The sequence below is a fragment of the Sphingomonas sp. YR710 genome (assembly GCF_900101455.1).
In the GTDB taxonomy this organism is placed as follows: Bacteria; Pseudomonadota; Alphaproteobacteria; order Sphingomonadales; family Sphingomonadaceae; genus Rhizorhabdus.
Window position 1 is genome coordinate 57,672 of the sequence record NZ_FMZJ01000005.1, and the last position, 219,016, is coordinate 276,687.

The following is a 219,016-nucleotide window of genomic DNA, read 5'->3' on the forward strand; positions in this document are numbered from 1 at the left end:
ATCGATCATGTCTGGGTAAGCTTTTCGGCCGGTGGGCTGATCAGCGATGTCGCATCGGTCGAGGTCGATCTGGGGGGCGTACAGGTCGAGCAGGCCGATATCGACGAACTGCTCAAGCAGGGGCGGCGGTCGCTGAGCCCCGAAGGCCGGATGGTGCTGCACGCGCAGCCGACGCTCTACACGCTGGACGGGCTGACCGGGGTCAAGAACCCGCTGGGGCTGCACGCCGATCGGCTTGGCGTCGAGATTCACGTGGTTGCGGCCGAACCGTCACCGGTCCGCAATCTCGCCTTGTGCGTGCGGTCGGCGCATCTCGGGGTCAAGTCGATCGTGGCGTCGCCGATCGCTGCCGGAGCATCGTGCCTCACCGAGGAGGATCGCGAGATGGGGATCGCGCTTGTCGAAATGGGGGCGGGTGTCACCAATGTCTCGCTGTTCGCGGGCGGGCTGCTGGTCGGGCTGACTTCGCTGCCGATGGGCGGTGCCGATATCACCGACGATATCGCATCGGCCTTCAGCATCCGCCGCGCGCAGGCCGAACGTCTCAAATGCTTCCATGGCTCGGCGCAGAACAGCCCGCGTGACAATCATGAGATGATCGACATCGGCACGGCCGAGGATAGCGAAAATGGCGTCGATCCGCCCCGGATCAGCCGCGCTCAGCTGATCCAGGTGATCCGCCAGCGGCTCGATCACTGGATGGATGCGGTCGCGAAGGCGCTCACCGAACTCGGCTATGTCGGGCCGGTCGGGCGGCAGGTGGTGTTGACCGGGGGCGGGGCCGAACTCAAGGGCATCGCCGATTATGCGCAAGGGGTGCTGGGCCGCACCGTTCGGGTCGGCCGTCCGCGCGGGTTGATCGGCTTGCCCGACGCGCATAGCGGACCCGCTTTTGCGACGCTGGCCGGTCTCGCGCAGATCGCGGCCAGCAACCCGATCGACCTCCGCCAGATCGCGGTCGATCAGCAGACGGTGCACAGAACGGCGCCCGCCAATTTCGTCCGGCGGCTCTATGCCGCATTCAGAAGCGGTTATTAATGATTATGCCGCCGATATTTGCGCCAAATGGGACGTTAACCTTGAAAATTGATCTGTCCCACACTTTTCGCGTGATTCGGCGATTCGGTTGGGGCAATCTGAATGTTGTGACGTGCGTTGGCCTGTCGGCTGGCCGGGGAGAATGACTATGACGATTGAATTCATGCGGCCTCAGGTAGATGAATTGAAACCCCGCATCAGCGTGATCGGCGTTGGTGGCGCGGGCGGAAACGCGATCGCGAATATGATCGCGTCGGATGTCCAGGGCGTGGACTTCATCGTCGCCAATACCGATGCTCAGGCGCTCAACGCTTCCCCGGCGGAGCGGCGCATCCAGCTTGGCCTCAAGATCACCCAGGGTCTCGGTGCCGGTTCGCGGCCCGAGATCGGCCGCGCCGCCGCCGAAGAGACGATGGAGCAGATCGAAAAGGCGCTCGAAGGCTCGCACATGTGCTTCATCGCCGCGGGCATGGGCGGCGGCACCGGCACCGGCGCTGCGCCGGTGATCGCCAAGATGGCACGTGAACGCGGCATCCTTACCGTCGGCGTCGTCACCAAGCCGTTCAGCTTCGAAGGCAATCGCCGCGCCAAATCGGCCGACGCGGGCATCGAGGAATTGCAGAAGCACGTCGACACGCTGATCGTCATCCCCAACCAGAACCTGTTCCTGATCGCCAACCCGAATACGACCTTCAAGGAAGCGTTCCAGATGGCAGACGAGGTCCTGCAGCAGGGCGTGCGCGGCATCACCGACCTGATGGTGATGCCGGGCCTGATCAACCTCGATTTCGCCGATGTCCGCTCTGTCATGTCCGAAATGGGCAAGGCGATGATGGGCACCGGTGAAGCATCGGGCGACAATCGCGCGATCGAAGCGGCCGAGAAGGCGATTGCCAATCCACTGCTCGATGGCGTGTCGATGAAGGGCGCCAAGGGTGTCATCATCTCGATCACCGGTGGCGAGGACATGCGCCTGATGGAGGTGGACGAAGCCGCCAACCATATCCGCGAACTGGTCGATGCCGATGCGAACATCATCTGGGGTTCGGCGTTCAACAACGATCTGGACGGGAAAATCCGGGTTTCGGTGGTCGCCACGGGCATCGAAGTTGATGCGGCGACCATGCCCGAGCCGGCGAAGAACTTCAGCTTCGCCCCTCGCACGCCCGCCCGCGACGAGCGGCCGATGGCTGTGCCGCAGCCGGCGCCTGTGGCAGCGGTTGAGCCGGTCGCGGCGCCCGTTGCCGTAGCGGCACCTGCCGTCGAAGCCCCGGAGGAGCGGATCGTACTTGAAGCGCCCGAACCCGCGCTCAAGCCGGCTGATCTGACGTCCTTGTTCGGCGATGAATTGCTGCTGGAGCCGGAAGCGGTTGTTCCGCCGGTTGCGCCGCAGCCCGTTGTCGAGCAGCCGCAGGGCAATCGTCGCTGGGTGGCGGAGCCCGAGCCCGAGCAGCGTTCGCGCCCATCGCAGGGGGCGACTTTGTTCGAGCGCATGTCGAACATCGCCCGCGGCGCCGCCAAGGCGCAGGTCGATCATGACGACGATGCAGGACGGGGCGAAGGTGAAATCCCGCGTTTCCTTAACCGTCAGGGCAATTAAGGCTGATCCTCCTCGCGCCGGCTGGCGCGGGGAGCACTCGTTTCGACGCAACGCGCACACAGATCGCTTGCGGGCGCGCGCGCCAATTGTAAGGCGTCGGGACCAATGAAGAGATATTATATCATTTGGCGCGCGCTATTGATGGGTGCCCTTGCCGTGATCGGGCTCGGGCCGCTCGAAGCAAAGAGCAAGCATCATAGCAGCAGCCACAGCGCGTCGGCGCATCATGCCAGTGCGAAAAGCACGAAAGGGGGCAAGGCTTCGAAGAAGTCGTCGTCGCGCCGGTCGTCGGCAGGCAAGGGCCGGTCGAGCCGACATAGTTCGTCGCGATATTCGCGCAGTCGTCGCGGCGGATCGTTCCGGACATCTAACGAGCTACCGACCGAAACACAGCCGCGCGAAGCGTTGCCACGGCTCGAATCCGCGGCACCGCTCGATCCCAATGACGCTGCTGGCGGTAATGGCGAGCCGATCATTGTCGATCCCATGGCGCAGGCGCGCGAGGCGATGGCGCGGGGTGACCCTGCCGAAGCGCTTGGCCGCTATCTACGCGTGCTGGCGCGCGATCCGGGCGATCTGGAGGCCTTGTCGGGGGCGGGCGCTGCGGCGCTGGCGGTCGGCGATGCCGATGCGGCGATCAACTTCTATGTCCGCGCGCAGAAGATCGCGCCGCGCGACGGGCCGATCAAGGCCGGCCTCGGTTCGGCGCTGGTGCAGAAGGAGCAGCCGCGCATGGCGCTCAAGCTGTTCGGCGATGCCGTCGATCTGGGCGTGCCGCCGGTGACGGTCGCGCTCGATCGCGGACTCGCTTATGATCTGCGAGGCGACAATAAGCGCGCGCAACAGGAATATGCGCTGGTGGCGCGCGCAGGCCCGAACGCGGAAGCCACGCGTCGCATGGCGCTGTCGATGGCGATGGGCGGCGATCGAGCGGGCGCTCTGGCGATTCTCGATCCGCTGCTGCGCAAGCAGGACATTCCCGCATGGCGGACCCGTGCCTTCGTGCTGGCGATTACCGGCGACACGGCGGGCGCCGAACAGGCGGCCTATGCGGTGCTGCCGCGCCCGCAGGCCGACGAGTTGAAGCCGTTCCTCGAACGGCTGCCGCAGCTCAAGCCGGCAGAGAAGGCCGCCGCCGTTCATTTCGGTCACTTCCCCGAGGACAAGGTGCCGCAGCTCGTCGACGTCAGCCCCGAGGCATCGTCCCGATCTGCTCCGGTGGTAACCGCCCCGTCCTCGCTTTCGTCGTCCGCTTTGGCCAATGCGGCCCCGAATTTTGCGTTGACACCGTCGCCGCAGGGCGGCCGCGCCGGCTCGAGCCCGCCGCCGGTCTATCTCCGACCTGATCCCGTTGGTCAGGGCAATGCGATCGATGCCACGGTCGCCGCTTCCCGGGCGCGTGTCGAAGCCCGTCAGTCAGCCGAGGAACAGCTGGCGAATCTGCGGAAGGTCGCGTCGGGAAAAGCCGCCGCCGACAACAAGGCCGCCGCTGAAAAGGCCGCTGAAAAGGCGGCCGCCGACAAGACTGAAAAAGCTGCTGACAGGAAGGCCGATGCGGCAAAGGCTGTGGCCGGGAAGGCCGCCGAAAAAAGGGCAAAGGAACGCGAGGAAGCGAAGGTGCGCGCGTCTGAGCCCGGCCGGTATTGGGTCCAGATTGCCAGCGGCGCCTATAAGCCCGATCTGACCAAGGAACTGGCGAAGCAGAAGGCAAAATGGGGCAAGCAGCTCGCCGGCAAATCGGCTTGGACAACGCCGTATAAGGCAACCAACCGGCTGATGATCGGCCCGTTTGCAAGCAGCGATGCCGCTCAGGACTATGTCAACGAAGTTCGCAAGCAGGGCTTCTCCTGCTTCCCGGTGACGACATCACCCGGTCAGAAGGTCGAGCGGCTGGATTGATCTGTGCGGGCATGCGCTATCCCTCCGCCGGTTGCGCGCCTTACGCCGCGTTAACGCTGCTGCTTCGCATTTCCTTAACCGCGCGACTCTAGGGTCATTCCCGTACAGGAGAATGACGATGTCCGTCCGGTGGCTGATCGCGGCAGTGGCAATGACAATGGCGGCGCCTGCCATCGCGACCAGTCGCGCGATGCCGCCCGAGGCAATCACCGTCTCGGTGGCCAAGCAGCTTTACCCGACCTCGCCGATCAGTGATGAGGGCTGGCAGACCCTCATCCATATCGTCCGTAGCCAGGCGGAGAGCGCCCAGCGGCAGCCCGACTCGCTCAAGGCAGAGCGCCACGATAATCGCCAGGGCTGAATCGCAGCACCTCGACTTAGCGGCGCGGCTCGGCCATCACGCAGGCCATGCCTGGTCTAGCTCCTTACGCCGCCGATCCTGCCCGTAGCCGGGGGCGCCTGCATGGTCCGCCCGCGCCGACGGAAGTGCGTGGGCCGAGGGATGCCTTTCAGCGCGATCGTGACCGGATCATCCATTCGATCAGTTTCCGGCGGCTGCGGCACAAGACGCAGGTTTTCGTCGCGCCCGACGGCGATCATTTCCGCGTCCGCCTGACCCATAGCCTCGAAGTGGCGCAGATCGGGCGGACGATCGCACGCGCGCTCGGGCTTAACGAGGATCTGACGGAAGCCTTGTGTCTGGCCCACGATATCGGCCATCCGCCGTTCGGCCATGCCGGCGAAGATGCGCTGCAGGCGGCGATGCGGCCGGTCGGCGGGTTCGATCATAACGCGCATACCCTGCGGACACTGACCCGGATCGATTCGCCTTATCCAACGCATCCCGGGCTCAACCTCAGCTGGGAAACGCTCGAAGGCCTGGCCAAGCATAATGGTCCGCTCAGGCGGCTGAGCTGGGCGATGGCGGATATCGACGCGGCCTGGCCGCTGGAGCTGGAAAGCTGGCCGAGCCTTGAGGCGCAGGTCGCGGCGATTGCCGACGATATCGCTTATGACAATCATGATATCGATGATGGGGTGCGCGCGGGGTTGCTCACCCTCGATCAGGTGCTGGGCGAGCCGCTGGTTGCCGAAAGCTGGGACGGGGTTCGCTGCAATTATCCGGATCTGCCCGCGCCGGTGCTGCTCGGCGAACTGGTGCGCGAGCAGATTGGCCGGATGGTGAACGACGTGCTGGCGGAAAGCCGCCGCCGGCTTGCGGAGGCGGCCCCGCTGTCGGTGGAGGCGGTGCGGGCCGCCGGGCGGCCGTTGATCGGTTTTTCCGACGGGATGGGCGTGCAGGAGAAGGCGCTTACCCGCTTCATGTATGCGAACCTCTATCATCATCCGCAGCAGCTCGAAATCGCGGCCAAGGCCCGCCAGATCGTTGGCGGCCTGGCCGAGGCATATGCTGCCGATCCCGCTCTTTTGCCTGACCATTGGCGGGCGATGCTGCCGCCCGACGAGCCAGCGCGGATGCGGCACATCGGCGATTTCATCGCGGGCATGACCGATCGTTTTGCGATTTCGCGTTATATCGAGCATGTCGGCCCGATCGCGATTGCGGAGGGTTTTTGATTTATGGTGCGGGTTGCCGCCGTAGCGATGGCACTGATAGGCGCGTTGCTGTGGGCGATACTGGCGGTCACGCCGCCGGCACCCATGCCGTCCGATGCGCCGCCCGATCGCTTCTCGGCGATGCGAGCCATGGCCGATGTGCAGGCGATCGGGCGCCGGCCGCATGATGCGGGCTCGGTGGAGGATCAGGGGGTGCGTGCCTATCTGGCCGGGCGCCTGCGCACTCTGGGGGCCGATGTCACCGAACAGGCCTTCCCGTTGCCGGCAAAATCGATCGCGCGCCTGACGCGCTGGTCGGGGCAGGATCAGGCCGGCGCAGTGGCCCACAATGTCGTCGGGCGCCTGCCGGGCCGGGATGCCCGCCTCCCGGCGATACTGCTGATGGCGCATCACGATACGGTCTGGGGATCGCCGGGCGCTGCGGACGACAGCATGGGCGTGGCCACGATATTGGAGACGTTCCGCGCTATCACCGCGCGGGGCCGGCCGGTGCGCGACGTGGTGGTGTTGTTTACCGATGCCGAGGAACTTGGGCTGGATGGCGCGGAAGCCTTCTTTGCCCGAAATCCGCTTGCGCGACGCGTCGGCGTGGTGATCAATCTCGAATCGCGTGGTGCCGGCGGGCGGGCCAATATGTTCGAAACCGGCGGCGGTAATGGCGCGATGATGCGGTTCTATGCGGATCGGGTCGCGCGCCCCGCGGCCAATTCGATCGCGGTGCTGATCTACGATCTCATGCCGAATTCGACCGACTTCACCGTCGCGAAGCAGCGGGGTCTCGCCGGTTTCAATATCGCGACGCTCGGCCGGTCGGCTTTCTATCATTCGCCGCTGGCCACGCCGGAGGCGATCGATCCGGCGTCGCTGCAGGATATGGGCGAACAGGCACTTGCGCTGGCGGGGGCGCTTGCCTTCGCGCCCACTCTCCCGGCCAGAGCACCCGACGCGGCCTTTTCAGACATCCTTGGCCGATATACCATCGCCTATTCGCCGGCCTTTGGCTGGGTGCCGCTGCTGCTCTCGGCCGGCCTGATCCTGATTGCCTTGCGATGGCGCCCGCTGACGATCGCATCGCTAGCTGGTGGTGCCGCTGTGACGGCTGCGTTGGTGCTCCACTCCGGGCTGCTGTTGATGGTGCTCAATGCCGTGTCGAAAAGCCGGCCGGCCAATTATTATGATCGTCTCGCCGCCTTGCCGTCGCTCGAATTTGTCGCTGCGATCGGGCTGGGTGCGTCGCTTGCGGTGGCGCCGCTTTTTCGCCGGCGCGAACCGCGCATGATCGTGCTGGTGCCGGCGCTGGTTTTGCTGGGCCTGGGCCTGCTGCTGGGAGCGTCGCTGCCGGCGATCTCATCGCTGTCGCTGGCCGCCATGGCGGCGGCCTGGTGCCTGCCGCGGGTCGCGCCTGAGGGCGCGGCGACAACTGGCGGTGCGCTCATCCTGTTATGGGTCGTGGGCCTGATGGTGCAACTCACCGAACCCACGGCGGGGCCGCTGCTGGCCGCCGCAATTCTGCTCGCCAGTGCCGCTATGGTCGCGCGCACGGCGCGCCCGGCTGCCATCGGATGGGTGGTTACGGCGTTGGCGGCGGCCGTTGGGCTGGGGCATCTTGCGGCCTTTGCCCATTTCACCTTTCTTGCGGTCGGTGCCGATCGGCCGGAGGTGTTCGCGCTCTATATGTTGACCGGATATCCCTTGTTGCGGCCCCTGCTGCGGGACCGTGCATCGCTCCATACGGCCCCGCTGCTCATGACGGCGGCGATCGTTCTGGCGATGACCGTTCGACTGGGCCCGGTCGCACGAAGCGTCGCGGTTTACAGCCTGGCGGACGGCGACAAAACAAGGGAATGACCTTTCAGATTCGATCCGGTAAAGCCCGCGCACTCATACGCACGAACGGATTTTGAACCTTGCCGACGCTCTACGCCCGCTTTGCCGATCGCATCGGTAATATTCTCGACGATCTTCAGGTGGCGGGCGATCTGCCGACCGGGCTCGATCGCCGGAATGTGACGGCGGAGCCGCCGCGCGATCCGGCGCACGGTGATCTCGCGACGAACGTCGCGATGGTGCTCGCCAAGCCTGCGGGCACCAATCCGCGTGCGCTGGCCGCGCTGATCGTCCCGAAGCTGCAGGCGTTGCCGGAGATCGTTAGCGCGGAGATCGCCGGGCCCGGTTTCATCAACGTCCGGCTGAATCCCGATACGTTGCGCGCCGAACTGGCGACGATCCTGTCGACCGGCGCCGATTATGGGCGGTCGCGGCTGGGCGCCGGCAAGCGCGTCAACGTCGAATACGTCTCGGCCAATCCGACCGGGCCGATGCATATGGGCCATTGCCGGGGCGCCGTCGTCGGCGATGCGCTGGCGACATTGCTCGAATATGCCGGTTACGCGGTGACCCGCGAATATTATATCAACGATGCCGGCGCGCAGGTACAGACGCTCGCCCGATCGGCGCACCTGCGCTACCGCGAGGCGCTCGGCGAGGCAATCGAGATCCCCGAAGGTTTCTATCCCGGTGATTATCTGATCCCGATCGGGAAGGCGCTCGCGGCGGAATTCGGCCCGAAATATGTGGGCGAGCCCGAAGCCGAATGGCTCGATCTGTTCCGCGAGAAGACGGTTGCGGCGATGATGGAGATGATCCGCGCCGATCTGGCCTTGCTCGGCATCCGCCACGATGTGTTCGCATCCGAGGCGGCCGTGCAGAAGGCTGGCCGCGTCGATGCCGCGCTCGATCGGCTGCGCGCCGACGGGCTGGTCTATCAAGGCACGCTCGAGCCGCCGAAGGGTGAGCTTCCCGACGATTGGGAGCCGACCGAGATGACCTTGTTCCGGGCGACCGCCTTCGGGGACGACAGCGATCGGCCGGTGCGCAAGTCGGATGGCGGCCTTACCTATTTCGGCACCGATCTCGCTTATCATGCGCAGAAGGCGGAAAGCGCCGACATGCTGATCGACATTTGGGGCGCCGATCATGCCGGCACCGTCAAGCGGATCAAGGCGGCGGTGGCGGCGCTGACCGGCGGCACCAAGCCGTTCGACGTCAAGCTGGTGCAGATGGTGAAGCTGCTGCGTGGCGGCGAGCCGGTCAAGATGTCGAAGCGGTCGGGGAGCTTCGTGACGCTGGCCGATGTCGTGCGCGAAGTCGGCAAGGATGTCGTGCGGTTCACGATGCTGACGCGCAAGGCCGATGCCCAGATGGATTTCGATTTCGCGAAGGTGGTCGAGGCGTCGAAGGACAATCCGGTCTTCTACGTCCAATATGCCCATGCTCGCGGTCGTTCTTTGCATCGGCGTGCGGTGGAGGCGGGGATCGATACCGCGCCAGCCCCGGATCTCGCCTTGCTCGACGACGAGGAACTCGGTCTGATCAAGCTTGCGGCGCAATTCCCGCGGATCGTGGAGAGCGCGGCCATTGCGCATGAGCCGCATCGGATCGCTTTCTATCTGTTCGATCTGGCCGCGACGTTCCACGCGCTGTGGAATCGCGGCAATGATGATCCGACGCGTCGATTTTTGCGCGCCGATGCGCCGGAAATTACGCGCGCACGTCTGGCGCTCGCCGATGCGATCGGGCAGATTATCCGCAACGGCCTTGGCATCATGGGTGTCACCGCCGCAGAGGAGATGCATTGATGAGCGATTTCTCCCGGGACCGGCTTGATGGGGCGGACGATGATCGTCTGCCTTGGCTCGAGCCTGTCGAGGAAGAGATCGACGAAGAAGGCAGTGGAACCGGCCGGATCGTCGCGATGATCGTCGGAGGGCTGTTGATCATAGTAATGCTCGTCGGCGGCTATCTGTGGTTGCACGGGAGGAGCCAGATGGCGGCATCGGGCGACGGTTCGGTAATCAAGGCCCCCGACGCATATTATAAAGAGCGGCCGGCCTCACCCGGCGGGATGGATGTCGGCTCGGGCGACGAGATCGTCTATAGCGCGAGCAAGGGCAATGAGGTGCAGAGCGTGATCGACGTGAACGGCGCCGCCGAGACGCCCGTCAATGTCGATCGCAAGGCCCCGGCGCCGGTGCCCGCAGCTAGCGCGCCGCCGGCCGCGATTTTGCCTCCTCACGCGGCGCCCGCTGCGGCACCCGCCACCGACGTTGCCGTGTCGACGAAGGTTGCGCCGCCGGTTGCCAAGCCTGCGCCGCCGAAGCCCAAGCCCGTTACCGTGGCGCCGGAGCCGGTGGCCGTGCCGCCTTCGGGGGGCTCTACCGTGCAACTCGGCGCCTTTTCGACCGAGGCCAAGGCGAATGCCGCGTGGAAGACGTTGTCGGCACGCTTCTCCTTCCTGCAGGGGCTCAGCCAGTCGGTGGCGCCGGTCAAGTCCGGCGACAAGACGCTGTACCGGCTGCGGGCGGGCGGCGGCTCCGCGCGGGATGTCTGTGCGAAGCTGCGGACAGCGGGCGAGAGCTGTACGGTGATCGGGTGAGCGCCGCCGCATGACGCCGCTGTTTCTGGGCTTGGCGTCCACGGACATATCGCCAGCCGAGCACGCCTTTTTTTCTTCGATCGATCCCGCCGGCTTTATTCTCTTTCGCCGGAATATCGAGGATCCCGAACAGCTCCGCCGGCTGACCGATGCGCTTCGCGCGTTATCCGGCCGCGGCGATGTGCCAATCCTGATCGATCAGGAGGGCGGCCGGGTGGCGCGGATGCAGCCTCCACACTGGCCGGCCTTCCCGAAGGCGGAATCGTTCGACCGGCTATATGATATCGCACCGATCACCGCGATGGAGGCTGCGCGGCTCAATGCCCAGGCGATCGCGGTGATGCTGGCCGGGGTCGGCATCAATGTCGATTGCCTGCCGCTGCTCGATGTTCGCCAGCCGGGCGCCCACGATATCATCGGCGATCGCGCGCTGGGTGCCGAGCCGCAGCGGGTTGCCGCGCTCGGGCGCGCGGTGCTCGATGGCCTGCGCGCCGGCGGCGCGGTCGGCGTGGTCAAGCATGTCCCCGGCCATGGCCGGGCGATGGCCGACAGCCATGTCGAATTGCCGGTGGTCGATGCCGATCTGGAGGCGCTGGAGATCGATCTCGCGCCCTTTATCGATCTTGCGGACGCGCCCATGGCGATGACCGCGCACGTCGTTTATCCGGCATGGGACGGGCATGAGTGTGCCAGCCTGTCGTCCGTAGTGATTGGCGAGATCATTCGCGGGCGGATCGGCTTCGATGGCCTGTTGATGTCCGATGATCTCGGCATGCATGCGCTGAAGGGCGATTTCGGCGCACGTGCCGCCGGCGTTCTGGCGGCAGGCTGCGACATAGCGCTCCATTGTTCGGGTGATATGGCGGAGATGGAGGCGGTCGCGGGCGCGGTTGGCCGGATCAGCGATGCGGCGAAGGCGCGGCTTGATCGGGCGATGGCGACAATCGCGGAAGGTGTGCAGGCCACAGCATTCGACGATCTGATTGCGCGACGTGACGCCCTGATGGCCTATCTTGCTTGATTTTGGCCAGTTGGCAGAGTCCATTCACTGAGATTGCGCAGGCCGCTCGTTCCCGTCAGCGGAACAGATCGATGACGTCGGTCGCGCCGACCGATTTCAGCCAGATGCGACCGGCCTTGCCGACATGCAGGGCCCAATGCGCCTCGGCTCCTTCTGCGTCACCGGCATCGATCAGGTCCGCCAGCTTGGCATGCGAACGCAGACCGTAGCGCAGCGAAGCCATTCGACTGGCCTCGGTCTCGGGCTTCATATTGGGCTGGGCGGCGAGCATCGAGCGCTCGAAAATATCCTTCAGCGCGATACCGAATACGGCCAGCGTTTCATTGCCGCATTGCTCCATCAGCAGCGTGTGAAATTGGGCGATGGCTTTGGTCACGGCAACAAAATCGTCGATGACGCTGAGCTCATAGTCAATATGGTGGCGCAACGCCTCGGCTGCGGCCTTCGGCCGCCGCTGGGCGGCCAGTCTCGCGGCGCTGGGCTCTATGAGGGCGCGGGCTTCGAACAGATCCGAAATCGTTGCGCCGCGCGTCTGGAGCGCCATGGCCGCCGCGCTCGCAACGATACCCGCATCGGGACGCGTCACTTTCGCACCGCCCCGTGCACCGCGACCCACAGTGATCAGCCCCAGCGATTCGAGGACGCGAATTCCCTCGCGCACAGTCGGGCGCGAAACGCCGAATTCCTCCATCAACCTTGTCTCGGATGGCAGGCTTTGTCCGTCCTTGAGATCGCCGGTCAATATTGCGCGGCGAATGCGGTTTGCGACGAGCTCCGCTGCCTTGGGAACACGGATGGCTTCGGTTTCAACAGAAAAGAGCATGTGCCGCCGAGAAACCCTTAATGTGTGGTTCAAACGGACGGACGTGTTTGGCGCCTGCCCATCATTGAAACGCGCGATATCATAAAATCCGTCAGAAAGGCTAACGCATTAAGCGATCTCGGCCATTTGACGCTGGGGCGAACAGCGGGCCGCTTCCATCGTCTCGAGAGGGTTTGCGGCGTCAATCCCGGTCTTTTCGGATCGCAATAGCCCTGCCGAAATGGCCGTGGGATTGCCAACCGACTGACGCTCCTTATAGACAACTTCGCCAGCGGTTTGTATGATACGGCCAAAGTTAGAAACCGCAACGGTGTGATATATATTGGTGGCGTGCAGCCGCGGGGAGAGTGGAGGCCTGAATGCCCGATTTCCCGCTTGCGAACGTCCAGCCTGCCGAAAGGAATCAGTGATGTCCCAGTTTAATCCGGTCGCCGATCTTGTCGTGCGGAACGGTCTGATCGTCGATGGTACGGGCGGCGAGCCCTATGCAGGCGACGTCGCGATCAAGGACGGCAAGATCGTTGAGATCGGAACGGTCAGCGGAAGCGGCAAGGAAGAGGTGGATGCCACCGGCTGCATCGTGACGCCCGGCTTTGTTGATCTTCACACCCATTATGATGGTCATGTGATCTGGGATACGCATCTGCGCCCGTCGTCGAACCATGGCGTGACGACCGCGCTGATCGGCAATTGCGGCGTCGGTTTCGCGCCGTGCCGGCCCGAAACGCGGCCCGCCATGCTTAACTTCATGGAAGGTGTCGAGGACATTCCCAAGGAGGTCATGGAGGTTGGCCTGCCGTGGAATTGGGAAAGCTTTCCCGAATATCTCGATGCGGTTGCGGCGCGGAAACTCGACATGGATGTCGCCGTGCATCTCGCCCATATTCCGCTGCGTGCTTATGTGATGGGTCAACGCGGGATCGATCGCGAACCGGCTACGCCCGAGGAAATCGCGCAGATGGGCGCGATCGCCGAAGAGGCCGTCCGCGCCGGCGGCATCGGTTTCTCCACCTCGCGCACCTCGCACCATCAAAGCCGTGACGGCCAGAACACACCCGGCCTGACCGCGTCTGAGGACGAGCTGATGGGGATTGCCCAGGGCATGGGGCGCGCCGGCGCCGGGGTGATCCAGTTGATCAGCGATTTCGAGGACCATGAAGGTGAATTCGCGATGCTGGAGCGGATAGCGCGCGAGACGGGGCGTTCGATCTCCTTCACGATCACCCAGAAGAACGACCATCTGAAGAAGCACGAAAAAACGCTGAAGATGATCGAGAACGCCAATCGCGACGGCATCAAGATTCGCGGTCAGGTGCTGAGCCGGCCGACCACGACCTTGTTTGGGCTTTCGGTCTTCGCGAATCCCTTCTCATTCTGTCCCAGCTTCCAGGCGATTGCCGATCTTCCGCTGGCGAAAAAGGTGGCGGAGATGAGGAAGCCCGAGGTGCGCAAGGCAATCCTCGACGAATTTCCAACCGTCACCGACGATCGGGTGTCCAAGGCCGTCGTCGCGCTCGATCGCATATTCGAGCTGAAGGAAGTCGAGCCCGAATATGAGCCGAAGCGGGACGACAATATTGCCGCGATCGCCGAGCGTCTGAACGTTCCGGGCAAGGAATATATGTATGACCGGCTGCTCGCCGACGATGGGCGGACGATGTTCATGCTCCCGTCGACCCTGATGATGGATCAGGCGATCGATGCGATCGAGGCGATGATGAAGCACCCCTATACCGTGCTCGCGCTTGGCGACGGCGGCGCGCACAGCACGCAGATCTGCGATGCCAGCGCGCAGACCTATATGCTGACCCGCTGGGTGAAGGGCCGCCACGGCCGCTCGCTTCCACTGACCCAGGCGATCAAGATGATGACCAGCGATCCGGCGGCGGCGGCGGGCCTGTTCGATCGTGGCTTGGTGAAGGTGGGATATAAGGGGGATCTGAACGTCATCGATCTCGACAAGGTCACGCTCTATCGGCCGTTGCTCGTCAAGGATATGCCGGCGGGTGCCGGCCGGGTGATCATGCCGACTTCGGGCTATCGTGCGACGATCGTCAGTGGCGAGATCACCCGTGCCAATGATGAGGAAACCGGTCGCTTGCCCGGGCGCCTGGTTCGCGGGCAGCAGGCCGCGCCGGAACCGGTGCCCGCCTAGGCTTCCATGTCACGGTGGTGACACCGGCCCGGATATCCGGGCCGGTGTGCCGTTTTATTTCACGATTCGAGGGGGTGGCTGGGATGAAGTATAAGCGCCTAGGGCGTTCCGGGCTCCGGGTCAGTCCTCTATGTCTGGGCTGTATGAGCTACGGCGATCGTAGCCAGCGCAGCTGGGTCTTCGACATCGATGAATCACGCCCGTTCTTTCAGAAGGCGATCGAAGCCGGAATAAACTTCTTCGATACGGCGGACACCTATTCCTATGGTGCGAGCGAGGAGGTCACCGGCAAGCTGATCCGCGAGTTCATGCCGCGTGATCAGGCAGTTATCGCCACAAAAGTGTTCAACCCCGCATCCGAGCGCACCGGCCCCAACGATGTCGGGCTGTCGCGCAAGCACATCATGGCCGCTGTCGATGCCAGCCTGCGCAGGCTGGGCACAGACTATATCGATCTTTATCAGATCCACCGCTTTCATCGCGGTACTCCGATCGAAGAGACGATGGAGGCGCTCAACGACCTCGTCCGCACCGGCAAGGTACGGTATATCGGCGCGTCCTCGATGTATGCGTTCCAGTTCGTGCAGATGCAGTATATCGCCGAATTGAACGGCTGGACCAAGTTCATCTCCATGCAGAATCTCTATAACCTCGTCTGGCGCGAGGAAGAACGGCAGATGAACGATTTCTGCATCCAGACGGGTGTCGGCCTGATTCCCTGGGGCCCATTGGGCGGCGGATTCCTTTCCACGGACTGGCGGAAGACCGAAAAGAAGCATTCCGAACGCACGCGCGAAACCGGAAAATATGTCACCAGGGCTTATGAAAAGCCGGCGGACTATAAGGTTGTGGATGCGCTTATCGAAGTCGCGGAGCGGCACGACCGGCCGATGGCGCAGGTAGCGCTGGCGTGGCTTATCTCACGTCCGGGTGTTACGGCTCCGCTTGTCGGCGCCACCAAACTCGGCCATCTGGACACGGCGATCGACGCACTCGACTTCACGCTATCGGTCGATGATTTCAAGATGCTCGACGATTGCTACACCTGGAATCGCAATCTCGGCCTTCTGAGCTGATCTTTCTCCGCCGGTCTCCGCGCCGGCTCGTGTCAATCCGATATTCTCGGGGGTATTTCTGATGCATTTTCGGGTCGGCTGGCAGCAAGTGGCGATGGTCTTCTTCATGCTGGCTTTGGCGACCGGGATCGTCTTCAGTTCCTATGGTATCGTTGCCGCGCCGATCGGCCGCGAGTTTCATGCGTCGCATACCGTGTTGATGATGGGGGTGGGCGTTCTGCTCTTCGCGGCGGCGGTTCTATCTCCCACGATCGGGAGCTGGATGGATCGCTATTCGTTCCGCAAGCTTCTCACGATTACGGCCGCGATGCTCGCGGCAGGTTTGCTCGCACTGTCGTTCGCGCAGGCGATGTGGCAGGTGATCTGCATCTACGCGATCTTCATGACTTTGCCGACGACGGTCTGCGGGCCAATGGGGGCATCGGCGCTGGTTTTGCGGTGGTTCGTGCGCCGTAAAGCGCTGGCCATGGGTATCGCGATCTCGGGCCTTTCCGCAGGAAGCTTCTTTTTCCCGGTTATTATTCAGCATCTTATCGAAATATTCGACTGGCGCACTACGTTGCGGATCATGTCCCTGTTCGTCGCCGTGACGTTGATTCCAGCCGCCTTGTTTCTGGTCATCGATCGACCGTCGGATCGTAATCTCTATCCCGATGGCGCGAAGGAGCCGCCGGCCGGGGAGCTCGATCAGCCGACGATAGCGAAGGGTGCAAAGCGGGGACCGCAAGGGGGTACCAACCGCCAGGTGATCACCGATCGCAATTTCTGGCTGCTGGCCCTGGCGCTCGGTATCCCAATGTCGGCCGGGACCGGAACGACAAGCAACATCGTCCTGTTTGCCGCTGATATGGGATTCCCCGCGAAACTGGCGGCGCTGGTGATGTCGTTGATTGCGGTATGTAGTGCTTGCGGAAAGCTCTCCTTTGCAGCGATTGGAGATCGTTTTGACATCCATATCATTCAGGGTGTCTCGATGCTGTTTTATTCGGCCGGCCTTGCCGTTCTGGCCTCTGCGCATTCGTTTGCAGCCCTGTTCATCGGCGCGGGTTTGGTGAGCTATGGTTCCGGACTGCTGTCGCCGCTGTGGGGTGTGGTGATCGCGCGTGCCTTCGATCCCAATATCATGGGCCGGGCGATGGGGCTGATCATGTCGGTTGCGATGGTCCTGTCGGTGCTGGCGCCGGTCATCATCGGTGCGTTGCGCGACGTGACCGGAGCCTATGTCACGCCGTTTCTCGTCTATGCGATCGTGATCGCTGTCGCGACGCTGCTGCTCAAGCAGGTCAAGATCAAGCGGGCCTAGAGCCTTTCCGGGTTAGGTTGAGGCGCCGTGACGGAGTCGAATTTGGTCCAGTGCAAGGCGCGAGGGGGGAGCAATGTCAACGCATTGTGACCGACGAGCAGCGTAGCAATGGGCCAAATTCGACCCGCCCCCAAGGGATCGCATCTGGAAGCTCGCTGGGGGCGTCGTGACGCTTGCACGGGGCAACCAGCCCGCGCGGCGCGCCACTTCTACCCAGCAAGCTTCCAGATGCGATCCCGGCGCCTCAACCTAACCCGGAAAGGCTCTAGATATCTGACCCGATCTGTGCTGCGGAGCGCGAGCAGACAGCCCCGTGCCGGGGGTCATCAAAGGTGAACAGCGATGCGAACGACGACCTATTGTTATCCCTGGGATCTGGCGCGGCTTGGCGTGGAGCCCACGCTTCGCCAGATTACGGATGATGGGTTCGATGGCATCGACCTCGCGGCAACCTATCATCCGATCGATTCGGTCTCGCCCCGGGATGGGTTCCGGCTGTTCAGTGACGGGCGGGGCGCAGTTTATTTCCCGGCACGCGCCGAACGCTATGGGCGGATCAAGCCGAGGATCCATTCGTCCGAAGTCGCGATGGCATGGCCCGCGGCGGCCGAACATGCCGCCCGGACCGGCCTGACGCTCAATTCCTGGACGATCACATTATTCCAGCCCTGGATAAGGGATGAGTGCCCCGATTGCGCACGGGTTTTGCCCGGGGGTGACTCCAGCGGTTCGGGTGTCTGCCCGGCAAATGAAGACGTGCGCGAATTTTTCGCGACGCTCTGCCTCGATATCGTCGAACAGTTCGGTGTGGATCTCGTCAGACTCGAAGGGGTGATGCCGCACATCTTCGATCTTGACTGGCTGCGTGCGCGCTCGCTTGTCCGGATGTCGCCGCTGCTGCGGATGCTTTCGAATCTCTGCTTTTGCGGATCGTGCATCGCGCGCGGCGTGGCCTCGGGTCTCGACGTCGCACGGATTCGCGCCACCGTAAATGCGGTGATTCGCGCGGAGCTGGCGGATGATGGCCATTCCGACGATCGCGCCGCCGCGCTGAAGGCCGACGCTGAACTGGTAGCTTTTGCGGAAAATCAGGTCGGTGCCTCGATCGAGTTCGTGCGCACGATCGTCAAACGCATCGACGGTCGCGCGCGCGTGTCGATGAATGCGCTGACGCCGTATCGCTCATTGGTGGGCGAAGAGCGTGACGAACAGCTGTTGTGCGATTTTATCGCCGCTAGCGATCAGGTTGATCTCAATGTCCTCAACCCTGCCGGCAACCGGATCATCGCAGGCTTGAACGCGCGGCTGGATCTTCCGCGGCCATTGTCTGCACTCTATGTGACCATTCGAAACCCGACTGTCACTTCGGCGGCCGCGCTCGCCGAAGCAGGGTCGGCGACGATCGTAAAGAGCCTCCAGGCGGCAGCCGACGTGGGCGTGCGCGAGCTCTCGCTGTATAATTACGGCTTGTTGCCCGATGCCGATGTCGTTGCTTTCATGGATGCGGTTGGCCAGTTGCGATGAGGGTGCAGCCGGCCGCCGCTTGTCATCGGGTGGACGGCGACCACCCGTAGATCTGTTCGGCCGCTCCGCCCATCAGCATGGATTTGTCGGTGTCGGACAGGCGCGTCGTCATGCGGAATGCCTCGACGGCCTGCGGATAGGTCAGTGATCGGATGGCACGAGTCCAATCGCTTCCCCACATGCACCGTTTGACGCCGAAGGCATCGATGATCCGCAGCAGCGGATCCCATATGTCGTCATAAGGGAATGGTCCGGGCGATAATGTACAGGCCCCACTAAGCTTGATCCGGACATTGTCATATTCGGCTAGCGCGAGCACCTTGGGCAGGTCTTTCCAGACATCGGGCTTGTCCGGCAGATAAGGCTGGAACAAGCCGACGTGGTCGATTGCGATCAGCGTATCCGGATGGCGTTCGATGAGCACTTTGGCCTCGTCCAGGCAATGCCACGCCAGCAGGTTGACGGCCAGGCCATGTCTGGCGCAGGCGGCAAGCGTCCTGTTCAGCCGCGGATCGAGCGGATCTTTCGTGTCGGCGAAGGTCAGCATGACCCGAACACCCACTGCGCCAGGCGCGGACGCCCAGTTGCCGATAATCTCTTCCACTGCGGGGTCGGTGGGGTCGACCGGCTTTACCAGCGCGAACCTGCCAGGATATTGGGCGTGCACTTCCTCCGCATAGCTGCTGTCGAAGCGGTAGGTTGTGTAGGTCGAAACGATGATCGCGCCATCGATGCCCAACGCATCCATCGCGGCGACCTGTTCGTCGCCGGTGACGTGGTCGGGCCCGGTAATCGTGGCAACCCATGGTCGCTCCGGGCGGTTGGCCTCGTAGACGTGAACTTGAGAGTCGATAACGGCCATATTCGCTTCCTCGCCCTGGATGGCACGCTCAGGAGTTTGGCCGTGCCGATCGCGCGCTTTCCATGCGGCGGCTCGCCGGCGCTTCCGCTTTCCAGCACCGCCGCCGCGCATCCGCGAGTGGTTCGACCATCATTATGGTTCAAGCCGCTCGCGGGTTACGTCGCTCAGATCCTGTCGCAGGTCACGATCGCGTCGCGCAACTCATAACCTTGCGTAGAGAGGCTCCAGCCGATCGTCGGCGGCTTCTGGAGCTTGAAACCGGGCACGCGCAGCAGGCGATCCAGGAAGATGCGAGTCTCGTGCAGGGCAACCTGCGAGCCAGGGCAGCGATGTGGCCCATCACCGAAGCTCATATAGGAACCGGCAATCTTCTGGCGCTTCGCCCGATCGGGATCGAGCTGATACGGGCATTCGCCGACAATGCTCTCGTCCGAATTGACCCCGCGGATGCTGACGGCCAGCAGCTGGCCCTTCTCGATGGGGCCTTCGGCTGTTTCTGTGATGTCGCTCACCGGCTTACGATAAAGATAACCGGCAATCGGATCGAGGCGGAGGATCTCCTCGATGATGGTGAACTGTTCTTCCTCGGTCGCGTTGAGGAATCTTTCCTTCAGCTCCGGGTGATCGCACAATTGCCAGGCCGCCATGACCATGAATTCGCGGGTCGTTGAAACACCAGCGCCGGCATAGGTCATGATCTCTACCATCATGCCCCTCATGGAATAGTTGTTCTGCACCATATAGGACATGACATCATCGCCCGGATTATTGCGGCGTGCCTCAATAGCGGGCAGAATGTCCTTCTTGTACAGCTCCAGCGAACGCCGGGTCCTGACCAGCTTGTGAAGCCAACCAAACAACTTGTCATGGACGAAGCGATACAAGGGGCGCTTGTCGAAGCTGTTATGGGCCTGCATCATCGTCTTGATGCGCTGGGTGAGTGCCCGGGGATCGCTGTTCGTCAGTCCGACGATTTCCATCGTCACGTCGGATGCCAGTTCCAGGCTCATCTCGTCGAGAACTGCCGATCCCTTCGCCTGGAATTCGGCGATGACGCGATCCATCGTCGCATGCATCAGCGGATTGTAGCGGGTGATGATGGCCTTGGGGGCGAAATATCCGGCAACCGATGCGCGCCGGCGCTTGTGGAGATCCCCGTGCAGGAAGAAGAAAGAAACTTCCTCGGGTTTATCAAAGGAGATCGAATCCGCGCTGCTGGCCGCCTGGCGCATTTCGGGGGAGCGAAGAATCTCGCGAGCGAAACGGAAGCTGTTGGTGACCCTCGACCCGGGAAAGGTGGGGATTCCCGCTTCGATCGAAGCGGCTGTCTTGCGGTCGTCGCGGCCGCCATGCACCGGACAGGCGGGCTTGGCTATCGTATCGGTACTCATCCTGTTCACTCCAGATAATCGAGGCTGGGCGACCATGGGCGACATCTTCACCGGATTGCGTATCGCGTTCCGCGTTCAACCGTGAAGATGTGCCTTGGGAGACCGGTAACAACTCGCAAAACGCCCCAAGTCCTCATCGCCGTCGCTGTTATGTCGGCGAATGGGTGTGGTCAACGTTCCGAGACCGCCAGCGGGATGGCGATCGGGAGGCCGCGGATCAGGGGAACGGGCCACGTGTCGACGGGCGCGACCGCTGCACGCCGGCATCGATTGCCTTGCGCGGCGGTCGAAGAAAGACAAAACCCTTCTACCGCTCGGTGATAGGGGCGTTCGTCGTGCCGATAGGCGGCATCATAGCTTATACTATGCACGACGCATAAGGGTGGCGTCCTATGCGCAATGCAAATGCGGGCATATGAATTTCCATTGGCTTGAGGGGCGTGAGACCGAACGCCATACGTCGCGATTAAGCGCGGAAGCGTGTGTTCCGCGCCCCGGCGCCATCGCGCCCCTTTTCGGAGCGAAAGATTCGGTTCCACGCAGGCACGGCTCGATCGACGGTGGCTGGCGGCAATCGCGTTGTTGTGGCAGGACGAGGAAACTGGCGGGCAAGCCGTTCGGTCGTCGGCACATTCTTCACCTGGTACTGTGATGAAATCCCATGATGCTAGGCTACACTCTTGATCGAGAGTGCTTGCCGCTCATCAATTGGCGGGGCAAGCATGGCAGACCCGGCTGATGCGTCCTGCGCGTCGGGGCCGAAGGCTATGGATGGCTGTTCGGTGGCAATCCGTTTCGGATGATGTGGCAAGAGTAGAGAATGAGTCTAGATCCCGCGCTTCGCGCACGCCTGACAATACCCGCGATCTGCGCACCTATGTTTCGCGTTTCCAGCCCGGCGCTCGTACGCGAGGCCTGCAAGGGCGGGCTTGTCGGCGCGCTGCCGCGCCAGAATGCCCGCGATCTGGAAACCTTCGATGCGTGGCTGGGTGAGATAAACGACGGACTGGCGGCGCATGCGCAGAGCCACCCCACCGCGCGGATCGGGCCGGTCGCCGTCAATCTGTCGCGGCTTCCCGAAGATCAGATGGCCGAGCATCTCGCTGTTTGCAGCAGGCATGGCGTGAAGATCATCATCAGCGCGATGGGCGATCCCACCGAATTGATCCGCCGGGTGCACGATTGGGGCGGACAGGTGTTCCACGACGTGACGACCGTCCGCTTCGCCGAAAAGGCGATCGCGGCCGGAGCGGACGGATTGACCTGCATCGGTGCGGGCGGCGGCGGCCATTCGGGCCTGATCAGTCTCCTCGCCTTCGTTCCGCGGGTGCGGGCCATGTTCGACGGTACGATCATCATGGCGGGCTGTGTGACAAATGGTGCCGCGATCCGCGCTGCAGAGATATTGGGCGCGGACCTCGCTTATCTGGGCACGCGTTTCATCGCGACGCAGGAATCGAACGCCTCGCCGGAATATAAGGCCATGCTGGTCAGCGAGTCCGCGCGGGATCTGATCTTCACGCCGAAGGTTGCGGGCACGCCGGCGAACTGGCTGAAGGAATCGCTTCGCCGCGCCGGGCTTGATCCCGACGATCTTCCCAAGCCTCGACCAAGCGATCCGCGGGGGCATTTGCCCGAAGGCGCACGCCCCTGGGCCAATATCTGGAGCGCCGGCCAGGGCATCGAGCTGATCGACGATATTCCGCCGGCGGCCGAGCTGATCCTTCGCCTGCGCCGCGAATATGTCGCGGCCTGCCAGGTGCCCGATATGGCGGACGTTGCCCGGCTGGTGGACGAAGCGACCAACTCTTGAATTCAACGACATATGTTGCGGGGACGATAATGGGTACTCTTTCCGATCAGATTCACGGTGTCCTTGCGGTGGATCCGTCTGCGCCGGCGATCGAGTTCGACAAGCAATGGACGAGCTGGGGCGAGCTTGCCGCGATCATGCGCGACATCGGCCGGCTGATGGACGAAGCTGGATTGCCATCGGGGACGCGCGTTGGCGTGATGATGCGCAATCATGTGCTGACCGCGGCGGCGCTTCTGGAAATCGTGGCGTCCGATCGGTGCATCGTCACACTGAACGGCAACCTGCCCGATGACCGGCTTGCCGCCGACATCGTGGCGCAGCAGGTGCCGGTCGTGGTGGGCCTTGCGCGCGATTGGTCGCGCGAGGTGGTTCGCGCTGCGGTCAAGGACAATGGTTGCCTCGGTATCAGCCTCGGCGGCGCTTCCGGCACGTTGGTCGATCTCGTCGAGGGCCTCGAAAAGGTTAGTGGCGACGGGCATCGGCGCGATGCGCCGGGCATCGTTATCGAAATGCTGTCGAGCGGAACGACGGGAGTGCCCAAGCGGATTCCGCTCAAGGCCACCTCTTTTGCGCAGGGCATAGACGAAGCGGGCGTGTTCGAAGGGCGCCAGCCTGGCGAAGCCCCCCGCCTGCGCCGTGGCGTACTGCTGGTCTGCGGGCCATTCACGCATCTCAGCGGCGTGTTCAACGTCATCAACTGCGTCGCGTCGGGGCGGCAGATGTGCCTGCTCGAACGGTTTACGGTCGAAGGCTGGACGGATGCCGTTCGCCGCCACAAGCTCAAGGTCGCCTGGGCGCCGCCCTCGGGACTCCGTATGATTCTCGACGCCGGTGTGACGAAGGAAGATCTGGCCAGCCTGGTCACGCTCCGCACGGGCACCGCGCCGGTCGATCCCCAGCTGGCGCAGGATCTGTACGATCGCTACGACTTGCCGCTGCTGCAGAATTACGGTGCGACTGAATTCGCCGGTGCCGTCGCGGGCTGGACCCTCGCCGAATTCAAGGAGCGTTTCACCGAGAAGCGCGGCGCCGTCGGCAAGCTGAACCGGGGCGTCAAGGCGCGCATCGTCGATCCCGAAACCGGTGCGGAACTGCCGTTCGGCGAGGTCGGTCTGCTCGAACTGCGCTCTGCCCAGCTCGGCGATGAAGCCTCATGGGTGCGCACGTCGGATCTCGCGGTGCTCGATGCCGATGATTTCCTCTGGATCAAGGGACGTCACGACAATGCGATCATCCGCGGCGGGTTCAAGGTGCAGCCGCATGACGTGGTGACCGCACTCGAATCGCATCCCGCGATCCTCGAGGCGTCGGTCGTCGGCATTCCCGACGAACGCCTCGGCCAGGTCCCCGTCGCGGCCTATATCCTCCGCCGCGACGCAACCGCGCCGACCGATGCGGAGCTCCAGGTGTTCCTCAAGGAGCGCCTGCTGGCCTATCAGGTTCCGGTCAAATTCATGTGCGTCGATGAATTCCCGCGTACGCCGTCGATGAAGGTCAGCCAGCCCGATCTGAAAGCGCTGTTCGTCAAGTCGGCATAATAGGCGTTGCCTTCTCGAGTCGGCGCGCGACGCGTCGACAGGTGAGGAGCGTTTGACTGAGATTTCTGCGCGATCATATCGCTAGCGTATTATGTGGATTGGACGTATAGGTGGGCGGACCCCGCAAGGGATTCACCCACCTACGACGGATCGGTTCCTGATTATGACGACAGAGACAAAGGCGAAGGAGCGCGCGGGATATGGCGTGCTCACGGAAGAAGGCATTGCCAAGCTGCGCGAGCGGGTAGGCGTGCAATATAACAAGCCAACCCTGCCGCATAATTATGAAGTGACCTGGGATGGCGTGCGGCATTTCGCCAACGGCTATGGCGACAACAATCCGCTGTGGTGCGATCCCGAATATGGCAAGGCGACGCGCTGGGGCGGACTCATCTCTCCGCCGAACTTCCTTTACACCATGGGTGAACAGGATGCGGCCAAGCTGACGCCCGAACAGAAGACCTTGCTCAAGGGCGATCCGCTGGTCGGGCTGGGTTCCTACCAGGCGGAAATGTCGTTCGAGTGGTGGCGTCCGTTGCGGGTGGGCGACCGGCTGAAGCGGCGTTCGGCGCTGGTCGGCGTTCAGGTCAACGAGAACAGCTCGTTCGGCGGCCGTTCGGTGACCGAGACGCAGGGTTATATCTTCCGCAATCAGGCCAATGAACTCGTCGCGATTCAGCGCGGTTCGTGGATCCGGGTCGAGCGCCACGCTTCGAAGGAGCGGAAGAAGGAATATGATCTGCCCAAGCCATATTCCGATGAGGAACTGGCGCGGATCGATGCCTGCTATGAGGCCGAAGTCCTTCGCGGAGCCGACACGCTCTATTTCGAGGATGTCATCGTTGGCGATGAAATGCCGCCGATCGTCCGTGGGCCGCTGCGCACCAGCGATCTGATCGTCTGGCATGTGGGCTGGGGCATGCAACTCACGCCGCCGGGCGCGTTCCGCGAATCCTGGAAGATCCGCAAGAAGGTGCCCGGTTTCTACACGCCCAACGAACTGAACGTCCCGGATACCGTCCAGCGGCTTCATTGGGAAAAGAGCTGGGCCAACGAACTGGGTATCCCGGTCCCCTATGATTACGGCGGCCTGCGCGAAACCTTCCTCACCAATATCGTCACCAACTGGATGGGCGACGATGGCTGGCTGTGGAAGATGAGCTGCCAGCACCGCAAATTCGTCTATCTGGGTGATACCTACTGGATGAAGGGCAAGGTCGTCGACAAGAAGCAGGAAGCGGGACGGAACGAGGTTCATCTCGAAATCTGGGTCGAAAACCAGTGGGGTACGATCGTGACTCCGGGCAATGCCGTCGTGCTGTTGCCGACGCGCGATGCACAGGTCGAACTGCCGCGCCCGGCGCAGGAAGATGTCGACCTGATGTTCGCGCACGAGGTCGAAAAGCTCGCCTGACATCATCGCCGCGATCGCGGGCCTATAGCCCCTCTCCTTCAGGGGAGGGGCAAGCGGGCTGATATCGCGGCTGACAGTGTCTCCGGTCCCCGGAGCGCCTCGGAAACGTCAATGAGCGCCATTCCCGTGCGAACGGGAATGGCGCTCATTGATTTTCAGCACATCCGATTTGCCGCTTTATTGCGGATCGGCGGCCCGCCTTCAGGGATTGGCGGCGGCTTCCCGCGCGAGCCTGGCCGCGCGTTGCGCGCGGAATACCGTGACGAATGCTTCGCGTTCGCGTGTCAGGACGAGGTTCCAATCAGTCTCGGCGACATTGTCGACCAGCAACTGGCGGGTCAGCAAGACCTGCAGCAAGGGGCGTTCGGCGAGTTGCGCCGCCAGTTCGATCGCTTCGGGCAGGGCGCTCTCGGCATCGGTCAGGCGGCTGAGCAATCCCTTGGACAGCGACGTCTGAGCATCGAGCTTGGCGGATGTAAGGCACATTTCCACCGCTGACGCGAAGCCGACGATCCGGGGAAGCAGCGCCGAGAATCCGAACTCGGGCATCGTGCCCCGCTCCAGAAACGGAAAGGAGAAGATCGCATCGCGATTGCCGATGCGGATGTCTGCCGCCAGAACATGGGTGGCGCCCAGCCCGATCGCCGCGCCGTTGATGGCGGCGACGGTCGGCTTCGATCGGCGCATCAGGTGGATCCAGCTCGTGTCGTTGGCCATGCCCAGAGTCGCGACGTTCGGGCGGATCCCGGTCTCGGGATCCTTCGGCTCGGGCTCGGCCTTCAGGTCGATCCCAGCGCAGAACACGGTCCCGGTGTGGGTCAGGACGATCGCGCCGATCTCATCCGAAGCATTTGCCCGCTCGACGGCCGCAACCATCGCCCGATAGGTCGGGGTGCTGATCGCGTTGCGACGGTCCGGCCGGTCATAGGTGATGATGGCCACCTTTCCCTGCTCTTCGTAACGAAGATGGCCTTCAAATATTTCGTCGATCTCGTTCAAGCGAAGTCCTTTCCGAATCCATGACTCGCCCGGCCTCGCCACTTGCGCTGCCGGGCGGGAAGCTCAGTCGTCGAGCTTTGCCAGCACATTTTCCCCGAAGTCGCGGGCAAGCTCGCACCACTGCGCGCGGTTGTCTACGGAGATGCCCACGCCCACGCCATCGGCGCCCTTGCCGCGATATTCGCCGATCCGGTCGATCGCTTCCTGCGGACTATAGCCCGGCTTGATCATGTAGATGCCGGAGAGATAGAGTTTGGGCGGGGTCTCGCGGCCCACTTTCTCGCAATGCGCGCGCAGATAGGCCATCGCGGTTTCGACATCTTCTTCGTCGGAGATCGAGGCTGTCCGTGCGGTGGCGACCACCCCGGCTGGCGCGAAGAACGGGTTCCAGGCGTCGCCGAGTTCGACGGCGCGACGGATGGCGAGGCGGCTATTGCCCCCGATCAGCAGCGGCGGGTGCGGCGTTTGATGCGGGACGGGCAGCATGCGATTGCCCGGTGCTGAATAGCCCGTGCCTTCGAATGTGAAATCCTCGCCGGTCCAGGCCAGCTTCATCGCCCGAATATATTCATCCATCAGCGCATTGCGCGCGTCGAAATCAACGCCGAGCGCCTTATACTCCGCCTTCAGATACCCCGCGCCCATGCCGAGCGAGACCCGGCCACGCGAGAAGACATCGAGGCTCGATACCGCGCGCGCGGTGAGGAACGGGTTGCGATAGGGCAAGACCAGGATGTTGGTCTGCAGGCGCAGCTTCGTCGTCATCGCGGCGATCAGCGACAGCATCACGAACGGATCTTGCGCATAATGCCCGCCGGTGTCCAGCCAGCGCGAGCCGGGTACCGGATGATCGGTGACGCACCCGGTGGTGAAGCCTGCTGCTTCGGCCGCCGTGCTGATGTCGCGCACCGCTTCCATCGACAGATATTCATCGGGCAGATGGATGCTGTCGAAGGGAAACGTGATGCTGACCGGGTAACTCATTTTGTGTGCTCCTTCGATGTCAATCAATGCTGGTCAGATCGGGTGGAAGCACCCATTTTCCGCCAGCGTCGCGGATCCAGCCGCCGCCCGCCCAGGTGCCGCCATCGATCGGGATGATCGTCCCCGTGATATAGGAAGCAAGCGGAGAGGCGAGAAATGCGATCAGCGTACCCGATTCATGGTCGATGCCCGGACGGCCGAGTGGAATCCGGCGGCGCAGCGTTTCTTTCCGCTGCGGCGTTGCTTCCGGCCAACGCGATGGATCAGCCGATCCTGTAAAAATGCCCTTCATGCCCGGTGTATCGGTGCTGTCCGGCGCGATCGAATTGATGCGGATGCCATGATCCGAAAGCTCGAGCGCCAGCGTGCGGGTGAGATTGTTTATCCCGGCCTTGCACGCGGCGTACACGGCATAGCCCGGCGCGGCGCGGCTCGCCTCGATGCTGGTGACGTTGATGATCGCCCCGCCGCCGGCCTTGATCATATGCGGTATGGCGGCCGACGTCGCAGCCAGATTGCTGATCAGGTTCATGTCGATATGCCGCTGCCAGTTTTGCGGCTTGAGATCGACGAAGGGCCGCCAGCTCACGCCCCCGGCATTGTTGACCAATATGTCGAGGCGCCCGAAATGCGCGGCGGTGGTTTCGACGGCGCCGGCGGCCGCATCCCGGTCCATCACATTGCCGGTAATGCCTAGCGCGCGCCGGCCCATTTCGGTCACGCGCGCGACCAGTTCGTCGCACCGTTCCGGGATGACATCGATGATGGCGACGTCCGCGCCGGCCGAAGCGAGCGCCAGCGCGGCCGCGCGGCCGATGCCGCCGCCGCCGCCCGTTACCAGGGCGACCTTGCCGTCGAGTGCGATTTCAGGTTTTGCCATTGTCATTATCCCCAGGTCCGGCGGCAGCACAGCTGATCCATCTCTCCGTACGGACGCACGCCACCTTCCGGTGGCGTGTCGAGATGCGATGCCCTCCGCCGTGTAACCGACAATCGCGTGATCGCCGCGTCCAATATCGAAAGTGGTTAGGCGATTTTGCCCCGAAGTCGGATGATCCACAACACATGCGGCACGTCAGCGGAGGCTCGTCATCGAGCAAATATAGCTGGCGCGCGCCGCGGACACGCCGCTGCCAGCCGATGCCGCCCTCAGGCTGCCGCCGTCATCGCGACCGGTTTGGCCTTGCCGGTCTCATCCGGAGCTGTTTCCTTTTCCGCGAAACTGTCGTCGACGATCGGGTTGCGCGGCAGCAGAAGGAAGAAAGCGCTGCCGATCAGCGCGAGCACCCCGGTGAGCGCGAGGAATGGCGCGAAGATGACATAGATCTTGAGCATACCGCTGAGCAGAACCGATCCGAGAACGGCCGCGATCGCGACGGTGGCGGCAAGCAGGCCGTGGACGCTGCTATAGATCCGCACGCCGAAATTGCGCACCACCAGATAAGCGATCACGTCGCCCTCGGCACCCAGCGACAGCCCGAAAACGAGAACTGACAGGAACAGTACCGGCCGGGCATCATAGCCGGACGCGATGACCAGCAGGCCGAGGCCGGACAGGGCCATGCCCCCGGCCGCGACCCAGGGCGCCGGAAGGCGATCAAGCGCGATGCCGCTCACGATGCGGCCGATCAGCATTCCCGTGGCATAGGCCGAAATCATGATCGAAGCGGCTTTGCCCGACGCGCCATTCTCGGCAAGCACCAGGTTGAGCTGGGTCATCATCATCGATTGCGGCAGGTTGCACAGCAAAATCCCGACGAAGATGATCCAGAAGGCCGGCGTGCGGAATATGATCGCATAATCCTCTTTCGCCGTCTTGGGCTTCACATATTTCTCGACGACCTCGGGCCGTTCTTTCGGGATCAGCAGAAGCGCGGTGATGCCGGCCACGGTCGTAAAGATGGTGAGGGCGATGTAGCCCGCCCGCCAGCCATAATCCGCGACGAAATTGTTGAGCAGAGGCCCGCCGATGGCGACCGTGATCGCGGGTCCCGCTGCGGCGATGCCCAGTGCCAGCCCGCGCGCGCGCTTGAAATACTGCACGATGACCCGGCAATAGACCGGGGGAGTTGTCGTCGCGAGCACCGATGCCTGCAGCGTGAAGAGGAGGGCATAGACGCGGATGTCGCCGCCCATCATGCTCAGCGCCAGAAAAAGCAGCGGCGAGGCTGCGACACCGATCGCCGCGGTTTTGCGAACGCCGACAAGATCGGTCAGGCGACCGACAAAGGGAAATACGAATACGGCGCCCAGAGACAGTGCGCCGATCAGCGCGAAACTCGACTTGGCCCAGCCAAATTCCTTGATGAGATATGGCCCCATGATGCCGACGACATAGCTGATCATGACGAGCCCGGTCGAAAGGCCGATGACCGATGCTGCAAGCGGGCGCCAATGGCTGCGCAACTCGCCAAGATACGATGTCATCTCCGTCCTCTTAATATCAGGCTGCAAACTGGTGGCTTTATGGGCCGAAAACTGACGGCAGCCTTAACGGGTAAGGACATTTTCTGCCGATCGCCAACGATTCGTAGCCGGCTTGCCTGGCCGGCCGAGATCCGATGCCTAACCACATGGGTCGGGCATCGGATCGAATATCGGCCAGGGCCGGCTACTCCGATATACGATCGCAATCCAGAGCAGCTTTCGACATTTTTACAGGTCGGGCGCGCTCTGGAACACCTCGTCGACCGGTCCGCCATTGATATCCAGCAGCGTTCCCGTGATCCATGATGCCGCGGGCGACGCCAGATATACGGCTGCTAGGGCAATGTCTTCCGGAGTCCCCATCCGGCGCAGGCGGGTATGGTCGATGACGGTCTGGCGCATACCGGGTGCGCGCGATTCGAATACTTCGCGCAAGCCGGGGGTTTCGACTGCACCCGGAACGAGGGCGTTCACCCGGATTTTAGGGCCCAGATCGGCAGCCATCAGGCGGGTAAACTGGGTGAGGGCGCCTTTGGCGGTGTGATGTGCGAGATTGCCTCTCGTGTGTCTATATGCGCCGACCGATGCCATGTTGATGATCGAAGCACCTGGCCGTTCCAGCATCGAAGGCATGGCCAGCCGCGACAATTCGAACGGTGCCAGCACGATCAGCTGATACGCCTTCTGCATATGTTCAACGCGCGTATCGGCGAACAAGGGCGAGCCACCGGCGCCGGCATTGTTGACCAGGATGTCGATGCCGCCGAATTCGGCGATCGTCTTCTCGACAATGGACGCAATCTGGCTGGTATCGTACAAATCGGCTTCAATCGGAAGGGCGCGGCCGCCCGATTTCCGAATGTCCGCAGCGACCTCTTCCACTTCGGACATTGTCCGCGCGGTGATGGCGACGGCTGCGCCGGCTTCGGCATAAGCGCGGGCGATCGCCGCGCCTATCCCGCGACCACCACCGGTGATGATGGCGATTTTGCCCTCGAGCGAAAACGGGCTCATTGTGCCGACGCGCGGTAGGAGGGGAGTTGATCTGGCCTTAATTTTGGCATGGGGCTGGCTACTTTCCGCAATGTTCGTGCCGGTCCTTCGACCGAGACATTTTTCCGTGAATGCTGAAGAGCGATATTATCCCAGACAACGAAGTCCTTCTCCTGCCATTCATGGTCCCACTGGGCCGCTGGCTGGTAGAGATGTTCGAAAACGCTCTCGAGAATATCTTCGCTCTCCTTTGCAGGCAGGCCGATGACTTCCTTCGTCATCTGCTCGCACGCATATAATATTGTCGCCCCGGTACGGGGATGCGTATGCCCGATCCGGGTGGCAGTCGTCGGGGGCCGTTCGACCTCCGTGACAAGCACTTCGCTAAGATCGCCGCGGCGAACTACACCGGCGGTGTGAAGCACTTCAAGCCCGTCGAGCTTCTGGCGAAGTGCATCGGGCAATGTCTTCCACGCATGAATGCCACTGATGAAGGTCGTTGGTGCGGAGGGCTGTTCGACCTCCGAACCGTAGAGCGACAGAACTTCGAAAGGTTGGTCGCACCACATCGTGTCCGAATGGAACTGGAGCCGACCGTACGGTGCTGCAGAATCGCGCCGCCGATTGGAGACGTAGAACCTGTCTTCGGGTGGAGTCTCGCCCGGTTCGTGCGCACCTTCCTTGCGGATCAGCATGCGGGACAAGCTGAGCTGTTCGGTATGGGTGAGGTCGATGTTGCGAAACAGAAGCAGGCTGCGCGTATCGAAAAGCTGCTGCAACTGCGTGCGCGTTTCGTCGTCAAGCGGTGCCTTCGGATCGAAACCGATGATCTCGACACCGAATTCCGGGGTCAGGTTGCGTATTTCCAATTGGGTCATCGCGTGATCCTCTTGCCTGTCATGGTTTCAGCATTGGTCAGCATTACGCATTCTCTTTTTCGGGAATGCGAATCTTGCCGATCCATGAGGTGGTTGGCAGCACGGTGGCCATCCCGCCGTCGACCAGTACGTCGCTGCCCGTCATGTACCCCGCTTCGGGTGAGGTCAGGAAGGCGATCACATTGGCGATTTCTTCCGGCGTGCCGCGGCGGCGCAGCGGACACTTCTTGATCATCTCGCCCATCACAGGGTGGCTTGCTTCCTCGTGATGGTTCATCGGCGTGTCGTTGATCCCCGGGGATACCGACAGGATCCGGGCGCCGCGGGCGCCCCATGCGCGCGCATGCCGGCGCGCCATGCGGTGAACGCCACGCTTCGAAAGCTGATAGGCGAGGCCAGCCTCGTTGATGTTGACGAAGTCCAGGATGCGATCGATCAGATCGGGCGCCATGGGGTCGTCGATGACGGCGAACAACTCGGGTGTGTCGGGAACCATGTAACCGGACTGCGACGCGGTCAGGATACCGACGGACCCTTCCTGTAACAGCGGCTCGGCAGCGCGCACGACGCGCTCGACGCCCGCCAGGTTGACCTCAAGGATGCGGCGGCCAGGCGCCTGCGAGCCCGACAAACCCGCGGTGATCACCAGGGCTTCGAGATTCTGCACCTCCGCCATCAGGGCATCGACCTGAGCCTGGTCGGAGATATCGCACTGCATCGCGATGACGTCGCCGCCGAGTTCGGCGGCGATCTTCTCGGCGCCGGCAAAGTTGAAGTCTGCTACGATGAGCTTTCCGCGCGACGCCAATTTGCGAGCGACAGCGGCCCCCATTCCAGAGGCTGCGCCAATTACGACATTCGTCATTCAATCATCCCTTCCCGGTCGCGCACAACGCATCGCCACTCCGCGGTTTGAGTTTCCCGGAGCATCGTGCCGAATGATTTAATTATAGTGCTTGCTATGACGGGGCTGTCAAGCGGATGTCGGATGCGGCTTTCCCAAGTCGGCCCCGAAGGGATTTTCCACTTGCGCCATGTGCTTCCCTCACAATATTGACCGGCGTTTGGGGCAGGGTGCTGGATTGTAATTTGCCGCCGAACCTGAAGGGGATCAAGCGAGTGGACGGTTCGAAGGGTCGAACTCGGCGTCGTGGTGACGCGGAAGAAACGCGCCGCCGGGTGCTGGATGTCGTTGTGGCGACGGTTATGGAGATCGGCTACTATAATACCAGTTCGAACGAGATTGCACGGCGGGCAGGCGTTACCTGGGGATCCATTCAGCATCTCTTCGGGTCGCGCGAACAATTGATGCTGGATGTCGTCAACGACATTGGCCGCGCTGCCGAAGAGCGCATCAGCAAGGCTGTGATCAGTGGCGAAACGCTCGAGGAACGGCTCGACGACGTGCTGAATGTCCTCGGCGCTTATTACGGGCAGGATATCTACATCGTCCAGATGCAGATCCTGCTCGAATTGTCCGCCAACCCCAAGATGTCGGCGCTTGCCGATCGCGTTGTCGATCGCGGAGGCGCCGGAATTTTCGACAGGCTGGCAGGCCCCCTGTTGTCAAAGGCGCTCGGCGCTGCCGCCGACGATCACGAGGTTGTGTTCTTCGCCTTCATGACGATGCGCAGCTTCTTGATCGCCTCGGCGATAACCCGGCGTATCGCGGATCTCCCGGAGGGAGCAATTCTTCGTCTGATGGGGAAGTCCGGGGATCTTGAGGGGGCCGATTTGCGTGGCATGGTGGTGAGGGGCTTGTCCGTGATGATTCGCGAAGAACTCGCGCGCCGCAAAAGCCTTGCAGCGAACGCAGGCGGATAGCCCGGCGTGCCGGACCGCGAAAGCCAACGGAATCACGGCGGATGGCTCCGTTTGCACACATCGTTGATCCGTGCGAAAAGCATCAATCCGAGTTTTCTGGTGGCGATGTGTGGCCGCTTGACAGCCGAGACATAGCGACTACTATAAAATGTGATAGTTAGGCTTTTGGGCCTGCACGCGCTGCGACCTTGATGCCTTGGCCAGTGCAGTGTGAAACGGTTGAGGAGAGTTTTATGGGCAGTGAAGCATCCGGCTCCAAGAACTATGTGCTGATCACGGCAGATGGTCATGCTGGCGCCAGCATCCGCGATTACAAGCCTTACCTCGCGAAGCAATTTCACGACGAGTTTGAGGTTTGGGCCAAGGATTTTTATGATCCCTGGGCCGATTTCGACAAGGATCTGGCCGATACGGATGACGTCGGCTTGCGTCTTGGCGTTTCCTCCGCATCGTCGGCATATAATTGGGAAAGCAAGGAGCGTGTCACGATCCTGGAAGGCCAGGGCGTGGTTGCGGAAGTCATTTTCCCCAACACCGTGCCGCCCTTCTACCCCTCGGGTGCGGTGACCGCGCCGTCACCTACCAATGCCGAGGAATATCGCCGCCTCTGGGCGGGCGTACAGGCGCACAATCGCTGGATGGTCGATTTCTGCAACGATGCCCCTGGTCGTCGCGCGGGCTTGGCTCAGGTTTTCCTGACCAACCTCGATGATGCCATCGCCGAAGTTAAGTGGGCCAAGGAACAGGGCCTGGCGGGCGTCATCGTCCCGGCTGATCACCAGTGCAGCATCGTTAATCTCTATGAGCGTCGGCTGGATCCGTTCTGGAAGGCCTGCAGCGATTACGGAATGCCGGTCCATCGCCACTCGGCGGGTGTCGGGCCGCCCGAGACCGACGAGACCGGCCCGGCCGCGATCGCGCTGGGCGTTTACGAGACCCAGATGTTCTTCCAGCGTACGCTTCCACACCTCATGATCGGCGGCGTTTTCGAACGTTTCCCCGAGCTGCAGTTTGTGATGACGGAAACGGGATGCGCCTGGATCCCCGCGGAGCTGAATCGCCTCGACTGGTCCGTCAAGCTTGGCTCGCAAAAGGGTCAGATTGCCTATCCGCTCTATCATCGCGCGGTAGAAAACATGACCAAGCTGCCGTCCGAGCATTGGCACAAGAACATGCATGTTGCCCCGTCGCTGGCCGTGCGGAAAGATCTCGACGTGCGCTATGATCTTGGCGTTGATCGGATCCTGTGGGGCAATGACTATCCGCACCACGAGGGCAGTTTCCCGTATAACAAGCTTGCCGTCCGCCTGCTGTTCCACGACATCCCCGAGGACGAAGTGAGGGCAATGACCTCGTTGAACGCGGCCAAGCTTTATGGCTTCGATCTCGACATGCTGCAGAAGGTTGCAGATCGCGTTGGTCCGTCGGTGGAAGAGGTTGCTACGCCGGTCGCGCCGCACGAACTGCCCGATGTGAGCTTCTCGCACACCGTGGGAGAGGCCGTAGCGGCGAGGCGCGCGCTGGCTGCCTGAGCGTAGCTCTTTCGTCCCGAAGACAATCACCATGCCCCGATCAGCAAGGTTTGGGCAGGAGCGAGATGCCATGGAAAAGCTTGATATTCGTAAGTTAAATCCCGCAATCGGTGCGGAAATCATTGGCTTCGATGCCAATGCTCCGATTGAGGATCATGATTGGAAGCTGCTGAGCCGGACGTTCGACGAACGCGCCGTGCTGGTATTTCGCAATATTGATCTCAGCGTTGCCAAGCAGCATCAGATCGTCGAGATTCTTCACACCGGCGGCGATCTGTCGGCGATCGAGGGTATCGACACCGAGAATTTTTCCTGCGTTTCGAACAAGGAAGAAGACGGTGGCGCGCCTTATGGTCGGCTGCTGTTCCACGCGGATATGATGTGGTCGGAAATCGCTAATCAGACTCCATCGCTTTGGGCGATCGAAGCGCAGCAGCCATCTACACCGACGATCTTCACCAATAACGTCCACGCATGGAACACCCTGCCGGATGACATGAAGGCGCGTCTGGAGGGCCTGAGTGCGCGGCACGAAAGTGGTCAGCAGGGGCGCGGCGACACCGATTTCGAAGAGCAGCTGATCCAGCCACAATGGGGCAAGCTGAACGACACGATCAAGCCAATGGCCCTGAAGCACCCGCGCACCGGCGAGACGATGTTGTATATTTGCGAGCAGCAAACGCGCGAGATCGTCGGATTGCCCAAGGCGGAGAGCAATGCCCTGCTCGACGAACTGTACGCGCATATGTACCGGCCTGAGGTCGTTCTCGCGCATTATTGGCAGCCGCACGATCTGGTTATCTGGGATAATATGGTTGCCCAGCACGGTCGTCCTTTCGTGGAGGGCGGCGGTTCGGCCCGCACGCTGCGCAAGATCCACGCGCCGTACACCGCCATCAAGGCCTATATCCGGCAGATGGGCGGCGCCCCCACGTATGAAAAGGCGATGTAGGGACAATGCGGCTTCTGGTTTTGGGCGTTGATGCCCAAGGGCGCTCCTGTATCGTCGATCGTCGCGAAGACCTCGGTTTTGATACGATCCCCGGGATTCCGGGTACGACGATCGCCCGGCTGTTCGGTACGAGCGAGAGCCCGCCAAAGTGCGGTGCACCCGGCGAGGGGAAGAGGGCTGCGGACAACCCCGCAGCTGGTCTGATCAGCTGGTATGTGATCAATCATGAGCCTTATGGCCCGGGCGAGAAGGAAACGGCGGCCACCGAGCTGCATTATCGCAACGTGCTGGAGATGATCTATTTCATCGACGGCGGCGGCGATTTGCTTCTGGGCGATGGGGCGCATCCGGTGAAGGCGGGCGATTGCATTGTCATGGGCGGAACCTCGCATGGCCTGCGCCCCGGTCCTCAGGGATGCAAGTTGATGGCATTTGCCATCGGTGGCGCGCCGACGGCGTGAGCCTTCGCGGGTGGAAGGCAGCGTAGCTTTGCAGCACGGATCGAGGATGGTCCCGACTGTATATCGAACTGGGCGTGGGCGCAGGCGGATCGTCTGCTTGGCCCTCGGCCAAGGAGGTTGTCGATGCCGCGCATATTGATTCCCACTGCGCCAGATGACTGAGCGTAGAGCCTCGGCAAATGGCTGTTACGCCCATGATGGCGGTTCGGTTCGACGGCGTGTGGGCACGCATATCGCGGATGCTCGCTTCGTCGTTCGACCCCGGGGCCTGGGTTCCGAGCCCATTGTTGCCGCGAAGCCCGCCCGGAGCTGTGGCAGCGTCCGTCGACAGAGTCACGCGGCTAAGCCGGTCTGAGGCAAGGGCCAAGACGCAACTTGCCGATTGGTTTCCGGCTTTCATGCCGACCCGGCACATATCGAGAGGGGACTTCTGTGGGCGATCGTATGCAGGGCAAGAAAGCCGTCGTCGTTGGCGGTGGCCAGCCGCAACATGATTTGCTGGGCAACGGCCGCGCGATATCTCTCTTTCTCGCCCGCGAGGGCGCGGAGGTCTGTGTCGTGGATCGCGATCTGGACCGCGCCGAGGCGACGGTCGAACTCATTCGAAAGGCCGGCGGAACCGCGCAGGCGATCGTCGCCGATGTCGGCAATGTCGATGATTGCGCCAGGCTCGTCGAGGATTCCTATAGCGCCATGGGGCGCATCGATGCGCTCGTGAACAATGTCGCCATCAACCACGTCGATGCCGATCCGCTCGCCCTCGATGTGGCGGGCTGGCAGCTCATGATGGACATAAACCTGCGCGCGATGTGGCTGACGTCCCGTGCTGTCGTTCCTCTCATGCGCAAGCATGGCGGCGGTGCGATTACCAATATTTCGTCCATTGGCTCGCGCACGGGCGGCGGGCGCATGTTCGCTTATTCGATTTCCAAGGCCGGCGTGAATGCTCTGACGCATTTCTTTGCCGTGTCCTTTGCGCCCGACAATATCCGCTGCAATGCCGTCCTGCCGGCCTGGGTGCTGACGCCGCATTCGATCGAGGGCCTCACGCGGCACGGGTGGGTACCAAGCCGGGAAGAGCTGGAAGAGCGTGGCGCGCGCTTCGTGCCGATGAACCGGATGGGCAGCGCCGAAGACGTGGCGAATGCGGTGCTGTTCCTGTCTTCGGATGATTCGGGGTTCACCACGGGGCTTGAGGTTCCGGTCGATGGCGGAGCCCTGTCGGTAATCGGCCGGTACGAGAAGCCGCAAGAATAAAAAGCGGCGGGTGATTGCTGGATCAACCCTGACCTGAAATTATCACGGGTTCCGGAGGCGCTTGATGCACAGGCGCCTCTGCGGGACCAATTGGGAGGATTATATGGGAACGCTGGACGGCAAGGTCGCGATTGTGACCGGCGCGGGCTCGGGCATGGGCAAGGCAACCGCGAAAATTCTGGCGCGCGAAGGCGCGAAGGTTGTCGCGGCGGACATTAGCGGCTTGCAGGAACAGACCGTTGCCGAGATTGGCGCCAATGCCATCGCGGCGCGATGCGATATTTCGGATGAGGCGCAGCTTAGCGCCCTCGTCGATCTTGCAGTGGAAAAGTTCGGCCGGCTCGATGCCATGCTGAATGTTGCAGGCATCGGCGCGGGCGGCCCGATTGAATCGATGTCGGCGCAAGACCTTGATCGCATGCTGAACGTGAACCTCAAGGGCATGTTCTTCGGTGCCAAGCATGCGGTCCGCGCGATGAAGAACAATGGCGGCGGCGCGATCATCAACTGGTCGTCGCTGGCGGGGCTGATTCCCAGCCCCAACAGCGCGGCTTATGCGATTTCAAAGGCCGGCGTCGTGATGATGACCAAAAGTTTCGCGGTCGAATGCGGCAAGTACAATATCCGTTCCAACGCGATCTGTCCGGGCCTGATCCTGACCGAGGGCATGGGGCAGGCCGCCGCGAAAGCGCAGCCCGATCGGGCGACCGTCAATCCGCTCGGCAGGCCGGGCCTCCCGGAGGAAGCCGGTGAACTCGCGGCGTTCCTCGTGTCGGACCGTGGATCGTATATAAACGGCGTCGCGATTCCCATCGACGGCGGCTGGGGATGTTTGCTGGCGTAATTTTTGGGGGTAGGCGGTAGGTTACCTCTCCCCTGATCATGATCACGACATTGCTTTGCGCGCCAACTGGCGTTGGCGCGCAAAGCCTGATTTAACCACGTCATGTCCGATCATGACGACAATTTCGATCTGCCGCTCGTGCAGGAGCCGTCGGGCGATGTGCTGACGCTCGAACTCGACGGTTGGGAAGGGCCGCTCGATCTACTGCTGTCGCTGGCTCGTGTGCAGAAGGTCGATCTGCGCGAGATTTCGATCCTGGCTTTGGTCGAGCAATATTTGCGATTCATCGAGAATGCGAAGGCACTCAAGCTCGAGATTGCCGCCGATTATCTGGTGATGGCGGCTTGGCTGGCCTATCTGAAATCCGGCCTGCTATTGCCTGGCGATCCGGAGATCGATCCCTCGCCCGAGGAGCTGGCGATGCGGCTGCAGTTGCGGCTGCAGCGGTTGAACGCGATGCGCGAGGCCGGAGCGCGGCTGATGGCGCGCGACCGGCTGGGGCGCGATGTCTTCACGCGCGGTCTTCCCGAGGGGTTGAGGCTCGTTCGCAAGGCGGCCTGGGATGCCAGTCTTTATGATCTGATCGCCGCTTATGGCGTGGTGCGCGCGCGCGCCGAGGTGCCGGTGCACGTGGTGCAGCGGCGGCGGGTGATGACGCTGGAGCAGGCGATCGATCGGGTGGCGCGGATGGTGGGCAGCGCGATCGACTGGGCGATGCTCGAAAGCTTCCTGCCGCCCGGCGCGGAGGGCGAATATCGCCGGTCGGCGCTTGCGTCGAGCTTCGTCGCCACGCTCGAACTGGCGCGGCAGGGCCGCGTTGCATTGATGCAGGAGTCGGCCTTTGCGCCGTTGATGATCCGGGGCACGGCATGAGCGAGGGAGGCGAGCCCGACGATTTCCTCCGTGCGCTGGAAGCGGCGCTGTTCGCGGCCGAATCGCCGATGACGGACGCGGAACTCGCGACCGTGATCGGCGTCGAGCGGCTGGGCGATGCGCTACTTCGGCTGCAGGCGCTCTATGCCGGGCGCGGGATCGAGTTGGTCGATCGCGGCGGGCGCTGGCATTTCCAGACGGCTGGCGATCTCGCCCATATCCTGCGCCGCACGCGCGAGGAATCGCGCAAGCTCAGCCGGGCCGGCATCGAGACGCTCGCTATCATCGCTTATCATGAACCTGTCAGTCGTGCGGAGATCGAATCGATCCGGGGCGTCCAAATATCGAAGGGTACGCTCGACGTCCTGCTGGAGGCCGGCTGGATTCGGCCCGCCGGGCGCCGCGAAGTGCCGGGCCGGCCAATCATCTATGCGACGACCCCGACCTTCCTCTCGCACTTCGGGCTCGACAGCCGGCGTGACCTGCCCGGTATCGCCGATCTGAAGGCCGCGGGACTGCTCGATCCGGTCGATCTCGCCTTTGCGCAGCTTGAGATGGAAAAGCCGGACGATCACGCCTAGATAGGCAGGATCGAAGGAGAATCGTGATGGGTAGTTTCAGCCTGATGCATTGGCTGGTGTTTGGTGCAGTCGCGATCGTCGTGCTGGGCGGAGGCCGATTTTCGAACCTGATGGGTGACGTTGCCAAGGGCATCAAGAGCTTCAAGAAGGGCATGGCCGAAGAGGACGAGCCGGTAGCGCCGGCGCCGAAGCCTGCCGTTCGCCTCCAGCAGCAGCCGCCGCTCGACCCTAACCCGGATCATTCGCTGCATCCGATGCCGGATGATCGGCCACACAACTGATAGTCTCGAGCAGGGTTTTCGATTGCGCCGGATGATGCTGCGCGATGTTTGACATCGCCCCAACCGAATTGCTGCTGGTCGCCGTGGTCGCGCTTGTCGTGATCGGGCCCAAGGATCTGCCGCGCGCGATGCGCTTCGTCGGGCAATGGGTTGCCAAGGCGCGCGGTGTCGCCCGCCATTTTCGCTCGGGTATCGACGAGATGATCCGCCAGTCCGAGCTTGAGGAAATGGAAAAGAAATGGGCAGAGGAAAATGCGCGGATCATGCGCGAACATCCCGCACAGCCGGCCATCGAAGGGGAGATGGTGCCGCTCGGCGGTCCGCCGGTGCATATCGAGCCAATCGAGCCGCATGAGGCACATAAGCCTGCGGATAATGGAGCGGGCCCGGCCGATAAATTATGAGTGAGATCGACGAAAGCCGGGCGCCTTTGCTCGATCATCTGCTGGAATTGCGCAAAAGGCTGTTGCTGTCGCTGTTGGCGCTGGCTGTGGCATTTGCTGGCTGCTTCTATTTCGCCAAGCCGATTTTCGCCTTTCTGGTCCAGCCTTTGGTCCATGCCGGGCAGAAGAAGGTCGTCTATACGCAGCTGTTCGACGCCTTTTTCGTTGAGATCAAGGTGGCCTTTTTCGCTGCGATGATGCTGGCCTTTCCCGTGATAGCGAATCAGCTTTGGCAGTTCGTAGCGCCAGGTCTCTACCGTAACGAAAAGCGCGCGCTCCTGCCATTTCTGCTGGCGACACCGGTGCTTTTCCTGTCCGGCGCATCGCTCGCTTATTATGTTGCGATCCCGCTCGCGCTGCATTTCCTGCTCGGTTTTCAGGGGAATCTTGGCGGAATTCAGCAGGAGGCTTTGCCCGCTGTCGGCAATTATCTGTCGTTCGTTATGCAATTCCTGTTCGGGTTCGGTCTGGCATTCCTGCTGCCGATCCTTCTTATGCTGCTCGAACGCGCGGGGATCGTGACCCGCAAACAACTGATCGCTGCGCGTCGCTATGCGATCGTCGGGGCCTTTGCGATCGCGGCGGTGTTGACGCCGCCCGATATCGGATCGCAACTCATGCTCGCGGTGCCGTTGATAATTTTATACGAGATCGCGCTGATCGGTATCTGGTTCACCGAGAAAAAGCGGAACGCGGCACCAGCCACAGCTGAATGAGTGCCCGCGGCGGCGGTGCCGCTCCGAATGTCTGTCCTGTTATTTTGCGTCGGCGGCTGCGTTGGCGACGGCCTTGCCTGCTGAAGAGACGTCCTTGCCGGCACCTTCGACGGTATTGCAAGCCGCGACCAGCAAGGTGGTGCTCAGGAGTGCAATGGAAAAAATGCGTGTGATCATAAGAACGTCCTCATGGATGGCGATGCCTCCGTGGTGGAGGTCGCCATGACAATGCTCCAACCATCGGGTTGTTCCCATGATGCCGACAGGGAGTGTTGTTCCACCCGCGAAATTCAAAAAATGCGGGCCCGGCAGCACGGGGGGGATAGTGCGGCCGGGCCCTGTGTTATGCGGATAGCGGGAGCGGGGGGGGGGCAAATCGCCGCTATCCGACCAAGAAAACGCGATTATGCGCGTACGGTTCCCATTTGTTCGAAAAAATTCATTGGCACGGTCCGAAAGGCCTAACTGAGGATGGCAATAGGAATTTCAAAACGGCCGGCCTGGCGATCCTGAACGAGGGTGGCCCGTAATTGGCGGGCGAGGCCGGTTATGATCCGATCGAACCGGGCGATGCCTGGATAGCGATCCATTGCCCCGTCGTTCAGCCCCAAAGTCTCTATTCGCAACAACGCCTGAAGGGGCACATCGGCCTCCTCCAGGGATATCAGGATGCTGCCGTTCGGATTGCAATGCATCATCAGTTCGACGAGTTCAGTAATCAGGAAAGCAACCGGGACGGCAACATCCTGCGAGACATTGGCGCTGATCATATGCAGGGCGATCGGCATCCCGATCGCTTCGGCCGGCGCGGAGGCGCGTAGGTTGGATGCCAGTTCTCCGGCCAGGGTTCGCAACGATAGCCCGCGATTTTCCTCCATTTCGGCATAATGGTTGCGATGCACAACAGCCAAAGCGTCCACCCGGCGCTGGATTGTCGCATAGGCATCCACCGCAGCATCGTTCGTGACGCCGCGAGCATGCAAGTTGATCAGGCTGGAAACGACCTGCAGATTATTCTTTACGCGGTGATGTACTTCGCGGGTCAGGCGGGTTTGGCGTTGGAGGCCGAGCTCCAACTCCCGTTCATGATCGATAATCTGGCGCGATGCCGTTGCGAAGCTGGTCGCGAGTTCCTGGATTTCGGTGGCCGGCGTATTGAGCCGCGGGATGGCGATGAATCCTTTCCCTGTTCGGAAATGATCTATCGTCTGCTGCAATTGCGCCAACGGCATCAGGAGCAGGCGCTTGACGATGAACCATCCGGTAAATGCTGCCGCCACCCACATCAGCACTGGCAACATGATCAGCAATATCGTCCGCGATTCCATCGGTTTTACGGCGAATGTCGCGATAACCAGCAGTGGGCGTGCCCGAAGAAGCACTGGCTTGCGAATCAGCGTCTGCCCCGGCGGATCGATACGGGAATAAATGCTGGCTGAGGCCTGCTCGTCGCGAATATCGAGGTCGATCAGCGGCAGATCTTCGCTGCCGCTGACGCGGGGGCGGATATCGGTAAGCGAGAGATCGGTTTCGGCGATCAGGCCATTCTTGCTGCTCAGGCTGGCAATTCGCAGAATTCTATGATTCGCATCGATCCATATCGCATCGCGTTGCTGCGTTGGGCGGTGGGTCGATGGTAGCGTGGGAGTGGGTGCCCCGCACAGCGGCTCGCCCTGAACCGTGCGCACGGCGATCGGCAGAGCTTCGTCATTGTCGCGCACGGCCCGTCCGGCTAGCGCCGTACACAATGTCGAAGCGTTCTGCGCACTGTCGACGGCGATATGAAGCGCTGCCCGTCGCGAATCGATCGCTGCATCGACCTTTGCTGCATACATGGTGGCCGCCATCTGCGCGGCGAGTTGTCGCTGGCCATGAGCCCAGCGGGCTGTGTCGAGCGAGGTCAGCATGGCTATGACGCCCAACGGCAACAATGCCGCCGATAAGATCAGCAACATCTTCGTGCCGGACGACCAGCCGGAAAACATTTCCTTCAACGACAGCGTCATTCAGCGAACGCCTCACTGTGCGGGCCATTCAACCGCCCGAGAAACAGGCGGCGACCGATCACCGCTCAATCCAGCTTTCTCAGCAGGTCAAGGAATTCGCTGGGAATCTCTTCGTTCACGGCTTCGGCATAAGCGGATCGCAACGCGGCGCCGACGCTTGCGTCGCGTACGGAATCGCTGCGCTTGCGGCGCGATGGCTTGGTGGTCGAAATGTCGTTCGCCGCCTCGGCCTTCTGCTTTTCTTTGCCCGACAAACCCGCGCCCCTGATGTTCATCATTTCGCCCAATGCTACCCACGCAAGGCGGCCGCCACGGGCGGCCATCCCACAGGTTCAATATGCAGTTGCGAACATTTTTGGTTTTCCCACAAAATGCACCCGTGGTTCAGGAAACAAAAAACTTCGACGTTAGTTCCATGCACTGAATGTCTCTTTTTGCACATTCAAAAATGGGGGTCACGATGGCTTCCTTGATGCGGGCTGGACTGTTAAGCGGTTCAGGTCGTGTTGAACATGCGGTACAAGAGTTAAGGAGACCACCACATCATGTCGCTCGGCCAGAAGATCGCTCCCCATCTGCCTTTCCTGCGCCGCTATGCGCGCGCACTCACCGGAAGCCAGGGCCATGGCGACAATTATGTTCGCGCCGCACTGGAGGCGATCGTGGCCGCTCCGGCGGATTTCCCCGCCGATGTCGATGCTCGCGTGGGGCTGTATCGGGTGTTTCAGGCGATCTGGTCGTCGACCAACGATGTTCTCGCCAGTTCGAGTGGTCACGAGCTTGATCGTGAAGGGATCGCCCAGGCCCGTCTCCAGACGATTACGCCTTTGTCGCGTCAGGCCCTGCTGTTGACAGCGATGGAAGGGTTTACCGTTTCCGACACGGCCTATCTGATCGATTGTTCCGAAGATGATGTGGAGGCACTGGTCGTCGATGCGCTGGCCGAGATCGAACGGCAGACGCGGACCGAAGTCTTGATCATCGAAGACGAGCCGATCATCGCCATGGATCTGGAAACGATCGTTCGCGATCTGGGGCATAGCGTTACCGGCGTTGCAGTGACTCGTGATGAGGCGGTTGCGCTGGCGCATGCGCAGCGGCCGGGCCTGGTGCTGGCCGATATCCAGCTTGCCGATGACAGTTCGGGTATCGACGCCGTCAAGGATATTCTCGCCGAATTCAGCGTGCCGGTTATCTTTATCACGGCATTTCCCGAACGCCTGCTGACGGGCGAGCGTCCCGAGCCCACGTTCCTGATCACCAAGCCATTTCAGCGTTCGACGGTGAAAGCTGCGATCAGCCAGGCGCTGTTCTTCGACGTGGCCACGGTCGAAGCCTAAGCCGGTCTCCGTTTGGCATCGTACGCCGGGTGTTGGGAACGCCGGCGTATTCATTGGAACTCGAAGGTGTTGCGCACGTTAGGCTGCGTGGACGGGTGATGAGATTCATCCGACTTTTCGGGGACTAAAAGCGTCGGTTGAGTCGTTTAACGACCAGTGACGTTCCAGCGGGGTACAGGATGGACGAAATTGAACGCGATGATCTGGATGATGTCGGCCATGCCGACAGCGTTCTGGTCGCGTTGTCCGATAACGAGTTCAAGGATGAACTCGCGCGGGTGATACCGCATCTTCGTGCTTTCGGACGATCCCTGTCGGGCAATCGCGACCTCGCCGATGATCTCGTGCAGGAGACGCTGATGAAGGCGTGGGCTGCGCGCAAGCGCTTCCAGGCCGGCACCAACATGCGGGCCTGGACCTTCATCATTTTGCGCAACCTGTTCCTGTCGCAAATGCGACGCGCGCGTTTTCGCGGTGAATGGGACGAGCTGACAGCCAGCAAGCTACTGGCGGCGCCGGCGTCGCAAGACCGCCACGTGGAACTCGCGGATCTGCAACGCGCGTTGCTCTACCTTCCCCAACCGCAACGCGAAGCGTTGATCCTGGTCGGCGCAGGCGGCTTTGCCTACGAAGAAGCTGCTGAAATCTGCGGGTGTGCGGTCGGCACGATCAAAAGCCGGGTTGCGCGTGGTCGGGCGGCGCTCGAACAGCTCATGGATCATGGTCAATTACCCTCGCGCCGCGATCATAAGACCGATCCGTCGACATCCACGCTCCAACAAATCATGGCCGACGTGGACACACTCAGCCACGGGCGAACTGCGGAGTCGTAAATTGCCGCCGGGTGAGGCCGAATTCTTTCAGTTCATCCGATCGAGCAGTTTTCGCATATCCTCGGGTATTGCCCAATTGCCTGCGTCGAAAGCGGAACGCAGAGCATTACCGACACCCTCCTGCGCATTTGGCAGAGCAATCGGCTGACGGCGCAAGGGGGCGTCAGACGGCTTCTCGTTATGATGCTGAATATCCATCCAGCTATAACGCCTTGATGCCTCGCGGGTTTCCCGGATTGCGGAAATCAACCAATTGCGTATGCCGCAGGGCAATGACGCCCACTCATTTCCCCGCGCCCCTCGTCGATGCCCTGCGGCGGATCGAGCACCATTCCGGGTTCCTGCGCATGCTTGCTGCGCGGCGCCCGGAGGTCGTATCGGCCTTCGCGGAACATGGTCTGCCGTTCACTGTGCGGTCCAGTATGGCGCCCGTCGATCTGAAACATGCCGGCCAGCAATTGCGCCAGCAGCGGCAGGCGGTTGCGCTGGCGACGGCGCTGGCCGATCTCAGCGGCGCCGCGGCGCTTGAAGATGTCGTCTCCTGCCTGTCGGGCTTCGCCGATCACGCGCTCGATACCGCGATCCGAGCGGCTATTCTGGAACGTACGCCCGATGCCGATCCGGTCGGCTTTGCCGCCCTTGCGCTCGGCAAGCATGGTAGCCGCGAGCTCAATTATTCGTCCGATATCGATCCGATCCTGATCTTCGATCCCGCAACACTGCCGCGGCGGCCGCGCGAGGAGCCCATCGAGGCGGCTGTCCGTATCGCCCTTCGCGTGATCGAACTGCTGCAGACCCGTGATGGCGATGGCTACGTCTTTCGGGTCGATCTGCGCCTCCGTCCGTCACCCGAGGCGACGCCGCTGGCACTGCCGATCGATGCGGCGCTCGGCTATTATGAATCGTCGGCATTGCCGTGGGAGCGCGCTGCCTTCATCCGGGCGCGTGCTGCTGCGGGAGATCGTGCCATGGGGCAACGCTTTCTTGACGCGATTCAGCCGTTCATTTGGCGCCGGTCGCTGGACTTCGGTGCAGTCGGAGAAATCCGCGGGCTTTCGCGGCGCATTCGGCAGCACCATGCGCAAGCACAGCGTCTGGGACCCGGCTTCGATCTCAAGCGTGGCCGCGGCGGCATTCGCGAGGTCGAATTTTTTGCGCAGATCCATCAACTTATTCATGGGGGGCGAGAACCCGCGCTGCGCGCACCCGCCACGCTGGATGCGCTTGCCGCCTTGCGCGCCGCGGGCCGGATCGAGGCGGATGATGCGGAAGGCCTGTCGGCCGCATACCGCCTGTATCGCACGATCGAACATCGTCTGCAGATGGTCGATGATCTGCAAACCCACCGGTTGCCGAAACAAATTGCCGCGCTGGACAATGTCGCTCGACTCCACGGTCTTCCCGACGGTGTCGCGTTAGTTGATCTGCTCCGGCCCGACGTCGAGCGCGTGGGGGGAATTTACGACGCGCTCGATGGGGAGCCGGTACAGCATGTTCCGCGCGATCCCGATGCACTTGAGGCGCATCTGATCGACGCGGGCTTTGTCGACGCGACGGCCGCCCGCACCCGGATCGAGTTGATGCGGGCCGGCAAGAGCCGGGCGCTGCGGACGCCTGTGGCCCAGGAAGCGCTTGAGGCGATGATGCCCACGTTGATCGCGGCGCTGGGCCGGGCCCCGGATCCCAACGATGCGTTCAGTCGCTTTGACGATCTGGTCACCGGCTTGCCGACCGCGCTTAATCTGTTTCGCTTGCTGCATGCGCGGCCCGCATTGGCGCGCACTGTGATCGATGTGCTTAGCCATGCCCCAGCATTGTCGCAGGCGCTGGCTAGGCGCCCGGCGCTCCTCGACGGGCTGATCGATGCGACCGCCCTGCAGCCGCCACCGTCGCTGGATGATCTCACGGCCGAATTTGCCGGACTGGAGCCGAATGGCGACTTCGAGTTACTGCTTGATCGGGTTCGTCAACGCGTGGGCGAGCGTCGCTTTGCGCTCGGAGTCCAGCTGATCGAAGGCGTTTCGGATCCGATCGATGTCGCTGCCGGCTACGCCCGTGTCGCCGAGGCAGCTCTGCAGGTGCTGGCTGATGCCACCGTCACCCGGTTCGAGGCGACCCACGGCCGGGTGCCGGGCGGGGAATTTCTGGTCCTCGCGCTCGGTCGGCTGGGCGGCGGCGCGCTGACACACGCATCCGATCTCGACCTCGTTTATCTGTTCACCGGCGATATCTCGCCGGAATCGGACGGCGGACGGCCGCTGGGCGCGACCACCTATTTCAATCGGCTCGCGCAACGCGTGTCTGCCGCTTTGTCGGTGCCGACTGCGTCGGGCCCGCTTTATGATGTCGATACGCGGTTGCGGCCCTCGGGGACGCAAGGGCTGCTCGCCGTCTCGCTCGACAGTTTCGATCTCTATCAGCGCGAAAGCGCGTGGACCTGGGAGCATATGGCGTTGACGCGCGCCCGTCCGATCTACGGCTCTGCACAGGCGCGCGCTGCCTTGACCGGGGTCGTCGATGCGACGCTCGATCGCCCGCGCGACGCGGGCAAGCTCGTGGCGGATGCCGCCAAGATGCGCGCGGATATCGCCAAGCATAAGCCGCCAGTGGGGCGGTTCGACGTCAAGCTGATCCCCGGGGGGCTGATAGACGCCGAATTCACAGTTCACCTGCTGCAATTGCGCCACAGGACGGGCCTCAGCCCGCGCCTCCGGCAGGCGGCCCGCGCCTTGGTCGCGGCTGGCCTGCTGGCCGAATCGGTGATCGGCGCACATGAATTGCTGACCCGGATGCTGGTAACGTTGCGGCTTGTATCGCCATCGTCGGACGAGCCGCCCGAAGCCTCACGGCCGATTGTGGTGCGGGCATGCGGCCTGCCCGATTGGCCAGCGCTCATAGCGGCTTATGATGCCGCGCGGCAAATTGTTGCGGCGGAGTGGGCGCGCGTCTCGCAATGAGAATCGGTCGAGGCAAATTCATCCGTATTTAAAGTATCGCCGCTACACAGGGCATAGTGTTGTTGCGTAGCTGTGAGTATGATCGATGAAGAAATGCGTCGCCGGCCGCGCTGAGCGGTCATGGCTTCGGCGCCCGCGTGAGCGAGCCGCCCTATGAAGCAGGAATTCATCGTCGCCGCGGCGGCGAACCCCGAATTTCCCGCCGCCCGTTCCTGGCCGCTGACACCTGCAACGGTCCTGGCGCAACTCGCGCGCAGCGGCGCGAGCCTGAGGGCCGCGGTCGAGCCCGACCGGTTCGATCGGCTCTTTTCGGCGCTCGATCGCTATCTTGCCACCACCACGCGAATGGTCGCGGATGCGATGGCGGCCGATAAATCACTCGATGTCCAGCAGGCGGCCGTCATGGAGGCGCTGGCTGACGTTGAAGCGCAGCTTGTGGCCATGGAACCCGGCGCACGGCCGGGGGGCATGCCGGTTGAAGAATGGATGCCCGCGCTCGCAGTGCTGCGCGCTGACCTGGCCGATCTGCAGCGAACCTTCGCCGCTACGGCACGGGCCGATCATGCGCCGCTGGAAGAGCAATTGATCGCCGCAGGCTTTGCCGATCCGATCAGCGGCGCCCGGCGTCTGCGCGATTGGCGAACCGGAATTCCGCCGGTGATGCGCAGCGCAGCCGAACGGCGGTCGTTCAGGGAACTCATGCCTCAGCTGATCGAGACGGTTGCGCTTCTGCCCGATCCGGATTCGGCCTTGTGCGCGATGGATGAACTGCTCACGCGATTGCCGCCTGAAATCATATTGTTCGGCGCGCTCGAGGCGCGTCCATCGCTGATGCAGTCACTATTGGGCCTGCTCGGTCATGTGCCTGCATTATCCCGCTTCCTGATCGCGCAACCGGGGCTCGTCCGCCGGTTGATCGATACCAGCGCCTATGCGCCGTTGCCGCCCTTGCTCGACATCGAACATGAACTGGCGGTCGCGCTCGCGGGCGCGGATAAGTCGGCAGCGGCCGTGCGTCTCGCCCATATCGTCAATGGCTATCGGTTCGGGCTGGGTTTGCAACTGTTCGAAGGCATCGGCGACCCGGCCGATCTCGCCACCGATGCCGCCCTGGTGGCAGAGGCAGCCCTGCGCATGACGGCGCAGACGATCATCGACCGGTTCGTGGATGTCCATGGCCGGATTGCGGGTAGCGAACTGGTGATCCTGGGGCTGGGCCGCTTCGGGGGCGGGGCACTGACCTGCCGATCCGATCTCGATCTCATCTACCTGTTTACCGGCGATCATCGCGAATCGAGCGACGGCGCCAAACCGCTTGATGCCAACGAATATTATAGCCGGATCGCGCAGCGGATTACCCGCGCCATGACCACCGCGACCTCGCTGGGACCACTTTACGAGATCGACACGCGGTTGCGTCCGTGGGGACCGAAGGGACTGCTGGCTTGCTCGACAAGCTGCTTTGGTCGCTACCACGCGGAAAGCGCCTGGACGTGGGAGCATATGGCGCTCACCCGTGCGCGGCCTGTGTTCGGGTCGGATCGCGCCCGCCGCGAGGTGACGGACATTGTCGGCCAACGCCTGCGGGAGCGGCGTAATCGCGGATCGCTGCTTGCGGATGCCCTCAAGATGCGCGGTGATATTGCGCGGCATAAGCCCGCACGCGGGCCGTTTGATATCAAGCGGGTCGACGGCGGGCTCGTCGATCTGGAGTTCACCGTCCATGTCAATCAGCTGGGTCATCATATCGGCCTGCACCCGCGGCTGCGTGCCGCCATCCGGTCATTGGTGGCCGCGGGCCTGCTTGATCCGGCGATCATCGCTGCGCACGATATGCTGAGCCGGATGCTGGTCGTGTTCGAACTGTTGTCACCGAATCCATTGGCACCGGCACCGGAGATCCGGGAAGCGATCGCTGCCGCCTGCCGTCAGCCGAGCTGGGACGCGCTTGTCGATGCCTATGATCATGCCCGCCGCACTGTGCGGCAGGCATGGAAACGCACGGTTGTTACCGCCTTCGGTTGAAGTTTGGCGCGATCCCGGCGAAAGCCTGCTGCAATCGCGAATCCAGCAGGAGGATGGGACATGCCAGATATCGGGGACAAGGCGCCGAACGTAACGCTGCACATGCCGGATGGCAGCAGCAGGGCGGTGGCGGATTATGCGGGCAAGCCGCTGGTCCTGTATTTCTATCCCAAGGATGATACGCCCGGTTGCACCACCGAGGCGCAGGCCTTCACGGCGCTGGCGGACGAATTCGCCGCCCTGGAAGTGCCAGTCGTCGGCATATCGAAGGATACTCCGAAAAAGCATCAGAAGTTCATCGAAAAACATGGGCTGAAGATCGCGCTGGCATCCGATACCGACGATGCGGTGTGCGATGCCTACGGCACCTGGATCGAAAAGAGCCTGTACGGCCGAATCTATATGGGCATCGAACGCGCGACCTTCCTGATCGCCGCCGACGGTACGATTGCCAGGGTCTGGCACAAGGTGAAGGTCGCAGGTCATGCGGCGGAGGTGCTGCAGGCGGTCAAGGCACTCGGGTGAACGATCTCGGGTCCGTCTGCCGGGCGGTGCTGGAAGCAGTCGATCCGCGCACCAAGGTGATGGCGGCCCGGGCCGCGGCGCGCGACTGGCGATTGGGCCGGCTTCGCTTCGCGTTCGATCGACCGATGCCGGCACGTCCGGCGCGCAGAGATCGCCCCATCCTGCTGCCGCCATCGCATATGCCCCGGCGCGGGCGGGCGGGATCGCAGCGCACGCGAATCGCGATGCTGCACGCTTTGGCGCATATCGAATATGTCGCGATCGATCTCGCCTTCGATCTGGTCGGTCGCTTCGGCGGCATGTTTCCCGATCGTTTCGCCGATCGGTGGCTGGCCGTCGGTGCGCAGGAGGCGCTGCATTTCGCGCTGGTCGATCGGCGGCTGCGCGTGCTGGGGGCGGCTTATGGCGATCTGCCGGCGCATGACGGCCTTTGGGAGGCGGCTGCGGCGACGGCCAATGACGCGCTTGCGCGGCTGGCGGTCGTACCCATGGTGCTGGAGGCGCGTGGCCTCGATGCCACGCCGCCGATGATCGCGCGCTTCGAAGCCGCTGGAGATATGACATCGGCGCGCATTCTCAAGAGGATAGCCGCGGATGAAGTCGGCCATGTCGCGGCCGGCGTCGAATGGTTCGGCTATCTTTGTGCGACGCAGCGATTCGATCCCGTCGAGACGTGGCGCAAGCTGGTCCGGCAAAATTTTGGCGGGGCGGTTAAGCCTCCGTTCAACGACTCGGCGCGCGATGAAGCCGGTCTAACGAAAGCATACTATATCGGGCTTGCCGCGGACTGTGATCCTTCTCACAAGGAACCCGCGTCGCAGCAGGGGGGGCAATCCTGACAGCGGCAATACGGAATTCTCCCTAGGGCCAATCGGCTCCAGGGTCGGTTTGATCGAGTCGCGAGGCAGATAATGACGTTTTTTGGCAAGTCATTCCTTCGAAATCTTAAACCTGCCCAAGCGCCAACCTTCACGAAATCCCGGCTTTTCCGGTTCGCCGCCATCCTCGCCGCACTGATCCAGTTTCCGCTCGCCGCCGCGCAGGCGCAGGTGGGTGTCGAGGGAGATAATGCTTCTCCGGCACAGCAGTTCCATGCATTGTTCATGTCGTGGAAAAAGCTGGACGCGATGGACAAGGGTGTGATCTCGATCCCTTCGATCAAGCCGATTTCTGCTTTCACCTATACCAGCGCCTTCGGCGTTCGTTCCGATCCGTTCCATGGCTATGCGGCGATGCACGCCGGCATCGATCTGGCCTCGCCCACCGGCACGCCGATCTATGCGACCGCCGACGGCATCGTCGATCGCGCCGAATGGTTCGGCGGATACGGGAATTGCGTCGAGATCGATCATGGCAAGGGCATCGCCACCCGCTACGGCCATATGTCGCGGATCGCCGCCCGTGCCGGCGACCGGGTGAAGCGCGGCGACCTGATTGGCTATGTCGGCTCGACCGGCCGTTCGACCGGTAGCCATCTCCATTACGAAGTCCGGATCGATGGCCATGCCGTCAATCCGATCCCGTTTCTGCAGTCCGCGAATTATCTGATGGCGGTGAAGGATCAGGCCGGTACGCCGGTTGCATTGGGTGGTCCGGAAGACTGATTGCGCCCAATATGCTGTCGACGATTGTCGATGGCCCCGCGAACGCCTATCTTGGGCGCATGAGCAGCACAGTCGAGATCGATCTTACCCCTTCCGCCGCCGCCCGCGTCGCGGCGATCGCCGCCCGGCAAGGCAAGCCTGCGATTTTGCGACTGGCTATCGATGGTGGTGGTTGTGCCGGTTTCCAGTATAAGTTCGAACTCGCTGATGCCGCGGCGGACGACGATACCGTCGCCATGCGCGATGGCGTGTCGCTTGTCGTCGATCCGATGAGCCTCGATCTCGTTCGCGGGGGCGCGGTCGACTATGTCGAATCGCTGGGCGGTGCGGCCTTTCGCGTGACCAATCCCAATGCGGCTTCGGGCTGCGGTTGCGGGTCCAGCTTCTCGATCTGAAGGTGACGGGCGCATCGGCGCGCGCTATCGCTTGCGGCCATGAAGATCGCAACATTCAATATCAACGGGATCAAGGCCCGTCTTCCGCGGCTGATCGAATGGCTCGACGAGACGCGGCCCGACGTCGCGCTGCTGCAGGAAATCAAGACGTCGGACGAGACTTTCCCGATCGCCGATATCGAGGCGGCGGGTTATGGGGCGATCTGGCATGGGCAGAAGGGCTTCAACGGCGTTGCCATCCTCGCCCGGGGCGAGCAGCCCGTCGAGCGGATGAAGGGTCTGCCCAACGATCCCGATCCGAGCCATAGCCGCTATATCGAGGCCGATGTCGGCGACGTCATCGTAGCGTCGATCTACCTCCCCAACGGCAATCCGGTGCCGGGGCCGAAATTCGACTATAAGCTGGCTTGGTTCGATCAGCTGCTGCATCACGCGCGCAGCTTATGGGAAGGCGAGCGCCCGGTGGTGTTGGCGGGTGACTATAATGTCATTCCGACATCGTCCACCGATGACGTATTTTCGGAACGGGCGATGGCCAATGATGCGCTGACCCAGCCCGAAAGCCGTGCGGCCTTTCGCCGGATGTGCAATGCCGGCTGGACCGACGCGATCCGCGCGGTGCATCCGACGGGACCAGTCTATACCTTCTGGGATTATCAGGCCGGTGCCTGGCAACGCGATGCCGGCTTTCGCATCGACCATCTGATGCTGAGCCCCGCCGCCGCCGATCGGCTGCGCGGCGCGGGGGTCGATAAGGATGCCCGTGCGAAAGAAAAAGCCAGCGATCATGCGCCGACCTGGATCGTGCTGGCCTGACCGGCGGGTTACCCCCGCCAGGCGAGCAGCGAGGCGCCGAAGCCCATAAACAGTCCGCCGGTGATCCGATCGAGCGCGCGTCGCCAGGCGGGGCTGCGCAACCGGCCGGCGATCGATCGGCCCCCCAGCGCATAGATGAAGTAGAACAGGCTATCGACCGCGGCAAAGGTAGCGACCAATAACGTCAATTGCGGCGCCTTGGGCGCGAGCGGATTGACGAATTGCGGAAAGAAAGCCGCGGCGAAGATCAGCGCTTTCGGGTTGCTGATGCCGACCATCAGGCCGCCGCGAAACAACGCGCCGGCCGAAAGGACAGGCCCGCCGATCTCGGCGTCCGGCAAGGTTGGCGCGGTGACCTTCGAGCGCCATGCCTTGATGCCGAGATAGATAAGATAGGCAGCGCCAGCCACCTTTACGACGGTGAACAGCTCCGGCATCGCCGACAGCAGCGCGCCCATGCCGGCGGCGGATAGGCCGAACAACGTGAGCACGCCGGAAAGGCAGCCGGCCATCGCGAAGATCGATCGCGCCAGGCCGAAGCGCATCGCTCGCGTCATCACATGCAGCATGTTGGGGCCGGGGGTGGACGAAATCAGCGCGGCGGCACAAAAGAAGATCCACCAGGTCTGCAGGGTCATGCGGGCCTCCTGTTACAGCGCCTTCGAATAGATTCGATATAGCTTGTTGGGTTTTGCATCGATCGTCTCGGCGATCGATCGCATGCCCTGGTTGCTGTCGAGGATCCAGCCGATCTCGCTGCGTGTCGCGCCATATTTGGTGACCGATGACACGCGAATATCTTCGATCATCATGAAGGCGAGCTGGCTGGCCAGACGGGTGTTCTGCAACTTGCGGACAACGCCCATCAGCGGCACCCGCACCGTCGTGACTTTCGGTTTGCGCAAGCGCCACAATAGTTTGATGAAGCCGAACGGATACAGATTGCCGTCCAGATCGCGGGTCAGTTCGTTGAGATCGGGCAGCGTCATCATGAACGCCACCGGCTCGCCATCGACTTCGGCAACAAGGATCAGGTCCTCATAGACGATCGGCTTCAGCTTCTTGCTGACATAGGCGATCTCGCTGTCGGTGATCGGCACGAACCCCCAATTGTCCGACCAGGCATCGTTCAGGATGTTGAGGATCAGGGTCGCTTCCTCGGCGAAGCGGCTCTTGTCGACCTGCCGGACACGGATACGCGTATTGCGCTCACCAGACTGGATGATGCGTTGAACGAACGGGGGGAATCGCTCGACGATATTGACCTGATAGGTCAGCAGATCGCGGACCGCGGCATAGCCGGCCCCTTCGATCCATCCCTGATGGATGGGATTGTGATGGCCCATCATCACGGTTGGCGGATGATCATGGCCCATGACCAGCAGGCCGGGCTCGTCCCAGACCGAAATGCTGATCGGTCCCATCGCGCTGGTCATGCCCTTGTCGCGCAGCCATTGCTCGGCCTGCGCGATCAGCGCGGTGCCGACGTCGCGATCGGCGGCCTCGAACAGGCCCCAATTGCCGACACCGGGACCGCCGCCCTTCTCGGGTGCCATGCCGAGCAGCAGATGATCGATATGTGCGCTGATCCTGCCGACCAGCTTTCCATCGCGCTCGGCCAGGAATAATTGCGCTTCGCCATGTTCGAACCAGGGATTCTTGCCCGGCGTGATCAATTCCATCACGTCCGCCTTCAGCGGCGGCACCCAATTGGGGTCCGCGGCATTCAACTCGTAGGCGAGGTCGATGAAACGCTTTTTGTCGGCCCTGTTAAGGACCGGACGAATTTTGATCGACATGGTCGGTGTTACCGATGGTGGCGCTGGCGCGGGTGGCCGGTGGCGACGCCACCGGAAAGGCGGGCGACGGCCGGATAGAGCTCGGCGATCTCGGGCGTGTAGCCCAGATTGAACACGGTTTCGCTTTTGCGCGAACGCTCGATCCGCTCGTAAAATGTGCCGAACAATTTGTCCCAGAAGAAGTTGGTGATGCCGAAATTTCCGGTTTCGTCATGGAAATGGTGTGCCATGTGGCGCGCCTTCATATCGACCAGAAATTTGAAGCGCGGCTTATACGACAGATGCTGGATACAATGGCAAAACTCGTAAAAGCAGGTCGTCAGCAGGCCGGCGGCGAATGCCGCGCACGCCGTGCCGAAGCCGCCCAGCGCGTAGCCCAGCGGGACCGTCATGAGAACGATGGGTGGCAAGGTCGTATGCAGTGCGCCGAACAGCACTTCGAGATGGTTCGGATCCTGATGGTGGTCATAATGGATGCGCTTCCAGGTCGCGGCCAGCAACGGTACCTTGAACATCCAGCGGCTGTGCAGCACCCAACGGTGCAGCACGTACCAGACCAGCGGATAGACCATGATCGATATCATGATGGCCGCGATCGAGGGCAGCAGCGGGCCCGGACGCCACACCGCTCCACCGATCGCCGCTGCCGCCAGCACGAGATAGGCGATAATGGCCGGATATTGGAAATAAGCGACGACGAGTTCGCCGAGCGTCATCCGGTCCAGATGGTGCGATCGCGCCCAGAAGGCGGGCTTGGTTGCGCTGACTTTCACGATAGACCTCGAATATCTCCACGCCGCCCCGAAAGAGGGACGAATATGGGGCGTTCTATTGGCTTGGCAATGCGGCGGATTTGCGACGCAAGGCGTCTGTTTCGAAATGCGCCTGTGCTGCAAATGCGTAAAAGGCCTATTTCGAATCTAAATCTGGCCCGATTATTCCTCGGTCCGGATTAGCACCGCTTCACCGATCAACAGGAACAGGAAGAATGGAGACCACGCGGCCAGCAAGGGCGGATAGGCGCCGAGGTTTCCCATCGCGAGTGCGAAATTGTCGGCGACGAAATAGGTGAAGCCGAGCGCCATGCCGATCACCGCGCGGATGAACAGGTGCCCCGTCCGCGCCAGGCCAAAGGCGGCCACCCCGGCCAGCAGCGGCATCAACACCGATGATAAGGGCAAGGACAGTTTGTGCCAGAAGCCGGCCTCGAGCGGGCCGGTCGGTCGCCCGGCGGCCTTCAGGTCGATGATGGCAGTGCGGAGCTGGAAGAGCGATTTGGCCGCGGGATCGACATTGGCGAGCGTGAAACGGTCGGAGGTCACGCCTTTGCCGAAGGCGAAGCCGGGGATGGTCTTCGTCGTGCCACGCGCGACATCGAACAGCGAAACATCCTGCAAGTGCCAACCGCCATCGATTTGAACGGCGTGCTTGCCCTTTATGATCGAAATCAAACGACCACCTTCGCGATCGTAGATGGTGACGTCGGTGAGACGTGCCTTCAGGCCACGCCCTTGCGCCGTCAGCGCATGGATCAGATCGTCGCCATCACGGACCCAGACGTCGCTGACCACCCCGCGATCGATCGGAATTTTTCCATAACCGGCATTCTGCCAGGCGGTGAGTGTCGCGGTTGCCCGTGTTACGACCCGTTCGTTGAACGCGAACGAAAGCAGGGCCACGCCGATGCTGGCGACGATCAACGGGGCCAGAATCTGGTGGGCCGAGACGCCGGCCGCTTTCATCGAGATGATCTCGCTATGCTGATTGAGCGTCACGAACGTTATCAGCGTTCCCAGCAGCGCCGCGAACGGCAGGAAGCGGGAGATGATCTGCGGCGTGCGCAGCGTCACATAGGTCCACAATTCGGGATTGCCATTGCCGGGATAAGCCAGGATATCGCCCGATTCACCAAGAAGGTCCAGGGCGACAAGGATCAGCACCAAAGCCGCCAGCACCGAGGCCGATCGGACGAGGAACATCCGCGCCATATAGAAGGTGATGGTGCGGGACGCGAAGAAACCGATATTCATGCGGGGTTCTTCCGGCCGCGGGCGAAGCGGAACCAGCGCGACAATGCTGCTGCACCCTTGGCGGATGCACGTTCGAGCGCGCCGATGGCCTGACCGCCCGGCACATGCGCGGTGGTGCGGTACATCCACCATACCAGTGCCGTGAAGGCAAGGAAGGGCAGCCACAGGGCGATGATCGGTTCCACCCGGCCGAGCGCCGCTACCGAAGCCGCATATTCGTTGATCTTGTGTTGGGTTACCAGCATCACGATCGACAGAAACACACCAAGCGCCGAGGATGATCGCTTCGGCGGGACGGCGAGCGCCAGCGATAGCATCGGCAGCAGGAACATCGTCGCCACTTCGACCAGCCGGAAGTGAAATTCGGCACGATATTCGGATCGGGCTTTGGGTGGCGTTCGTTCGTCGAGCGCCACCATCGCAAGTTCAGGGATTGTCATCTCCATGTCCCGTCCGCCGCGCTGTCGAAATGCTTCCATGCGCGGAAGATCGATCGGCAGGTCATGGCCGACGAAGCTCAGCACCCGGGGTTCCGGAAACGCCGGAGCGTCATGGACGAGCACGCCGTTACGCAGACGCAGGATTATCGTATCGGGGTCGTCGGTCGCCATGAACTGCCCATGCTGCGCGGTCACCGCCAGCGATTTGCCGTCATTGGTCTGCGTCATCACGAACAGATCGCTGAGTTCGCGGCCGCCGTCGCGGCTGCTTTCGACGCGCAGGGTCATGTGCTTGCTCAACCGCGTGAACTCGCCCACCTTGATCGAGGCGCCGAGTGCGCCAGAGCGTAGCTCGAAGCGAAGCCCTTCATAGGCGTAGCGCGCGTAAGGCTGGACGAAGCCGACGATCCCGAGATTGAGCAAAGCCAATGCCGCCGCATACATATAGGGCACCCGCAGCAGCCGACCGTAGCTCATCCCGATCGCGCGGAAGACGTCGAGTTCCGACGACAGCGCCAGCTTGCGGAATGCGAGCAGGCAACCGAGCATCAGCCCGATCGGGATGCCCAGCGACATATATTCGGGGATCAGATTGGCGAGCATTCGCCAGACGACGCTGACCGGTCCGCCTTCGGACACGACGAAGTCGAACAGCCGCAACATCTTGTCGAGCGTGAGCAGCATTGCCGCGATCACCAGGCTGGCGAGCAGCGGCGTGGCGATCAATTTGGCAAGGTATCGGTCGGTAAGCGTACCAAATCTCAACTTTTCGACGCCTCATGACCATGTTCTGGCCGCAATCGCAGCCGATCTTGCGACTCATGGGGGCGGTGTGCCGGCCATGCGTTCGCGCTGGCTATAGCTTCCAGGAGTAGAGAGGTCATGTTGAAACTTGTGGCGGGTGCTTTTGCGGCGGTGATGATGGTATCGTCCGGTGCGCAGGCGGCTGTCCTGGGCCCCGATGCCGAAGCATGTGCGCCTGGCGCTACCGGGCCCGCCCTGTTGGTAAAGGTCGACGGCTTCAAGACCCGCAGCGGCCAGTTGCGCGTGCAACTCTACGGCTCGAATCCTTCCGAGTTTCTCGCCAAGGGCAAGAAACTGCGCCGGATTGAAATGCCGGTGACGGCGCAGGGGCCGATGGAAGTTTGCGTTGCGCTGCCGCAGTCCGGCGATTTTGCGATCGCGGTGCGCCACGATGTCGATGGCAGCGGCAAATCGGGCTGGGATGACGGAGGCGGTTTCTCGCGCAATCCCCGGCTGTCCCTGCTCTCGCTCAAGCCGGATTTTCGCGATGTCGTGATCCACAATGGCGGCGGCGTCCGGACGGTCGACGTGACGATGCAGTATCGCAAGGGGCTTTCGATCGGACCTCTCTCGATGGCGTCGCGCTGACATGGCGAGCGTCGCGCTTCTCTCCAATCCGCGCTCGACGGGCAATCGCTCGCTGCTGCCGCGCGTGCGGAGCTTCTGCGCGGCGCATAGCGATATTTTTCATTACGAAGTCGAATCGGTCGATCAGATCGGTGAAGCGCTGCGGACGATCGCCCGGGTCAAGCCGAAGGTGCTGGTCATCAATGGCGGGGACGGCACGGTACAGGCCGCGCTGACCGAAATGTATCTCGGCAGCCATTTCGAAGGATCGCCGCCGCCGGTCGCGGTGCTTCCTAATGGCAAGACCAATCTGATTGCGCTCGATCTGGGCGCGGTGGGCGATCCGATCGAGGCGCTCAAGCGGGTGATAGAGATCGCGCGGACGGGGGTCGATGAGCATGTCGTCGTCCGCGAGCTGATCGCCCTGTCGGGCGGTACCGATAGCAGGCCGGTTCTGGGCATGTTCCTGGGCGGAGCGGGGCTTGCTGATTCGATCCTCTATTGCCGAAACAAGATCTATCCACTGGGGCTCCCCAACGGCATCAGCCATGCGCTGACCCTGCTGGCGGTGTTCCTGACGATGATCATCGGCATTCGCACCGCCTTTCTGCCGCCGCGCGCCAATCCGCTGAAGGTGTCGATGATGCGGCATGGCCAGTTGCAGGGCCGCTATTCGTTGCTGATCGTGACGACGCTCCACAGGCTGCTGCTCGGGAGCAGCACCGGCGGTGTCACGAATGGCTCGCTGCAGATGGTGCTTGTCGAGCAAAGATTGCTGCCATTGTTGCGCACGGTGTTCGCCGGCCTGTTCGGGCGGGTGGGACGCAATCGCATGGATGGCGTCCATGTCGAGCGCGGCGACGAAATCCGGATCGAAGGGGATCGATCGAGCGTGATCCTCGATGGAGAAATCTTCCACGCCAAGCCGGGGGGCGCGATCGTGCTCAAGCCGACGCCGCCCGTTTCATTCCTTCGGCTTGCAGCCTGATATTGCGATGGGCGAGGACGGGCGAGCGGCGCTGCTGAGGGCGTTGGTGGCGGACGAACTTGCCGAGCCGGTCGATCCGCGGGTTGCGAAGGTTGCAGCGGCAATCGCCGCGAAATATGGCGCCGCTTCGCAGGCGGTGCTGTTCTACGGGTCGTGCCTGCGCGAAATCCAGCTCGACGGGTTGATGCTCGATTTCTATCTGATCGTGTCCAGTTATCAGTCCGCTTTCGGGCAGGGCTGGCTGGCCTTCGCCAACAGGGTGCTACCGCCCAATGTCTTCCCCTTCGAGCAGGACGGGCTCGTCGCCAAATATGCGGTACTCAGCGAAGCGGATTTTATCCGGCTGGCATCTTCATCGACCCGCAACGTTTCCGTGTGGGCGCGATTTGCCCAGCCATCCCGCCTGGTCTGGACGGCCAGTGCCTTGGCGCGGCATGCTGTCATATCGGCTGTGACCGAGGCGGCGCCGGCGCTGATCGGCGCGGCGCGGCCAATGCTTGCCGATAGTGTCCGGATCGCCGATCTGTGGAGCCAAGCCTTCGCGCTGACCTATAGTGCCGAACTTCGGGCCGAGCGTCGGACGCGGGCGGGATCGATATTCGATGCCGACGCAGATCGCTATCGGCGTTTCACGCCGGCCGTGCTCGCCGCGACCGGCCTCGATGCCCGGATCGAACGGGGCGGCATGGTGCGCTTTGCCGATGGCGTCTCGCCCGGCGATCGCCGGGCGAGTGCGCGGCTGTGGCGGCAGCGGCGCCGCGAAGGCAAGTTGCTGACCCTGGCGCGGCTGGCGAAGGCGACCACCACTTATGCCGGCGGGATCGACTATCTCGCCTGGAAGATCAACCGCCACGCGGGCCAGGTGATTGCCTTGAGCCCATGGCAGCGGCGCTGGCCGATCCTGGGCGCAATCAGTCTGCTTCCGCGGTTGCTATTGCGCGGCGCGGTGCGGTGATCCAATCCCTCCCCGAGGCACTTGTCTCGAGGAGGGATATTCAGGCGATCACGCCCGTCGCGCGTCCGGCTGCTTCGAATATGTGCAGGATCTCGTCGACCTGCGCATCGCTATGCTCGGCACAGAGCGAGCAGCGCAGCAGGAACATGCCCGCCGGCGTCGCCGGGGGACGTGCGGTGTTGACGTAGAGGCCGGCTTCCAGAAGCCCCTGCCAGAGCGAAACCGCGCGCTCCATATCGGCCAGGATGATCGCGATGATCGCCGATTGGGCGGTTTGGGTGCCGAGGGTATAGCCCATGTCGCGCAAGCCCTGATGCAGGCGGCGTGAATTCTTCCAAAGATGCGCACGCTTGTCCTTCGCATGCATCAGCTTGCGGATCGATGTCGCTGCTGTCGCGACCACCGATGGCGGTAGCGACGCGGTGAACACATAGGGCCGGCAAACCAGCCGGAGCACTTCGAACTTGGGATGGTTCGATACGCAAAAGCCGCCGACCGTGCCGACCGATTTCGAGAAGGTGCCGACGATGAAGTCGACCTCGTCGGCCACGCCGGCCTCTTCGAACACGCCGCGGCCATGCTCGCCGAAGAAGCCCATGCCGTGCGCTTCGTCGACCAGGATCATGGCGCCATGTTTCTTCGCGACGTCGACCATCTCGCGCAGCGGGGCGATATCGCCCATCATCGAATAGACGCCTTCGAGCACGACGAGCTTGCCGGCTTCCGGCGGCAGCCGGCCGAGACGCTTGTCGAGATCGGCGACATTGTTGTGCCGGAACCGGACGACCTCGGCATTGCCGAGCGCGCAGCCGTCATAGATCGACGCATGGCTGTCGGCGTCGAGGATGATATAGTCGTTCCTGCCGGCCAAGGTGGATATCATGCCCAGATTGGCTTGATATCCGGTCGAAAACACGATTGCGTGCTCGGTGCCGTAAAATTCCTTGAGCGCATCCTCGCATTCCCGATGGCCCTGATAGGTGCCGTTGAGAACGCGGCTGCCGGTGGTCCCCGATCCGAATTTGTCGAGCGCGGCCTTGCCGGCGGCGATCACGTCGGGATCGAACGTCATACCCATATAATTATAGGTGCCGAGCAGGATCGTGCGCTTGCCATTGATCATCGCCTCGGTGGGCGACAGCACCTTCTCCATCACGATCCCGTAAGGATCGCGGGCGCCGGTGGCGAGCAGGGCATCGCGCTCAGCTATCAGCGAATCGAATTTGGAAAACAGGTCGGTCACGTGCGGCTCAGTCCTTGAGCTTCGCGACGGCGTCGACAAGCTGGCCGACGGTTTCGATCTCGGCCTGCATGTTCATCGTGATGATGATGTCGAATTCGTCCTCGATCGCCGCGACGAAATCCATCACGGTCAGGCTGTCCCATTCCAGGTCGCCGGCGAAGCTGGTGGCTTCGGTCAGATCGATGCCCTTCTTGTTGAAGGGTTCGATCTGTTCGGCCACGGTGGTGAAGATATCGTCTCTGTCGCTCATATACTGTCCTTAACGGGCAAAGGCAGCGCATGCCAAGCGAATGCGGCGGGAACGGGGCGGTGGCGCGGCGACGCTTTGCAAGTGGCGATTTGTCGTGTCATGAAAAGGTAACAGGGGAGGGACGTTATGGCAGACAGAGAGGGGCGCGCGCCGCCACGGGGGACATTTGCTCCGGACGCCGTGCATTTGCTGCGCACGACCCAGCAGATTCAATATCAGTTGAGCCAGATGGCTGATGCTAAGGCGAGTCTGCTGATGGGCGCGACGTTCGTAATCTTTTCGATCACCGTCGGCCAGGTAAAAGCTGGATCGAACCCGCCGATCGCATTGCTAATTCTCGGCGCGGCAGCGTTCGTGGCGGCCGTGCTGGCGGTGATGGCGGTACTGCCGTCGACGAAAGTGCCGCCGCGGGTGAACGGTCCGGCCAACATGCTGTTTTTTGGTTCGTTCACCCAGATGCCCGAGGACGAATATGTCCGGCTCGTGCTCGATACGGTAACCGACAGCGACGCGGTTTATGCGGCATTTGCGCATGACATCTACCAGAATGGCAGCGTGCTCGCGCGCAAGAAGTATCGATTGCTGGCTTATGCCTATCGCGTGTTGCTGAGCGGCCTCGTCTTGAGCTTCATAACGTTCGTGGCGCATTTCCTGCCGTTTTGATCAGCGCGCGGGCGGTAGCCAGCGCTGCCCGCGATACCATTCGGCCGTTGCGGCCAGGCCGTCCGCCGCGCCGATATGCGCGCGCCACAATGCTTCGGGCGGCCTTGCCGTGCACACCCAGTCGGGATGACAGAAATACCGCACCCGGTCCGGGGTGAGCTTGGCCCGCGGGCCGTGGCGCAGCCGTTCGTAGAGCGCGCCGAGCTTCAGCGCGAAGGCGGGAACCGGCACGGTCATAACGTTGCCGCGCCCGACCGCCTGACCGAGCAGTCGGCCGAATTCGCGGTGGCTATAGCCGTTCGGGGTCCCGTCGTCAGGCTCGAACGTCTGGCCGATCGAATCGGCATCGTCGACAAGATCGACAAGCAGCCGCGCGAGATCCCCCGCCTCGATCAGCGACAGCCGGCCACGCGGCGGCAGTGGGACGAGGCCCTTCGCTGCGAGCCGGAACAGTTCCAGCATCTCGCGGTCGCCTTCGCCATAAATGGCGGGCGGCCGTACGATCGTCCAGTCGAGCTGGCTCTGCCGCAGCACCGCCTCCGACGCCGATTTTGACCAGCCATAATCGGACAGGTCGGGTTCGCGGGCCGACAGCGATGAAACATGGATGAAGCGCGATACGCCCGCGGCTTCGGCCGCGGTCACCATCGTCGCCGTTCCGGTCACGTTGGCCGCGACGAAGCCGGCCAGATCGGCCGCGTTGATCGCGCCGGCGATATGGATGACGGCATCGGCTCCCTCGACCAGTTCGACGAGGCTTTCGGGCCGATCGAGCGCGCCTTGTACCCATTCGACCCGCGCGCGGGGCAATTGCGGGCCGCGCGCCAGCGCGCGCACTTGATGGCCCCGTTCCGCTGCGACACGCAGCACATGGCCGCCGACGAAACCGGTGGCGCCGGTGATGGCGAGCAGGGTCACAGCATCACCAGATGGTCGCGGTGCACCATCGCCGCACGCGGCGCATAGCCCAGGATCGCCTCCAGCGCGTCGCGGCGGCGGCCGACGATCGCCACCGCGTCGGCGGCGTCATATTCGGAAAGGCCGCGCGCGATCGTCTGCCCGTCGGGCCCGGCGATATCGATCACGTCGCCGCGCGCGAAGCGGCCTTCCACGGCCACCGCGCCGGCGGCGAGCAGGCTGCGCCCGCCCGCCAGCGCATCGGCGGCGCCGGCATCGACCGAGATCCTGCCCTTGACCGTCAGCCGGCCCGCCAGCCACGCCTTGCGCGCCGATCCGGCCTTGCCGCCGACGAACACGGTGCCCCGGCAATCGGCGGCATAAGCGGCGAGCGGGTGATCGCGCTTGCCCGACGCGATCGCGAGATGGAGCCCCGATCGCTGCGCGATGCGCGCGGCTTCCAGTTTCGAAATCATCCCGCCCGATCCCATGCCGGACGCCGATCCTCCGTCCGCCATCGCCCGCACGCGCGCATCGATCCGGCGCACCTCGGGCACCAGAGTGGCGCCGGGGTCGCGATGCGGGTTGGCGGTGTAGAGCCCGTCGATGTCAGAGAGCAGGATCACGCCCTGCGCATCGGCCGCCTGGCCGATCCTGGCCGCCAGCCGGTCATTGTCGCCGAAACGGATCTCCTCGGTGGCGACCGAATCATTCTCGTTGATGACCGGGACGACGCCAAGGGTCAGCAGCCGATCCAGCGTCGAAGCCGCATTCAGATAGCGGCGCCGATCCTCGAGATCGTCGAGCGTTACCAGCATCTGCGCGGCCGTCAGCCCTTGTTCGGCCATCAGTTCGGCCCAGCAATGCGATAAGGCGATCTGCCCGGTTGCGGCGGCCGCCTGCGCATCCTCGAGCGAGGCGCGCCCGCCCTTGGCAAGGCCGAGCCGCCGCGCGCCGAGCGCGATCGCGCCCGACGATACCACCGCGATGCTCTGCCCCGCGGCATGGCGCGCGGCAATGTCGGCGACGACGCTCTTCAGCCAGTCGCGCCGCACCTGGCCCTGCGGATCGACGAGCAGCGCCGATCCGATCTTGACGATCAGGCGCTTGCAGCGGGCGGGCGAAAAACGGTCTGCGCTCATTTTCGTGCGCTCATCCGCGGCCCCGATAGGATGCGACCCCCTGATCGGGCACCCACAACCCTTCGGGCGGCGGGCCGGACTGCCAGAAGACGTCGATCGGAATGCCGCCGCGCGGATACCAGTAGCCGCCGATGCGTAGCCAGGCCGGCTGCATTTCGGCAAACAGCCGCTGGCCGATGCCGACGGTGCAATCCTCGTGAAAGGCGGCATGGTTGCGGAAGCTTCCGAGAAACAGCTTGAGCGATTTCGATTCGACGATCGTCGCCGCCGGGGCATAATCGATCACCAGATGCGCGAAATCGGGCTGCCCGGTCACCGGGCAGAGCGAGGTGAATTCGGGCGCGGCAAAGCGCACGAGATACAGCGCATCGCCCCGCGGATTGGGGACATAGTCTAGCACTGCCGCGTCGGGCGATGCGGGCAGGCTGCTGGTCTGGCCGAGATGAAGCGGGGTCATGCGCTGCCTCTTAGCGAAGAGCCGCTTCCGATGCTATCGGTGTGGCATCGTGTATCATCTTGGGCGTGCGTCGCGCGCGCTCGTCAGGAGGCTGGAATGGATTTGCTGGTTTCGACCGCATGGCTCGCCGACGAAATGGGGGCCGATGATCTGCGGATCGTCGATGCAACCTATTTCGCGCTCGATCCCTCGCGTGATGCGCAGGCGGAGTATGAGGCGGGCCATATCCCGGGCGCCGTCTTCATGGATCTTGCCAGTCTCAAGGATGACCATAATCCGGTGCCCGGCATGTTGCCGCCGCCGGAAAAATTCGCCAGCCGCATGCAGGCTTTGGGGCTCGGCGATGGTAGCCGGATCGTGCTGTACGACAATGCCCCGCACCGCACGTCGGCGCGGGCATGGTGGATGTTGCGCATGTTCGGCGCGAGCCAGGTCGCGATCCTCGATGGCGGCCTGTACAAATGGGTGTCCGAGGGCCGGCCGCTCGCGCAGGGCAGGGAGACGCTGCGCCATCGCCATTTCACCGTCTGGCGCGATCCGCAGGCCGTGCGCGATCTCGATCAGATGAAGGCCAATATCGCAAGCGGCGCCGAGTGCGTGCTCGATGCGCGCGGCGCCAGGCGCTTCACGGGCGAGGAGGCCGATCCGCGCGGGCTTGCCGCCGGCCACATCCCGGGATCGAAGAACTTGCCTTATGATCGGCTGCTGAATCCGGATGGCACCTTCAAGACCGGCGATGCACTCAAGGCCGAGTTCGACGCGGCGGGCATCGACTGGAACAAGCCGCTGGTCACGACCTGCGGATCGGGCGTCACCGCATCGGTGCTGCTGTTCGGTGCGGCGTTGCTCGGCAAGCAGGATATCGCTCTTTACGACGGTTCGTGGAGCGAGTGGGGCTTGCGCCCGGAAACCGAAAAAGCCATCGGTGCCCGGTGAGCGATGACGTAAATGACGAACATGCGATGAAGCCGGGCACCCGGCTGGTCGCGGCCGGGCGGCGCAAGCAATGGACGCAGGGAATCGTCAACCCGCCGGTGTGGCGCGCGTCGACGATGCTGTTCGATACCGTTGCCGATCTGCGCGCATCGAGCAAGGATCCGAACGCCGGCCTCTATTACGGGCGCCGCGGCACGCCGACGCAATGGGCGCTGGCCGACGCGCTGACCGGAATGGAGCCGGGCGCCGCCGGCACGATGCTCTATCCGTCCGGCGTCGCCGCCATTACCACCGCTTTGCTGTCGGTGCTGTCACCCGGCGACGAATTGCTGATGGTCGACAGCGCCTATGAGCCGACCCGCAATTTCTGCAACGGCCTGCTGCGCACGATGGGCGTGACGACGACTTATTATGATCCGATGATCGGCGGCGGCATAGCCGATCTGTTCACCGATCATACGCGCGCGATCTTCCTCGAAAGCCCCGGAAGTCTGACCTTCGAGGTGCAGGATGTGCCCGCCATCTGCGCGGCGGCGAAGGCGCGCGGGATCGCGACCCTGCTCGACAATACCTGGGCCACGCCTCTGTTGTTCCCCGCGATCGGGCACGGCGTTGACATTACGATCCTCGCCTGCACCAAATATATCGTCGGCCACTCGGACGTGATGATGGGATCGGCGACGGCCGCGCCGACCTGTTTCGAAAAGCTCCGCCGGACGACCCATGGCCTGGGCCATTGCGTGAGCCCCGACGATGCCTATCTCGCGCTGCGCGGCCTGCGGACGCTCGGCGTGCGAATGAAGGCGCATCAGGAAAGTGCGCTCGCGATCGCGCATTGGCTCGATGCGCAGCCACAGGTTGCACGCGTGCTGCATCCGGCGCTGGCCGCCTGTCCCGGCCACGCTATCTGGCAGCGGGATTTCGCAGGATCGTCCGGCCTGTTCAGCATCGAAATGGCCTATGGCGACGATGCCGCCCGCACGGCGTTGATCGACGGGCTCCAGCACTTCGGGATCGGCTTTTCCTGGGGTGGATATGAAAGCCTGGCATTGCCGGTCGATCCCGCTCCCTTGCGGACGGCGAATCGCTGGGGAGGCGGTGGCCCGTTGATCCGGCTGCAGATCGGGCTGGAGGATGCGGCCGATCTGATCGCCGATCTGGCGGCCGGGCTTTGCCGCTTCGATGCGGCCGTCGCGCGCGTTTCAACCTAACCCGAAGGGGTCTTTTGGTCCGCCCGTCGCTGCTTCGCGATGCAGCACATTCGCAGCGACGCGGGACGGTGCAATGCGAACTGGCCGAGAAACGATATTGTGGGGATCGGGGTTTGCATAAATTTTGTTCAGCATTGCTTAATGTTTGAACAAAGGCACATGGCCCGAAAATTGAGGGTCAATAGTGCTACAAAGCGAAGTCTTAAAAAACTGTTGCGGCGCGGCAACAGTGGTAACGAAGTTGCAATGATTGGCGCGATTAGGATTGTGCGCTGCAAGACCCTGTAGCACATAGGCCTCGCTCCGCACGGTAGCACGGCCCGATCCTTTGTGATGAAAGAGGCTGTAGCCCGCGCGAAGCAGGGGAACGGATCGCGAATTTTTATAAGGGGATTACCTATGCGCACGTCCTTCATCGGCCTTTCGGCCCTTGCGCTTGCTGCTGCCGCTTCGCCGGCATTTGCCGACGCTCCGGCTGCCACTCCAATGTTCACGCTGACCGGCTCGGCAGCTTTGGTAAGCGACTATCGCTTCCGCGGCATTTCGCAGAGCGGCAAGCGCATCGCCCCGCAGGCGAGCGCCACGCTGACCCACAGCTCGGGCGCTTATATCAGCTTCTGGTCGTCGTCGATCGACGATTATGTTGCGGCCGGCGCTGATGCCGAGCTCGATCTGATCGCCGGTTATTCGACGACGATCAAGGGCGTGACGCTCGACGGCGGTCTGCTGTACTACGTCTATCCGAGTGCCGCGAAGGGCGTGAACACCGATTTCCTCGAAATCTATGGTTCGGCCAAGAGCGCGTTCGGCCCAGTCACGCTCAAGGGCGGTTTCGCTTACGATCCGAAGCAGAAGGCGATCGCTTCGCCGATCCTCGGCCACTCGAAGGACGATAACCTTTATCTGTATGCCGAAGCTTCGGGCGCCATTCCGAACACGCCGTTCGGTCTTACGTCGCACCTCGGCTACAGCCATGGCCGCAGCTTCCTGACCGCCGGCCTCAAGGACTATCTCGATTGGAACCTCGGCGCGACATACACGTGGAAGGCAGCGACCTTCGGCGTGTCCTATGTCGACACCGATGCCAAGAAGGGCCAGTTCGTCGGCAACGTGCCTTCGAAGAACGTTGCTTCTGCCGGCGTCGTTGCTTCGGTTACTTACGCTTTCTGATCCGTACGACCAGTTTTGCGTATCGAAAGGGGGTCGCGGTTCATCTGCGGCCCCTTTTTAATGGCTGGCTGCGATCAGCGCGCGGGTGATCGGGTGTCGGGGTTCGCCGATCACCTGACCGGTGGGGCCCTCCTCCACGATCCGGCCCCGGTCCACCACCGCAATCCGGTGGCATAGCCGGCGCGCCAGCGCGAGATCATGGGTGATCATTAATATCGCCAGGTTCCGATCGTGCTGGAGCCGCCGCAACAGATCGACGATCGAGCCGGCGACGAGCACGTCGAGCGCCGATGTCGCTTCGTCGAGCAGCAGCATGTCGGGATCGGGCGCCAACGCCCGCGCAATGGCGACCCGCTGCGCCTGACCACCCGAAAGTCCGGCAGGGCGCCGATCCGCCAGATTCTCGTCTAGACCAACTTCGACCAGCACCGCGGCAACCCGTTCGGCCAGCTGCGTGGCGGGCATGTGCGGAAACAGCCGCCGCAACGGCTCGCCGACAATATCGCGCACGCGCCACAACGGATCGAGGCTGGCGACGGGATCCTGGAACACCGGCTGGATGCGCGCGCGATGCTCGCGCCGCATCGCCGGGCGCGGCGGCAGCGCGGCGCCCCGCCATGAGACGATCCCGCGATCGATCGGCCCCAGCCGCACGATCGCCCGGCCCAATGTCGACTTGCCCGACCCCGATCCGCCGACCAGGGCCACGGCCTCGCCTTCACGCACGAGGATCTCGGCATCGATGACTGCCGCGAGCCGCCCGCGCTGCCATCCCGGGCGCTTGAAGGAAACGTTCACGGCGCGCGCCTCCAGCAGCACCGCACCGGTCCGGCCGAGTATCGGCGGTGGCTCATCGAGCCGCGGACTCGCCGCGATCAGCGCGCGTGCATAGGCGCTGGCGGGCTTGCGAAATATGTCCTTTGCCGCGCCCTGCTCCACGATCCGGCCGTCGTGCATCACGATCGCGGCCTCGGCATGGTCGGCCACCATCGCCAGGTCATGGCTGACCAGCAGCATCGCCATGCCGTCCTCGTCGCACAGCCGGCGCAGCAGCCGCATGATATCACCGCGCAACGCGGCATCGAGCGCGGTGGTCGGTTCGTCGGCGATCAGCAACTTCGGCCGATGTGCGATTGCCATTGCAATCAGCGCGCGCTGGCGTTGGCCGCCCGACAATTGGTGGGGATAGGCGCGCAGCCGTTCGCCGGCGCGATCGAGCCCGACCCGTTCGAGCGCAGCGGCGAGATCGGATCGATCGGGCCGCGCGGCACCCGCCTGCTGCCAGGCTTCGCGCAAATGCTCGCCGATCGTCAGGTGCGGGGTCAGTGCGGTCAGCGGCTGCTGGAAGACGAAGCCCACATCGTGGCCGCGCCGCCGCCGCAAATAGGACTGGTCCGCCCCGACCAGTTCTTCGCCCATCAGCCGGACCGTTCCCGAGGCGATGCCGGGCGATAGGCCGAACGGCGCAAGGCAGGTCTGGCTCTTGCCCGATCCCGATGCGCCGATCAGCGCGAGGCATTGGCCGGCGCCGATATCGAAGCCCATATCGTGGACGATCGTTCGCCCGTCGATCGCGACATTCAGCCCGGCGACCGACAGGATCGTCATGCCGCCCACCGATCACGCAGCTTCTCGCCGACGAGGGTGAGGCAGACGAGCAGGGTGACGAGGATCGCGCCGGGGAAAACCAGCCCCCATGGTGCGACATCCATATCGTCGGCGCCGTCCTTCAGCAGGATGCCGAGCGAGGTCATCGGCTCCTGCACGCCGAGGCCGAGGAAGGACAGGAAGCTTTCGATCATCACGACCTGCGGCACCGTCAGCAGCAGGTAGGCTAGCGCCACGCCTGCGATGTTGGGCAGCATGTGGCGCGTGACGATAGCCAGCGGCCCCGCGCCCGCGGCCTCGGCGGCGATCACGAACGGCCGGTCTCGGAGCACCAGCATCTGCCCGCGCACGACCCGCGCCATCGTCAGCCACTCGACCGCGCCGATGCCGATGAAGACCAGCACGATCGATCGGCCGAACACCACCATCAGCAGGATCACGACGAACATGAAGGGCAGGGCATACAGCGCGTCGACCACCCGCATCATCGCTTCGTCGATGCGACCACCGAGCCAGCCCGCGGTTGCGCCCCACGCCACCCCGATCATCAGAGCGACCAGCGCCGCCGCGCTTGCCACGGCCAAGGTGACGCGTGTGCCGGCCAGCAGCCGGGCGAGCAGATCGCGGCCGACGCTGTCGGTGCCGATCGGATGGTGCGGGGATAAGGGGGCCGCGCGGACTGCATCCCAGTCGATCACGTCATAGCGCCATTCGATCAGCAGCGGGCCGAACAGCGCGGCCACCACGATCGTCGCGATGATGGCCAGCGGCACCTTCATTGGCGAACCCGTGGGTCGAGCCAGCCATAAGCGAGATCGGCGATCAGGTTGAACAGGATGATCAGCGCGGCGTAGAGCGTGACGACCCCCAGCACGAGCGGATAGTCGCGGTTGAGCGCGCCCTGCACGAAATAGCGGCCGATCCCGGGCAGCGAGAAGATTGTCTCGATCACGACCGCGCCGGTCAGCATTCCTGCCGCCGCCGGCCCAATATAGCTCGCGACCGGCACCAAAGCGGGCCGCAGCGCATGTTTGATCAGGATGTGGATCGGCCCGAGCCCGCGTGCGCGGGCCGAACGGATATGATCCTGCCGGAGCGCGGTCGCCAGGCCGGCGCGCGTAAGCTTCGCGATCGCGCCGGCCGCCGGTAGAGCGAGCGCGATCACCGGCAGCACCAGATGCGCGAAGTCGCCGTCCCCCCAGCCCGAAACCGGCAGCCATCCGGTCTTCAACGCGAAGATGAGGGCGAGCAGCGGGCCGGTGACGAAACTCGGCAGCGCCGTCAGCATCGTCGCGGCGAACATCAGCCCGTGATCCAGCGGGCGCCCGGCGCGGCTCGCCGCCATCACCCCGCCGCCGATTCCCAGCAGCAGCGCGAGCGCGAGCGCATAGGCGCCGAGGGTCATCGATATCGGCAGGCCGCGCGCGATCAGATCGGTGACGGTGAAGTCGCGATAGACCAGGGACGGCCCGAAATCGCCATGCGCCAGCCGGGCGACATAAAGCAGGATCTGCTCGGGTAGTGGCCGATCGAGGCCATAAGCGCGCATCAGCGCTGCGCGGGTCTGCGGATCGATCGCCCGCTCGCCGTCGAACGGCCCGCCGGGCGCGATCCGCATCAGCACGAACGACAGGATGACGATCGCCGCCAATGTCGGCAGCGCCGTCATCAGCCGACGACGGATCAGGGTCAGCATGGCATAAAAGCCCCTCCCCTTCAGGGGAGGGGCTTGAGGAAGGAGGACGCCGCTCCGATCAATTCCCGGTGGTAATGCTGGCGATGTCGCTGTTGACCGCGTTGGTGGCCAGGATCGTGCGGGTGGCGGGGCCCTTGTCGACGGTGGCGGTGGCGACGTCGCCGGCTTCCGAACGGATGCCCGGTTCCGGCACCGTCTTGGTCAGGCCGATAATGTCTTTTTCGGTCGTGCTGCGCGGGGCCGGGCCGCCGAACATCGCGGAGAGCGCCTGCTGGCTCGAATCGGCTTCCTGCGGGCGGGGTGCACCGGGCTTGGGCGGGGTCAGCACGAAATCGGGCGGGATCGTCAGCGGCGCGCGCTTCGAAACCATGAACTCGTCAGGGCCGCCGCCACGGGCCATCACGCCGCCCTTGCTGCCGCTGCACGCCGACAATGCCGCAAGCGCGATCAGCGCCATCGAACCATAAACAGACTTAGATCGCATCGACATTCTCCGCAGGGGCCTTGCCCTCACGCACGAATAGCGCGCGCAGCACAAGGAGCAATACACCGATCGTAATCGCCGCATCGGCGACATTGAAGACCAAAAAGGGATGCCAGGTCCCGAAATGCAGATCGAGGAAGTCGGCAACATAACCCAGCCGCGTCCGATCGGCGATATTGCCGAGCGCGCCGCCCAGGACGAAACCGAGCGCGACCACGTCGATCCGCGCTTTCTCGCGCCACATCCAGGTCGCCACGGCGACCGCGATAAGCCCCGTCACGCCCACCAGCATCCAGCGCTCCTGCGTGCTGCCGGCGATCAGGAAACCCATCGACACGCCGTAATTTTCCACCCAGCGCAGATCGAAGATGCTGGTGATCTGGATCAGCATGCGATCGGGCAGCGCGATCCGATCGACGATCAGCCATTTCGATAGCTGGTCGATCAGCAGGACGGCGAAGGCCGTTGCGATGCCGAGCGGGCGATGGGTACTCATAAGCCCTCGCCCCCGCTTGCGGGGGAGAGGGTTGGGAGAGGGGGTAGTGGGGAAGAGGTTTGCGACAGAGCCTCCAGCACTGCCCCCTCTCCCCGACCCTCTCCCCCTAAAGGGGGCGAGGGAGAAAATGCGTTCACCTCAACCATGCACCACCGCCTCGCAGCGATCGCACAAGGCGCCATCTTCCTTGACGTCGGGCAGATGCCGCCAGCAACGGCCGCATTTTTCGAACTCGGTCTTGCTGACCTCGAACTTCACCAGCTCGGCGGCGGGGACGCCCTTGGCCTGTTCGGCAGCACCCGGATCGCCATCGACAATGTCGACCTTGGCGACGATCGCCAGTTCGGCGAAGTCGATCGACCGCAGCAATGCCGTCTCGGCGGGGTCGTAACTGACGGCGGCGACATCGGCCTCGAGGCTCGACCGCACGATCTTCTCACGGCGCAGCGGCTCGATCTCGCCGGTCAGCTTGGTGCGCATCACCCGCAGCAGCGCCCAGCGCATCCGCAGATCGTCATTGGCCCAGTTCGGATCGACCTCGGGCCATTCGAGCAGGTGCACGCTGCCGGCATCGGGGAAGCGCGTGCCCCACACTTCCTCGGCGGTGAAGCACAGGATCGGCGCCGCATAGCGGGCCAGTGCGTGAAACAGGATATCGAGCACGGTGCGGCACGCGCGGCGCTTCGGATCGCTTGGGCCGTCGCAGTACAGGCTGTCCTTGCGGATATCGAAGAAGAAGGCCGACAGATCGTTGTTCGCGAAATCGCTGAGCGCGCGCGCATAGCGATTGAACTCGAATGCGGCCGTCGCCGAGCGCAGCTCGGCGTCGAGCTCGGCGAGCAGATGGAGCACATACAGCTCCAGCTCGGGCATTTCGGCGACCGGCAATTTCTCGGCGTCGGTGAACCCGTCGAGCGCGCCGAGCATATAGCGGAACGTGTTGCGCAGCTTGCGATAGGCGTCCGAGGTGCCGGCCAGGATTTCCTTGCCGATGCGGACATCCTCGAAATAATCGGTGCTCGCCACCCACAGGCGGAGGATATCGGCACCGCTCTCGCCGATGATCTTGAGCGGATCGATGACATTGCCCTGGCTCTTGGACATCTTGCGGCCCTGCCCGTCGAGCGCGAAGCCGTGGGTCAGCACCGCGTCATAAGGCGCGCGGCCGCGCGTGCCGCAGCTTTCGAGCAAGGACGACTGGAACCAGCCGCGATGCTGGTCCGATCCTTCGAGATAGAGGTTGGCGCGAACGCCCTCGCCGTAGCGCGCCTCGACCGTGAAGGTGTGGGTGCAGCCCGAATCGAACCAGACATCGAGGATGTCGTTGACCGCCTCATAATCGGCGGCCGCATGCTCGGGGCCGAGGAGGGTCTGATGGTCGGCGGTGAACCAGGCGTCGGCGCCGCCCATCTCGAACGCGGCGACGATCCGCGCATTGACGGCCTCGTCGCGCAGATAGTCGCCGCTCTTGCGGTCGACATAGAGCGCGATCGGCACACCCCACGCACGCTGGCGGCTGATCACCCAGTCCGGGCGTCCCTCGACCATCGCGGTGATGCGGTTCTGCGCCTTTTCGGGCACCCAGCGGGTGTTGGAAATGGCGTCGAGCGCGATGGCGCGCAGGGTGGCGCCATTCGAAAGCCCCTCGCCCCCTTCAGGGGGAGAGGGGTTGGGGAGAGGGGGCACGCGGGAAGCAGTGTCGCGACCTGCTTCGCCCGACTCCCCCCTCTCCCAACCCTCTCCCCCTAAAGGGGGCGAGGGCTTTGTTGTGCTTCGATCCATCGGGATGAACCACTGCGGGGTACACCGAAAGATCACCTTGGCCTTCGAGCGCCAGCTATGCGGATAGCTATGCTTGTAGTCCGCGCTCGCGGCGAGCAGCCCGCCCGCCTCGCGCAGATCCGAACAGATCGGCCCGTCGGGCGCGTTGAGCTTCGGCGCGATCACGCTGCCCTGTCCGCCCATCCACGCCCAGTCGGCGCGATACTTGCCGTCATTCTCGACCGCGAACACCGGATCGATCCCATGCGCCTTGCACAGCAGGAAATCGTCCTCGCCATGATCGGGCGACATATGAACGAGGCCGGTACCGGCGTCGGTGGTGACGAAGTCGCCTGGCAGGAAAGGGCGGGGCTTCGCGAAGAAGGGCCCCTTTTCGTGCATCGGATGGCGAGCGAACGCTCCTTCCAGTGCACGCCCGCTGAACGCCTTAAGGGTTTCCTGGCCAGCGTAAGCTGCAATAACACGAGCGCGATCTAGTGAGAGTATCAACCGACGGCCATCAGAGCCTTCGAAAATTCCGTACTCAATTTCTGGCCCGTAAGCCAAAGCCTGATTCACGGGGATCGTCCAGGGCGTCGTCGTCCAAATTACCGCATAAGCGCCGACCAGCTCAGGCGCATTCGGACTCTCGACGATCTCGAACGCGACGTCGATCTGCGTCGAGACGATATCCTCATATTCGACCTCGGCGTCGGCCAATGCGGTCTTCTCGACCGGGGACCACATCACCGGCTTCGCGCCGCGATAGAGTTGCCCGCTCTCCGCGAACTTCAGCAATTCGCCGACGATCGCCGCCTCGGCCTCATATTTCATTGTCAGATAGGGATTGTCCCAGTCGCCCATCACGCCGAGCCGCTTGAACTGCTCGCGCTGCACTGCCACCCATTTTTCGGCATAGGCCCGGCATTCGGCGCGGAACAGGACGGGGTCGACCTCGTCCTTGTTCAGCTTCTTCGCGCGATAGGCTTCCTCGACCTTCCATTCGATCGGCAGGCCGTGGCAGTCCCAGCCCGGAACATAAGGCGCGTCCTTGCCGAGCAGGCTCTGCGATCGGACGATGATGTCCTTGAGCACCTTGTTCATCGCATGGCCCATATGGATGTCGCCATTCGCATAAGGCGGGCCATCGTGCAGGATGAAGCGTTCGCGGCCCGCGCGCTGAAAGCGCAGGGTGCCGTACAGATCGTCAGCCGCCCATTTCGCCAGAATCGCCGGCTCCTTGGCGGCGAGGCCCGCCTTCATCGGGAAATCGGTCTTCGGCAGGAAGACCGTGTCGCGCCAATCCTGGGCGGCGGGCGTTGCGGGCGTTTCGGACATGGACTCGTTCATTAGTGGCCCGAACATGTCCGGGCGGTTTACGGAAAGGCGTGCTCTAGGCGGGCGCGCGCTTCGGCGCAATCCGCCTGCATCTGTTGGGTCAATGCTTCGAGACTGTCGAATTTCGCTTCGGGCCGGATGAAGGAGACGATCTCCACCTCGATCGGCTGGTCGTAGAGGCTCTCGGCGAAATCGAACAGGAACACTTCGAGCAGTTCCTTGGGCGGATCGAAGGTCGGGCGGATGCCGATATTGGCAGCGCCATCGATCACCCTGCCGTCGGCCAGCCGCGCACGCACCGCATAGATCCCGTAAAGCGGGCGCAGATAATTGCCGAGCGCGATATTGGCGGTCGGGAAACCGATCGTGCGGCCGAGCTTGTCGCCATGCTGGACGATGCCGGCGATCCGATACGGACGGGTCAGCAGCCGCGTGGCCGTGTCGCAATCGCCGGCGATCAGCGCATCGCGGATCCGGCTCGAGGAGATCGGCCCCTGCTCGTCGGTGACCGCGGGCACCGCCTCGCTGCTCAGCCCCAGCGCGGCGCCGATCTGCGCCAGCAAGGCGACATTGCCACCCCGTCCTTTGCCGAAGGTAAAGTCCTCACCGGTCACGACATGGACGGCGCCGGCGCGGCCGACCAGCCAGTCGGTAACGAAGGTCTCGGCCGATACCGCGGCGAGCGTAGCGTTGAAATTGAACACCAGCATCGCATCGGCGCCGGCTTCGGCGAACAGGGCCGCGCGTTGATCGAGCGTGGTCAGCCGGAAGGGCGGCGTGTCGGGGTGGAAATAGCGGACCGGATGCGGATCGAAACTGGCGACGAGAACCGGCCGCTTCTCCGCCCGCCCGCGGGCCACAGCGGCGCCCACCACGGCCTGATGGCCGCGGTGAAATCCGTCAAAATTGCCCAGCGCCACCACGCCCCCACGCAACGCGTCGGGAACGGGCTGATCGCATGTCAGCCGCTCCATGGCGGCGCGTATAGGAAGTGGCGGAGATTCACGCAATGCGGCGGCGCAGAGTCACGAAGCTGAAAGCGGGCTGTGCCTCGGTGGCGGGGTGATCCTCGCGCGCCGATTCGGTCCAGATCGCCGGATCGAAGGGCGGGACGATCGTGTCCCCATCGGGGCTGGCATCGACTTCGGTGAGTTCGATCCGATCGGCATAAGGCAGGAGGAGCGCGTAGATCTCCGCGCCGCCGACGATCGAGAGGCTGGGGGCGTCGGCGATCGCGAGCGCGGTGTCGATGTCATGGACGACCTCGGCACCGGGCGCCTGCCAGTGCGGGTCGCGCGTCAGCACGATGTGGCGGCGGCCGGGCAGCGGGCTGGGGAAGCTCTCGAAGGTCTTGCGGCCCATCAGCATGGGCGTGTCTTTCGTCAATGCTTTGAAGCGCTTGAGATCGGTTGATATCCGCCACGGCAACGCGCCGTCGCGGCCGATCACGCCATTGGCGGCGCGTGCGAGAACGAAGACGATTTCGGGCTTCACTTCTCCCCTCCCTGCAAGGGAGGGGTAAGGGGGTGGGTGGGTATCGATGCAGGCTCGATGCCTGTATCGATACCATTGCCGCGAGGTCGGAGGCTCGCTGGCGCTCGCCACTCACCCCCAACCCCTCCCTGCAAGCAGGGAGGGGAGAAGAAATGGCGCGCCATCACACAGCCACCGGCGCAGCGATATGTGGATGCGGATCATAGCCCGTCACCACGAAATCCTCGGGGCGATAATCGAAGATGCTGTCCGGCGTCCGCGCGAACTCCAGCTTCGGGAACGGCCGCGGCGTGCGGGACAGTTGCTCCTCCACCAGATGGCCGTGATTCGCGTAAACATGCACGTCGGCGCCCATCCACACGATCTCGCCCGGCTCCAGCCCGGTCTGTTGCGCGAGCATCCGCACCAGTACCGCCGCCTCGAAGATGTTGAACGGAAAGCCCAGCCCGAGGTCGCACGAGCGCTGGTAGAGAATCCCCGACAGTCGCCCGTTCGCGACATGATATTGATAGGTCATGTGGCACGGCGGCAATGCCATGCCGGCGAGTTCGGCGACGTTCCAGCCGGTGAAGATCAAGCGGCGCGAGGTCGGGTTGGTGCGGATCGCGGCGACGAGGTCGGCGATCTGGTTGACGCCCGGTTCCTCCTTGCGGAACAGACCGTCGCCGGCGGGCGTGTAGCGTGGCCAGTCGACCCATTGCTTGCCATAGACCGGGCCGAGATCGCCCCATTTCGCGGCGAAACCGGCGTCCTCGATGATGCGCCGTTCGAACGCATCGCGATCGATCGTCTCGCCGGTCGCGCGACGGTAGCTGTCGAGCGGCCAGTCGGTCCAGATGTGCACGCCCTGCGCGACCAAAGGGCGGATATTGGTGTCGCCGGACAGGAACCAGATCAGTTCCTTGACCGCGCTCTTCCAATAGACCCGCTTGGTGGTGATCAGCGGGATCGTGCCGTCGGACAGATCGAAGCGCATCGTCACCCCGAACGTCGATCGCGTGCCGACGCCGGTGCGATCGACCCGCTCGTCACCCTGCTCCCAGGCAGTGCGCATCGCATCGAGATATTGCTGTTCGGGATGGCCGGTCATGCGAATTGGGTAGCGGGCCAGAGTAAGGCAAACAAGCCCTCGCTCCCCCGGACGAGGCACTGGCATTCCCCCCGCGCCATCGCTACATCGCGTGCCCATGCCCAGCCTCAAGATCGCCTCCTGGAACATCAACTCGGTGCGCGCGCGGATCGATATCGTGCAGCGCTTCCTGGAGGAGGAACAGCCCGACATCCTCTGCCTGCAGGAAACCAAGGTGAAGGACGACACTTTCCCGCCGGCGATGTTCCGCAAGCTCGGTTACGATCATCACGTCCTCAACGGCCAGCCGATGCACCATGGCGTCGCGATCATCAGCAAATTGCCGCTCCACGATCATGGCCGCCACGACTGGCAGGATAATGGCGAGGCGCGGCATATCGGCGTGCGGCTCGATTGTGGGATAAGGCTCGAAAATGTCTATGTGCCCGCCGGCGGCGACGTTCCCGATCGCACGGTGAACCCGAAATTCGGGCAGAAACTCGACTTCATCGAGCGGATGACGCGCTGGTCCGAAACGCTTGCCGAGCCCACCCTGATTGTCGGCGACTTCAACATCGCGCCGCTCGAATGCGATGTCTGGAGCCACAAGCAATTGCTTGATGTCGTCAGCCATACGCCGATCGAGGTCGAGGCGCTCGGCCGGCTGCAGGCGAGCCATGACTGGGTCGATCTCGGCCGTCATTTCTATCCCGCACCGCAACGGCTGCACACCTGGTGGAGCTACCGCGCGACCGATTGGACCGCGAACGATCGCGGCCGTCGGCTCGATCATATGTGGGCGAGCCCGGAAGTCGCGAAGATGGCGACCGCACATAAGGTGTGCGAGCCGTGCCGTTCGTGGATCAAGCCGTCGGACCATGTGCCGCTGATCACGGAATTTGCGGTGTGAGCGATCTGGCCAAAGCGCGCTCAGCGGCGCGGGCGATCGACGCGCTGAAGCGCGGCTGGCCGGTGGCGATCGATGCCGCCGATGGCCGGATCGTGGTGCTCGCGATCGAAACCGCGACCGACGCGACGCTGGGGGCCTTCGATGGCGACCGGCCGGCCGACGTTTTGCTCTCGGCGGCGCGCGCGGCGACGCTCCATCTTGCGAACCAGCGCGAGGCGGCGAGCCCGGCCTGCCCGGCGCTGATCGGGCGGGTGCCGTGGCTCGATCTGTCGGTGGCGATCGCGCTGGCCGATCCGGTGCAGGATCTGGCGATGCCGCTCAAAGGGCCGTTTCGTGCCAAGGCGGTGACCGCGCCCGAGGCGTCGGTGGCGGCGCTCCGGCTCGCGCGGCTCGCGGGGCTGCTGCCGGCTCTGTTCGTGCGCAGCGACGGCGACGCCGAGGCGGAGGTCAGCGCCGACGCGCTCGATGATTATGAGGATCCCGCGCATCTGGTGGTCGCGTCGCGCGCGCGGCTGCCAGTGCGTGCGACCGAGAAATGCGAGATCATCGCCTTCCGCCACGCCGCCGACGCCGCCGAGCATGTCGCGCTCATCATCGGCACGCCGGACGGAACGCCGCCTCTGGTCCGGCTGCATAGCGAATGTTTGACCGGCGATGTGCTCGGCTCGCTCAAATGCGATTGCGGGCCGCAACTGGCCGGCGCACTCGAGGCGATGACTCACGCCAATTGGGGCATATTGCTTTATCTGCGGCAGGAGGGGCGCGGGATCGGTCTGATCAACAAGCTGCGCGCTTATGCGTTGCAGGATCAGGGCTATGACACTGTTGATTCGAACCTGCGGCTGGGCTTCGCGATCGATGCGCGCGACTTCCGCGTGGCGGCGCGGATGCTGACCTTGCTCAGCCAGAAGGCGATCCGGCTGCTCACCAACAATCCGAACAAGGTCGAGGGGCTGGAGGCGGCGGGCATCTCAGTGGTCGAACGCGTGCCGCACAAGATGGGCGCGAACCCGCACAACCTGGCCTATCTCGAAACCAAGCGCGACCGCACCGGCCACGTCTTGTGAGCAAGGTCCGCGTCGATAGCGCGGCGCGGATACTCACCGGGCCGGATGGCGTGGCTATCGCCTGCACGATCGGGCGATCGGGCACGTGCCCGGCCGACGACAAAAACGAGGGCGACGGGATGACGCCGCTGGGTGTCTGGCCGATCCGCTGCGTGCTGTTTCGCGCGGGGCGGTCGGCGCCGCCGTCCGGAATGCGGCTGCCGTGGCGCTGGGTGGGCGATGCCGATGGCTGGTCGGACGATCCCGGCGACCCGGCCTATAATCGCCCGGTGCGGCACCCGTATCGGTTCTCTGCGGAGCGGCTGGCGCGTGAGGATGGGCTGTACGACGTAATCGTCGTGCTCGGCCACAATGATGCGCCGCCGGCGCCGGGGCTCGGGAGCGCGATCTTCCTCCATTGCAGTGACGGCGCGCGGCCGACCGAGGGGTGTATCGCAATTCCGGTCGGGCAGTTGCTGACGCTGCTGGCGCAGTTGGCGCCGGGGGATGCGGTCGAGATCTTCTGAACAAAATAAGCCCCTCCCTTGCAGGGAGGGGCGCTTTTTTGCTTACTTCGGTGCCTTCACCGCCGTCACTTCCAGTTCGACGAGGAAGGTCGGCGCCACCAGATTGGCGACCTGGAAGGTCGAACGGGCGACCGTGTTGGGGTTGTCGGTCGAGCCGAAAAATTCCTTGAAGCCCGCGTTGAAGCCCATGAAGTCGATCTTGCCGAGCTTCGGATCGGCGGCGAGGAAGGCCTGCATCTTGACGACGTCGCCCATCGTATAGCCCTTGCTCGCGAGCAGCGCCTTGATCTTGGTGAGCACGCTGACCGTCTGGGTCTTGGTGTCGCCGAAATCCGCCATCGTCTCCTTCTTCGCCGGATCGATCGGGTCGGCGAGCTGACCCGACAGATAGAAGGTTTCAGAACCGGCAGGGACGATAACGCCCTTCAGGATCAGGCCCGGCTTGCCGTCCGGCCCGGGGCTGACGATCCGGTCGACGGTGGCCGACTGCGCGGCGGTGCCAAAAAGGGCGGCGGCGGCCAGGAGGCCCGCAACGATCGTCTTCATCAACTCTTCTCCCTAAAAAATCAGTGTGCCTGGATCGGCTTTTTGTCGGCCGCCAAAGGCGCATCGCCGGTGCGCAGCTTATTGACATCTGCGGCGGTGACAGCCGAGGCCTTGTTGCCCCATGACGTGCGAACATGGGTGAGCGCCGCAGCGATCTGGTCGTCGGTCAGGTCGGCCTTGAAGGTCGGCATACCAGCGCGGCCGTTGAGGACCACGCCGATCGGGTTGGCCATCGGCCCCAGTACGAACGGATCGCCCGCCAGGGCGGGAAACGCGCCGGGGATGCCCTTGCCGTCTTCCTGGTGGCAGGCGGCGCAGGTATCGCTGAATGTCTTTGCGGGATCCAGCGTGGTTGCGGCCGTTACGGCGCCGGGCGTGGCTGTGTGCGTCGATTGGGCCATGGCGTACGACGCGGCGATTGTGGCGGCGAGGCCCACCACCATCGATGCGACAAAGAAAATCGGGCGCAATGTCTTATCCCTTCATGGCCCGGGCGTGCAGCCGCTCGACCTGCTGCCATGCCGATTCGAACGCACCGGCCTGCCAACCGCCGATATAGCTCAGATGCTCGCCGGCCAGATAGATGCGACCATCGGGTTCGGTGAGAACCGGATATGCGGTCGCGCGGGCCTCGTCGCTCCACATGCCCCAGCCGCCGAGATTATATTTCACGCGGTGCCACGCGACCGAGAAGCTCGATTCGAAGCTTTCCTTATAGGCCGGGAAAATCTTTTGCCCGTAATCGACCGCCATGGCGGCGCGATCGGCCGGCGATTTGGCGCTGACCTTGGCGGCGCTCGGCCCGAAGTTATAATAGCCCAGCAGGACGCCCTTCTGGCTCTGCCAGCCGGTCGACGGCATCGCGATATTGTTGATGTCGGGGTTGTCGCAGAACACGTGCCCGCCATAGATCGAATGATCCTCCTCCCAGAAGCGGCGCTTCATCTGGAGGCCGATCTTGCCGACCGGCGCATAGGCGCATTTCTCCATCGCCGCCTTGAACGCGGGCGACAGGCCGTTGTCGATGCCCTTGAGCACCGACAGCGGGATCGTGCAGATGCACCAGTCCGCGGTGATCGTCTCCGGTTGCCCATCCTTCACGACGTTGACCGTGACGCCCGATGGCGACTGGCGGATCTGCTGCACCTCGGTGTTGAATCGGATCATCCCGGGGGGAAGGTTGCGCGCGATCGCCTTGGGGATCTGCTCCATGCCCTGTACCGGCTGGAACATCGTGCGCTGCTGATCCCAATCGGCGACGCCGTGGAGCAGCTTCGTCATGCCGCTGTTGAGCACGTCGTTCAGCTTGTACGGAACGGACGGCTTGCCGGGGCCGGGATTGGTGCCGGCGCCTGGCTCGATCAGATAGCCGCGGCCGGGCGTGCCCTTGTAGCTCAGATCCTTCTTGTCGAGATAGCCGAACTCCACCATGAATTCGATGAATTTCTCCTTGTCCTCGGCCGATAGCTGGCCGTCGAGCGCACCCTGCCGCGACAATTTGGCGAGGATCTCGGACGAATAGCCCAGCGCGTCCGCCGCGATCTCGCCCTTGCGGATCGGCTTGCCGGCAAGCGGGCCGGTGCCCTTCTCCATGTAGAGAAAGCTTGCGTCATTGTCGTTGTTGAACAACTCCAACGGAACGTTGAACAATTTGGTGTAATGCAGGGTCGAATGGTGGTGATAGGGGATCCGCCACGGACCGATATTGATATACAGACCATCATCGAAGTCGCAGGTCTGTTTTTCGCCGCCGAGTTCGGTGAGCGAGAAGCCCTTGCGAGCGCTTTGTGCACGGCCGCCTGGGAAGGATCTGGCCTCGATCACGGTCACTTCATAGCCGGCTTTGGTTAGTTCATAGGCCGAGGAGAGGCCAGCATTGCCGGCGCCGAGCACGATGACCTTTTTTTTCTTGGGGGTTCCGGCGAGCTTTGGCGGGGCGGCCATCGCCGATCCGATGCCGAAGCCGAGCGCGTCCATGCCCGCCAGCAGCATCGCCGTGCCACCGACCTTGCCCAGCTTTTCGAGGAAAAAGCGCCGGGTCAGGCCTGATGCCAATGCCCCATATTCGAACTCACTCATCAGAGACCCCCTCGGGATTCACTCGGAAAAATATGTTTATTCAAATGAAAGGCCGGGGGCGAACGGATTCGCCCCCGGCCGTTCTCAAAGGATCAGAATTTGAACGATACGCGGGCGTAATAATATCCGCCGTTGATGCCGTAGGGCGAGAAGTTTGGATATTTGTCGGTCGAATAACCACGCTCGTTATTCGCCAACTCCGCGTTCCGGATGAACGCCTTGGTGCGCTCGGTTGGATACTTGTTGAACAGATTGTTCGCACCGATCGAAATCTTGACCGGTTCGAGAATCTGATAGCTAAGCTCGAGGTCGGTGATGAAGGAGGGCTTGACCGGGACTTTGATCAGGCTGCCGGCATCGGGGCCGCTACGTGCGGTTTCGAGTGCGTAGACTTCCGAATAGTAGCTTTCGCGCGCGTTGAGGCTGAACTTGTCCCAGGTCCAGAGCGCATTCAGCGTCCCACGGAATTTTGGCGTGGTATGTTCGAGCTGGACGACACTGCTGGTGTCGATCAGCCGGGTCAGGCCGGGATTGATCGTGCTGGAGTAAAGCGCTGACGGCAGCGGATTGATGCCCAACACCTTGTTGGCATTGTAGTTGCCGGTGAAGGTAAGGTCCAGCCTGCCAAGATTGCCTACATCCATATTGTACGTGACCATCATGTCGATGCCGCGGGTCCGCATCTTCACACCGTTGACGAAACTCTGGACAGCAATGCTGCCGGTAGTCTCTCGCAGGCCGGTGGGCGTCAGATACACATAACTGGGGATCGCCGTGGCGTTGGCCAGCGAAGTTACGTTGGTGCTGCCGCCCAATGCGCCGTTGACGGCACCCAGCACCGCCAGCTGGTTATTGATCTTGTAGAGATCGTCATTGTACGGAAGGCACGCACCGGCGTTGCTGCCGGCGTAACCCAACGGGCAGCGATTGCCGGTGTAGCCATTGAAGCCCGACGAGATCATGATCCGGTCACGAATGGTGATCTGGTAGGCGTCGACCGTAATGGTGAGCCGCGGCGCCGGATTGAGCACCAGGCCAAAGCTGAAGTTGGTCGATTTTTCCGGCTTCAGGCCACCGAAGCCGAGCGCGCCAGCGGCTGCCGACGCGGGCGGCAACACGCCGCTGACGGAACTTGGACCGACGTTGATGCCCGAATAACCGCCCTCTGCAAGGGTCGGCGCGCGGAAGCCGGTGCTGACGGTACCGCGCACCGCGATCGAGTCGGAAAGATCATAGCGGGACGTAAGCTTGAACACCGTAGTGCTGCCGAAGTCGGTATAATGTTCGTGACGGACGGCACCGTCGACCAGAAGATGCTCGACCGGATTGAGGCTGACGTCCAGATATTGCGAGAAGTTGTCGCGCTTGTACGTTCCGGCGTCGTTCGGGCTGTAGCCGAAGAAGGATTGCGCGCCGCCGCCATAATAGGATGCCGGATCACCCGCTTTGATGCCGTAGGTCTCATGGCGGAATTCGAGGCCGCCCGCGACGTTGATCGGTGTGGAGAGGCCGACGTCGAACTGATGGGTCAGGTCAAGCGTGTTGCTCCACTGGGTCGTGAAGAAATCGCCGTCGTGGAACGTCGTCGGCGTAAATCCTGTATCGCGGTAGAGCTGTGCATTGGCGGAATGCAGAACATAGACGCCGATGAAATCCCTGCCATAGGTGGATGCGATATCGAAGGTGGTGTCCGCAATGCTGCCCTTGAAGCCGCCCGTGATGGAGTAATCGGTCTCATCGATATGTTCCTGGGGCTGGAAACCGATCGGATAGAAAAGGGTGGTAACTCCACCAACGGTCCGCGCAACGGTTGTCGGCGGACGCGTATTTTCATAGGCGGTCGCCTTTTTGTGGCCGTAGCTGCCGAAGCTGTAGAGTTCGAAATCGCCGAAATCATAGCCGGCATTATAGCTGGCGATAGTTTCATCGATGTGCGGATCGCCGACGATGCGATTGGTGTAGGGATAGCCCGGCAGATTCTTGATGGCGGGGTTCGCCGCCGACAGGGCGATTGCCTGCGGATTGATGTCGCCGCGGAAGCTGAAGCCCTTATGCTTCCGCTGGGCGGCGACGTTTAGATAGGCGCCATCGAACGGCGCCAGGCCGATATTGCCACCGATGGCGTAGGTGCGGCCGCCCTCATCGTAATATTGGCCGGCGGTGGCATTGACGGTGCCACCATGATCGGCCTTTTTCTGGATGAAGTTGATAACACCAGCGATCGCGTCGGTGCCGTACTGAGCGGCGGCGCCGTCCTGCAGCACTTCGACATGGTCGATTGAATCTGGCGTGATGAAGCTGATATCCGGCGCGGCGCTGCCGCCATAGGGGCCGCCGGCGACTGACACGTTTGCGGTACCGTGGCGCCGCTTGCCGTTGACGAGGATCAGCGTGTGGTTCGGGCTGAGGCCGCGCAGCTTGAGCTGGAGGTTGTGCGCCTGGAGATCGCTGCCGAAGGCCTGAGCTTGGATCGATGGAAGATTCTGCGCAAGGCTAGTCAGCAAGTCTGGCGAGCCTGTACGCTGCAGCGCGTCGTTGCCAAGCAACTGGATCGGTGCAGGGCTGTCCGCGGCTTTCATGCCCGTGGTGCGCGTGCCGGTGACGATGATCGTCGAAGTATCTGCATCGTCGGCCGCTGGTGCGCCAGTTTGTGCCATCACGCCAGTCGCCGACAGACTGGCCAAGGCGATAGTCGCCAAGGATACTATTCGAACGTTTTTCATTTTTTTGCCCCCAAAAGACCAGAATCTTTCAGGACACCACCCCCTGCATCACGCGACATCGTAGTGATGAATTCGAAAGTTCCCATATAGGGGCACCCATTTGCAATACTTCATTACACATCAATAGTATTGCAACCACAAAAATACCAAAAATTTGGCATTTTTGATCGAATCATTGCTCGATAGTCTTTATCTTTTCAGACTATTTAAATAGCGATTGCTTGCAATCGATTTTCTTTCCCCTGGGAATGAAAAAATCAAAACCTGACTTTTGTTGTAATTTTGTCACTCCGTGCCGTCCTCAGCCCCGTCGCAGCCAAGATGCCGACAATCGATAAAACGAACGGCCGCACGAAAACCGCCATCCTTACAGGAAAAATTTATGCTGCCGGGGAAACATTCGGCGCGGGGCCACGGCCCGCGCTACCGGATCAGGTGTGGCGCTGCGTGCCGCGCGAAAAAATCTGATCGGATTCCAATAAGATGCCCGGATCGATGTCCGGGGCGCCAGCCAGATCGGCATAGAGCGGCGCGAAGTCGGCTTCGAGCGTCTGGCGCAGCAGGTCGTCGAAACTGTCGATCACGAAATAATTCTGCTGATAGTCGTCGATCCGGTAGCGGGTGCGCATCACGCGCTTCAGATCGAAGCCGATCCGGTGAGGAGAAGGATCGTCGAGCGCGAAGGTCGATTCGCCGAATGAGGATACGATGCCGGCACCGTACAGGCTGAGCGCTTCGCCGGTGCGGATCAGGCCGAACTCGACGGTGTACCAATAAAGCCGGGCGAGTCTGTCGATCGCGCCATGCCGCATCGCGCGCAGCCCGCCTTCACCATAAGCCTGCATATAATCGGCGAATACGGGCTGGGCGAGCAGGGGCACATGGCCGAAGACATCATGAAAGACGTCGGGCTCCTGCAGATAGTCGATCTGATCCGCACGGCGGATGAAACGGCCTGCGACAAATCGGCGGTTGGCGAGATGCTCGAAGAAGATCGCGTCGGGCACGAGGCCAGGCACGGCAACCACGCGCCAGCCGGTTGCGGCCATCAGCCGTGCGGACAGTTCCTCGAAATCCGGGATGCCGGGTTTCGACATGCGCAGCATGTCCAGCCCGGCAACGAAATCCGGCACGACGCGGCCCCGCAGCATCGCGGACTGGCGCGCGAACAGATGATCCCAGACGGCGTGCTCTTCCGCGGTATAGCCCGCCCATGCTTGCGGCACCGTCCAGTCGGCGGCGGCCCCAGGCGGCGGCGCATCAAGGATGGTGCTGTCGGCGCCCATTGCCACTATATCGGCCCGCTTCGGGCAATTTGGAAGACCCGGCTTTGCCGAGACCGGAAAGGCGCTGATCAGTGAAGGCTTTTGACAATCGGCGCCACGGTTTGAGCGGTCCGCTGCGCGCGGCGCATCGCACGTTGGCGCGCGCAACCGTGTTTCTTGGCAATGGTTTGAGCATGGACGCCATTCGGCAGGGCCCACGCCCGATTGTCGGGCCACACCGGGCAAAGGTGATCGGTAACAGCCTGCGCGAACTGGACGGCTTTCTGAACCTGTTGATCGATGAAGTTGCCCGGTCGGTGCTACCTTTTGACGAGCAGGCCGCGTTCCGGCGACAGCGCAACACCGCGAACAAGCTGCGGACGATCCGGGCGGCAATGGCGATGCCGTCGCCGGATCATGCCCGGTTGCGCGCGATCGGCCGGTCGCGGGACTGCCTGGTCTATTGTGGCGGGATCGTCCGGCGCGGTGATGGCCGCGGCGAGACGAAGATGACCGCAGGTTGGCCCTGGGCAGGCCGGGGTGATCGGCGGCTTGGGATGGGCGACAGGCTTGATATCGGCCGGGAAAATCTGGCTGAACTTTGCGCATTCTACGACGCCGTCGTGATCGATCTGCTGGGCATTTTCGATCTTCATCGAAGCTTTGATTGATTTTTGCAGGCCCCTCGCCTATATCGAAGCCGCTAACGTCGCTGCGACGGATATTTAGGCCCGCGGGCAGACTTCTCCATTTCACGCTACCTGGCTCCGCAGACACAGTGTGTGCGGACAACCTGTTTTCGTGAAAGGAAACATCTCATGCCAATCGGCACCGTAAAATTCTTCAATGCAGACAAGGGATATGGCTTTATCGCTCCGGAAGACGGCGGCGCAGACAGCTTCGTCCACATCACCGCGGTTGAGCGCGCCGGCATGGCGACCCTCAACAAGGACCAGCGCGTAAGCTACGAACTGGAAACCGATCGTCGCGGCAAGCAGTCCGCCGTAAACCTCCAGTCGGCCTGATCGGATCATGGCCAAAGAGGATCTGATGACCCTCGACGGCCTGATCGACGAAATTCTCCCGGACGGGCGTTTCCGCGTCCTCCTGGAGAATGATCACAAGATCATAGCCTATACGGCCGGCAAGATGCGGCGTTTCCGCATCCGGTCGGTCGTGGGCGATCGTGTTCAGGTCGAAATGACGCCGTACGACCTCGAAAAAGGTCGTATCGTCTTTCGCGAACGGACGCCGGGCGGTGGCGGCGGTGGTCCGCGCCGTGGCGGCGGAAATCGCCGTTAGCACACTCTTTTATATACAGGGGCGTAGCCTGAAGGTTGCGCCCCAAGGAAAATATGCACGTTTTAGATAGTATGAATCATTCTTCCGCGATCAGCGCAGGCCGGGCTCAGCCCGTGCGCACCATACGGAAGCGCAAATCTCCCACCTTATCCACGCGCGAACTGCGCCGGATTATCGCCGAGATGATCGGCTGAACTTCTGCAGGGCGGCCTTCACGGCCGCCCGTGCTTTGTCTGGCATATGCCGGGCATCCGCCATCACGTCATTCCCGCGCAGGCGGGAATGACGATTTTGGGAAGGAATGGCGCGGCAATAAGCGCGCGCCGCCTGTTCGCGTTCAAGTTGGGCTCTGTGCCTCTCAGCGCATCGCGCTGCTGGGCGTCACGGAGCGTGGCGACCGGGTGATCGGGCCTTCGATCAGCTTCGTCTTGAACTTCTTGCGCAACACCATCGCGCCCTCGCTGTTGCGGCAGACGACGCGCGTTCCGCTTGGGATTAGGCCTTCCATGGCCGTCGTCGCGACACCCATCGACAGGCACACGGCGCTGACTTCGGCTTCGGTGGCTTCAAGATTGAGGGCGCGTGACATCGGTGTCTCCTGGCGCGCACTACGGCAGCGCATCGCAAGCGAGAGCCCTCAGTCTCCCAGTCACGCGATGCTCATGATGATATGCGGTGATGCTTTTCGTTAGCACAAATCGAGTCGGATAGCCCGAACAATCGTCATTCTCATGTTGCGCTGGCGATTCGGTCGTCGGCCTGGCGTTCGATTTCGATCAATTCGCCCAACGTCTGATCGAGCGCTTCCTTCTGCGCAAGGAGTTCGGCAATTCGTTCGCGGACTCGATCACGCAGGTGGATCATCTGGTTCAGATGCAGCGAATCGACGTCGTAGAGATCGAGGAACTCCTTGATCTCGCGCAGAGTGAAACCCAGCCGCTTGCCGCGCAGGATCAACTGCAGCCTTCCGATTTCGCGCCGCGTATAGACACGCATCGATCCCACCCGCTGCGGCTCGAGCAGATTCTTGTCTTCGTAAAAGCGGATCGATCGCGTCGAAATGCCCAGCTCGGACGCGACCGTCTGGATGCTGTGCAGATCGTCCCTGCGTTCGGGCTGCCTGCCACGCGATGTCGTCATGTCCACAATCCCACTCCCCGGCGACTGCGCCGCAGCGCAGCATAAGCGCATGGGCAATCCTTACTCAACGGGCGGATTTCCGTTCTTCTTCGGCAATCAGTTCCTTCTTGGACAATTTGCCGATCAGCGTCTTGGGCAGGCTATCGCGGATTTCGATCTCGCGCGGCATCTCGATCTTCGAGAGGCGGGTGGCGAGGAAATCATGGATCTGGTCGATATCGGCGGGATGGCCGGGGCGGAGTACGACGAACGCCTTCGGCGCCTGACCGCGATATTCGTCTTTCACCCCGATTACGACGGCTTCGGCAATCGCGGAGTGGTCGTAAAGGGCCTCCTCGATCACCCGGGGATAGACGTTATATCCACCCGCAATGATCACATCCTTGATCCGGTCGACGAGGAACAGATATCCGTCCGCATCAAGATAGCCGACGTCGCCGGTCCTGAGCGCCCCGTCGACAAATACCTTTTCGGTTTCGTCTGGCCGGCCCCAATAGCCCTTCATGATCTGTGGTCCGCGCGCGCAGACCTCCCCCCGCTCGCCGAGTGGCATCAGCGTGTGGGGATCATCGAGGCTGCGAATCTCGATGATGGTCCCCGGGAAGGCGATGCCGGCGCTATTGTCCTTGATCACGCGCCCGTCGAGCGGGTTGCAGGTCAGGATCGGCGATGATTCGGACAGGCCATATCCTTCGACGACCGGACATTGCGTGAGTGTCTCGAATTTGCTGCGCACATCGAAGGGCAGGGGCGCGCCGCCCGACACGCTGTATCGCAGCGATTCGAAATGGACCTTGTGATGCTCGGCGGCCTTGTTGATCGCGGTCAGCATGGTCGGGACCGCAAGCAACTGGGTGGCCCGCGCACGCACGATTGTCTTGAGCAACTGGCCGATCTCGAAACGCGGCAGCAGGATCATCTCGGCTGCGGTATCGACCGAGAAGTTGAGCACGGTCGTCAGCGCAAAGACGTGAAACAATGGCAACACGCCGAGCACGCGATCCTGTTCGGCAGGAATGCCGCCGGCATGGATCACCATCTGCGCGCTGTTGGCGGTCAGATTGGCATGGGTGAGCATCGCGCCCTTCGGCACGCCGGTGGTGCCGCCCGTATATTGCAGCACGGCCACGTCGTCGGGCGTCTTCGTGACCGGGACGGGCGCGGCGTCGCTGGCGATCAATGCGCGAAACGACAAATGCCGCTCATCAAGCGGAACGACGGCGTGGTCGGCATGCTTGAACAACCTGAAGCCGATAGATTGAAAGCGGGGCAGGATATCGGCCATCGGGCAGACGATGATCCGTGCGAGCCCGCTATCTTCGGCGACGGCGGCAACCTTTTGGTGGACGATCTTCAGATCGGGGACCGCGATCACCGTGGTGCCCGAGTCGCGGATCTGGTGGCGCAGTTCATGCTCGACATAGAGCGGGTTGAAATTGACGACGGTCGCGCCGGCCTTCAGCGCGGCGAAATAGAGGATTACGAAATAGGGCGTGTTGGGCAGGCACAGACCGAAGCGCGTATCCGGGCCGACGCCGATATCCTGGAGCCCGCGCGTCGCGCGATCCACGAGGCTCCCGATTTCGCCATAGGTCCAGCGACGGCCGAGAAAGTCGATCGCCACGCGCGCGGGATAATTTGCGACGGCGCGGTCGATCAGTTCGGTGATCAAACGGGGGCGGATCGCCGGAGGTGGCGAACCACCCCCGGCACCATGGCTGACGACACCGAGGTCGGGGGAGGGGGGCTGGATCACGGTGTCGCTTGCCATGGTATCTTTCGTGTCAGAAGCTGATGCGCCCGCCGAGCGCCAGCACAATCGCGCTGGAGCCGGTGATACGACCGTTGACGAGGATCGGTGTCTGTACCGCCGTCCCGGCATAGGCTGCCGTTGTCTTGTCGACAGTGGCATCCCGGAAGTGGATATAGTCGGCGGCGCCGTCGATCGTGATCGAATCGGTGATCTTGTACGAGGTGCCAATCGCGAAGTTGATGCGATCGGAATCGGGTACACGGGCATCGCGCTGGCCGTTGCGGGTCGGCGTCTGATCCCATTGGATGCCGCTACGCATCGTCCATTTCGGGGTCACGGCATAATCGAGGCCGCCGGCGACGCTCCAGGTGTTGCGGTAATTTTCGGGCAATGCGGCGTTGATCGGTGAGCCGAGCCGGATCGCATCGAACTTGTTCCAGCCGATCCGCGCCACCTGGCCATTCAGGGTCAGCCGGTCGCTCGCCTTGATGCGCCCGCCGGCGATAAGCTGCCAGGGCGTGCGGAATGTCGCCTTTGTGCCGATAGTGGCATTCTGGCCGGCCAATGGGCCGAGCAGCCCCGAAATGACGACATTGCCATCCAGCGTATGCTTGATGCTCGATTTGTAGCTGAGCCCCAGATCGATGATGCTCGACGGGTGGAGCTGGACGCCGACGCTGTAGCCGACATCCCAGCCCTTGCCCTTCAGCTGCTGCTGGCCGTCCGCCAGCAAGGGGGACAGGTTCGGCAGCGCATTGGAGAGCGTGGCGGAACTGTGCTCGACGTTGATCGCCGCGCCGATCCCGATCATCGGTGACGGTGCGAAGGCGATGGACGGCTGGATGTCGATCGTACGCAGTTTGGTCTTGTCGGCAGTATAGCGCGCCCAGCTGTTTGCATCATAATTGGTGCTGAAGCTGAACGGGGATGTGAGAGCGAGACCGAGCGCGAATTGGTCATTGAGCCGGTAGCCGACCGCGCCGCTTGGTAGGACACCATTGTCGATCGGATTTTTGGCATCAGGATTGCCGCCAACGCTGGCCGGGGCCTGGCCCGGCCGTACGATTAATGTGCCATTGTCGCGAACATGCGCGCGCGGCAGGATCGCGCTGGCGCCGATATAGGCGCTGTTATGGGTCGCACCGGCGATCGCCGCGGGGTTCCACCACAGCGATTCAGCGCCCTGATCGGAAACCTCACCCGAAAAGGCACGGCCAGCGGCCTTTACCGACTGTTCCTGCAGATAGAATCCGCCTGCCTGTGCGGCCGTGGAAAGCCCGCCAAGTGCGATGGCGGAGGCGGTTGCGAACAGGCCCAGCCGGGCCACGGAAGACAAGTTGATCATATTTTCCTATTCCTCTCTGAAAGGCTTCCCGGTCCCTATGGAACTCGGTGCCATATCTGGGTCTTGCAGAGCGGCACGAAGATGCAGCCGCGGATTTTGAGCGTGTTGGCGTCGACGATCGTTACCGTTGCATCGTACGTCTTGCCGTCGTCGGCCTTGTAGATGCTTCCGCCTGACCAGTGATCGCCATCGACCGTGAACCCGCCAAGGATCTGCAGGCCCTTCAGCAATCTGCCGCGCAGTGCCGGATCCTTGTTGTTGGTATCGGCCATTGCCGGGTTGGCGACGATGCCATCTGACGTCATCAGTTTCCCGCAGATCGAAGCGCCGCAACGTTGAATGTCGACAATGCCGTTGCGGGTTTCGGTCTTCCAATGGCCGACGGCCATATTCGGGGATAGGGCTCCCGCCGCCACCGCAAGCGCGATCAGCGCCGTTCCTGTCATGTCCATCTCCTTTCTGCCGCACGGCCATTGGCTGGCGGTTGCGGTTACGTTCTGCCGGAAGCACCGGCAGCCATGGGATGAAGATCTGCACTAAAAATTAGTTGACGTATAGGACAATCTTTGCACCATAGGGGAAATAGTCTTCGGCGTGCGTTGAGCGCGTCGTTCGGGAGAGTTCCAGATGCAGAATGCGGTCATTGCGGGATATGTGCGCTCGCCATTCCACCTCGCGGGCAAGGGGGCGCTGGCGCGGGTGCGTGCGGATGACCTGGCCGCGCAGGTGATCCGCGGGTTGATCGCGAAGACCAAAGTGAAGGCGGAGGATATCGAGGACATCATTCTCGGTTGCGCTTTCCCGGAGGGTGAGCAGGGACTCAACGTGGCCCGGCTGATCGGCTTGCTGGCCGATCTGCCGATTTCGGTCGGCGGCATGACGGTGAATCGTTTTTGCGGATCGTCGATGAGTTCGATCCACATCGCGGCGGGCCAGATCGCGATCGGCGCAGGCGACGTCTTCATTTGCGCCGGTGTCGAAAGCATGAGCCGCGTGCCGATGATGGGCTTCAACCCGCTACCCAGCCCCGCGCTCGCGCAGAAGCGCCCCGGCGCCTATATCGGCATGGGCGAAACAGCGGAGAATGTCGCGAGCAAGTTCCAGATACCGCGCCCCGCGCAGGAGGCTTTCGCCGTTGCCAGCCAGCAGAAGGCGGCTGCAGCCCGATCGGCGGGCAAGTTGACTGACGAGATCGTGCCCATTCAGACGAGAGGCGGCGTCGTCGATCAGGATGGCACGATCCGCCCCGAAACTACGGCCGAGGCGCTGGCCGCGCTCAAGCCCGCCTTCGATCAGAATGGCAGCGTTACGGCAGGCACATCGTCCCCGCTGACCGATGGCGCATCGGCGGTGCTGGTGACGAGCGAAGAATATGCGCGTGCGAATGGGCTGGAGATCCTCGCACGGATCCGCAGCGTCGCCGTTTCGGGCTGCGAGCCCGAAATCATGGGTGTCGGCCCGGTCTCGGCATCGCGCAAGGCGCTGGGACGCGCGGGCATATCGGTGGGTGACCTGAGCGTCGTCGAACTCAACGAGGCCTTTGCCAGCCAGGCGCTGGCCTGCGCGAACGAACTCGGGCTGAAGCCGGAAACGATCAACCTCGATGGCGGGGCGATCGCGCTTGGCCATCCGCTCGGCGCCACCGGCGCGCGGATCGTCGGCAAGGCGGCCTCGCTGCTCAAACGCGAGGGCGGCAAATATGCGCTGGCGACCCAGTGCATCGGCGGCGGGCAGGGCATAGCCATCGTGCTGGAGGCGATCTGACCATGTCGAACATCCGCCCGGATATCAGGAAGGTCTGCGTCATCGGCGCGGGTACGATGGGCGCCGGCATCGCGGCGCAGGTTGCCAATGCCGGCGTGCCGGTGCTGTTGCTCGACATCGTCCCCAAAGAGGGGGTGAATCGTAACGCGATAGCCGAAGGTGCGGTCGCGAAGATGTTGAAGACCGAACCGGCCCCCTTCATGTCGGCGCAGGCGGCCAAGCTGGTCGAGACCGGCAATATCGACGATGATCTGGGCGAGATTGCCGATTGCGACTGGGTGGTCGAAGCGATTGTCGAACGGCTCGATATCAAGCAGGCATTATATGCGAAAATCGATGCCGCGCGGACGCCCGGCACCGCGATCTCATCCAACACGTCGACAATTCCGCTCGCGCAGCTGATCGATGGCCGATCGGACGCGTTCGCCGCCGATTTCCTGATCACCCATTTCTTCAATCCGCCGCGCTATATGCGGCTGCTCGAAGTGGTCGCCGGCCCGAAGACGAACCCCGCGATTGCCGCCAAGGTGGCGACCTTTGCCGATCGCGCGATGGGCAAGGCGGTGGTGCATGCCAAGGATACGCCGGGTTTCATCGCCAACCGGATCGGCACCTATTGGCTGCTGGTCGCCGTCAACGCCGCGATAGACGTTGGCCTGTCGGTGGAGGAGGCCGACGCGATCGGCGGCAAGCCGATGGGCGTGCCTAGCACCGGTATTTTCGGCTTGATCGATCTGGTCGGTATCGATCTGATGCCGTTGCTTGAAAAAAGCATGGTCGCAAGTCTGCCCGCAAGCGATGCTTTCCATGCATCGGTGCGGCCGTCGCCGCTGATCGAGCGCATGATTGCCGAAGGCTATACCGGTCGTAAGGGCAAAGGCGGTTTCTACCGGATCAACCGCGATGCCGGGAAGCAGAAGGAAGCCATCGACCTTGCGACCGGCGTCTATCGCAAGGCGCTGCGCATCGATCCCCCGCGCGCCGACGTGAAATCGCTGATCGCGCTGCCGGGCAAGACCGGCGAATTCGCCTGGGCGGTGCTCGGTCAGGTTCTCGCTTATGCGGCCACACTCGTGCCGGAGGCAGCGGACGACATCGTCGCGATCGATGACGCGATGAAGCTTGGCTATAACTGGAAATATGGTCCGTTCGAACTGATCGACCAGATCGGCGCCGCGGCCTTCGCGCAGCGTCTGGAGGCTGAGGGCCGAGCCGTGTCGCCGTTGCTGAGGCTGGCCGGTGATCGGACCTTCTATCGGCTACAGGATGGCCGGCGCCAATATCTGGGCCAGGATGGCGAATATCACGATATCGTCCGTGCCGAAGGCATCGTGTCGCTTGAGGATATCAAGCGCGTCGCCAAACCGCTGCTCAGGAACGGATCGGCTGCGCTCTGGGATATTGGCGACGGCGTCGCGTGCTTCGAATTCGCGTCGAAGATGAACGCGCTCGATGGCGACACGCTGAAACTGCTCGGCGATGCGATCGGTCTTGTCGGCCAGAAATATAAAGCGATGGTCATCTACACCGACGCTGCCAATTTCTCAGCCGGGGCCAATCTCGGCCTTGCATTGTTTGCGGTGAACATCGCGGCGTGGGGCGAGATCGAGAAGCTCGTGAGTGGCGGCCAGGCCGCGTATAAGGCGATGAAATATGCGCCCTTTCCGGTGGTCGGCGCGCCTGCCGGGCTCGCGCTCGGCGGCGGTTGCGAGATTCTGCTGCATTCCGACGCGATCCAGGCGCACGCCGAAAGCTATATCGGCCTCGTCGAATGCGGGGTCGGGCTGGTGCCGGGCTGGGGCGGTTGCGGCGAGATGATCGATCGCTGGACCAAGGCCGGTGTCCTGCCGCGCGGGCCGATGCCGGCCGTTGCCAAGGTGTTCGAGATCGTGAGTACGGCGACGGTGTCCAAATCGGCCGCTCAGGCCAGGGACTATATGTTCCTGCGTCCCTCCGACGGCATCACGATGAACCGCGATCGCCTGCTCGCCGATGCCAAGGCCCGGGCGCTGTCGCTGGTCGACGGCTATCAGCCGCCGAAGCCGCCCGAGTTCAGGCTGCCCGGATCGAGCGGCCGGGTTGCGCTCGGCATGGCGGCGGAAGGCTTCCACAAGCGGGGTCTCGCGACCGATTATGACATGGTCGTGTCGGATGCTCTGGCGTCGGTGTTCACCGGCGGCGATGCCGACGTTATCGATGTCGTAAGCGAACAGGATATGCTGGCGCTTGAACGTGCGGCCTTCATGGCGCGTGTCCGTGACAAACGAACGCTCGCGAGGGTTGAGGCGATGCTCGAGACCGGCAAGCCGTTGAGAAATTGATGTTTAGGTACTTCAAATTCCTCCCCGAGCTTGCTCGGGGAGGGGGACCATGCGCAGCATGGGGGAGGGGCATGCGGGACGGTTCCGCAGGCCCCTCCACCGCTCTTCGAGCGGTCCCCCTCCCCGTTCCGGGGAGGAATTGGAAGGCGCAAAACTTCGGAGAGATGAACCATGCAGACCTATGACGCCCCCTTGCGCGACATGCGCTTCGTCCTCCACGAACTCCATGCCGACGATGGTTTCGGTGGTCTGCCGGCCCATGAAGAATTCACGCCCGATCTGCTCGATGCCGTGCTGGAGGAAGCCGCCAAGCTCGCACGCGACGTGCTGCTGCCGATCAATGCCAATGGCGATATCGAGGGCTGCCGGCTTGAAAATGGCGTTGTGCGGACGCCGGCGGGCTTCAAGCATGCCTATGACCAGTTCCGTGAGGGCGGTTGGTGCGCGCTGGCGGCCGATCCGAAATGGGGCGGCCAGGGTCTGCCAGAGACGATCAACAAGCTGGTCGAGGAGATGATCTGCGCGACAAATGTTTCATTCGGGCTGTATCCCGGCCTGACCCACGGCGCGACGACGGCGCTCGAAAGCAAGGGCTCGGAGGAGCTCAAGGCGCGCTACATGCCCAAGTTGGTGGAGGGGGTCTGGTCCGGCACGATGTGCCTTACCGAGCCGCATTGCGGAACCGATCTCGGTATGCTGCGCACCAAAGCGGAGCCGCAGGCGGATGGCAGCTACAGGATCACCGGCAACAAAATCTTCATCTCGGCTGGCGATCACGACCTGACCGAGAATGTCATCCACCTTGTTCTTGCGCGGTTGCCCGGAGCGCCGGCGGGGGTGAAGGGGATCAGCCTGTTTCTCGTGCCCAAATATCTGCCGAACGATGATGGCACGGTGGGCCCGCGCAACGGCGTGGCCTGCACCGGTCTGGAACACAAGATGGGGCTGAAAGCCTCGGCCACGTGTCAGATGAGTTTCGACGATGCGACCGGATGGATCGTCGGCGAGCCCAATAAGGGGCTGTCCGCGATGTTCGTGATGATGAACCAGGAACGGGTCGCGGTCGGTGTGCAGGGGCTCGGCGTCGGAGTCGGCGCTTATCAGGGCGCGGTTGCCTATGCGAAGGATCGCATCCAGGGCCGGTCGTTGTCAGGCGTAAAGAGGCCCGATCTCGCAGCCGATCCGATCATCGTCCATCCCGATGTCCGGCGGATGCTGATGACGATGCGGGCCTATACCGAAGGCTGCCGCGCCCTCGGCACGTGGGTGGCGCGCGCGCTCGATGCCGAGCGTCACGCGCCGGATCCCGAGGCCCGTCAGCGCGCCGCTGATTTCACCGCGCTGATGACGCCGGTGGTCAAGGCACTGTTTACCGATCTGGGCCATGAGGCTGCGCAATTGGCTGTCCAGACCTATGGCGGCCATGGCTACATTCGCGAACATGGCATGGAGCAATATGCGCGCGATGCCCGGATCACGATGATTTATGAAGGTACCAACGGCATCCAGGCGCTCGATCTGGTCGGCCGCAAGCTCGCGGCGCATGGCGGCCGCTATTTGCGATCCTTCTTCCATCCGGTGTCGAACTTCATCGCCGATCACAAGACGCATCCGCAGCTGGGCGATCTCGTTGGCGGACTCGAAAAGGCTTTCGGCGCGCTCCAGCTTGCCACGGGCACCATCGCGCAGAAGGGCATGGCCGATCCCGAGGAGGCGGCCGCGGCGGGGACCGATTATCTAAGGCTTCTCGGCCTTGTCGCGATCGCCTTCGTTTTCGCCAAATCGGCCAAGATCGCATACGATCGAATTGGTGCGAACGAGGATGCCGAAGGTTTCTATGCATCCAAGCTGATCACCGCCGGCTTTTACTACGATCGTATCCTACCCCAGGTAGCGGGATTGCTGGGGGCAATCAAATCGGGCAAGCGCACGATGATGGCACTCGATATCGACGCATTCTGACCAGGTTGCGGCAGCTACGATGGTGATGCGTGAATCTTCACCATCTCGGACAGGTTCAACATCCGCGCGATCGCACCTGCGATAAGCAGGGCAATTCCTTCGTCGCTGGCAAAGCCACCATAAATCAGGCAGCGCGCCTGCAGCACGCGGCAGAAACTATCCCATGTTTCGGGATCGGGGGCTGGCGGATTCGCCCAGAAACTGTCGAGTGGGCCGCTGAAGGTGACGCCGGGGATATTATAGACGGCATGGCCAAGCGCGGCGACGGGAATTCCTGACGCCAGCGCCAATGTGCCGGTGGTGCTGTTGACCGTCACCACGCCAAGCGAGCCGGTTACGATTGTCTCGATATCGCCGCCCTTGGCAAAAAGCACGCGGTCGCTCACCTTCAGGCGTGCCGCTTCCTGGCCGATAAAGCGCCCCCAACTGAACAGGCCATTGTCCAGCGGATGCTCCTTGATGAGCAGCATCGTGTCGCTGGGTGCCGCCCGGGCAAAGCTCTCGATGACATAGCTTGCGCCGGCTTCCATCGACCGAAACGGCGAATGGATGCGGATCTGGTGATCGGATGACAGTTGCAGAGGCAATGCGAAATAGCTTTTGCCGGCAAGCTTTGCGAGCGTGGCTTCGGCCTGCCCCTGATGCAGCTTGCGCAAAGCGAGTTGCTTGAGCCAGCCCAACGCTTCCGCGGCTGCCGATCGGTCGCGATGCGAGCGATAATGCGGGAACCGCCATGTGCGTAAAAATGTGCTCGCATAATAAGCGGTGGCCTCTCGCGCGCGTCGGCGGAACGTGGCAGGGACCGGTGCGTGTTCGCCCAGCGGCGGTAAATCACGGGCGGCCGCGATGAACCATTCGGGATCGCGAGGTAATGTCGAATGGCCGTTGACACCATCGAGTTCGAGCGTGGCCCAATTGGGCCGGATATAGCCTTCTTCAAACACATGCACGCGTATGCCGCGCAACCGCGCCATGCCGCGTGCGGCATTGTGCAGCGGACGGCAATCGCCGAACAGGACGATGTCGCTGATCCGGTTTTCGACCAGGAACGTATCGACGAAGCTCGGCCAGCGATCCGCGGTCCCGGTATAATTGATCGCTGCGCCGGGCCAGACCGATTGATCACCGCCGTTGAGATTGATGCGGTGAACGGCGTGTCCCAGATCGCGCAATGCCAGCCCGAGGCGAAAGAAAAACGGGCCGGGTGGCCCCTGCAGGAACAGGAAGCGCTGCTTGGAGGCGACGCCATGCATCATGCCGGCGTCCTCGCGCCGGCCAGGCCACGGCGAATGCGACCCTGAACCTTGCGGAGGCGGGTCAGCAAGGTTTCCTGCGGAACCGGTTGGGCCGCAAGGCGCTCGATCAGCACTTCGGGCGGACATGGCAATTTTGTGACGGGATCGAGGTAGCGGGGGTAAAGGATCAACGCTGCAGCCACCAATTGTGCCCTCGATACTGCCCTCGCCCGACGTCGATCAATGGGCGGCGCCAGATCGCGCGTCAAGCCCCAGCCAGCGTAGAAGGGATAGCCGTGGGTCACAACCTCGCAATCGCGAAGCAGCGCTTCGAACCCCGTGAGCGAGGTCAATACGTGGACGGAATCAACAACTTCCAGGATCGATGCGATCGACGCTCCGCGTTCGACCATATCGACATGACGCAATGCGTCCCAATCCTCGATCCGGCCCCTGCGATGCCCGGCGTCGACATCCGGATGTGGCCGGAAGATCAGAAAGGCGTCCGGCTCGGCTTTGCGGGCGCGGATGATGAGGTCGAGGTTGCCACGGACCCCGGCGGCACCCAGTCGCACCGAGAGATCATCCTCGACCTGTCCTGTGACGAGCACGACCTTTCGATCGGTCTCGGGCCTTGCGAAGGGCGCACGGCTGCTCGAATATTTGCTGACGCCAGTTTCCACGATCGTCCGCGCCAGTCGGTCGGCACGGGCAAGCAGAGCCGGATCGTCGATCGGTGCGGCAATCATAAGTTCCAGATCGCTGGGCTGGCGGGGATCGAAATGGAGTCCGCTGCGATCGAGGATGATCGAATGCGGCGGATGGCAATCGCTGCCGAGACCGGACGAGCGCAGAAAGCCGTCTTCGACCGGATGGACGGCGACGCCATCTGCTTCGGCCAAGGCATCAAGCCCCTTCGGTGCCCGCGTTGGCCATACGGCGACGGCGCCGTTTCGCGCCGCGGCGTAACGAACGGCGACGCCGGCGCTGCGCGTGAAATGCAGCCCTTCGCTGCCCGGCCATAACATGGCTTCCACTTCGCGTTGCTTCCAGCCGGCGATTCCCGTGGCAGCAGCGAGGCCGCGGTTGCGATCGATCGTGCGTCGCCAGAAGGCGAGCTGCGCAATCGCTTCCTCAATGGTGATCGCGTTTCCTGAATAAGGGTCTCGATAAGTCACGCCATCAATCAGCAGCGCGGTGATGGCGCGCGCGAGGCTATCGTGGCCATCATCGCGATGATGATCGGCATAGGTGCCGGCGTTCAGCCACTTTACGTCGATCCCGCGCAACCATGCGACGAAGCCGAGCTCGTCATTTCCGTCGACGCACACGGACGAAAGCGAGTCGGTCCGCGACCAGGGATCGCAGCTCTCTTCCGATGGCTGTTGGCTGCCCCAGAAACGACCGCCGACCCGTTCGGCGACGATCAGATCGGCGACGCGGAGTGCGCGATCCCGTTCGGCATCGATCAATGCCTTGCGCTTGCCCGGACGCGCTCGAGGCGAACTGACCGCCGCGATGGCTGTTGCTGTTCCGGGAAAGGGTGGCGACCGCAGGAATGGTTCCTGTGTCACCAGCGTGCCGGATCGTCGCGCGTTCATCTGGCTCCACCTGTTCGGCAATACTGCGTACCGCGCGATGATCGCCGCACGACGTGGGCGATCAAGCGGATTTCCCGCTCGAAAAGCCGCCGAATATGCACTGCAAAGCGAGCCTCAGAATGGCACGTCGTCGTCGAGATCGCTGTCGAACGGATTGGGCTTGCGGGCTGCGGGCGCTGCGGCACTGCGCGATCCGCCGCCGAAGCTGCTCGCGCCGCCACCATAGCCGCCATCATCGTCTCCCCAACTGCCGCCGCTGCTGCCGGAGCCGCCCGAGGAGCCGCCATCTGGCCGATCGAGGAGGACCATGACCGCGTTGAAGCCTTGAAGAACGACCTCGGTTGAATAGCGTTCCTGCCCCTGCGCATCGGTCCATTTGCGGGTCTGCAGCGCGCCTTCGAGATAGACTTTGCTGCCCTTGCGCAGATAGCGTTCGGCAATGCCCGCCAGCGCCTCGTTGAAGATCGCCACCGAATGCCATTCGGTCTTTTCCTTGCGATCACCGGTGGCGCGATCCTTCCAGCTTTCCGATGTCGCGATGCGCAGGTTCACCACCTTGCCGCCATTCTGGAAGCTGCGCGATTCGGGATCGCGGCCCAGATTGCCGACCAGGATCACCTTGTTCACGCTGCCCGCCATCGAAATCTCCCGATAAAATGCGATGAAAGCCCGATCGAATCCTCGACCGAGCCTTTGTTGATGAGAACATATAGCGAATCAATCGCGCGGCGCGAGTCCTACAATCCGATCGCTGTCGCCGTCCAGAAGGTAAGTCCTGCGCCGATATAGGCCAGGGCGAACAGATAGGCTAAGGCGAAAGCGGGCCATTTCCATCCGTTGGTCTCGCGCCGCATCACAGCGATCGTCGACAGGCATTGGGGCGCGAATACGAACCAGATCAGGAAGGCCAGTGCCGTCGGCAGCGACCATCGCCCCTGCAGCCGCTGAATCAGCGTCTTTTTGACGGCATTTTCATCATCATTGTTCTCGATCGAATAGACGGTAGCGAGCGCTGACACCGCCACTTCGCGCGCGGCCATGGCGGGAATGATCGCGAGGGCCATCTCATGATTGAAACCGATTGGCCGAACGATGAAGGCCAGCCCGTCGGCGATCCGGCCGGCGGCCGAATATTGCACCTGGCTCTGCCCCTCGGGTGCCTTGGGGAATGACAGCAACGCCCATAACAGGATCGTTGCCGCGAGGATCAGCGTGCCGGCGCGCTTGAGGAATATCATCGCCCGCTGCCAGAGGCCAAGCACGACATCGCGCCAGGCCGGCATTTGATATTTGGGCATTTCCATCATGAACCCCGCGCTATCGCCGCGTGCGACCGTCCGGCGGATGACCAGCGATGCCACCATCGCCGAGACAATGCCGGTGATGTAGAGGCCGAACAGCACCAGTCCTTGCAGGCCAATCCCGGGACCAACCGTTCGCGCGGGGATGAACGCGCCGATGATCACCGCATAGACGGGAAGCCGGGCCGAACAGGTCATCAGCGGGGCGATCAGGATCGTGGTCAGGCGATCCTTGGGGTCGTCGATCGTCCGGGTCGCCATGATTCCGGGGATTGCGCAGGCGAAGGACGACAGCAACGGAATGAACGCCCGCCCGGACAGGCCGACGCTGGCCATCAGCCGGTCCATCAGGAAAGCGGCCCGCACCATATAGCCCGATGCCTCGAGCAGCAGGATGAAGAAGAACAGGATCAGGATCTGCGGCAGGAACACGACGACCGATCCGACGCCGGCGATGATGCCATCGACGATCAGAGATCGCAGCACGCCCTGGGGCAGCAGTTGCGCCACACCTTGCGAAATCGCGGCGAAGGCGCCCTCGATCCAGCCGATCGGCGCCTGCGACCAGGCGAAAACAGCCTGGAACATCACGAACAGGATTGCACCCAGCAGAAGCGGTCCGATCAGCGGATGCAGGGCCACGGCATCGGCACGGTGCGTCCAGCGGCGGCGAAAATTTTCCTCGGTGGTCGCCGCCACGGCGATCGCGCGGGCGCGCCGCTGCAAGGTGATGACGTCCTGATCGAGCGCGCGGGCGTCGCCGCTGAAGATGCGCGGACCGCCGGTGGCGATGAGCCCGATCGCCGCCTTCAGATCATCGATCCCCTTGCGACGGACGGCAACGGTGGGGATTACGGGAACCCCCAGCTCCGCCGATAGCTTTGCCGCATCGATCTTCAGCCCGTCGCGTTCGGCCATGTCGATCATGTTGAGCGCGACGACGATCGGCAGGCCCAGCGCGATCAGCTGCAGGGTGAAGCGCAGATGATTGTCGAGATTGGCGGCGTCCACCACCACCACCATCGCCGACGGCAGCCGCTCACCGGCCTGCTTGCCGAGCAGGACATCGCGGGTAACGGCTTCGTCTGGACTCGACGGCTCGAGGCTGTAGGTGCCGGGCAGATCGATCAGTTCGACCGGGCGGCCGTCGGCAAGGCTCAGCCGCCCAGATTTCCGCTCGACCGTGACACCCGGATAATTACCGACCTTTTGCCGGGCGCCGGTCAGGGCATTGAACAAGGCGCTCTTGCCGGCATTGGGATTGCCGACAAGTGCGATCAAGGGCGCGGCGTTCATGGTTGCGGGATCGGCTCCACCATGATCGACGCCGCCTGCGCGCTGCGCAGGGCGACGGTCATCCGGCCGATTCGGCAGGCGATCGGATCGAGTCCGAATGGACCGCGGTGCAATTTCTCGATCGCGACGCCGACGTCGACGCCCAGCTCTCGCAGCCGTTTCGCATCTTTTTCACGAAGCATCGACCAGCCGATCGAAAGGATTCGCGCAGCTTTGTTGAGCGGCAATTTGTCGAGCGAAACGCTCGGCGTGATGACATCAATCTCCATGCTGCGATTCATTATCATTAGCGCTTCAAAAATACCAGCGTCATGTTGCCGGGTAACGAAGCCGCCCCAGAAAGCGCGCCGGACTGAAATGATGGTCGCCGGACGGCAGCAATTGGGCCTTGAACTTTTCGAACCGCATCACGCCTTCGATGCGACGGTCGAGAAAGGCGCGGGTATCGGCGAAACCCTCGCTGTCATCGTCGATCCAGGCGAGCATGGTGGCGCCATAGACCGCGGCCAGCGTCGCACGCTTCGTATAGTGCGCAAAATCGGTGCTGGTATCGCCGGCTGTCCGCCAGATCAGGTCGGCGGCACGCCAGCCGAGTCGGGCCGCGTGCGCGGCGTGGGCGGGCCGCGCCAATATCGAAAAAGCGCGCCGCCACGCATCGGCATGTGTGCTGGCCAGCTCGATGCGGGTCCAGACCAGCGACCGGATCCGCTCGCGAATCTTCATCGTGGCGATTCGCTCGGGCGGGAAGGCATCGATCATCGCGCGGTCGATCGCTGCGAACCAGCTGTCGATCATCGCGATCGCGCCGCCGGGAAAGCATAATTTCAGCCGGTCGGCCGGGACGCCGAGTGCGGTGGCGGCGCCAGCCAGCGCAACATCGCTCCACCCATCGAACACGGCATAAGCGGGCAGCAGCGGTGCCGCGGAATCGCGCAATTCGTCCAGCGTCATATCGATCGGAGCCGTCATGCGCCTTCCCTAATCTCTTGCCGAGCGATTTGCCAGCGGTGCAGCGGAGCCGCGCCGCGCGAGTACCAGCGCCGCCGCGACCGCCATACCGCCGATCATATCGGCAGGTCCGAGTTGTTCGCCATATAAGGTGCTTCCCAGGACCGCACCCATCAGCGGCTGGATCAGGAAGCCCATCCCGACCACCAGTGGCGGCAATCTGCCAACCGCATAGACCAGCAAACCCTGCCCGATCACTTGGCTGCCCAGCGCAAGCAGCACCAGCGGCCCCCAGCTGCGCGGCCAGATTTCCTGTCCGGCGCCCCACGCAAAAAGCCATAAGGGCAGTAGTCCGGTCAGCGTGGAAATCGCCAGCGCAGGCAGCGGCGCCAGAACCCCGCGCACTTTCTCGATCGCGATAAGGTAGCCGGTATAGAACAGGCCGGCGGTGATGCAGAGCAGATCGCCGATCAGATATTGGGGCGACAATTCATAGGATCGGCCGATCAGCACGATCGTCCCGATTGCAGCCAGGACGAGCGCCACAACCTGGCTGCGAGTCGGCAAGCTGCGCGCGATGATCAGGCCGTAAGCCGCGAAGGTGAACGTCGTCAGATTGGCGAAGAGGGCGGCATTGGCCAATTTCGTGCGGACGATCCCGATGTGCCACGCCGCGAGATCGGCCGCAAAGAAGATGCCGCCAATCAGGAGCCAAGCCCACAATTTTCGGGGCATTCGTGGGATTGGCTGGCGCGTGCCCACCGTGAGCAGCAACAGGACGGGGGCAGCCAGAGCGAGCCGCCAGAAGCCCGAGCCGATCGGCGACACTTGCGCCATTCTGACCAGCGTGGGCCCGAAGGCCAGCGCGACGTTCGCCAGCAGCATCGCCAGAAACGCCGCCGGCTTGGTCTGCTTCGGCAAGTCTGCCGCGGCGTGCGTGTGTCGTTGATCGGGCAATTCGGATGGTCTTCTCGCCAGGTCGGAGGATCATGCTGTCCCCTGATCGAAAGATCGGCTTAGGCGCCGAACCGTTCTTTCAGCGCCAGCATCGCGATGGCGGCCTTCGCCGCGTCGCCGCCCTTGTCCTTTTCCGACCGGCGGGCACGGGCCAGCGCCTGTGCCTCATTCTCGACGGTGAGGATGCCGTTGCCGATCGCAAGCGCGTCCATCGACAATGCCATCAGCCCGCGCGCGCTTTCGTTCGAGACGACCTCGAAATGATAAGTTTCGCCCCGGATGATGACGCCCAACGCGACGAACGCGTCGTAGCGGCCCGTCTCGGCGGCCATGGCGATCGCGCCGGGGACTTCCAGCGCGCCGGGGACGGTGACGGTTTCATGTTTGTGCCCCGCCTCCTCGATCGCGGTACGGGCGCCGTCGAGCAGCATGTCATTCAGATGGTCGTAGAATCGGGCTTCGACGATAAGGATCTTGGCCATCATTGGGCTCCGGCTGGAAGGATGGGGCGTTCGCCAACGATCGACAGGCCGTAGCCGTCCAGCCCGATCAGCGTGTGGTGCGTATTGGTGAGCAGGATCATGTCCTGTACGCCGAGTTCGGTGAGGATCTGGGCGCCGACGCCATAGTCGCGCAGCTCCTCCATCAGGCCTGCATCCGGGTGAGGCGTGTTGCGAGCGGCGAAGGCGCGGGACATCCATCCGGCCGCCGCGCGATTTATCACGACGATCACGCCGGCGCCCTCTTCGGCGATCATTTCCATCGATCGGGCGAGCAGGTCGCTACGCGGATTGATTTCACCGAACGTGTCGGTCAGCATCGAGGTCGTATGCATCCGGACCAAAGTCGCCTTGTCCGGATCGATCTTGCCCTTGGTCAGGGCGATCTGCTCGGTTCCGGTCGCCTTGTTGTAGAAGGTCATCGCCGTCCAGTCGCCGCCCCATTTGCTGGTGAAGCGGGTTTCGGCACGCTTTTCAACCAGATGATCATATTGGCGGCGATAGGCGATCAGGTCGCGGATGGTGCCGATCTTCAGCCCGTGCGTCTGCGCGAAGACGAGGAGATCGTCCATCCGCGCCATCGTGCCATCGTCCTTCATGATCTCGCAGATCACGCCCGAAGGATTGAGCCCCGCGAGTCGGGCGACATCGACCGCCGCCTCGGTATGGCCGGTGCGCACCAGCACGCCACCGTCGCGTGCGACCAATGGAAAGACGTGGCCCGGCGTAACGATATGTTCGGGGCCTTTGCCGGCATCGATCGCGACAGCGACCGTCCGCGCGCGATCTGCCGCCGAAATGCCCGTCGTCACGCCTTCGCGTGCCTCGATCGAGACGGTGAAGGCGGTTTCGTGGCGGGTGCCGTTATTGCGGCTCATCAGGTCGAGCCCCAGCTGCTCGACGCGCTCGCGGGTCAGCGACAGGCAGATCAGCCCCCGGCCGTGCTTGGCCATGAAGTTGATCGCATCCGGCGTCGCCATTTGCGCGGGAATGACGAGATCGCCTTCATTCTCGCGGTCCTCGTCGTCGACGAGGATGAACATCCGGCCGTTGCGGGCTTCGTTGATGATCTCCTCGATCGGCGTCAGGCCCGGCGAATCGAGATAGGTTTGTAGTTTGCGCAATGTGTCCGCTGTCGGGTTCCACTCGGGATCGTCGATCGACCGCAGCGAATTGGGGTGGAGCCCCGCGGCGCGCGCAAGGCCCGAACGGGAAAAGCCGCCTTCGGCAACGGCAGCGCGGACGCGCTCGATAAGGGATGTGCTCATGATTGCCGCAATTATCACATCATAAGCAGGCTGAAAATAATAAAATCACACTACAGTGTGATTGCGCAACTGTTCCATCCGGCCAAGATAGCGTGCGAGCACATCGATCTCGAGGTTGATCTCGTCACCGGCGGTGGCCGAGCCCAGGGTCGTGACCGCCGACGTGTGCGGAATGATGTTCAACCCGAAGCGCACGCTGCCGTCGGGCAGATCGGTGACGCCGTTCACCGTCAATGAGATGCCATCGACGGTAATCGACCCCTTGGGTGCCAGATAGGGAGCCAGCGCGCGCGGGGCATCGATTTCGAAACGGTGCGAATCGCCGTCATCGCTGATCGATGTGATGCGGCCGATGCCGTCGACATGGCCGGTAACGATATGGCCGCCGAGTTCGTCGCCCACCTTGAGCGCGCGTTCGAGGTTGAGCCGGCTCCCGGCGGCCCAATGGTCGCGCGCCGTTCGTGACACGCTCTCATGCGACACGTCGACCGCGAACCAGCCCGCGCCCTTTTCGACCACCGTCATACAGGCACCGGAACAGGCGATCGACGCTCCGATGTCGATATCGTCCGTGTCATAGGTGCAACCGATGCGGACATGCATGTCACCCCGCATTTCGACGGCCATGATCGTGCCGATGTCGGTAATGATCCCGGTAAACATAGTGTGCGCTAACTCCGGGTCCGGTGGTAGCCGTCCAGCCGGTCGCTGCCAAGCGCCCGCGACTCCTTATGGTGCCAGCGTCCATGCGCGTCGGCGAGCTCGGTGAGGCCGATATCGCCGATCGCCGGCAGGCCATTACCAATCAGGATTGGTGCGCGGTAAATGAGCAGCCTGTCGACCAGATCGGCCTTCAGAAAGGCGGTTGCCGCGCCGGCCCCGCCTTCGATCAGCACATGATCGCAAGCATCGATCGCTGCGATATCCTGCGGCGCCGGCAAGGCGATCCAGCCATCGGGGGCGATCCCACGGCCAAGCACGGCGCGGCGCGGCGAGCGCTCCTCGAGGCCGGGGAGCCGCACGTCGAGCGCGGGGCGGTCCGCTTCGAGCGTGCCGCGCCCGACCAGAATCACGTCGCTCCGCGCGCGTTCGACATGGGCATGGGCACGGGCGACCGGGCCGGTGATCCAGCGGCTCGATCCGTCGGGCAGAGCGATCCGGCCGTCGATCGATAGACCGAACTTGAGCGTTACATAGGGGCGGCCCCATGTCTGGCGCGCGAAAAAGCCAGCCATCGCGGCGCGCGCGGCATCCGCTTCGATGCCGTCTACGACAATGATGCCAGCGGCGCGCAGGCGATCGATGCCCTGGCCGTTGGTGCGCGGATCCGGATCGCCGGCGGCGATAACGACGCGCGCGGGGCGAGCCGCCACAAGCAGATCTGCACAGGCGGGGCCCCGCGCCGAGACATGGGCGCAGGGCTCGAGCGTGACATAGATCGTGGCGCCTTCGACCGCCGCTCCGGCCTGTTCGATCGCATGCGCTTCGGCATGTGGTCGCCCGCCGGGCTGGGTCCAGCCGCGCCCGATGACGCGGTCGTCCCGCACGATGATGCAGCCCACCGGGGGATTGGGTGCCGTCCGACCGCGCCCGCGTTGCGATAATGCGATCGCGGCGGTCATGAAGCGCCGATCGTCGGCGGACACCGAACTATTCAATGCCGAGCTGTTTCGCCAGCCGCTGGTAAGAACGTTGTCGTTCGAGCTTGGCGGCGTCGCGGATCTTCTGATCGGCGATCTGTTCCTTTTTGATCACCTCGTCGCTGCGATCGGCGCGCCAGCCTTCGACATAGATGATTTTCGGGCCCTTCGGCGCCAGGCCGCGCGTGTCGCGCATGAAACCATAGACGATGATCACGGGCATCATCGCCGCGAGCAGGCCGAGCATCAATTTGGTACGATCCTGCCCGGCCGCAAAGGCGCGAAGATCGGCCCAGAGGGTGCGGGGGGAAGCGGGACGGGGAAGAGCCATGACCCGCTAAATACGGTGCAAATGCCCGGCGCGCCAGCCCATCGGCGCGCCGGAATATGGATTTCAGCTTTCGAGGTGGAACTTCACGGTCATCACCCGCCAGCTTTCGGTGGGCATGCCGTCGGTCGTGGCGGGGCGAAAACGCCAGTAGCGGAGCGCCTGTTTGCGGGTGGCATCGAAGAAGGCGGGATTGGTGGCCGATACCAGCTCGACCTGTTTTACCTGGCCGTCCGTGCCTATCAGGATGCGCACCGTAGCGGTGCCTTCAATCTCTGCACGGACCAGCGACGGCGGATAATCGGGCTGAAAGCGGCCGCTCGCGGATGGATCGATTGTGGCGGGCCTTGTTACCGGATCGAGTTTTGGAGCGATAACCGTATCCGTCGCGCCGTTGCCCGCTGTTCGCGGCCGGGCGTCTACATCGACAGGATCCGGTCCCTTTGGTGGTAATATGGGATCAACCTTCACCGGTTGATCGAAGGGGCGGGCTGGCAGCGCTTTTTGCGCGCGGTGCTCGTGTTGCGGTTTGCTTTCGGGCGGTGGCGGCGGTTCGTGGATGGGAATCAGCGGTGTGGGAAGCCAGGTGATCCGGACATATTGCTGCGCCGGTGCCAGAATGATCGCCGCCAGTACGGCTACGTGGCCGGCGATGATCAGGCCGAGGGTGAGGGTGTGGGGTTTGCGGGTATCGAGAAAGCCTTCATGCTCCATGACGATCTCCTATCGGTGCGGCACTCTGTGGTGGCTCGCAGTCGCGATGGTACATCATATCATTCTGGAGTGGCAGCGAATTTATTTCAGCGCTGAAATTTTTCAAGTTAGCGAATAATGCTAAGCTGACTCGGGAGATTATCCCAATCATTTGCGAAAAATTCGCATTTGAGCAGCGTAAATAACGCCGAAACGTAGAAAAATCTTAGTTCCGTCCATTTGGCACGGCTCATGCAGAACATCGGACATTCACCGCGGTAGCGCGGGCATGATCACCAAGGGAGCAAGACGATGTTCGATTTCACCTCCAGCGATGCCAAGAGGATCGTTCTGGCGTTGGCCGGCGGATTGTTGATGAGCCTGGCCTGCCTCACCGCCGCGCTGGCCCCGGCCAATGCCGCTTCGTCTCACACCGTCGACAGCTGCCGTCCGACTTTGCTCTGATCACCCCAACGTCCGCAAAGGGAAATTGCCATGTCCAATTCGTTCCGTCTCAACAAGCGCGATGCCAAGATCATGGGCGTTTGCGCCGGTCTGGCCGATTATAGCGGCATCGATCTGATGCTGATCCGCATCGCCACGGTGCTGCTCACCATCTGCGGCTTCGGCTCGACGATCATCCTCTATCTGATCGTTGGCCTGGTTGCGCCGTCCAATCGTTACTGATCGGCGGATTTCGTAACGGCCTCTCGCAGTCGCGCGACCGCGCGATCCTTGCCGATGAGGCCGAGCATCGCGTTCATGTCCGGCCCATGTTCGCGCCCTGTCAGCGCAAGGCGCAGCGGCAGGAACAGGCCCTTGCCCTTCCGCCCGGTGGTGGCGCCCAGTGCGCCGGTCAGCGCCTTCCACGGTCCATCCGTCCAGTCGAGCGACGCCGCAAGCGACGCGGCCTGTTCGAGGAAATCATGATCTTCCGGCGCGGCCCAGCCCTCGACGGGTCCTTCGACCACCGCCCACCAGTCGGCGGCTTCGGCGATAATGTGCAGGTTCGGCCGGATCGTCAGCCAGGCCTGCTCGTCCATGCCGGCCGGCAGCCGGCCGGCCACCGCCGCGTGGTCGGTGACGTGCAGGATGCGCGCGTTGAGCGCTTTCAGTTCCTCCATGTCGAACCGCGCGGGTGCGCGGCCGAAGCGGGCAAAATCGAAACTGTCGATCAGCGGCGCGGGGTCGGCGACGGGCTCGACCGGCAGGCTCGTGCCGATTCGGGCGAGCAATGCGATGATCGCCATCGGCTCGATGCCTTCCTCGCGAAAGGTGTCACACCCCAACGATCCCAGCCGCTTCGACAGCTTGCCCTCGGTCCCGGTCAGCAGCGCCTCATGGGCGAAAGATGGCGCCGGCGCGTCGAGGGCCGCGAACATCTGCAATTGCAGCCCGGTATTGGTGACATGATCCTCGCCGCGCACGACGTGAGTCACACCCATATCGATGTCGTCGATCACGCTGGGCAGCATATAGAGCCAGCTGCCGTCGGCGCGCCGGATCACCGGATCGGACATCAGCTTCGGATCGAGTTGCTGGGGCCCGCGGATCAGATCGTCCCACGCGATCGGGCTGTCATGATTGAGCAGGAAGCGCCAGTGCGGCGTCCGCCCTTCGGCCGCAAAGGCGGCGCGATCGGCATCGCTCAGCGTCAGCGCCGCGCGATCATAGACCGGAGGAAGCCCGCGCCCGGCGAGGATCTTGCGCTTGAGATCGAGCTCCTGCGCGGTTTCGTAACAGGGATAGACCCGCCCCGCGGCCTGCAATGCGTCGAATCGCGCCTGATAGAGCGCGAAGCGATCGGACTGGCGCACGGCATCATCTGGTGTGAGACCAAGCCAGTCGAGATCGGCGCGAATCGCCTGCGCATATTCCTGGGTCGATCGTTCGAGGTCGGTATCGTCGAGCCGCAACAGGAAACGCCCGCCCGCCTTGCGCGCCCACATCCAGTTATGAAGCGCGGCCCGGATATTGCCGACATGCAGCCGGCCGGTGGGCGAGGGGGCGAAACGGGTGGTGATCGTCATGGGGCGCCCTCTAGCAGGGTGACGCAAAAGTCTCGCGCTTTTTGATGATCCCTGGCATTCCCGGCCCGGCTCGTACAGACACAAATGCGATTTCGGTCTGTACAATCTCCGCGGTGGGCAACTGTTCGATGGAGGCCGATCACTCGCTGCCGTGCGCCTGTCTCACGACCCCCTTTCCCGATCACAACCTTACGACTAAGAGGCCCCGAAACGCTGACCGCGACGTCGACCCAGGGGACCGTCATGAAACTTCTCACCGGCAATTCGAATATGCCGCTCGCCAAGGCCATTGCCGGCTATCTCGAAACCCCGCTCACCGATGCGAGCGTACGGCGCTTTGCCGACGAAGAGGTGTTCGTCGAGATTCATGAAAATGTCCGCGGCGAGGATGTGTTCGTGATCCAGTCGACCGGCTATCCGGCGAACGACAATCTGATGGAGTTGCTGATCTGCATCGATGCGCTGAAGCGTTCGTCGGCGCGCCGCATCACCGCGGTCATTCCCTATTTCGGCTATGCCCGGCAGGATCGCAAACCCGGTCCGCGTACGCCGATTTCCGCCAAGCTGGTGGCGAACCTGCTCGAGACGGCGGGTGCCAACCGCGTGCTTTCGGTCGATCTCCATGCCGGCCAGATCCAGGGCTTCTTCGATATCCCGACCGACAATCTTTATGCCGCACCGGTGATGTCGGCGGACATCCAGGCGCGTTTTGCGGGGCGCAACCTGATGGTGGTCTCGCCCGACGTCGGTGGCGTGGTCCGCGCCCGCGCGCTTTCCAAGCGGCTCGACAACGCCCCGCTGGCGATTGTCGACAAGCGGCGTGAACGGCCGGGCGAATCGGAGGTGATGAACATCATCGGCGATGTCTCGGGCCGCTTCTGCATTCTCGTCGACGATATCGTCGATTCGGCGGGCACGCTGTGCAATGCGGCCGCGGCGCTGCGGCAGGCCGGCGCCGAGGATGTCGTCGCTTATGTCAGCCACGGCGTGCTGTCGGGCGGCGCGGTCGCGCGCGTCGAGGGTTCGGCGCTCACCGAACTAGTAATCACCGATTCGATCGGTGTACCGGAGGCGGTGATCGACGCCAAAAAGATCCGCCTGCTGACGATCGCCCCGCTGCTGGGCGAGGCGATCAAGCGAATCGCGGACGAGAGTTCTGTGTCGAGCCTGTTCGACTGATCATCAATAATTCCTCCCCGTTCCGGGGAGGAATTTAAAGTCACTCCTTCACACCCCAACCGCCCACGGATCATAAGTCCCGAAGTCCCAGTCATTACCCTCCGGGTCGCGGACATTGTAGCTCCGCCCCGGATAGCCCTCATTGTCATGCGGCTCGGTGACGATGTCGGCGCCCTCGGCCCTGGCGCGGGCGTAATGGGCGTCGGGATCGTCGATGATCGCGGCGACGCACACCGTGACCCCGCCGGCCTGCTTCGGGGTCCGCCAGCGGTAGATGTCGGCCCCCGGGTCGTTGCGTGCGGATGACAGCATCACCATGCTACCGTTCAGCATCAGTTGGGCATGGTGGATGATCGTCGGATCAGCGGGATCGGCATAGATGACATGGCGCTCGAAGCCGAACGCGCGGCACAGGAAGTCGATCGCGGCGGGCGCATCTTCATAGCGCAGGCACGGGATCAAGGATTGCTTGTCGGTCATGGCGGTCTCCGTTGAGGCTGCGCCGATCATAATCCGCCCGCATGCCGCTGTATTGGATCAAACGAACCTATTGTTCGATTAGCCCGCCGCCATGGCCAAGCGACCGCGCGATGAACTGCGTCGGCGTCATCCCCGCAAACTCGCCGAATTCGCGGATCAGGTGCGATTGGTCGCAATAGCCGATGTCGGCGGCCAGCGCGGCCCAGTCGGGCGCCGTGCCGATTGCCGCGGACAGTCGCGAAAAACGGAGCAGCCGGCGATAACTGCGCGGGCCGACGCCGGTCGCGTCGCGGATCCGGTTGGCGAGATGCTTGCGGCTCCAGCCGATCTCCCGCGCGATCTCGGCGATGTCGAGCTCGGGTCGCGATCGTAGCAGCGCCAGCGCATGGAACTGATCGGCACGGGCCGGCGCGCACCGCGCGAGCCGCCGGATCAGGGCCGCATCGAGCAATGCGATCCGCTCCGCGCGCGTCCTGGCCTCGACCAGCGCAATTCCCAGTGTTCTCGCCTCCTGGCCCAGCAGGGCGTCGAGCGGCACGACGCGGTCGATCATCTCATTCATCGGAATGCCGAGTAGCCGCCGCAAGGTGAGCAGCGGCAGGTGGACGTGCATTCCGGCTTGCGTCCCGCACGAATGCGAAAGCGCCGGGCGCAGATGGATGCCGGCCACAAAGGCTTCGGCCGGGCCGAGCCGCAGGATCTGGCCGTCGCCGCCGGTGATCGCGATCGGCGGCCCAAGATTGATGATCATCACGCCCTCGGCATGCGGCAGCTCGCGCCGCACCGAGAAGCTGGCGGTCCGCTCATGATAATCCGAATAGCCGTCGATCAGCCCGGTGACGGCCAGCGGCGCGGAGATGCGTGCCATTTCCCAGCTGTTGATGCCGTCGTCGTGCGTATCGACGCGAATCACCCGGGAGAAATCGAGCATATCGGAAGACTATGCGATCCGCGCGCGCTCGGCTACGGCAGGCGGGATGACCGATGATGACATCCGCCTCGCCGAACGGCTGGCCGACGCGGCCGGCGCCGCGATTCGCCCCTTTTTCCGCGCGCGTTTCGAACGCGAGACCAAGGCCGATGCCTCGCCCGTCACCGAGGCCGACCGCGCCGCCGAGGCCGCGATGCGCGCGATCATCAACCGCGAGCGCCCCGGCGACGGCATCATCGGCGAGGAATATGGCCGCGAGCGTGAGGATGCCGAACGGGTCTGGGTGCTCGATCCGATCGACGGCACGCGCAGCTTCATCGCCGGTCGCCCGATCTTCGGAACATTGGTCGCGCTGATGGAGCAGGGGGTGCCTGTGCTCGGCATCATCGACCAGCCGATCGCGCGCGATCGCTGGCTCGGCGCGGCGGGGCGACCGACCACACTCAATGGCGTCGTCGCGCAGACCCGCAGGTGCGGTGCGCTTGCCGCGGCGCACATCGCCACGACCGGCCCGCTTCATTTCCAGCCGGCCGAGAAAGCGAAGTTCGACACTGTCTGCGCGGCCGCCGGCGACACCTTATGGGGTGGGGATTGTCATAATTATGCGCTGGTCGCGTCCGGGCATCTCGACGCGGTGATCGAGGCGGGACTCAAGCTATACGATTTCGCGGCGCTGGTGCCGGTGGTTGAAGGCGCGGGCGGGCGGATGTGTGACTGGCAGGGGCGGTCGCTGGGCGCTGCGAGCGGCGGGCAGGTGATCGCTGCGGGTGATCCGGCGCTCGTCGATCAGGTCGCGGCGTTGCTGGCTTAGGCGCTATATCTATTCGTTATTCCCGCGAAAGCGGGAACCCACCGTCACGGGGCACTCCGATATCATGCGGGCCGCCGTCCGTGGGTCTGCACTTTCGCGGGGATGACGATGGTTGGGGGCGATCAAAGAGACGCGCGCCTCACTGCTTACGATCGCCGGCCTTTTGGCGATTTTCACTGACCTTGCCGAGATCCTTGCGCGGGTCGCCTTTGGTGGTGCGCTGGGCGGCTGAGGTGGCGCCTGCCAATACCGGCCCGCAGGCGGCCGCCTTGGCATTGCCGATATCCACAAAGGCGAGCACCACCGCGAGCGGGCTGGCGACAAGGCCCAGACCGATGCCGACGCCAGCGCGGGCCAGGAGTTGCGAGCTGAGGATCTGGAGGCGTGGCTGTGCGAAATAGCCCTTGATGCCGATCGGTGATTGACCGGAAAACAGGCTGAACTTCTTGCCATAGGCACGGAAGGCGAAATCGAGCGATTCGTCCTTGAAGCTGAAGCCGCCCTTGGCCGTCATCACGTTCTTGTCGGTATCGATCAGGATCGGATCGGCCGCGGCGACGCCATTGCGGACGGTAAAGCCCAGCAGGCCGCAATTGATCTGCACGGGCTTCTTGAGCTTGTCCTGGAGCAGCTTCTGCAGGAACACGCCTACATCGAATTCGGAAAGCTGGATATATTTGGTCCAGAAGGTACCGGCAGGCAAAATGATCGCGATGCGGCCGTTCGACGTGGCGAGCGACTCGCGCAGCGTATTTCCCGTGCCCTTCATCTGGACTCGTGCCTTCACCGTGCCGGTGGTGCCCGATTGCTCGACGCCGAAGCCGGACAGCAATTTGCCCATCGGGGTTGGCGACAGCCGGATGTCGTAGTCGGTTATTACTGCCGGTACCCGCGCATCGATCGAGACGTCGGAAGCCAAATGCCCGCCCGCCATGTCCATCGTCAGCGGCGACAGTTTCAGCAGGCTGTGATCGAGATCGAGCGTGAGGTCGATATTGGAGATCGGCACATGCGGTGCGCGGACCTGCGCGACCTTGTAGGTCACATGCGCGTCGTAATTCCGGATCGATTCGATGCGTAAGGGCGCATCGGGCAATATGCGCGGGGTGCCGCCGGTCTGCTTGACTGCCGCCTGCGCGCCCTGGGTCGCCAGCTTGGTGGGCTCATAGCCGATGAACGGACCGACATCGATGATGTCCACCAGCCGCGACGACAGATCGGCCGCCAGGAACAGCCGCTCGTTCGGGAAGGACACCGTCATCTTGCCGGCAAGATCGCTCGCGCCATACCGGCCGATGATCCGCGTGAAGCGCCACTCGCCTCCAACTTTGGTCAGCTTCGACCGGAAGGTGTAGCCGCGCGTATCGGGTGCGGCCACCCCGAGGAAATCGAACAATTGCCGGATGTTGGGGCCCCGTACCCGCAGGTTGAGGTCGGATCCTTCGATCTGCGTCGCTCTGGGCAGCACGCCGTTGACGTCGAGGAAAGTTCGTCCCGATCGCGCATGAAGGTCGAGCGTGGTGCGGCCGAATGTCACCGTGCTGTTGGGCGAGAGGATCGCGCCGTTCATCGTGAACGGCTTGTCGCGCAATGTGCCGGTGCCGGTGAAGGGCACTTTCTTGTCGGTGATCGTGGTGCCGGCCGCGGCTACATCGCCGACGATGACGTCGGTCTTCAGGTGCAGCGCCGGATCGATGTAGCGAACCTGTGTGTCGCTCACGGCGGCGCTGCCGATGATCGGGAACTGGAAGGGTTTGCCCTTCTTGTTGGGATCGCCGAACGTCCATGTATTGTGGCGTCTCGCATCCCATTCGGTATCGACCCGGCCGCCGTCCAGCACCAGCCAGTCGGCACGGCGCTCGCCGAAGATCAGCGGAATCGTCTTGATCCGCGCCTCGATATGGCGAGCGTCGAAGAAATCGGGCTTCGACGCCCAGATCGGGTTCGAAACCGTCATGCCGTCCGCCAGGAAGTGCGTATCGATGATATCGAAATAGAGTTGGAAGTCGCCGGCGACCTTCACCTCGCGTTGCAGCGTCCGGCTCGCATAGGATTCGAAGGCATGCTTGAGAAACCGGCCCTTGGTCACGAACAGGATGAACCAGCCCAACACGATCAGCCCGACGATCGTCGCGATGACCGCGCACAGGCTGGCAACGATCGACGCAGCGCGGCCGGCTAGGCCCGGCTCCGGGGCCGTTTTGACGGGCTCGTCCGGGACGGCGAGCGCAGGGTGAGGCTCAACGACCATGAGGTTGTGAACCCGGCACCGCCGGCAAGGTTCCGCGTGAGGTTGCAATCCCCCGGTAACCTGCTTATAGGCCCGCGCTTCCGCGATTTGATGGATGGTCCGGCCGGTATGGGCTGCCGTGGCTGTCTGCAAACGTCGCTAACCAGGAGACGAAAATGCCCAAACTCAAGACCAAGAGCGGGGTCAAGAAGCGCTTCAAGATCACCGCCAACGGCCATGTGAAGCATGGCGTGGCCGGCAAGCGCCACCGCCTGATCAGCCACAACGCCAAGTATATCCGTCAGAACCGCGGCACCAGCGTGCTGGCCGAGGCCGATACCGGCCGGGTCAAGCTCTGGGCGCCCTACGGTCTCAACTGAGGAGTATAAGGCATGGCACGCGTCAAACGTGGTGTAACCACCAAGGCCCGCCACAAGCGGGTACTCGAACAGGCGAAGGGCTATTATGGCCGTCGCAAGAACACGATCCGCATTGCCAAGCAGGCGGTGGAGAAAGCCGGGCAATACGCCTATCGCGACCGCAAGGTTAAGAAGCGTTCGTTCCGCGCCCTGTGGATCCAGCGCATCAACGCCGCTGTCCGCGCCGAAGGCCTGACCTACGGCGTGTTCATGCACGGCCTGAAACTGGCCGGCGTCGAACTCGACCGCAAGGTCCTGGCCGATCTGGCGATGCACGAAGGCGGCGCCTTCTCGGCGATCATCGCCCAGGCGAAAGCCGCACTTCCGGAAGGCGCCCGCGTAGCGGCGTGATCCTTGCAGACAGGGTTTGAAAAAGGGCGCGGTGGCGACGGTCACCGCGCCCTTTTTTTTGTTGCTGGTGACTCCGCCATTCACCTTATAATTGTCATCCCCGCGAACGCGGGGACCCACGGTTACGGCCCGTGAGCGTTGAAGCGTGCCGCCGTCCATGGGTTCCCGCGTTCGCGAGAATGACGACTTGGGGTAAGGAAAGCCTTGGAAAAGCAGCCAGCCGTCTACCTTCTCGCGAGCCGGCGCCACGGCACTCTCTACGTCGGTGTCACGTCCGATCTAGCCAAACGCATCTATGAACACCGTGAAGGCTTGATCCCCGGCTTCACCCGCGAGTACGGGGTCAAGCGCCTCGTGTTCTTCGAGGTGCATGAAGATATGGAAGCCGCGATTCTTCGGGAGAAGCGGCTCAAGAAATGGCGCAGGGCATGGAAAATCGAACTGATCGAGACGACGAATCCGGTATGGGAAGATCTCGCCGTTACGATGCTCGGTTTTTCGGCTTTGACGGTCTGATAGACCCCGCCCTCCCCGTCATTCCCGCGAAAGCGGGAACCCACGGTTGCGATGTTCGTGAAAATCGGTCGTGCCGCCGTCCATGGGTCCCCGCTTTCGCGGGGATGACGATGTGGGGGGGGACGGCGTGTTTTGCCCAAGCGAAGCAAGGCATTGCCGATGCCGATGTCGCAAAATACGAATGTGCCGTGTCTAGTGTCATCGTTCACGGTTCTGGCGTGTTGATCGAATTTGCGAGCGATGTCCGTGGGCAAATTGGAGAGAGGGCCTTTCTTGTCGATGCTCATCGGCAGATTCGTATGCTTGGCGACGATGGTCGGCCGGAATCCGCGATGGCCGCTTTGTCCGCGGAAGTCGGGGATGTCATCCGGACGCCCTTTTTGCATCATAGCTGTACCTTCGATGTGGCTAAGCGAGAGGCACAACTAGGAGTGGTCGTGCACTCCGCTTATTTCGATCGGTTCACCGGTAAAAGGGCAAAGACCGATACCTTTCTTCCCGCCGCGGCGGACAACGGGACACATTGATGTCGATAGACGTGGAACAGCTTCAATCCGACCTGATGGCCGAAATCGCCACGGCCGATCTCGATGCGCTCGAGGCGATTCGGGTGAAGGCGTTGGGCAAGCAGGGGGCGATCACCGGTCTGCTCAAGACGCTGGGTGGCATGTCGCCCGAGGAGCGGCAGGTGCAGGGGCCGGCGATTCAGGGCTTGCGCGCTGCCGTCGCCGACGCGATCGCCGCGCGCAAGGCCGCGCTGGAAGCCGAAGCGCTGGACGCCAAGCTGGCCACCGAGAAGCTCGACATGACCCTGCCGGTGTCGACCGGCCCGCAAGGTTCGGTGCATCCCGTCAGCCAGGTGATGGACGAACTCGCCGAAATCTTTGCCGATCTGGGCTTTGCGGTCGCGACCGGGCCCGAGATCGAGGATGACTGGCACAATTTCACCGCGCTCAACATTCCCGAGACCCACCCGGCGCGGGCGATGCATGACACATTCTATTTCCCCGATGAAAAAGACGGGAAGAAGATGCTGCTGCGCACGCACACCTCCCCGGTGCAGATCCGCACGATGATGAACCAGTCGCCGCCGATCCGGATCATCGCGCCTGGCCGCACCTATCGTTCCGATTCGGATGCCACCCACACGCCGATGTTCCATCAGGTTGAAGGACTGGTGATCGATCGCGGCATCCATATGGGCCATCTCAAATGGACGCTTGAGACCTTCGTGAAGGCCTATTTCGAGCGTGATGATATCGTCCTGCGCCTGCGGCCGAGCTTCTTCCCGTTCACCGAGCCGTCGGCCGAGGTCGATGTCGGCTTCACCTGGGTCAAGGGCCGGCGCGTGATCGGCGGCGATCCGGCGGCGGGCAATGGCGGCTGGATGGAGATTCTTGGCTCGGGTATGGTTCACCCGAAGGTGATCGCGGCGTGCGGGCTCGATCCCGAAGAGTGGCAGGGCTTCGCCTTCGGCTGCGGGATCGATCGGCTGGCGATGCTCAAATATGGCATGGACGATCTGCGAGCCTTCTTCGATGGCGATCTGCGCTGGCTGCGCCATTATGGCTTCGCGGCCCTCGATGTACCCACGTTGAGCGGGGGAGTCGGCGCATGAAGTTCACTTTAAGCTGGATCAAGGAGCATCTCGAAACCGCTGCGTCGCTCGACGCGATCCTCGAAGGGCTGACCAAGGTCGGCCTCGAGGTCGAGGGTGTCGATAATCCGGCCGAGAAGCTGGGCGCGTTCCGTATCGCGAAAGTGCTCAGCGCCGAGCGTCATCCGCAGGCGGACAAATTGCAGGTGTTGTCGGTCGATGTCGGTGCAGATGCGCCACTGCAGGTCGTCTGCGGAGCGCCGAATGCCCGCGCAGGTCTGGTGGGCGTGCTCGGCCAGCCAGGCGATTATGTGCCCGGCCTCGACGTCACCCTGAAGATCAGCGCAATTCGGGGTGTCGAATCGCGCGGCATGATGTGTTCGATGCGCGAGCTCGAACTGTCCGACGCGCATGAGGGGATCATCGATCTGCCGGCCGACGCCCCGATCGGCGCGGTCTATGCCGATTGGGCCGGGCTCAACGATCCGGTGATCGATGTCGCGATCACGCCGAACCGGCAGGATTGCATGGGCGTGCGCGGTATCGCGCGCGATCTGGCCGCGGCGGGACTCGGTACGCTCAAGCCGCTGCACGCGCCGATGATCAAGATCGGCGGCGATTGCCCGGTAGAGATCCGCACCGACGATCCCGATGGCTGCCCGGCTTTTTTCGGCCGCGTCGTTCGCGGCGTTGCCAATGGCCCATCGCCCGACTGGCTGGCCAGGCGGCTGACAGCGGTCGGCCAGCGTAGTATCTCGGCGCTTGTCGACATCACCAACCATATCATGCTCGATCTCGGGCGGCCGCTGCACGTCTATGATGTGGCGAAGCTGGAAGGTGCGCTGGTCGCGCGCAAGGCGAGGCCCGGTGAGCAGGTGCTCGCGCTCAACGGCAAGACTTATGCGCTCGACGAAACGATGACGGTGATCGCCGACGATGCGGCGGTCCATGACATTGGCGGCATCATGGGCGGCGAACATTCGGGCGTGACCGAAGCGACCACCGACGTGCTGATCGAATGCGCCTATTTCACCCCCGAGGCGATTGCGCGGACCGGCCAGAAGCTGGCCTTGACCTCCGACGCGCGCACCCGGTTCGAACGTGGTGTCGACCCCGCGTTTCTGGCCGACGGGCTGGCGCTGGCGACGAAGATGGTCGTCGATCTGTGCGGCGGCGTGCCGACTGCCGCCATTGAGGCTGGCGAGGCACCGGCCGGCCGCAAGGCCTTGCGCTACGATCCGGCGCTGAGCGAGAAGCTCGCGGGCATCAAGGTGGCACCGGAGAAGCAGCGCGCGATCCTGACGGCACTCGGCTTCGGCATCGATGCCGTGTGGACCGTCAGCGTGCCATCCTGGCGGCGCGATATCGACGGCGCGGCCGATCTGGTCGAAGAAATTGTGCGGATGGTCGGCATCGATACGATCCCGTCGACGCCGTTGCCGCGCGCCGAGGGCGTCGCCAATCCCACCGCGACGGTATCCCAGCTCGTCGAGCGTAACGCGCGCCGTGCGGCCGCAGCCCGCGGGCTGAACGAGGCGGTGACCTGGAGCTTCATCAGCACAAGCGAAGCCGCGGTCTTTGGAGGAGGGCGCTGGACCCTGGCCAATCCGATCAGCGACGATCTGAAGGTGATGCGGCCATCGATGCTGCCGGGGCTGCTGGCGGCGGCGCGCCGCAACACCGATCGCGGTGCCGACAGTATCCGGCTGTTCGAAATCGGCCGGCGCTATCTGGCCGATGGCGAACATGCCACGCTGGGGTTCGTGCTCGCCGGCCAGAAGAGCCCGCGTGACTGGCGCTCGGGGCGTGCGACCTTGTTCGATGCTCTCGATGCGAAGGCAGAGGTGATTGGCCTGCTCGATGCGGCCGGCGCCCCGGCCGATCGGCTGCAGGTGATGGCGGCGCTATCGACTGTCTATCATCCCGGCCGCTCCGCAACATTGCGCTTGGGGCCAAAGACCGTTCTGGCCGAATTCGGCGAATTGCATCCGCTGACGGCGAAGGCCTTCGATCTTGATGGGCCGGTGATCGCGGCGGAAATCTTCCTCGATGCGATCCCGGCCCGGCGCGCGGGCGGTGGCCATATGCGCGATGCCTATGCTCCGCCGGCCCTGCAGGCTGTTCGTCGTGATTTTGCCTTCCTGATGGCGGCGGACCGCTCTGTCGAGGATCTGCTGCGCGCGGTGCGCGGCGCTGACAAGACGTTCATCCAGACGGTGAAGCTGTTCGATATCTTTACCGGGCATGGCGTTCCGGAGGGTGACAAGTCCGTCGCGGTTGAGGTCACGTTGCAGCCGGGCGGAAAGAGCTTCACCGACGCCGAACTGCAGACGCTGTCCGATCAGATCGTGAAGGCTGCGGATAAAGCGGGCGCGCGGCTGCGCGGGTAACGTTCGCTGCATCGCGGGGGCCAGAAAAGGAATGGCCCCCGCTCCGGGGGCAAGGAGCGAGGGCCGACCTAGCGTTCGTCACGCAGGAAGCGGAAGCGATTGATTTGCCCGGGTAACAGGGGGGAACCCCGGGGTGTGCGTTTCGCGACCGCTGAGGATGTATCTACGCTCCTATTCCTGTCGGCTTCATGAACGGCATCATTACTTTTGCGGGCCTTTTGGCCGTGGATCGTTCCACCGGAACGCTTGATCGGAAATCGGCCCGCCATATCGCTGATTCGATAGCCGGACCGAGGATCTGCCATTCTGTGCGTCGAGCACGGTCCAGCCCGCCAGGGTAAGCCCCGCCGGGCCGGCGCCCCTCGCGAAGGCGATGCTGATCGTCCCGAATTCGGGATGTTTGGGATCGCGGGCTTCCAGCATCAAAAGGCCGGGTATTGCGGTCGGCACGACATGGGCAACCTTGCCGATATCCTTCGACGGATCGATCAGCACCGACAGCGGCGAACCGCCGACCGGCCAGCGCGACACCTGGCGCACCGAATAATCGATCATCGTCAGCGAGTTGCCATCGCCGACGATCAGCAGGGGGACCCCCTTTTCATATTCGAATCGAATCTTGCCGGGCTGGCGCAGGCTGATCGTGCCGCGCACGGCCTTCCCGTTGCGATCGGTCTGCACGAAATCGGCGGTCATGGTCGAGATGCCGCGCAGATGCGCCGTGATCTGGGCGAGCGGCGCCTCTGAAGCTGCGGGGGCTGCGATGGCGGCGACGATGGCAGGAATGATGAAACGCATGGATGTCCTGGGTTGGGTTTTGGCTTCGCTACGCTCGGGCCTGTGAATTGGGCATGAAGGCCAAAAATTCCTCCCCGGAACGGGGAGGAATTTCCCGTCAATCTCCAACCACCGGCAGCAAGACCGCACTCGCCATTGCGCCCCCGGTAAACACGCTCTGCGTCGCCTTGCGATAATCGCCGGGTTTCGCGAAGAAGATGTTCGGCACATAGGTCTGCGGATTGCGATCATAGAGCGGGTACCAGCTCGACTGAATCTGCACCATGATCCGGTGACCGGGCAGGAAGGCGTGGTTCACGGCGGGCAAGGCGAATCGATATTCCTCGGTCTTGCCGGCTATGAGCGGTTCCGGCTTGTCGAAGCCATGAACGTAGCGACCGCGAAAAATGTCCATGCCGATGCCGAGCTGATAGCCTGCCAGCTTCGGGTTCGATGACATCTCCTCCGGATAGACGTCGATCAGCTTGACCACCCAGTCGCTGTCGGTGCCGCTGGTCGCGGCGAACAGGTCAACCATCGGCGATCCCATGATGTGGACAGCCTGCGTCAGCGGCGGGGTGACATATGTCAGCACATCGGGCCGATCGGCGGCGAAGCGCTGGTCGCTTACCAGCCATGGTTTCCACACATCGGCCTGATCCCAGCGGATCGGGCGCGGCAGGAATGGGATCGGTTTCGCCGGATCGGAGACATAATCGTCATGCGCGACGGGCCCGGCGGGTTTGTCGAAGCCGGCCGCAAAGCCCGGCTGCAGATAGAGCGGGGTCAAAGTTCCGGCCGGCCAGCTCTTGCTTTCCTGCCAGCGATTGACCCCGGTTTCGTATGTCAGCACCGGCGGGGTCGCGGCGGCGGGCGCATCGGATTTTAGATAATGGTCGAGGAACGGCTTCATTACGTCGCGGCGGAACTGCAACGCCGTGTCGCCGGTGAAGCTGAGCGGCCCCAGGGTCGATCCGTCATAATTGACGCCGCTGTGGCGCCAGGGGCCGATCACGAGGTGCAGCTTGTCGCCACCCACATCCTTCGATTCGAGTGCGCGATAGACCGCCGGCGCACCATAGCTGTCCTCCTGGTCCCATTGACCGACGACCAGCATCATCGGCACGGTCAGCGGCCGCGCGCCGAGCAATTTGTCGACCGCCTGTTCCTGCCAATAGGTATCATAGCCCGGGTGCTCGAGCAGTTTTCGCGTGGCGGGCAGGGTGGCGAGGCCATATTTGCGGACATAATCGCCGGCCGATCCCGCATTCAGGAAGGTCGTGTAATTGTCGCCCGTGCCCGATGCGACATCGTCGCCGTCGCCCTTCTGACCCATCTGTCCTGTGAAATAGTCGAAGGCGTTCTGGCGGAAGGCGCCGTTGTGGAACCAGTCGTCACCCCGCCAGCCATCGACCATCGGACTCATCGGCACCACCGCCTTCAGCGCGGGATGTGGATCGATCGTGGCCATCAGCGTGGTGAAGCCCGGATAAGAGGATCCGGTCATTCCCACCCGGCCGTTCGTTTCGGGAACATGCTTTATGAGCCAGTCGATCGTATCATAAGCGTCGGTCGCATGATCGACCTTGCTGGCGTTGAGCGGACCGCGCAGCGGCCGGTTCATCACATAGTCGCCTTCGGACTTGTTGCGCCCGCGCACGTCTTCATAAACCCGGATATAGCTGCCATTCACGAACACCGCGTCGGAGATCGGCAGGATCTCGGTGATCGACTGGCTCGGGTTGCGCGACGTCGTCTTGGCGGCATTATAGGGCGTGCGCGTCAGCAGGATCGGGGCGTCTTTGGTGCCCTTTTTCATCACGATCACCGCGAACATCTTCGCTCCGTCGCGCATCGGGATCATCACCTCGCGGCGGATATAGTCCGCGTCGGGCGTGACCGCTTCGAAGCTCTTCGGGATGTCGGGCGTCATCGGCGGGGTTTGGGCGGGGAGGGCGGTGGTGGCTGCCAATAGGGAGAGGCCGAGGAGCATCCGCGGTTTGGTCATTCGTCGTCCTTCTTATTTTCGTCATCCCGGCGAAAGCCGGGACCCATAGGCTTTGGCCAAGAGGTGAAAATGCTGAGCGGCAGGATATATCCGGCATCGTTGCGCCTATGGGTCCCGGCTTTCGCCGGGATGACGGCCAAATGAATCAATCCAAAAACCGCGGCAGATCGACGATCTCGATCAGCACTTCGCGCCGGCCGACATGATCGGGCGCGCTGATCACACCCGCCTTCTCCATCCGCTCGATCAGCCGCGCGGCATTGTTGTAACCGACGCGCAATTGCCGCTGGAGCCAGCTCGTCGATGCCTTGCCATTTTCGACCACCAGCTGGATCGCCTTGCGATAGGCCTGGGTCTCGGGATCGTCGGGGCCGGACGGGCCGCCTTCGAGCGCGAAGCCGCCATCCTCGGGCTCTTCGGTGACCGCCTTGATGTAATCGGGTGTGCCCTGCGCACGCCAATGCTCGACGACGGCGCGGACTTCGTCGTCGGACACGAACGGCCCATGGACGCGGGCGATCTGCTTGCCGCCTGGCATGTAGAGCATGTCGCCCTTGCCCAGCAATTGTTCGGCACCCTGCTCACCCAGGATCGTGCGCGAATCGATCTTGCTGGTGACGTTGAAGCTGATCCGGGTCGGCAGGTTCGCCTTGATCACGCCGGTGATGACGTCGACCGAGGGGCGCTGCGTCGCCATGATCAGGTGGATGCCGGCCGCGCGCGCCTTTTGTGCGAGCCGCTGGATCAGGAATTCGACTTCCTTGCCCGCCGTCATCATCAGGTCGGCCAATTCGTCGACGATCACCACGATCTGCGGCAGCGGCTCGTAATCGAGTTTTTCTTCCTCGTAGATCGGCTTGCCGCTTTCGGCATCGTAACCGGTCTGGACGCGACGGCCGAGCGGTTGTCCCTTGGCCTTGGCGCCGCGCACCTTCTCGTTGAAGCTGGCAAGCCCGCGCACGCCGACCGACGCCATCATCCGGTAGCGGTCCTCCATCTGCTCGACCGCCCATTTGAGCGCGCGTACCGCCTTCTGCGGCTCGGTAACGACATCGGCCAGCAGATGCGGGATGCCTTCGTAGGAACTCAGCTCGAGCATCTTGGGATCGATCATGATCATCCGGCACTGATCCGGATTGAGCCGGTACAGCAGCGACACGATCATGCAGTTGAGGCCCACCGACTTGCCGGATCCGGTGGTGCCGGCAACCAGCAGATGTGGCATTGGCGCGAGATCGGCGATCACCGGATCGCCGCCGATATTCTTGCCGAGCACGAGCGCCAGCGAGCCGGGGGGCTGATCCTCGAAGGCGTCGCTGCCGATCAGTTCGGACAGGACGACCGATTCGCGGCGTGCATTGGGCAATTCTATGCCGATCACCGTGCGGCCGGGGATCACCGCGATGCGCGCTGACAGGGCCGACATGTTGCGCGCGATATCGTCGGCCAGCGCGGTCACGCGGCTGGCCTTCACGCCCGATGCCGGCTCCAGTTCGTACATGGTGACGACGGGGCCGGGCCGGATCTCGACGATGCGGCCCTTGACGTTGAAATCGTCGAGCACGGTTTCGAGCAGCCTGGCATTGCGTTCGAGCGCGGCCTTGTCGATCACCGGGCCGGTCGAAGGCGGGGGCGGGGCCAGCAGATCGATCCCGGGAAGCTTGTAGGTGTCACCCAGCGGAAGCGAGCTTTGCCGGTCGCGATTGGGCCGCGGGCCGGTCACCACCGGCTTGCTGCGATCGGCGATCACCGGCGGGGGGGAAGCGTCGGAATCGGGGGCGACCGGCATGTAGCGGGGTGGCCGTGGCGGCAGCGGCGCCCGGTCCAGAGCGCCATGATGCTCGCCGCTATCATCCGGCTCGTCATATGGCTGCCGTGCATAGGCGCCGCGCCGTAGCAGCCAGTCGCGCTCGTCGGCCATCAGGCCGAGACCCCAGACCCACAACGACAGGCCGGCGATGCCGAACGCCATGGCGGCCGCCAGCCGGGCGCCATTGGCGATGGCAGGATCGGCGATCTGAACGATGCCGAGCTGCACCAGAGCCGCGCCACTCAAGCCCAGCCCGCCGCCGAAGCCGGCGGGCAGCCCGGCGATCGATCCGCCACGGAACAGGGTCAGGCCGATTCCGATGCCGATCGCCGCGCCGGTCGCGATCAGCAGCGAGCGGATCCAGCGGCCGATCGGCGCCGCACGCCACAATCTGAGACCCCATAAGAGCCCGAGCGGCAGGATCAGCACCACCGTCAAGCCGAACAGGCTGAGCGCCAGATCGGCGATCCATGCGCCGACATCGCCGAACACGTTGAGCGCAGGGCCGCCTGCGGCGGTATTCAGTGCGGGGTCGGTGACATGATAGCTGGCCAGCGCGAACGCATAAGCGATCGTGCCGCCGATCAGCGCCAGCCCGCAGGCCATCGCGCCGGCGCGATGGCCGATCCCGCGCACCGTGTTGCGCCATCCGCCCTGTTCGACCGCGATGCTACTTGCCATGCCCTGTCCTTCCGGAACGGGTTCGTCGCTCCGGGCCCTGCCCCCGGTGGCATGGGCCCGAAATGTTCCGATTTGGCGCCAGAATCGCAGGCCTTGGCGTGGCGGTCAAGCGATCGCGCTTGGCGGGGCCGGGTCGCGGGCTTAAGGGACGTGCATGGAACGCAGCGACGTCATCATCCTGGGCGGTGGCCTGGTCGGTCTCACACTTGGCATCGCGCTGGCAAGGCACGATATTTCGGTCACCGTCATCGATCCGATCGATCCGTCAAAGACGGTTGCGGCGGGCTTTGACGGGCGTGCGTCGGCGGTGGCCAGTGCGCCGTGGAAGATGCTGCAGGCGATCGGCGTGGCCAGGCATCTTGAGGGCAAGGGCTGTCCGATCGGCTCGATCAAGGTGCAGGACGGGCTCTCGCCCGAAGCGCTGATGTTCGAACCCGATGCCGATGATGGCGCGCTGGGCTATATGTTCGAAAACCGGATGCTGCGGTTCGCGTTGCAGGCGACGGCCCGGGACGTGCCAGGCTTGACGCTGCACATGCCGGCGCGGGCGGCGGCGGTTGAACGCGATCTCGATGGCGTTCGCGTCACGCTGGAATCGGGCGAAACGCTCCACGGATCGTTGCTGGTCGGCGCCGAGGGCCGCCAGTCCCCAACCCGCGATGCCGCGAAAATCACCGTCGCACGGTGGAGCTACGATCATGTCGCGATGATCGCCTCGATCGTGCACAGTCGACCGCACGGTAACATCGCTTATGAGATCTTCTATCCGACCGGGCCGTTCGCGCTGCTGCCGTTGCCTGATGGCGAAGACGGTTCGCATCGATCGGCTTTGGTGTGGACGGTGGCAGCGGCCGATGCGCCGGCCATGCTCGGGCTTCCCGAACGCGCCTATCAGGCCGAAGCGGAGAGAAGGATGGGCGGGATGCTCGGCGATATCCGGCTGATTTCGCCGCGATCGAGTTACCCGCTCGGCTTCCACCATGCCGCGCGGATCACCGATACACGGCTGGCGCTGGTCGGCGATGCCGCGCATGGCATCCATCCGATCGCGGGGCAGGGAGTCAATCTCGGCTATCGCGATGTCGCGGCGCTCACCGAAGTGCTGGTCGAAGGGATGCGGCTCGGGCTTGAGCCGGGCGACGCGCAGTTGCTCGCGCGCTACCAGCGCTGGCGCAGTCTCGACACCTTCATGGTCGCGGCTTCGACCGACGGCCTGACCCGCCTGTTCGGCGTCCCCGGCCGCGCGGCGCGCACGATCCGCCGGATCGGGCTTGGCGCGGTCCAGCGCATGGGCCCGCTCAAGGGGCGCTTCATGGCGGAGGCGCGCGGCGAGACCGGGAAATTGCCGAAGCTGCTGCAGGGATTGTCGATCTGATCTGAAAATTCCTCCCGAGGTTACAATCTCGGGGAGGAATTAGAAAGTGCGCGCCGCCTCGACGACCATCACCGGCACGCCATCCCGTATCGGAAAGGCGAGCCTCGCCTGCTCCGACACAAGTTCATCGGTCAGCGCGTCGTGCAGCAACGGCCCCCGCGTAATCGGGCAAATCAGCAGCGCCATCAACGCCGGATCGATCGCGCTCATTGCAACGTCGCCGCATCGTCATCGCCGCGTCGGAAAAATCCCAGGAATTGCGCGAGCAGGTCGGCGCGTTCGGCCAGAGTCAGCGCTTCGAGCAAAGCCTGTTTCGCGGCCGCATCGAATGGTGCCACCTGGGCGATACCGTTGACCAGGGTCTCGTCATCGAGCCGGCTGACCGCGGTCCAATCGATCGCCATGCCGCGCGATTCGGCAAAGCGCCGGGCTTCGCGTTCGATCTCGGCGCGCACGATGCTGGGAAGCGCATCCTGCGGCTCGGCATCGCCGAATTCGGCTGTATCACCCTCGACCTGCCGGAACGGCGTGCTGACATCGAGCTCGCGCAGCAGCCGGAACCGGCTGACCCCTTCGAGTACGAGGTTGAAGCGGCCGTCATCGAGCCGCTCGATCTCGCGAATATGGCCGATGCAACCAACGTCGAACAGTGCCGGTGGCTCGGCCGTGTCGCGCGGCTGGATCATCGCGATCCGCCGGTCACGCGCGACCGAATCGGAAATCATCGCGCGGTAGCGGGGCTCGAAGATGTGCAACGGCAGATGGCCGCGCGGAAACAGCAGCGCCCCCGTCAGCGGGAAGATCGACAGCCTCTGGCGGGTGCGGACCGTCACGGCGCGCTCAGGTGAACAGGATCGCGGAAAGCTTGCGCCGCTGATCGCGCACCCATCCGTCCTCGAGCCCCACCACCTCGAACAATTTCAGCAGCCGCGCGCGGGCGGCCCCCTCGTTCCAGTCGCGATCGCGCGCGATGATTTCGAGTAAGGTCTCGGCGGCGCCGTCGCGATCATTGGCGGCCATCAATCCGCCTGCCAGTTCGTAGCGTGCGTCGAGATCATCGGGATTGGCGGCGATACGTGCCTTCAGCCCGGTCAGATCGTCGACCGGCTGCGCCTCGCGGGCCAGCGCGATCGCGGCGCGGGCGCGGGCAATGGCCGGATCCTTCTCCTTTTCGGCGGGCAGGCCGGCGAGCACCGAATCGGCATGATCGAGATGGCCGGCGCGCACCAATGCTCGCGCATGGCCGGACAGCACATCGCTATTTTCCGGGGCGATCTCGGCGAGCTGCTCGAACACCGACAAGGCATGCTCGATATCGCCGGCCTCCAGCGATTCCTCGCCCATCGCGATCATCGGGGCAATATCCTCCGCCTGCTGGCCCTCGGCTCCCTTGATCGGCAACTGCCGCAGGATCTGGTCGAGCATCTGGGTGAGCTGCCCCTCGGTGCGTGCGGGCGTGAGATCGGCGACGAGCTGCCCCTGGAACATCGCATAGACGGTGGGGATCGACTGGACACGAAACTGGGCGGCGATCATCTTGTTCTTGTCGACGTCGACCTTCTTCAGCACGACGCCCTTGGACGCATAATTGGTCGCGACCTTGTCGAGCAAAGGCGACAGCGCCTTGCACGGCCCGCACCATTCGGCCCAGAAATCGAGGATGACGAGCGAGGTCATCGATGGTTCGACCACATCGCGCCGGAATGCTTCGATCGCTTCCTTATCCGCCGCGCTCATGCCCAACGTCGCCACCAATGATTCTCCCTTAGCTATTGATGGCCCTTATGTGGGGCGAATATACCCGCTGCCAAGCCCCGCACGATTATTGTCACTTACCCCTTGCCACCCCCGAACCCTCACGCTAATAGCCGCGCCTCGACAGCGGGCATGCCCGCCGGTCGGATGCCGAGCGGGCGTAGCTCAGGGGTAGAGCACAACCTTGCCAAGGTTGGGGTCGAGGGTTCGAATCCCTTCGCCCGCTCCAGAATTCATTGAAAAAGTAATGGGTTCTGGGGCGGCCGCTAAGGCGTTGTTCCGCACCGGAGCGAATGATTGTTGATGCGTCGCAGTCTCGCCGTGCGTCGCTCACCCTCTCAGAACGATCTCCCCGGTCCGGGGGTTTGTTAAAGTGACATTTTCAACGGCCTGAATTTGCCAGAAATCGTCTTGTTGCGTGAGCACGGCAAGGATCAGCGTATCGACCTCGTGCGGGCCGGACGGATGGGCCGCACCGGCAATGAGGCGACTCCAGAAATGTATGATCGCTGCTCGATCACCGATCGGGACGGTATCGATGAGCTCATTTTTGAGGGTTGAATCCCGATAGATGGTTTCATGGATCGGGCGGTGAAGGGCAATGATCTCGCCGACCCCGCGCACATAGTGGCCGAACCGATTCACGAAGGTCGCATCGTCATGGAACAGGGCGCCAAAAGCCTCCATATCATGAGTGTTCCATGCGGATTGGAACGCCTCCGGCGCATCCTCGGGTCGCTTCATCGATGTCATATGCGATCTCGCCATGTGCGTTCGTCTCTTGCTGCCATAGGGCACCGCCGCAGGCAAACGCCCGGCCATGTTGATGGCGGTCGAACGAAAGAGCTGCGAGAAGCTGCCGAGCGCGGCCCTTTCCCGCATCTGAAAGCAGGCGAACAGGGGGGGAACCTTTGCCGGAGGTCGTTGCGCGATTGCGATCAGACCGTGACGCCGGGCTCGGTTGTCCCGTCAAACTGGACCATAAGCTGGACACACGGCACGTCGCCCAATTGGCCCGATCGATGCCCGATTTCGCCGTCGACGATACCCGCCGCCTTGTCAGCGCCCCAGTGAATGTCACCCGGACCCATCTCGACGCGCACGCCGTCCTGGGTCTCGATGAACCAGCGCCCTGAGAGCGGGACGACCCACTGCAGCGCGGGGCTGGGGTGCCAGTCGCCGATCCAGCCCACGGGCAGGATGTTGAACCAGACGGCTTTTACGATTCCCGGAAATCGGTGCATCCAGATCGGCGTGGTGTCGCCGCTGACGCTCTGCTGGATGAAGCCTTCCAGTTGCCGCTGCGCGATGGTGGAAAGCCCGTCGGGTGCGATCTTCATTTCCCAGAAGGGCATCGTGGGCGGGCCGTTGGCAGCCCGGCCATCATTCCCGATCGGCGTCCCCACCGGCCTTGAGGGCTTCACATCACTGTTTTGTCCAGCGTTCCGTTCCATGTTCGACCTTCCATTTTCTGCAATAGGGCAACCCGTGAAGGTCAATTGAGGTAGCGGGGCGCGGGTGGCTGATCGGTGCCCCGGGCATGCGCCGTGCAGGAGAAATTCGCGCGCTTCGTGGCATCGCCGCCGCGATATTCGGGCAGCGCAGGATAGGCGCAGATCGGGCGTTCCTGCGCGGGGTTGCTATCGTCGGCGGGCTTGCGGGCGACGACCATGTCTGGCGCAGTTCCGCTTTCAGTCCACGCCACCAGCAGCATCAGCGCGTCGTTCACCGCAGCCGGCGGCACGTCGGAGGCGAAGGGCTGGCCGATATCGGTGACGCCAGGGCCGCCGATGCAATGGCCCATGCCCGGCACGAGGAAGAGCCGTGCGAATGCCGCGGCCGTGTCCGGCCCGCCGGCACTCGCCACGACGCGGTCATAATGTTGCACGATTTCGGCGAACGGCACCGCCGGGTCGGCGAGGCCGGTGTAGAGCAATAGCTTGCCGCCACGCGCCGCAAAGTCGGACAGGTCGGCCGCGTTGGCATTCAGCGTACCAGCGAGTTGGGCATCGACCCGATCGAGATCATGATCGAAGTCGAATTTTTCGGCCGAAAAGTTCGCGCCCAGGCTCCATCTGAAGGGATAGAATTGCTGGTCTGGCCAGATTGCGGGATCTCCCTGTAGCAGGGGGCCGAGCGGCTGATCTTCGCTCCCCGGCGTAAGCCCCGCATAGATGCGCTCGGCCGTCCGGGGATTGACGGGCCCCGCGTAGAGCCGGCGAAGCGTGGCAAGTTGCGCTGTCGTGACGCATCCGTCCGTGGTCGTTCCGGCCTTGCACAGGGGCAGGCTCGCCGGATCAAAACGGCACAAGCGCGGATCGGTCAGGAACCGGTCGCCAGGCGCCCCGCCATCCTTGCCGACGCAATTCGCGAGCACGGCTTGTGCAACGGTCGACCATTGGCCGACCGACAGCTTCGCAAGCGGCGAGGCGTTCAGCGCGGCATAGTTCCAGAGAAAATAGCTTGCGACATGGGTGCGATTATTGCCGGGGTCGCCGGCGAGAATGCCGTCATAATCGTTCGGATAGCGCTGCGCGGCGCTGAGCGCCTGCTGGCCACCCGTCGAACAGCCTTCGAAATAGGAACGGAAGGCGGTGACCTTGTAGAAGGTGCGCACCGTCATCTTGGCGATACGCGTCATCTCATGGGTGGCGCGGTGGCCAAAGTCGATCCAGCGCTCGGGGTGCCCGATAATAGCATTGATATCGGGCGCAGTACCCATGTCGGTATTGGCGACCGCGAAGCCGCGCTTCAGACCCTCGACCATGCCCATCTCGTACGCGATCCGACCCGCGCCGCCACCATTGCCGGTGCCGAGCAGTCGCCCATTCCAATTTTGGAGCGGCAGCCAGATTTCAACGCCAATCCGGCTGTCCGGCGTCGGTATCGCTTCGGCGCGCACGCGGCAGAATGCGGGCATAGTCGCGATGCGTTCGCCGAGGTCGGGCGCTATGGGCGACGGCGCCGCCTTGAATGTACCGGCCGCGACAGCTTCGCTCGAAAGAATGCGCCCATCTGGAATTGCTTCATGGGCAAGTGCGGCGCATGCCGCCGGCGCCGATATCTGTGTCGCCGCCGCCGGCATCCCGCTCAGCGCGAGCAAGCCTGCGGCGATGCGGCCAAGAATCATGGTTGCTCTCGTCACCTGGCCTCTCCTCAATCGGTGGGTTCCGCCATTATCGCGGCGCCGCGACCCATCGCATCCGAATCAGCGCGAAAAGCCCGCAAATGGGGTCAGATATTCGGCGCCGAATGTGTCGAGCTTCGCCCGAATTTCCGGGGTCGTCTCGCCATAGACATAGGTCTTCTGAATTGTACCAAGTTCCAGGAAGCGTTCGGCGAAAGGCGCGAACGTCTTCTCGACATGTGGAAGCAGGCCCCGGCTATGATAGCGCTCGATGATATGTACGGCAGTCCGATCGGCATTCACCACATATTCGTAGGTCAATGCATCGGGTTCCTTGCTTGTCGCTTCGACGATCTGCTCGATGAGTGTTTTGAATGTGTCGAACTTCGCCGGGTCAATCGCGACATGGTAAAGCGTGTAGACTTGGTCCTGCATGACTCAATCCTTGTCATTGGCGCGTCCGCGCGACTTATCGGCAATCAATTTACTGTAGAAATATGCATGATAAAGCCGCTGTTCGGCTACTCTAGGTAGAGCTGAGGGAAACCATGGTCGAACAGGATTCGTTGGCGGGCGTGAGCGTTTTTGTGGTGGCGGCGCGAGCAGGCAGCTTCACGCTCGCTGCTGAGCGGCTGGGCATCACGAAGTCGGCGGTCGGCAAGACGGTTGCGCGACTGGAGGCGAGGCTCGGCACGAAACTCTTCCATCGCACTACCAGGTTGACCCGCCTGACGGCCGATGGCGAGGCCTATCTTGCGGCCTGCGCCGCGGCGATCGACGAAGTGACTGCTGCCCAGTCGGCGCTGTCATCGGCTGGCCGCGTCCTGAGCGGGCGTTTGCGGATCGATATGCCGGTGGTGTTTGGCCGCCACGTGCTGCTGCCGATCCTGATCGACATAGCGCGTGTCCACCCCGGTCTCGATCTTTCGCTGACCTTCACCGACGCGACCAGCGATCTTCTGCAAGAGGATGTCGACCTTGCGATCCGATTCGGTGCGCTGAAGGACAGCGACCATCTGATCGCCCGCCATCTGGTCGATCAGGCGCGGGTGATCTGCGCCTCGCCATCCTATCTCGCGCAATATGGTCGGCCGGAGACGACGGCTGATCTGCGTGCCCACCGTTGCATCGTAGGATCGCCGAAGGGGCCGCCGCTCGCCTGGGTGGTGGGTGAGGATGGCCAGCTGAAACGGATTACGCCCCCGCGGACGCATCAGATGAGCGACGGCGAAGCCATGGTGGATGCGACAGTCGCCGGCCTGGGTCTGTGTCAGGTGCCGATATCGATGGTCCGGCAGCATCTTTTGCAAGGCAGGCTCGAATCCGTTCTCGCCGATGTCTCGACAATACCGGTCGAGGTTCATGCGGTCTGGCCGCGGCAGGCGCATCTGAGCCCGCGTGTCCGCCACGTCGTCGATCGGCTGTTGGTTGAAGCGGCGAATGGAAGACTAAGCTGAGGCCCGTGCAAATCGGGTGCTACAGAAGCAGGTAGATGGGCAGGCATGGGCGCTCTCTGCCCATCTTGCGACCATCACCGTGCTTCCCGCGCATTTTGCAGTGATCTGTCTGCGAGCGAAGCGAGTTCGGCCCGCAACCGTGGCGCCGCAAAATCAAGGAAACTGCGCATCTTGAGCGGCATCAGGCCCCGGCTTGCATGCAGCAGATGGATCGGCAGCGGTTCGCTTTCATATTCGGGCAGGATGATCCGGAGCGCTCCGCGCGCGATTGCGTCTGCAGCCTGATAATGTAGCACCCGCGTCACCCCCACGCCCGCCTCGGCCGCAGCGACGGCGGTTTCAGCCGTCGTTACCGACAGGCGTGGGCGGATCGGCACATCCATATTTGCGGACGATCCGCTGTGCCGCATCGGCCAGGATGTAGAGGGTGCCTGCATATCGAATGTCACGCATGGCAGGCGGGCAAGATCCTCGGGAGTTTTCGGCAAGCCATGGCTGGCGAGCAATCGCGGGCTTGCGCACATAATGGTGCGCATCGATCCGATCGCCGTCGCGACCATGCTGCTGTCCGGCAGCGCGCCGATCCGTACGGCCATGTCGACATGGTCGTCGATCAGATCGACATTGCGATCCGAGAGGATGAGCCGGATGCTCGGGAACGCCGCCAGAAAATCGGTGACCACCGGCAGCACATGCAGGCGGCCGAACAGGATCGGTGCGGTCAGCACCAGTTCGCCCTTGGGCGTCACGAATTCGCCGGCTGCGGCGCGCTCGGCGTCTTCGAGCTGGTCGAGGATGCGCTTTGCCGCTGCAACATAAGCGATTCCGGCGTCGGTGAGGCTCAGCCGGCGGGTGGTGCGGATAAGCAGCTTCGCTCCCAGCAGGGTTTCGAGATCGGAGATCTTGCGGCTGAGCGTGGGTAGCGGGATGCGCAGATCCCGGCCGGCGGCAGAGAAACTGCCCTTTTCGACCACCCGCAGCAAAAGGCTCATGGCTTCGAAGCGGTCCATCATTTATTCCAAAAAATGAAAGAATATGTTTTAATATAGCCATATTATTCGAATCATCAAAACTATCCATGATGCCTTCGTCGGGCGGCTTCCGAATCGATGGCCGGGGTTTGTCCCGGCCTGTCTGCGCAAAGAGGAGAATGGTCATGGGTTATGGATTTCTCGATATCGCCGCGACGCCCGGCGTCCGCGCCGCACAGGCGGCGATGGGCAGCGATAGTGTCTGGAGCTACTTCAAAGGGCACCGTGAATTCGATCGGTTCACGACGAACGAGGGGCAGTTCATCGCCGCGCGCGATAGCTTCTACATGGCCACCGTCTCCGAAACCGGTTGGCCCTATATTCAGCATCGCGGCGGCCCGGCGGGCTTCCTGAAGCTGATCGACGATCGCACGCTGGCATTCGCCGATTATCGTGGCAATCGCCAATATATCAGCGTCGGCAATCTTGCCGCCAACGATCGGGTGGCGCTGATCCTGATGGACTATGCCGGCCGGCGGCGGCTCAAAATCTATGCGCTTGTCGAGGCGGTTGCGCTCGATGCAGATCCCGCTTTGGTGGAGCGCGTCGTTGATCCCGGCTATAAGGCGAAGCCGGAGCGGGTCTTGCTGCTCCACCTCGCAAGCTTCGACTGGAATTGCCCGCAGCACATTACGCCACGCTTCACCGAAGCCGAAATCGGACAGGCGTTGGCGCCGCTTCACGACCGGCTGGCCGATCTGCAGGCCGAAAACGACAGGCTGCGGGTCTTGCTTGCCACCGGAGGAGAATGATCATGGACATCGAACGCCCACCGCTGCCGCCCTTCACGATGGAGACCGCGATCGAAAAGGTGCGGCTGGCGGAGGATGGCTGGAACAGCCGCGATCCCGCGCGCGTCTCGCTCGCCTACACCCCGGATAGCCATTGGCGGAACCGCACCGAATTCCTCCAGGGCCGCGAGGCGATTGTGGCGTTCCTGACGCGCAAATGGGCACGCGAACAGGAGTATCGGCTGATCAAGGAACTCTGGGGATTTCGCGAGAACCGTATGGCCGTGCGCTTCGCTTATGAATGGCATGACGATGGCGGGCAGTGGTTCCGCTCTTATGGCAATGAGTTGTGGGAGTTCGACGAAAACGGCCTGATGCGCCGGCGGGTCGCCAGCATCAACGACGCGCCGATCGCCGAAGCCGATCGCGCCTATCACTGGCCGCTTGGGCGCCGGCCGGATGACCATGCGGAGCTGAGCGAACTCGGCTTCTGAAAGCTGTCGTCGATGGGCCCTTTCCAGCCCTTGCGCGCACAGCTTTCCTTTTGGCGGCGTTGCGCGTATGGCGGCGCAGTTTTTTGATCCCCAAAATGCAAAGAGGCTTTGTTTGGCGAAGGAAGAATTGCTGGAAATGCGTGGTTCGGTGGTGGAACTCCTCCCCAACGCCATGTTCCGCGTGAAGCTCGAAAATGACCATGAGATTCTCGGCCATACCGCCGGCAAGATGCGCAAGAATCGCATCCGCGTGCTGGTGGGCGACGAAGTCCTGGTAGAGCTGACGCCCTACGACCTGACCAAGGGCCGCATTACCTATCGCTTCAAATAATAATCGGGGCAGCATGTCCCCGCCGCTGATCCTTGCCTCCGCCAGCCCGCGCCGGGCGGAGCTGATTGCGCGCCTCGGCGTGACACCGGCTGCGATCGATCCGGCGGACATCGACGAAAGTCCCCGCAGGGATGAGCCGCCGCAAGTCTACGCGAAGCGCATAGCGGCCGCCAAGGCCGCGCACGTCGCCGCGCGCCATCCGGGTGCGGCGGTGCTCGGCGCCGATACTGTAGTCGCGGCCGGGCGGCGCATCCTGCCCAAGGCCGAGGAGCCGGCCGAGGCGCGGGTCTGTCTTGAATTGCTGTCAGGCCGCCGCCACCGCGTCCATTCGGCGATCACCCTGATCGATGCCGGCGGCACGGCACGCCACCGCATCTCCACCAGCATCGTCGCGTTCAAACGGCTGACGCGCCAGGAGATCGACGCCTATCTCGCGGGCGGCGAATGGCACGGCAAGGCCGGCGGCTATGCGATCCAGGGTTTTGCCGAAAGCTGGGTACGCATGCTCTCCGGCAGCCATTCGGGCGTCATGGGGCTGCCCTTGTTCGAAACGCGGGCGTTGCTGCAGGCGGCCGGGATAATCGCCTCCGTCGCTGACGACGATGCGTGAATGGCTGTATGAGGCCGGCATCGGCGAAGCGCGCGCTGCGCTGATCGAGGACGGACGAATCATAACCGCCGCGATCGAGGCCGATGATGACGGGCCGCGCGCCGGCACCGTCGCGGCCGCCCGGCTCACCCGCATCGTCATTCCCGGTCGCCGTGCGATCGTCACGTTGGACAGCGGGCATGAGGCGCTGATCGAACCGGTGCCGGCGGGGGTCACTCAGGGCGCGCGCCTGATGATCGAGATTGGCCGCGCGGGGCTGCCGGAGCCCGGCCGCGCGAAGCTGGCTATCGCGCGGGTTGCCCCGCCGGGATCGGAGCCCGCGACCGGACCCGATCTGGCCGCTCGCATCGCAGCGACCGTGGATCCGGTCCGCCTGGTGTCGATGCACGGTCCCGACCAGCTGGAAGCCGCGGGCTGGTCCGAACTGATCGAAGAGGCCGCGACCGGCGCATGCGATTTCGAGGGCGGATCGCTGCGCCTGTCGCTGACCCCGGCGATGACCCTGATCGATGTCGACGGCTGGCTGCCGCTTGCCGATCTGGCGGCGGCGGGGGCTGCTGCTGCTGCGCAGATGATCATGCGGCACGATGTTGGCGGCTCGATCGGTATCGATCTGCCGACCGTCGAAAGTAAAGCCGCCCGTCTGGCAGCGGCGGCAGCGATAGATTCGATCCTGCCCCAGCCGTTTGAGCGCACTGCGGTCAATGGCTTTGGCTTCATCCAGATCATCCGTCGCCGGATGCGGGCCTCCTTGCCCGAGCGGGTGCAGGGTGATCCCGTCATTGCGGCGGCGCGCGCCCTGCTTCGCCGCGCGGAACGCACGCCGGGCGCAGGCCCGCGTACGATCAGCGCGGCGCCGCGCGTGATTGCCGCAATCGAGCATCGTGTTGACTGGCAAGTGGAACTGGCGCGTCGCGTGGGCGCACCAATCGTCTTGCGTGCCGACCCTGCGCTCGCCATATCGGCCGGACATGTCGACGCTCAAAACCCCTAAATGCCCGATCTGCGGGAAACCCGAAAAGCCCGCTGACGCGCCTTTCTGCAGCCAGGGATGCCGCGATCGCGATCTTCTCCGCTGGCTCGATGACGGCTATCGTATCCCCGGGCCGCCGGTTGACCCTGACGGCCAGGAAATTGACAGGGAAGGCTAGACAAAGCCTTTCCCCCGCCTCTATAGGCACGCCTCCAACGCGGAGACGCGCATGGGCCCGGGTAGCTCAGTTGGTAGAGCATGCGACTGAAAATCGCAGTGTCGGTGGTTCGAAACCGCCCCCGGGCACCATTTTTTCCTGAAGCGTAGATTGTCGGCATTGCGTGGGCGTGGCGCGCTAATTCTCTGCAAAAATCAATGCGCTTGCGCCATCGTCGCCGAAGGGCTCATCGCCATTGGCGGCAGTTCCACGGGAGGCATCGAACGTGGGGGGGGGCTCCAGCGACGATCGATAAATCTCGCATTACCGCGCGCCGTTGACGAGGTTCACTCGTTTGTGTGTTCGCCATTGGGCGCTGCCAAGGCGGCAATAGCCATATCAAGAATAGGCCCCGGCTCAAAATCATCCAAATGACCATTCATGTGTCGTCCATTATCAAACTCTACGACACATGAAACAAACATCAACGTTAACGTCGACAGCCGAAGATTGAAGACTTCCTTCGGAAGATGTTGATGAAATTTTCGGAGAAAGTCCATTATTTCAACAATAACAGATCCATCATAACGTTCATTATGCGGGTAACGAGCCGAATATCTTAGGTGAAGTCGGCATTGCAGCATGAATCGGCAGAACGCGTGAGTTCCATTTTCGTCCTGAAAAGTCAGCGTAGGTAGCCATAGTATCTCAAGAAGCCTGCGCGGGTTTATCTCCGAACATTCACGCTTCAGCGACTGAAATCGTTCAGATCGTATTTTTTCCGATCGCCGAACGCGATCTTCGAGAATCGCGGCAATCAGGCCTTCCTTGCTCTCGAAATGATATTGAACGACGTTGCTATTGGCCTGGCCCGCGAGCAGGCCAATCTCTCGCAAGGTCACGCCTTCGATGCCGTTGCGGCCCATGAGAATTTCGCCCACGTCCATCAGGAGCGCCTTGGTGGAAGGGCGATCCGGCAACGGCTTGAGCCCCAGCGAGAGGGCGCTCTCCCCCAGCCGGTGCTCGCGCAGATGTTTGCGCCCGGCATCTCCCGAAATGTCGCTATCCGTTTGACCAATCCGCGCGCCGTCCGAGACGATGTCCGGGATCCCGCCCAAGGGAGCTGAACGCGTTCGGTTCACTCGACGATCCTTCACCATTGATCGAGCTCCGCATTCGCTTGCACCATGATAGAGGTGTCAAGCTGTAGTGAAACGCAAACCCTTTTGGCAGACGTAATCCATATCCAGGTATTAATTGTATAAAATTATTTCTGTCAATGGCATTAAAAGTCGGTTAGGCAGAGCCTCGATGGCCTGAGGCGGCGGTAGGACAAGGTCGACCGCCGCGGGAAGGAATGATCGGAGGACGAATGTCGTGATTGGCGCCACATCTGTTCAGGGACGAGTTCATCAGGAATGGCCTCATCCGCTTGGGTGGACAAAAAATCGCCTTCTCAAAGCTGCTTAGCGCCGTGCGTGATCGATCCAACGTTGCAAAAATTCGAGATATTCGTCAGGGGCAATGATCGAGAGGAGGGTGAAGTAATGGCACTCGAAATTCGAAAAGTTACCGATGGGGTGGGATCTGAGGTCATCGGTCTCGATCCCAGCAAGGAATTTGACGACGAAACCCGCCGTCAGCTCAGAGAGGCGTTTTTCGAGCGCGGCGCGCTCGTCTTCCGCGGGCTCGATATCGATTACGATTATCAGGACAAGCTTTGCCGCATGCTCATCGGCGACGATGGCCCGTCCGCTGCCGAAAGGCGCGACAATTTTTTCGTTTCCAACAAGGAAGAAAACGGCGCCGCCCCGTATGGCCGGCTGCTATTCCATGCCGACATGATGTGGGCGGAGGAGCCGTTCGAGGTGCTGTCGCTCTATGCGACGAAGGTGGAACCGGGTTCCGCAAGCACTTCGGTGACCAACGGAGTCTATGCTTGCGAGCAGCTGCCCGACGATCTGCGTAGGCAGATCGAGCCGCTGCACGCGGTGCAGGCGAGCGGCCAAGCCTATAATCGAGGTGGAGAAGACCTGATCAACCCGAAGCGCGAACAGGAAAGGTCCCACGTAACGCCGATCATTCACCGCCACAGGCGTACGGGCAAGCCCGTCCTATATGTGAGCCAGCAGAATACGCGCGAGATCGTTGAGATACCGGGCGATGATGGCGAAAAAATGCTCCAGACGCTGTTCGATCAGCTTTACGCGCCGCGTCACGTCTATGAACATCAATGGCGCGATGGCGATTTGCTAGTGCTGGACAATCTCGCGGTGCAGCATTCGCGTGGCTATGTCGCTCTGGACGGACCGACACGGACGCTCCGCAAGGTGATCGCTCCGATTCCCAAGCAGAAATACGAGCGCCCGACTTTCGATCGAACCTGACAGCCGGACGCAGGATGTTCAGTTGACGCCGGGCAACTGGCGATCGGATCATCTTGTCCAAAGGGGGACGGAACCCTGCCGGCTGGGTGGTCGGCGGGGCGCGGTATCGGCGGGCCGATTGCATGCCGACGAGTGGATTGATCGGCCAAAAACGAGCCGCCGAAGCATATTCCCAGGGAGAATGATGTGATGGAACCGGATCTGCTTGCTCTATGCCCTTCTGCCTGGCCCGAATATCACCACGAAAAGCTGTTCGCGCTCGGCAAGCTGGAGCGCGAAGCGCTTCAGCTTCGGGCAATTCAGTACCGGTTCGAACGCGCCCGCGACAGCGTTCCCGCATTGCGCAAGCTGATCGAGAAGCAGGGCGTCGACCGCATCTCGGCGATCGAGGACGTGCTTCCGGTCTGCTTCGATCATCGCGTCCTCAAAAACTATCCGCTGTCGATCCTCGAAAAGCGCGATTTCGCACGGCTGACGAGCTGGCTCGATAAATTGACGATGCACGATTTGAGCAGGGTCGATCTCTCCGGCCTCACCACGATCGACAGCTGGATCGATCGGCTCGAAGAACATGGACTGATCGTATTCACGTCGAGCGGCACTACCGGCAAGCTCAGCTTCAACATGCGCGGCCCCGAAGATATCGTTGCATGGCGTCTTGCGTGGATGCAGCTGAATTATGCGGCGTCGGGGGTTGATCCGCGGACGACCAAATTGCCGAGCTTCTCACCCGGTTACAGATCGGGCCACACGCAATCGCTCAAGGTCAGCCGTCTCTTCACGCAAGAAATCCATGGCGGTCGCCACAACCATCATACGCTCTACAGCGGCCATATGTCGGCCGACCTCCTGGCGCTATCGGGGCGGCTGCAGGCGGCGGAGGACAAAGGCGAATTTGAAGGGCTAGGCCTTGATGCCGCGCTGATCGGGGAACGGCGGGCAATGATCGAGCAAGGCAAGCGACGTCCACAGGATGTCGAAGCCTGGTTCGACAATCTGATCGAGCGCTTCAAGGGCCAACAAGTCAGGATCGGCGGCATCCTGCCAGAGTTGCTGCGCCTCGCGATGGCGGGTCGCGAACGCGGCCTGAAGTGCGAGTTTGCGCCGGGTTCGATTGTCACGACCGGCGGCGGTATGAAATCGTTAAAGAATCCGCCGGAAGACTGGCGCGAAATCATCCTCGACTTCTTCGGCGTCGAACGCCTCTGCACGCTCTACGGATTTTCGGAGATCATGAGCGCCGCGCCCGAATGCACGCACGGCTATTATCATTTTTTCCCCTATGCGGTCGTAATGCTGATGGGCCCCGAGGGTCAGGCCCTGCCGCGCGAAGGCGTACAGACGGGACGGCTTTCGGTATTCGATCTGCTGGCGGAGACCTATTGGGGGGCGTTCGTGTCGGGCGACGAGGTCACCGTGCATTTCGACGACGACTGCCCGTGCGGCTGGCGCGGGCCGCGCCTTACCAACCAGATCCGCCGCTACTCCGAAATGGAAGGCGGCGATGACAAGATCACCTGCTCGGGCTCGGCCAAGGCCTATGACGAATTCATGGAATATGTGATGGGGCAGGGGTAACGGCCGGCCAACCGAAGATACGCCGCGCATTGGCCCCAAGAATCTGCTGTTTTTCGATCTGCGATAGCGTCGGGTCGTCGCGGATATAGTGGACCAGTTCCCCCCAGGCGATCGCAGGCCGCAATACGGTATGGTCGCTCGACCACAGGACGCGATCAGCGCCAAATGACTCGATCAGGGCGCGCAGATGCGGCCGGATCGGCGTGTAAGGGAACTCGGTCGTCCCGAAATACATATGGGCATGGCTGATCTTGATCGACACGTTGGGATATTGGCCGAGCTTCAGTACCTCATCGAGATAGTCTGGACGCAGCACGCGAAGCGCTTCCGCTTCCGACATGCCCGTCGTATTATATTGAGTCGCAAGCCCCCAATGATCGACTACGAACTGCACGGTTGGAAATTTCCTCAGGTAGCGGGGCAAATGTTCGACATAGCCGGGAATCGCCAGACATACCGGCATGCCGCAATCGCGCGCGATCGCAAACGGCGTGTCATAGCCGCCCGCCACGAATGTTTCCGCCTCGTCGCGTGTGCGCGTTGCGAGAAACCGGAATGCGCGGGCACTTGGCGAGCCGGCGATCAGATGCATCACGCTGTCGATTTGCGGGTCCCGGCGGTCGATCCGCACGAAGAAAGCAAAGCGGTCCGGGTATTGAAAACTAGCGAGTTCGGCGCCCGGATAGATTGCGCGCCAGGCGCCGTTCGGCAACGCGAAACCAGGATGGTTGTGGATCGGGTTGGGCGATTTGACCCAATACCAGAACTCTTCCAGCATCACCGATTGGACGCCGATTGCGTCCATCGCCGTCAGCGTACGTTCGATCGGGCCTGGCCCCATGTGGAGTTGAGCGTCAACGATATCCATCACAATAATCCGAGTGCTGGTCTTCCAATCTAGCGGCGCTTCGGGACCTCAATGTTCCACATTCGTAACATTGCGGTCCGGCGAGACCGAGGCGGGCACCGGCCGGGAAGATGCCACCGGTGCGCCGCTCTGATCGACTACCCAGCGTACCATCCGGCGCTCGAGTTCGAGGCCATCGTGCGGGAGGCCGGCGGTTTCCTCGACATCGCCCCACCAATTCGCTTCGCGGCGGGTGACCATCGGGGAAATGCGCTGGACGCCGCACACCGCCAGCATGTCACGCATCCGTTCGCGCAGGCTTTCGGGATAGACCGGGACGCTTTGCGTCATGTGGTCACAGCGGTCGAGGACGGCGATCGGATCGGCTACCGGCACCAGATTGACGATCCGGTTGTTGAGGTCGTCGGCGAAATCCACCTTGTGCTCCAAACGGGAAACGATGACGCCGCCTGCAACTGTATCGCCCTTGATCCAATAATATTCGTCCTCGGATTCGATGGCGTCGAGCTCGGCCTGCAAGGGCGCGTTTGGCCGTGGTGCGGGGGTGGACAGCCTCGTTGGCAGGGCCTGGATCGCATCAAACACGACTTCCCCGAATAAGATAAGGCGCTGGAGCGAAGCCTCGTCGGTACCGCATTCGACATAGGCTACTCGGGTGCACGCACACGCCGTTTGATTGAGATTGCCGACCGTCAGCGCCAGCCCGGCAGCGGCCTCACGCATTGCCCTATCGCTTTCGAGCGCCTCCTTGCCGAGGATCGAGATCGAATGTTTCGGATTGAGCGCGATCAGATCGAGACCCGGCACCAGATACCTCTGGATATGTTGCATCGAGGCCATCCCGCCCCACGCCATAATCTTGTCGATCCGCGAGACGCGGATAATCTGGCGTTCGATCACTTCGTCCCCGCCCTTCCAATAAGCGACTGCCAGATGCTTCGTAACCGGATGATCGGGGGCAAGGTCGATCAGTGTGCGCACGATCGCGTTGGCCGTGAGCGGATCGTTCGACGGCGACTTGATCAGACAATCCGATTTGGTGAGCGCTGCACGGATCACGGTGACAGCGGCAACGATAGGAGCGTTGCCGGCCGGAATATGCAGCTGCCGCGTGCCGAAGGCGCGCACGCGCCGCCGCGACGTTCCGGGCTGGCCCTGTTCGACCCAGCCGTCGAGATATGCTTTGCCAACCGTCTTGTCGATCTCCGCGTCTAGCCTATGGCGATCGAACAGCGCTGGCACCTGATCGAATATTTCGCGCAAGACGGGTTCGGTCAGCCCGCCGGCTTCGAGGCCGAGTTCGAAGGCCTGCCGAAGATAAGGATTGGCTTCTATCGTCAGCAGCGGACCGAGGCTGGCCAGCAATTCGATGACTTCGTCGATCGGCGTTTCCTGAAGGTCCATCAGCCGGTATGCCGAGCCGAGCGTCAGTTCCCGCACATGTTTGTGCGGATCCGGCGCGCGAAAACTTGCCCCGGCGCGTCCGCCAAACACGACGTTATCGTTATCTCCGGGCATGATCACCCTTCCGCGAGACAAGATCGGTATGTCAATCATCAGGGTCATCGGCCGTTTCCTCCACCACCGAGCAGGCCGCGAGTCGGCATAAGCACTGCCGCGACCTTCACTTCAAACAAGGCCCTGCCCCGATATTACTCGCGCAATTTGCGAAGGGGCTGGCGAGGAGGGCGTTGTGCGTTGCGTCCGGCTCGGCCGAAGACCATGGATTGACGGTCTAATGCAGATGCATTATTTCTGTCAATTGCATCAGCGTGATGCCGAATCCGCGTGCCCGCATGCGGGTTCCTCCATTGACGTATGGGCTCTGAACGGCTCTCTCTTGAGCGTAAAATGGATATCCGAAAGTTGCGAGAGGGGGCTATATCTAAACCTGTCGCTCAAAAAATTGATTATTAACAGGTGCTTGTAATTTTTCAGGATTGCCGTTCAGCGGAGATGTTGAGGTGGCACCGTAGAAATGGCGGCTCGAAAATTTAAGCGTATTGACATATATAATTCCGATGAATTAAATTCTTTGAAAGAGGGGATGTGCACGGCCGTTTCATGGGAAAGATTGACCCCGGCGTGTATTCGAGAGAGACCCCCCACTTCAGCTAATTGTCTAGCGATTGAGGGAAGAATACCATGCCTGGTGCCTGTGACAGCATTCGCGTCCTCGAATTGAGCGGGGGCCATGCCGGCGGCCTGGCGGGCATGGTTCTGGCAGATTTTGGTGCCGAGGTTATCCGGGTCGAAACGTCGCCTGAAGGTCCGGACTGGGAAGAGCCGACCTATCTGTTTCTCAACCGCGGCAAGAAGAGCGTCACTCTGGATCTGGACGGCGAGGCCGGTCGTCGCGAGCTACTGCGCCTGGCGTCGTCGGTTGACGTCGTGATCGAGATGATGGCGCCCGGCCAGGCCGAGGCGGTCGGCGTCGGCTATGCAGCGGTTTCCGCCGTCAATCCGGGCGTCGTCTATTGCGGCATAAGCGGCTTTGGGCGCACCGGCCCGCTTGCCCATCTGCGCGCCGATGACGGTCTGATCATGGCCAAGGCAGGGCAGTTGCGCGCACAGCGCGGCTGGGAGGCTGGCGGCGAACGGCCGACGTTCCGTGCGGGCAGGGACGCGAGCTATTTCGCGGCAATGCTTGCGATTCAGGGCGTGCTGGCGGCGCTGCGCGCACGCGATATCACAGGCCAGGGTCAACTCGTCGAAACCAACATGCTCCAGGCCATTGCCTGCCGGCAGAATCCTACGGTGCGCTGGCTGCTGCGCGAGGGCGAGCAATTGCCGTCGGAAGCCGGCGGCGCCGGCGGGGCGGAGGTGCAGAGCGAGAAGCACGTCCTGCCGCACCACATGGATCCGCGGCAGATCACGCTCACCGGTGCGCGGATGCAGTGCAAGGACGGCAAATGGGTGGTCCATTCGCACACCGAGCCGCATTTCTTCCCGGCCTGGATCGACGCCATCGGCTTCAAGTGGATCTGGGAAGATTCGCGCTTCAAGGATGCGCCCTATAAATTCCCCACACCCGAGGACAAGGATGAGCTGATCCGGCTTCTTCAGGAGCACTTCAAACAGAAGGACGCCGCCGAATGGATGGCGGCCTATGTCGCCAACGGCAATGTCTGCGGCAACATCGTGCAGACCAGCCAGGAAGCCTTGAAGCATCCGCAGGTGGTCGAGACCGGACTGCTCGTCGAAGTCGAAGATCCCAAGGTCGGCCATATCGTCGAGTTCGGTCCGCTCGCTAACATTCCCGGTGCGCCGGCCCATGTGCGCGGATCGGCGCCTCGTCCCGGTCAGGATACTGCCGCCGTGCTGGGTTCGGCGCTCACGCCGCGCCCCGCGCCGGTTCCGACCGGTGTCACGCTGGACCAGCCGCTCAAGGGCATAACCATCGTCGAGGCAGCATATTATTATGCAACCCCGTTCGCCACGGCATTGCTGGGCGAACTTGGCGCCAGGATCATCAAGATCGAGCCCCTGCGCGCCGATCCCTACCGTGCGCTGGGCCGTGCGGGCACGGGCGATCCCGTGCTCAATCTGGGGCAGAACAACATGGTCCGCGCGATGTCCGGCAAGGAGAGCATTGCTCTGAACCTCAAGGATCCGCGTGGCCGGGAGATCCTGCACAAGCTGGTGGCCAAGGCCGATGTCTTCATTCACAATTTCCGCCGTGGCGTCCCCGAAACGCTCGGCATGGATGAAGCGACCTTGCGGGCGGTCAACCCGAAGCTCGTTTATCAATATGGTGCATCTTATGGCAGCAACGGCCCTCTGAACCGGTTGCCGGCCATCGATCCGGTAATCACGGCGTTCACGGGCACCACCGCCTATCAGGCGGGCGCCGGCAACGAGCCGCTGACCGAGACCGGCGCCGATCCCGTGGCCGCCGCCGGTTGCGCTGCCGCCATGATGATGGGCATCTTCGCGCAGCATCGCACCGGGCAGGGGCAATATGTCGAATCGGCGATGATCATCTCCAACCTGCTCCACAACTATGAGGACGCGCTCGCTTATGCGGGCAAGCCTGCGCGCCGGCAGCCGGACAAGCGCCAGCTCGGGCTGAGCGCGACCTATAGGCTCTACCAGACCGCAGACGTCACCGATCGTTCGGCCATTGCGCCATACGCCAATCCCAATCCCCGCTGGGTGTTTCTGTCCGTGGATCGCGACGCGGAGTTCGCCCGCTTCTGCGACGTGGCGGGCCGTGGCGATCTGCTGGCCGATGCGCGTTTCGCGACACGCGCGGCACGCGAGCAGAATGACGCGGCGCTGGTGGGGCTGCTCGAGGCACTCTTCCTCGAGCGCACGGCCAAGGATTGGGAAACACGCATGGTGGCGGCCGGCGTCGGCTGCGTCGTTGCCGATGAAATGTCACACTTCGCGTTCATCTATCGTGATCCCCAGGCGCTCGCGCTCAATTATATGAGCCCCACCGAACATTCGGCTTTCGGCAAATATTATCGCTACTCGCCGATGCTGAAGTTCACCGCCACGCCCGCACGGGGGACGCCTTATTCCGAATTCGGGGAATGCACGCGCGCGCTCCTCACCGAGCTGGGCTACGATGAAGGTGCCATGGCCGAACTGGGCAAGGATGCGGTCGTTGCCTGGGAAGTCGAGAAGAATCAGCCGGCAAAAGTCTGGGGCTGACAACCAAATCCCCGACGTGATGAACGATAAGAGAAGCTGCGCGTCGGGGGCCGCTACCCAATAGAGAGGACGATCTGATGGCCAATGCATTCGGTGCGACATCCACTACGGATGAGGTGCTGCAGGGTTGCGATCTTTCGGGCAAGCGTATCCTGATCACGGGCGTATCGGCGGGCCTGGGCGTCGAAACGGCGCGCGTTCTGGCTGCGCGTGGCGCCTGGGTGGTGGGTACGGCGCGTGATCTCGCCAAAGCCGAAAAGGCTGCCGAGCAGATACGCGCGCAGGCCGCGAACGGGGGTGGTGTCGAACTGATCGAATGCGATCTCGCTTCGCTGAAGAGCGTGCGAGCCTGCGCCGACACATTGAACGCGATCGGTCTGCCATTTGACGTCGTGATCGGCAATGCCGGGGTGATGGCCTGTCCGTTTGGCAAGACCGAGGACGGGTTCGAAACCCAGTTCGGTACGAACCACCTGGGGCATTTCGTGCTGATGAACCGGATCGCACCGTTGATCAGGGATCGGTTGGTCATGCTGTCGTCCTCCGGCCATAGGGGCGGCGACGTCAATCTCGATGATCCCAATTTCGATCATACGACCTATACGGAATTCGGTGCTTATGCCCGTTCCAAGACCGCCAATGCCTTGTTCGCCGTCGAATTCGACCGACGCCACCAGGCCCGGGGCGTTCGTGGTGTCGCGGTGCATCCGGGCGGGATCCGGACCGAACTCGGCCGGCATATGACGCCCGAACTGATCGAACAGATTTCGGCCGCTGCGGTGCGATCTGGGCAGGACGCATCGAAGATGATGAACAGCAAGACGGTCCAGCAAGGAGCCGCGACGACGGTCTGGGCGGGCTTCGTTGGGGCCGCCGAAGAGGTCGGTGGACGATATTGCGAAGATTGCCACGTTGCCGAGGTAGAAGACGATCGCTCGAAGCGGTACGGCGTGCGCGGCTATGCTGTCGATCCTGACAATGCCAAGGCGCTTTGGGCGAAGAGTGAAGACATGGTGGGCGAGCGCTTTTCGTGATGACGGTCTGGCCTGCGCGGGCGGCTGGAGTCATGCCAACGCCATCTTGAGCAGCTGTCGACGGCCGTTGGCGAGGATCTCGTCGGAAAGGCGACGGTCGCTCTGCTTGACCGCGCGCGCCATCATCATCACCCCGATCATGGCCGGCATGAGAGCGAGCGCCCGTTCACGGGCGACGACGGGCTCGATCTCCTTGCTCAGGGCTTCCTCCAGCAGGCCGACGATGTCTTCGAATCCGCGGGCAAATTCACGCCCGAGGTTCCCCGAATGGCGTTCGATCTCTCCGCCATATGCCACCATCGGACAGCCGGTTTCGATATTGTCGCGGTGTGCTTGGGAAAGATAACGATCGATGTAAGTGCCGATATCGATCGCCTGCTCATCGCGAATCGAGCGCCAGGCCGCGATTGTGCCGTCGAACGACTGCCGGCACGCCTCTGCGGCAAGCAGGTCTTTCGAGCGGAAATGCGAATAGAATGCGCCTTGGGTTAGCCCGGCGCCAGCGCTGATCTGCGCCACGCCCGTTCCTTCGATACCCCGCTTCTGAAAGAGATTCGAAGCCGCCTTCACCAACGCGGCCCGGTGCTGGCCCGCCTTTTCCTTGGTTACCTTCATACCACACTCCCGGCCATTGATTTTTTAATAGCGATCGCCATTATTAAAGTCCAATAGTTGTCGGGCGGATGCCTGCGGAACGTGGGTGGAACATGGACAAGGAGTAGCCGGATGGTCACAGGCATCAAGGACAAGGTCGCGATCCTCGGCATGGGGTGCACCCGCTTCGGCGAGCGCTGGGATATGGATGCCGACAGTCTCATGGTCGAAGCATTTGACGAGGCGCTGGCGGATGCGGGCATCGAAGTAAGCCAGATCGATGCTGCCTGGCTCGGCGTCGGTTTCGACGCGTTGAATATCGGGCCCTCGGGCCTGCCGCTGTCGATCGCGCTGCGCTTGCCGAACATCGGTGTGACGAAGGTCGAGAATTACTGCGCGAGCGGCACCGAGAGTCTGCGCGGCGCGGTATATGCGGTCGCCAGTGGTGCCGCGGACATCGCATTGGCGATGGGGATCGAGAAGCTCAAGGATACAGGGTATGGCGGCCTTCCCGTCCGAAGCCGGGGGACCACCGACGACATGCTGGGCGTTACGGGCTCGGGCCCCGGCAACTTCGCGCAGATCGCTTCGGCCTACGGCGCCGTCCATGGCGTCAGCAAGGCCGACTTGAAGCGCGCGATCGGCCATGTCTCGGTCAAGAGCCACGCGAACGGCGCGAAGAACCCGAAAGCGCATTTGCGCAAGATAGTGGATATCGACACCGTCCTGAACGCGCCGATGATCGCCGCGCCGCTTGGTCTCTATGACTGCTGCGGCGTGTCGGACGGCGCTGCGTGCGCCATCCTCACCACGCCGGAAATTGCCCGCGCGCTGGGCAAGAAGGATCTGGTCACCGTCAAGGCACTCCAAATCGCTGCGTCGAACGGCTGGGAACTCCAGGCCGGCGGCGGCTGGAATGGATCCTATTTCCATACGACGCGGATCGCCGCCAGACGGGCTTATGCCGAAGCCGGGATAACGCGGCCGCGCGAGCAAATCAGCCTTACCGAAGTCCACGACTGCTTTTCGATCACCGAACTCGTGACGATGGAAGACCTTGCACTCTCCGACGATGGCCAGGCGTGGAGAGATGTGCTCAATGGCGAATTCGATTCCGACGGACGGATTCCGTGCCAGATCGATGGTGGCCTGAAGTGCTTCGGGCACCCTATCGGCGCTTCGGGTCTGCGCATGGTCTATGAAAACTATCTGCAGTTGCTGGGTCGCGCTGGTGACCGCCAGCGCAGCACGCCCCCCAGCCTTGCTCTCAGCCACAATCTAGGGGGCATGCCGAGCCAGAATGTGAGCTCCATTGCGATCGTAGGACTGGCGGGCGCCTGAGCAAAGAAGGGCCTCGCGTCACCAGTGCGAGGCCCGGTAAGGATATGGCGTGGTCAGAACTTGAAGCCGAGGCGCGTGAACCATTCGGCGGGGCGGCTGTACGTACCCACGATGGCGCCAAATGCCGGTATGGCGGTACCCGAGGTCAGATAGCGCCGGTTGGTGATGTTGGTGCCTCCCACCGTCAGGGTGAAGCGGTTCGATGAATCGGTGTAAGCGATGCTCGCATTCAGGTTCGCCACGGCATCTCGAGTGAGAATCTTGGTCCGCTCGACATTGTTGTACATCTTCGACGTGTACGTATAATCGCCGATCAGAACTACCTTGCCGCCACCCGGCAGCGCATATTCATAGCGTGGGCTGAGGTTTATCTTCCATTTGGGTGTTTTGGGCAGCGGGCTGCCGACGAGGGCACCATATTGCAAGTCGCTCGGACCGCTCACCACCGCGACGGCGGGATCGAGGCTTGTATAATATGCATCGGTATAGCCGATTGCAGCATTCACAGTGAACCCTCTGGCCGGAGCTAAGACAATCTCAAGCTCGCCACCTTTTATGCGCCCATTGCCGACGTTCGCGATCGTCGGTGAACCGCCCACCTGATAATTGAGCTGGATTCCGCGATATTCGGTCAGAAACAGCGCGCCGTTCACCTGCAGGCGGCGGTCGAGGAATGTCGACTTGAGGCCGACTTCATAGGTAGTGGCCTTTTCCGGGTTGAAGCTGCTGACCGTGGTCTGCGGCGTCGAATAACGGGTGGTCCAGCCACCCGTTTTATACCCCTTCGACCATGATGCGTAGAGCATCATGTCCCGGGCGGGGTGCAGCTGCACGCCGACTTTGGGCGAGAAATTGTTGAAGGTCAGGTGGTTAAGACCGCCAGGGTAGATACGCAGCGGATTGTTCGGATCGGGATAGTTGTTCGCCACGCGGCAGGTCTGGCCGTTGGGGAGGACGGCATTGGGGAAGATGTTGCCGGCAAGATCCGAACAGGGCGCGCCGGCAAGCTTGTAAAACAGGCCGCTGAGTTCCTGCTGCCCGCCCTCGAAGCTCTTGGTTTCGTGCGTATATCGTCCGCCCAATGTGACACCGATCAGGTCACTGACGTGGAAGTCCATCTGGCCAAAGGTGGCGTAGGCGTTAGTCTTCAACCAGTTGGGGCCGTCGATCACATAGATTCCCTCGCCGGAATTGACAAAGTCATCCAGGAATCCGGTCTCGCGGAAATAATAAGCGCCGAGCACATATTTGATCCGGTCGTCCAGCGCCTTTCCGACAAGCTGGAGCTCTTCGCTGAATTGGTTCTGCTTCTGGTTGAACCCGTAGTTCGACATGTTGAGTGGCGAACCGTCGCCGTCGAGGCCGCTCGTCCAGTGGCTCCGGCGATAGGCGGTAATGGACTTCAGCAGGATGTCGTTGGTGATGTCGGCTTCCGCGTTGACCGTGAGCCCCCAGTTCTTCAGGTGCGAGAAGTTCGCGCCGTTGGCGTAGCTTGTATCGATGTTCTTAGTGATGAAACGGTTGTCATAAGGGAGGACGTCGTTGTTCGGATTGCCGTCCGCATTGACGCCGGCCAGGCCGTAGAGCCGGTTCACCGGAAAGGTCTCGCTGCGGTGGACTGATGGAAATTGTGTGCCGGACGAGTTGCACATGTTCAGCAGGCCGATCGACTGCAGCGTTGCTACGGGCGTGCCAATGCAGGTGTTGTAAAGATTGGCGAACAGGCCTCCCGCTGTGCCGTCGGTGGTCTGCAGAAGCGTTGTCGGCGAAGTGCCGCTATTATAGGCGTAATCGCCGGTAAAGGTGGCGCGGAACGATCCGCCGTCCCATTTCAGCTTACCCCGCACGGTCCGACTCTCTTCATCGCCTTCGCGGCCGGGTGAATCGTATCCGGCGGCCGGATAGACGGTGTAAGATCGTGAATTCGCGGCCAGCGAGCCCGGGAACGGTATGCGATGCGCGTAGCCGTTGCGGGTTTTTACATCCAGCGTAACGAGCGAATAGAGATTGTCGGTGAGCGGAACGTCGACCGATCCGCGCGCTTCGAACAGGTTGAAACGGCCCACCGTCAGATCGCCTTTAACCGCGAACTCCTTGCCCGGATCGCGCGTGACGACGGAAACCGCGCCGCCGATCGTGTTGCGTCCAAACAGCGTCCCCTGCGGACCCTTGAGGATCTCGATCCGCTGAACGTCGAGCAGATCCTGGTTCGCGCCGACCGAGCGCGCGAGATAGACACCGTCAACGTAAACGCCGACCGCCGGATCGATATTGAGTGCGAAGTCACTCGCGCCGATGCCGCGGATCGAGGCCGCGAGAACGGCGGTGGATGCCGTAAAGGAAACACCGGAGTCGAGGTTGACGTTGGGTGCGAGTGAAGCGAGCTGGCTGACATTGCCGATTGACCGTTCGGCAAGCGCGTTTCCGGCAAAGGCCGAAATCGCGATGGGCACGTTCTGCACATTTTCGGACCGCTTCTGCGCGGTAACAACGATCTCCTCAATGCCGCCCTCGACGGCATGTTGAGCTGCGTCCTGGGCGAGCGCCGGAGCCGCTCCTGCCAATAGCACAGCGCTTGCCAGGGCGATCGCACTGCCACTCAAATATATGTTCTTCATTGTGTTCTCTCCCCTGTCGGGACTTGCCCCGACTTTATTGCCCAGATTGCAAACGGGCCGGCGGCAGGGCGATCACGCCGGCCAATCGGAATGTCGGAACGCAAGGCAACAGGCGGCACGACGCAGCCCCCGGCATGCCGAAGTTTGTGATGCGCAGGGCTGCGATATCTTTGGCACCGGCGCCGCTGTTCGAGGCGGCGTCGGTATCGCTGAAGTCCTTATGGCCAGAGGCGGTCGAAGGAGATTTTTCCTTCGCATTTCGGAAACACGGCCGCGTTGATCCTGCGTGCTTGGTGCATCTCGATCGCTCTCCCGCTTTTTATCTGAGCGTGTCCGCACCGGAAGGAATCGACACAGACCGATCAGCTGAGGGCAATTTGCGACATAATTTGATTTAGAGCAATGAATTATTCAATATAAAATAAATCGTGTCAGAAGGTAGCGAACGCGCCCATCAACAAAGGCTGTGCTGCAGGCCGATCAGTGCAGCGGCGGGGCGACTCCTGCGGCTTCGCCCCAGCGCCCGCCGATCGCCTGAATCAACGAAATTACGGCGCTCTGGCGGTTGACGACGGCCTGCACGTCGGCCGTGCGCGCCGATAGCGCGGTGGTCTGGGCGACGATTACATCGGCATAGCCGATCTGGCCGGCGACATATTGGTTGCGGGCGATCGCCTCGGCGCGATTGGCTGCGACGGCTGCGGCGGCGCGTTCCTGTGCGACGGTGCCATAGACGCGCACGGCAACGAGCTGATCCTCGGTCTGCTGGAAGGCGGTCAGTGCAGTCTGGCGATATTCCGCGACCGTCTGTTCATAGGCCGCGCGGGCTTCCGCAACTTTCGCCGATCGCGCGCCGAAATCGAGCAGCGTCAACGCGCCGGTGAGGCCGAGCGACCACACACTGCTGGCGACGCTGAACAGCTTGCCGAGCGAGCTCGAACTCGATCCGACGTCCCCGCTGAGCCCGATCGTCGGAAAGAAGGCGGCGCGCTGAATGCCGATCGCGGCGTTGGCGGCGGCAACCCGTCGTTCGGCCGCCGCGACATCGGGGCGGCGCTCGAGCAGTTCGGAAGGGAGGATCGCCGGCACATCCGGCACGGTCCGCTGCCATGGCGTCGCCGGCAGGGTGAAGCCGGACGGGTTCTCGCCGATCAGAACCGCAATCGCATGTTCCAGCGTCGCGCGCTGCCGCTCGAGATCGGCGAGGTCGGCCCGGGCGTTGCGGAGTGCCGTTTCCGCCTGCAGCACATCCACCCGCGCGACGACGCCGGCATTGTAGCGATTGTTGGTGATCGTCAGCGAGCGATCATAAGCCGTGACGGTAGCGGTCAATATGTCCTTCTGCATGTCCAGTCCGCGCAACTGCACATAATCGAGCGCGAGTTCGCCCTGCGCGGACAGGGTGGCGTTGATCAGATCGCTCCGGCTCGCTTGCGCGAGCGCACCGGCCTGTTTCACGGCATTGCCGATCTGGCCCCACAGGTCTGGCTCCCACGTCGCGCCGACCGACAGCGAGAAACGCTGGCTTGATGCGGAAGTGCTCGCGCTGGTGCCGGTGCCGACGGTGGGGCTCGCCGAACCGAACGATCCGGCCTTGGTGGCGCCGGCGGACGCATCGACCGTAGGGAACAAGGCCGCACGCTGCTCGCGCACCAGCGCGCGCGCCTGATCATAGGCCGCCTTCGCTACCGCAAGATTCTGGTTCGATACGATCACTTTGCGTTCGAGCGCATCGAGCGCCGGATCGTTGAACAAGGCCCACCATTCGCCGCGCTTTATGGCATCGGATGGTGCGGCCGCGCGCCAGCCGGGTGCTTCCTTGAAGCTCGACGGAATCGTTGCAATCGCGGGCGGGCGATAGGTCGGCGCGAGGTTGCAGCCGGCGAGTAACAGCGCGGGCAGCAGGATCGCGTTCATGGACGTGCGGCTCATGCGGTTCCTCATGCGGGTCTCGGGGTCAGCTTACCATGGCGCGCCAGTTCGCGTTCGTGGATGCCGCGGCGGCGGAAGCGATCGAGCGCGAGATAGACGACAGGCGTGGTGAGCAGGGTGATGAACTGGCTGGCGATCAGCCCGCCGACGATCGCGATGCCGAGCGGGCGCCGCAGTTCGGCGCCCTCGCCGAAGCCGATCGCGAGCGGCAGCGCGCCGAGCGCGGCGGCGGCCGTTGTCATCAGGATCGGCCGGAACCGGAGCAGGGACGCCTCGCGGATCGCCGCGAACGGGGTGAGCCCGCGCGCGCGTTCGGCATCGAGCGCGAAGTCGATGATCATGATCGCATTCTTCTTCACGATGCCGATCAGCAGGATGATGCCGATCAGGGCGATCATATCGAGATCCGAGCCGGTGAGCATCAGCGCCAGCACCGCACCGATTCCGGCCGAGGGCAAGGTCGACAGGACGGTCAGCGGATGGATCGCGCTCTCATAAAGGATGCCGAGCACGATATAGATCACCACCAAAGCGGCCAGGATCAGCAACGGCATCGTCGCCGTCGATTGTGCGAACACCTTGGCGGTGCCCGCGAAGTTGCCATGGACGCTTGCGGGAAAGCCCGCCGATTGCTGAACGGCGGTGATCCGCTGCGCAGCCGTACCCAGCGAGACGTTGTTGGCCGTGTTGAACGAGATCGTCGCGGATGGTTGTCCGTCCTGATGGTTAACCTGGGCGGCGGTCGATCCCGTCTTCCAGTGCGCGATCGCAGATAGCGGCACGGCGGTCTTTGGGGTGAGACTGACCGCGCTGCCGGTCGACGTGTCGCGGCTGGAGCCGGTGGTGGAGACTGGGGTCGATCCGGTGGTGGCTGTCGTCGTGCTCGTCGTCGCGGCATTCCCGCCCGGCACATAGACCTGTTGCAGCGCTTCGGGCGATCCGTTGAATTGCGGCGCGACGCCCATCACCACATGATATTGGTTGAGGCCGGAATAGATCGTCGCCACCTGACGCTGGCCGAAGGCATCGTAAAGCGCCGCATCGACGGCCTGATTGTTGATGCCCAGACGGCTTGCCGTGTCGCGATCGACGGTGACATAGACATTGGCGCCGCCATCCTGCTGATCGATGTCGACGTCTGTCAGCGCCGATTCGGCCTTGAGCAGTTCGACCAGCTTGGCGCCCGCCGACTTCAGCGTAACCATATCGTCGGCCTTGAGCGTATATTGATAGGTGCTGTTCGATTGGCGCCCGCCCACGCGCATGTCCTGCACCGGGTTCAGGAAGACACCGATGCCGCTGATCCGCGCGAGCTTGGGCCGCAGCCGGGCGATGATCGCCCGGCTTGCATCGCGCTGGCGTTCGGGCTTCAGATTGACGAACATGAAGCCGCCGCCGGCGCGCGCGCCACCGGTGAAGGCGACGACGGTTGCGACATCCTTGTCGTGGCGGATTATGCGGACGATCTGGCCTAGCTTCTGCTGCATATCCTGAAACGAAATACTCTGGTCCGCGCGCAGGCCACCCTGCAACGCGCCGGTATCCTGTTCGGGGAAGAAGCCTTTGCTGGCTACCGAGATCAGGAAGATGTTGAGCGCCACGGTGCCCGCCAGGATGATCAGCACCGCGCCGCGATTGGCGAGCGCCCAATCGAGGCTGCGCGCATATTGCCGATGCAGCCGATCGAACTGGCGCTCGGAAAAGCGCGTAAACCGGTTCGGCTTTGGCTCCCCCTTGAGCAGCAGCGCCGCCAGCATCGGCGTAGTGGTCAGCGAGATGACGAGGCTGATCAGCACCGCCACCGACATGGTGATCGCGAATTCGCGAAACAGCCGGCCGATGATGCCGCCCATGAACAGCAGGGGGATGAACACCGCGACGAGGCTCACCGAAATCGACAACACGGTGAAGCCCACCTCCCGCGCGCCGCGCAGGGCTGCATCGATCGGGCGCACACCATCCTCGACATGGCGCGAGATATTCTCGAGCACGACGATCGCATCGTCGACGACGAAGCCGGTGGCGACGGTCAGTGCCATCAGCGACAGATTGTTGAGCGAGAAGCCCGCCAGATACATCACGCCCAGCGTGCCGAGCAGCGACACGACCACCGCCACCGCCGGCACTACCGTCGCGCGCAGCGAGCGCAGGAAGACGCTGACCACTGCCACCACCAGCAAGGTCGCGATCACCAGGGTGATTTCGACTTCGTGCAGCGAGGCGCGGATGGTGGTCGTCCGGTCCGATGCCACGGTCAGCTTGATATCGGCCGGCAGTGCGGCTTCCAGTCCCGGCAGCTGCGCCTTGATGGCATCGACGGTCGCAACGATATTGGCGCCGGGCTGGCGGCTGAGCACGACGGTCACCGCGCGTTGGCCGTTGAACAGGCCCATCGTGCGGACATCTTCCGGTCCGTCATAGACGGAAGCGACATCGGACAGTCGCACCAATGATCCGCCGCGCGAGGCAATCGGAATGTTGCGATAATCGTCGGCGTGCTGGGCTGGTGCATCGCCATAGACCTGCCACGCCAGATCCTTGCCCTCGATCACACCGCGCGGGCGGTTGGCGCTGGTCGAACTCAGCGCGCTGCGAACATCTTCGAGCGCGATGCCGTAGCGGGCGAGCGCGAGCGGGTGGAGCTCGATCCGCACCGCAGGCAGTGCCGCACCGCCAAGCTCGACGTCGCCGACTCCCTCCACCTGCAGCAATCTTTGCTGCACGACGGTCGACACCGCATCGTAGATTTCGGCGGGGCTGCGCGTTTTCGATGTCAGCGCGACGATCATGATCGGCGCGTCGGCCGGGTTGGCCTTGCGATAGGTCGGGTTGGTGCGCAGGGTGGCCGGCAGATCGGCGCGCGCCGCGTTGATCGCGGCCTGAACGTCGCGGGCCGCGCCATCCACATCGCGACTCAAATCGAACTGGAGCGTGATGCGGGTCGATCCCACCCCCGATTGCGAGGTCATCTCGGTAACGCCGGCGATCGTCCCCAGCCGCTTTTCGAGTGGCGAGGCGACGCTGGACGCCATCGTGGCCGGGCTGGCGCCGGCCAAAGATGCCTGCACGTTGACGGTGGGGAAATCGACCTGCGGCAAGGGCGCTACCGGCAACACGAAAAAGGCGGCGATACCCGCGAGCGCGAGGCCCACCGTCAGCAGCAAGGTGCCGATCGGGCGGCGGATGAAGGGCGCTGAAAGGTTCATGCCGGTTCGAGCGGCAGTTCGGGCCGGGTTGCAGCCTTCCTGTGCCGCCAACGCTCGTTGAGCCGTTCGAACGCGAGGAAGATCACCGGAGTCGTGAACAGGGTGAGCGCCTGGCTGAGGATCAGTCCGCCCGCGATGGCGAGGCCGAGCGGACGGCGCAGTTCGGATCCCATACCGCTGCCGAAGATCAGCGGCAGCGCCGCGAACAGCGCCGCGAAAGTCGTCATCATGATCGGCCGGAACCGCAGCGTGGCGGCCTGCCGGATCGCGCTGTCGGCATCCTTGCCCTGGGTCCGCTGCGCGTCGATCGCGAAGTCGATCATCATGATCGCGTTCTTCTTGACGATGCCGATCAGCAGCACGATGCCAATGATCCCGATCACGCCGAGATCGTTGCCGGTTACCATCAGGGCCAGCAGTGCACCAACGCCCGCCGATGGCAGGGTCGAGAGGATCGTGATCGGGTGGACGAAGCTCTCATAGAGCACGCCGAGCACGATATAAACGACGACGACCGCGGCGAGGATCAGCCACAGTTCGTTGGCGAGCGACGCGCGGAACGCATCGGCCGCCCCGAGGAATTTGGTGGTAATACTGTCGGGCACGCCGATCCGCGCCTCGGCCTCGGTGATGGCGTTGACCGCGCTGCCAAGCGACACGCGGGGGGCGAGGTCGAAGCCGATCGTCGCCGACGGGAATTGCGCCACCCGCGAAACGAGCAAGGGCGCATTGCCGACTTTGAGCGTCGCGACCGTACCGAGCGGCACTGCCGTACCGTTGCTCGTCGGGACATAGAGCGTATTGAGCGCTTCCGGGGTCGTCACCAGACCGGGCTGACTCTCCAAAATCACGCGGTACTGGCTCGACTGCGTGAAGATCGTCGAGATGATCCGCTGGCCGAATGCGTTGTACAGCGCGCTGTCGATCGACGCGGTGCTGATGCCGAGCCGCGCCGCGGTGTCGCGATTGATCGAGACGGTGACGGCCTCGCCACGTTCGAGCACGTCGGACGTGACGTGGCGGACCTTGGGCTCATTCCGGAGCTCGGCGGTCAACCGGTTCGCCCACATCGACGTCTCGGCCTGATCGGAGCCCTGCAGCGAGAAGCGATATTGGGTCGGCCCGCCTTCGGCATCGATCGTCAGATCCTGCACCGGACGGACATAGAGGGTGACGCCGGCTGTCTGGCGCGCAAGATCGCGCAGGCGGGTGATCAGGTCGGACTGGCTGCCGCGATCGCCCGATGCCTTGAGGTTGATCAGCATCCGCCCCTGATTGAGCGACGGATTCTGGCCATCGACGCCGATATTCGAACTCAGGCTCTCGACATCGGGATCGTTGAGGATCGCGTCGGCGAGATTGGCCTGCAGTGCGCTCATCCGCTGGAACGATACGCCCTGGCCACCGACCACCACGGCCTGCAACTGGCCGGTATCCTGTTCGGGAAACAGGCCTTTCGGGATCAGTACGAACAGCAGGGCGGTTAATGCCAGCGTGCCGAAAAAGGCGATCATCGTCGCGCGCTGGCGGGCGAGCACCCAGTCGAGCCACATAGCATATTTGTCGGCGAGTTTGTCGAACCATGCGAGACTCTTCCGGGCGAGCTTCGGCTTGTTCGTCGCGGCTTCCGCCTTCAGCCAGCGCGCCGACAGCATCGGCACCAGCGTCAACGCCACCACGGCCGATATCAGGATCGTCACCGCAAGCGTGACCGCGAACTCGCGAAACAGCCGGCCGACGATATCGCCCATGAACAGCAACGGGATCAAAACCGCGATCAGGCTGATCGTCAGCGAGATGATCGTGAAACCGATCTCGCTCGATCCCTTCAGCGCCGCCTGCAACGGAGTTTTACCCTCCTCGATATGGCGGGCGATATTCTCGATCACCACGATCGCATCGTCGACGACGAAGCCCGAGGCGATGGTCAGTGCCATCAACGTCAAATTGTTGAGGCTGAAACCGAGCAGGTACATCGCGCCGAAGCTGCCGACCAGCGACAGCGGCACCGCGACGCTGGCGACGATGGTCGCGCGCGGGCTGCCGAGGAACAGGAAGATCGCGAGCGTCACCAGCAGCACCGCGAGCACCAGTTCGAATTCGACGTCCGCGACCGATGAGCGGATGCCGGCGGTCCGGTCGGTGAGCAGGGTGACATGGACGTCGGCCGGCAATTGCCGTTCGAGATCGGGCAATGTCGCCTTGATCGTATCGACCGTGCCGATCACATTCGCGCCCGGCTGCCGCTGAACGTCGACGATGATTGCCGGCGTGCGGTTCATCCACGCGCCGAGCCGCATATTTTCCGACGAATCGACGATCTGCGCGACATCGGACAGTCGCACTGGGGCATCATTCTTGTACGCGATGATCAGATCGCGATATTCGGCGGCGGTGGCGAGCTGGTCATTGGCATCGATCGTCCAAGACCGGGTCGGACCGTCGAAACTACCCTTGGCGCCATTGACGTTGGCCGAGGAGATCACCGTCCTTAACGTGTCCATCGACAGGCCGCGCGTCGCCAGCGCCTGGACATTGGCCTGAATGCGGACCGCTGGCCGCTGGCCGCCGGACAGGCTGACGAGGCCGACACCCGATATCTGCGAGATCTTGCTGGCGAGCCTCTGGTCGACGAGATTTTGCACCTCGGCGAGCGGGCGTGTCTTCGATGTAATCCCCAGGCTGATGATCGGCGCGTCGGCGGGATTGACCTTCGCATAGACCGGCGGCGCGGGCAGGTCGGACGGCAGCAAGGTGCCCGCCGCATTGATCGCTGCCTGGACCTCCTGTTCGGCCACATCGAGCGTCAGATTGAGCTTGAACTGGAGGGTGATCACCGAGGCGCCCGCCGACGAGGTGGAGGACATGCGGTTGAGCCCGGCCATCTGTCCGAACTGGCGTTCGAGCGGGCCGGTGACCGTCACTGCCATCACGTCCGGGCTCGCGCCGGGGTAGAGTGTACGGACCTGGATCGTCGGATAATCGACTTCGGGCAGTGCTGAGACCGGCAGGAAGCGGTAGGCGATCAACCCAGTCAGGAAGATCGCGATCATGAACAAGGTCGTCGCGACCGGCCGCAGGATGAACGGCCGCGACGGATTGGCGGTGCCTGTTTCGGGCACCCCGGCCTGGATTTCCGTCACTGGCCGCCGCCGTCCCCGCCGGCGGAAGCGCGATGGTGCTTGCCCTTGTGACCGCCGGCTCCACCACCTCCGCTGCCGCCTGCACCGCGCGGTTTGTCGCCCGGCAGGGTCACGGTGGATCCGTCGTCGAGACTGTCGGCGCCTTCGGTGATGACGGTCGCGCCGGCGGGCAGGCCGCTGGCGATCACGATCTTCGCGGTGTCGCTGGGTCCGGTCTTCACCACCTGCAATTTCACGGTCTTGTCGGGTTGGAGGACGAACACGAAGTCGCCCTGCGCGCCGTGCCGGACTGCGCTCACCGGTACGGTGACGGCGTTGTGCAGCGTATCGACCAGCAGGCTGATATTGACGAACTGGTTGGGGAACAGGGTGCCCTTGGCATTGCCGAATCGCGCCTTGGCTTTCACGGTGCCGCTGGTCGCATCAATCTGATTGTCGAAGGTCAGAAAACGTCCCTGCGCGAGTATGGTCGCGCCGTTCTGATCGCGCGCGACCGCCGGCAGCGAGGCGCCGCTCGCAATCTGCCGCTGGATGGCGGGCAACTGGTTTTGCGGCACCGCGAAGCTTACGTCGATCGGATCGGCCTGGGTGATGACGGCGAGGCCGTTTGTGTCACCCGGCGTCACATAATTGCCGATATCGACCTGCCGCAGGCCGATCTTCCCGGCGACGGGCGCCGTAACGGCCGTATAGGCCAGATTGAGCTTCGCCGCCCCGACCGCGGCTTGATCGGCGGCGACCGTGCCTTCGAACTGCTTCGCGGTTGCGGCCTGCGTCTCGACCTGCTGCCGTGCGATCGAATCCTGAGCAAGCAGGGTGCGGTAGCGGTTGAGATCGACCTTGGCGAGATTGAGCTGTGCCATGTCGCGGGTCAGGTTGGCCTGGGCCTGCGACAGCGCGAGGCGGTAAGGGCGTGGATCGATCTGGACCAGCAACTGCCCTTTGCGGACGGCCTGCCCCTCGGTGAAGTGGATGCTGAACACATTGCCGGAGAGCTGCGGACGTACCGTGGCGGTGATGACGGGCTGGACTGTACCGATCTCCGCCAAGCTTACCGGCATGTTGGCGAGGCTGGCCTTGGCCACTCCGACGGTCGTTGCCGGCCGTCGGCCGGACCGGCTCGAAGCTGTCTTGCCGTGGGTGAAATACCATGCGGCAAGCCCGACCAGCACGAGCGCTGCCAGCGCGATCAGAGCGTTGCGTCGCGAGGGACGCAGGAAGCGATCGGATCCGGTCGTCAATTGCGGTGCTTTCTTTGTGTGCGGGGGGCCGTGATGAAGCGCGGATGTTTGGCATGCGCAACGATGTCCGGCCGAAATGTTTCCAGAGCGGCGGAGGTCAGGTTCGAAAACCGCATTGTTTGACGCAGTCACGCAACAGTGCGGCCTCTTCGGCGAGATCGCTTTCGCCAAGCGCGCGCAACAGCCGTTGTGCCTGACGCAGATGATGCCGCGCCGCGCGGACCCGGTCCGCAGAGCTGGATTCGACATCCGCCGCGACCGCGCGCATCTGGCGCAAGCGCACGGCCTTTTTGCCGATCAGATTGATCCGCGAAAGCCATGTCTGGCCATCGGCCACCGGGCCGACATCATGCCCGACGATCCCCCGTTTACCGGACCAGAGAAAGGATCGATAGCCGGCCATAGGACACTCCTTCGATATCCCCGCGCGCCTGTCTCTAGCACCGCATTTCCGCAGGAGGATTTCAAAGGCGACATAATCGGGGGTGATCGGTTTGCCGGTTCGTAGCCGTAATGATGGCAAATTTCTGGGGATGCTGGCCGCTTTATCATGAACCCGGCTAGGCCGGCCGGCCTTTCAGCGGCCGGCCTGTGCGGCTCCTGTCATCAGCCGATCAGGCTGGCGAGCGGCGTTTCCGGCCGCGCACCAAAGTGCGAGATGATTTCGCCGGCGGCGATGCTGCCGAGACGGCCGCATTCGGCCAGTGGCAGGCCCCGCGACAGCCCGTGGAGGACGCCGGCCGCGTAGAGATCGCCTGCACCCGTCGTGTCGACGACCTGCGAGACATGGGCGACCGGCACCGCGATCCGCTCGCTGCCCGATACGATCATCGACCCCTTGGCGCCGAGCGTGATGGCGGCGATGCCCGCGGACTTGCTGACCGCCGCGATCGCGGTATCGAGATCGCTCTCATACAGAGCCATGATCTCATCCTCGTTGGCGAAGAGAATGTCGATATGCTCGTCGATCAGCGCCCGGAATTCATCGCGGTAGCGGGCGACGCAGAAGCTGTCCGACAGCGACAGGGCAACCTTGCGGCCCGCGTCGCGAGCGATACGGGCGGCCTTGCGGAATGCTTCTTTGGCGTGCGGCGGATCGAACAGATAACCTTCGAGATAGGTGATGCCGGCCGATGCCACGATCTGCTCGTCGATATCATCCGGCGTGAGGTTCACACAGGCGCCGAGAAAGGTATTCATCGTGCGCTGCGCATCGGCGGTGACGAGGATCAGGCAGCGCGCGGTGGCAGGGCCTTCGGTCGCGGCCGGGGTGTCGAAGTGCACGCCCATTGCGCGCAGATCATGGGTGAAGACATGGCCGAGCGGATCGGCTTTCACCTTGCCGATATAGCCGGCCTTGCCGCCGAGCGAGGCGATTCCCGCGATGGTGTTTCCGGCCGATCCGCCCGAAGCCTGGATGCCCGCACCCATCGCCTCATAGATCGCTTCGGCGCGCTCCTCGTCGATCAGTGCCATCCCGCCCTTCGGCATCGACTGGGCATCGAGGAAAGCATCGTCGGCGTGGGCGATCACGTCGACGATGGCGTTGCCGATGCCGAGAACATCGATCGAAGGTGCGGACATTGGAACTCCTGTGGCTGGCTTATCGTCCGCGCTGTAGGGTCAAAAAGCCAAAATGGAAATCCGCCAAGTCAACCTCGATCGATGCTCAAACCATATCGAGCGCCTGTTCGAAGTCCGCAATCAGATCACCCGCATCCTCAACGCCGATCGAGATGCGGACGAGATTGTCGCCGATGTCGAGCGCCGCCTTGCGGGCATCGGGGACCGAGAGGTGCGTCATCGCCGCCGGATGGCTGGCGAGGGTTTCTGTGCCGCCCAAGCTGACCGCCAGTTTCGCAATCTTCAGCGCGTCGAGGAAAGCGAATGCCTCGCGCTCGCCGCCTTTGAGATAGAGCGAGAAGGTTGAACCGGCGCCCGTGCAATGGCGGTTGAAGATATCGGCTTGCCGGCTGCCTTCATCGAGGAAACCGAGATAGTTCAACCGCTCGACCTTGGGATGATCGCGCAGCCAGGCGCAGACCTTGGCCGCATTTTCCCCGGCGCGAGTCATTCGCAGCTCGAGCGTTTCGAGGCTGCGCAGCAGCATCCATGCCGAATGCGGATCGAGAATCGTGCCGATCGTGTTGCGCATCGCCCGCACCGGATCGATTACCGCCTTCGATCCGACCGCGCCGCCGGCGACCAGATCGGAATGGCCACCGGCATATTTGGTGAGGCTGTAGATCACCATGTCCGCACCGTGGATCAAGGGTTTCTGCCAGAGCGGGCCGAGGAAGGTGTTGTCGATAATGATCGGCGGGCGTGCCTCGGCTGGAAAGGTTGCGTCGCGGCTCGCACGGACGGCTTCGACGTCGACCAGCGCATTGGTGGGATTGGCGGGGCTTTCGAGGTAGATCATCGCCACGCGTCCGCTCGCTGCCCGCATCATCACTGCGTCAATTTCGGCGCGGGTGGCACCGGCCGGGAAATCGAGCCAGTGGACGCCGAACCGGCCGAGGATCTTGCCGATCAGGGTCTCGGTCGCGGCATAAAGCGGCGAGGAATGGATGATCGTATCGCCAGGCCGAACGCTGGCCAGCATCACCGTGGCGATCGCCGACATGCCGGAGGAAAAAGAAAGGGCCTCCTCCGCATCCTCCCAGATACCGAGCCGATCCTCTAATATTTCCTGATTGGGGCCGTTGAAGCGCGAATAGACAAGCCCTTCCGCACCACCCGGGCGTTTGCCGGTGACGCCTTCGAAATGGCGCTTGCCGGCCGCGGCGCTTTCAAAAACGAAGGTCGAGGTGAGAAAGATTGGCGGCTTCAGCGCGCCTTCGGACAGCATCGGATCATAGCCGTGCCCCATCATCAGGGTCGATGGTTGCAGGCGCCGGCCGCCAACCTCGCGTATGTCGGCCTTCGCCCGGCGGCGTGGTGTGGTGTTGCCGGAATCGCTTCCCTTCTCGTTGGTCTCGCGTGCCATTCGACTTACCTCACCACATCCGTGTGCTCATGAACGCACCATAACGATTTCGAGGGCACCGGGTTAGCCGAGAGTGACAAAAAGGATGCGGAGGAGGCGGGAGATACGTGAATCTCCGATATATTCTCCGCTCGTCTCGGGAAGGGGGCTTTGCTACACCCAGCCTAAGTTGGCGCGAGCACGGGTCTGCAACATAGGAGCGTGCCGGATAGTGAGTTATATGCCGGGCCTCGGTAATAAGCGCCCCCAGTCGATCCGGCTGGGATTTCTCCGCCTCCTTGCCATATTGATGGCGTTCTCCCTTGCGAGCTCGGCGGTTCTCATCTGGGCTGCTTATGGCTTTGCCCGCGACCAAGCCAAAAGGCAGATGGTTGATACGACGCGGGCGCTCGCCGAAGTCGTTGATGGCATGTTCGCCCGCGACGAAGCCATGTTGCGCGCGCTGGCAGTGTCTCCCAGCGCGCAAAAACGCGATTGGCCGTCCGTCCGGCGCGAGGCTATGGCAGTGCTGCACGAACCGGACGCCTGGATCGTCGTCGGTGACAGGAACGGCCGTCAACTCGTCAATACGCGGTTGCCCGACAACGCGGTACTGCCGCGGGGCAAAAACCCGACGAAGATCTGGCCTTTGCTGGACAAGGGGCTGACCCATATCTGCGATCTGACCTCTGGTTTGGTCGAGCCGCATATAACGTGCGTCGATGTTCCGGTGGTGATCGGAGGTCGTACTGAATATTTTATTTCCGTGATCATGCGCCCGCAGGCGCTGGGCAGATTATTCGAGCGGCAACATCTTCCTGCCCGCTGGAATGTGGCGACCCTGGATAGCCGCGGCGCGATCGTGTGGCGCAGCGGGACACACCAACACTATATCGGAACGCGGGCGCCCCAGTTCTTCGCCAGCGCCAAGGCGCAGGATGCGGGGTTGCTCAGCCTCCGCAATTCTGATGGCGTGCCTACATATGCGGCTTTCGGTCGCGCGCAGGTCAGCCGCTGGTTTGTGATCGTCGCGGCGCCGCGCAAGCAATTTTCCGGCGGTGTGATCCCGGCTCTTTTAGGAAGCTTCGCGATTGTCCTCGTCCTGATGCAGGTCGGTGGGCTGCTGGCGTTCCAATGGACGCGGGTCGTCTCCCGTGGTGTCGAAAACCTCGCGGCTCAGGCGCGCGCGCTCGGAAGCCGAGAGCACTTCACTGGGTCGCCGACGCGGATCAAGGAATTTGCCGAAATCTCCGCGGCGCTGTCTCAGGCTGAAGCAAGTCTGGCTACCCGCGATCGGCAACTCGAGGCGCTTACTGCGTCGCAGGCCGAGCGTGTCGAAACGGCGCTGGCTGAGCGGGAAACGGCGCTTGCGCAACTGCACGAAGCGCAGAAATTGGAGACGCTAGGCCAACTGACTGGTGGCGTTGCCCACGACTTCAACAATCTGCTCACGCCGATCATGGGGGCGCTCGATCTGCTTCAGCGTCGCTTAGGTCATGACGAAAAGGCAGCGCGGCTTATCGATGCGGCGTTGGGCGGAGCCGAGCGAGCAAAGGAACTCGTCGCGCGTCTCCTGGCGTTTGCGCGGAGACAGGCGCTGCGGCCGCGCGCCGTTGACGTCGGAGCGCTGCTTCACGGCATGAGCGACTTTCTGCAGCACTCTCTCGGGGCAGGAGTGGTCGTTCGGATAGCACCTACGATAGGGCGGGCCGTTGCCCATGTGGATCCGAACCAGCTTGAAATGGCGATCCTCAATCTTGCGGTCAATGCGCGCGATGCCATGCCTGACGGTGGTAGTCTTGCGATTGCCGTCAGCGATGATCGGGAAGCCGCAGGCAGTGGCCTGCCACCGGCAGATTATGTTCGCATCACCGTTTCGGACACAGGGCGCGGTATGGATGAGAGCACCCGTTTGCGCGCGATAGAACCGTTCTTCACCACGAAGGCACATGGCCGGGGAACCGGCCTGGGCTTGTCGATGGTGCATGGTCTTGCGGCGCAATCGGGCGGTGGTTTCCAGTTGACGAGCGAACGGGGCAAAGGCACGCAAATCGACTTATGGTTGCCGGCGAGCGATCAGGCGGTGCAGGCGCCGACGGAATCGCGTGAACAGCCCGGGCCAGCCGGGGGGCGCCGGGGGCGAATTCTTCTCGTTGATGACGAGCCGTTGGTCCGTGCGGGAACCGCCGAACTTTTGGCCGAACTCGGTTATGATATCGTGCCTGCAGCTTCGGCCGCCGAGGCGCTCGATCGGTTGCGCGGAGACTCCGCGATTGAGGCGATGGTGACCGACTATATGATGCCCGGTATGAACGGAGCGGCGCTGATTGCAGAGGTACGGAAATCCAGGCCATTATTGCCGGTGGTGCTCATTACGGGATATACGACACCGGATCTCGATCTTCCTCAAAATATCGTCAGACTGGCCAAGCCGTTCCGACAGAAGCATCTCGCAGAAAGCCTGGATGCTGCATTTGCACAAGGGGTCTGTTTGGTGGGACCTCCTCAGAACTGATCCGGCTAGGCTGCCGCGATTCGGTTTTTAGTGCCCGGTGGTACTCGCTTTTGAGGGGATTTCCCGGAAGCGTTGACGTTGTCATAAAATTCCCGGTTAACACGCTACTCATAGATTGACATTGCGCTGCACCGTCCGGTAGCCCAACGGCATGCAAGTCGAGTTCTTTTCCGCTTGCTTCAAGCGATCCTTCAGGCTTGCGCTTCCGCTGGTGCTCCTGCTCGCCGGGTGCGGCGACAAGAAGCCCGGCAAGGATATTTCTCCGCCTGAAGCCGGCTATGTCGTCGTCAAGGCGCAGTCGGTTCCCCTGGTTCTCGAACTGGCGGGGCGGACTTCGGCTTACGAGACATCGGAGGTTCGCCCGCAGGTGTCCGGCGTCATCAAGGCACGCAATTTCGTCGAGGGTGCGATCGTCCACGCCGGCGAAACGCTTTATCAGATCGATCCCAGCCTCTATCGTGCGGCGGCGGACCAGGCGAGCGCCAATCTCGCTAATGCCACCGCGACGCGCGCCGCAGCAGAGGCCAAGGCCAGCCGCTACAAACCGTTGGCGGCGATGGAGGCCGTCAGTCAGCAGGACTATACCGACGCCGCTGCGGCCGCGAAGCAGGCCAGCGCAGCGGTCGCGCAGAACCGCGCGTTGCTGGAGGCAGCGAACATCAACCTGCGGTTTACGAAGGTGCCGGCGCCGATCACGGGACGGATCGGGCGTTCGTTGTTCACGACGGGCGCACTCGTCACGGCAGGCCAAACGAGCCCGCTGACAACGATCCAGCGCCTCGATCCGATCTTCGTCGATATCCAGCAATCGAGCGCCGATCTGCTGGCGCTGCGGCGATCGCTTGCGTCCGGTGGCGCGGTTCCGTCGGCCGCGACGGCGCATCTTCAACTCGAGGACGGCAGCCAATATCCCGCAGCGGGCAAGGTTCAGTTTTCCGAAGCCATGGTTGATCCGAGCACCGGCACGGTGACGCTGCGCGCGACCTTCCCTAATCGCGACGGCTTGTTGTTGCCGGGAATGTACGTTCGTGCGCGGTTGTCGCAGGCGACGGCCAAAAATGCGATTCTGGTGCCGCAGCAGGGGCTGTCTCGTGATCCCAAGGGGCAAGCGACGGTCATGCTCGTCGGTGCCGACGGCAAGGCCATATCGCAGCTCGTGACGGCCGATCGTACGATCGGCGACAAATGGCTGGTGACCGCCGGCCTCAAGCCGGGCGACAAAGTGATCGTGGAAGGGCTGCAACGAATCAAGCGGGGCATGAAGATCATAGCTGTGCCGGCCGGTACCGAACCCCGGCCGCGCGCGGCGCACCCACCGCAGAGCTGATCGTCGATGCTCTCCCGGATTTTCATCGATCGCCCGATCTTCGCGTGGGTGATCGCGATCGTGATCATGCTGGCGGGAATCGGCGGCATCCTCTCGCTTCCGGTCGAACAATATCCGGACATCGCGCCACCGTCGGTCAACATCCGTGCGAACTATCCGGGCGCGTCGGCGGAGACGCTCGAATCGAGCGTCACCCAGGTGATCGAGCAGCAACTCACCGGCATTGACGGGCTGATCTACTTCTCTGCCACGTCGAGCGCGTCGGGTTCGGTGACGGTGACGGTGACCTTTGACAAAGGCATCAATCCGGACATCGCCCAGGTTCAGGTGCAGAACAAGGTCCAGCAGGCGCTGCCACGCCTGCCGCAGCAGGTGCAGCAGCAGGGGCTGGTCGTCACCAAGGCGAACAACGATTTTCTGCTCGTGATTTCGATCTATGATGAGACCGATCGCCATACGAGCAGCGACGTATCCGACTATCTCGTCTCGAATCTCCAGGATCCGATTGGCCGTCTGCGGGGCGTTGGCGACCTCAATGTATTTGGCGCCCAATATGCAATGCGGATCTGGCTCGATCCGTTCAAGCTCGCCAGCTATCAGCTGATGCCGTCGGATGTAATCGCAGCGATCCAGGCGCAGAATACGCAGGTGGCCGCTGGCCAGATCGGCGCTCAGCCGTCTCCGGACAGCCAGATGCTCAGCGCGACGGTGACGGCGCGTTCGCGGCTGACCACGCCCGAGCAGTTTCGCAACATTCTGGTCAAGTCGCAGAGTGACGGATCGAAGGTTCTGCTGAGCAATGTCGCGAGGGTCGAGCTCGGCAATGAGAATTACACCACGCTCAGCCGGCTGAACGGCCACCCTGGTGCGGGCATCGCCATCCAGCTTGCGCCGGGGGCTGATGCGCTCAAGACCTCCAAGCTGGTGCGCGACGAGATTGAGCGGCGGTCAAAATCCTTCCCGGACGGGTTCAAATATTCGCTCCCGAACGACAGCACGGCATTCATCAAGGTGTCGGTGTGGGAGGTCATCAAGACGCTGATCGAGGCGATCATCCTGGTCGTGATCGTGATGTTCGTCTTCCTGCAAAATTGGCGGGCTACGCTGATTCCTGCGATTGCGGTGCCGGTGGTGTTGCTCGGCACTTTCGGGATCCTCGCAGTCGCGGGCTTCAGCATCAACGTGCTCACCTTGTTCGGCATGGTGCTGTCGATCGGTTTGCTCGTCGATGATGCGATCGTGGTCGTCGAGAATGTCGAGCGCGTGATGACCGAGGAGCCGGAAATTTCGCCGCGCGACGCCACGATCAAATCGATGGATGAGATCCAGACGGCGCTGATCGCGATTGCGATGGTGCTGTCCGCCGTGTTCCTGCCCATGGCCTTTTTTGGCGGTTCGGTCGGCGTGATCTACCGTCAGTTTTCGATCACGCTAGTCTCGTCAATGGCCCTGTCGGTGCTCGTGGCCCTGATCCTGTCACCGGCGCTGGCAGCGACCTTGCTCAAACGACCGGATGACCATTCGAAATCGGACAATCGCTTCGCGCGCTTTGCATATCAAGCCGGCGAAAGGTTCAATGTGTGGTTCAATCGGACGGCCGACCGCTATCGCGATGGTGTTGCGTGGCTGGTCGGCCGGGCAATCCCTGCACTGCTGGTCTTCGTTGCGATCGTCGTGCTGCTGATCGTGCTGTTCACTTATCTCCCGACCAGCTTTCTGCCGATCGAGGATCAGGGTGTCGCCCAGATTCAATATACGTTGCCGCCGGGCGCGACGCAGGCGCGAACGCTGGCGGCGGCCCGCACCATCGAGCAGTATTTTCTGGTCAAGGAAAAGAAGAATCTCGGCGCAATCTATACTGTCATCGGCCAGGGACAGGGCGGTGGAGGTCAGAATGCCGGACGAGGCTTCCTGTCTCTGAAACCCTGGGATGAACGCGCAGGGGCCGAGAATTCGGCGCAGGCCTTCACGAGAAGGGCAACGAAGAGCCTTGCGAGCATGCGCGATGCGCAGTTCTTCGCGCTCAACCCGCCGCCGGTGCGCGGACTTGGCCAATCCAGCGGGTTCACGTTGGAGCTGTTGAACAGTGGTGGCCTGAGTCGTGCGGACTTCAAGGCGCGCCGCGACGAATTGATGGCGGCAGCCCAAAAAGATCCGGCGCTGACATCGGTTCGACTGAACTCGCTGGAAGACAATCCCACGTTGGCGGTCGACTTCGATCCGGAAAAGATCGGGGCGCTTGGGCTATCGCAAACCGCAGTCGATTCGACGCTGACTGCGGCTTGGGGCGGTGCCTATATCAACGACTTCGTCGATCGCGGCCGGGTGAAGCGCGTCTATATCCAGGGCGACGCGCCGTTTCGCAGCCGCCCCGAGGACCTTTCGACCTGGTTCGTGCGCGGCAGCTCTGGCGAAATGGCACCCTTCTCGTCATTTGCGCGGACGCATTGGGGGGTGGCACCGGCTACGCTGCTGCGGTTCAACGGGCTGCCGGCCTTCGAAATCCAGGGTGATGCCGCGCCAGGCAAGAGCAGCGGCGACGCGATGGAGCGGATGGCGCAACTGGCGGCGCAATTGCCGGGCACAGCGATCGCCTGGAGCGGCCTGTCCTATCAGGAACGGCTTTCGGGCGGTCAGACGCCCATCCTCTACTCGCTCTCGCTCCTGGTCGTGTTCCTTTGCCTTGCGGCTCTCTATGAAAGCTGGTCGATCCCGGTCGCGGTGATGCTCGTGATGCCGCTCGGACTGGTCGGCGCGGCGATAGCCGTCGCATTGCGGGGCCTGAGCAACGACGTCTATTTCCAGGTGGGCCTGCTCACCACCATGGGCCTGTCGGCGAAGAATGCGATCCTGATCGTCGAATTTGCCGAACTGGCAGAGAAGGATGGCAAGCCAGCGCTCCAGGCTGCGCTGGAAGCCGCGCGGCTGCGGTTGCGCCCGATCCTGATGACCAGTTTTGCCTTCATTTTCGGCGTATTGCCGCTCGCGATCTCGACAGGTCCAGGGGCGCAGAGTCGGGTTGCGATCGGTACGGCCGTGATCGGCGGCATGTTGACGGCGACGGCGCTCGCGATCTTTTACGTGCCGCTCTTTTTTGTGCTCGTGCGCCGCTATCTTCATGTGCCGAGGTTACGGCACGAGCATCGCGCGGACGAGGCTGCCGCATGAAGCGCAACATGAGCATCCTGTTCAACGCAGCCCTGCTGGCAGGCTGTACGCTCGAGCCGAAATATGCCGCGCCCAAGCCGGCGATAGCGCCGGGCTGGCCGACAGGGGATGCCTATCCTTCGGCCGGCGAAGCGGCACTGCCGACGGTAAGCTATCGCGATGTCTTCCGCGATCCACGGCTGCAGGCGCTGATCGAACGCGCGCTGGCGAACAATCAGGATCTGCGAGTTGCCTTGGCCAATGTCGCTTCGGCGCGCGCGCAATATCGCGTTCAGCGCGCGGAACTGCTGCCCGCGGTCGACGCCAATGCCAAGGTAACGACTGGAGAGACAAGCACGGCTACGCAAAGCAGCAATGCTTCGAACGCAAGCAGTGCCAGGACCACGACCTATAGCGCCAATGTCGGCATGTCGGCGTTCGAGATCGATCTGTTCGGCCGGGTCCGCAGCCTGACGAAGGCGGCACTGCAGGAATATCTGGGCACCGAGGCCGCGGCGCGAACCGCGCGGCTGACGCTGGTTTCCGAGATTGCGAGCGCCTGGCTCACCTTGGCTACCGACTGCAGCCTGCTCGCCATCGCAGCCGATACCGAGACGAGTGCCACTCACACTGTTGATCTGACCCGCGCGCGGCTCAAGGGCGGCATCGCCCCGCGCACCGACGTGCGGCAGGCGGAGACCGTACTTGCGCAGGCGCAGGCGGACCGGGCCAATCTGACGACGATCGTCGCGCAGGATCGCAATGCGCTCGATCTGCTGGTCGGGGCGCCGGTGGCCGATTCGGAATTGCCAGGGTCGATCGAGGCGGTGGACGGCTCGCTCGGCGAGCTACCAGCGGGTCTTGATTCGCGCATATTGCTGCGGCGCCCCGACGTGGTGCAGGCCGAATATCGATTGCGCGCGGCCAATGCCCGGATCGGCGCCGCCCGTGCGAACTTCTTCCCAACAATCAGCCTGACGGCCGCGGCAGGGCTGGCGAGTTCGGCCCTGTCCAGCCTGTTCACAGGCGGAGCGTTCACCTGGTCAGTGGCGCCGTCGGCCACTCTGCCGCTGTTCGACGGCGGAGCCAATGCAGGGAACCTTGCATATTCGAAGGCGCAGCGCGAAGTGGCCGTCGCCCAATATCAGCAGGCGATCCAGGCGGCGTTTCGCGACGTTGCCGACGCGCTGGCGCGGCGCGGGACGATCGATCGGCAATATGCGGCGCAGGCCAATCTCGAGGCCGCCGCACGCGACAATTATCAGCTCGCACAAGCGCGCTATCGCGAGGGAATCGATCCGTATCTGAGCACGCTCGACGCCCAGCGGACCTTTTATGGAGCACGGCGTTCGCTGGCGTCGGTCCGGCTCGTGCGCGCTGACAATCTCGTTACAATGTACCGCAGTCTCGGCGGCGACATGCTGATGGGCGCGCCGATCAAACGCTAGATCCGCCAGGCGCAGCCCAGCACGGTGACGATCATCAATGGTGCCAGGCCCGGCAGCAGCCGACGCCTTGCCACCGGCGCTATGGCCATATCGGCGGCCGCGATCACGGCTGCGATGGCTGCGGCGCTCATCGTCCAGAGGTGATAGCGCGTTTCGGATGCGACACTGACCAGCAGATAGCCCAGGCCGTAGGCGGCCGATGATGCGGCCAGTGGAATAATTATCCGGCGCGACGGGAGGCTGGGTGCCACGGCAAGTGTACCGAGTGCCAAAGCAATCCAGCAGATCGGCCATCCGATCGGCCAGGTCGCGCTCCACAGGGCAATGCTGTCGATGATGCCGAACAGCCGGTTGGGCGGCACCTGCTGATTCCAGGGATTGGGATCGGACTGTGCGGGTATCGCGCGTTGCGCATCATGATCGATCAGAAAATGAGTGTTCGCATTGAAGTGGCCGAGGCGATGTTCGGCATAAGCGATCGGGTGGGCGGCGATCGCCTGCACCCATAAGCGATAGGGGCTTTCGCCGCTTGCCTTCAGTCTTGCGCGGATCAGATCGAAGCCAATCGGACAGGGGGCGGGGCCCCACCAGGCATAGGGATCCCAGTTGACCGACGAATAGCAACGGGCGTTGACGGCAACCGGATCGGCGATGCCGAGCGGCGGAAAGACGTCGACCCCGCTATAGCGGGTGATCCCGCCCAGGTCATAGATGATCAGCGACAGTTCGACGCCGCTGCGCTCCGCTCGCAAGGCGCGATTTACGAATGGTGGTGCGAGCAGCAGCGGGATCAGCAGGGCCAACGCGACCATCACGAAGCGCCGAGGCCGGCTTCGCCACCCTGCCGGCATCAGCGCCAGCGCGAGTGGCAAGCCCGCGAAAAAGGCGTTGAACCTTAAGGTGGCGGCGCACAGCAGCAACAGCAGGGCGGCGATGCGCGTAAGGTTGTGCGCCTGCTGCTTGTCCTCGCTTTGGCTCCAGGCAAGCAGACCGGTTACCGTCAGCAACAGCCCGGCCATCAGGCTGTCCTTGAGCACCGCGCCCAGCAAGGCGAACGGAATCGGGAGCGTCGCGCAGGCCGCGATACCGAACGCCAGCCATGGCCGCCGCCCGCGCATTGCCCAGCTGGCGAGCAGTGCGAAGCCGCTCCAATAGAGGAGAATTTGCAGTACGAGCATCGGTGTGGGCCCGGATGCGATCGGCAGGAGCCGGCGCCACAGCCATTCAAAGGCGGGGGGATGCCAGTCATCGAAATGCCCGCTCAGCGCCTGCCCATATTGGCGGATCGCATCGTAGATCATGATGCCGGGCCAATAGGCCCGGGCCTGGATCATCGCGGCGCCCAGCATTATCGCGGCCAGCGCGGCACCCGGCCAAAGTCCCTTGCGCAATCGCCTCGCTCCCTTGTGGCTCATGTACCGCAAGCCGAAATCGCTGCGAAATTCCATCGAAATCGGCAACATCCCTGGCCGGCAGTTGCAACCGCCCGCCGCGGATGCCAGTCTTCCGATATGCAATGGCACTGGCCCATCCTCGCGACCATGACGGTCGGACTGTTTTCGGTGCCCGCCAACGCCGATGATCCCGGTTCGCGGGATATCGCCAGAGAGATTATCGCCGAACTGAATTTCGCGCGCACCGATCCATCCGCTTATGCGCAGCGGCTGCGGTCCTATCGCGAACTTTATCGTGGCAGGATCGTCCGTCGCCCCGGAGAGACCGAGAATCTGATGACCAAGGAAGGCGTCGCCGCGGTCGACGAGGCGATCGCCTTCCTCATGCGGCAGCCGGCGCTGCCGCCGCTCGTTGCCGATAAAGCGCTGACGCGCGCCGCGCGCGATCATGTGCGCGATCAGGGGCCGGGGGGAATGACCGGCCATATCGGTTCCGACGGCTCGACGCCAAGCGACCGGGTTCGCCGGTACGGGCTGTGGCGCCACGCGCTGGCCGAGGATCTGGCCTATGGACCGGCAACGGCGATCGACGTGGTGCGCGAATTGATCATCGACGATGGCGTCCGCGACCGTGGCCACCGCAAGGCGATTTTCCTGGCCGTCCTGCGGGTTGCGGGCGCGGCGTGCGGTTTTCACACCGCTTATGGCACGATGTGCGCGATCGACTTTGCCGAAGGCATGGACCCGCACTCGCGTTCCTCGGAATGAGACCGATCGATTGCGGCAGCCAGGCAATCCGGAGTTCTTTGGAAACGTTGGAGAAGCGCGTTGAGATCCAGAGTTTAACGATTAGAGAAGGGGGATGGCCCCGTCGATGGGGTGTTCGTTAGTGGTTGCATGGGGACGTGGGTAAATGCGAATTGCGATGATCGGAACTGGCTATGTCGGCCTCGTGTCGGGGGCGTGTTTTGCCGATTTCGGGCATAACGTCGTCTGCGTCGATAAGGATGCGGCGAAGATCGAGAAGATCGAAGCCGGCGTCATGCCGATCTATGAGCCTGGCCTGGCCGATCTGGTGGCAACCAATGTGCGCGCGAACCGCCTTTCGTTCACGACCGATATTGCCGCCGGCGTCGCGGGCGCGGATGCCGTGTTCATCGCGGTGGGCACGCCCTCCCGCCGTGGCGACGGCCATGCGGATCTGAGCTATGTGTTTGCAGCCGCCAAGGAAATCGCCGCTGCAATCTCGGGGCCGACGGTGATCGTGACCAAATCGACCGTTCCCGTGGGCACGGGCGACGAGGTAGAGCGGATCATCGGCGAGATTGCGCCCGGCCAGGAATATTGGGTGGTCTCGAACCCCGAATTCCTGCGCGAGGGCGCCGCTATCGAGGATTTCAAGCGGCCGGATCGTATCGTCATCGGCACCGAAAACCCGCAGGCGACCAAGATCATGCAGGACATCTATCGCCCGCTCTCGCTCAATCGTGCGCCGTTGATGTTTACCGGCCGGCGATCGGCCGAGCTGATCAAATATGCCGCCAATGCATTCCTGGCGACCAAGATCACTTTCATCAACGAGATTGCCGATCTGTGCGAGAAAGCCGGCGCCGACGTGCAGGAAGTTTCGCGCGGCATCGGCATGGACAATCGCATCGGATCGAAGTTCCTGCATGCGGGGCCGGGCTACGGTGGCTCCTGCTTTCCCAAGGATACGCTGGCACTTCTCAAGACGGCCGACGACAATGATGTACCGCTGCGGATCGTTGAGGCCGTCGTCAAGGTGAACGACAATCGCAAGCGGGCGATGGGCCGCAAGGTGATCCATGCGATGGGCGGCGAGGTGCGCGGCAAGACGGTCGGGGTGCTGGGGCTCGCGTTCAAGCCGAATACAGATGACATGCGCGATGCGCCGTCGCTGGCGATCATCCAGGCATTGCAGGATGCTGGAGCGAAGGTGCGCGCTTATGATCCGGAGGCGGTGGAGCAGGCGAAGATGGTGCTGAGTGGGGTCGAGTTCATGGACGATCCTTATGCGGTGGCCGAGGGGGCGGATGCGCTGGTGTTGGTAACGGAATGGAATGCGTTCCGAGCACTCGATTTGAGGCGAGTAGCGGCGGTTATGAAGGAGCCGGTGCTGGTGGATTTGCGGAATATCTATCCGCAGGGCGATGTGGAGCGGGTTGGGTTGCGCTATGCAGGGATTGGGCGGGGGTGACGTGAGCCCCAAACCATACGACGTTGGCTGTTACCGGATGGCTACGGAACGATTGAACGAGCTGTTATAGTGCAAATGCGCTTGAGGATCGCCCGCCCTGCCATCAATCGCGTCGCCAAAGGCGAGCGACCGGCTTGTCCTCATGGATCTCCGCAAACTGGCTCTCGAGGAAAGTCCAGTCGATCTTGCCCACCAGTCGTACCAGTGGGTGCCCCATGTCGATGATCTGGTCGAGACGCGAGCGGAACATGTCCCGCTGGCCTGTCTCGCGTCGTTCGGTCGGCTTCCTCCCCACCCCCAACATCCTTGTCAGGCGTAGCGAATCACGCCTCCAGGGCAAAAGCAATTTGCAAGACAATCGCCCGCTTCATCGTCGAATCTGGTCCAGCAAACTCGATCACTTGCCATCATCGAATAACCGTTCCTTCTCAGCCACTTCGATGTTTTTCACGGCCGACTATTCACACTTTTAGGCCAGCGCCAACAGTTCAACCTGACGTGCGCAATGACGAAAAACTGTAGAGTGTCGCAATGCCCGCCCTATAACAGCGGGCCGCTTATATAGCGAAGCCGCAATATCGTCTTCTTGAGGCGGCTTGCCATCAGCGATAGCTTGGATCGCTCGAACAAAGCCCCACGTTTCCTCTCGCAATGTGCGTCGATGCATCAACTCGGCACCACCACGCGAAAGATCGTTCGCAAGTTCCGTGTTAACGAGCAAGATCGCGATAGCTTCAGCTACTGATTCGGGCGTCTGGTGCGCAAGCAAACAGCCCGCTTCTGGTAAATCAAGAAGGTTATTACTTCTATATAAATCGACTACCGGCAGTCCGCATGCCATCATCTCGAAAGGGACGCGTGACGGATTGGATGAACTCATACATATACCGACAGTGCTTTCGTTATAAAGCTCGGATAGTTGAGGTGGCGTAATAATACCCATCTGCTCGGCCTTGTACCACAATGGTACTTCTTCGCCGCCATAGAGACGTATAGGTACGTCCGGGTAATTGTGTGCAACAATGCCCAGTGCTTCGATCAGCAAAGCGCCACATCTACGAGGCTTTTCTGGCTGCAAGATGGCGCATATGGCGGGTTTTGCTCGGGTCTTCCGTTCAAATGGGTAATAAATACTCGTATCAACTCCAAAATCCATGCGATACGCGTCATTACCGAAATCTGTCGCAAGTGTCCGGTTAAGCCAACGGCCAAGGGTTATCGTGGACAGGCCATAAAGATAGCCGTTCTCGCCCGCGATATAGCTATCGCCCATCGCATTAAATAACGATTCATAATCTTGAACTAGGTATGCCTTGAGGCGTGCGCCGCTATCTCGCGCAATGCGCGCTGAATCCCAACGCGTCGCAACGATCATGTCGCTGCCGGAAAAATCGCAAGGCCAATAGCGTATTGGAATTCCTCTGATCCCGTAGAAATCCGCAGCCTCCGCCTCAAGGTTTCGTGTTCCGGGAACCTGATCGAGGATGACAATTTCAACGTCGAAGCCCACTTCGTGGAGCCCGGAGGCGTAAGTAAAAATAGTCCGTAAACCGCCGGAGCCGTGGATAGGTGCTGGTGAGAGGATAGAAATCCGCATCAAATCGTATCCGTATTAGGCTGCGACACGTCGCAAGCAGAGGATGAGGCTTGTCTCACATAAACCATCCAGAATAGGCAGCATGATTTCTACTGACATCCCGGGACTAACGATTACTGCGCCGGGCACAGTTTCGCCATCTCGCAATATATTCGCAGGTTCGAAATATACGGTTCGGAGCACCGCACCCGCTTGTGAGGGTTTGCTTCCAACAAGAACCCGTTCGATCCGTATCGCCCCATCGCTGCCATAATTAAACCAGCGGATTGAAAAGCAGCCGGCATGGTGAAAGGTTGCGTATGAGATGCCAACCCCATCGCTTGCGATGAAATAATCTGCAGCCAAATCTTCTATGAGTTCACCATTTGTGAAGAACTGTAGTCGAGCCGCGTGCCAATGATCATCACCAACCATATGGCCGCCACGAGATAGAAGAACAAGGCTATCGAGTGCTTGAGGCCTAGCTAGTTTCAACAATCCGAATACCCAGTATACAGGTAGGCTATGGATTTGTCGAAGCGTAGCATATCGAACTAATTCGAGAAAATAGGGATCGCATATCGTCTCGCTTGATTCGGACCCATTGTTTTCGTCATGAACCCAGTTGCCAATCAAGGTGAGTTCTCGCTCGGTCGGACACACCGTCAACCGAGCCAGCATTACGCGCAATGCTGGCGCCATATCGGCAAGGCACCAAGAACCGCCTTTGTTGTCGGCCAACATGGCTTGATAGGCGTGGCAGAAATCTCTGACTCGTCCGCGCAGCCCTGCCAGAAAGCGATGCTGCGAAGCGGGGGGGCGGGCTGGGTCAAAGATGACGGCGCCATCCATGTCATACCCGACTACTGATCCCACGTCAGCAGAGCACACCTGTTCGAGAATTTCCTTACATCGCAACGTGACCCGACATTCACTGCGCGGCGCCCCCATTTCGAATAAGAAGCCCCGCGAAATGCTGCCTTCGGCGACTTCGCGTGCAGCAGCCTCGTCCGTTGCCAGATAGAAGCCAATCGAACCGCCGGTCCAGCCAAGGCGCTCCATAGCCTTTCGAAGAACTGTCTGCGAGCGCGTTGTCCATCCAAGGTCGACCATGCCGATCATCGCTTCGGAACTGACATCCGATTCTGCAGCCACGCGGGAAACGTAGCGGGCTAGGCTATCCTGAACGCCAATGGACCAGTTGGTTACCGCAGCACGCACTGCCGCACTTCTTACCAATGCCTCCAAAACCTTGTCAGCCCGCGGATCGCCCCCGCGAACCAACACATGCCTGAGTTCGGCCGGCACTTCAGAGACGAGTTCAGCGCTGCCTGCGCGCGCGAGAAAGCTCGCGGCCGTCATCGGAGTTCGTCGGCTGAAGAAATATGCTTGGAACTCCGCCATGTCGCCTTCGGTGAAAAGCGTTGGATATGTCACCGTCCTCGAAGTAAGAAACGGAATTGCCTTCACTTTGCTCCCGCGTTGATCTGCAAAAATATTTATCAGCTCTGAGAGGAACATGCCCTCGCGAGTAAGGCATAGCAGATGTTCAATACCAGCCGCCTCGGCTTGTTCCAGTGTCCATTCTGCAAATGCAGTCAGTAAGGGCCCCACCGTTAACAGCCCCAGTTCATCGACAAGGTCGCCTTTGCGCTGGAGTCCGATCACTTCGTTCCATACTTGGCGGCGAATAGCGTCGATACCGCAACGTACGGGAAAATCCGCCCAGTCAAGGCCCAGCAAACGAGCCGCCTGCTCTTCTCCCTCGAAGAATTCCCTTGCTATAGCTTTAAATTGCGGCAGGTGGATGCTGGGCGCGCCAACGCGCTTGGCACCGCGCGTATCTGCCTCAAGGTTGTCACCGATGTGGAGAATATCCGTTGGCGCTATTCCACACCGGGCAGCCACAACCGATAGTAGACCCTGTGCTTTATCAGAACCCTCGTCGTGTGAGGATGCAATGCAAATTTTATCGACGGTAGGGTCGGCTCTCTTTAGTAGTCGCTTCAATTCGGTAGCGGTAAAATATGTATCCGAACAATATGCGTGTGGGATATTACGCGCGCGTAATCCAGAAAGAACTTGCTGTAGAGTATAATCGGGCTGAAGCGCCTTGCGCTCGACTTCCACTTCTACAGAGATAAACTCATCCAGTGTCGTGCTATCGGTGGCCAGAATATGTTGCAATGCGCTATAGACGGCGATCAGCCCAATTTCGGGGGAACGCCCTTGCTGCAAGGCTTCGAGCCGCAACCGATGTTCCGCTTGCCGACGTGCAACCGAGAATTGCTCCGGGCCGAGGCCGTAACGCAGCATTTTCTCGGTGAACAATCTTGTGCCGACTAAACTGAATATATCGGCCGGAACCCGGCTCGGTCGCCAGAGTACGGTGTCAAATACGTCAAGAGTAACGAGTGACGGGCGTTCGCGGTCAACAATTTCGAGAATTTGCTCGGCCGCCGAACGCACTGGCCGACGAAATTTCAGGTCACGGTCGCGTAGCACGGGATCGCTGCTTCCCGGCGCCTGGCCCTGGGCGTTATAGGCAATTTTTGATGCAGCCGCGGATTTCATGATAACCCCTTACAGCGTAATTAAGAAACGGGGTGCGGCCTGAAGCATCAAGGCAGAGTGTCCCCTGTAGCCGTTCGGGTTTTCGCTTGCGACCTCGGCGGGCGGGATGATCTCCACTTCTCGCTCTAGTCCGACAGCGCGTAGCCGTATCCTACTCACATCCAAGCCGATCCCCAAACGACGGAGATTTATGGAATAGCCACACAAAGCATGCTTCATGCCAATGTTCCGAAGATCGTCTCGATAGCGATCGGTACGAATGGTGATCGGACGCCGATCATCGGTTATCACGTCAATCTCGATCCGGTCACCAGCTTGCGGTGACCAAGCCCAACCTTCTACCCGGTTATTAGCATACAGCTTGGCTTCAAGATGTGCTCTGTGGAAAAAGGCAAGGTTAACCTCGCGCTCTAGCAGGGTTGGGCCATCTGATATCGCAACCTTCACCTGTTGAATCTGCGACTTTTCGACATCCAAAAGCGCTTCAAAGCCGCAGAATATGTGTGGGGCGCCCGGTGGCAATGCGCCCGTCCAACGGCGGTTGGCGAGAACTGCAACATGTGTCTTGCCATCGACGGAAATCTCGATGCGCGCTACATCCTCGTGCCTAGCCGGATAAAAACACCAACCAAATACACGGCGCCCCCGCACCTCGGCGTAGCCAATCACCTCCGCGAGGGCCAGCAACGGCCCCGTCGGTAGATTTACCACAGATCAAAGCCCCCAATTTGATATCACGCCAACAAATCGCTGCTAAACCCCAGAATGGGATTCTGTACTTTAGCTATTACGTTTCAGCTCCACTGACAAGGTAATTACCTACGTCCTTCCGTGAGGGCGGATTTGAGGTGGTGATGGAGACGGCGATGGCGTTGAAAATGCCGGTGCGTGGCTTAAATTGGGCCGCATCGACGGCGGTGCGACTGTCGATCTCTCCTCGGACTTGCTCACATTCCTGAATTCAGTGACTGTGCTCCGGCGCATGGTACAAAAATAATTTCAATAACCGTTACAGCAAGTATTCCGAAATATTAGTAACAGATAAATACTTATCCAGTATTTCTGGATTGGAAACAGAATCGTGGCTCTTACTCGGAAGAGATTTTCTAATTGACGTTGTCAATGTCTGCGGAATTACACCAATAAATTTCTGGACATTCGCCAGTGATAACTGATCTCCATCAGCAAATATATCATCGTAATATACTTCTGTATAATGTTTCAATCTAGAAAATATCTTCCTATTTTCAGATATATTCGTCCTTATTCGTGTAATGTGCGCGGAAAGGGCTGCAACATTTTCAATATTTACTTTGATAGAACGCTCTGAATCGTTCACCCCAGTATGGGCTGATAATTTATTTTCTTCTCTTATTTTGAGTGATAGTTGAGAGATTGCGATATCTAGTAAGTTTCTTCTTACTATGTGAATGCACTTCACGTCAAGGTCGGAAAGATGTTTAAACAATTCTGGAATATAACTTAATTGGTCGTACTTAAGGTGAAAGCCATGGCGGGACGCCCCAGATTTATCTCTTAAATAATCGAAATATCTGTTGAGATTGCGTCGGATGATAAAGAACTGAGGGTAGGCGTTTTGAATATCCTCAATCACCAATTTCCCAAAGAATGGAAAATAATTTTCATACTGGGTTGGAAAATTCAAAAATATTTCCGGATGAACGGAAATATCCGGATGACTGTCCAGATAATTCCCGAGCGCAGTTGTTCCCGACCTCTGTTCGCCAACAATAATAAACATGGGCTCTGTCATACTGTCTGCTTTACCATGAAATCCGATATTTTCGTCAAGCTTGAAGGACAATGCCCGCCAGAAGGCAGGCAGAACAATTTTCTGCGGAATCAATCATCAGACCATTATCTCCTTGCGGCAGCTTCAAACACGTCATAATATGATAAATGGCTCAACGCCAGCCTCGCAACGACCACTCAATTCACAATCGCCCGACCATCGTTTGCGGAGCGTCACTGATGCAGGTCCGACAATAAGCGGGAGCGGGTCGAATTCTATCACGGGCGGGAACATTCGAAGCCTTCAATCGCAAGTGCGACAGTTTGGTTGCGCAATTTCAAACGCGCGATAGTCGGTTTCGACCTCTGCTAATTTCATATCGAGCCCATAATCGAGATAGGTTTTTAACGAGCAGAGCGACTTGCCAGTGGGTTTGAGCGGATAGCCCACGCCTCGCCACGAACTCTGACAAACGCGAAGCGAGTTTAAGTGATCCGCTAAACCCGCCTATATGATCGTCAACCGATGTTGAACCTCGGTAGTGCCTCGTCGGCCCGCCTGAGCCCCTCCCCAAACGCCTTCGCCTTTTTCGCATATCCCGCGGCCGACATTCTGATCCCGGCGATCGCTTCGGCGCTCAACTACCGCACCGCCTTCGCCGGGCTTCCCACGATCAGCGAGCCCGGTTCGAAGGTCTTGCCCTCGGTTACCAGCGCGCCCGCGCCGACCAGGCAGTTTTCGGGGATCACCGCATGGTTGAGCACCGTCGCGCCCATGCCGGTCAGCACATTGTCCGCGATCGTGCAGCCGTGCAGGATCGCGTGGTGGCCGACGGTGCAGCTCTTGCCGATCACCAGCGGGGCGCCGCGATCGGAATGGAGCATCGCGCCTTCCTGGATGTTGGTGCCGTCGCCTACGCTGATCGGCGTGTTGTCGGCGCGGATCACCGTGCCGGACCACACGCTGGCGTCGCGGCCCAGCCGCACCTCGCCGATCAGATCGGCCGAGGGTGCGACCCAGGCCGATCCGTCATCGGGAAGTTCGGGCTGCTTGCCCGCGAACGCACATGAAGGCATCGATCAGCCCCTGGCTTTGACCTGCTGCCGGAATTTATGCAGCAACGGCTCCGTATAACCGTTCGGCTGGGATATGCCTTCGAAAACCAGCGCGCGCGCCGCCTGAAACGCCAGGCTGGTCGCCTCATTCCCCGCCATCGGCCGGTAAAGCGGGTCGCCCGCATTCTGACCATCGACCTTGGCCGCCATCCGCTTGAGCGCGGCGTCGACATCGTCGGGCGTGCACACACCGTGGAGCAGCCAGTTCGCCATATGCTGCGACGAGATGCGCAAGGTCGCACGATCCTCCATCAGGCCGACGTCATGGATGTCGGGCACTTTCGAACAGCCGACGCCCTGATCGATCCAGCGCACGACATAGCCGAGAATGCCTTGCGCATTATTGTCGAGTTCGGCGCGGACTTCGTCCGGCGTCCAGTTGCGGCCGATCGCCAGCGGGATGGTGAGCAGCGGGGCCAGGCCCGGCGTCGGCTGCGCCGCCAGTTCCTTCTGCCGCGCGAACACGTCGAGTTGATGATAATGGAGCGCGTGCAAGGTGGCCGCGGTCGGGCTCGGCACCCAGGCGGTGTTGGCGCCGGCGCGCGGGTGGACGATCTTCTGCTCGATCATATCGGCCATGCGATCGGGCGCGGCCCACATGCCCTTGCCGATCTGCGCCTTGCCGGAAAGCCCACAGGCGAGGCCGATCTGGACGTTGCGGGCCTCATAGGCGCTGATCCACGCGCTGGCCTTCATCTCCGCCTTCGGGATCATCGGGCCCGCTTGCATCGATGTGTGCATCTCGTCGCCGGTGCGATCGAGGAAGCCGGTGTTGATGAAGATGATGCGGTCCTTCACCGCATGGATGCAGGCCGCCAGATTGGCCGAGGTGCGCCGCTCCTCATCCATCACGCCGACCTTGACGGTGAACCGTTCGAGCCCGAGCAGATCCTCGACGGCATCGAACAGGTCATTGGTGAAGGCGACTTCCTCGGGCCCGTGCATCTTCGGCTTGACGATATAGACCGAACCGGCGCGGCTGTTGGTGAAGCGGCCAAGCCGCTTGAGGTCGTGGATCGCGATCAGGCTGGTGACGATCGCGTCGAGAATGCCCTCGGGCGCTTCGCTGCCATCGGCCAGCAGAATGGCGGGATTGGTCATCAGATGGCCGACATTGCGGACGAACAGCAGGCTTCGGCCGGCGACCGTCAGCTCGCTGCCATCGGGTGCGGTGTAGCTGCGATCGGCCTCCATCCGGCGGGTCATCGTCTTGCCGCCCTTGTCGAAGCTGGCTTCGAGATCGCCCTTCATCAGGCCGAGCCAGTTGGCATAGGCGTCGACCTTGTCGTCGGCATCCACGGCGGCGACCGAATCCTCGAGATCGCAGATCGTGGTCAGCGCCGATTCGAGCACGACGTCGGCGAGGCCGGCCGGATCGTCGCGGCCGATCGCATGGGCGCGGTCGATCACCAGTTCGATGTGCAGGCCGTTGTGGCGCAGCAGGACGGCGCTTGGGCTGGCCGCGCCGCCGCGATAGCCGACGAAGGCGGATGGATCGGCAAGCGCCGGAGCCAGCGCGCCATTGACGATGACATAGCCGGTCGCATCGGTGTGGTTGCCACTCGCCAGTGGCACCGCCGCGTCGAGGAAGGCCTTGGCGCGGGCGATCACCTGGGCGCCCCGCACCGGATCATAGCCCTTGCCGGCCGGGGAGCCGGGCAGCGCGTCCGTGCCATAGAGCGCATCGTAGAGGCTGCCCCAGCGCGCATTGGCGGCGTTGAGCAGGAAGCGGGCGTTGAGGATCGGCACGACGAGCTGCGGACCGGCCATCCGGGCGACTTCATCATCGACCCTGGTAGGTGTCACCGCGAACGGCGCCGGCTCGGCCACCAGATAGCCGATGTCGCGCAGGAAGCCTTCATATTGTGCCGGATCGATCGGCGCGCCGCGCCGCGCGATATGCCAGTCGTCGATCTGCTTCTGCAGCCCGTCGCGCTTTTGCAGCAACATTGTGTTGGTCGGGACGAAGCGCGTGAAGATTGCGCTTACGCCGGTCCAGAAGGCCGCCGCGTCCAGCCCGGTGCCAGGAAGCGCCTTCTGTTCGATGAAATCGGCAAGCACGGTGGCGACCGACAGCCCCGCTTTCTCGATATAATCAGCCATTCACTGGGTCCTTTCGCTTCAACAGGTCCGGCGCCGCTTTCAGCGCAGATGGTGGGGGCCCGCCAGTCGCCCAGTCGAGCAGTTCGACCAGGTGGACGACGGGGATGTCAGTACGCTGCGCGATCTGGGTCGCGCAGCCGATATTGCCGGTGGCGATCACCTGCGGGGTGAGCGCGGCGATGGCCGCCGCCTTGCGATCGCCGAGCTGGGCGGCGATGTCGGGCTGGAGGATGTTATAGGTCCCGGCCGAACCGCAGCACAAATGCGCTTCGGCGGGTACGCGCACCGCGAAGCCGGCATCGGCGAGCAGCCGTTTGGGTGCGTCGATCACCTTCTGCCCATGCTGCAGCGAGCAGGCGGGGTGATAGGCGACGACCAGACCATCGGCATGGCCAGCGGGCATCGCGATCCGCGCAAGCAATTCGCTGATGTCGACGGCCAGCGCGGAAACCTTCGCCGCCTTCGCAGCGTAAGCCGGATCGTCGCGCAGCATATGGCCATAATCCTTGATCGTCGTCCCGCACCCCGATGCGGTGATGACGATCGCGTCGATCGCGGCGCGGTCGGCCTCGGCGATCCAGGCGTCGACATTGCGGCGGGCTGCGGCCAGCGCTTCCTGTTCGCGGCCCATATGGTGGACGAGCGCGCCGCAACAGGCTTCGCCAGGCGCAAACGCCACCTCATGACCGGCACGGGTCAGCAGCCGCACCGTGGCGGCACTGATTTCGGGGCGCAGCACAGGTTCGGCACAGCCCTGCATCAGGATTACCCGGCCTTTTGGCGCCGGCACGATCGTGTTTCGCGATTTCGTCGCGGCGGGCACATGGTTCGGCGCGAGCGCAAGCATCGCCGCGATCGGCTTCAGGGCCGGCATGTCCTCGATCAGATAAGCGAACGGCCGCGCGATCCGCGCCAGCCGCAACGCCAGCCGGAAGCGGCGCGGATGCGGCAAGGTGGCGGCAAGCAGCGCGCGGATCATCCGCTCGATCCACGGCCGGCGATAGCGCGCCTCGATATAGGCGCGGGCATGGTCGACGAGGTGCATATAATGCACGCCCGAGGGGCAGGTCGTCATGCAGGACAGGCAGGACAGGCAGCGATCGATATGCTTGACGACTGTCGGCGACGGATCGCGGCCTTGCTCCAGCATCTCCTTCATCAGGTAGATGCGGCCGCGCGGGCTATCGAGCTCGTCGCCCAGCAGCACATAAGTGGGGCAGGTGGCGGTGCAGAAGCCGCAATGCACGCATTTGCGGATGGCCGCTTCAGACGTCGCCATCGCCGGTTCGGCGAGCAGTTCGGGGGCGAAATCAGTGCGCATCGCGGAATCGTCCCGTCTCGAAGATGGACTGCGGATCGAAGGCGCGCCGCACCCGCGCCTCCAGCGCGGCGACGCCCCGCGGTTGCGGATGGAGCGCCGATATCCGTGCGCGCATATCAGCGGGCGCGCGGACCAGCGCTGCGTGGCCGCCCGCGGCTTCCGCGGCTGTGCGCAGCATGAACGGAGCGCCCTCAAAGGCGGCCCAGATCAGGCCGCCGGCCCAATCGAACGTCCAGCCCGCGTCTGCGGGCAGGCTGGCGACAATCTGTGGTCCGGCGCTGGGCGGAACATTGATCCGCCAGAGCGGCGCGCTGCCGCCGAGCGGTGCGAGCGTGCGAAGGTCCGACCAGAAAGCATCGGCTTCGGAATCGGGCAGCGCCAGCACAGGGCCATGCTCGGCGAGCAGCCTGTCGAGCATCGCGCAACGCGCGACAACCGATGGACCGAAGCCCGCGATCCTGATCGCGGTGAGGGCTCCCTCGCTGCGGACATGCGCCGGAATATGCGCTGCGGCCGATACATCGGCCTGCGACCCCATCGCCAATGCCATAGCCTTCTGCGCCTGCTGCGGATCGAGTCCTGCAATCGCCCGCGTTGCGCACGCGCGGGCCGCCGGAAGCGTCTTGAGGGTCAGCTCGGTGAGCGCGAACAGCCGGCCCCAGCTTCCGCAGGCGAGCTTCGGCAGATCATAGCCGGTCACGTTTTTGACGACCTTCGCCCCCGCTACAAAGGCCTCGCCGCGTCCTGAAACCGCGCGAAAACCAAGCAGGTGATCGCGGACGCCGCCGGCCGACAGCCGGCGAGAACCTGCCACACCCGCCGCGACAATTCCGCCGATCGTCGCCATCTTCGCGGCGCGGCCAAAGATCGGTCCATGATCGAACGGCTCGAACGCGAGCATCTGCCCGGCGCCGGCGACCAGCGCCTCGATTTCCGCCAGCGGGGTTCCGGCACCGACGGTCAGCACCAGCTCGGCCGGATCATAATCGATCACACCGGCAAAGCCGGTCATGTCGAGCGTCATGGCATCGGGGGCGGGCGCGCCGATCGCGGCCTTGCTGCCGCCGCCGGCGATGGCAAGGCGTGTGCCGTGGCGCGCGGCATCGGCGACCGCATCGATCAAGTCGGCCGCGCTGGCCGGCTTCAGGGTGACGGGGCAGCTCATGTCAGAAGCGCGGTAGCTCGGGAAAGGGCAATTGTCCGCCATGGATGTGCATGCGGCCGAGTTCGGCGCAGCGGTGCAGGGTCGGAAAGACCTTGCCGGGATTGAGCAGCAGTTTGGGATCGAACGCGCATTTCACGCGCTGCTGATGGGCAAGATCGGTCTCGGAGAACATCACCGGCATCAGATCGCGCTTCTCGACGCCGACGCCATGTTCGCCCGTCAGCACGCCACCGACTTCGACGCAGAGCCGCAGGATGTCGCTGCCGAATTCCTCGGCGCGTTCGAGCTGGCCCGGGATATTGGCGTCGTAGAGGATCAATGGGTGCAGGTTGCCGTCACCGGCATGAAAGACGTTGGCAACGCCCAGGCTATAATGTTCGGAAAGCTCGCGCATCCGCTGCAGCACCTGCGGAAGCCGGCGGCGCGGAATGGTGCCGTCCATGCAATAATAATCGGGGGCCAGCATGCCGGTGGCGGGGAAGGCCGCCTTGCGCCCTGCCCAGAAGGCCAGCCGTTCGTCTTCGCTGGTCGATGATCGGCACGATACCGCGCCGTTGGCGGCCGCGATCTGCTCGACCTCCTGGGTCAGATGATCGCATTCGGCCGAAGGGCCGTCGAGTTCGACGATCAGCAGCGCCTCGACGTCGAGCGGATAGCCGACGTGGACGAACGCCTCGGCGGCCCGGATCGCGAGCCGGTCCATCATTTCCATGCCCGCCGGAATGATGCCGGCGGCGATCACCTCGGCGACGCACAGGCCGGCGCTCTCGACCGTCGGAAAGCCGATCAGCACGGCGCGCGCGGTTTCTGGCTTCGGCAGGATACGCACCGTCACCTCGGTCACGACGCCGAGCAGCCCTTCCGATCCGACGACGATCCCGAGCAGATCGAGCCCGGCCGGATCGAGCTGTCGCCCGCCGAGCCGGACGATCTCGCCGTCCATCATCACGATTTCGACGCCGAGCACATTGTTGGTGGTCAGACCATATTTCAGGCAATGCACGCCGCCCGAATTTTCGGCGACATTGCCGCCGATCGAACAGGCTATCTGGCTCGAAGGATCGGGCGCATAATAGAAGCCGCGCCCTTCCACCGCGCGGGTGACGGCGAGGTTGGTCACCCCCGGCTGCACGACCGCGGTGCGATCATCATAGTCGATCGCGATGATCCGGTTGAACCGCGCCATGCCCAGCAACACGGCGTCGGCGAGCGGCAAGGCCCCGCCCGACAGCGACGTCCCCGATCCGCGCGGCACGACCTTGACGCCCTCGGCATGGCACCAGGCGAGGATGGCGGACACCTGCTCGCGGGTTTCGGGCAGCACGACCAGCATCGGCGGCTGGCGATAGGCGGAAAGGCCGTCGGATTCATAAACGCGCAGCGCATCGGCATCGTCGATCACGCCGTCGCCCGGCACGATCGCGCGCAGCGCCGCGGCGATCTGCGCGCGCCGTGCGATCACCGACGCATCGGGCTCCGGCATTTTGAGCGACATGGCGGTTCCTTCCGTGCAGCGCTGTAGACGATTCGTCATCTCGTCGGTAGATGATCGAGAGCGAACACAGCTTTTCTTTTAAGGAAAGAATGATGGATCCCGATTATAGCCTGTTCGCCGAGGTGGTCGCCGCGGGCAGCCTTTCGGCGGCAGGGCGGCGGCTGCGCATTTCATCGGCGATGGTATCGAAGCGGCTCGCGCGGCTTGAGCGGCGATTGGGAACCCAGCTCGTCCATCGCACCACCCGCCGCCTTTCGCTGACGCCGGCTGGGCAGGGCTTTCACGAGGATGTCGTCGGCATATTGGCGGCGATCCGCGCGGCCGAGGCCCGCATCTCGGACAATGGGGGAAGTGCCGCCGGCAGTCTGCGGGTTGCCGCACCGACATCGTTCGGGCGCCTCTACGTTGCGCCTTATCTCAAGAATTTTCTCGACATGCATCCACGGATCGATCTGCAGATCGATCTGTCGGACGGCTTTACCGATCTGGTCGGCGAGCGGATCGACCTTGTGATCCGCATCGCCCCCGAAATCGGCCCGGGTCTGGTGGGCCACCGCCTTGCCACCAGCCGCCGCATCCTATGTGCCGCGCCGGCCTATCTGGCCGGCGCAGGCATGCCGTCATCGATCGATGACCTTGCGGGCCACTGCCTGCTTGCGGCGACCGATCAATTGCCATGGCGGCTCGAAGGGCCGGGCGGGGCGATCGTCGTCGACGGCCGCAGTCATGTCCGCACCAATTCCAGCGAAGTGGTGCGCGAACTGGCGTTGGCCGGCGTCGGGATCGCGCTGCGTTCGCTCTGGGATGTTGGCCATGATCTGGCGGCAGGGCGATTGCAGCGCGTGCTGCCCGATCATGAGGGATCGGCGGCGGTCGGCATCTTCGTTGCTTATCCGCGCGCGGCGTTCGTGCCGCCGGCGGTGACGGCATTTCTCGAATATCTGCGCGGGATCTATGCCGTGCCGCCCTGGGAAGGATAAGGGGCGCTATTGTGCTGCCAGCGCATAGCTGCCCGTCTTGCGAAGCAGGCCGGCGGCTTCGGCAGGCATGATCAGCGCAGTCACGTCCCGGCCAGCGCGTTCCTTCAACCGGAAGGCAAATGGGCGGCCCGCGTCGGTATCGTAACGCGCGGCGATTTCGCGCAACAGGCTCTCTTCGATGGGGAACGCGACCAATTTGGAGAGGATGCAATCGGTGCTGAGTTCGGGGTTGGCGCAATAATCACCGCCATTCGCGTTGAGTGTCGGCGCCGTGCGGGCAAGGCCGCCCGCCGTCTGGAAATGAACCGCTTCGAACGTCCGCTCAGGCCCGATATAGCGCACCTTGTGATGGACTTCGTATCGGATCTTGCCGGTCGCGCGATCGATGACCGCGCGCAGCGACGGATCGCTGTCGACCACATTGCCCGTCCAGTGCCAGCCCACACGGCCGCGGTGGGCCTTTTCGGTCGAAAGCGTCGCGACGAACTCAAGGTTGTCGTCCTTCACCAGGATTTTGGAATAGACCTTGTCGGCGGTCAGCGACTGCATATCGGGCGATATGGCAACCGACGCGTTTGCGCCGGTGGTCGCGGGCGCGGCCGCGAGGGCAAGCAATATGGCACGTAACATGGGAACTCCTGATAATGATGAGGGCCGCGGTCGGCCGGGGATGATGATTGATCGCAGGTACCCGGCCGTGGCAGGCGTCGAAGCGGACGGGGATCAATCGGCCTGAACGGTGCGATCCTGCGGCGCGCGATCGGCAATTGCGCCGCAGGTGGCGTCGCGCGCCTGATCGGCGGCAGGAGCGCCCTTGCCAGCCGGGACATGACGATATCCCGTGTCGCATCCGGCGGTTTCGCCGGCGATGCGGTAATGCTTGACGGGCGTCTTGCCGCCAGGCGCCCAGCCCTCGATCAATGTGGGCGCGGACTGGGCCAGCAGCGGGGCGGTAGGCAGGGCCAGGGCGACGAGAAACAGAAGGCGCATCAAAATTCCTTTGGGCTGTCGTTGTTGGTGACATTGCCAATTTAGGGATGTGCCATTGCGGGCCTTTCGCGCGACTGTAAGGAATGATGTCTGGCAAACGACCGGCATGTTGCGGTTCGGCGACAAATTGTTGCTGCCGGGCGAAAATGCCACCGATCGATCGATGTGGTGCTTGAACAGCTTGGCCGGGGTGCCCAGCTTATTGCGATGCAACAAGATTTTCGTATTTCATGACCGCGCCTTCCATCGTTATTGTCGAGGATGACCCGGCGCTGCGCACGCTCGTCTCGCGCACCTTGCAGGAAAATGGCTATGCCGTTCGGCCTGCGACGTCGGCCCCCGAAATGTGGATCGCCCTGAAGGCAGCGCCGGTCGACCTCATCCTGCTGGACATCATGCTGCCCGGAACCAACGGGATCGACCTGTGCCGCGAGATCCGCAAGACGAGCGAGGTTCCGATCATCTTCATCAGCGCCCGAAGCCAGGAAGCCGATCGCGTACTGGGGCTGGAACTGGGGGCGGACGATTATATCGCCAAGCCGTTCGGCACGCGCGAGCTCGTTGCCCGGGTGCGCGCGGTGCTGCGCAGGACGGGGGCCGAACGCGCTGCTGGCGCCCCGCGCGGCAGTGAAGTTGAATTCGGCGAATGGCGGGTCAATTTTCCGCGCCGTGAACTGCGATCGTCCAGCGGTGCGATCATCGATCTCACGGGGGCGGAGTTCGATCTGCTGGCCAGCTTCCTGAACCAGCCCCAGCGCGTGATCGCGCGCGAGCGGTTGATCGAATTGTCGCGCACGCGCCTGGGCGACAGTTCGGATCGATCGATCGACGTGCTGGTCAGCCGGCTGCGCCGCAAGCTCATGGCAGCGGGTGGCACCGCGCCTATCATCACGGTGCGCGGCATCGGCTATATGCTCAATGTGGAAGTCGTACCCCTCTGATGCGCCGAATCCGCTGGTCGATCGGCATATTGGGGCAGATCCTCGCGATTCTGCTGCTGACGGTCCTCATCGAATTTGGTGCGAGCACCTTCCTCTATGAGCGCGCAAGCCGCTTTTCGCTGCACGAAGACGAGGCCCGCCGGCTGGCCGAACATCTGGTGATCGCACGCAAGCTGGTCGCGGAGCGCCCCCCGGAGTTGCGGCCGGGGCTGGCGAACGAATTGACCACCGAACGTTATCATTTGCATTGGGCCAGGGTGTTGCCGCCGCCGCCGCCCCTCGCCCCCGAGCTCGATCGGACGCGCCATCAGATCGTTGCGTGGGAGCCCAGTCTCGAACGGACCGACCTTCGTCTGCGCCTGACATCCCCCGGCCGCAAATCGACGATCAGCGGTGGGCTGCGTCTGTCCGACGGCAGCTGGTTATACTTCAGTACGCGCGAGGCGGTCAGCCGTTGGGACTTCGTTACGGGACGCGCGCTGCTTGCGCTGGTGCCCGCGATCGCATTGTTCATTATCGGCGGGTTGCTGATCCGGAATGCCTTGAGCCCGATTCGCCGGCTTGCGCGGGCGACAGAGCGGGTCGGGGTCGGCGTGCAGCTCGGCCTGCCGGAGCAAGGCACGTCCGAAGTCCGCGGCCTGATACGCGCCTTCAATACGATGCAGGAGCGCATTCACCGATTGATAGCGGAGCGGACGCAGGCATTGGCCGCGGTCGGGCATGATATCCGCACGCCGCTCGCGCGGTTGCAATTGCGGCTGGATAGTGTCGCCGATGATGCGTTGCAGGATGCGATGGGCCGCGACATTGCCGAAATGGAGGCGATGGTAGCGTCGCTGCTCGCGTTTCTGGGTGGGGAGCAGGACCCCGAGGCGGCTGGCCGTGTCGATCTTGCCATTCTGCTTCGGACGTTGGCTGACGATTTCAGCGACCGTGGGCATCCGACCGAATATATCGGCGCTGAATCATTGGAGGCGATGATCCGCCCGATGGGAATGCGTCGCGCCGTCACCAATCTGCTGGAAAATGCCTTTCATCACGGGACGCATGCGCGCGTGTCGCTCAATGCCATGGCGGAAAATATCGTCATCGCCGTGGAGGATGATGGCCCCGGCATTGCCGAGGACCGGCTGGCGGAGGTTCTGCTGCCCTTCGCCCGGCTGGATAGCGCCCGCAGCCGCAATACCGGCGGGCTCGGGCTTGGCCTCGCGATCGTGGTCCAGGCGGTGGAGCGCGAGAGCGGTCGACTTCACCTTTCCAATCGTCCGCAAGGCGGCCTTCGTGTGGAAATCACGCTCCCCGCCTGACAGCAACGATTCCTTACGATCACGCTGCATCACAGCAAAGTGCCGAAGCTAATTGGGAAGAGAGCAGGTTCGCCGAAATCTGCACCAAATCCAAGGAGCATCATCATGAACGAGCTGATCGGCCGTGTCTTTACCTTTGAGACGCAGGTCTTCCCCAATCAGAGCGCACTTTACAGCCATCTCGCCGTCAACGGGCAAAGTCCCAAGACGCTGATAATCTCCTGCGCCGATTCCCGGGTCGTGCCCGAACAGATCGTGCAGGCGCAGCCCGGCGATCTATTCGTTTGCCGCAACGCCGGCAACATCGTTCCGCCGTTCGCCACGCAGAATGGCGGTGTCTCGTCCACGGTGGAATATGCGGTCATGGCGCTGGGCGTCCGCGACATCATCGTATGCGGGCATTCGGATTGCGGTGCGATGAAGGCGGTCGCCGATCCGACGGGGCTGGAGGCCATGCCGAATGTCGCCGCGTGGCTGCGCCACAGCAACGCCGCGCGCCAGGTGGTCGACGATTGTTATGTCGAGCTTGAACCCGACGAACGGCTCCGCGCGATTTCGCTGGAAAATATCGTCGCCCAGCTCGCGCATCTGCGGACGCATCCGTCGGTCGCGGCGGGCGTGGCCCGCGGCGATATCTCGCTCCACGGCTGGTATGTCGATATCCATGCCGGGCTGATTCTGGGCCTCGACGGCAAAAGCGGCCGGTTCCGGGCGATCCGCGACGATCAGAGCCTGCCGGTTGCCCATAAGCCCGCGGTGCGGCTGGCGGCGGATTTTCCTTATCTTGAGGCGGCCGAATGATGGGGATTCGGGCAAGGCTCGCCGGTGCGAATCCGGCCGCCGACTTCACGGCCTCGATCGTCGTATTCCTCGTCGCGATGCCGCTGTGCATGGGCATTGCGGTCGCATCGGGCGTGCCGCCCGAAAAAGGGTTGATCACCGGCATCATCGGCGGTCTCGTCGTCGGTCTGATCGCGGGCTCGCCGCTCCAGGTCAGCGGGCCGGCGGCGGGGCTTGCGGTGATCGTGTTCGAGATTGTCCGCGATCAGGGCCTTTCGGCGCTGGGGCCGATCCTGGTGCTCGCCGGGCTGATCCAGTTGGCCGCCGGCATCTTTCGGCTTGGCGGCTGGTTTCGGGCCATCTCGCCGGCGGTGGTCCACGGCATGCTTGCCGGGATCGGCGCGCTGATCGTGATCGGCCAGTTTCACGTGATGTTCGACGCAAAGCCGATGTCCAGCGGTCTGGAGAATCTGGCAGCCATGCCGGGCCGCCTGATGGATCTGTCATTGACGGACATGCGGGCGACGGAGCTGGCCTTCCTGATCGGGCTGGTTACGATCGGTGCGATGCTGGCGTGGGAACGCTGGCGGCCGGCGTCGCTGCGCCTCGTGCCCGGTGCTTTGGTCGGGGTTGTCGCCGGCACGCTGCTCGCGGCGGCGGCGGGCCTTGGTGTCGCGCGGGTCGTGGTGCCATCCTCGATCTTTGCCGCGATCGATCTTCCGCCGTCGACATTCCTGTCGCAGCTGGTCAATCCGGCTATCGTGACCACGGCGATCGCGATCGCGTTCATCGCCAGTGCCGAGACCTTGCTGTCGGCGGCGGCGGTGGACCGGATGCACGATGGTCCGCGCTCGAACTATGACAAGGAGCTGCGCGCGCAGGGTATCGGCAATCTGCTGTGCGGCTTCGCCGGCGCGTTGCCGATGACCGGCGTGATCGTGCGATCATCGGCCAATGTGCAGGCGGGCGCCATCACCCGCCTTTCGGCGATCCTGCACGGCGCGTGGATTTTGGGCTTCGTCGCTCTGCTGCCCTGGCTGTTACGCCTGATCCCGATGGCGGCGCTGGGCGGCATCCTGGTCATCACGGGCTGGAGACTCGTCAGCCTGACCCATGCCCGCCACCTGCTACGGCATTATGGGGCGCTGCCCGCGCTGATCTGGCTGGTGACGTTCGTGATGGTCGTTGCAACGGATTTGTTGACCGGCGTGCTGGTGGGCATGGGACTTTCCTTGCTGGAATTGTTGCCGCATGTGCGCCGCCTCAGTCTGCGGATCGATCAGCGGCATGACGAGGGCGAAAGCCGCATCAGCCTGAATGGTGTCGCGACCTTCCTGTCGCTGCCGCGGCTCAGCCATGCGCTGGAGGCGGTGCCCGGCGGCAGCCGTATCCAGCTCGACCTCAGCGGTTTGCGTGGCGTCGATCATACATCGTCGGAGATGCTGACGGATTGGTTGCAGCGCAAGCGCAGCCAGGGCGTCACCGTCGACATGCGCGGGGCTCGATCCGATCTGGGGCTGGCATGCTGACGATATCCGCCGGCAGCAACATTTCGTCACGGCCCGGCAATCCGGCGGCCAGCCGGGGTCCATAGGGTGGCGATCGTCCGGAAGGATGGCGGCTCCGCCAGGCAGGGTTTTCTGTGTTGGTGAGAAGCCGCCGCTTCGGGGCGGAGAAGGACCTATCACATCGGAATTAAGGGGAATGTTCGATGATCTATCGTCTCGCCGCAGTCGTGCTCGCACTCGGCGCCGCGCCGGCCCTCGGCCAGGCCGCCGCTCCGGGGCCTTTCACCATGTCCGGCAATGTCGCGCTGGTTTCCGATTACCGGTTTCGCGGCGTCTCGCAGAGCGACAAGCAGATGGCGATCCAGGGGGGATTGGGCGTAACGCATCGTAGCGGTCTCTACGCCGGCACCTGGGCATCGAACCTTTCCGGTTGGGGTACCTTCGGTGGCGCCAACATGGAACTGGATCTTTATGCCGGCTACAAGGTGCCGGTCGGCATCGGGACGCTCGACGTCGGCCTGACATGGTATATGTATCCGGGCGGTTTCGATAAGACCGACTTTGCCGAACCTTATGTCAAACTCTCTGGAACATATGGCCCGCTGACGTTGCTCGGCGGCATAGCCTATGCGCCCGCACAGCAGGCGCTGGGCAACTGGTCGAACCGGCCCGACAGCGCGGCGGGCGACAAGGAAGACAATCTCTATCTGTGGACGGACGCGAGTGGCGGCATTCCCGGCACTCCGATCACCGCCAAAGCCCATATCGGCTGGTCCCACGGCAATCCCGGCCTGGGACCGAACGGCACCAGCGTTGCCCCGACCGGCAAATATTGGGACTGGATGATCGGGGCGGATTATGCGCTGGGGCCCGTCACGCTGGGCCTGGCCTATGTCGATACCGACATCGGCAAGCGCGAGTCCGCTTATTTGCAGCCGAACTTCTCCTCGACGAAAAATGGTTCGTCGATCGCAGGCAGTACCGTGCTGTTCTCGGTGTCTGCGGCATTTTGAGTGCGGCGGCGAAGGGCGGATAAATGTCGTGCGTGCCCGGCGCCCCTCTCTAAACCTGTGTCAACTAAAAGGAGAGTCGGAAGCGAACTCGTGTCGCGCCGACTCTTCGCAATTGTATTCGATCTCCATCAGGCCTCCCGGGCACCCGCAACCGGAAAATGATCCGGGTTGCGCCATGTGAAATTCTCCCCCGACTATATGTAACGCTTCTCAAAACTACCGATAGCGGCTGGAAAGGCTATGCTGCATTCTAGTCAGGCGCGCCGAAAGTAACGCCACCGTACCGGCGATAGTTCTCTCCTTGTCGATCCCGTCAATGTCTATACGTTGCCGGTACCGAGTGCGATCGAGCTTCGCCTGTTCGGGGATTCGACGATCGTGGATATAACGGTGCGAAAATGCCGAGGTCCGTTGCTGCCGTATCGCCTCGATGCGCTGGCGATCCTTAGATGCGATGGTTTGCAGGGTGCCGGTAACAGCCGGACCGTCAGGAGAGGTTGGTCGTGAGCATTAAAGTGACTGCTGCCGAGGAATGGAGGCACGGCTGGGCGATCGTCCTGACCGCGGCTGCCGGGCTGTCTTTCCTCTCCGTTGTGATGTCGGGTGTCGGCACGTTCATCGCGCCATTGAGCGCGGAATTCGGGTGGAGCCGGGCCACGTTGACGATGGGCATGGCGATCGCGGGGTCGGTCGTGCTGCTGCTGTCTCCCGTCGCCGGAACGATGGTCGATCGTTTTGGGCCGCGATCGCTTGCGCTGCCCGGCGTGATCATCATGACCCTGGCCACCGCCGCGTTCGGCCTGGCCAATGGATCGGTGGTGCAATGGGTCTTCCTGTGGATGTTCTATGCGCTCGCGCACGTCTCGATGATGATGAGCATCTGGACGGGCGCCGTTGCCGGTGCATTCGACAAGGGGCGTGGCCTGGCGCTGGGGATGACGCTGGCCGGTTCGGCCGTCGCACAGACTGTGATCCCAAGCCTTTCGACCTGGCTGATCGACATCGTCGGTTGGCGCCACGCTTATATGTACCTTGGCTTCGGCTGGGGAAGCATAACGTTTCTGCTCTGCTGGCTGTTTCTGCACAATGTGCGCGGCCCGTCGAAACGCGAATCGAAGGCGACGGCTGCGCGCGGCGCCGATCTCGATGGCTTATCGATTGCGCAGGCCTGGCGCGATCCCGGCTTGTGGCGCATCGCCATCTCGACGTTGCTGCTGATGTTGCTCACGATGGGGCTGGCCGTGCACCAGATCCCGATCATGACCGAATCCGGAATCAGTCGCGAGACCGCGGCGCTGCTGGCGGGCATCAGCGGTATCGCCGGCATGGCCGGCAATGTGGTGACCGGGGCCCTGATGGACCGCTATCGCGCCAATTGGGTGGGCGGGATCACGCTGGGCATCATGGCGCTGACCTTCGCCTTGCTGCTCGATGGCATACGTACACCCGTGCTGATCTTTATCGCGATCATGATCAACGGTTATTCGGCGGGGACCAAGCTGCAGATCTGCGGCTATTTGACCTCCCGCTATGGCGGGCTCAAAAACTACGGCGCGATTTTCGGCTTCATGGGCAGCCTGATCGCCATCGGCGGAGCGCTGGGCCCGTTTCTTGCCGGGCTCGCTTACGATCTGACCGGCAGCTACAACTTGTTCGTCATCGTTGGCATGGTCGGTTGTTTCGTGGCCGGACTGCTGATCCTGACGCTGCCGCGCTGTCCTGAATGGAAATCCGTGCCAGCCAAACGGCGGGACGAGGATCGGGTCGCGCTGCTGGAAGATGTGCCGTGAAGGCCTGATCGGTCAGTCGAATTGATCTTGCACGAATAATAGCGGTTCCCTGCCAAGATTTCTCAGAATTCTGCGCGGTAATGAGGCTGAACCTCTTCGAGCCACAGGTCGGTATCGTTGAAATAGCGAGGTAAGTCCAAACGTGATTTCTTCTCAGGATTCACATACGAAACGACTGTGCTTCCAGCGCAGTCGATAAAAATCAAAATCGATATTTTTATTGGAGAAATGCGGGAAAAATCGGGTGCTTTACGCGATCGATTTTCCGCCGGACTCAAAACAGCTTGTGCTCTCGCTTAATAGCTGAAACTATGACGCATGACAGGCGCCAAAAGAGCGCTTGCAAAACGATTGACTGGGAAGAGGAGGCAATCAATGAATCGCACACATTTGCGCGTAGCGCTTTTCACGACAGTAGCGATGCAGGTTTTCGCGGGCGCGCAAGTATTCGCGCAGACGTCTGCTCCGGTCGATACAGGAGCGGAAGCGAACATCATCGTCACGGCGCGGCGTATCGAGGAACGGCTTCAGGATGTGCCGATCTCGGTCTCGGTCGTTAACCAGGACCGCCTGACCAAGTCGAACATCGTCTCCACAGAAGATCTCACCCGGGTCGTCCCCGGTCTCAACGTGCAATCACGCTACTCATCCGAGCAGTCGAACTTCGCGATCCGCGGCTTCTCGCAGGAATTGCGTACCTCGGCATCGGTCGGCACCTATTTCGGCGAAGTTGTCGCGCCGCGCGGAGGTGGCATTTCCCTTCAGGGCGGCGATGGTGCCGGACCGGGCAGCCTGTTCGATCTCCAGAATGTTCAGGTGTTGAAGGGCCCGCAAGGAACGTTGTTCGGGCGTAACACGACAGGTGGTGCCGTGCTGCTGACGCCTCGGAAGCCGACATCGCGTTTCGAAGGTTATGTCGAAGGAACCTACGGCAACTATGACATGAAGCGGGTTCAGGCCGTGTTGAACGCACCGCTGACCTCTTGGGCGCGGCTGCGAGTCGGCGTCGACCGTCAGAAGCGGGACGGCTACCAGCATAACGTTTCGGGAATCGGGCCGAGGCTCTTCTCAGACCTCAACTACATCGCGCTGCGCGGTAGCCTGGTTCTGGATGTCGGGTCCAACCTCGAGAACTACACGATCGTCTCTTACCTTCGGTCGCATAATAACGGGCAGATCGCACAGCTTTTTGAAGCCAATGCGAATCCGCGGGTCGGTCTCGCCGGGCTGGCAGCACCGCAGGTCGCTCGCTTCGTTGCGAGCGGCGACCCGTACCAGATCGAGCAAAAGCTCATCAATCCGCTGTCGCTGACCAAGCAGTTCCAGGCCATCAACACCACCACCTGGTTCGCGACGGATACTCTGACTGCCAAAAATATACTGTCCTATTCGCGGTTCATCCAGGATCTCCGGCAGGATATTTTCGCGACTAACTTTGGCGTTCCAACGCCAACGCCCGGTTATATTTCGACGGCTTTCTCGTTCAATCCTGACGGCTTCCACACCAATGACCAGAAGAATTTTACCGAGGAACTGCAGTTCCAGGGCAATTCGTTGGCCGGGAAGCTCAATTATCAGTTCGGGCTCTATTACGAGCATAGTACCCCGGGCGGGCTGACCGCGTCTGCAAGTCCGTCTGTTGGCGCGGTTTGCCTGGTCAGCGGTTTCACAACGACGGAGAATTCGCGTTGCCTCAGCGGCACTGCCACCCCGAATACAGGTACGATCGAATTCATCAACATGGCGGCCTATGCGCAGGCGACATATGCGCTCACCGATCAGCTTAAGCTCACGGGGGGCGTCCGCTACACTTACGATCGTTCGAGAGGCTCGGCGCAAGGCTTCAACGCGACCTATACGTCGACCACCGGCGCATATGTCGCGCCCGTGATAACGGGATGCGCGGCCGGTTACCCGGCAGCCACGAACTGCGTATTCTCGGCACGAACATCCGACAAAAAGCCGACCTGGACGATGAACATCTCCTACAATCCGGTGCAGGATGTGATGGTGTACGGCACCTATTCACGCGGTTATCGCCAAGGCGCCGTGACGCCCTTCGTGCCCGCAGGCAGCCCGGTTTTCGGTCCCGAGAAGGTCGACAGCTACGAGCTCGGCGCAAAGACGAGTTTCGCGGGTGCTGTTTCGGGTACCTTCAATGTCGCGGCCTTCTACTCGAAACTTTCCCAGCAGCAGCTTCAAGTGGGTCTGCAAAATAGCGATGGTGTGGGTAACCCACGTGGAGCGACAGCCACCTCGATATTCAATGCCGGCAAGTCGCGCATATACGGTATCGAGTTCGATGGATCGCTGCGCTTCTCGCGAATGTTCCGGGTGGATGCCTCGGGCACCTATCTCAACACGAAGCTGCAGACGATTGCGTTGCCAACCTCCTTCCCGGGCTACAATGTGATCGTTCCCTCGGCGCTCGCGGGGGATCCCCTGCCATATTCACCTAAATGGGGTGCAAATTTCGGCGGGACGTTCACCCTGCCAACCGACAAGAGCATCGGTACGATCGAGTTGGGAGCAGTTTACCGGTACAGTTCTTCCTACACGAGCGCGGCATCCTCGACGACGTCGCTAAAGTCGACGCCGGTCAAGCAACTCGATATCACGCTGGATTGGCACAATGTCGCCGGCAGGCCGGTCGACCTGGCCTTTTTCGGCACCAACATGACGAACCAGTTCACGCAGGGCATCATTCTGCCGCTCATCAACAGCTTTGGCTTCGATGCGCGCTACGTGGGGCGCCCACGCATGTATGGTTTGCGCGCCAAGGTCCGGTTCGGCGAAAGCAAGTAAGCGCGGACATTCGTAACACCGGCGCCCGCGACACTTTGCCGTGTCGCGGGCATCTGCCAGTTTGTCGGTCGGGCGACGATGCGGTGGCCAGCGCTGTTGCGTCGGCTTCCCATTCTGTGGCGAAGTGGGGCCAGTGCGGGGCGCTATGATAACGTGCGATGCGCGGAGCTAGCTTCGGCCGCTTCGACCATGTCTCCTGGTGCGGGTAACGGACTCGAATTCAGCCGATAAACATTTGATATAAAATGCCCATCTGGCTTCGTTAATTCCGGTGGCCCCAGCGTGGCCCCAAGAAATTTTCGGACTCGAACCGTTGACCAAAGGCCAAATCGGCTCCCCGAATCGGTGCTGCAACGCGTGTACGCTGAGCCGGTCCGACGATACACTATTCGGGGGTGAGAGCGCACCTGCTGCAGGAAGAAAGTCACACAGAAATTGCCATTGTCTCGTGGCGGCAGTGGACCACCTCCCGTCGTTTGCGGTTACCACCACGATGGACTGGTTTCCGGAAATTCTGCCGTTCGCGCCCACCGAAACTGCCCCTCGGCAACGCGCCCCAATTTCGGCGGTTGGACATATTGACCGGGAACCTTGAAAGCTGTCGTTCGCGTAGCGCGGCAACGCGCGGTGTTCGGGGATGATTAGATGACAGTCACGGCAGCAGCCTATATCGGAGCGGCGGTCATTGCCGCGAGTGCCGCGTTTATCGGCGTCGTCATCGGGAAAGAGCAAAAGACCACCGAATTCCGGCAGGACTGGATCAACGCTCAGCGCAGTGACCTCGCGCTAGTACTTGCCTTGGCGAACAACGCGAGAGGGAAAAAACCTGGCAAGCAAGCGGAAGCGCGCGTTGCGTTCGACGAAGCTCTCAACCGCATCCGACTTCGTGAGAACCCTACGAAGGAAGAATGGAAATCTGTGCTCAAGACGCTCGATCGCTTGCGAAATGCGGCCTTTTCCTATTCGTTCGAGGTCGATCTGACCGTCGACAGCAGCCGTGTCATCGCCTTGTCCCAGCAATTGCTCAAGGCGGAATGGACACGGGTGCGGGCTGGCGAGACTTGGTTCAAGATCGCCAAATGGATGCTGCCTCCAATGGTGCTAATCGTGGGGCTTGCACTGGCGTATGGCAAAGGGTTCATTTATCTCGGCTAAACTGGGTCGACAAGGTAACGAGCGCTTAGAGCGGCGGTAGTCCTGCTGCGACGAGGACCGCGCTCATTTCATCAACGCGGCGCTCACGCAGAGTATCAAGATAGCGGGCAAGTACGCCGTCGGTAATATCCAGGTAGCCGCCAGTTCGGCGGATCGTGCCATCTTTCAACCCCTGCTCAAGCTGCGAACGCAACTGACGGAGACGCCGATCAATCTCGCTCATTCGCTCCCGCGATGAGCGATCGCTTAACTCGCGATAGCCACCAATTGCCTTTCGAATGACATGGCGCGACTCTCGATCGACGAGTTCGCCGGTCCGAACAGCTTTTTGAGTGTCCTTCAGCGCATCGAGAAATTCGGTCGGCGATTCACAGTGAAGCGGCATCTCGAACGCAGGGCGCTGGAACGCCATTGCGAACGTCTTAAGGATGATCTCATCAAGGTCCTCCGCCGCGTGAATACCGATCACATCGCGATAATATTCGCGCTGGAGCCGCGGGTAATTATTCAGCGCTGAAATGCATTCGTCCCATGTCCACACGATGGCAATGCGGCCCCGCTTTTCCTGTTCCCATTCTTCATTTAACTCATCTACCCAGCCTTGGACGTGAGTGTCTCGGCGGACCGTCGTTGCCAATATCCAGAGGTTCAGATCGGGCTTGAACGCCAATGCGGTCTTGGCCTCTTTCCGCAGAAAGGCTCGACTGATTGGTCCGCCTGGGAACGGATTGTTGTTTTGATCCAGCTCGGCAAGGCGTTTGCACTGGACGCCGATTATTCCGTAGCGCGCGGACTTCCCGTACACATCAACGCCGTCCTGCGCCTGTCCGGGCCGACCAACTTGTTGTGCATTGGGCACGTCATAAGTTTCGGTGAGCAGGCCGACGCACAGTTCCTCGAACTGTTGCCAGTAAAGGGGGGGCTGGAAAAACTGCGAGATGGTGCCCATCGATCATTACCCCTGCACAGTGTCCGTCCAAACATTTGCCACTGCGTTTGAGCACCCCATTTCATCACGATCCGGTTGGAAAGCGACGATAGGCTTTGCCGTCCCAACGCCGGTACACGAAATCGCCCTGGATAGCGGCGTTAATCGCTTTCAGCGTCGTCCTGAGCGCCGCCGGCTCGAAGCCATGGTCGTAAAGGCGATTATAGAGAATCGACCACGCCAAACATGAGTCTGAAAAATGGACGGTGTCGGCAGTCGAGCCGAAAACCCAGCCGAAGATCACCCCAGCCTTCGCGAGCGCTTTGGTGAGTTCATGATCGCCGCCCCCGCAAGTCGCCATGACCAGTGCCTGATCTGCGCCCGCGGCCGGGGCGATGAGTTTGACGAATTTGTCCCAGCTCAAGCGTTTGCCGTTCGTGAGCGTGACACCAGTGCCGCTGCCGTGCGACGAGAAGTGCAGGATCGTGAAGTTTCGCTTTGCAGCTTCGCGAATTGCGCGTTCCGCCAATGCCTTTGTAAAAGCCACTCGATACTCGGACTTGGTCCCCAAGATGCGCAAGATTTCGTTTGCAGCGTGGCCGTCCAACGTGCGCTCGTAAAAGTCCTTCGGATCCAAGGATTCTAAAATAAAGACACTGTCTAGCATCACTGGCTCCCACAGACATTTGATCAGTTATATGGCGCGAGTCCGATCGAGAAGTCGATCTCGCCGACGCACAGTGCCGGTGCGTTCGCCAGAACGTCTGCTTCCTAACCGATATGTCTGAAAGCGGACGGTGAGCAACCGGCCCAATTGCCGTCCCGGCTCGACCTTCGGGTATTTCCAAAGTCGACCAACTCCCGCCGTGCGCGGCCATCACAACGATCGACCGGTTTCGGGAAAATCTGCCGTTCGCGCGCGCCGAAGCCGCCGGGCGGCAACGCGCCCCAACTTCGGTTGTCCACGGGTTTCGACCGGATCCCGAAAGCCACCACTCGTTCACATGATCCGCATTGTCGATCCTGCACGACGGCGCGACAAGGGCCGTGGTCCTATCACGTCGGGTCGCGGCCGCGATAAACGGCTCGCCAACGGTTTCGTCAGCGCCCGCGATGCCGGCCGCCAACGATCTCTGAGCCGGTCGATTCATCGATCTTGATCGTCACGCATCGGGTCATCGATCGACGTTCGTGGCAGGAGTCTTGCCTCCAGGTTCAAGAATGCGCGCTTCGGGACTAAGGTAGCGATGACACGATCGGGGGAGTGGACAGACAATATGGGCGACCGCCAATTCCGCCGGCCGCGGCCGACCCTGGAAACTGCACACGGCTTCAGGCGCGAAGGCCTGTTCGGCACCGGGCCCGACCACTGGCTGTCTGACGAAGACCGTATCGAGCTCTGGCGTATCGAGGGGACCAAACTTCTGGACCTGGCGCAAAAGCAGTTTCCGCGAACCCAGAATCTCGAGTTCGCGATCCTCAAGGGTCATCTCATCATCGAGCATGCGCTGCTTCAGTTCATTCGCTGCCACGCGCGCGTGTTGGTCGACGAGGCGACACTTCGGTTCAGCTTTTCGCAAAAGCTGGAAGTCGCCTATTTGATGGGCTTTGGCGTGAACGAGCCCGCGTTGTTGCCGTCGGTCCAGCGCTGGAACAAGGTCCGAAACCTCGTCGCCCACGGCTTCACACTCGACCGGACCCTCGTCGACGAAATGATCCGCGTGCATGCGGAGGACTATGACGGGTTTTCGATGACCGATAATCGGCAGCGGATCACTATGCTGCGCTCTCTGTGCCGCTACATTGCCGCTTGGACCGCCGCCCATATGGATGTCCATGTCTACAATGAGACGCGATATGATGACGATCTGTGACCGTCCAGTGGATCAGGATACGCTGTGCGGCGCTCCCTTTTGGCGGATTGAAGAGGTCGCGGTATCGCGCACAATTCCGATCATATCCTGGAGGGTCATGATGCGGCGGCCATTGGCATCCGTGTAGCTCTCCTCGACACGCCGCACGACATATTGGCCGATGGGGTCGATCGCCCGCGCCGCTGCGTCGAAGCCGTCGCCCATCTTGGCGGCCGGTGATTTGATCTCGATCGCAAGGCGCCGCTCCTCGCCATAATCGAGGACGAGGTCGATCTCGTTCTTGTCGGCGTCCCGGTAGTAAAAAGGTCGGGCGCGCGGCGCTGCCGTCACCAGATTCTCGATGCAAAATCCTTCCCAGCTGTGGCCAAGTTGATAGCCATTCTGCTGCAGATCGGGGAGCGAGCGTCGGTTGAGCAATGTGTGGAGGAGGCCGCTGTCGCGCAGAAAGACCTTGGCGCCTTTCTCGTAGCGCTTCGCGACATTGACCGACCAGGGCTGCAGCTGCCGGACAAGGCCGAGATCGACAAGATGGTCGATACAGCCCTGAAGACCCCCGCGAGACCGATCTTCGAAAGACTCGCCTTGGCCGGCGGCCAGACGACCCAGCAGATCGCGAAAGGTCGAGGCCGACACCAACGGGCTGATGTGTCGATAGCCCTTGCTCGTCAGGTGGTCGATATAGGCACCGCGCCAGGCGAAACTGGCCGCGTCATCGGTCGCGAACAGGCTGCGGGGAAAGCCGCCGCGCATCCACAGGGTTTCGAGGTCGATCGCCATGTTCGGACGCGCTATGGTCTCGGTTGACGCCAGTTCGTCCAGCGTCATCGTGCGGGCGTCGCCGCTGCTCAAGCCCGGCGTCTGAAGCTCGCTAAGACCGATCGGCGCCAAGTCCAACCGCAGCATCTGTGTCCCGATCCGGGTCGCAACGATCATTTGGGCTTCGGTCGACTGCGAGCCGAGAACGAGGAAGCGCCCCGGCGCCGTGCCGGCTAGACGCGCTTTGTCGAGCTGCTGGCGCACTATATCCGCGGCGCCCGGACAATCCTGGAGTTGGTCGATAACCACCAGTCCGCCATCATGCCGCCGCAAGATGTCTTCGTCGCCGAGAATGCGCTGGCGATCGCGGGCGTCACTTCCGTCGAGCATCAGCGCCTTCGGACCGAAGCGTCGAGCGATTTCACGGGCAAGGTCCGATTTCCCGACCTCGTAGGGGCCTGCAAGAAAAGCGGCGCCATAGGTCGCGAGCCCCTCGTCGGCGGCAGACAACAGCGTCCGGTCGATCTGTGGGGCGTCCTGCGCTCCACGCCAGGAGGCCGAAGATTGACTCATCGAGTCAGATCCAACACCTCGACGGAGATGCAGCTGCGTCGCGCGGTCGGCAGGTGCGCCAACAGGAGAGACCGAGCCTCATCGGCCGTCTGCGGCCTCGGCGCGCCATCGGGCGGCGCTTTGAGCCGATAGGCCGTGTCAACATCGGGGCCGAACCAAAAGACCAGATACAGACCGCGGCCACTGGCCCGCCAGTCGCGGAGGTAGAGCGCGCCTAGCTGCTCATCCGCGGCGCGCCACAGCGCTGGATTCCATTGTCCCTTGCACTCGACCGGCAAGGCCGCGCTGCCGACGGAGAAGGTGATGTCGGCCCGCTTGCCCTGCGGCATATCGGTCTGCGGCGCGCGGCCAACGCCGAAGGGAAAGAGCAGCCGATCGAGATCCTCGATCAGGCGGTCGGTGCATTCGTCCTCGAGACGTGGCTGCCCATTGTCGCGCCAATATTTGTTGACGACGTCGGTGTCGCTACCGCGCAGCTCGCGCTGGAAGCGGGCAATCGCGTGCTGCACCACGATAAGCAGGTCGTCGGTAGTGCGTGGCGGCCGCGCCTCGATCATGTCCTGAAGCTGATCAAGGCTGACGCCCGGGAAATTCACCTCCCGGCGCGCACGTCGCTGCTGTTCGGCGGCATAGCGGACCGAAACGCTGTAGCCATCCTCGGGGGCCTCGCCGAGGCGCGCCATCGCCTGGGCAGCCTCGGGTGAGATGTCGCTTTCGAGGCAGTTGATCAGGACAGCCAGGAAATCGCTTGCGTCCCAGGCATTCTGATCGCCCATCGTCACGGTGTTCGGTCGTTCGGCGCGGGGCCAGTGGGGTCGGAATTGCTCGAACATCCAGGCGAGAATCTCGGGTGCGAGCTCTGTGAAGGGGCGCTCCTCCATCCGGCTCCCCTGCAAACGGTGGCGCAGCGACCAGAGGAAATCGCGATCGTCGGCGCCGAGCATTCCGATGTCGGACGCCATTGCCGGAAAATCGGTCAGCAGCCCGACCGCGCGCCATTGCCAGCGCCGAATCTCGTCGGCGAAACCGGCTTGCGCCCGCGAACGGCCGATATTCGTGAGCGTCGCAAAATCGCCGCCAAAGGCAAGCAGATCGATCAACTCCAGTTCGACCTCGGCCGGCAAGCGGTCGAAACGCCCGAGCCACTCCGCGGCAAGGCGCCGGGCCAGCATCTTGTCGGCCTCGGTCCGCGCGAAGCTGTAGAGTCCTGAAATATGCGTCCGACGTTTCTCAAACGACGGCTCGAGCAGGCGGCGAATATAGCGTTCGTAGACCGCCGGATCGGCGCGCAGCGCCGCGTCGATCGCTACCTGCACGTCCTCACCATGAACGCGTTCGTTGAGATGCTCATTGTGCAGCCCGATCCGCACCGCGATCAGGACTTCAAGCGGTACATCCGCGAGGGATCGGCCGGTCTGGACGCGTTCGACGATGCCGGCGATCATCGGGTAGATGAAATTCCAACGCTTGGACTCGGCATAGCTCTCGGCGACCGCATCGACCGATGGGAGATCGTCGCGGAATAACACCGCATCGAGCCCGGCGACTGCGGCAATCTGGAGTTCGGGGCCGAGCCATTGGCCGACTCGGTCGGCCGGTGCCAGCTCGCGATCTGTGTCGCGAAACAGGGCGAGGTAGGCCTGCGCCACCGGGTACATCCAGCGCAGCTCACCCTGCCGAACCTCGTCCTCATGGGCGCTGAAATCGGCGCGGTGTTTTGTCCAAGCCTTGTCGCGCGATCGTTCACGGTCGCGTCGCCGTTTGCGATCCTCGATCTCCCACGACGCGAGCTTGGGTGGTTTGCGCAACTGCTTGAGAAAGGCGGTGCGATCCGCATGGCCTTTAGCGACCGGGGCCGCGGCATCGAGTACGGCGTTGCGGCCGTCGGCGGTTCGCGGCGCAAACTCGGCGAGTTCGCGCCAGATCGCGAGCTCATTTTCATCGAGTGCAGGCCGCGCGGCCAAGAGGTTCAGGAAATGGACGACATCGTCGGCGCCGATGTGCAGCGGGGGGCTGAGTTCGCCCAGGCGCCACATCCGGCTCCAGAGCCGTTCATGCTCCCTGTCATGGAAGATGATCTCATGCTGGATCGCGTGACGGACCGTGTCGGCCTTCATGAGATAGGCTGCGATCTCCTGGCGACTGTCATGCGCATAGCCCTGGCGGCCAGGTGTGATCCGCAACCACGTCATCAACCGCGCCGGGTCGGGGTCCTCCCGTTCGACAAAGCGCGCGATCAGATGCGAGACAAAATCGGAGAGCTCCGAACGGGTCCGGTAGTCGGCGTCCGCGTCCCGGCCTGGATGGAGAATAGCGACTGCGTCGAGCACTGCTCCGATGACCGGGTCTGGCATGTGACGGCTCGCAAGATGCAGCGTGCCGATGGCATGATGATCGCGCTCCTCGGCCTCGACATCATCGAGGAGTCCGAGGTGCGCGAGGACAGCGCGGGCGATCTGGTGGGGTGCGACCGCCTCGAAGCCGAGGTCGTCCATAGTTTCGAGCGCGAGCCGCGTCGAATCCTCGCTGCCCTGGACGATGAGGCGGTCGAACGTCGCCGGCCAGTCGAGGACGCTGCGATCGAGACGGATGACGGCCTTCACCGCGTCATAGCGCTCGGAGAAATGGTAACGGCCTTCTTCGTCGAGGACGATGATCGCCAACACGTCGGCCAGCGCGCTCGCGATCGGGTGGCCTCGAACCGTGCCGAGAAGAAGGGTGCGCAGGTGGAAGCCGGTGTCGGGTGCCACCAACAGCGCGCGCACATCGTCGAGCAGCGCGAGCTGGCCAAGGCTCTTGGCCGAATGCTGGCCCCAGTCTTCGGCGCGGAAATAGGGATTGGCCTCCTCGAGGCGTCGCAGCGCGTGCAGCAGCCGGCGCGCATTCACCTCGGCGAGTCCATCGGCATCGCCGTAGCGTAGCACGCCATAGGGATCGGTATCGATCACCGCCGACGCGAAGTGCGCGTCGGAGGCGAGCCAGGCATGAAGGCCGCGCAGCGAGGCGGGCACGCCTTCGTCGATCGTCAGCATCGCCAGCACCCGGGCGCGAGCCTGGTCATCCTGCGCAGCCCCAGCCAACCAGCGCGCGCCCAGATATTCGGCAATTGTACGGTGGACCGGGCGGAACAGGTCGGTGCGGCCCGGGACTGGTGTGAACAGTCGGCTCCCCATCATCGTGCGCACGTCGGTGCCGCCCGCAAAGCGCTGAAGCTCGGCGCCGCTGAGAAGTCCGATCTGTCCCGCGCGCGAGGGCGCGAAGCTCAATGCCTCGGCGCCGGTAAGAATCAGCGCGGTCGACGCCAGGCCGGCGGCGCGGAGCGCCGATTGTTCGTCGAGCTTGGCTGGGGCGCTCCCGTCATGCCGGTCGCTACGCTCATGCCACATCAAGGCGCAGGCCTGACGCATCAGTTCGGCGCGGGTTTCAGGGAGGGTTGTGCCGGCCGCCGCGACCTCGGCGAAGAGCATCAGGGTCAGCGGGTTGCCGTAGAGGTCCCGCAAGCCTTTATCGTCGAGATAGGCAATGATCTCGTCGGCATGCTCTGGGTCAATCGTGCAGGTCAGAAACGCCGTCGCGCACGTGCGGTCGAGCGGTTCGATCCGCATCTCGGTCGGCGCCATACCCTGATATTCGCGTTCGATATCAGGGCGAGCCACCGCGCCGCGCCAATCGGCCGCGCGACAGGAGAGGATGAACGGAGGCGTCCCGGCGGCGATCAGCTTGCCTAGCACGCGGTAGATCGGATCGGCCTCACTTGCCGCGGAAAGTTCGTCGAGGCCATCGATGATCAGGCCTTGCCCGGCCGCTACAAGCTGGCGCGGGTCCGGATGGTCGACAAAGGCGCGCGCCGACCGAAAAACCCAGTCGGGACTATCGGACAGCGCCTCGAGCAGCCGGGTCTTGCCCATGCCCGGCTCGCCCAAAAGCACGACCGGCGTCGGCCAGTCTGTGATCGCCCCGTCCTCGACGAAGACGCGCTCGTCCTTCGCGTTCTGATAGCTCAGCGTCCGCGCGACATAGGGGGCGGCCGGCGAGGCGTCGGTCTCCATCATCCCAGCAGCGGTCGGCGGCCGAAGCCCGCCGATTGCCGCAGTTCCTGGATCTGGTTTTCGACCAGCGCCGCCGGGAGGTTGTACCCATCGAAGCGGTCGTAAAGACCGACCACGGCACGATAAACGGCCCCGGGCAGGTCGGTTTCGATCTCGGTGGGGCTCGTCTCGACCGCGATATCAGCGCGCTCGGACCGCGCAACCAGATGATCGACAACGTCATAGCGATAGCGCGGCTGTGCCCAGGCGAGGAGCTCGCGGCCCTCCAGCCCGGTATAGCGGGCGACATATTGGATCTCGGTATCGGCAGCGGCGCCGAGATCGAGCGCGAGCGCCGAGGCGTGGAGCAGAACCTCGGCGGTCCGCCAGATCGGCAAGGTCAGATCGAACATCGTGCCCGGATCAATGTCGCGGCCATCCTCCTGATAGCCCCGCTGGAGATAGGCTGTTCCGTCGCGCGAAATCTGCCAGAAATCGCTGTGTGCGGCATCGGACAGTACGCGATCATTGTCGCCGCCGATCCAGCATTCGATCAGCCCGTCGCGAATGACGGGCCGAATCGACTCCTTGGTGGGCACCCAGAAGGGCGACCAGCCCGAGGTCTTCGGGATATGGCGCAAGATGTCGCGCAGGCCGCCGAGCGCGGGCACATCCTCGACGCCAGCGATGCGGTAGGCCTGCTCGCTGTGCCCGTGCGGTTGCCGGGCTGGGGCGTCGTCGTCGAGCGTCGCCGTCAGCTCCTCCCATCGCTTGCGGGCCGCGTGAATGAAGGCGGCCAGGCTGTCGGGGGCACCCGGCTGTACGATCAGTCCCACCGCGTCGAGTATGGCGAAGACGCGCTCGAGCCGCAGGTTGATTTCGCCGCGCTCGAAGGCGATCACGGTGGGCGCGCTGACCCCGGCGAGGGCGGCAAGGTCTTTCTGGGTCAGGCCTTCCGCCTTGCGTCGGCGGGTCGCCTCATCGACGAGGGCGCGCCAGTCGAGAGGCCATTCGCTCATGCGAAAATCCTTTCCGCTTGTTCGGTGACGACGCCCTTGTAGCGGGCCCGGAAATCGTTGGCTTCCACCCGCGGCGCGAAATCGAGGCAGCGCGCGGCCGCAGTGCGGCGAGCGAGCGTATCGAGCGTCGCGACGGCGGCGCGTGCCGGCAAGCCGATCGCATCGGCGAATGCAAGCAGCACCTTGCGGTCGACGCTTTCGAGGGCGCGCTTCGCCCCGCCGATCGCGAGCGCGGTCTCATTATTGAACGGATAGAGGCGCGTGCAGAGCAGGTCATAGGCCGGGCTCAGCCGGAGTCCCTCCTTCGTCTCGAGCAGCGAGAAATTCTTGAGATGCGCGTCGGCATTGCCGATCAGGATGTTGAAGGTGACCAAGGCGAAATAGCGCTGGAGATCGATCCGCGCGCGGGCCGAGTGTTTTAGGATGGCCTGGGCGGCCTCCTCATAGCTCGATTCATATTTGCCGCTGAAATCGCGGCCATGGGGCACCTCGAGGATTTGCGCGAAGTCCTCTAGCCGCAAGCGCCGGTCGCCATCCCGGTCGAAGCGTTCGACCAAGAGCGCGATCCCCTCAAAGCCGGCGACCACGCCCTTGGCGGCGCCGGTGACCTCGGCTGCGCCGAGGATTTCCCGGGCCAGACACAGCGAAAGATCCTCATTCTGGACCAGGGTCGGTTCGTCGGCCTGGTTGAACTTGGCGATATGGGTTGCCGGATCGTCGCGCGCGATCGCGGGGTGGAAGCCCGTGTCGTTGCGATAGACGAGGAGCTTCTTCTGGACCCCCGACAGTGTTCGCCTGGCCAACACCGCGGCTTCCTCAATGTCGCCGGTCTGTGGCGTCTGGAGCGGTATTTCGCCATCGGCCGGCAACACGCCGACCGCCCCGATACAATCCGCGCCATGGGTCAGGAGAAGGCCAAGGTCATCTTCATTGGCGGTGCGGCCCGCGCGCGCCTGACGGCCACGCAGCCAGCCCTCGGGCCCTAGATGCTCGAAAAAGGGGAAGAGACCGTCGCGCCATACGAAATCGCGGGTGGCGACCGGAAAGGCGCATGCGATCGTCTCGCTCCAATCCGGGTCATAGACGAAGCGGGCGTCGGGTCCCGCTTCGCTCAGCAGGCCCGCCCTTTGTCCTCGGAAGGTGATGATCGCGCTACGGTCGGTGACGGCCTGATCCTGTCAATGTTGAAGGCAAGTGGATATAGAGCGAGAAGAAATATAAAACAAGATTGATATTCGCGACATCAAACTCATCATGGCGATCAAATGTTGTCTCCGCTGTAAGGCGATCAATCTTTGAGAAAATTGGCGGGTCAATGCGGCAGAAGCAAAAGCTTTAAGTCTTTTTTGAGCGCGCTGACCCGCCAAAGAACCCAAGCTTTATCGGCTATGCGCCAACGCGTCAGCCACAGGCTAATCCAGCTTGGCTTCATCACCGTCTTTCAACATCGCCAGCTTGAAGCGGCCCCAGAGGAGCCGGTCGCGCCAATGGCCCTCCTTCTTGGCCCAGCCCCGCGCCCGGTTCAGCTCATAGCGCTGTTGATTGCCGCTGAGAAGTGACCCGGGAAGGCCAGTAATTTCCACCGAGAATTGACCCATGTTTGAACACGTCCCTGGCTTTGAGCGGGGGGA

At 62.6% G+C, this 219,016-nt stretch carries 194 protein-coding genes, 2 tRNA genes and 1 pseudogene (1 of these 197 running past the window's edge); 93 read left to right on the top strand and 104 right to left on the bottom strand.

Annotated features, from left to right (window positions below):
• The 9 genes from ftsA to nagZ form a co-directional block, all read left to right on the top strand.
• On the top strand, positions 1 to 1,038 hold the 3' portion of the coding sequence (ftsA, locus tag BLS13_RS07595; protein WP_093451103.1) for a cell division protein FtsA. Its footprint begins 225 nt before the window's first position; the window shows 1,038 of its 1,263 coding nt (coding positions 226–1,263); its start codon lies beyond the left edge, outside the window; it ends in the stop codon at positions 1,036 to 1,038.
• Positions 1,039 to 1,186: 148 nt separating this feature from the next.
• On the top strand, positions 1,187 to 2,638 hold the full coding sequence (gene ftsZ, locus BLS13_RS07600) for a cell division protein FtsZ (protein WP_093451105.1): 1,452 nt from the start codon (positions 1,187 to 1,189) through the stop codon (positions 2,636 to 2,638).
• 105 nt (positions 2,639 to 2,743) lie between these two features.
• The gene (locus BLS13_RS07605) at positions 2,744 to 4,537 is read left to right on the top strand and encodes an SPOR domain-containing protein (RefSeq protein ID WP_256325756.1); all 1,794 of its coding nucleotides are present in this window, start codon (positions 2,744 to 2,746) and stop codon (positions 4,535 to 4,537) included.
• Positions 4,538 to 4,655: 118 nt separating this feature from the next.
• A complete protein-coding gene (locus tag BLS13_RS07610) occupies positions 4,656 to 4,898 on the top strand; it encodes a hypothetical protein (protein WP_093451106.1) in 243 nt (80 codons plus the stop codon).
• Between the two features lie 47 nt (positions 4,899 to 4,945).
• Entirely contained in the window at positions 4,946 to 6,115 is a 1,170-nt protein-coding gene (locus BLS13_RS07615; protein WP_093451108.1) for a deoxyguanosinetriphosphate triphosphohydrolase, read from the top strand.
• Between the two features lie 3 nt (positions 6,116 to 6,118).
• Positions 6,119 to 7,963, top strand: coding sequence for a M20/M25/M40 family metallo-hydrolase (locus BLS13_RS07620; RefSeq protein WP_093451109.1), 1,845 nt, complete (start codon positions 6,119 to 6,121; stop codon positions 7,961 to 7,963).
• Between the two features lie 59 nt (positions 7,964 to 8,022).
• Entirely contained in the window at positions 8,023 to 9,753 is a 1,731-nt protein-coding gene (gene argS, locus BLS13_RS07625) for an arginine--tRNA ligase (RefSeq protein WP_093451111.1), read from the top strand.
• Positions 9,753 to 10,550 carry an SPOR domain-containing protein gene (locus BLS13_RS07630; RefSeq protein ID WP_093451112.1) on the top strand — a complete coding sequence of 266 codons (798 nt, stop codon included), beginning with the start codon at positions 9,753 to 9,755 and terminating at the stop codon, positions 10,548 to 10,550. The genes argS and BLS13_RS07630 overlap by 1 nt, the downstream gene beginning before the upstream one ends.
• A 10-nt stretch (positions 10,551 to 10,560) precedes the next feature.
• Positions 10,561 to 11,571: a beta-N-acetylhexosaminidase gene (gene nagZ / locus BLS13_RS07635; protein ID WP_093451114.1), complete on the top strand. Its 1,011-nt coding sequence runs from the start codon at positions 10,561 to 10,563 to the stop codon at positions 11,569 to 11,571.
• 55 nt (positions 11,572 to 11,626) lie between these two features.
• On the opposite strand, the gene BLS13_RS07640 is transcribed toward nagZ, so the two are convergent.
• A complete protein-coding gene (locus BLS13_RS07640; protein ID WP_093451115.1) occupies positions 11,627 to 12,394 on the bottom strand; it encodes a FadR/GntR family transcriptional regulator in 768 nt (255 codons plus the stop codon).
• 409 nt (positions 12,395 to 12,803) lie between these two features.
• Between BLS13_RS07640 and BLS13_RS07645 the strand changes: the two genes are divergently transcribed.
• From BLS13_RS07645 to BLS13_RS07660, 4 genes are all read left to right on the top strand, one after another.
• Entirely contained in the window at positions 12,804 to 14,549 is a 1,746-nt protein-coding gene (locus BLS13_RS07645; RefSeq protein ID WP_093451117.1) for an N-acyl-D-amino-acid deacylase family protein, read from the top strand.
• A gap of 83 nt (positions 14,550 to 14,632) precedes the next feature.
• Complete coding sequence (locus BLS13_RS07650; protein ID WP_093451118.1) at positions 14,633 to 15,625, top strand: aldo/keto reductase; 993 nt, start codon at positions 14,633 to 14,635, stop codon at positions 15,623 to 15,625.
• Between the two features lie 61 nt (positions 15,626 to 15,686).
• Positions 15,687 to 16,928 (top strand): MFS transporter, encoded by a 1,242-nt coding sequence (locus BLS13_RS07655; protein WP_093451120.1) that lies wholly within the window; start codon positions 15,687 to 15,689, stop codon positions 16,926 to 16,928.
• A 342-nt stretch (positions 16,929 to 17,270) separates the two neighbouring features.
• Positions 17,271 to 18,452, top strand: a complete 1,182-nt coding sequence (locus tag BLS13_RS07660) for a hypothetical protein (RefSeq protein WP_093451122.1) — start codon at positions 17,271 to 17,273, stop codon at positions 18,450 to 18,452.
• A gap of 22 nt (positions 18,453 to 18,474) precedes the next feature.
• Here BLS13_RS07660 and BLS13_RS07665 read toward each other — a convergent pair whose 3' ends face one another.
• Together BLS13_RS07665 and BLS13_RS07670 are read right to left on the bottom strand one after the other, a co-directional pair.
• Positions 18,475 to 19,314 carry an amidohydrolase family protein gene (locus BLS13_RS07665; protein WP_176943482.1) on the bottom strand — a complete coding sequence of 280 codons (840 nt, stop codon included), beginning with the start codon at positions 19,312 to 19,314 and terminating at the stop codon, positions 18,475 to 18,477.
• Positions 19,315 to 19,478: 164 nt separating this feature from the next.
• Positions 19,479 to 20,705: a cytochrome P450 gene (locus BLS13_RS07670; RefSeq protein ID WP_093451125.1), complete on the bottom strand. Its 1,227-nt coding sequence runs from the start codon at positions 20,703 to 20,705 to the stop codon at positions 19,479 to 19,481.
• 820 nt (positions 20,706 to 21,525) lie between these two features.
• Between BLS13_RS07670 and BLS13_RS07675 the strand changes: the two genes are divergently transcribed.
• The 3 genes from BLS13_RS07675 (at position 21,526) to BLS13_RS07685 (ending at position 25,473) form a co-directional block, all read left to right on the top strand.
• Positions 21,526 to 22,518 (top strand): NAD(P)H-dependent flavin oxidoreductase, encoded by a 993-nt coding sequence (locus BLS13_RS07675; protein WP_093451126.1) that lies wholly within the window; start codon positions 21,526 to 21,528, stop codon positions 22,516 to 22,518.
• A gap of 29 nt (positions 22,519 to 22,547) precedes the next feature.
• The gene (locus BLS13_RS07680; RefSeq protein ID WP_093451128.1) at positions 22,548 to 24,059 is read left to right on the top strand and encodes a class I adenylate-forming enzyme family protein; all 1,512 of its coding nucleotides are present in this window, start codon (positions 22,548 to 22,550) and stop codon (positions 24,057 to 24,059) included.
• A 163-nt stretch (positions 24,060 to 24,222) separates the two neighbouring features.
• Positions 24,223 to 25,473 carry an FAS1-like dehydratase domain-containing protein gene (locus tag BLS13_RS07685; RefSeq protein WP_093451130.1) on the top strand — a complete coding sequence of 417 codons (1,251 nt, stop codon included), beginning with the start codon at positions 24,223 to 24,225 and terminating at the stop codon, positions 25,471 to 25,473.
• A 201-nt stretch (positions 25,474 to 25,674) separates the two neighbouring features.
• On the opposite strand, the gene BLS13_RS07690 is transcribed toward BLS13_RS07685, so the two are convergent.
• From BLS13_RS07690 to BLS13_RS07720, 7 genes are all read right to left on the bottom strand, one after another.
• The gene (locus BLS13_RS07690; protein ID WP_256325757.1) at positions 25,675 to 26,472 is read right to left on the bottom strand and encodes an enoyl-CoA hydratase/isomerase family protein; all 798 of its coding nucleotides are present in this window, start codon (positions 26,470 to 26,472) and stop codon (positions 25,675 to 25,677) included.
• 63 nt (positions 26,473 to 26,535) lie between these two features.
• Complete coding sequence (locus BLS13_RS07695) at positions 26,536 to 27,456, bottom strand: TIGR03619 family F420-dependent LLM class oxidoreductase (RefSeq protein ID WP_093451132.1); 921 nt, start codon at positions 27,454 to 27,456, stop codon at positions 26,536 to 26,538.
• Positions 27,457 to 27,475: 19 nt separating this feature from the next.
• Positions 27,476 to 28,336, bottom strand: coding sequence for an SDR family NAD(P)-dependent oxidoreductase (locus BLS13_RS07700; RefSeq protein ID WP_093451134.1), 861 nt, complete (start codon positions 28,334 to 28,336; stop codon positions 27,476 to 27,478).
• A 269-nt stretch (positions 28,337 to 28,605) separates the two neighbouring features.
• On the bottom strand, positions 28,606 to 29,883 hold the full coding sequence (locus BLS13_RS07705; protein ID WP_093451136.1) for an MFS transporter: 1,278 nt from the start codon (positions 29,881 to 29,883) through the stop codon (positions 28,606 to 28,608).
• Between the two features lie 228 nt (positions 29,884 to 30,111).
• Positions 30,112 to 30,897: an SDR family NAD(P)-dependent oxidoreductase gene (locus BLS13_RS07710; RefSeq protein WP_093451137.1), complete on the bottom strand. Its 786-nt coding sequence runs from the start codon at positions 30,895 to 30,897 to the stop codon at positions 30,112 to 30,114.
• A complete protein-coding gene (locus tag BLS13_RS07715) occupies positions 30,894 to 31,754 on the bottom strand; it encodes a TauD/TfdA dioxygenase family protein (RefSeq protein ID WP_093451139.1) in 861 nt (286 codons plus the stop codon). Before BLS13_RS07715 ends, BLS13_RS07710 begins: the two co-directional genes overlap by 4 nt.
• Positions 31,755 to 31,797: 43 nt before the next feature.
• Complete coding sequence (locus BLS13_RS07720) at positions 31,798 to 32,619, bottom strand: SDR family oxidoreductase (protein ID WP_093451141.1); 822 nt, start codon at positions 32,617 to 32,619, stop codon at positions 31,798 to 31,800.
• A 314-nt stretch (positions 32,620 to 32,933) separates the two neighbouring features.
• Here BLS13_RS07720 and BLS13_RS07725 point away from each other — a divergent pair, with 314 nt between their 5' ends.
• The 11 genes from BLS13_RS07725 to tatC all read left to right on the top strand — a co-directional run bounded on the left by BLS13_RS07725 (position 32,934) and on the right by tatC (position 41,518).
• Positions 32,934 to 33,578, top strand: a complete 645-nt coding sequence (locus BLS13_RS07725; protein WP_176943484.1) for a TetR/AcrR family transcriptional regulator — start codon at positions 32,934 to 32,936, stop codon at positions 33,576 to 33,578.
• A gap of 191 nt (positions 33,579 to 33,769) precedes the next feature.
• On the top strand, positions 33,770 to 35,110 hold the full coding sequence (locus tag BLS13_RS07730) for an amidohydrolase family protein (protein WP_093451144.1): 1,341 nt from the start codon (positions 33,770 to 33,772) through the stop codon (positions 35,108 to 35,110).
• A 70-nt stretch (positions 35,111 to 35,180) separates the two neighbouring features.
• Positions 35,181 to 36,062: a TauD/TfdA dioxygenase family protein gene (locus BLS13_RS07735; RefSeq protein ID WP_176943486.1), complete on the top strand. Its 882-nt coding sequence runs from the start codon at positions 35,181 to 35,183 to the stop codon at positions 36,060 to 36,062.
• A 5-nt stretch (positions 36,063 to 36,067) separates the two neighbouring features.
• Complete coding sequence (locus BLS13_RS07740; protein ID WP_093451147.1) at positions 36,068 to 36,523, top strand: hypothetical protein; 456 nt, start codon at positions 36,068 to 36,070, stop codon at positions 36,521 to 36,523.
• 432 nt (positions 36,524 to 36,955) lie between these two features.
• Positions 36,956 to 37,780, top strand: coding sequence for an SDR family NAD(P)-dependent oxidoreductase (locus BLS13_RS07745; protein ID WP_143011903.1), 825 nt, complete (start codon positions 36,956 to 36,958; stop codon positions 37,778 to 37,780).
• 64 nt (positions 37,781 to 37,844) lie between these two features.
• Positions 37,845 to 38,624: an SDR family NAD(P)-dependent oxidoreductase gene (locus tag BLS13_RS07750; protein ID WP_218123248.1), complete on the top strand. Its 780-nt coding sequence runs from the start codon at positions 37,845 to 37,847 to the stop codon at positions 38,622 to 38,624.
• Between the two features lie 102 nt (positions 38,625 to 38,726).
• The gene (locus BLS13_RS07755; RefSeq protein ID WP_093451152.1) at positions 38,727 to 39,497 is read left to right on the top strand and encodes a segregation and condensation protein A; all 771 of its coding nucleotides are present in this window, start codon (positions 38,727 to 38,729) and stop codon (positions 39,495 to 39,497) included.
• Positions 39,494 to 40,078: an SMC-Scp complex subunit ScpB gene (gene scpB, locus BLS13_RS07760; RefSeq protein WP_093451154.1), complete on the top strand. Its 585-nt coding sequence runs from the start codon at positions 39,494 to 39,496 to the stop codon at positions 40,076 to 40,078. Before BLS13_RS07755 ends, scpB begins: the two co-directional genes overlap by 4 nt.
• A 26-nt stretch (positions 40,079 to 40,104) precedes the next feature.
• A complete protein-coding gene (locus BLS13_RS07765; protein WP_093451155.1) occupies positions 40,105 to 40,359 on the top strand; it encodes a twin-arginine translocase TatA/TatE family subunit in 255 nt (84 codons plus the stop codon).
• A gap of 44 nt (positions 40,360 to 40,403) precedes the next feature.
• On the top strand, positions 40,404 to 40,763 hold the full coding sequence (gene tatB, locus BLS13_RS07770; protein ID WP_093451157.1) for a Sec-independent protein translocase protein TatB: 360 nt from the start codon (positions 40,404 to 40,406) through the stop codon (positions 40,761 to 40,763).
• Positions 40,760 to 41,518, top strand: coding sequence for a twin-arginine translocase subunit TatC (gene tatC, locus BLS13_RS07775; RefSeq protein ID WP_093451158.1), 759 nt, complete (start codon positions 40,760 to 40,762; stop codon positions 41,516 to 41,518). The genes tatB and tatC overlap by 4 nt, the downstream gene beginning before the upstream one ends.
• A gap of 39 nt (positions 41,519 to 41,557) precedes the next feature.
• Here the strand turns inward: tatC and BLS13_RS07780 are convergent, their stop codons facing one another.
• From BLS13_RS07780 to BLS13_RS07790, 3 genes are all read right to left on the bottom strand, one after another.
• Entirely contained in the window at positions 41,558 to 41,695 is a 138-nt protein-coding gene (locus tag BLS13_RS07780) for an entericidin A/B family lipoprotein (RefSeq protein WP_081911883.1), read from the bottom strand.
• Between the two features lie 284 nt (positions 41,696 to 41,979).
• Entirely contained in the window at positions 41,980 to 43,524 is a 1,545-nt protein-coding gene (locus BLS13_RS07785) for a sensor histidine kinase (RefSeq protein WP_093451160.1), read from the bottom strand.
• Between the two features lie 65 nt (positions 43,525 to 43,589).
• Entirely contained in the window at positions 43,590 to 43,802 is a 213-nt protein-coding gene (locus BLS13_RS07790) for a NepR family anti-sigma factor (protein WP_143011904.1), read from the bottom strand.
• 267 nt (positions 43,803 to 44,069) lie between these two features.
• Here BLS13_RS07790 and BLS13_RS07795 point away from each other — a divergent pair, with 267 nt between their 5' ends.
• The 6 genes from BLS13_RS07795 to BLS13_RS07820 all read left to right on the top strand — a co-directional run bounded on the left by BLS13_RS07795 (position 44,070) and on the right by BLS13_RS07820 (position 52,043).
• Entirely contained in the window at positions 44,070 to 44,864 is a 795-nt protein-coding gene (locus BLS13_RS07795) for a response regulator (RefSeq protein ID WP_093451163.1), read from the top strand.
• 179 nt (positions 44,865 to 45,043) lie between these two features.
• Positions 45,044 to 45,697: a sigma-70 family RNA polymerase sigma factor gene (locus BLS13_RS07800; RefSeq protein ID WP_093451164.1), complete on the top strand. Its 654-nt coding sequence runs from the start codon at positions 45,044 to 45,046 to the stop codon at positions 45,695 to 45,697.
• A 272-nt stretch (positions 45,698 to 45,969) separates the two neighbouring features.
• The gene (locus BLS13_RS07805) at positions 45,970 to 48,654 is read left to right on the top strand and encodes a bifunctional [glutamine synthetase] adenylyltransferase/[glutamine synthetase]-adenylyl-L-tyrosine phosphorylase (protein ID WP_093451166.1); all 2,685 of its coding nucleotides are present in this window, start codon (positions 45,970 to 45,972) and stop codon (positions 48,652 to 48,654) included.
• 153 nt (positions 48,655 to 48,807) lie between these two features.
• The gene (locus tag BLS13_RS07810; RefSeq protein ID WP_093451167.1) at positions 48,808 to 50,679 is read left to right on the top strand and encodes a hypothetical protein; all 1,872 of its coding nucleotides are present in this window, start codon (positions 48,808 to 48,810) and stop codon (positions 50,677 to 50,679) included.
• Positions 50,680 to 50,739: 60 nt separating this feature from the next.
• The gene (gene bcp, locus BLS13_RS07815) at positions 50,740 to 51,204 is read left to right on the top strand and encodes a thioredoxin-dependent thiol peroxidase (RefSeq protein WP_093451169.1); all 465 of its coding nucleotides are present in this window, start codon (positions 50,740 to 50,742) and stop codon (positions 51,202 to 51,204) included.
• On the top strand, positions 51,201 to 52,043 hold the full coding sequence (locus tag BLS13_RS07820) for a ferritin-like domain-containing protein (protein WP_256325758.1): 843 nt from the start codon (positions 51,201 to 51,203) through the stop codon (positions 52,041 to 52,043). Before bcp ends, BLS13_RS07820 begins: the two co-directional genes overlap by 4 nt.
• Positions 52,044 to 52,133: 90 nt before the next feature.
• Here the strand turns inward: BLS13_RS07820 and BLS13_RS20980 are convergent, their stop codons facing one another.
• The gene (locus tag BLS13_RS20980; RefSeq protein WP_256325773.1) at positions 52,134 to 52,298 is read right to left on the bottom strand and encodes a hypothetical protein; all 165 of its coding nucleotides are present in this window, start codon (positions 52,296 to 52,298) and stop codon (positions 52,134 to 52,136) included.
• A 9-nt stretch (positions 52,299 to 52,307) separates the two neighbouring features.
• Here BLS13_RS20980 and BLS13_RS07825 point away from each other — a divergent pair, with 9 nt between their 5' ends.
• The 3 genes from BLS13_RS07825 to xth are packed head-to-tail and all read left to right on the top strand — an operon-like array spanning position 52,308 to position 54,019.
• The gene (locus tag BLS13_RS07825) at positions 52,308 to 52,808 is read left to right on the top strand and encodes a M23 family metallopeptidase (protein WP_371128192.1); all 501 of its coding nucleotides are present in this window, start codon (positions 52,308 to 52,310) and stop codon (positions 52,806 to 52,808) included.
• A 59-nt stretch (positions 52,809 to 52,867) separates the two neighbouring features.
• Positions 52,868 to 53,203 (top strand): iron-sulfur cluster insertion protein ErpA, encoded by a 336-nt coding sequence (gene erpA / locus BLS13_RS07830; RefSeq protein ID WP_093451363.1) that lies wholly within the window; start codon positions 52,868 to 52,870, stop codon positions 53,201 to 53,203.
• A 39-nt stretch (positions 53,204 to 53,242) separates the two neighbouring features.
• Positions 53,243 to 54,019: an exodeoxyribonuclease III gene (gene xth / locus BLS13_RS07835; RefSeq protein WP_093451172.1), complete on the top strand. Its 777-nt coding sequence runs from the start codon at positions 53,243 to 53,245 to the stop codon at positions 54,017 to 54,019.
• Positions 54,020 to 54,027: 8 nt separating this feature from the next.
• On the opposite strand, the gene BLS13_RS07840 is transcribed toward xth, so the two are convergent.
• The 5 genes from BLS13_RS07840 to lptF form a co-directional block, all read right to left on the bottom strand.
• On the bottom strand, positions 54,028 to 54,657 hold the full coding sequence (locus BLS13_RS07840; protein ID WP_093451173.1) for a LysE family translocator: 630 nt from the start codon (positions 54,655 to 54,657) through the stop codon (positions 54,028 to 54,030).
• 12 nt (positions 54,658 to 54,669) lie between these two features.
• On the bottom strand, positions 54,670 to 55,818 hold the full coding sequence (locus BLS13_RS07845) for an N-acetyltransferase (protein ID WP_093451175.1): 1,149 nt from the start codon (positions 55,816 to 55,818) through the stop codon (positions 54,670 to 54,672).
• Positions 55,819 to 55,826: 8 nt separating this feature from the next.
• A complete protein-coding gene (locus tag BLS13_RS07850; RefSeq protein WP_093451364.1) occupies positions 55,827 to 56,534 on the bottom strand; it encodes a sterol desaturase family protein in 708 nt (235 codons plus the stop codon).
• 219 nt (positions 56,535 to 56,753) lie between these two features.
• On the bottom strand, positions 56,754 to 57,848 hold the full coding sequence (gene lptG / locus BLS13_RS07855; RefSeq protein ID WP_093451176.1) for an LPS export ABC transporter permease LptG: 1,095 nt from the start codon (positions 57,846 to 57,848) through the stop codon (positions 56,754 to 56,756).
• A complete protein-coding gene (gene lptF, locus BLS13_RS07860) occupies positions 57,845 to 59,053 on the bottom strand; it encodes an LPS export ABC transporter permease LptF (RefSeq protein ID WP_093451178.1) in 1,209 nt (402 codons plus the stop codon). Before lptF ends, lptG begins: the two co-directional genes overlap by 4 nt.
• Positions 59,054 to 59,170: 117 nt before the next feature.
• On the opposite strand from lptF, the gene BLS13_RS07865 reads away from it, so the two are divergent.
• The 3 genes from BLS13_RS07865 to BLS13_RS07875 are packed head-to-tail and all read left to right on the top strand — an operon-like array spanning position 59,171 to position 61,602.
• Positions 59,171 to 59,680, top strand: coding sequence for a DUF2141 domain-containing protein (locus BLS13_RS07865; protein WP_093451179.1), 510 nt, complete (start codon positions 59,171 to 59,173; stop codon positions 59,678 to 59,680).
• A 1-nt stretch (position 59,681) separates the two neighbouring features.
• The gene (locus BLS13_RS07870) at positions 59,682 to 60,647 is read left to right on the top strand and encodes a diacylglycerol/lipid kinase family protein (RefSeq protein WP_093451181.1); all 966 of its coding nucleotides are present in this window, start codon (positions 59,682 to 59,684) and stop codon (positions 60,645 to 60,647) included.
• Between the two features lie 7 nt (positions 60,648 to 60,654).
• Positions 60,655 to 61,602, top strand: a complete 948-nt coding sequence (locus tag BLS13_RS07875; protein WP_093451182.1) for a hypothetical protein — start codon at positions 60,655 to 60,657, stop codon at positions 61,600 to 61,602.
• A 40-nt stretch (positions 61,603 to 61,642) separates the two neighbouring features.
• Here BLS13_RS07875 and BLS13_RS07880 read toward each other — a convergent pair whose 3' ends face one another.
• Together BLS13_RS07880 and BLS13_RS07885 are read right to left on the bottom strand one after the other, a co-directional pair.
• Positions 61,643 to 62,845, bottom strand: a complete 1,203-nt coding sequence (locus BLS13_RS07880) for a serine palmitoyltransferase (RefSeq protein WP_093451183.1) — start codon at positions 62,843 to 62,845, stop codon at positions 61,643 to 61,645.
• Between the two features lie 7 nt (positions 62,846 to 62,852).
• Entirely contained in the window at positions 62,853 to 63,095 is a 243-nt protein-coding gene (locus BLS13_RS07885; RefSeq protein ID WP_037524762.1) for an acyl carrier protein, read from the bottom strand.
• 126 nt (positions 63,096 to 63,221) lie between these two features.
• On the opposite strand from BLS13_RS07885, the gene BLS13_RS07890 reads away from it, so the two are divergent.
• Entirely contained in the window at positions 63,222 to 63,758 is a 537-nt protein-coding gene (locus BLS13_RS07890; RefSeq protein ID WP_093451185.1) for a Pycsar system effector family protein, read from the top strand.
• Here BLS13_RS07890 and BLS13_RS07895 read toward each other — a convergent pair whose 3' ends face one another.
• Genes BLS13_RS07895 through queF form a run of 3 tightly spaced genes read right to left on the bottom strand, consistent with a single transcriptional unit; the run spans position 63,759 to position 66,254 of the window.
• A complete protein-coding gene (locus tag BLS13_RS07895) occupies positions 63,759 to 64,676 on the bottom strand; it encodes an SDR family oxidoreductase (protein WP_093451186.1) in 918 nt (305 codons plus the stop codon).
• Positions 64,673 to 65,797: a glutamate 5-kinase gene (gene proB / locus BLS13_RS07900; protein ID WP_093451187.1), complete on the bottom strand. Its 1,125-nt coding sequence runs from the start codon at positions 65,795 to 65,797 to the stop codon at positions 64,673 to 64,675. The genes BLS13_RS07895 and proB overlap by 4 nt, the downstream gene beginning before the upstream one ends.
• Before the next feature lie 10 nt (positions 65,798 to 65,807).
• Positions 65,808 to 66,254 (bottom strand): preQ(1) synthase, encoded by a 447-nt coding sequence (queF, locus tag BLS13_RS07905; protein ID WP_093451189.1) that lies wholly within the window; start codon positions 66,252 to 66,254, stop codon positions 65,808 to 65,810.
• A 96-nt stretch (positions 66,255 to 66,350) separates the two neighbouring features.
• Here queF and sseA point away from each other — a divergent pair, with 96 nt between their 5' ends.
• The 3 genes from sseA to BLS13_RS07920 all read left to right on the top strand — a co-directional run bounded on the left by sseA (position 66,351) and on the right by BLS13_RS07920 (position 69,571).
• The gene (sseA, locus tag BLS13_RS07910) at positions 66,351 to 67,190 is read left to right on the top strand and encodes a 3-mercaptopyruvate sulfurtransferase (protein ID WP_093451190.1); all 840 of its coding nucleotides are present in this window, start codon (positions 66,351 to 66,353) and stop codon (positions 67,188 to 67,190) included.
• Between the two features lie 26 nt (positions 67,191 to 67,216).
• Positions 67,217 to 68,401 (top strand): cystathionine beta-lyase, encoded by a 1,185-nt coding sequence (gene metC / locus BLS13_RS07915; RefSeq protein ID WP_093451365.1) that lies wholly within the window; start codon positions 67,217 to 67,219, stop codon positions 68,399 to 68,401.
• 399 nt (positions 68,402 to 68,800) lie between these two features.
• Positions 68,801 to 69,571 carry a TorF family putative porin gene (locus BLS13_RS07920; RefSeq protein ID WP_093451191.1) on the top strand — a complete coding sequence of 257 codons (771 nt, stop codon included), beginning with the start codon at positions 68,801 to 68,803 and terminating at the stop codon, positions 69,569 to 69,571.
• Between the two features lie 57 nt (positions 69,572 to 69,628).
• On the opposite strand, the gene BLS13_RS07925 is transcribed toward BLS13_RS07920, so the two are convergent.
• The 9 genes from BLS13_RS07925 to thyA form a co-directional block, all read right to left on the bottom strand.
• Entirely contained in the window at positions 69,629 to 71,179 is a 1,551-nt protein-coding gene (locus BLS13_RS07925; RefSeq protein ID WP_093451366.1) for an ATP-binding cassette domain-containing protein, read from the bottom strand.
• On the bottom strand, positions 71,176 to 71,958 hold the full coding sequence (locus tag BLS13_RS07930; protein WP_093451193.1) for an ABC transporter permease: 783 nt from the start codon (positions 71,956 to 71,958) through the stop codon (positions 71,176 to 71,178). Before BLS13_RS07930 ends, BLS13_RS07925 begins: the two co-directional genes overlap by 4 nt.
• Positions 71,955 to 72,875 (bottom strand): ABC transporter permease, encoded by a 921-nt coding sequence (locus tag BLS13_RS07935; RefSeq protein WP_093451194.1) that lies wholly within the window; start codon positions 72,873 to 72,875, stop codon positions 71,955 to 71,957. Before BLS13_RS07935 ends, BLS13_RS07930 begins: the two co-directional genes overlap by 4 nt.
• Positions 72,876 to 72,933: 58 nt before the next feature.
• Positions 72,934 to 73,359: a DUF3035 domain-containing protein gene (locus tag BLS13_RS07940; RefSeq protein ID WP_093451195.1), complete on the bottom strand. Its 426-nt coding sequence runs from the start codon at positions 73,357 to 73,359 to the stop codon at positions 72,934 to 72,936.
• Entirely contained in the window at positions 73,349 to 73,855 is a 507-nt protein-coding gene (lspA, locus tag BLS13_RS07945; RefSeq protein WP_093451196.1) for a signal peptidase II, read from the bottom strand. Before lspA ends, BLS13_RS07940 begins: the two co-directional genes overlap by 11 nt.
• 138 nt (positions 73,856 to 73,993) lie before the next feature.
• Complete coding sequence (ileS, locus tag BLS13_RS07950; protein WP_093451197.1) at positions 73,994 to 76,954, bottom strand: isoleucine--tRNA ligase; 2,961 nt, start codon at positions 76,952 to 76,954, stop codon at positions 73,994 to 73,996.
• 38 nt (positions 76,955 to 76,992) lie between these two features.
• Positions 76,993 to 77,928 (bottom strand): bifunctional riboflavin kinase/FAD synthetase, encoded by a 936-nt coding sequence (locus BLS13_RS07955; RefSeq protein WP_093451199.1) that lies wholly within the window; start codon positions 77,926 to 77,928, stop codon positions 76,993 to 76,995.
• A 28-nt stretch (positions 77,929 to 77,956) separates the two neighbouring features.
• A complete protein-coding gene (locus BLS13_RS07960) occupies positions 77,957 to 78,448 on the bottom strand; it encodes a dihydrofolate reductase (RefSeq protein ID WP_093451200.1) in 492 nt (163 codons plus the stop codon).
• A 163-nt stretch (positions 78,449 to 78,611) separates the two neighbouring features.
• The gene (thyA, locus tag BLS13_RS07965) at positions 78,612 to 79,538 is read right to left on the bottom strand and encodes a thymidylate synthase (protein ID WP_093451201.1); all 927 of its coding nucleotides are present in this window, start codon (positions 79,536 to 79,538) and stop codon (positions 78,612 to 78,614) included.
• 97 nt (positions 79,539 to 79,635) lie between these two features.
• Here thyA and BLS13_RS07970 point away from each other — a divergent pair, with 97 nt between their 5' ends.
• Genes BLS13_RS07970 through BLS13_RS07980 form a run of 3 tightly spaced genes read left to right on the top strand, consistent with a single transcriptional unit; the run spans position 79,636 to position 82,000 of the window.
• Positions 79,636 to 80,427 (top strand): exodeoxyribonuclease III, encoded by a 792-nt coding sequence (locus tag BLS13_RS07970; protein WP_093451202.1) that lies wholly within the window; start codon positions 79,636 to 79,638, stop codon positions 80,425 to 80,427.
• Between the two features lie 5 nt (positions 80,428 to 80,432).
• A complete protein-coding gene (ribA, locus tag BLS13_RS07975; RefSeq protein WP_093451367.1) occupies positions 80,433 to 81,494 on the top strand; it encodes a GTP cyclohydrolase II in 1,062 nt (353 codons plus the stop codon).
• On the top strand, positions 81,491 to 82,000 hold the full coding sequence (locus BLS13_RS07980) for a L,D-transpeptidase family protein (RefSeq protein WP_093451204.1): 510 nt from the start codon (positions 81,491 to 81,493) through the stop codon (positions 81,998 to 82,000). Before ribA ends, BLS13_RS07980 begins: the two co-directional genes overlap by 4 nt.
• A 42-nt stretch (positions 82,001 to 82,042) precedes the next feature.
• On the opposite strand, the gene BLS13_RS07985 is transcribed toward BLS13_RS07980, so the two are convergent.
• The 5 genes from BLS13_RS07985 to phhA all read right to left on the bottom strand — a co-directional run bounded on the left by BLS13_RS07985 (position 82,043) and on the right by phhA (position 88,634).
• Positions 82,043 to 82,546 (bottom strand): RidA family protein, encoded by a 504-nt coding sequence (locus tag BLS13_RS07985; protein ID WP_093451205.1) that lies wholly within the window; start codon positions 82,544 to 82,546, stop codon positions 82,043 to 82,045.
• A 20-nt stretch (positions 82,547 to 82,566) separates the two neighbouring features.
• On the bottom strand, positions 82,567 to 83,016 hold the full coding sequence (locus tag BLS13_RS07990) for a c-type cytochrome (RefSeq protein WP_218123249.1): 450 nt from the start codon (positions 83,014 to 83,016) through the stop codon (positions 82,567 to 82,569).
• A 4-nt stretch (positions 83,017 to 83,020) separates the two neighbouring features.
• Complete coding sequence (locus BLS13_RS07995) at positions 83,021 to 84,625, bottom strand: flavin monoamine oxidase family protein (protein ID WP_093451207.1); 1,605 nt, start codon at positions 84,623 to 84,625, stop codon at positions 83,021 to 83,023.
• A gap of 92 nt (positions 84,626 to 84,717) precedes the next feature.
• On the bottom strand, positions 84,718 to 87,324 hold the full coding sequence (locus BLS13_RS08000; RefSeq protein WP_256325759.1) for a TonB-dependent receptor plug domain-containing protein: 2,607 nt from the start codon (positions 87,322 to 87,324) through the stop codon (positions 84,718 to 84,720).
• 455 nt (positions 87,325 to 87,779) lie between these two features.
• Positions 87,780 to 88,634, bottom strand: a complete 855-nt coding sequence (gene phhA, locus BLS13_RS08005) for a phenylalanine 4-monooxygenase (protein WP_093451210.1) — start codon at positions 88,632 to 88,634, stop codon at positions 87,780 to 87,782.
• Between the two features lie 71 nt (positions 88,635 to 88,705).
• Here phhA and BLS13_RS08010 point away from each other — a divergent pair, with 71 nt between their 5' ends.
• The 3 genes from BLS13_RS08010 to infA (BLS13_RS08020) all read left to right on the top strand — a co-directional run bounded on the left by BLS13_RS08010 (position 88,706) and on the right by infA (BLS13_RS08020) (position 89,915).
• Positions 88,706 to 89,284 (top strand): hypothetical protein, encoded by a 579-nt coding sequence (locus BLS13_RS08010; protein ID WP_093451211.1) that lies wholly within the window; start codon positions 88,706 to 88,708, stop codon positions 89,282 to 89,284.
• Between the two features lie 147 nt (positions 89,285 to 89,431).
• On the top strand, positions 89,432 to 89,638 hold the full coding sequence (locus BLS13_RS08015; RefSeq protein WP_037524731.1) for a cold-shock protein: 207 nt from the start codon (positions 89,432 to 89,434) through the stop codon (positions 89,636 to 89,638).
• Between the two features lie 7 nt (positions 89,639 to 89,645).
• On the top strand, positions 89,646 to 89,915 hold the full coding sequence (gene infA / locus BLS13_RS08020) for a translation initiation factor IF-1 (protein WP_037524730.1): 270 nt from the start codon (positions 89,646 to 89,648) through the stop codon (positions 89,913 to 89,915).
• Between the two features lie 358 nt (positions 89,916 to 90,273).
• Here infA (BLS13_RS08020) and BLS13_RS08025 read toward each other — a convergent pair whose 3' ends face one another.
• From BLS13_RS08025 to BLS13_RS08045, 5 genes are all read right to left on the bottom strand, one after another.
• The gene (locus tag BLS13_RS08025; RefSeq protein ID WP_037524882.1) at positions 90,274 to 90,504 is read right to left on the bottom strand and encodes a hypothetical protein; all 231 of its coding nucleotides are present in this window, start codon (positions 90,502 to 90,504) and stop codon (positions 90,274 to 90,276) included.
• A gap of 140 nt (positions 90,505 to 90,644) precedes the next feature.
• Positions 90,645 to 91,055, bottom strand: a complete 411-nt coding sequence (locus BLS13_RS08030) for a MerR family transcriptional regulator (protein WP_093451213.1) — start codon at positions 91,053 to 91,055, stop codon at positions 90,645 to 90,647.
• A gap of 64 nt (positions 91,056 to 91,119) precedes the next feature.
• Positions 91,120 to 92,826 (bottom strand): long-chain-fatty-acid--CoA ligase, encoded by a 1,707-nt coding sequence (locus BLS13_RS08035; protein WP_093451214.1) that lies wholly within the window; start codon positions 92,824 to 92,826, stop codon positions 91,120 to 91,122.
• A gap of 13 nt (positions 92,827 to 92,839) precedes the next feature.
• Positions 92,840 to 94,153 carry an OmpP1/FadL family transporter gene (locus BLS13_RS08040; protein WP_176943487.1) on the bottom strand — a complete coding sequence of 438 codons (1,314 nt, stop codon included), beginning with the start codon at positions 94,151 to 94,153 and terminating at the stop codon, positions 92,840 to 92,842.
• A 35-nt stretch (positions 94,154 to 94,188) separates the two neighbouring features.
• Positions 94,189 to 94,599 carry a DUF2147 domain-containing protein gene (locus BLS13_RS08045; RefSeq protein WP_093451216.1) on the bottom strand — a complete coding sequence of 137 codons (411 nt, stop codon included), beginning with the start codon at positions 94,597 to 94,599 and terminating at the stop codon, positions 94,189 to 94,191.
• Between the two features lie 181 nt (positions 94,600 to 94,780).
• Here BLS13_RS08045 and BLS13_RS08050 point away from each other — a divergent pair, with 181 nt between their 5' ends.
• From BLS13_RS08050 to BLS13_RS08060, 3 genes are all read left to right on the top strand, one after another.
• Positions 94,781 to 95,917 carry a thiolase family protein gene (locus BLS13_RS08050; protein WP_093451217.1) on the top strand — a complete coding sequence of 379 codons (1,137 nt, stop codon included), beginning with the start codon at positions 94,781 to 94,783 and terminating at the stop codon, positions 95,915 to 95,917.
• Positions 95,918 to 95,919: 2 nt separating this feature from the next.
• Entirely contained in the window at positions 95,920 to 98,238 is a 2,319-nt protein-coding gene (locus tag BLS13_RS08055) for a 3-hydroxyacyl-CoA dehydrogenase/enoyl-CoA hydratase family protein (RefSeq protein WP_093451219.1), read from the top strand.
• Positions 98,239 to 98,409: 171 nt separating this feature from the next.
• Positions 98,410 to 100,200 (top strand): acyl-CoA dehydrogenase C-terminal domain-containing protein, encoded by a 1,791-nt coding sequence (locus BLS13_RS08060; protein ID WP_093451221.1) that lies wholly within the window; start codon positions 98,410 to 98,412, stop codon positions 100,198 to 100,200.
• A gap of 14 nt (positions 100,201 to 100,214) precedes the next feature.
• Here BLS13_RS08060 and BLS13_RS08065 read toward each other — a convergent pair whose 3' ends face one another.
• The 13 genes from BLS13_RS08065 to BLS13_RS08125 all read right to left on the bottom strand — a co-directional run bounded on the left by BLS13_RS08065 (position 100,215) and on the right by BLS13_RS08125 (position 111,988).
• The gene (locus BLS13_RS08065; protein WP_093451222.1) at positions 100,215 to 101,456 is read right to left on the bottom strand and encodes a capsule biosynthesis protein; all 1,242 of its coding nucleotides are present in this window, start codon (positions 101,454 to 101,456) and stop codon (positions 100,215 to 100,217) included.
• On the bottom strand, positions 101,453 to 103,036 hold the full coding sequence (locus tag BLS13_RS08070; protein WP_093451224.1) for a capsular polysaccharide export protein, LipB/KpsS family: 1,584 nt from the start codon (positions 103,034 to 103,036) through the stop codon (positions 101,453 to 101,455). The genes BLS13_RS08065 and BLS13_RS08070 overlap by 4 nt, the downstream gene beginning before the upstream one ends.
• Before the next feature lie 114 nt (positions 103,037 to 103,150).
• Positions 103,151 to 103,675 (bottom strand): single-stranded DNA-binding protein, encoded by a 525-nt coding sequence (ssb, locus tag BLS13_RS08075; protein WP_093451225.1) that lies wholly within the window; start codon positions 103,673 to 103,675, stop codon positions 103,151 to 103,153.
• A gap of 98 nt (positions 103,676 to 103,773) precedes the next feature.
• The gene (locus BLS13_RS08080) at positions 103,774 to 105,633 is read right to left on the bottom strand and encodes a ferrous iron transporter B (RefSeq protein WP_093451227.1); all 1,860 of its coding nucleotides are present in this window, start codon (positions 105,631 to 105,633) and stop codon (positions 103,774 to 103,776) included.
• Positions 105,630 to 105,902, bottom strand: a complete 273-nt coding sequence (locus BLS13_RS08085; RefSeq protein WP_256325760.1) for a FeoA family protein — start codon at positions 105,900 to 105,902, stop codon at positions 105,630 to 105,632. The genes BLS13_RS08080 and BLS13_RS08085 overlap by 4 nt, the downstream gene beginning before the upstream one ends.
• Positions 105,903 to 105,942: 40 nt before the next feature.
• A complete protein-coding gene (locus tag BLS13_RS08090; RefSeq protein ID WP_093451230.1) occupies positions 105,943 to 106,602 on the bottom strand; it encodes a COQ9 family protein in 660 nt (219 codons plus the stop codon).
• Between the two features lie 9 nt (positions 106,603 to 106,611).
• The gene (locus tag BLS13_RS08095; protein WP_256325761.1) at positions 106,612 to 107,502 is read right to left on the bottom strand and encodes a DMT family transporter; all 891 of its coding nucleotides are present in this window, start codon (positions 107,500 to 107,502) and stop codon (positions 106,612 to 106,614) included.
• Positions 107,503 to 107,597: 95 nt separating this feature from the next.
• The gene (ribH, locus tag BLS13_RS08100) at positions 107,598 to 108,020 is read right to left on the bottom strand and encodes a 6,7-dimethyl-8-ribityllumazine synthase (RefSeq protein WP_037524874.1); all 423 of its coding nucleotides are present in this window, start codon (positions 108,018 to 108,020) and stop codon (positions 107,598 to 107,600) included.
• Positions 108,020 to 109,306 carry a 3,4-dihydroxy-2-butanone-4-phosphate synthase gene (ribB, locus tag BLS13_RS08105; protein ID WP_093451231.1) on the bottom strand — a complete coding sequence of 429 codons (1,287 nt, stop codon included), beginning with the start codon at positions 109,304 to 109,306 and terminating at the stop codon, positions 108,020 to 108,022. The genes ribH and ribB overlap by 1 nt, the downstream gene beginning before the upstream one ends.
• 45 nt (positions 109,307 to 109,351) lie before the next feature.
• Positions 109,352 to 109,969 carry a riboflavin synthase gene (locus tag BLS13_RS08110; protein ID WP_093451233.1) on the bottom strand — a complete coding sequence of 206 codons (618 nt, stop codon included), beginning with the start codon at positions 109,967 to 109,969 and terminating at the stop codon, positions 109,352 to 109,354.
• An 8-nt stretch (positions 109,970 to 109,977) separates the two neighbouring features.
• Positions 109,978 to 110,952 (bottom strand): bifunctional diaminohydroxyphosphoribosylaminopyrimidine deaminase/5-amino-6-(5-phosphoribosylamino)uracil reductase RibD, encoded by a 975-nt coding sequence (gene ribD, locus BLS13_RS08115; RefSeq protein ID WP_256325762.1) that lies wholly within the window; start codon positions 110,950 to 110,952, stop codon positions 109,978 to 109,980.
• A gap of 4 nt (positions 110,953 to 110,956) precedes the next feature.
• Positions 110,957 to 111,277 (bottom strand): hypothetical protein, encoded by a 321-nt coding sequence (locus BLS13_RS08120; RefSeq protein ID WP_037524714.1) that lies wholly within the window; start codon positions 111,275 to 111,277, stop codon positions 110,957 to 110,959.
• 63 nt (positions 111,278 to 111,340) lie between these two features.
• A complete protein-coding gene (locus BLS13_RS08125) occupies positions 111,341 to 111,988 on the bottom strand; it encodes an energy transducer TonB (protein WP_093451234.1) in 648 nt (215 codons plus the stop codon).
• A gap of 291 nt (positions 111,989 to 112,279) precedes the next feature.
• Here BLS13_RS08125 and BLS13_RS20645 point away from each other — a divergent pair, with 291 nt between their 5' ends.
• Both BLS13_RS20645 and BLS13_RS08130 read left to right on the top strand, forming a co-directional pair.
• Complete coding sequence (locus BLS13_RS20645) at positions 112,280 to 112,432, top strand: hypothetical protein (protein WP_176943488.1); 153 nt, start codon at positions 112,280 to 112,282, stop codon at positions 112,430 to 112,432.
• Between the two features lie 30 nt (positions 112,433 to 112,462).
• Positions 112,463 to 112,654, top strand: a complete 192-nt coding sequence (locus BLS13_RS08130; RefSeq protein ID WP_037524708.1) for a PspC domain-containing protein — start codon at positions 112,463 to 112,465, stop codon at positions 112,652 to 112,654.
• Here the strand turns inward: BLS13_RS08130 and gltX are convergent.
• Positions 112,648 to 113,997, bottom strand: coding sequence for a glutamate--tRNA ligase (gltX, locus tag BLS13_RS08135; RefSeq protein ID WP_093451236.1), 1,350 nt, complete (start codon positions 113,995 to 113,997; stop codon positions 112,648 to 112,650). The genes BLS13_RS08130 and gltX overlap by 7 nt on opposite strands.
• 243 nt (positions 113,998 to 114,240) lie before the next feature.
• Between gltX and BLS13_RS08140 the strand changes: the two genes are divergently transcribed.
• The gene (locus BLS13_RS08140; RefSeq protein WP_037524872.1) at positions 114,241 to 115,176 is read left to right on the top strand and encodes a ribose-phosphate pyrophosphokinase; all 936 of its coding nucleotides are present in this window, start codon (positions 114,241 to 114,243) and stop codon (positions 115,174 to 115,176) included.
• 48 nt (positions 115,177 to 115,224) lie between these two features.
• Here BLS13_RS08140 and BLS13_RS08145 read toward each other — a convergent pair whose 3' ends face one another.
• Positions 115,225 to 115,656: a VOC family protein gene (locus tag BLS13_RS08145; RefSeq protein ID WP_093451372.1), complete on the bottom strand. Its 432-nt coding sequence runs from the start codon at positions 115,654 to 115,656 to the stop codon at positions 115,225 to 115,227.
• A gap of 67 nt (positions 115,657 to 115,723) precedes the next feature.
• Positions 115,724 to 116,587 (bottom strand): helix-turn-helix domain-containing protein, encoded by an 864-nt coding sequence (locus BLS13_RS08150; RefSeq protein ID WP_093451237.1) that lies wholly within the window; start codon positions 116,585 to 116,587, stop codon positions 115,724 to 115,726.
• 46 nt (positions 116,588 to 116,633) lie between these two features.
• Between BLS13_RS08150 and hisN the strand changes: the two genes are divergently transcribed.
• On the top strand, positions 116,634 to 117,398 hold the full coding sequence (gene hisN, locus BLS13_RS08155; protein ID WP_093451239.1) for a histidinol-phosphatase: 765 nt from the start codon (positions 116,634 to 116,636) through the stop codon (positions 117,396 to 117,398).
• Between the two features lie 139 nt (positions 117,399 to 117,537).
• On the opposite strand, the gene BLS13_RS08160 is transcribed toward hisN, so the two are convergent.
• The gene (locus BLS13_RS08160; RefSeq protein ID WP_093451240.1) at positions 117,538 to 119,649 is read right to left on the bottom strand and encodes an AsmA family protein; all 2,112 of its coding nucleotides are present in this window, start codon (positions 119,647 to 119,649) and stop codon (positions 117,538 to 117,540) included.
• A 155-nt stretch (positions 119,650 to 119,804) separates the two neighbouring features.
• Here BLS13_RS08160 and rpmI point away from each other — a divergent pair, with 155 nt between their 5' ends.
• The 6 genes from rpmI to pheT all read left to right on the top strand — a co-directional run bounded on the left by rpmI (position 119,805) and on the right by pheT (position 124,901).
• Positions 119,805 to 120,008 carry a 50S ribosomal protein L35 gene (rpmI, locus tag BLS13_RS08165; RefSeq protein ID WP_037524703.1) on the top strand — a complete coding sequence of 68 codons (204 nt, stop codon included), beginning with the start codon at positions 119,805 to 119,807 and terminating at the stop codon, positions 120,006 to 120,008.
• A 12-nt stretch (positions 120,009 to 120,020) separates the two neighbouring features.
• A complete protein-coding gene (rplT, locus tag BLS13_RS08170; protein WP_037524701.1) occupies positions 120,021 to 120,398 on the top strand; it encodes a 50S ribosomal protein L20 in 378 nt (125 codons plus the stop codon).
• 204 nt (positions 120,399 to 120,602) lie between these two features.
• Positions 120,603 to 120,914 (top strand): GIY-YIG nuclease family protein, encoded by a 312-nt coding sequence (locus tag BLS13_RS08175; RefSeq protein ID WP_093451242.1) that lies wholly within the window; start codon positions 120,603 to 120,605, stop codon positions 120,912 to 120,914.
• Positions 120,915 to 121,024: 110 nt separating this feature from the next.
• Positions 121,025 to 121,441, top strand: a complete 417-nt coding sequence (locus tag BLS13_RS08180; RefSeq protein ID WP_093451243.1) for a hypothetical protein — start codon at positions 121,025 to 121,027, stop codon at positions 121,439 to 121,441.
• On the top strand, positions 121,441 to 122,532 hold the full coding sequence (gene pheS / locus BLS13_RS08185; RefSeq protein WP_093451244.1) for a phenylalanine--tRNA ligase subunit alpha: 1,092 nt from the start codon (positions 121,441 to 121,443) through the stop codon (positions 122,530 to 122,532). Before BLS13_RS08180 ends, pheS begins: the two co-directional genes overlap by 1 nt.
• The gene (pheT, locus tag BLS13_RS08190) at positions 122,529 to 124,901 is read left to right on the top strand and encodes a phenylalanine--tRNA ligase subunit beta (RefSeq protein WP_093451246.1); all 2,373 of its coding nucleotides are present in this window, start codon (positions 122,529 to 122,531) and stop codon (positions 124,899 to 124,901) included. The genes pheS and pheT overlap by 4 nt, the downstream gene beginning before the upstream one ends.
• Positions 124,902 to 125,102: 201 nt before the next feature.
• Here the strand turns inward: pheT and BLS13_RS08195 are convergent, their stop codons facing one another.
• The 3 genes from BLS13_RS08195 to BLS13_RS08205 form a co-directional block, all read right to left on the bottom strand.
• On the bottom strand, positions 125,103 to 125,699 hold the full coding sequence (locus BLS13_RS08195) for a LolA family protein (protein ID WP_093451247.1): 597 nt from the start codon (positions 125,697 to 125,699) through the stop codon (positions 125,103 to 125,105).
• Between the two features lie 97 nt (positions 125,700 to 125,796).
• On the bottom strand, positions 125,797 to 127,686 hold the full coding sequence (locus BLS13_RS08200; RefSeq protein WP_093451249.1) for a CocE/NonD family hydrolase: 1,890 nt from the start codon (positions 127,684 to 127,686) through the stop codon (positions 125,797 to 125,799).
• 145 nt (positions 127,687 to 127,831) lie between these two features.
• The gene (locus BLS13_RS08205) at positions 127,832 to 130,177 is read right to left on the bottom strand and encodes an FtsK/SpoIIIE family DNA translocase (RefSeq protein ID WP_093451250.1); all 2,346 of its coding nucleotides are present in this window, start codon (positions 130,175 to 130,177) and stop codon (positions 127,832 to 127,834) included.
• Positions 130,178 to 130,331: 154 nt separating this feature from the next.
• Between BLS13_RS08205 and BLS13_RS08210 the strand changes: the two genes are divergently transcribed.
• Entirely contained in the window at positions 130,332 to 131,552 is a 1,221-nt protein-coding gene (locus BLS13_RS08210; RefSeq protein WP_093451252.1) for a UbiH/UbiF/VisC/COQ6 family ubiquinone biosynthesis hydroxylase, read from the top strand.
• A 39-nt stretch (positions 131,553 to 131,591) separates the two neighbouring features.
• Here the strand turns inward: BLS13_RS08210 and BLS13_RS08215 are convergent, their stop codons facing one another.
• The 3 genes from BLS13_RS08215 to BLS13_RS08225 are packed head-to-tail and all read right to left on the bottom strand — an operon-like array spanning position 131,592 to position 133,289.
• Entirely contained in the window at positions 131,592 to 131,762 is a 171-nt protein-coding gene (locus BLS13_RS08215) for a Trm112 family protein (RefSeq protein WP_093451254.1), read from the bottom strand.
• The gene (locus BLS13_RS08220) at positions 131,759 to 132,385 is read right to left on the bottom strand and encodes an LON peptidase substrate-binding domain-containing protein (RefSeq protein ID WP_093451256.1); all 627 of its coding nucleotides are present in this window, start codon (positions 132,383 to 132,385) and stop codon (positions 131,759 to 131,761) included. Before BLS13_RS08220 ends, BLS13_RS08215 begins: the two co-directional genes overlap by 4 nt.
• 7 nt (positions 132,386 to 132,392) lie before the next feature.
• Positions 132,393 to 133,289, bottom strand: coding sequence for a tetratricopeptide repeat protein (locus tag BLS13_RS08225; RefSeq protein WP_093451257.1), 897 nt, complete (start codon positions 133,287 to 133,289; stop codon positions 132,393 to 132,395).
• Positions 133,290 to 133,461: 172 nt separating this feature from the next.
• On the opposite strand from BLS13_RS08225, the gene BLS13_RS08230 reads away from it, so the two are divergent.
• A tRNA-Gly gene (locus BLS13_RS08230) sits at positions 133,462 to 133,536 on the top strand.
• Positions 133,537 to 133,637: 101 nt separating this feature from the next.
• On the opposite strand, the gene BLS13_RS08235 is transcribed toward BLS13_RS08230, so the two are convergent.
• The 4 genes from BLS13_RS08235 to BLS13_RS08250 all read right to left on the bottom strand — a co-directional run bounded on the left by BLS13_RS08235 (position 133,638) and on the right by BLS13_RS08250 (position 136,869).
• Positions 133,638 to 134,189 (bottom strand): SgcJ/EcaC family oxidoreductase, encoded by a 552-nt coding sequence (locus BLS13_RS08235; RefSeq protein ID WP_256325763.1) that lies wholly within the window; start codon positions 134,187 to 134,189, stop codon positions 133,638 to 133,640.
• A 56-nt stretch (positions 134,190 to 134,245) separates the two neighbouring features.
• Positions 134,246 to 134,647 (bottom strand): cupin domain-containing protein, encoded by a 402-nt coding sequence (locus BLS13_RS08240; protein ID WP_218123250.1) that lies wholly within the window; start codon positions 134,645 to 134,647, stop codon positions 134,246 to 134,248.
• Between the two features lie 155 nt (positions 134,648 to 134,802).
• Positions 134,803 to 136,452: a tannase/feruloyl esterase family alpha/beta hydrolase gene (locus BLS13_RS08245; protein ID WP_218123251.1), complete on the bottom strand. Its 1,650-nt coding sequence runs from the start codon at positions 136,450 to 136,452 to the stop codon at positions 134,803 to 134,805.
• Between the two features lie 63 nt (positions 136,453 to 136,515).
• The gene (locus BLS13_RS08250; RefSeq protein ID WP_093451260.1) at positions 136,516 to 136,869 is read right to left on the bottom strand and encodes a putative quinol monooxygenase; all 354 of its coding nucleotides are present in this window, start codon (positions 136,867 to 136,869) and stop codon (positions 136,516 to 136,518) included.
• A gap of 113 nt (positions 136,870 to 136,982) precedes the next feature.
• Between BLS13_RS08250 and BLS13_RS08255 the strand changes: the two genes are divergently transcribed.
• A complete protein-coding gene (locus tag BLS13_RS08255; RefSeq protein ID WP_093451262.1) occupies positions 136,983 to 137,891 on the top strand; it encodes a LysR family transcriptional regulator in 909 nt (302 codons plus the stop codon).
• 74 nt (positions 137,892 to 137,965) lie between these two features.
• Here BLS13_RS08255 and BLS13_RS08260 read toward each other — a convergent pair whose 3' ends face one another.
• Positions 137,966 to 138,901, bottom strand: a complete 936-nt coding sequence (locus BLS13_RS08260; RefSeq protein ID WP_093451376.1) for a LysR family transcriptional regulator — start codon at positions 138,899 to 138,901, stop codon at positions 137,966 to 137,968.
• 146 nt (positions 138,902 to 139,047) lie between these two features.
• Between BLS13_RS08260 and BLS13_RS08265 the strand changes: the two genes are divergently transcribed.
• The 7 genes from BLS13_RS08265 to BLS13_RS08295 all read left to right on the top strand — a co-directional run bounded on the left by BLS13_RS08265 (position 139,048) and on the right by BLS13_RS08295 (position 142,370).
• Positions 139,048 to 139,674 carry a pyridoxamine 5'-phosphate oxidase family protein gene (locus BLS13_RS08265; protein ID WP_093451263.1) on the top strand — a complete coding sequence of 209 codons (627 nt, stop codon included), beginning with the start codon at positions 139,048 to 139,050 and terminating at the stop codon, positions 139,672 to 139,674.
• A gap of 2 nt (positions 139,675 to 139,676) precedes the next feature.
• Entirely contained in the window at positions 139,677 to 140,147 is a 471-nt protein-coding gene (locus BLS13_RS08270) for a nuclear transport factor 2 family protein (RefSeq protein ID WP_093451265.1), read from the top strand.
• Positions 140,148 to 140,259: 112 nt separating this feature from the next.
• Positions 140,260 to 140,478 (top strand): translation initiation factor IF-1, encoded by a 219-nt coding sequence (infA, locus tag BLS13_RS08275; protein ID WP_037524582.1) that lies wholly within the window; start codon positions 140,260 to 140,262, stop codon positions 140,476 to 140,478.
• 13 nt (positions 140,479 to 140,491) lie between these two features.
• A complete protein-coding gene (locus tag BLS13_RS08280; RefSeq protein ID WP_093451267.1) occupies positions 140,492 to 141,088 on the top strand; it encodes a Maf family protein in 597 nt (198 codons plus the stop codon).
• Complete coding sequence (locus BLS13_RS08285; RefSeq protein ID WP_093451269.1) at positions 141,081 to 142,082, top strand: ribonuclease; 1,002 nt, start codon at positions 141,081 to 141,083, stop codon at positions 142,080 to 142,082. Before BLS13_RS08280 ends, BLS13_RS08285 begins: the two co-directional genes overlap by 8 nt.
• Positions 142,060 to 142,239: a DNA gyrase inhibitor YacG gene (locus BLS13_RS08290; protein WP_093451271.1), complete on the top strand. Its 180-nt coding sequence runs from the start codon at positions 142,060 to 142,062 to the stop codon at positions 142,237 to 142,239. Before BLS13_RS08285 ends, BLS13_RS08290 begins: the two co-directional genes overlap by 23 nt.
• A gap of 55 nt (positions 142,240 to 142,294) precedes the next feature.
• Positions 142,295 to 142,370 (top strand) — tRNA-Phe (locus BLS13_RS08295).
• A 195-nt stretch (positions 142,371 to 142,565) separates the two neighbouring features.
• On the opposite strand, the gene BLS13_RS08300 is transcribed toward BLS13_RS08295, so the two are convergent.
• Positions 142,566 to 143,378 (bottom strand): TetR/AcrR family transcriptional regulator, encoded by an 813-nt coding sequence (locus tag BLS13_RS08300; RefSeq protein ID WP_143011905.1) that lies wholly within the window; start codon positions 143,376 to 143,378, stop codon positions 142,566 to 142,568.
• Positions 143,379 to 143,765: 387 nt separating this feature from the next.
• On the opposite strand from BLS13_RS08300, the gene BLS13_RS08305 reads away from it, so the two are divergent.
• Positions 143,766 to 144,605 carry a TauD/TfdA dioxygenase family protein gene (locus BLS13_RS08305; protein ID WP_176943489.1) on the top strand — a complete coding sequence of 280 codons (840 nt, stop codon included), beginning with the start codon at positions 143,766 to 143,768 and terminating at the stop codon, positions 144,603 to 144,605.
• 189 nt (positions 144,606 to 144,794) lie between these two features.
• A complete protein-coding gene (locus BLS13_RS08310) occupies positions 144,795 to 146,183 on the top strand; it encodes a phenylacetate--CoA ligase family protein (protein ID WP_093451276.1) in 1,389 nt (462 codons plus the stop codon).
• Here the strand turns inward: BLS13_RS08310 and BLS13_RS08315 are convergent.
• Together BLS13_RS08315 and BLS13_RS08320 are read right to left on the bottom strand one after the other, a co-directional pair.
• Complete coding sequence (locus BLS13_RS08315; RefSeq protein ID WP_093451277.1) at positions 146,155 to 147,051, bottom strand: amidohydrolase family protein; 897 nt, start codon at positions 147,049 to 147,051, stop codon at positions 146,155 to 146,157. The two genes, BLS13_RS08310 and BLS13_RS08315, sit on opposite strands and share 29 nt — an antisense overlap.
• 48 nt (positions 147,052 to 147,099) lie before the next feature.
• Positions 147,100 to 148,617 carry an acyl-CoA reductase gene (locus BLS13_RS08320; RefSeq protein ID WP_093451279.1) on the bottom strand — a complete coding sequence of 506 codons (1,518 nt, stop codon included), beginning with the start codon at positions 148,615 to 148,617 and terminating at the stop codon, positions 147,100 to 147,102.
• Positions 148,618 to 149,196: 579 nt separating this feature from the next.
• Here BLS13_RS08320 and BLS13_RS08325 point away from each other — a divergent pair.
• Positions 149,197 to 151,710, top strand: a complete 2,514-nt coding sequence (locus BLS13_RS08325; RefSeq protein WP_093451281.1) for a CaiB/BaiF CoA transferase family protein — start codon at positions 149,197 to 149,199, stop codon at positions 151,708 to 151,710.
• Between the two features lie 77 nt (positions 151,711 to 151,787).
• Positions 151,788 to 152,744, top strand: coding sequence for an SDR family NAD(P)-dependent oxidoreductase (locus tag BLS13_RS08330; RefSeq protein ID WP_093451283.1), 957 nt, complete (start codon positions 151,788 to 151,790; stop codon positions 152,742 to 152,744).
• A 30-nt stretch (positions 152,745 to 152,774) separates the two neighbouring features.
• On the opposite strand, the gene BLS13_RS08335 is transcribed toward BLS13_RS08330, so the two are convergent.
• Positions 152,775 to 153,359: a TetR/AcrR family transcriptional regulator gene (locus BLS13_RS08335; protein ID WP_093451285.1), complete on the bottom strand. Its 585-nt coding sequence runs from the start codon at positions 153,357 to 153,359 to the stop codon at positions 152,775 to 152,777.
• 111 nt (positions 153,360 to 153,470) lie between these two features.
• On the opposite strand from BLS13_RS08335, the gene BLS13_RS08340 reads away from it, so the two are divergent.
• Positions 153,471 to 154,679: an acetyl-CoA acetyltransferase gene (locus tag BLS13_RS08340; RefSeq protein WP_093451286.1), complete on the top strand. Its 1,209-nt coding sequence runs from the start codon at positions 153,471 to 153,473 to the stop codon at positions 154,677 to 154,679.
• Positions 154,680 to 154,732: 53 nt separating this feature from the next.
• Here BLS13_RS08340 and BLS13_RS08345 read toward each other — a convergent pair whose 3' ends face one another.
• The 8 genes from BLS13_RS08345 to BLS13_RS08380 all read right to left on the bottom strand — a co-directional run bounded on the left by BLS13_RS08345 (position 154,733) and on the right by BLS13_RS08380 (position 169,808).
• Positions 154,733 to 157,297, bottom strand: coding sequence for a TonB-dependent receptor (locus tag BLS13_RS08345; RefSeq protein WP_093451288.1), 2,565 nt, complete (start codon positions 157,295 to 157,297; stop codon positions 154,733 to 154,735).
• Positions 157,298 to 157,777: 480 nt separating this feature from the next.
• The gene (locus BLS13_RS08355; RefSeq protein ID WP_256325764.1) at positions 157,778 to 159,229 is read right to left on the bottom strand and encodes an efflux transporter outer membrane subunit; all 1,452 of its coding nucleotides are present in this window, start codon (positions 159,227 to 159,229) and stop codon (positions 157,778 to 157,780) included.
• Positions 159,230 to 159,237: 8 nt separating this feature from the next.
• A complete protein-coding gene (locus BLS13_RS08360; protein WP_093451292.1) occupies positions 159,238 to 162,435 on the bottom strand; it encodes an efflux RND transporter permease subunit in 3,198 nt (1,065 codons plus the stop codon).
• Positions 162,432 to 165,488 (bottom strand): efflux RND transporter permease subunit, encoded by a 3,057-nt coding sequence (locus tag BLS13_RS08365; RefSeq protein WP_093451378.1) that lies wholly within the window; start codon positions 165,486 to 165,488, stop codon positions 162,432 to 162,434. Before BLS13_RS08365 ends, BLS13_RS08360 begins: the two co-directional genes overlap by 4 nt.
• Positions 165,489 to 165,574: 86 nt before the next feature.
• A complete protein-coding gene (locus tag BLS13_RS08370; protein WP_256325765.1) occupies positions 165,575 to 166,819 on the bottom strand; it encodes an efflux RND transporter periplasmic adaptor subunit in 1,245 nt (414 codons plus the stop codon).
• A 97-nt stretch (positions 166,820 to 166,916) separates the two neighbouring features.
• Positions 166,917 to 167,222, bottom strand: coding sequence for a hypothetical protein (locus tag BLS13_RS20985; RefSeq protein WP_256325766.1), 306 nt, complete (start codon positions 167,220 to 167,222; stop codon positions 166,917 to 166,919).
• Positions 167,223 to 167,425: 203 nt separating this feature from the next.
• The gene (locus BLS13_RS08375; RefSeq protein ID WP_093451295.1) at positions 167,426 to 168,403 is read right to left on the bottom strand and encodes an adenosine kinase; all 978 of its coding nucleotides are present in this window, start codon (positions 168,401 to 168,403) and stop codon (positions 167,426 to 167,428) included.
• Between the two features lie 85 nt (positions 168,404 to 168,488).
• Positions 168,489 to 169,808: a cystathionine gamma-synthase family protein gene (locus BLS13_RS08380; RefSeq protein ID WP_093451296.1), complete on the bottom strand. Its 1,320-nt coding sequence runs from the start codon at positions 169,806 to 169,808 to the stop codon at positions 168,489 to 168,491.
• A 220-nt stretch (positions 169,809 to 170,028) separates the two neighbouring features.
• Between BLS13_RS08380 and BLS13_RS08385 the strand changes: the two genes are divergently transcribed.
• The 4 genes from BLS13_RS08385 to BLS13_RS08400 all read left to right on the top strand — a co-directional run bounded on the left by BLS13_RS08385 (position 170,029) and on the right by BLS13_RS08400 (position 178,224).
• On the top strand, positions 170,029 to 172,302 hold the full coding sequence (locus BLS13_RS08385) for an ATP-binding protein (protein ID WP_256325772.1): 2,274 nt from the start codon (positions 170,029 to 170,031) through the stop codon (positions 172,300 to 172,302).
• Positions 172,303 to 172,453: 151 nt separating this feature from the next.
• Positions 172,454 to 173,629, top strand: a complete 1,176-nt coding sequence (locus tag BLS13_RS08390; protein ID WP_093451300.1) for an efflux RND transporter periplasmic adaptor subunit — start codon at positions 172,454 to 172,456, stop codon at positions 173,627 to 173,629.
• Positions 173,630 to 173,635: 6 nt separating this feature from the next.
• A complete protein-coding gene (locus BLS13_RS08395; RefSeq protein WP_093451301.1) occupies positions 173,636 to 176,797 on the top strand; it encodes an efflux RND transporter permease subunit in 3,162 nt (1,053 codons plus the stop codon).
• Positions 176,794 to 178,224 carry an efflux transporter outer membrane subunit gene (locus BLS13_RS08400; protein WP_093451303.1) on the top strand — a complete coding sequence of 477 codons (1,431 nt, stop codon included), beginning with the start codon at positions 176,794 to 176,796 and terminating at the stop codon, positions 178,222 to 178,224. The genes BLS13_RS08395 and BLS13_RS08400 overlap by 4 nt, the downstream gene beginning before the upstream one ends.
• On the opposite strand, the gene BLS13_RS08405 is transcribed toward BLS13_RS08400, so the two are convergent.
• Complete coding sequence (locus BLS13_RS08405) at positions 178,221 to 179,615, bottom strand: hypothetical protein (RefSeq protein ID WP_256325767.1); 1,395 nt, start codon at positions 179,613 to 179,615, stop codon at positions 178,221 to 178,223. The genes BLS13_RS08400 and BLS13_RS08405 overlap by 4 nt on opposite strands.
• A gap of 150 nt (positions 179,616 to 179,765) precedes the next feature.
• Between BLS13_RS08405 and BLS13_RS08410 the strand changes: the two genes are divergently transcribed.
• Together BLS13_RS08410 and BLS13_RS08415 are read left to right on the top strand one after the other, a co-directional pair.
• Positions 179,766 to 180,386 carry a CAP domain-containing protein gene (locus BLS13_RS08410; RefSeq protein ID WP_093451381.1) on the top strand — a complete coding sequence of 207 codons (621 nt, stop codon included), beginning with the start codon at positions 179,766 to 179,768 and terminating at the stop codon, positions 180,384 to 180,386.
• 145 nt (positions 180,387 to 180,531) lie between these two features.
• The gene (locus BLS13_RS08415; protein WP_093451304.1) at positions 180,532 to 181,836 is read left to right on the top strand and encodes a UDP-glucose dehydrogenase family protein; all 1,305 of its coding nucleotides are present in this window, start codon (positions 180,532 to 180,534) and stop codon (positions 181,834 to 181,836) included.
• 103 nt (positions 181,837 to 181,939) lie between these two features.
• On the opposite strand, the gene BLS13_RS08420 is transcribed toward BLS13_RS08415, so the two are convergent.
• The 10 genes from BLS13_RS08420 to BLS13_RS08460 form a co-directional block, all read right to left on the bottom strand.
• Entirely contained in the window at positions 181,940 to 182,131 is a 192-nt protein-coding gene (locus BLS13_RS08420) for a hypothetical protein (protein WP_143011907.1), read from the bottom strand.
• A 174-nt stretch (positions 182,132 to 182,305) separates the two neighbouring features.
• The gene (locus tag BLS13_RS20300) at positions 182,306 to 183,433 is read right to left on the bottom strand and encodes a glycosyltransferase family 4 protein (RefSeq protein ID WP_143011908.1); all 1,128 of its coding nucleotides are present in this window, start codon (positions 183,431 to 183,433) and stop codon (positions 182,306 to 182,308) included.
• A 15-nt stretch (positions 183,434 to 183,448) separates the two neighbouring features.
• On the bottom strand, positions 183,449 to 185,986 hold the full coding sequence (locus BLS13_RS08425; protein WP_143011909.1) for a hypothetical protein: 2,538 nt from the start codon (positions 185,984 to 185,986) through the stop codon (positions 183,449 to 183,451).
• A 9-nt stretch (positions 185,987 to 185,995) separates the two neighbouring features.
• On the bottom strand, positions 185,996 to 186,673 hold the full coding sequence (locus BLS13_RS20305; RefSeq protein ID WP_143011910.1) for a hypothetical protein: 678 nt from the start codon (positions 186,671 to 186,673) through the stop codon (positions 185,996 to 185,998).
• 322 nt (positions 186,674 to 186,995) lie between these two features.
• Positions 186,996 to 187,853, bottom strand: coding sequence for a sulfotransferase (locus BLS13_RS08435; protein WP_093451311.1), 858 nt, complete (start codon positions 187,851 to 187,853; stop codon positions 186,996 to 186,998).
• A gap of 527 nt (positions 187,854 to 188,380) precedes the next feature.
• Positions 188,381 to 188,815, bottom strand: a complete 435-nt coding sequence (locus BLS13_RS08440) for a gamma carbonic anhydrase family protein (protein WP_093451312.1) — start codon at positions 188,813 to 188,815, stop codon at positions 188,381 to 188,383.
• Between the two features lie 3 nt (positions 188,816 to 188,818).
• Entirely contained in the window at positions 188,819 to 190,957 is a 2,139-nt protein-coding gene (locus BLS13_RS08445) for a malate synthase G (RefSeq protein WP_093451314.1), read from the bottom strand.
• Positions 190,950 to 192,278: a glycolate oxidase subunit GlcF gene (gene glcF / locus BLS13_RS08450; protein ID WP_093451315.1), complete on the bottom strand. Its 1,329-nt coding sequence runs from the start codon at positions 192,276 to 192,278 to the stop codon at positions 190,950 to 190,952. Before glcF ends, BLS13_RS08445 begins: the two co-directional genes overlap by 8 nt.
• On the bottom strand, positions 192,268 to 193,443 hold the full coding sequence (locus BLS13_RS08455; protein ID WP_093451317.1) for an FAD-binding protein: 1,176 nt from the start codon (positions 193,441 to 193,443) through the stop codon (positions 192,268 to 192,270). The genes glcF and BLS13_RS08455 overlap by 11 nt, the downstream gene beginning before the upstream one ends.
• 1 nt (position 193,444) lies before the next feature.
• Positions 193,445 to 194,938: an FAD-linked oxidase C-terminal domain-containing protein gene (locus BLS13_RS08460; RefSeq protein ID WP_093451318.1), complete on the bottom strand. Its 1,494-nt coding sequence runs from the start codon at positions 194,936 to 194,938 to the stop codon at positions 193,445 to 193,447.
• 92 nt (positions 194,939 to 195,030) lie between these two features.
• On the opposite strand from BLS13_RS08460, the gene BLS13_RS08465 reads away from it, so the two are divergent.
• Positions 195,031 to 195,918 (top strand): LysR family transcriptional regulator, encoded by an 888-nt coding sequence (locus tag BLS13_RS08465; RefSeq protein WP_093451383.1) that lies wholly within the window; start codon positions 195,031 to 195,033, stop codon positions 195,916 to 195,918.
• Positions 195,919 to 195,924: 6 nt separating this feature from the next.
• Here the strand turns inward: BLS13_RS08465 and BLS13_RS08470 are convergent, their stop codons facing one another.
• Together BLS13_RS08470 and BLS13_RS20310 are read right to left on the bottom strand one after the other, a co-directional pair.
• Entirely contained in the window at positions 195,925 to 196,548 is a 624-nt protein-coding gene (locus BLS13_RS08470; protein ID WP_093451320.1) for a hypothetical protein, read from the bottom strand.
• Positions 196,549 to 196,641: 93 nt separating this feature from the next.
• Positions 196,642 to 196,908 (bottom strand): hypothetical protein, encoded by a 267-nt coding sequence (locus BLS13_RS20310; RefSeq protein ID WP_143011911.1) that lies wholly within the window; start codon positions 196,906 to 196,908, stop codon positions 196,642 to 196,644.
• Positions 196,909 to 197,138: 230 nt separating this feature from the next.
• Here BLS13_RS20310 and BLS13_RS08480 point away from each other — a divergent pair, with 230 nt between their 5' ends.
• The 8 genes from BLS13_RS08480 (at position 197,139) to BLS13_RS08515 (ending at position 208,207) form a co-directional block, all read left to right on the top strand.
• Complete coding sequence (locus BLS13_RS08480; protein WP_093451323.1) at positions 197,139 to 197,849, top strand: response regulator; 711 nt, start codon at positions 197,139 to 197,141, stop codon at positions 197,847 to 197,849.
• On the top strand, positions 197,849 to 199,156 hold the full coding sequence (locus BLS13_RS08485; protein WP_093451325.1) for an ATP-binding protein: 1,308 nt from the start codon (positions 197,849 to 197,851) through the stop codon (positions 199,154 to 199,156). Before BLS13_RS08480 ends, BLS13_RS08485 begins: the two co-directional genes overlap by 1 nt.
• 105 nt (positions 199,157 to 199,261) lie before the next feature.
• Complete coding sequence (locus BLS13_RS08490) at positions 199,262 to 199,957, top strand: carbonic anhydrase (RefSeq protein WP_093451326.1); 696 nt, start codon at positions 199,262 to 199,264, stop codon at positions 199,955 to 199,957.
• A gap of 5 nt (positions 199,958 to 199,962) precedes the next feature.
• On the top strand, positions 199,963 to 201,465 hold the full coding sequence (locus BLS13_RS08495; RefSeq protein WP_371128195.1) for a SulP family inorganic anion transporter: 1,503 nt from the start codon (positions 199,963 to 199,965) through the stop codon (positions 201,463 to 201,465).
• 182 nt (positions 201,466 to 201,647) lie between these two features.
• Positions 201,648 to 202,457, top strand: a complete 810-nt coding sequence (locus tag BLS13_RS08500; protein ID WP_093451329.1) for a TorF family putative porin — start codon at positions 201,648 to 201,650, stop codon at positions 202,455 to 202,457.
• 503 nt (positions 202,458 to 202,960) lie between these two features.
• Complete coding sequence (locus tag BLS13_RS08505; RefSeq protein ID WP_143011912.1) at positions 202,961 to 204,247, top strand: MFS transporter; 1,287 nt, start codon at positions 202,961 to 202,963, stop codon at positions 204,245 to 204,247.
• Between the two features lie 375 nt (positions 204,248 to 204,622).
• Positions 204,623 to 207,052: a TonB-dependent receptor gene (locus BLS13_RS08510; protein ID WP_176943492.1), complete on the top strand. Its 2,430-nt coding sequence runs from the start codon at positions 204,623 to 204,625 to the stop codon at positions 207,050 to 207,052.
• Positions 207,053 to 207,697: 645 nt separating this feature from the next.
• Positions 207,698 to 208,207, top strand: a complete 510-nt coding sequence (locus BLS13_RS08515; protein WP_093451334.1) for a hypothetical protein — start codon at positions 207,698 to 207,700, stop codon at positions 208,205 to 208,207.
• 25 nt (positions 208,208 to 208,232) lie between these two features.
• Here the strand turns inward: BLS13_RS08515 and BLS13_RS08520 are convergent, their stop codons facing one another.
• Positions 208,233 to 209,156 (bottom strand): hypothetical protein, encoded by a 924-nt coding sequence (locus BLS13_RS08520; RefSeq protein WP_093451335.1) that lies wholly within the window; start codon positions 209,154 to 209,156, stop codon positions 208,233 to 208,235.
• Positions 209,157 to 209,220: 64 nt separating this feature from the next.
• Positions 209,221 to 209,802 carry a hypothetical protein gene (locus tag BLS13_RS08525; protein WP_143011913.1) on the bottom strand — a complete coding sequence of 194 codons (582 nt, stop codon included), beginning with the start codon at positions 209,800 to 209,802 and terminating at the stop codon, positions 209,221 to 209,223.
• 610 nt (positions 209,803 to 210,412) lie between these two features.
• Between BLS13_RS08525 and BLS13_RS08530 the strand changes: the two genes are divergently transcribed.
• Positions 210,413 to 211,009: a hypothetical protein gene (locus BLS13_RS08530; RefSeq protein ID WP_093451338.1), complete on the top strand. Its 597-nt coding sequence runs from the start codon at positions 210,413 to 210,415 to the stop codon at positions 211,007 to 211,009.
• Positions 211,010 to 211,021: 12 nt separating this feature from the next.
• Here BLS13_RS08530 and BLS13_RS08535 read toward each other — a convergent pair whose 3' ends face one another.
• The 6 genes and pseudogenes from BLS13_RS08535 to BLS13_RS08555 all read right to left on the bottom strand — a co-directional run.
• Positions 211,022 to 212,338, bottom strand: coding sequence for an ATP-binding protein (locus BLS13_RS08535; RefSeq protein ID WP_093451340.1), 1,317 nt, complete (start codon positions 212,336 to 212,338; stop codon positions 211,022 to 211,024).
• Positions 212,335 to 216,390: an NACHT domain-containing protein gene (locus BLS13_RS08540; RefSeq protein ID WP_143011914.1), complete on the bottom strand. Its 4,056-nt coding sequence runs from the start codon at positions 216,388 to 216,390 to the stop codon at positions 212,335 to 212,337. Before BLS13_RS08540 ends, BLS13_RS08535 begins: the two co-directional genes overlap by 4 nt.
• The gene (locus tag BLS13_RS08545; protein ID WP_093451343.1) at positions 216,387 to 217,385 is read right to left on the bottom strand and encodes a helix-turn-helix domain-containing protein; all 999 of its coding nucleotides are present in this window, start codon (positions 217,383 to 217,385) and stop codon (positions 216,387 to 216,389) included. The genes BLS13_RS08540 and BLS13_RS08545 overlap by 4 nt, the downstream gene beginning before the upstream one ends.
• Entirely contained in the window at positions 217,382 to 218,257 is an 876-nt protein-coding gene (locus BLS13_RS08550; protein ID WP_176943493.1) for a type II toxin-antitoxin system HipA family toxin, read from the bottom strand. Before BLS13_RS08550 ends, BLS13_RS08545 begins: the two co-directional genes overlap by 4 nt.
• A gap of 9 nt (positions 218,258 to 218,266) precedes the next feature.
• Positions 218,267 to 218,533: pseudogene (locus BLS13_RS21190) on the bottom strand (HipA N-terminal domain-containing protein); the annotation flags it as partial.
• A gap of 264 nt (positions 218,534 to 218,797) precedes the next feature.
• Positions 218,798 to 219,016: hypothetical protein (locus tag BLS13_RS08555; RefSeq protein ID WP_218123252.1), on the bottom strand; the 219-nt coding region annotated here is incomplete at its 5' end.

What these genes read in the sequence shown, in the direction of transcription:
- BLS13_RS07715 (WP_093451139.1), bottom strand. Translation starts at nt 31,754, where the DNA reads ATGACCCAATTGGAAATACGCAACCTGACCCCGGAATTCGGTGTCGAG.
- BLS13_RS08490 (WP_093451326.1), top strand. Translation starts at nt 199,262, where the DNA reads ATGAACGAGCTGATCGGCCGTGTCTTTACCTTTGAGACGCAGGTCTTC.
- BLS13_RS07795 (WP_093451163.1), top strand. Translation starts at nt 44,070, where the DNA reads ATGTCGCTCGGCCAGAAGATCGCTCCCCATCTGCCTTTCCTGCGCCGC.
- BLS13_RS08535 (WP_093451340.1), bottom strand. Translation starts at nt 212,338, where the DNA reads ATGAGTCAATCTTCGGCCTCCTGGCGTGGAGCGCAGGACGCCCCACAG.
- tatC (WP_093451158.1), top strand. Translation starts at nt 40,760, where the DNA reads ATGAGTGAGATCGACGAAAGCCGGGCGCCTTTGCTCGATCATCTGCTG.
- BLS13_RS07655 (WP_093451120.1), top strand. Translation starts at nt 15,687, where the DNA reads ATGCATTTTCGGGTCGGCTGGCAGCAAGTGGCGATGGTCTTCTTCATG.
- xth (WP_093451172.1), top strand. Translation starts at nt 53,243, where the DNA reads ATGAAGATCGCAACATTCAATATCAACGGGATCAAGGCCCGTCTTCCG.
- BLS13_RS08525 (WP_143011913.1), bottom strand. Translation starts at nt 209,802, where the DNA reads ATGCTAGACAGTGTCTTTATTTTAGAATCCTTGGATCCGAAGGACTTT.
- BLS13_RS08290 (WP_093451271.1), top strand. Translation starts at nt 142,060, where the DNA reads ATGTCGACGCTCAAAACCCCTAAATGCCCGATCTGCGGGAAACCCGAA.
- BLS13_RS08065 (WP_093451222.1), bottom strand. Translation starts at nt 101,456, where the DNA reads ATGATGCATGGCGTCGCCTCCAAGCAGCGCTTCCTGTTCCTGCAGGGG.
- hisN (WP_093451239.1), top strand. Translation starts at nt 116,634, where the DNA reads ATGACCGATGATGACATCCGCCTCGCCGAACGGCTGGCCGACGCGGCC.
- BLS13_RS08150 (WP_093451237.1), bottom strand. Translation starts at nt 116,587, where the DNA reads ATGCTCGATTTCTCCCGGGTGATTCGCGTCGATACGCACGACGACGGC.
- BLS13_RS08340 (WP_093451286.1), top strand. Translation starts at nt 153,471, where the DNA reads ATGGTCACAGGCATCAAGGACAAGGTCGCGATCCTCGGCATGGGGTGC.
- BLS13_RS08355 (WP_256325764.1), bottom strand. Translation starts at nt 159,229, where the DNA reads ATGAGCCGCACGTCCATGAACGCGATCCTGCTGCCCGCGCTGTTACTC.
- BLS13_RS07780 (WP_081911883.1), bottom strand. Translation starts at nt 41,695, where the DNA reads ATGATCACACGCATTTTTTCCATTGCACTCCTGAGCACCACCTTGCTG.
- BLS13_RS07700 (WP_093451134.1), bottom strand. Translation starts at nt 28,336, where the DNA reads ATGGCAAAACCTGAAATCGCACTCGACGGCAAGGTCGCCCTGGTAACG.
- BLS13_RS07675 (WP_093451126.1), top strand. Translation starts at nt 21,526, where the DNA reads ATGAGTCTAGATCCCGCGCTTCGCGCACGCCTGACAATACCCGCGATC.
- BLS13_RS08360 (WP_093451292.1), bottom strand. Translation starts at nt 162,435, where the DNA reads ATGAACCTTTCAGCGCCCTTCATCCGCCGCCCGATCGGCACCTTGCTG.
- BLS13_RS08210 (WP_093451252.1), top strand. Translation starts at nt 130,332, where the DNA reads ATGGAACGCAGCGACGTCATCATCCTGGGCGGTGGCCTGGTCGGTCTC.
- BLS13_RS08035 (WP_093451214.1), bottom strand. Translation starts at nt 92,826, where the DNA reads ATGGCAAGCGACACCGTGATCCAGCCCCCCTCCCCCGACCTCGGTGTC.
- BLS13_RS08125 (WP_093451234.1), bottom strand. Translation starts at nt 111,988, where the DNA reads ATGGAGCATGAAGGCTTTCTCGATACCCGCAAACCCCACACCCTCACC.
- BLS13_RS20980 (WP_256325773.1), bottom strand. Translation starts at nt 52,298, where the DNA reads ATGGAACTGCTGTGCCGGAGAAGCATTATCTCCCTCGACACCCACCTG.
- BLS13_RS07840 (WP_093451173.1), bottom strand. Translation starts at nt 54,657, where the DNA reads ATGACCCTGCAGACCTGGTGGATCTTCTTTTGTGCCGCCGCGCTGATT.
- BLS13_RS20645 (WP_176943488.1), top strand. Translation starts at nt 112,280, where the DNA reads ATGTTCGATTTCACCTCCAGCGATGCCAAGAGGATCGTTCTGGCGTTG.
- BLS13_RS08025 (WP_037524882.1), bottom strand. Translation starts at nt 90,504, where the DNA reads ATGTCACGCGCCCTCAATCTTGAAGCCACCGAAGCCGAAGTCAGCGCC.
- BLS13_RS07865 (WP_093451179.1), top strand. Translation starts at nt 59,171, where the DNA reads ATGTTGAAACTTGTGGCGGGTGCTTTTGCGGCGGTGATGATGGTATCG.
- queF (WP_093451189.1), bottom strand. Translation starts at nt 66,254, where the DNA reads ATGACCCCGCTTCATCTCGGCCAGACCAGCAGCCTGCCCGCATCGCCC.
- lptG (WP_093451176.1), bottom strand. Translation starts at nt 57,848, where the DNA reads ATGAATATCGGTTTCTTCGCGTCCCGCACCATCACCTTCTATATGGCG.
- BLS13_RS08040 (WP_176943487.1), bottom strand. Translation starts at nt 94,153, where the DNA reads ATGATCAACTTGTCTTCCGTGGCCCGGCTGGGCCTGTTCGCAACCGCC.
- BLS13_RS08255 (WP_093451262.1), top strand. Translation starts at nt 136,983, where the DNA reads ATGGTCGAACAGGATTCGTTGGCGGGCGTGAGCGTTTTTGTGGTGGCG.
- BLS13_RS08425 (WP_143011909.1), bottom strand. Translation starts at nt 185,986, where the DNA reads ATGAAATCCGCGGCTGCATCAAAAATTGCCTATAACGCCCAGGGCCAG.
- lspA (WP_093451196.1), bottom strand. Translation starts at nt 73,855, where the DNA reads ATGAGTACCCATCGCCCGCTCGGCATCGCAACGGCCTTCGCCGTCCTG.
- BLS13_RS08070 (WP_093451224.1), bottom strand. Translation starts at nt 103,036, where the DNA reads ATGAACGCGCGACGATCCGGCACGCTGGTGACACAGGAACCATTCCTG.
- BLS13_RS07620 (WP_093451109.1), top strand. Translation starts at nt 6,119, where the DNA reads ATGGTGCGGGTTGCCGCCGTAGCGATGGCACTGATAGGCGCGTTGCTG.
- BLS13_RS08455 (WP_093451317.1), bottom strand. Translation starts at nt 193,443, where the DNA reads ATGAGCTGCCCCGTCACCCTGAAGCCGGCCAGCGCGGCCGACTTGATC.
- BLS13_RS08395 (WP_093451301.1), top strand. Translation starts at nt 173,636, where the DNA reads ATGCTCTCCCGGATTTTCATCGATCGCCCGATCTTCGCGTGGGTGATC.
- BLS13_RS08320 (WP_093451279.1), bottom strand. Translation starts at nt 148,617, where the DNA reads ATGACCCTGATGATTGACATACCGATCTTGTCTCGCGGAAGGGTGATC.
- gltX (WP_093451236.1), bottom strand. Translation starts at nt 113,997, where the DNA reads ATGACGATCACCACCCGTTTCGCCCCCTCGCCCACCGGCCGGCTGCAT.
- BLS13_RS07925 (WP_093451366.1), bottom strand. Translation starts at nt 71,179, where the DNA reads ATGACGATCCTGTCGGTCGCCGGGCTGAATGTCGCGATCGACGGGCGA.
- nagZ (WP_093451114.1), top strand. Translation starts at nt 10,561, where the DNA reads ATGACGCCGCTGTTTCTGGGCTTGGCGTCCACGGACATATCGCCAGCC.
- BLS13_RS07875 (WP_093451182.1), top strand. Translation starts at nt 60,655, where the DNA reads ATGGGCGAGGACGGGCGAGCGGCGCTGCTGAGGGCGTTGGTGGCGGAC.
- BLS13_RS08330 (WP_093451283.1), top strand. Translation starts at nt 151,788, where the DNA reads ATGGCCAATGCATTCGGTGCGACATCCACTACGGATGAGGTGCTGCAG.
- BLS13_RS07680 (WP_093451128.1), top strand. Translation starts at nt 22,548, where the DNA reads ATGGGTACTCTTTCCGATCAGATTCACGGTGTCCTTGCGGTGGATCCG.
- BLS13_RS08480 (WP_093451323.1), top strand. Translation starts at nt 197,139, where the DNA reads ATGACCGCGCCTTCCATCGTTATTGTCGAGGATGACCCGGCGCTGCGC.
- BLS13_RS08160 (WP_093451240.1), bottom strand. Translation starts at nt 119,649, where the DNA reads ATGGTCGTTGAGCCTCACCCTGCGCTCGCCGTCCCGGACGAGCCCGTC.
- sseA (WP_093451190.1), top strand. Translation starts at nt 66,351, where the DNA reads ATGGATTTGCTGGTTTCGACCGCATGGCTCGCCGACGAAATGGGGGCC.
- BLS13_RS07790 (WP_143011904.1), bottom strand. Translation starts at nt 43,802, where the DNA reads ATGATGAACATCAGGGGCGCGGGTTTGTCGGGCAAAGAAAAGCAGAAG.
- ftsZ (WP_093451105.1), top strand. Translation starts at nt 1,187, where the DNA reads ATGACGATTGAATTCATGCGGCCTCAGGTAGATGAATTGAAACCCCGC.
- bcp (WP_093451169.1), top strand. Translation starts at nt 50,740, where the DNA reads ATGCCAGATATCGGGGACAAGGCGCCGAACGTAACGCTGCACATGCCG.
- BLS13_RS07985 (WP_093451205.1), bottom strand. Translation starts at nt 82,546, where the DNA reads ATGAAGACGATCGTTGCGGGCCTCCTGGCCGCCGCCGCCCTTTTTGGC.
- BLS13_RS08145 (WP_093451372.1), bottom strand. Translation starts at nt 115,656, where the DNA reads ATGACCGACAAGCAATCCTTGATCCCGTGCCTGCGCTATGAAGATGCG.
- BLS13_RS08540 (WP_143011914.1), bottom strand. Translation starts at nt 216,390, where the DNA reads ATGATGGAGACCGACGCCTCGCCGGCCGCCCCCTATGTCGCGCGGACG.
- ribH (WP_037524874.1), bottom strand. Translation starts at nt 108,020, where the DNA reads ATGGCCAAGATCCTTATCGTCGAAGCCCGATTCTACGACCATCTGAAT.
- BLS13_RS08085 (WP_256325760.1), bottom strand. Translation starts at nt 105,902, where the DNA reads ATGGAGATTGATGTCATCACGCCGAGCGTTTCGCTCGACAAATTGCCG.
- BLS13_RS08225 (WP_093451257.1), bottom strand. Translation starts at nt 133,289, where the DNA reads ATGAGCGCGGCGGATAAGGAAGCGATCGAAGCATTCCGGCGCGATGTG.
- BLS13_RS20310 (WP_143011911.1), bottom strand. Translation starts at nt 196,908, where the DNA reads ATGCGCCTTCTGTTTCTCGTCGCCCTGGCCCTGCCTACCGCCCCGCTG.
- BLS13_RS08415 (WP_093451304.1), top strand. Translation starts at nt 180,532, where the DNA reads ATGCGAATTGCGATGATCGGAACTGGCTATGTCGGCCTCGTGTCGGGG.
- BLS13_RS08500 (WP_093451329.1), top strand. Translation starts at nt 201,648, where the DNA reads ATGATCTATCGTCTCGCCGCAGTCGTGCTCGCACTCGGCGCCGCGCCG.
- BLS13_RS07735 (WP_176943486.1), top strand. Translation starts at nt 35,181, where the DNA reads ATGGAAAAGCTTGATATTCGTAAGTTAAATCCCGCAATCGGTGCGGAA.
- BLS13_RS07685 (WP_093451130.1), top strand. Translation starts at nt 24,223, where the DNA reads ATGACGACAGAGACAAAGGCGAAGGAGCGCGCGGGATATGGCGTGCTC.
- BLS13_RS07810 (WP_093451167.1), top strand. Translation starts at nt 48,808, where the DNA reads ATGAAGCAGGAATTCATCGTCGCCGCGGCGGCGAACCCCGAATTTCCC.
- BLS13_RS08045 (WP_093451216.1), bottom strand. Translation starts at nt 94,599, where the DNA reads ATGACAGGAACGGCGCTGATCGCGCTTGCGGTGGCGGCGGGAGCCCTA.
- BLS13_RS08410 (WP_093451381.1), top strand. Translation starts at nt 179,766, where the DNA reads ATGACGGTCGGACTGTTTTCGGTGCCCGCCAACGCCGATGATCCCGGT.
- tatB (WP_093451157.1), top strand. Translation starts at nt 40,404, where the DNA reads ATGTTTGACATCGCCCCAACCGAATTGCTGCTGGTCGCCGTGGTCGCG.
- BLS13_RS07665 (WP_176943482.1), bottom strand. Translation starts at nt 19,314, where the DNA reads ATGGCCGTTATCGACTCTCAAGTTCACGTCTACGAGGCCAACCGCCCG.
- glcF (WP_093451315.1), bottom strand. Translation starts at nt 192,278, where the DNA reads ATGCGCACTGATTTCGCCCCCGAACTGCTCGCCGAACCGGCGATGGCG.
- rplT (WP_037524701.1), top strand. Translation starts at nt 120,021, where the DNA reads ATGGCACGCGTCAAACGTGGTGTAACCACCAAGGCCCGCCACAAGCGG.
- ssb (WP_093451225.1), bottom strand. Translation starts at nt 103,675, where the DNA reads ATGGCGGGCAGCGTGAACAAGGTGATCCTGGTCGGCAATCTGGGCCGC.
- BLS13_RS07890 (WP_093451185.1), top strand. Translation starts at nt 63,222, where the DNA reads ATGGCAGACAGAGAGGGGCGCGCGCCGCCACGGGGGACATTTGCTCCG.
- BLS13_RS08530 (WP_093451338.1), top strand. Translation starts at nt 210,413, where the DNA reads ATGGGCGACCGCCAATTCCGCCGGCCGCGGCCGACCCTGGAAACTGCA.
- BLS13_RS08090 (WP_093451230.1), bottom strand. Translation starts at nt 106,602, where the DNA reads ATGACGGCTCCGATCGATATGACGCTGGACGAATTGCGCGATTCCGCG.
- BLS13_RS08215 (WP_093451254.1), bottom strand. Translation starts at nt 131,762, where the DNA reads ATGAGCGCGATCGATCCGGCGTTGATGGCGCTGCTGATTTGCCCGATT.
- BLS13_RS08445 (WP_093451314.1), bottom strand. Translation starts at nt 190,957, where the DNA reads ATGGCTGATTATATCGAGAAAGCGGGGCTGTCGGTCGCCACCGTGCTT.
- BLS13_RS08120 (WP_037524714.1), bottom strand. Translation starts at nt 111,277, where the DNA reads ATGGCTCTTCCCCGTCCCGCTTCCCCCCGCACCCTCTGGGCCGATCTT.
- phhA (WP_093451210.1), bottom strand. Translation starts at nt 88,634, where the DNA reads ATGGGCGCCGACAGCACCATCCTTGATGCGCCGCCGCCTGGGGCCGCC.
- metC (WP_093451365.1), top strand. Translation starts at nt 67,217, where the DNA reads ATGAAGCCGGGCACCCGGCTGGTCGCGGCCGGGCGGCGCAAGCAATGG.
- BLS13_RS07930 (WP_093451193.1), bottom strand. Translation starts at nt 71,958, where the DNA reads ATGAAGGTGCCGCTGGCCATCATCGCGACGATCGTGGTGGCCGCGCTG.
- BLS13_RS08545 (WP_093451343.1), bottom strand. Translation starts at nt 217,385, where the DNA reads ATGAGCGAATGGCCTCTCGACTGGCGCGCCCTCGTCGATGAGGCGACC.
- scpB (WP_093451154.1), top strand. Translation starts at nt 39,494, where the DNA reads ATGAGCGAGGGAGGCGAGCCCGACGATTTCCTCCGTGCGCTGGAAGCG.
- BLS13_RS08195 (WP_093451247.1), bottom strand. Translation starts at nt 125,699, where the DNA reads ATGCGTTTCATCATTCCTGCCATCGTCGCCGCCATCGCAGCCCCCGCA.
- BLS13_RS07765 (WP_093451155.1), top strand. Translation starts at nt 40,105, where the DNA reads ATGGGTAGTTTCAGCCTGATGCATTGGCTGGTGTTTGGTGCAGTCGCG.
- BLS13_RS20300 (WP_143011908.1), bottom strand. Translation starts at nt 183,433, where the DNA reads ATGCGGATTTCTATCCTCTCACCAGCACCTATCCACGGCTCCGGCGGT.
- rpmI (WP_037524703.1), top strand. Translation starts at nt 119,805, where the DNA reads ATGCCCAAACTCAAGACCAAGAGCGGGGTCAAGAAGCGCTTCAAGATC.
- BLS13_RS07825 (WP_371128192.1), top strand. Translation starts at nt 52,308, where the DNA reads ATGTCGTGGAAAAAGCTGGACGCGATGGACAAGGGTGTGATCTCGATC.
- BLS13_RS08080 (WP_093451227.1), bottom strand. Translation starts at nt 105,633, where the DNA reads ATGAACGCCGCGCCCTTGATCGCACTTGTCGGCAATCCCAATGCCGGC.
- pheT (WP_093451246.1), top strand. Translation starts at nt 122,529, where the DNA reads ATGAAGTTCACTTTAAGCTGGATCAAGGAGCATCTCGAAACCGCTGCG.
- BLS13_RS08130 (WP_037524708.1), top strand. Translation starts at nt 112,463, where the DNA reads ATGTCCAATTCGTTCCGTCTCAACAAGCGCGATGCCAAGATCATGGGC.
- BLS13_RS08300 (WP_143011905.1), bottom strand. Translation starts at nt 143,378, where the DNA reads ATGGTGAAGGATCGTCGAGTGAACCGAACGCGTTCAGCTCCCTTGGGC.
- BLS13_RS07755 (WP_093451152.1), top strand. Translation starts at nt 38,727, where the DNA reads ATGTCCGATCATGACGACAATTTCGATCTGCCGCTCGTGCAGGAGCCG.
- BLS13_RS07670 (WP_093451125.1), bottom strand. Translation starts at nt 20,705, where the DNA reads ATGAGTACCGATACGATAGCCAAGCCCGCCTGTCCGGTGCATGGCGGC.
- BLS13_RS07805 (WP_093451166.1), top strand. Translation starts at nt 45,970, where the DNA reads ATGACGCCCACTCATTTCCCCGCGCCCCTCGTCGATGCCCTGCGGCGG.
- ileS (WP_093451197.1), bottom strand. Translation starts at nt 76,954, where the DNA reads ATGTCCGAAACGCCCGCAACGCCCGCCGCCCAGGATTGGCGCGACACG.
- BLS13_RS07870 (WP_093451181.1), top strand. Translation starts at nt 59,682, where the DNA reads ATGGCGAGCGTCGCGCTTCTCTCCAATCCGCGCTCGACGGGCAATCGC.
- BLS13_RS08385 (WP_256325772.1), top strand. Translation starts at nt 170,029, where the DNA reads ATGCCGGGCCTCGGTAATAAGCGCCCCCAGTCGATCCGGCTGGGATTT.
- BLS13_RS07785 (WP_093451160.1), bottom strand. Translation starts at nt 43,524, where the DNA reads ATGACGCTGTCGTTGAAGGAAATGTTTTCCGGCTGGTCGTCCGGCACG.
- BLS13_RS08265 (WP_093451263.1), top strand. Translation starts at nt 139,048, where the DNA reads ATGGGTTATGGATTTCTCGATATCGCCGCGACGCCCGGCGTCCGCGCC.
- BLS13_RS08235 (WP_256325763.1), bottom strand. Translation starts at nt 134,189, where the DNA reads ATGCGGGAAAGGGCCGCGCTCGGCAGCTTCTCGCAGCTCTTTCGTTCG.
- BLS13_RS08250 (WP_093451260.1), bottom strand. Translation starts at nt 136,869, where the DNA reads ATGCAGGACCAAGTCTACACGCTTTACCATGTCGCGATTGACCCGGCG.
- BLS13_RS07885 (WP_037524762.1), bottom strand. Translation starts at nt 63,095, where the DNA reads ATGAGCGACAGAGACGATATCTTCACCACCGTGGCCGAACAGATCGAA.
- thyA (WP_093451201.1), bottom strand. Translation starts at nt 79,538, where the DNA reads ATGACCGGCCATCCCGAACAGCAATATCTCGATGCGATGCGCACTGCC.
- BLS13_RS07935 (WP_093451194.1), bottom strand. Translation starts at nt 72,875, where the DNA reads ATGCTGACCCTGATCCGTCGTCGGCTGATGACGGCGCTGCCGACATTG.
- BLS13_RS08485 (WP_093451325.1), top strand. Translation starts at nt 197,849, where the DNA reads ATGCGCCGAATCCGCTGGTCGATCGGCATATTGGGGCAGATCCTCGCG.
- ribB (WP_093451231.1), bottom strand. Translation starts at nt 109,306, where the DNA reads ATGAGCACATCCCTTATCGAGCGCGTCCGCGCTGCCGTTGCCGAAGGC.
- BLS13_RS08260 (WP_093451376.1), bottom strand. Translation starts at nt 138,901, where the DNA reads ATGGACCGCTTCGAAGCCATGAGCCTTTTGCTGCGGGTGGTCGAAAAG.
- BLS13_RS08400 (WP_093451303.1), top strand. Translation starts at nt 176,794, where the DNA reads ATGAAGCGCAACATGAGCATCCTGTTCAACGCAGCCCTGCTGGCAGGC.
- BLS13_RS07850 (WP_093451364.1), bottom strand. Translation starts at nt 56,534, where the DNA reads ATGACGCTCGGCGAACTCGTCGTCGCTTATTTCCAATATCCGGCCATT.
- BLS13_RS08280 (WP_093451267.1), top strand. Translation starts at nt 140,492, where the DNA reads ATGTCCCCGCCGCTGATCCTTGCCTCCGCCAGCCCGCGCCGGGCGGAG.
- BLS13_RS08240 (WP_218123250.1), bottom strand. Translation starts at nt 134,647, where the DNA reads ATGAAGATCGCACCCGACGGGCTTTCCACCATCGCGCAGCGGCAACTG.
- BLS13_RS07615 (WP_093451108.1), top strand. Translation starts at nt 4,946, where the DNA reads ATGCCTGGTCTAGCTCCTTACGCCGCCGATCCTGCCCGTAGCCGGGGG.
- BLS13_RS07730 (WP_093451144.1), top strand. Translation starts at nt 33,770, where the DNA reads ATGCCTTGGCCAGTGCAGTGTGAAACGGTTGAGGAGAGTTTTATGGGC.
- BLS13_RS08325 (WP_093451281.1), top strand. Translation starts at nt 149,197, where the DNA reads ATGCCTGGTGCCTGTGACAGCATTCGCGTCCTCGAATTGAGCGGGGGC.
- BLS13_RS08285 (WP_093451269.1), top strand. Translation starts at nt 141,081, where the DNA reads ATGCGTGAATGGCTGTATGAGGCCGGCATCGGCGAAGCGCGCGCTGCG.
- BLS13_RS07650 (WP_093451118.1), top strand. Translation starts at nt 14,633, where the DNA reads ATGAAGTATAAGCGCCTAGGGCGTTCCGGGCTCCGGGTCAGTCCTCTA.
- BLS13_RS08015 (WP_037524731.1), top strand. Translation starts at nt 89,432, where the DNA reads ATGCCAATCGGCACCGTAAAATTCTTCAATGCAGACAAGGGATATGGC.
- BLS13_RS07955 (WP_093451199.1), bottom strand. Translation starts at nt 77,928, where the DNA reads ATGGAGCGGCTGACATGCGATCAGCCCGTTCCCGACGCGTTGCGTGGG.
- BLS13_RS08515 (WP_093451334.1), top strand. Translation starts at nt 207,698, where the DNA reads ATGACAGTCACGGCAGCAGCCTATATCGGAGCGGCGGTCATTGCCGCG.
- BLS13_RS08470 (WP_093451320.1), bottom strand. Translation starts at nt 196,548, where the DNA reads ATGTTACGTGCCATATTGCTTGCCCTCGCGGCCGCGCCCGCGACCACC.
- BLS13_RS07800 (WP_093451164.1), top strand. Translation starts at nt 45,044, where the DNA reads ATGGACGAAATTGAACGCGATGATCTGGATGATGTCGGCCATGCCGAC.
- BLS13_RS07740 (WP_093451147.1), top strand. Translation starts at nt 36,068, where the DNA reads ATGCGGCTTCTGGTTTTGGGCGTTGATGCCCAAGGGCGCTCCTGTATC.
- BLS13_RS07940 (WP_093451195.1), bottom strand. Translation starts at nt 73,359, where the DNA reads ATGCGATCTAAGTCTGTTTATGGTTCGATGGCGCTGATCGCGCTTGCG.
- BLS13_RS08140 (WP_037524872.1), top strand. Translation starts at nt 114,241, where the DNA reads ATGAAACTTCTCACCGGCAATTCGAATATGCCGCTCGCCAAGGCCATT.
- BLS13_RS07970 (WP_093451202.1), top strand. Translation starts at nt 79,636, where the DNA reads ATGCCCAGCCTCAAGATCGCCTCCTGGAACATCAACTCGGTGCGCGCG.
- BLS13_RS07750 (WP_218123248.1), top strand. Translation starts at nt 37,845, where the DNA reads ATGCACAGGCGCCTCTGCGGGACCAATTGGGAGGATTATATGGGAACG.
- BLS13_RS08465 (WP_093451383.1), top strand. Translation starts at nt 195,031, where the DNA reads ATGGATCCCGATTATAGCCTGTTCGCCGAGGTGGTCGCCGCGGGCAGC.
- BLS13_RS08335 (WP_093451285.1), bottom strand. Translation starts at nt 153,359, where the DNA reads ATGAAGGTAACCAAGGAAAAGGCGGGCCAGCACCGGGCCGCGTTGGTG.
- BLS13_RS08510 (WP_176943492.1), top strand. Translation starts at nt 204,623, where the DNA reads ATGAATCGCACACATTTGCGCGTAGCGCTTTTCACGACAGTAGCGATG.
- BLS13_RS07710 (WP_093451137.1), bottom strand. Translation starts at nt 30,897, where the DNA reads ATGAGCCCGTTTTCGCTCGAGGGCAAAATCGCCATCATCACCGGTGGT.
- BLS13_RS08050 (WP_093451217.1), top strand. Translation starts at nt 94,781, where the DNA reads ATGCAGAATGCGGTCATTGCGGGATATGTGCGCTCGCCATTCCACCTC.
- BLS13_RS07995 (WP_093451207.1), bottom strand. Translation starts at nt 84,625, where the DNA reads ATGAGTGAGTTCGAATATGGGGCATTGGCATCAGGCCTGACCCGGCGC.
- BLS13_RS08110 (WP_093451233.1), bottom strand. Translation starts at nt 109,969, where the DNA reads ATGTTTACCGGGATCATTACCGACATCGGCACGATCATGGCCGTCGAA.
- infA (WP_037524730.1), top strand. Translation starts at nt 89,646, where the DNA reads ATGGCCAAAGAGGATCTGATGACCCTCGACGGCCTGATCGACGAAATT.
- BLS13_RS20985 (WP_256325766.1), bottom strand. Translation starts at nt 167,222, where the DNA reads ATGGCCGGCTATCGATCCTTTCTCTGGTCCGGTAAACGGGGGATCGTC.
- BLS13_RS08390 (WP_093451300.1), top strand. Translation starts at nt 172,454, where the DNA reads ATGCAAGTCGAGTTCTTTTCCGCTTGCTTCAAGCGATCCTTCAGGCTT.
- proB (WP_093451187.1), bottom strand. Translation starts at nt 65,797, where the DNA reads ATGAGCGCAGACCGTTTTTCGCCCGCCCGCTGCAAGCGCCTGATCGTC.
- BLS13_RS08200 (WP_093451249.1), bottom strand. Translation starts at nt 127,686, where the DNA reads ATGACCAAACCGCGGATGCTCCTCGGCCTCTCCCTATTGGCAGCCACC.
- BLS13_RS08380 (WP_093451296.1), bottom strand. Translation starts at nt 169,808, where the DNA reads ATGGCACGCGAGACCAACGAGAAGGGAAGCGATTCCGGCAACACCACA.
- BLS13_RS08375 (WP_093451295.1), bottom strand. Translation starts at nt 168,403, where the DNA reads ATGTCCGCACCTTCGATCGATGTTCTCGGCATCGGCAACGCCATCGTC.
- BLS13_RS08205 (WP_093451250.1), bottom strand. Translation starts at nt 130,177, where the DNA reads ATGGCAAGTAGCATCGCGGTCGAACAGGGCGGATGGCGCAACACGGTG.
- BLS13_RS07920 (WP_093451191.1), top strand. Translation starts at nt 68,801, where the DNA reads ATGCGCACGTCCTTCATCGGCCTTTCGGCCCTTGCGCTTGCTGCTGCC.
- BLS13_RS08310 (WP_093451276.1), top strand. Translation starts at nt 144,795, where the DNA reads ATGGAACCGGATCTGCTTGCTCTATGCCCTTCTGCCTGGCCCGAATAT.
- BLS13_RS07660 (WP_093451122.1), top strand. Translation starts at nt 17,271, where the DNA reads ATGCGAACGACGACCTATTGTTATCCCTGGGATCTGGCGCGGCTTGGC.
- BLS13_RS07610 (WP_093451106.1), top strand. Translation starts at nt 4,656, where the DNA reads ATGTCCGTCCGGTGGCTGATCGCGGCAGTGGCAATGACAATGGCGGCG.
- erpA (WP_093451363.1), top strand. Translation starts at nt 52,868, where the DNA reads ATGAGCAGCACAGTCGAGATCGATCTTACCCCTTCCGCCGCCGCCCGC.
- BLS13_RS07720 (WP_093451141.1), bottom strand. Translation starts at nt 32,619, where the DNA reads ATGACGAATGTCGTAATTGGCGCAGCCTCTGGAATGGGGGCCGCTGTC.
- BLS13_RS08345 (WP_093451288.1), bottom strand. Translation starts at nt 157,297, where the DNA reads ATGAAGAACATATATTTGAGTGGCAGTGCGATCGCCCTGGCAAGCGCT.
- BLS13_RS08060 (WP_093451221.1), top strand. Translation starts at nt 98,410, where the DNA reads ATGCAGACCTATGACGCCCCCTTGCGCGACATGCGCTTCGTCCTCCAC.
- BLS13_RS07645 (WP_093451117.1), top strand. Translation starts at nt 12,804, where the DNA reads ATGTCCCAGTTTAATCCGGTCGCCGATCTTGTCGTGCGGAACGGTCTG.
- BLS13_RS08365 (WP_093451378.1), bottom strand. Translation starts at nt 165,488, where the DNA reads ATGATCGCGATCTTCCTGACTGGGTTGATCGCCTACCGCTTCCTGCCG.
- BLS13_RS08520 (WP_093451335.1), bottom strand. Translation starts at nt 209,156, where the DNA reads ATGGGCACCATCTCGCAGTTTTTCCAGCCCCCCCTTTACTGGCAACAG.
- BLS13_RS08315 (WP_093451277.1), bottom strand. Translation starts at nt 147,051, where the DNA reads ATGGATATCGTTGACGCTCAACTCCACATGGGGCCAGGCCCGATCGAA.
- BLS13_RS07695 (WP_093451132.1), bottom strand. Translation starts at nt 27,456, where the DNA reads ATGAGTTACCCGGTCAGCATCACGTTTCCCTTCGACAGCATCCATCTG.
- BLS13_RS08030 (WP_093451213.1), bottom strand. Translation starts at nt 91,055, where the DNA reads ATGACGACATCGCGTGGCAGGCAGCCCGAACGCAGGGACGATCTGCAC.
- pheS (WP_093451244.1), top strand. Translation starts at nt 121,441, where the DNA reads ATGTCGATAGACGTGGAACAGCTTCAATCCGACCTGATGGCCGAAATC.
- BLS13_RS07705 (WP_093451136.1), bottom strand. Translation starts at nt 29,883, where the DNA reads ATGACATCGTATCTTGGCGAGTTGCGCAGCCATTGGCGCCCGCTTGCA.
- BLS13_RS07630 (WP_093451112.1), top strand. Translation starts at nt 9,753, where the DNA reads ATGAGCGATTTCTCCCGGGACCGGCTTGATGGGGCGGACGATGATCGT.
- BLS13_RS08180 (WP_093451243.1), top strand. Translation starts at nt 121,025, where the DNA reads ATGTGGGGGGGGACGGCGTGTTTTGCCCAAGCGAAGCAAGGCATTGCC.
- BLS13_RS08270 (WP_093451265.1), top strand. Translation starts at nt 139,677, where the DNA reads ATGGACATCGAACGCCCACCGCTGCCGCCCTTCACGATGGAGACCGCG.
- BLS13_RS08305 (WP_176943489.1), top strand. Translation starts at nt 143,766, where the DNA reads ATGGCACTCGAAATTCGAAAAGTTACCGATGGGGTGGGATCTGAGGTC.
- BLS13_RS07605 (WP_256325756.1), top strand. Translation starts at nt 2,744, where the DNA reads ATGAAGAGATATTATATCATTTGGCGCGCGCTATTGATGGGTGCCCTT.
- BLS13_RS08460 (WP_093451318.1), bottom strand. Translation starts at nt 194,938, where the DNA reads ATGTCGCTCAAAATGCCGGAGCCCGATGCGTCGGTGATCGCACGGCGC.
- BLS13_RS07845 (WP_093451175.1), bottom strand. Translation starts at nt 55,818, where the DNA reads ATGTCGATCAAAATTCGTCCGGTCCTTAACAGGGCCGACAAAAAGCGT.
- BLS13_RS08440 (WP_093451312.1), bottom strand. Translation starts at nt 188,815, where the DNA reads ATGCCTTCATGTGCGTTCGCGGGCAAGCAGCCCGAACTTCCCGATGAC.
- BLS13_RS07640 (WP_093451115.1), bottom strand. Translation starts at nt 12,394, where the DNA reads ATGCTCTTTTCTGTTGAAACCGAAGCCATCCGTGTTCCCAAGGCAGCG.
- BLS13_RS08055 (WP_093451219.1), top strand. Translation starts at nt 95,920, where the DNA reads ATGTCGAACATCCGCCCGGATATCAGGAAGGTCTGCGTCATCGGCGCG.